Genomic DNA, 230,686 nt, shown 5'->3' with positions numbered 1-230,686 from the left:
TGAGGACCGTCTCGTACCAGCTGGCGCCAGCCAGTGGCAGGCCTCCCAGTCCATAACGATGCGGGCCGCCCCATTCGGACGGAAGACTTGGTCCTATCCGGTCGGCGTCGAATGTCAGCGACGGCTCAAACGCCGCTGCTGAGATATTCCGCAGCAGCCCGCGGCTGCGCTAGAGATCCATCCATCCAGCTTTCGCCGGCGCGTTGCCTGGAAATCCGGAGATTGGTGACCGCGCTGGCGACGGCGCGGAACGCACAGAGACCGATGTAAATTACACCTGCCCAGAGACTTCAGGTGTTACGAACGTAACATCCACGCCGTGACGCGTTTGGTATCATACAATCGGGAAAGTAGTTCCTTGAACACTCGGTTGTCTTGCAACTTATGCCTTTCGACAACGCGACTTGTTAACTGATCGCTTCCTGCATCAAAAAGCAAAATCGCAAGGGAGGATGCCATGATGAAGCTATTGCTCGTGCTCATTGCCCTGACGTCATTCGTGCCTGCGACGGCAGCTGCACAATGCAACCCGGCGGTACAGCAGTGCCGTTAAGGCACTGCCCCAAACTGTGATTTACCACCATGCCGAACCTTGTCGCGCTGCTCTTCGGAGCGGCGATAGTCCTATTTTATTCTTACGGGCGCTTCAACCGTGTCACCTACGAGGGCGGGCGGCAGATGGAGCGGCTTGTCAACCTGTTGTCGCCCGACAAGCTTCGGGCGCGGCGCATCGTCATGCACGCCTACGCATGCTACGCGCTCATACTTCTGATCATCTACTTCTTCCTCTGCGCCTACGCGGAACTCCTCCCAATGCTCGGTGGCCCGGATCTTTCGATCGGTGCGAGCAAGCTTCCCGTTCCTTCCGTCGATGCCCCGGTAGCGATCACCACAGGCTTCACCCCGGGCAGCAACAGTGCTGCAAGCACCTGGATGCAGCCTCTGTCCACCATCGTCGTTCCGTCGGTCGTGCGGGACTTCGATATCGGCATCGACGCATCGGTCTCGCTTGCCATCGCGCTGATCATGGTCGGTCTGGCACCCAGTTTCCCGCTTCTGGGAAGCTTCGAGGATTGGATGCGAAGTGCTGCCCACCGCCTGGCGGGTATTCCCACCCGCGTCATCGGCGCCAGTGAAGATCTGCGCCGGAAGGACCTCGCGATCTCGGCCGACAGCGCGTCATCCCTCGAAAAGAACTCCCTCCTCATTCCGCGCAGCAATTGGGAGCGTATTGATCATTATCAGGCGGCCGCGAAGGATCAGTTGAGCGAACCCGAGGACTTTCGTCTCGATCTGGAACTGATCTTCTCCGTCTCTGCCTGGATCCTCGACCGCAAGCTGAAGCTCGCCAACGCCCCCGCGCGGGAGCGTTTTCAGAAACTTGAGGAAGAGCTCAGCAAGCGACGGGATCAGTTGGTCGTGGATCTGGACGAGAGGTCGGGCTACGGGTCAGGCGCGGCGAAGGAAGCGCCTGTCAGCAACGGAGCCGCCGATGCAAGCCTCGGCGAACGCAAGAGGGCGACCTGGGAGCGATTGGCGTCGGATGCCGACGACCTTGCAGACGATCTTTGCATCCTGCTCGCGCTCTATGTCGAGCACGAGATCATCGTCGTCTCGCCGGCGACGGCAGACGAGGCAGCGGCACATCAGCAAGTCGTTGCCCGGAAAAAGCTCGAGCAGTTCCTCGGCGCCCTGTTGTACCCCCATTTAAGCGCTGGCTATCGCAGATCCTACGCGACGTTGACTGCGCTCTGGGCCCTCGGCACCGTGCTCTTCGTCAGCCTCTTTTGGAGCCTGCTACCCGGTCGGTTTGAAAGCGAGCTCGTATGGGGTAGCCCCGTCAATGTCTATTCTCGCACGCTGACCTACATCTTCTACGCGTTCAACAACTACTGCATCCCGATGATTGTGACGCTCGCGCTTCGCGACGCAGGCATGCAGTCGCGTCGTTGGCAGAACATGCGCGAGGCGCATTGGACCTCGTGGTTGCCGCAAGCCGTGCTCGTCGTTTTCGTGTCCTGGGCCGTCGCCGCCGTATTCGTCATGGGGCTGCAGCTCTGGAAAACCGGCCTCGACACAGGTTGGGCCGCCGGCGATCAAGGCCTCTCGCTGTTCCTGCAGCTTTCGTTCGAATACAACGCGCCGACGGCCGTTCGCGGCGCCGTACTTGCCCTGATCGTGGCGTTCCTGCTCGATGCATGGTTGGCTCGGGCACTGTCACTCTCGCTGCAGCCGACGTATCTCTCAAGCCTGATCTGGGCGGTCGGCGCATCGGTTGTCATGGCCGTCTGCGGAGGGGCGACCCGTTACCTGACATCATGGGCAACGAAGCCCGCAACCACTCTGAGCCTCGACGCAATCGATAGAGGTCTCGTCGTCTACTCGGCGATGTTCTCGGCGTTCATCGGCTTCGTCGTCGTGTTTTGCGTCACGGCTGCTCTTCTCAACCAACGCGGCGGCGCCGAGCGCTTCCGTTCGGGAAAGACGCCCGCACGCGTGGCGCCAAGACCAACACCCGCGGAGTAGCCGATGCGCCCACTGCTCGCCAAATTCGTCGTCGCCGCACTCGTCCCAGCGCATGTCCTCTCTTACACTGCGCGTGCTGAGACGCTTGACAGCGGTGAGATTAGGATTGGGGTGCGCGAAGATGCGCGACCCTTCATCTGGCGGGACCAAGACACCAAAGGCTATCTCGGCTTCTTTTGGGATATCTGCACCGAGGCCGTCCAGCGTGCGGGATATCATTTTAGCGAAGAGGGCGTGGACGCAAAGAAACGAGCCGCGTTCCTGAAAACAGGCGACGGCGACTACGACCTACTTTGCGATCCGACGACGATCACGCTCAAGCGGATGCAGAACTTCGCCTACAACGGGCAGGCACCCTATCTTGCGTTCTCGCCCATCGTCTTCGTGGCGAACGGCTCATACGTCAAGGCGCATCTCGATCCACGTTCGTCAGAGGCAGCCGGAGACCTTCCCAAAGACGCACCGCCCAAACCGACCTGCACGGACGTGTTCAATTGGCTGAAACAGGCAAAGGGCGAAGATCTGAAGACGAGAAGATGGTCGTCGGTGCCCGCGAACCAAGCCACCCCGCCCAGTACGACCCAACCTGCAGCAACCGCCGGAAACGGCCTTCTCGGCTGGCTGGAACAGAAGTTTGATTTCACTCTCCAGCAGCCCACGAAGGAAAACACCGAGAAGAAGAGAACCTTTGAGATCTGGGGCTACGTCAAGGGATCTACGATCGGCGACACGCTGAAATCCAATGCGGCGCACCTGACGCAGGACAACTGGATGATCTGCCCGCGAGAAATCGACTCGCATTCCGAGGCGGCGGAGGAATTTTGTAACGGTCGGCTGGCCCGCTATTTCGGGGATGTCGATATCATCAAGGCCGCACTTGCCGACTATGGCGAACGTACCGGTACCCGTTGTGCTGCCGACACCACACCGACCACGGAAGGCACATACGAGCCCTACGCCCTCGTAGTCTCATCTCGCCGTTTCCCCGATTTCCCCGAGCGCATCACACTTGCGCTTTACGGCATGTTCGAGGACGGAACCGTCGAGCGACTGTTCTCAGGTCATTTTCCCGGGACGCAAAAGTCTCAACATCTCGCCACCCTGTTCCGGATCAACAGCATTCCGGCGGGAAGCGACATGACTGAGAAGCCTGGGTCTGGTGCCGGTGCGCAGCAAGATCCGGTGCATTTGCCCGAGGTTTCGCAAAGCATTTCGAAGACGGACCGCTAGCCGGCGCCGACGACGCCGCATGTGGGCCGGGATCCGTAAGCTCAAGAATACGGACGAGGCGACCGGCGTCACGGTCACTGGGACTAACCACCGATCGCCTATTCTGCCTCGGCAGCGTGACCGCAAGCCCGCAAGGGCCTAGAACGTGCCTAGCCGCTCGCTTACCGGCGGGCAGTGCACGATTGCTGGCAATGCTGGTCCGTGCGGACACGGGAAGCGGATTGGACCATGGCAGTAGGTCACGGGCACCACCTGGCGATCTCTTTTTTGCGGCGCATTCTCGGGTGGGCCATCAGGCTAGGGCCCCCTGAAAGTTGCTCGGCCCCAAACGCTGCGGCACGGACGTCCGGCTCCACAAAACCGATGACGGTGCAATGCGGTTGCGAATGTGCAGTGTCGCCTTGACCTCCGGCTCAGGTGAAATCCATTCCAGCTTTGGCTTCACGAGCGGCCAGACGAAAATGCACGGCAAGACCTCCTCGTCTTGCCGTGCATCGTCCCGTCCAGCCCCATGAACCGGGCGTGTAGGTATTTTCAAACGGTCGCGACCTGGGCAGTCTGAGCCGCGATCACATTGGGCGCCACTGGGCGCTGCCCCCGAACCGGGACATTGAAAAGCGGAGCGAGATTTCTGGGCTTGTAGACTTGCTGCGCGCGCGCCGACGGATCGTCGTCCGGAGAAAAGGAAACTGTCTGCCCATAGCGCGCGATCACGCTTTCATGAAGGGATTCGTTGATCGTGCGTTGAGCGATGCCCTGTCCATCGCGCGGCCGGTAAAGCGTTTCGTAGTAATTCACCCTGAACGGCTTCTCGCAGATTTGCCGGAATGTCGGCGTCAACCGGTCCTTAAGCGACCAGCCTGCACGCGAGTCGTGATGCGGGGCGCTGACGTCGAGTCCTTTCGGGAGCATCGTCCAGTCGATCACAAGCCCGCAGGCCTGCGCCTTTTGCGCCATCCAGACCAGCGGGATATCGGCCAGTGAACGGTCGACATACCCTCCGCCAACGTCTCCATGGCTGCCTGCGAACCAGACCTGCTCTATCTTGCAATTGGCCGGGACGTCGCCTGTCCAGAGCGTCGGCACGAACTCGTCTCGCGACTCATCGATGGCCATCGCGTGGTAGGCGTGGCGCGTTATCTTTGAGGCCGTGGTATTGTGGAATCCATATTCCCTGTAGTTGAAGCTACTGAAAATGTGGCTGGGGACGCCCAGCGCGCCGACCGTGTCCCAGACCCCGAGCATCGTGACTTCGACATCCAGGTGCGCATCCGTCGAATATCTATCAACGAAATCCTTCGGCGACCGGTCCTCGGTGGTTCTGTAATACTGCCAGGCGTTGCGCAGATCCCCGAGCCGCTGCCGTCTGAGAAGTCCGCATGAGGCGATCAGCCCCGCCAGGCTGCGCGCGGAAAAGGCGCCACGCGAGAAACCGAACAGATAGATCTCGTCGCCTGAAACATAATTCTGGGCGAGGAACATGTATCCGGAGCGGATGTTCTCATCCACGCCAGTGCCGATCGCGCCATCCAAAAGGCGTTGAATTTGCAGGCCGGACGATCCGATACCGCGCAGGTACAGGACAGATTGCGGAATGCCGCCTCTTTCGTCCTGGCAAGCACGAATGGCCCTCGCGATCCGCGCGACATTCGTTTCGGAACGGGCACTATCGGCGTCGTTCCAGGTTCCGTCGAAACAAACAACCAAGCGTTTCATCTCTTTTTTCCTTTATGGCCCTGATGTGCGTTTCCCTGTTGTCTTGGCGTGAGCAGCCGCGGTTCTCACGCGGCCGGCGCTTCAAGCCCGCCCCGAAGGGCGCGGACCCATTTTTCAACCTTGCCCATCACGCCCCAGCCGCTGATCGCGGCAAAGACAGGGAAGGCGGCCGTTACAAGCTCGCTGCCGAGCCCTCCGCCAGCATGCGTCGCCGCCGCTGTGGCGCCCGCGTTCGCCGCCCCCTCGATCAAGGGTGCAGCGATCGCCGTGACCGGCGCCAGCTGCGGAAAGAAGATTGGCAGAAGGGTCGTGGCGAGCATGCCGATGGCACCTATCGCGGTCTTGCGGCCGTCGAGCGCATTCCCGAGCGCCTTTCCGAGCGCACCGTTGACCGGCGTCAGGTCAGGGTCGCTGACCGATGCGAGCGGGTCCGGTTTCGCGCCATTCAGGACAACGCCATTGATCGTCGGTTGGGTGACAAGTGCCCGCAAGACATCGACCAGCCAGGTCATGTCGCCCTGGTTGGCGGGCTTGTGTCCGCGCGACATCGCAGCGAGCGCGAGGATCTGTTGCAGCAATTGTGCGGGGTTCGCCTCGGTCGTCGCCGGAGCCGGTGCCGGCTGCGTGATAACAGGCATGGTCGTTTCCTCCTGTGGGACATCGTCCTGATCGACGAGCAAGTAGTAAAAAGTCTCCTGTCCATGCTTCTTCAGCAGACCGTCTAAGAGGGTCTTGAATTCGTTCCACTGATGCGGTGGGACCGTCTGGCAACCGAGGCTTGAGGTGGACGTGACGCCGCCGCGGTGGAGATTGATCCAGAAGCGGCCATCCTGCGAATCCGTATCCTCACCGGTTTCATCACGAATGACCGTGCAGTCGCTGTCCTGCCGGAAGGCGGGATAGGGTCCGTTCTTGCGCCCAAAACCGTGTAGACCGGGTCTGTACCGGATCGCCTGGCGTGGCTTCAGCCGCGCGATACCGCGACCGAAACGGCTGGGATCCGTATTGGCGTTGAAGTTGTGGACACCGCTCGGCTCGACGATGAAGATCGCGTCGTCGTAGACGCCGCGATCGTTTGCGCTCTCCTTGCCCATCGAGTTGAGGTAGTAGCCGCGCACGGCGACCAACGTCACAGCGTCATCACGCCCCTCTTCCGGGATGAGGTTTCTAAACTCCTGAAGCACGGTGTTCGTGAGCGCGGCGGATTGCTTGGGCCGGTTGAGCGGGAGAAGCTGCGAGATCGGATTGGCCAGCAGTTCTTCGGTGGTCTGTTCTTCTTCCGAGTTCGGGGCACCCCCGAGGAGCGTCTCGATCTGGTCGGCGGTGAAGATTTCCTCCGGGCCGCCCCTGCTCTCCAGAACGCGGATCTTCGGGCTGCCATACTCTCCCTTTGCGAACATGGCTGCTTCGCGCTCGCGACGGGCGACCAAGCCGTCGAGCACCTTGCCGTTGCTCTTGTTCCAGCGCGCAAATTCGGCGGCCGCGCCAACAGCGTCTCCGGCATTGAGCTTCTGCGTCAAGCCTGCCTTCGATATCGCGCCCGTATTGAAGTGCCACGACACAAGGGCATCGAACTGATGCTGCGCCACCGGGGTCCTGACGGCTGCCTGAACCTGTGCCTCGAACTTGGCAAGATCGGTGCGGAAGATGTTGATCGCCTCCGTCAGGGTGATCGTCAGGCCGGAGCGGGGAACAGGTGGACCGGCCGCCGCCGTATGTCCGGCGCCGACCGTCATGGTTCCTGTGCCATCGTTGTAGGCTGATAGGACGATTGCCTCTTCGGCGAGCATGGCGCATATGCCGCGTACACTTGTCTTCACGGAAGCCTCCCATCGTTTTTGTAGCGCGCTGTTGCCCGCTAGTTCTGCCGCGGCTGATGGTCGGTTTGCTGTGCGTTCAAGTTGGCACGGTCACGCCACGCGGGACCTGCCAATCGCCCAGACCAACGCCAGGGCATGTCCAACCGCCGTCGGGCTCTCCTTCACATTGGGACAGAGCCGTCAGATGGTCGTCGGGTTTCGTATGCAACACTATGGAAAAGATCCAACCCGTTGAAAATTCAACGAGAAATGTTTACTTTGGCGACAAAACAAGGATATCCGTCGGATTTTCGGACGAAAATCCCTGACATTTAGTATCGGACATAGCCTTTGACTGAATTTATTCAGCCAGCCTTTCGATACTTTACATGACGAGTGCCGACGAACCTGTTCCAAATGTAACAGTTAATTCCAACAGAGCTCGTTACAATTGTGAATGATATACGCGACAGCTCGATTATAGAGCGGGGGCAGCCATGAGCGCCATGCCGCAAGCATCCCACTGGCTGTGCTGCTTACCCGGATGGCATAGGTTCAAAAACAATTGCACGACGTTGGTGATTTGCGCTGTTTGTCGCGAGACTAGGTCGCGACCGTCGGGAGAGGCACTACATGCGTTACCGCTTCGCATTTCCCCAATGATTTGATCGTTTCAGTGTACATATTGCGAGCGCCGATGCCTCACAGCCACATCGCAATCACTACGTGGCGGAGCCGCCCCCGACGAAACGTTACGCGATTTTTCTAGCGCTCGCGTCGCGTCATTGGCTAAGCCCAATGTATTACGCAAAGTGTCCATTTGGGCGGGTTGCTATGCGGTTTCCCGATCGGCAAACTGCACCTGCATTTGCACACACCGCCATCCTATTTCGACGCAGCCGCCGTTGCGTTTACGGTTCATGTTTCCGTGCAACTGCTTGATATTTATAAAACTTGTTACCGACAATATTTGAGCGCGCGAGCCTCCGCCCCCCTGCGGAGGCTCATTTTCGTTGTGCGCACGGCGTACGCTAAACCGGTTCTCTGTATATTGTTCTTGGGTCAAGCAAGCGCGCCAGCACCTCGTTCGCGCCGTCGTTGACTGGATTTTCCGGTGCATTGCCCGGGAACCCATGTCGCACCGCCAGGCGCGCCTGCGCGCCTGGTGGACCGATAAGCGTTCCCGCCATACCTACCGTTCGATCATGCGGTTCCAGCGCTTGTTCCATTCCTGCCGGTTCTGGTTGATCGCATCCCAATCGAGGACCTTGGCGGTCTCCATGTTGGCCTTAAACGTCGAGAGCTTCGCGTTTGCCGCATCTGTGCCGGCCTTGGCGTTGATGTTTGACGGGATGATGTTGCCGTGGTCGAGCGCCAGGCTCTGTGCCTCGGCGGAAAGCAGGTAGTGGGCGAGCTTCTGACTGAGTTCCGGTTCGCTGTTGTTGGCGATCACGCATTCGGTGACGGCGAGCACCACGGAGCCTTCCTTCGGCTGGGCGTATTCCACTGGAATGCCCTTGTCCTTGAGGTTGTTGACGGCCGTTGGGGTCAGCGGGAAGATCGCTGCCTCTCCGGTCTGCACCATTTCGGAGATCTTCGCCGAACTCGGGATGAACTCGATGACGTTCTTGCCGATCGTATCGGAGAACTTGTCGAAACCCGGTTCAACGTTGGTCTCGTCGCCGCCCTGGATGCGGTTGAACATCAGGAAGGCGTGCAGGCCGAAGCTCGATGCGGAAGCCGACTGGAACACGACGGCGTTTTCGAATTTGGGATCGGCCATGTCCATCCACGAGGTCGGCGCCGGCCAGCCCTTCTCGTCGAAGAGCTTCTTGTTATAGGCAAGGCCAGTCATGCCCATGTCGACGCCGATCGCCATGTCGTCTTTCAGGCGGGCAGCCATTTGGATCTGGTCAAGCACCGGATCAGCAGCAATCTTCTGGCAGAGACCGCCGCCGATGGCGCGCACCATTACGCCATCGTCAAGCAGCATGACATGCATCTGCGGATTGTCCTTGGCGGCGGTTGCCTTGGCGAGGATGTCAGCGGATGTGCCGGGTACGACGACGACCTTGACGTCGTTCGCCTTTTCGAAAGGCGGCAGCACGTGCTCCGTATAGGCGCGTTCGAAGTTTCCGCCGTTCATGCCGATGTAGAGCGTCTTGGTTTCCGCCGAGGCACAATTCTGCTGCACAACGAACGCCAGCAGTGCGAGGGCCGTGGTTTTGGTAAGCCGTTGGTCGATCATGGTATTCCCCTTTCTGTTTACAACGAGGCTGCAGTTTCGGCCGCCACCTTGCGGAAGCGGCCAATGGAAAAGGCGTCTATCGGCGTAGTGCTGCGGCCCGCGGTGACGAGTTCTGCGAGCACTTCGCCGACGGCGGGCGCGGTCTGAAAACCTGCGCCGCAGAAGCCAAAAGCGTGGAAGAGGCCTGATGTCGTCTCGCTCGGGCCGATCACCGGGTTGCCGTCGGGCATTTCCGCCTCGGTTCCAGACCAGAAGCGGATGACCTGGGCTTCAGCCAGATGCGGAAAGAGCGTGATTGCACGCTGCATGACGGAGGATGCAGCCGTCACCGACGGACGCGAATAGTCGGGATCGCCAAGCGGCAGGCCGCGACCGCCCCCCATGACATAGTTGCCGCGCGCCACCTGCCGGCCATAGAAGCTGCCGCCCTGTTCACCCATGCTGACGGGCAAACGCAATGGCAGAGGTTCGGTGACCACCATCGAGGGATAGATACGTGTCAGCGGTACAGGCTCGTTGAAATTCGCGGCAAAGCGGTCGGACCAGGCACCGGCGCTGTTGACCAGTTGTTGGCAGCGGATCTCGATGCCGTCGCCGGCGAGGATCTCGAAACCGTTTCCGGTCGCAGCGACCTCGCGCACCGGCGTCTGCTCCAGTACCATCGCGCCGGCGCGCTCGGCGGCTCTTGCGAAGGCGGGCGCAACGAGACGCGGATTGGCGTGGCCGTCATCGGGGCAGAGCGACGCGCCGACCGCCTGGGCGGAAAGCCAGGGGAACCGGTGCGCCAACGCCGAACCGGCAACGAGCTCAAGCCCCAACCCATAGTCCCGAACCGTCTGGGCATAGGCTTCGAGCTTGGCGAAATCCTTTTCCGTGCGGGCGAGCTTCAGATGGCCGGAGCGCATGTACTCGGCATCGATGCCGACCATTGCCTTGAGTTGCGGCCAGATACCGTGTGCGCGCTGCGACAAAGGCAATTGTTCGGGGGCGCGGCCCTGCCGGCGCACGCCGCCATAGTTCACCCCGCTCGCCTGCGCGCCACAATAGCCCTTATCGATGAGGGCGACTGAAAGCCCCGCTTTACGCATGGCAAGTGCTGCGGAGCTGCCCACCAGCCCGCCGCCGATGATCGCGACGTCGACGGAGATGCGCCAGCTCATGACCGAGCCTCCGCTTTTACGGCAGCACCGAAACCAAGCGGGATCGGCTTGACCGGCGCCTGAGCGCGAAGGCGACCAACCTCACCGGGCGAAACGCCACAAAGCCCGCTCAACAACTCGGTGGCAGCGGCGGAACACATGCGCCCCTGGCAACGTCCCATCCCGACCCGGCTCAGCGCCTTCAGGCGGTTGATCTCGCTGATGGAGCCGCTCGCAATGGCGCGGCGTCCTTCTGCAATGGTAATCTCCTCGCAACGACACAGCGTCGTCTCGTCCGGGACCCTCTCGAACCAATCAACCGGGAAGGGAAAGGCACGTTCGAGGATATCACGCTGCCGCAGGATCGCTTCGCGAGCCGCCAGCAGGCGCGCTCCATCCGCTGATGCTTTCCCCGCATCCTCGAGCAGAGCGGCCGCGGCGAGCTCGCCCGAGACTTCCGCCGCATCGGCGCCGGCAATTCCGCTGCCGTCACCGGCAACGTATACGTTGGCCCGGCTAGTGCGCCCCATGGCGTCTCGCTCAGGCAGCCACACGCGATCGCGCTCGTCAAAACAGAAACGGCAGCCGGCAAGATCGGCAAGCTGGGTTTCTGGCCGAAGGGCAAAACCGTAGGCGAGCGCGTCGCAGGATACCGTCTCGACGACCTCACCTTTGCTTGCCCGCCGACGGAAGCGAAGACCTTCGACCTGGCCCGTCCCGAGGACCGCCTCCGGCCGCACGCCGTTGCGGATCTTCACGCCGGCCAGCTGGAGCTGGAGCCCGTAGAAAACACCAAGCCCGACGATGCGCGGCGCATGGATGGCAAGCGACAGCAAGTGTCGCTTCGACGTGATGGGTGCTGTGTCGAGCACCGCCTCCACGCACGCGCCGGCCTTCATATATTGCCAGGCAACGAGGTAGAGCAGCGGACCGGAGCCCATGAAGACGATGCGGTCGCCAATTGTGCAGCCCTGGGCTTTCAGCGCCACTTGGGAGGCGCCGAGCGTGTAAACTCCAGGCGTCGTCCATCCCGGAAATGGCAGCACGCGATCGGTCGCGCCGGTGCACAGGATCAGTTGCGAAAAGCCGATCTGCCAATGCACGCCGGCCAAAAGGACATCGAGCTGATTGCCGTGCTCAGCCGCCGAAACATTCCAGACCAGCGTTTCGGGGCGATAGTCGATCGCAGGCAAGAGTGCCTCGAAAGCCTCGTGTAACCTTCTTGCCTTGCCGGCTTCCGAACCATAGCGGCTGCGATAGGATCGACCGTCGTCGATCAGCGGGCGTCGATAGATCTGCCCGCCAGCGCGCTGACCTTCGTCAAGCACGATCGGCCTGAGACCTGCGCGCACGAGGCGCTCGGCGGCGCGTATGCCTGCCGGTCCGGCGCCAACGATGACGGGCTGCAACGGCTCAGTCATGGGCCGTCTCCGACACCGCGCCGAGATCGGTGATGAAAGCCATGCCCGCGAGCAAGGCGGTGCTGCAGGCGCGGACGCGGCTGCCTTGCGCCGTCATCACATAACAATCCTGACAGGCGCCGATCAGGCAGAAGCCGGCCCGCTTCTCCCCGGTGAATTCGCTCTGTCTCAGGTGACCGCTCACCGAGAGTATTGCCGTCAGCACCGTGTCGCCACGGCGCCCGGTTTGGGCCGTTCCGTTCAATGTGAAGGGCACGGGTGTCTCGTCCAGGCGGTAGCGCCGCCGAAGCAACGGGTTCATCGACATCGGATATCAGCCCTTGCCCACAAGCAGCCGGTCGAGACCGAACAGGCGATCCAGGATGATCATCGTGATGGTGGCGAGCGCGATCATGAGCGTCGAAACGGCCGCCATCATCGGATCGATGGATTCGCTTGCGTACATGTACATGCGGACCGGCAGCGTTACCGTCGACGGCGACGTCACGAAGATCGACATGGTCAGCTCGTCAAAACTGTTGATGAAGGCGAGCAACCAGCCGCCGCTGACACCTGGCAGCATGAGCGGCATGGTGATCCGGCGAAACACCGTCCACTCCGCAGCCCCCAGCGTGCGCGCCGCATTTTCGGCGTTGCGGTCCATGCTGGTGAGTGACGCCAGGATCAGCCGCAGCGTATAGGGGGTGACGACGATCGCATGGGTGGCGACAAGCCAACCGAAGGACCCGCCCATGCCCATCAGCGAGAAGAGACGCAGGAAAGCGACGCCGAGGACCAGGTGCGGAATGATCAGTGGCGACAGGAAGAGCGCGTTCAGCGCCTCACGGCCGCGGAAATCGTAGCGGGTGATCGCCAGCGCCGCCGGAACCGCAAAAACGGTGGAGATGGTGGCTGACAGCAGGGCGAGCCTTACGCTGTTGCCGAAGGACGACATAAAGTCGGCATGATGGAAAACCGCCTTGAACCACCGTAGCGACAGCCCATTCCAGGGCATCGCCAGGGTGTTTTCCGGCGTGAAGGCCACGAGGCAGACGACCACCATCGGCGCCAGCATGAAGACGACGACAAGGCTATGGAATGCGAGAGCGATGGGTCCGTTTCTCTGCATGGCTTCAACCCAGCTTGCGCTTCGCCTGCCGCTCGATGAGGCGGTTATAGGCGAGCATGATGACGAGATTGGCGACAAGCACGATGATCGCGATGGTCGCACCGAGCGGCCAGTTCAGCTCGATCAGGAACTCGTCGTAGACAAGTGTTGCCGCCATTTTCAGCCGCCGGCCGCCAAGCAGGCCGGGGATGGCAAACGAGCTTGCCGAGAGTGCAAAGACGATGAGGCTGCCCGAGAGGATGCCGAGAGCCGCCTGCGGAAAGACGACGCGACGAAGGGCGGTGAAGCGCGAGGCGCCGAGGGTGAGCGCTGCCGCCTCGACCGTCGGGTCGAGTTTCTGCAGAACGGTCCAGACGGGGATAACCATGAACGGCAGCATGATATGGACGAGACCGATGACGATCGCCGTCTCGGTGTAGAGAAGCTGCACCGGGTCAAGGCCGACAATGGCAAGCGCGCTGTTTACAAAGCCGTTCTTGCCGAGCAGCATGCTCCAGCCGAAGGTGCGCACCACCACAGAAACAAGCAGCGGGCCGATGATCACGAGCAAGAAGATCGACCGCCAGGGCTTGCGCATGTTCGAGAGCACGTAGGCCTCCGGCACACCGATCGCCACCGTGATGACCGTCGTCAGAAGCGCAAGCCGCAATGTCCGCCAGAAGGTCGAGAGATAATATTCGTCCTGCAACACCGTGAGGTAGTTGGCGAAGGTGAAGTCGCTCTGGATCCCGGCGGTATAGTCATAGCTGTTGAAGGAGAGGATCACCGTCAACAGAAGCGGCAAGAGCACGAGGCCGATGAAGAACAGGGTGGTCGGCCCGGAAAGAGCCAAGGGCGCGAGCTGGCGCGGCTTGATGGCGGAGGTAGCGGCGCTCATCACTTGGCCGCTCCCGCCAGCACACGACAATCGGCACTCTGCCAGGCAAGCCCAACGGTTTCGCCTTCCATCGGCGGCGGCGCACCGAGATTGGGAACAGCAACGGCAAGAACGCCCGCCGATGTCTCGGCGCTGACCAGCCATTGGCTCCCCATGAAATAGCGTGTCGTCACTTTCCCCTGGATCTGACCCTCGCCGGGCTCGGTCAGCCGGAGCTTTTCCGGGCGGATGAAGATCGAGACTTTGCCATCCGGCTCGCGGCGGTCGGTGTTGAAGCGGATCGGCGTGTTGTCGATGCTGATCGACGCGCCCTTGCCGTTGAAGGACGAGGTCGCACACATGAAGTTGGACTTGCCGACGAAGGACGAGATGAAGTCGTTGCGGGGATGCTCATAGAGTTCGTAAGGCGTATCGACCTGGGTGATGCGCCCCTTCTCCATGACGACGACGCGATCGCTGATCGACAGCGCTTCAGCCTGATCATGGGTCACCATGATCGTCGTGATGCCGACGGTCTGCTGGATGCGGCGCAATTCGAACTGCATCTCCTCGCGAAGCTGCGCATCGAGGTTCGATAGCGGCTCGTCAAGCAAAAGCACCGGCGGATTGATGACAAGCGCCCGGGCAATCGCCACGCGCTGGCGCTGCCCGCCCGACATCTCGCGCGGGTAGCGATCGGCAAGCGCCGAGAGATGGACCAGCGACAGGATCTCCTTGATCCGTTTGTCGCGCTCCGGTTTTGCGACCTTGCGCATTTCGAGGCCGAAGGAAACATTCTGCGCCACGGTCATATGGGGGAAGAGCGCATAGCTCTGGAAGACTACGCCCAGTTCGCGTTGCGGCGGCGGCAAATGAGTGATGTCGCGCCCGCCCATGGTGATCGTGCCCGAGGAGGGACGCACGAGCCCAGTGATCATCTGCAGGGTCGTCGTCTTGCCGCAGCCCGAGGGCCCGAGCAGCGAGATAAACTCGCCCTTTTCGACCGCCAGATCGAAATCATGAACGGCTGCGACTGATCCATAAAACTTGGAGACCTTCTCAAGGTTCAGGAAACTCATGCTCATTCTCCCCTGGGTCGCTACCCCTGAGATCGCCTGCCCCATTTTTCTTGTCGGCGATCCCGGCGGCTGCGACACGTCGTCAACCATCGAACCTTCCTTCAGGCGTTGAGATCTCCGGCGTACGCGAGTGCACCGATAAAGGCACGGTTTCGCGCTCGGAATAGCCTCTCGGCTATTCACGTCTGGCACATCCACCCCTTGAAGAAGGCTTGTGTGAATTAACTCCAGGAAATTGACGAAAAACACAAATGCAATTTTCTATTTCGGAATTTTTTGTTAGAAAAATCCGATATACGGAATTATGCCACGCAGATTTTGAAAGATTTTCGCAAATGTCGGAACCAGAGAACGCCGGAAGCTCCAGCCTCACCAAGGCGATCCACATCCTGAAAGACCTCGCAGATAACGCGAGCGAGGGTGTGCGGGTCATCGATCTCGCGCGGAGGCTGAATCTCAGCCAGCCATCGGCGCATCGGCTACTGAAGACCCTGATTGCTGAAGGCCTCGTGGAGCAAATGCCAGAGGGGAAATCCTACCGCCTGTCGCTGGAGTTCTTCTCGATCGCCTCGCAGGCGCGCAGGCGAGAAGGCATCCTCGACATCGCCCGGCCGTCACTCTTGAGGCTGTCCGCCACCTTCAACGACACGGTCTTTCTGCTGGTGCGCAGCAATTTTGACGCAATCTGCCTCGACCGCGTCGAGGGTCCCTTCCCGATCCGCTCCTTTACCGGCGACATCGGCGGCAAGGTGCCGCTCGGCATCGGCCAGGGCAGCATCGCCATCCTCGCCCACCTGCCAGAGGAAGAACGCGAGGCGATCATCAAGTTTAATATGCCTCGCATCATGGACCGGGCGGCGATCGACGAGGTGGACCTGCGCATCAAGATCGAGGAGGTCAGGCGGATCGGCGCAGCCCAGATGAACTTCGAGATGATCGAGGGCATGGCCGGGCTCGGCGTGCCGGTTCTTGACCGCAACGGCATCGCCGTCGCCTCCTTGAGCATCGGCACGCTGGCATCGCGCCTGACGGAAACGCGAAGCGGCACGATCACCGATCTCTTGAAGGCAGAGGCGCAAGCGATCAGCAGTAAGCTCAATCCTTTCGACCCGACCCTACGTTATCCGGCCTCCGCCTTGCGGGCCGCGCAGAAGGGCTGAACCTTTTTGCGACTGAACTACGGGCGGTACCTGCTTTCCGGCGGCTCGCTGACTGTGATGGAAATTGCAAATATCACAGGCTTCGCGGACACAGCGCATTTCTCGCGTGAGTTTCGCAAAGCGTTCGGAGACACGCCGAGCGCGTTCCGCGCATCAGAACGCACCAACGAGCATCAACTGGTAGCTGAAACTGTTGGGCGCCGAGCTAATGCTTCAGGATCTGACCGAGAAACAGCTTGGTCCGCTCGTGTTTTGGATTGTCGAAGAAATCATCGGGCCTAGCCTCCTCGAGAATCTGTCCCGAGTTCATGAAGATCACGCGATCTGCGACGGCCCTGGCGAACCCCATCTCGTGGGTGACGCAGACCATCGTCATGCCGTCCTTTGCCAGGCTCGTCATGGTATCAAGGACTTCGGACACCATCTCGGGGTCGAGCGCGGATGTCGGTTCGTCAAACAGCATCACGGCCGGCTGCATGCAGAGCGAGCGCGCGATCGCGACGCGCTGCTGTTGGCCGCCGGAAAGCTGGATTGGAAACTTGTGGGCCTGTTCCGGGATGCGTACCCGATCGAGGAATGTGAGCGCCCTTGCCCGCGCCTCCGCTTCCGGCACGCCGTTGATCCACATCGGTCCGACCATGCAGTTCATCAGCACGGTCATGTGCGGGAAAAGGTTGAAGTGCTGGAACACCATGCCGACGTTGCGGCGCACATCCGAGACATTGCGCATCTTCGGATGCAGGTTGATGCCGTTGACGACGATCTCACCTTCCTGGTGCGCTTCCAAGCGGTTGAAGCACCGGATCAAGGTAGATTTGCCGGATCCGGACGGACCGCAAATCACGATGCGTTCGCCCTTGCGGACCGTCAGGTTGATGTCGGTCAGCACCTGGAAGGCGCCGTACCACTTGGAAACATTTTTGACGTCGATGATGGTCTCGGCGCTCATCTGACCTTGCTCCTGGCATAGTGACGTTCGATGCGGGACTGGATCAGCTCGAGAACGATAGACATCGTCCAGTAGAGCATGGCGGCTGATATGAGCATTTCCATATGCTGGAAGGTCTTCTGGCCGAGCGTCCGTGCGAGAAACATGAGCTCCCAGACACCGATGACGGAGACCAGCGAGCTGTCCTTCAGCATGGAAATGAACTGGTTACCGGTCGGCGGGATGATGACCGGCAACGCCTGAGGCAGGATGACCTTGCGCATCGTCAGCCCGAAGCCGAAGCCGATAGAGCGCGACGCCTCCCACTGGCCGCGGTCGATGCTCTGGATGCCGGAGCGGAAGATTTCCGTCATGTATGCGCCGTAGCAGAGCGAAAGTGCCAGAATACCGGCCGGCACCGCGTCGATGATGAAGCCGAGCTGCGGCAGGCCGAGATAGATCAGATAAACCTGCATCAACAGCGGCAGACCGCGAAAGAAGGACGTGTAGAAGCTCGCAATCGCATAGGCGAAGCCGTTGGTCGAGAGCTTGGCCACGGCGCCAAGGATGGCGATCGCCGAGGCAATCACAATCGAGATCGCCGAAACATAGACCGTCGTCACCAGCCCTTGCGTGATGAGGAACGGCAACTTTTCCTCTATGAAGGGCAGGCTGAGATCGAAGGTCTGGAAGAAGGCGAGGAACAGCGCCAGCAACTCGAGCCAGACGACCACGATCTGGACCCTGAGGCTCGCAAAGCCGATCAGGACGATGTTGAGGCAGAAGAGCACCGCCACGACGAAGGCGGTCGCAAAGCGGCCGTAGAATCCGCTTTCGAGCGGCTCGCCGATCACTGGCCGCATCAATTCGCCCATCGTTGTGCCGGTCAGGCCGAAGGCCGTGAAGGCAATGAGGACGGCAGCGAACATGCTGGCCACGAACCATGGTTTGTGGACGAGTATTTCGGACTCGACAGTATCGGGATAAAGCATCTTTGGTCCCTTTGGACAACGTGCGGTCCGGCTGCCCGGACCGCCAGACATGGCTGCCTTACTTCACGACGGTGTAGTCGACGCCGTACCATTCCTCCGACAGCTTGCTCAGCGTGCCATCGTCCTGCATCGCCTTGATCGCTTCGGCGATCTTGTCGCTCAGCTCCTTGTCGCCGTGTTCGACGGCGACTGCGAGCGGTTCGTAAAAGACCGGGTCGCCAACCTGCTTGATCGGATAGCCGGCCTTGATTGCGTCGCGAATGCTGGGCAGCGACGATACGACTGCGTCGAGCCGCACGCCGTCACCGAGGCGCAAATCATCGAATGCGGTCGTCGAGTTGGCGTAGGACTTCACCTCTTTCGGCTTGAAGGTGTATTCGAAGGCAGGTGCGCCAGCAGCGTCGAGGGTCAGATCCTGTTTGGCATAGGCTTCGAAGGTGGACGTCGCCGTCGCGCCGACGATCTTGTCGTCCAGATCGATCAGGCCGACCACAGGGCTGTCCTTGTGCACGGCCACGGCGGCCGGGGTGTAGTAGTAGACGGCCGGGAAATCGAAGACCTTGGCACGCTCCTTTGTCGGCGTCATCGAGCCGACATGCATGTCCCAGCGCCCCTGCCAATTGCCGGCCGTGATGATGTCCCAGCCGGGGGTAACAAACTCGACACCGACACCCAACCGCTTGGCGAGTTCCTTGGCGACATCGACATCGAAGCCGTCCATCTCGTTCTTTTCGTTCATGAAGGACTGCGGCGCCCAGTTGGCGTCGGTCGCTACCTTCAGTGTCTTTGCATCGAGCACGTGGTCGAGTACGGCACCGGCGTGGGCCGGAACGATCGCGAGCGACAAGGCAAACGATGCCGCCGCGGTGAGTTTTGCGAATGTGTTCATGTTGTCGTTCCCTTTTTCGTTCTGGTTTTTGACAGGGTCCTCTTCCTGCCATCGGGTTGATCTTGAGTTCTGAGCCCGCCATCCGTCTTCCGGCGATACGAGGTAGCGCGGCGCTGCCCCTTCCTAAAAAACGTGGAAGTCAGCGCTCTCCTTTTTCAGCCATCTCGTCGCGGACGCGCCGGGCCACACGGAACGCTTCGACGCCTGCGGGAATGCCGCAATAGATCGCGATCTGGACGAGTGCTGCGCGAAGCTCTTCGTCGGTCAAACCGTTGCGGATCGCCCCGCGAAAGTGGACGCCGAATTCGTGCATGCGGTTGAGCGCTGCAAGCATTCCGAGGTTCAGTAGGCTGCGGCTCCTCAGATCGAGGCTTTCGTCCGTCCAGACGGTGCCCCAGCAATGTTCGTTCAACAGATCCTGAAAGGGCCGCGAGAAGGCATCGCTGCTGCCGATTGCCCCATCGACATAGTCATCGCCAAGCACCTGGCGTCGGATGGCCTCTCCCCTTGCTCGCAGTGCTTCATCCATCGACCGTCTCCCCCTGGCTCATGAACTCGCCCATCAGCGTTGCCACGACGTCGGGCGCCTCGATCAAGATGGAATGGCGAAGGCCCGGCAGGATACGAAGCTCGGACCCGGGAATGCGCTCGTGCATGTAGCGCGCCATGCGCGGGTTGGAGCCGGCATCGTCTTCGCCGGTAGCAATCAGCGTTGGGCATCGGATCTGGTCGAGAAAGCCGCCGAAATCCGTTTCCGCCAACACACGATAGGCTGCCGCGTAGCAGTCGGGGTCGTTTTCGGCGTCCCGCGCCCTTAGCCGTTGGATCACCTGCGGGTTGTTCTCCTGGAACTCTTCCGTCAGCCAGCGCGACAGCGAGGCATTGTGATGGTCGGCAGGCGTTCCGTCTCTGAGGGCGGCGAGGCGGTCGAGAACCCGCTCACGCTCGGCCGGCGTGCGGCCGGCCACGGTCGACAAGAGCGCCAGCCTGCGCAGACGTCCAAGGTGGGTCAGAGCGAGACGCTGGGCGATCAGGCCGCCCAGCGAAAAGCCTGCAAGATTGAAGGTCGGGAAGCCCGCTGCGTCGGCAAGCCCCAGCGTCTCGTTGACGAAGTCGTCGATCTCGTAGCGGCCCTTGACCCGGCTGGAGCGGCCATGACCACGAAGGTCGAATGTCAGGATCGTGAACCGGTCCTTCAAACGTTCGACCACGCCCGACCACGCTTCGAGATAGGAGCCGACGCCGTGGATGCAGACGAGCGGTTCGCCTTCTCCCTCGATGCGGTAGTTGAGCGTCACCTCTCCGACGGTATGGCGCTGAGCTCCTGCCATGTTCAGGCACCCACCGCGATACGCTTCTGTTCCTTCTCACGGGCCGCGAAGAAGGGCATGATTTCGCTGACAAATAGCTCCAGCGTCCGCTTCTGCAGCTCGAACGGCAGATTGAAGGTCAGGCCCAAGCAATACTGGTCCACACCGGCGGCCTCATAGACCAACAGCTTCTCGATCGCTTCGTCCGGCGTGCCGAACATCAGGTTCTTGCGGATGTTGTCCGGATTGTAGTTGTCCTTGCCCTTGACCGCTTCGTAGGGCACTGCCTCGGGGAAGCCGTTGTGCACCGTGCCGATGTTCTGCATGAGGTTTTCGAAAGCGCGGCCGTAGTCCATGCTGTGCTTGACGGCATGTTCCCACCCATCCGGCCGGTCATAGACGCAGGTGCGGCGCTGCATCATAAAGCGCGGGCGCGGCACCTCCGGATGATCGGCGACCGCCTTGCGAAATTTCTCGGAGAGCACGTGGATTTCGGCTTCCGGCGCGGAGAGCGGCGTCGATAGGATACTGGCGCCGTTTGCGATCGCCCAGTCGAAGGTTCCGGGATCGCGCGCCGCCACCCAGATGGGCGGGTGGGGTTGCTGCAGCGGCTTCGGCACTGCCGCCGTGACCGGAAACTTCCAGTATTGTCCCTCATGGGCATAGTCGCCGGACCAGAGCTTCTTCACGGCCGGCACGATCTCCTTCATGTAGGCCACCCCCTCCTGCTGCGGAATACCACCCGCCATACGGTCGAACTCGTACTGGTAGGAACCGCGCGCGATCCCGAACTCCAGGCGGCCATTGGTCAGGTGATCGCAGAGCGCCGACTCGCCGGCGAGCCGGATGGGATTCCAATAGGGCGCGACCAGAGTGGAGGTGCCGAGCCGGATGCGATCCGTGTGCTGCGCGAGCCAGACCAACGTCTGGAACGGATTGGGGGAGATCGTGCATTCCAGCGTATGGTGTTCTGCAGTCCACAGCGTTTCGAAGCCGCCTTCGTCGGCAAGCCGTGCGAGTTGCAGCAAGTTGCTCTTGACCTGCTCCATCGGAATATCGGGGGAGAAGCGTTCCATCGTAAGGGAGACTGCGAACTTCATGTTTTCTGCCTTTCCTGTGCCCGTGCTTTTGCTGTCACTTCAGACGGATGACGAAGGGGTCCTGCATCGCGCCGGAGTAGTCGACGATGACGTTCTTCAACCGCGAGAACTCGTGCATGACCTCGAACCCGCCGCGCCGGCCGTAGCCGCTTTCCTTGAAGCCGCCGTTGGCAGACATGAAAGACGCGGAGCGGTAGGTGTTAATCCAGACGGTCCCGGCATCGATCCGGTTGGCGAACCGCAGCGCCCGGTCGATGTCCTTTGTCCAGATGCCGGAAGCCAAGCCGTATCGCGTATCGTTGGCGAGCCGGATCATCTCTTCCTCGTCGCGGAACGGCATGACGCCGACCACCGGACCGAAGAGTTCGTCGCGCATGAAGGTCATGTCGTTTTGCGCATCGACCATCACTGTCGGCTCGAAATACCAGCCCCCTGACGAAAGCCCTTGCCGCTGCGGACGCCGCCCGCCGGCGGCAACGCGCGCCCCTTCCTTGACGCCGGAGGCCACGTAGGATTCAACCTTGGAGAGCTGATCGGCGAGCGCGAGCGGACCGATGTCGGTGTCCTCGACCGCCGGGAGACCGACCCGTATGCGTTGCGTTCGGGCGACGAGCGCCTCAACGAAGCGATCGTAGATGCGCTCCTCGACGAAGCAGCGGGAGCCGGCAACGCAAGTCTGGCCAGCGGCTGCGAAGACCCCGGAGACGACGCCGTTGACCGCATGTTCGATATCGACATCACCAAAGACGACGTGAGGCGACTTGCCGCCAAGCTCCATCGAGCACGGAACAAGGTTCTGCGCGGCGTTGCCGGCGATGCGCCGGCCGGTGGCCGTGCTGCCTGTGAAGACGTATTTCGCAACGCCAGGATGACGCGTCAGCGCCTCACCGGCGCTCTGGCCCGTACCCGTCACGACATTGACGACGCCGGCGGGAAAGCCCGCCTCGTGGATCAGTTCCGCAAGCGCCAAGGTCGAGGCGGTCGCGTGTTCCGAGGGCTTGATGACGACCGTATTGCCGATTGCAAGGCACGGCGCCAGCGTGCCGGTCAGAAGCATCAACGGCGAATTCCACGGCGTGATCATGCCGACGACGCCCAAGGGTTCGCGCAGGTTGAAGTTCAGCGTATCGAGACGATTGATTGGAATGGTCTCGCCCTGCAGCTTGTCGGCCATGCCCGCGAAATAGTGGTAGCTGTCTGGCATCGAGCGCATCTGCGCCCGGGTTTCCTTGAGAAGCTTGCCGTTGTCGCGCGTCTCGATTTCCGCCAGCCTATCGGCATTGGCGCGAACAAGTTCGGCGAGACGGCGCATCAGCGCGCCGCGATCGGTCCGCGTCATCCGGCGCCAGGCCGGGTCGCGGAAGGCGGCGGCGGCAGCAACGACGGCTGCCCCGACATCGTCCGCACCTGCTTCAGCAAAATGATACCAGGGCTCGCCCGTCGTCGGGTCAAAACTGGCGATGTAGTTGCCGTTCTTCGGTGCCACGAACTGCCCGCCGATGAACAGCAACTGGCGCGAACCCTCGATGGAACTGACCGTCGTCTTCATTTCAATGTCCTTGGTCTTGGGAGGTCTGAAGCCAGGTGCGAGCTTCGCCGTCGATCATCGCCACACGGCCGCCGTCGTCGGAATCCATGTAGATGCCGAAGCGGCCGGCTTGCCGCTCGCGCACGTAGCGGCGCAACATGGATCGCAGTTCGTGCGTCGCGATCGCATCATCAGGAAGATCGTGGAGCGGGAAGAAGCGCAGATCGGATGGCAGGCTCGTGCCGGCGCCGCCCTCACCCGCCAGCCGGGCGCGATAGACCAGGTAGCCCGGGTCGCTGTCGGCGACATCGAAGACGGAGTAAAGGAAGGTCTCGTCCGGGACGAGGCTGAGCGCGTCGCCACCGTCGATGACGAGCTGGCTGTCGGCTTTGCGGCGCCGTGCTGACGGCAGAACCCAGCCGCCCTTGCCATCCGAACGCAGCAGCAAGCCTTCACCGGCCTCGATCAGATAGCCGATGATCATCCCATGCGACGCAAGCCAGCCGTTTGGCAGCGGGTCCTTCACACTGGCATAGCGGCCGCGGCAAAAGCCGAGCGGTGCGGTGGGACTGGTGCCGAATGCGCGAACCTGGCCGATCAGGATTGCATGGTCGCCGGCGTCCACGGTGTTGTAAGTCGTGCAATCGAACCAGGTCAGACTGTCAGTCAGGACCGGCGCGCCCGTATGGATATGATCGTGGGTCACCGACTGGAATTTGTCGGGGGATTTCGAGGCAAAGTTTCCCGAGACGTCGACCTGTCCTTCATGGAGGATATTGACCGCAAAACATCCCGCATTCGTGAAGGCAGGATAGCTCGACGCGGATTTCGCGACGCAGACCAATAGCAGCGGCGGATCGAGCGAAACCGACGTGAAGGAATTCGCCGTCATTCCACGCGGCGTGCCGTCTTCGTCGCGGGTGGTGATGACGGTGACACCGGTTACAAACGTGCCGAAGGCGCGACGAAGCGCAATCGGATCAATCGGCACGTCCGTCGATGCTGCTGTCTCAACCATGCGCTTCTCGCCTCCTCACCATCAAGTTGGTTGGAGGCTAACGCCGTGATGGCGACCATGCTTCCATGGCTTCAAAGGAGGAGCGAAGGAACTTCTCCATCGATCCCGAGGAGACGATCAAAGGCGCAGAAGATCGGTGGCGACGAGCTCACAAGGCGATACTTGGCCGATGAAGATAAGCTAACTGCTGGCGGTAGAGCGGTTGTCGATGACGCCGTGCAGGCGGATCGCGAGCTCGACGGCAAAGCGCTTTTCCGGCGTCTCGACATCGACGCCGAACAGTTCCTGGATGCGCGCCAGCCGATAGCGCAGCGTCGTCACATGCAGGCCCATAGCATCGGCACAGGCCTGATTTCGGCAACCTTCCTGCAGATACACCGACAGGGTTTCGAGGTAAGGAGTACCGTTGTCACGGTCGTGATCGGCAATGGCGCCCACGCTCTCCTGCACGAAGCCGCGCACGTCGCCCGCCTCGCAGGCGGCGACCAGCATCGGCAGCGGGCCGAAATCCTGGGCGGAGACCGCCCCGGTCAGGCCGAATGAACGCCCGATGCGGATCATCCGGGCGCAGCGCTCCCAGGCTGGCGGATAGTCCGAAAGGGCCGCACACCGATTGCTGGCGACGACGATAGGTGCCTCGTCGAAATAGCGGCCGAGTTCCTCGGCGATACGCCGCGCGAGCTTTGTCGTGCGCTCTTGCCGCTTACCCGTATCATGAGGGACGAGGCAGACGACGCCGCCCTCGACCGCGATCAGGTTTGCCTGAACGGATGCCTGCTGCATGACACGCGAGAGCGTGTGCTCCACATCGACAGAAGCGCCGCCAAATGCCTTCGTCTTGTTCGGAAAATCGACGACGATCATCTGCTGAAGCGTTGAGAAGCTGAGCCCGAGCCGTTGAGCCCGCTGGGCGACATCACCGGCATTACGCCACCGCGCCTCCACGATCTCGAAAAAGAGTTCGGTCTGCGTCCGCGTCTCGAAGCGAAACCGGATGAAGCTTCGCATCATCTGCACGCTCAATGCAAACTTGGCGCTGTCGAGCATCAGGAGATCGAGATCGCTGAATTCGCGGGTCGTCGGGAAAATGATGAGCGCCCCAACCAGTTGATTGTCGACCATCAGCGCTTCGATGCGGGCCGTTATTTTGAACCGTTGCGTGCCGTCGTCGAGGTAGAGGCTCACGGCGTCGGCCGTCCCGCGCTCGACGGCATCACGGGCTGCCTTCATCAGCGGCCGGCTAAGAACGGTAGCGGCCGCCTGCTGCCAACCGGCTTCGTCGTAAAGCGCGTTCGGCGACCGGCCAGCAACGACCTGATTGGCCGTGAAATCAACGACGACGGCCGGGTTCGGCAACATCTTCCCAACCATGCTGGAAAGCGATGCGACCGACCCGTCGCTCAACACATGTTCGAGCAGCGACGTATGCGCCTCCAGCGCGCGTTCCAGCCGCTGGGCGGATCGCTTCTCAGCTTCGAGACGGTGTTCCCGTTGGACGGCGATGGCGCCGAGGTGGATGATCGTGCCGAGAAAAGCAAGGTCGTCCTCCGACACTTCAGTCACCTCGCGGGCGATGACGCTGAGCACCATCGGGCGGCCCTCAGCATCCCTGCAGTTCATCGGCATGACGAGCACCGTTCGATAGTCGCGCTCGAAGGCCTCTTTTCTGTAGCCCGGAAACTCGCCCGACGCACGCGCGTCCCTGATATAGACGGGCTCATTGCGCTGCAAGGCGATCAGGGAGGGGCTGGTCGCCAGCTCCCACTTGTCGGGCAGCTGCCGCTCGATCAGCGTTGGATCATGGCGCACGATGACATAGGCGTACCCATGCGCAGCGTCGATCCCCATGATTGAGCCTAGGGCCCAGTTCGCATGGCGGCATGCAGCGGCGATGAGCTGCTGCAATGCCGTCTGAAGATCGCTACCGCTGTTAATCTGGCTCGCGATGTCGCGGAGCGACAATATCCGGGACTTCTGATCCAACTGCCTCGCCTCTTGATTTCTATCAATCAACATGCGCGCCGGTAGTGGACAAGTCTACTTCGTTTCGATGGATATCTTCGGCCAAACTTTCTATGAAAGGTAGTATCTTCAACGCCGAGTTCGAGGTCATCGAACTGGCGATGACCTCGAAGCCGCTATCCCATTCAGGCTTCAGTCAACGCCGGCTTTTTCGAGCACTGAGATCGCCAGAACCTTCGCCCCCGTCTTGATGGAAGTCTCCGGGGCCGGAGCGAAAAATGGCGAATGATTGGAGGGAACGGGCCTGTTCTCTTGGCTGGCTTTTTCAACCTGTTCGGGTGAGGTCCCGCCAACCCAATAGAAAATGGAAGGCACGCCTGCTTCTATGAACTCGGGATAGGTCTCGACGCCCAACGTCGGCTGGACCGCGGTCGGGACGTAGACGACGCCGTCAAAGGACGCATCCAATGCCGGCCTGACGTCGCCGATCAGCTCTGACGAGTTCGTGCCGGCCACAGCGCCGCCGCCGATGCGCAGCAGTTCCGGTTCCGGCGCCATGGCCGATTGCGCCGTCGTCTTGGCGACGCGCTGCATCGCCTCCAGCAGCAGCTTGCGCGTCTCCGGGGTGGTCGAACGCATGGTCAACTTCAGCTTGGCCTGATCGGGGATGATGTTGCCCGCAGTCCCCGCCTGAAAACTTCCGACCGTAATCACGCCCGGTTCGCGCGGATCCTTCTCACGGCTCACAACAGCCTGGATATCGGTGACGAAACGGGCCCCCTGGACGATCGGATCGATCGAGAGATGCGGAGCGCTGCCATGCGCCCCGCGACCCTTGAAGGTCAAGTCGAACGTATCGGAGTTTCCGCTGAAGGCACCGTCCTTCGCGGTTATTTTGCCGGCGGGATCACCGTTCACGTGCATGGCGAAGCCGAAATCTGGCTTCGGAAACTTCTCGAACAGGCCGGCCTTGAGCATGGCCGTTGCGCCGCCGCCGATTTCTTCGGCCGGCTCACCGACGAGGAGCAGCGTTCCATGCCAATCATCCTTCATCTCGACCAGCAATTGGGCCGCCCCAAGCCATGACGCCATATGGATATCATGGCCGCAGCTATGGGCGACAAAGACCTTTGCCGTCTCATCTGTGTTTCCAGGCCATTGGGTTGCCGGCACCTGTACGCGGCTGGCGTAATCGAGCCCGGTCTTTTCCTCCATCGGCAGCGCATCGAGTTCGGTTCGCAGCATGATCGTCGGGCCGTCGCCATTCCTAAAGACACCGACGAGAGCGGTACCCGCACCGAAGCCGACGGTCACCTCGAAGCCAAGCTTCTCCAATTCTGCCGCCAGACGCTTTGCCGTCCGTGTCTCATGAAAGCCGAGTTCAGGATTGGCATGGACTTCCTTGTAGACCTTCTCGAGTTCCGGATACTTCTGGTCGATGAGCCTATCGAGCCGTGCGCTCGCAGCGTAAGCTGTGCCCGCGGAAAGCTGCAGGACAAGCATCAAGGCGGTCGTGTTCGCCAGTAACGTCTTCATTTGGTTCCCTTCCATCTGGTGGTCGCCTGTTGGCGGAGCCATGGGCGGGCGCAGAGACGGGCGCATTCTCACGGACGGAGGAAGACCGATGCCATTTTTTCTCCACTCGGAACAAAGGCCCGAAATTTCCTCCATAAAGAAGACGGTCTAGATTTCGCTCATTGAGCGGAGTCGTTCAACGCAGGGATATCCTTGTTTTTGCAGGAACGACCGGTGCCCACTTCCTCGAAACAGAGGAAGAAATGCCCAAGCGAGCCGGTAAGTTGTCGCAAGTTTCCACTATCAGCGGCGTCCCAATGACCCTCGGCATCCGAAAAATTTGCACCTTCCTGGAAGAAACCCTTATCGAAGGCGGCAAGATAGCGCCGCGCCCGGTCAACGTCGTCTTGGTGGCTGCAGTGATCCAAAACCCCTGGGCAGGGCGAGGCTTTGTCGAAGATCTGCGGCCGGAAATCACTCGCATCGCCGGTGAACTTAGCCAGGAGATGACGGGCCGGCTGCTCCGCCAGATGCCTGCGGATAAGGTCGAGGCTTGCGGCAAGGCCGCGGCCGTCGGCATCGCCGGTGAGATCGAACATGCCTCGGCGATGATCCACACGCTGCGCTTCGGCAACCCCTTCCGCGAAGCGATCGGCGGCACGAACTACCTCGAATTTGCCAACACTCGTAATGCGCCGGGCGCTCTGTTGTCGCTGCCGATGATGCACAAGAGTGAGAACGGCAAACGATCGCATTTCCTTACCGCCAACTTCCAGATCGCCGACGCCCCCGGCCCCGACGAGATCATCGTTGCCATCGGCGCTGCCGATAGCGGTCGCGCGCACGCGCGCATCGCCGACCGTTTTCAAGACATCGCGGAAATGGAAGCAGAACAGGCGGCATTGCTCGGAAGCGCTTGACGCAGACCAGAGCGCGATACCGCCTCAGGAGTTTGCCATGAGACTTGACGCGATCGATCTACGCATCCTCGACGCCATCCAACGGGATGGCCGCATCACCAAGCTTGCACTCGCAGAAAAGGCGGGCCTTTCTGCCACGCCCTGCTGGATGCGGCTACGCAAATTGGAAAAGGCCGGCATCATCAGCGGATATCATGCGCGCCTATCTCTTCGACGGGTAGCCCCCGTCGCAAGCGCCATGGTCGAATTGACACTTGCCAGCCACCGCCAAGTCGACTTCGACAGATTCGAGCGGGTTGTTCGCGACATTCCCGAAATCGTCTGCTGCTGGTCAGTCGGCGGTGGAGTTGACTATGTCCTGAAGATCGTCGCTGCCGACATCGACGCCTACCAGCGCCTGATCGACACGCTTCTCGACTGCGAACTCGGAATCGCCCGCTACTTCACCTACGTCGTCACGAGGACCGTCAAGGAAGACCCAGTTGTGCCAGTGTCGCTTCTCGTGGCGACTTGACCCCTTTTTCGATTTGACTTCGCCTTTGCGCCGGCGCGTTCACCTTTTCGGAACAAGACGTTTCCTGCACCTCGCTCGAGGCCATCTTTTCTTGCTGAGATCCCGGAACGATTTCGCGATGCGGGCGTTTCCACGTTGTCTTGATTCTGTTTCCCCAATCAGGGTCAGGCACAAGGCTTCACCAATGTCCCCCAGTGAAGTCTCTTCGACAAGAGCCTCTGGCCTCGTCGTGCCCCCGACGGGGCCATACTTTTTAAGACAGCTCTTTATCGGAAAGCGCTTTGATGGGGGCGAGTGCGGCTTCCAGGCTTTGCCACGAAAATTGCAGAAAACGCGCATAGAAACGTAGGGTGCGGGAAAATGTTCCGCCATGGGACTTCAGTCTGATAATCCCTCCGCAATGGTCCTAATACCGTAGCTGCCAACGCCAGCCGCCCTAGATTTTCTTTTAGCCCATGGCCAGCTCCCCTGCGCGCTGCGGGCGAACAACGACACCAGGGCGGCCTATCGTCCCTTCGGTTCGCCCTGGTGTCGCTGATGATCGAAGGAACTCAGGATGTACGAGCAATACCGCTATAACCAACCAGAGCGAAAATTCTCGACAGGGCTTCCGATCGGAGTGATGCTCCTGGCGATGGTCGTCATCGGCGGCTACCTGTTCGTGGGCAGCGCGCTCTCGAACACCCCTCGCCAGCAAGTCGCCACTGTCCTTCCAACGTCGGTCGCACCCTCGAATTAGGCTCTGGCGGAAACGGGGGACCAGCCATGAGACTCATGCACCTGGGACGAGCCCGCCTGGAGATGGCTTTACCCCGCCATCGCCCCCAGCTGCGCCTTGCGAAAGACCCTGATCTGCTCGATCTCTTTGAGGCTTACGCGCTGGCCGCCTCGGCTCTCGACGATCTTTTGCAGGAGTACCCGGCTCGCATCCAGCTAATCACCGAATATCAACAGATCTGCGCCGACTTGCAGACAGAGGTCGTCGTCCTGCTCACTCTCACGGATGAGCGACTGTTTCCATGATCGACCGCGGCCCAAGCCCATGCCTTTACGAAGGGACAGGGTTCTCCCTGTCGCACAAAGGGATCGAACCCTGACAAACGAGTACAGCGGAGGGTCGAGCCATGACCGAACGACGCCAGATGGACGCCAGCGAAATACCGGCATTCGTGTTCGACGTCCTCGAAGTAGGCTGCGACATTTGCGCTGTCGGCCACGACAGCTACGTAATTGGCGAAATCGACGAGCAGACCCAAGCGAGCAGAACCCTTGATCGGATACTAGAGAAATACGGAAACCGCGACCCTCTGAGATGGCAGATCGTTGCCTATCTCTGGTCAATCGGCCGCTTCGTGGAGCTTACGTCGGAGCCCACACGGCATTGATTGCACGTAGAGCCAACCACGCTGCCGGCATGTCCCAATGAAAACATGTATCGCCGCGGTCGGCTGGTCCGAGCACAGCGCGAGGATAGCCTAGAGGGCGGCGTCCAAGCCGTATCCGTCAGGCAATCTCTTAGAACCACGTGCCGACAGCCGGTTCTTGCGCGAGAAGCTTCTCTTCGAATGGTTACCGCCGACGGATGCCGTCAATTGCTTCGCACCGACAAGAGTTCCGCTGTCGGGTAAATGAGCCGTTGGAGCAATTGTTCAACTCGCTGGGAACAGGCGCCATGAAAGCTCGTTATATCGGTGAGATACAGAGGAGTCTTTCATGTCCGGTTTCGCAGACCTGCCTCCCCTTGCTGATGACATCGAAGCCGGGCTCGCGGCCTACATGACCGACCCGGAGCTTTCACCGTCCCCTGCCGGTCGAGCCGCCGCAATTGAGACTATTTTGCGCGACTGGCTTGTCGCACATAGTTACATGGGCGCCCCCCCAGATCCCGCCCCCATTCGGTTAGATTCCGAAGGTGTGAATCGAGAAGAAGTCCAGTATCCAGGTTTTATCAAATAGCACCCTGACGCAGGTTCGCCTCCCGCCGGCCAAAGTCAAGCAATCGAGCCTAGTCCCGAGCAGGTCCAACTCGCTGGATGCATGCTCCTTACCAGGCGCTATCGAGGCGTTTGCGCACGCGCCAGCGATCGGGCAATGTCGACGATGTCTTTTCCACCACGCGAGGCGTCACATCCGGATCGCCCTTCTCGATAAGCGCGCCGATCTCATCAAGCACTGCAGAGCCCTAACCAGCGGATAGGCCCCCCACTCATGATTGACGGGCAGACTTGACTTCCTTCCGACAACGTCGCCACATCTTCGTCGCTGGCAAACTTGCCTCGGTCGGCCTCGCGCAATGTAGCAGTGATATCGTTGATGTCTCGACCGCGGGTGGTGTGGCTGTCATATTTCGCGCGTCGGACAAATGCTTTCGATCCGCAGAGAGGAAATAGACTTATGGCAGATGAGGTCAAATTGGACGACAACCAGGTTACTGCGACCGCTCCGGCGGAAGTGGCAGCGCCTAAGAAGCGCGGACCACGAGCAAAAAAAGTGGACGCTGCCACGGCAGAGTCAAGCCCCGCACCGAGCGCCGGGAAAGGCCGGAAGCGCAAGGAAACTTCGGCCGAGGCGAAAACTGCAAGTCAACCGAAGCGCGCCGCAAGGAAGAACGCCGCAAGGAAGAACGACGACAAGAGGACGGCCGCGCAATCGCAAGTACATGACGAGATCGCGGATCTTCTTCAGCTGGAGAAAGAGAATTCGCGGCTTCGCCGGGAGCTCGGCGACAAGTTGCGGGCCGAGAATGCTGAGTTGCGCAAGCGGCTCGGGCTCAGCTGAGTGTTAATGAAAGACCGATCGTCTACGCGATCGGTCTTCGTCAAAGCATCCTTCGGAGATGGCATGGCGCAATCCTGGATGACGAGATATCATGAAATCACCATGGAAGTTCTTACTTGATCTGACCTCAAGAGGCAGAGCTGTCGAGCCCCGGGAATCTATATCGGAGCCCGTGAGCGAAAGCTCGGATGCGCCCTTGGCAGGAATGGATCCTCCTGCAAGTACTCAAACGACGGATGCGGTCACAAACGCTGCCGACCCGGAGCCGAGCGAAGTCAAAAACAATGTCCGGACCGGCGGAGCAAATGCGGTTGATTTCGAGACCGCCAGCCACAGCACAAACCTTTTGGGCGGTCAGGCGCCCGAGCAGGCGGATCGACCCGCACGCAAACCACACCAACGGCAAACAAGAGACAAGAGATCAAGCGCCTCCGTTGCGGTGGATCCTCGGGTCGAGTATGGCTCACCGAGCCTCCGTGCTCCCAAGCAGCCGATCTCTTTAGCCGATGACGTGGCCGCCCTGGATGAGGAAATAAGAATGCTAAGGCGTCAGCTTTCGGAGAAGCTGGTGCTACAGAACGCCCAACTCAAGAAGATGCTAGAGCGATTTTGACGCTTTACGCGCTGAACCAGCTTTGGTCCCTGGATATCGATGAAGCCACAACAGCGAAAGTTCATTGTCGAAGTGAAATCGGCGCGCCGACGTTCGACAGGTCGACCAGCCCCTATTTGGGGCGACACCGATCTGAAGGCATTTGTGCGTGAGGCGGAGGCCGAAGTCCCACATCTGTTTCTGGCTGAAGCTCGAATTGGTGACCAGCCACCGGAGGTTACGGAACCGCTCAATTCGGTGGCTGCGGCGGTCGATGATGCCCCAACAACCGCTAGTCAACCAGAAGTGCCAGAAGAGAGTGTCGTCCCCAAGACAAGCTCGGCAGATGCGTCAGCCAACGCCACCTTCCCGGTAAAGCCGCCCGAGCGTTCGAAGCGTCCTCGTTCGACGGGTTTGGCGCGGCGCGTGCCAACAAAGTCAGTGCACATTGCAATTGCAGTCACTGTTGACGAGCTGGCGTCACTCCAGGATGCAAACCTCCGGCTGAAAAAGCGTCTGGTTCGGAAGCTTCGACAGGAAAATGCGGTACTTCAGAGTATGCTGGATCGGTTTGAGGCGCATTAAATGCGAGCTGGATCGCCCCCATCTAGGTCCCGCTTTAAGCAGCGTCGCGATCGACATCTTGCGTCGGTTTAACGGCTTCCTATCTCTATGGCGTCTTCGACACGGAGCCCCGAGATGAATCGACAGACAACCCGTGCCAGTTCTGAAAGAGAGATCGAAATTCTTCCGCCTGAACGCGAGCCACGAAACACGTCCGATACCGTAGTGTGCCTCTGTTGCCAACAGAAGCACCTCGCCTCACTGATGGATGTCGACGGTTGCGGCATTTGTGAGGACTGCCTCGCACCTCGTTAATCCTGAACCCCACTCGGCGACCTTCTGTGCAAGTGGCTGGGAGGCAGGAAGTACTTCGCATCGCTATTGGACGCGGCCCGTCAGAGGGCGACGTCCGCGGGCAGACTGCTCCAACTTCGATGTTGCAGCAATCCGGTGGAACGATGACGGCTTGCGAAGGGTCCAAAAGCTGATGGCGCCGATGCACCCTCAGCAACTGTTCCCGCGAAATGGCCGATGGGAAGCCATCGGCTCCTACTGCTGCTTGGCGAGCGCGTCGATCAACCCGATCTGAGAACGAACGCCTCTTCGATACTCGTTGATGAGGATTTTCGCTTCCGCTGTGGCGTCTTTTCGGCTGATCTTTTGATGACGGCACCATGCGTCAAGCACGCTCTGGAGCAGCGCAACGTCGTTCGGTGCGATGCTCGAATTCTCCAGGTTCATTTGTTGCTCTCCCAAGACGACAAATTGCCCCGAATGACGCCGCCCCCGGCATCAAGGCGATGATACTCATGGAGCAGCCGTTAGGAAGTAAACGATTGGTGAGGAGCAAACTAAATTCAGTGGCATCGGATCGCGGGTTTCCCGCAAGTCGATTTCCTGTGACTGAGCAGTGCTGCAGGTGCCCGCATGCGTTGTGTTCCGCCATACCGAGACCTAGCTGCGATCCAAATTGAACGACGTTGACCATGGCTCCTGAAATGGTCAACGTCGCACCTTGGAACCACAGAAGGGCGCCAGCTAAAAGCAGCCAGCAAACCTGGCAAACTTGCCAGGCCCGTATTTCTACCTGCTTTGACGGCCGGGCGGCTCAGAACTCCTGCCAGTCGCTGCTGACATCGAGTGCTGCATTGCCGTGGTAGGCTGCCGTCCTACGCGTCGACCGATGCGGCTGAGAGCTGTCGTTTCTTGTGGTCGTTCGCGCGTTCGCCAAGGGACTCTGAGTTGCGCCTTGGAGTTTGAATTGGCTGACAAGTCCTCTGAGGCGCACCGCCTCATTCGCAAGTGTGTTGGAAGCCGCATTGGACTGCTCCACCATTGCCGCATTCTGCTGCGTCGTCTGATCCATCGCGTTAACTGCGGTGTTGACTTCGGCAAGCCCGGCGGACTGCTCTTTCGCAGATGTGGCGATCGATTCCATGTGGGTGTTGATTTCAACAATGAAGCCACTGATCGTTTTCAACGCAGAGCCTGCGTCACGGACGAGTTTCACACCGTTGTCCACCTCTGCGGAAGAGTTGTGGATCAGGCCTTTGATTTCCTTGGCAGCCTGTGCAGAACGCTGGGCGAGTTCTCGAACTTCCTGGGCAACGACCGCAAAGCCCTTGCCGGCTTCTCCCGCCCGGGCCGCCTCAACGCCGGCGTTGAGAGCGAGGAGGTTCGTCTGAAAAGCGATCTCGTCGATAACGCCGATGATGTTGGAAATCTGCTGTGAGCTTTCCTCGATCTTTCGCATGGCCTCTTCGGCGTGGGATACGACCTGGGCGGATTCGGCTGCCGAACGGTTGGCGCGGCTTGCAACCCCCTTTGCCTCCTCAGTTCGCTTGGAGGAATTGGCGACGTTGACTGTAATCTGGTCAAGCGCCGCCGCGGTCTCTTCGAGCGACGCAGCCTGTTGCTCGGTCCGTTTCGAAAGGTCGTCGGTTCCGACCGCGATCTCGCGCGTGCCGGTATCGAGGGTCGAAATTGACCCGGAAATCTGCACAAGGGTCGTGCCGAGTTGAGCAACGGACTGATTGAAATCGTGGCGAAGTGTCTCAAAATCCTGCGCGAAGGCATCGTTAATCTGGAAGGCCAGATCGCCTGATGCCAGTCTCTTGAGGCCGGCTGCAAGGCCCGACGTTGCGACGCGCAAGCGTTCAGCGGCATCATTTTCGGCCTTTTCCTGCATCGCAATGCGCTCGACTTCGGCGCGTTTGCGGCTTTCCTGAGCTTCCTGCTCAAGCCGCCGGTTGGTGATCGCGCCCTGGCGGAAGACTTCGAGGGCCTTGCCCATGTCGCCGATTTCGTCGGCATTGCGAGCAAGTTCGATCTGCGCGTCCAGTTGACCCTCAGCAACGAGGCCCATGGAAGTCCCAAGCTTGTACATGCCCCCGATAATTCGTTTGAAGGTGACGAATCCGACGATGAAAAGCATGAGCGCCAAAGCGGACATGGCGATGGTGATGAGCATCCAATAGAACGATGCCTTGACACTGGCCTCGTCGACGGCCGCTTGCGTGCGATGCTCCAGTTTCACATAGAAAGCATCCACCGGCTTCATGATCTCGGCCTTGAATCGGTGATAGTCCGGCGAGTTCAGCATTTTCGTCGCCTTGCTCTTGGCTTCGGGGCCAAGTTTGGCGGCGTTGTCAACGAGCGCCATCGCCTCGGTTTCAAGCTTGATCAGCGCATCAGAGCGCTTTCCCGCCTCGCCGAGGAGGGCGAATTCCTCTTTGGTGAAACCAGCCTGCTGCATCAGATCTTGCATAGAAACGGCCGTTGCGTCAGGACGCGGCTTTGCGTCCCCGCCTGCGACGAAATCCCAATAGATGCGGTGATAGTCTTCGGGCCGCGGTCGCGTTCCATTGCGGATTTCAACGACCGCATTGTATTGGTCCTTGAAGGAAGGGTCCCCCGTCTCGGCGTAGGTACGCACGAGGCGAGTCAAATCGTCCGACGATTGCCGGAAGTTGTCAGCCAGCATGTACGAGTGATATTTCTGGTCGTAAGCCCGCGTAACATCAGCTGCTGCACCCGCGTAGCCCCAAAGACTGGTGATGAGGCCAGCCATGGTCATACCGGTGACCGATGCCAGAACGATAAATTGGCTCTTAATTCTCATGAAGACGATTCCTGATGTGGATATCGCTGCTGGCGTGCCGAACTCATTTCTATCGCCAGTGGCCATACCTCACATGAAAGCAGGTGGACCGGGCTGCATTGCCCGAAGCAAGTATCCTATAGAATAAATTGGTTATTGAACGGATAATGGGGTCACTGATACGAGACGGCATCAGCATAGTCTGCAATCTCACCTTTGAGTTGCAATAATTATCAAGTGAATTTGTAGTTTATTCGATTGTGTAACCGGGGCAATTTCCACCCACAAACGGCGAGGAATGCAGATTTTGGTTTCACCGCTGGAAAATACAATTTCCGGGTGAGACCTGAGACCTTGTTCTTATGCCCCCCGCAAATATAAACTTGCGCAGCACCGCTCCCCTGGGGCGCCCGCAGGTCGTGGCGCCCATCTTTAAATCGCTCAATTCGAGCGCAAGCGAAGCCGAACGCTTACGCAACCGGCGGCACGCTCATTGCGAGGATAGGAACTGGCGGCGGTTCCAACTGTTTAGTGGAGCGAGCGAGAAACGTTCGCCTTTCGAAGACTGCGTCGTTCTCCCCCTCCCTAGATTTGATACCGACCCTGCCGCCTTCATGAAGGTAGTAAGGCTCACCGCTCACGCTGATAATTCGGAGAGGAAATCCCGAACTTCCGCCTTGCTGCTCGGCTGCGGAGAGGATGAAACCACGCGGCAAGTCCCGGTGAGGCGAAGTCCAAGGTCCCACGGGTTTCGGGTGCCGCTCATATAGAGATGAAGTAGGCGTCGCGCCAAACACTCGCCTACCTCGCTATGAGGATCGATGGTCGATGTTGCGCCCTTTGAAGAAAGGAGGTTCCATAACAACCGTAAAAGGTGGCAGGCACAAAGCGCGCTCGCGGATGAGGCACCGCTGGGAGAGCAAGCGCATCATTGAGGAGGTTGGCTGTACATGAAGGCTGCAACGCGAGATCTGAAGGTGTTGGCGGTGTGCATTGGCAAACCCGAAGAAAGACCCGGCAAGAAGATGAAAACCGGGATCAACAAGCACCCAACAGGCGAAACGGTCTTCGTTGGATTCGAGGGTCTTGCAGACGACGCCGTTTGTAATGGAAAATACCACGGCGGTCCCGAGCAGGCGGTTTACGTTGAAGGAAACCTAACCCGCCTTTGGTGGCAAAGGGCGCTCAACAAGCCTATCAATCACGGGCTATTTGGCGAAAATCTGTGTATTGCAGGTTTGGACAACCAGATCGTGTCGGTCGGCGACCATCTCCTAATAGGCGATCTCGTGATGGAAGTAACAGCGCCCCGGATGCCGTGCCGAGTACTTGGGGATAGAATGGGAGATCATGGCTTTCCCAAACTATACAAAAAGGTCGCTCGCCCCGGCTTTTACTGCCGTGTTATTCACCCCGGCTACGTCACCGCAGGAGCGCTCGTGCGGTACGTGCCTTACGCCGGAGAGCGCATCTCGATGACAGAGATGGCAAGACACCATGGCAAGAGGGGGTCGCCAGAACTAATTGCCCTCTATCAGTCCGTGCCGGTGCACGCCAAGCTGCGGGCCTTTCTTTCGAACGGCCTGATCAAGTTTTAGGATGGTACGCAGTGTGGCCTGGTATCCGCCTCTTGGTCGCCCATAGTGCCGCCGGAGGCTCATCCATCACTTGCCTCCGACCCCATCCCCCTCCGCTTAACGAGCGCCGGCGCGGTTGAGTCGTTCAGACGGAGCACTTGCTGATCGCGGTCGTCACCCCGAACGATCGAGGACGTGGGCGACTTTTGACTACTTCTGGGCCTGAACGCGAAGCTCATTCATGTATGCGTCGAGCTTCGTCCGTGAGGGGCCTATGCGTTCCAGGATCTCGCGGGCTTCCAAAGGTTGTAACTTGTAGATGGCAATAAATTCCGTGAGATCGTAGTGGCCGTTGTAGACTGTCTCGAAAGGTTCGACTGAGCGCGCGCGAGTGGGTTTTGCAGTGACGCATGTTTTCCCAGCGATTGCCTCTTGATTGCCGTGTGTCATCGTTAACTACCGTCCTGCATGTGCTGGTCGCCTCACGCGTCCTATAAGGCCGTGGAAGCCGACGAATGTCGCTCAACGTCGAACAGGCAGCACTTGTTCCGAGAAAATGGCAACGTTGATCCGACAGATTTTTGAACACACCTGCCGCAGTCACGGCGTCTATCGATCCCGTGTTTATTTGGTCGTGTTTCCACGGGTGGGGCGATGCGTGAGATGGACACGGCCGCCATCCGATCGCCTGACGAAAGGGGTGATCTGGTGCGGGCTCGCCGACGCAGAAAGAGTGGCCGCCCTTGTCCATCTGGCACTGTACAAGGGTCGTCGACCCTCATAATGCCGACGCGGGCGTTTTTTTTACAGCGGCTGAACGTGCTGAAGATTGTGCCCGAGTCCGGACGAGTACAGGAAAAAGAGTGGGGTACGCTGAGCCGCTGGAAGGGCCCAAGCAAATCCAGCTGTCGTACTACCTTTTGGACGGCTTCAGACATGGTTTGCCCGTGCGGGTGGGACAGACCAAAAGGAACTCGGCCGACCCATCCGTCCGCAACGCCGGCATTTCAGGGCCGAATGAACTCATGCGTATCTGGGGGCTCAAGCGGGCGGCCAACTGACAGTGATGTCTCCGTGGAGGCCCCAGACGCCATAACTCTTTGTCCATCGATTTGAGACGACGAAGGTGGCGCTTTGAAGGGCCCTTGGCCGGTAGCTGATACCTCCAGAACGGAGTTCTCGCCACCCCGTACGGCGAACGTACTAGGTTGCCGCCCGAGATGACTAGTGCATGGACGTTGAAGAACGAAGCCCCTACCTGTATAGTGTCATCTATAGTTTATTTCTATTTTATCAAACTGTTAGGATACGGAAGGGGGACATCATGCGCCTTCCTGAGGTACTTTGGGCGGTTCCATTATCTGTTCGCTTACAGTCAGGAACGAACCGCCTATTCGCATCAGTTTACGACGCGCTGGATTTTCTAGAGCATGAATGGCCGATACGGCACGGACAGGGCTATGAACGAGCCGTGACGACATGCCGGGGCGCGCTGAACCGTTCGGTTCCCTCTGCAGTCGCGCGCGAGGCCTTCATTGGTGCGTGCATGGAGGCTAATATGCAAACGTCAGGCGTCGCTGCCCACTATCATGCGCGTTCGGGACCTCACGGCAAGCCACTGGCCTGACCAGGAGTACCGCTTCGGAACTAGTTCCGCGAATCTCCGTAGGCGAGGTCCCGGACGATATCCCAGGTGAAAATCCCGGAGTCCACGGCATCCGTACCGGCGAGATCGACCACGAACGTGCGCTCTCCGCTTGCTTTATTGTGGGTCTTCGCCTCTACCCCTTGCAATCGCCCTCCCGAACTTGTCGCTCGTTTTTCTTCTCCGCGCAACTGTCGCTGAACGGGCCGACGCGGCCATTTGTTCGCCGGCTTGTCGCAAGAACACGCGATCAGTAGGTGCAGCACATCCCTCCTCTGCGTCTTTGTCACGTGTTGCGGCTTGAAGAAGCCGGGCACGTCAGCATGCGCCTGTCGTGCCGATTGCAACAGGCGTATGCTTCCAAACGGGGCCATCGTGGCCGAAAATCTCAGGCCGCAAAGATAACCGCGTTGCACTTTGCAACTAGTGAGGAACCTTCTGCTCAATGGCCGAAAAACACATTCATCGCCGCCTCGCCGCTATCGTCGTCGCGGACGTTGTTGGCTACTCCCGATTGATGGAGGAGGATGAAATCGCCACGCTCGCAGCGCTGAAGGAGCGTCGGACGACAATCCTCCAGCCTATCGTAGGTGCGCATGGCGGCCGCATCGTCAAATTGATGGGTGACGGTGTTCTCATTGAGTTTCCAAGCGCGGTCAATGCCTTGGCCGGAGCGATTGAGTTGCAGCGGAAGATGCAGGCCGCCAATGCTGCCTTGCCCGAGACGCGCCATGTCGTCTTGCGCATCGGAATCAATCTCGGCGATGTCCTGATAGATGGCAGCGACCTTTATGGCGATGGCGTCAACATCGCCGCCCGGCTACAAAGCCTTGCCGACCCAGGCGCCATCTACCTGTCCGCGGCGATCCACGACCAAGTCAAGCGGAAGCTCGCGCTCAGCTTCGATGATCTCGGCCCGAAATCCCTGAAAAATATCGCCGAGGAAGTTCATGTATATCGTGTGCTCTACGACCCCGCAGCCTTGAAGGTCTACGGACAAGATACAGAGTTGTCTCTGCCTGCGCGGCCGTCCCTCGCCGTGCTACCGTTCACCAACTTCAGCGGTCAGCCCGAACAGGACGTGTTCACGGATGGTTTGACAGAAGACCTGATCACCGACCTTTCCAGAAATCCCGGCTTGTTCGTCATTGCCCGGCATTCGACGTTTGCTTACAACGGAAAATCACCTGACGTTCGAGCAGTCGCACGCGAACTGGGTGTTCGCTACATCTTGGAAGGCAGCGCTCGTCGCGCCGGCGGTCGCGTGCGCATCAACGTCCAACTCATCGATGCCGCTTGCGGCGATCACATCTGGGCCGAACGTTTCGACCGAAATCTCGAAGACATTTTCGGTCTCCAGGACGAAGTCACAGACAAGATTGTCGAGGCCCTCGTTGGACGCTTGGCGCGACCACCGTCACGCAAACGTCCGAAGAGCTTGGAAGCATATGATCTTTGTGTCAGGGGGCGAATTCTGATCTCAGCGTTCAACAGTTCCCCAGAAGCGCTGCGCGAGGCCAAGATACTCTTGAACCACGCAGTCTCCATCGATGCCGAGTATGGAGAGGCATTTCGTTGTCTGGCTTTTGTTTATTGGCAATTATGGGCGCAAGGCATCGAACCCACCCAAGAGAACCGCTCAAGGGCCTTTGAGCTAGCTCACAAAGCAGTTGCGTTGGACGAAGGCGATGCTGCCAGTCACTGGTTCGTCGGATATCTATGGGCTTACGAAAAACGCTGGTCCGAATCTGATCAAGCCTTCGCAATCACCTTTACGCTGGAACCAAACAATGCAGATGCCCTAGCCACGTTCAGAACTTGTGGCCTTCGCTGGGCGCGGATCGGAAGCGGTCGAACTGGCCCAAAGGGCGCTTCGGCTCAACCCGCACCCGCCAGGCTGGTACTATTGGCAACTTGGATTCGCCCATTACGCTGCTTGCCAATATGAAGAAGCCGTCAAGATCTTGCGCATGGAGGCGATTTACCGCAGCCCCTCACGCCGCATACTGGCGGCCAGCCTTGCCCAACTCGGTCGCACAGACGAGGCAATGCGGGAAGCAGCACTTTTCATGGCAATGGCTCCGAAATTCACCATCTCCCACTGGGCCGCGGCCCAACCTGCTCGCGATCCACAAACAGTCCAGCGCTTTATCGAAGGCTATCGCATGGCCGGATTGCCAGAGTGAAGAAAGCCGAGGTTTCGCGGCGGATCGAGCGGCAAACACCGAACGTCGAGCATTACCAGGAGGAAGACCGGTGCGCGCGAGATTTGCGGTCGCCTGATCGAACGTGCGCCGCTAGGCACAACGCTCTCGAGCCATGAGAGCGCGTCCGCAGCAGGTAACGTTAGTCAGACTATCTTGGCCGGTGCCAATAGCTTGGCTTGCTCCGGCTGCGCTGAGGTGGTCCAGCATTGCTTGCACGAGAGGTTGGGACGCGGGACGGTTGGATCGACCGTCCTAAACGCTTGCTCGTAGCCGAAGGAAATTCAGCCTCGCGCCGGTGGTAAGCTGGGAATCCGGACATGCGATGATTAGGGCTGGATCTCCCGTGCCATATGACAATCGCGCTAACTCAATCCTTTTCCCGCGGTGCCAGGGCTTCGTTTCTCGGTGACTTGAAATTTGTCATAACTTTCAACGTTGCGAACGTGACGATCGATAGAACGATGGCGGTATCGTAGGATCCGAGCCCCACGGCGACGCCGATTGCGCCAGTCGCCCAGATGCTCGCCGCCGTGGCGGTCCCGCGAGTGCCGAGCTTGCCGACAAGGATTGCGCCGCCACCGATGAAACCGACACCGTTGATCAGACCTTCAACCACGCGCGCGGTGGCCTCGGCGTTGCCAAGTGTGACCGTCTCTGCAGCCTGTATAAACCCACATGCGGCGATGGCGACCAACGGAAATGTGCGAAGACCAGCGCTTCGTTCGTTTTGTTCGCGATCCCAGCCGATCGGCAGAGCAAGGATGTAGGCCACCATCAAAGCTGCCAGATGCGGAAAAATGTCGAGTTTCACACCAACAGATAAAAGCCAATCCGTCACACGTACTTCCCTTTAAATGTCGCAGCCGATCAATTGGAGCGCCGACGAGAATGGCCTGCGCAACGGCTGTTTTCGCCAGGTCTCGACCTGAGGTTCAATTGCCGTGGCGGCGGATAACGCCAGCAGCGCGTCTGGAATTATGAGGCGATCAGCGGAAAGACGTTTTCCTGCCCCGTTGAAAAGATGAGCGATCGCGCCAAGCCGCCGCGTCACCGATTTCATGAGGTAATGTCAGGCGACAAAGATGACAGGCCACGTCGGCCCGCCAATACCTACATCCGCACTTTGGCGTTTTCGCCCATGTCCGGTTTGGCGCTGGTGACGGCTGCCGCTACCATCTTGATGTAGCTGATCACAGTGCCGGGACTGTCCCAGTATTCTGCCGAGCTTGGCGTAACTTTGAGAATGCGAATGGAGGGATCGTCGGGGCTGTCCCACCATGCCTTGGCAGGAGTCGACCAGAGATCCCGAATCTTCTCGCGGTCATTCTGTACCTCGGCTACGCCCGAAATCGACACATACTTTTGCTTCTTCGTGTCGGCGAAAGCCAGGCAGACATTTGGATGGCGCGCGACCTCGTCATCTTTGTGGCTCTTGACGTCGGTCAAGAAATACAGGGCGTTCTCAACCCGCTCGATGTAGGCCGACATTGGCCTGGCCTTAAGGTCCGCGCCGGATTGAGTGGTGAGCATGCAGAACCCGATCTTTTGGGCAAGGTCCCAGACCTCGCCGTTGTCGTCCTCGATGTAAGTCATACGCTTTTCTCCTTTGAGCCAAAGAAAACGACGGCTCTGGAATGACAATCCACGAAACCGGCTCACCTTGCCGGAGCGACAACTGCAGAGGTTGCGCCGCGGCCAGCCGCGCCATTTTACAGGGCGCGGCCGCCCCTTGGCGATTAGGCCGCCTTGGATCGCTTCGATGTTTTGTTGATCGACGTCACGGCGAGGTTGGTGAGCTTGTTGTTCGTAGCCTTCTCCTGGTCGAGAATCTCGCTCAGAAGTTTGTGCGCCTCATCATGACCAAGATCCTTGGCCCACTCACGAAGAGAGCCATAGCGCGCGATCTCGTAGTGCTCGACAGCTTGGCAAGCGGCCAGCAGTCCGGCATCGAGAGCTGTTCCTTCGGCCTCTTTCATCAAACCGTCGGCCTCCTTGATCAGCCCTTCGATGGCATCGCATTTTTCACCAGACGCCGTCTTGCCGATCGACTTGAAAACCTGCTCCAATTTCTTGATTTGGTCTTTGGTTTCCGAGAGGTGTTCTTCGGCCGCTTTTTTCAGTTCAGCGCTGTTGGCTGCCTTAGCAACCTTTGGAAGTGCCTTGGTGATGGCGTTCTCAGCGAAATAGATATCCTGCAGTGTATGCTCGAAAATTTCAGCCAGCGATTTCAATGGTTCTCTCCTTGGCAGGTGAATGCAGGAGAGAAAGCATTTTACGGAGGAATCGTTCCACTTCTCGTCGCCAAACCATACCATCCGTACGATCGGCACATTTAATCGCGGCGGGCGATCAGACGCCTCGACACCTACAAACTTGAAAAGAAGCACTGGATGATGAGGGCTCACGCACGACCCTTTCAGAGCGCAAACCGCCGGGATCGTTCATGAGACGATGGGTAGCGCAATTCGCTCAACTGGTTGGCGGGGTGAATTCATGCCTTCGGGCATCTGTACGAAGTCGGCGTGAAGAGTTTAGTTGTTCGCACCCGCAAAGACCAGAACACTGGAAGCCACCGCAATCGCACACGCAACAGGCAGCCCGCTTGCCTTCATCGTCTGTGTGATCACGGTTCTTGCTTGGGCACTGTCGGGCCCCTTCTTTGGCTTCTCCGAGACGTGGCAACTAGTGATAAACACGGGAACAACGATCGTCACGTTCCTCATGGTGTTTCTCATTCAAAATACCCAAAATCGAGATGGGGCGGCGCTGCAGGCCAAACTCGACGAAATCATATTGTTTACGGATGCCGAAAACGAATTCGTCGGTATCGAGCATCTGACGGACAAGGAGCTACAGGAGCTGCATGCTCGATGCGAGAAGGCTGCCCAGCGCTCGCATGCAATGCTTCAGAGCGCCCATGCCGAACGAAACGCAAGAGAAAATCGGTCGAAGCCGGCCTTCAATCGAGAGGATATCGAGAATCCGTCTCAAGCAAGCACCTCGGGTCGTTGATAAATGTGGCCCAGTGTCGGACGCCGACAGGCGCGAGTTGTTCTCCATGATCCATGGCGGTCGCAGATGTTCATCCAAGCGACCATTGCGAACGCGATAGCTATCGTGCGGAGGGCGGTAAATTCGGCTTGTTGATCATTATCCCGAAGCCGCCATCATCGTCGCATGGTGAGCACGCTGCGCCGCGCTGGCCTCCCCGGTCCCGATCAGTTTGCGGGCGACGTCACGAAAGCCCTAGCCGACGCCGGATTGTTTCGGTTGCGGGCCGTGCTTATCGGGTCAGTCGCATTCAGCACCTATGCGGGGATGCTAGGCGTCCGCCTTCCCTCGGCGGTTATGCAGACAGGCGACGCGGACTTCGCGCAGGACTTCGCAATCTCGGCCGGGGTTCCAAGACAGCCTGCCGCCTATCCTCGAAATCCTCAAGTCGGTCGATCCCGACTTCCGAGCGGTTCCGCACCAGGCTGACAAAGCCAAGGTGGTGGCCTTCCAGAACGCCAAGGGTTATCGGGTGGAGTTCCCGACTGGAAACCGAGGATCGGACGAATATACTGGCAAGCCGTCGCCCATGCCCGCCCTCGGCGGCGCGTCGGCGGAAAACCTCCGGTTCTTGGACTATCTCATCTACGAGCCCGTCCGGACGGTGCTTCTCTTCCGCGAGGGCGTGAACGTCCTTGTCCCCGCTCCCGAGAGGTATGCCGTCCACAAGCTGATCGTGTCTTCGCGTAGGCTGACGGACACGCTAGGACGCGTGAAGGCGGACAAAGACCTGTCGCAGGGCGCCTTGCTCTTCGAAGCGCTTGTGGAGACGCGCCACGGGGACGAACTGGCCGATGCGTGGGAGGAAGCATGGGAACGTGGAGATGCGTGGAAAGAGGGCATTGTCAGCGGCCTATCGAGACTGCCCAAGAACGGAGTGAAAGCCCTCGAAAAGGTTCTCGGTCCCGAGGTGGTGGAAAGCCTGCTGAAAAGGTGATCGACAGATGAACGCGAACCTTAGCCCTTACGACCCCGGCCCTCGCCAGCGTTACGGCAAGCCGTCGGAAGTCGTCCTGAAGGTCAGCCAGCAAGTCGTGAACGGCGAGGACAAGCATCTGCCGGATCGCCGGCTGTGCCTCGGTCTGCTGCGAGATCGAGAGGAAAGAGCTTTGGGAAGCGGGAGTAGGGCCTCGAGAACCTCTCAAGGCCGCCGACGCATGCGGGCGCGGTTTCGTACGACAGACAAAAGCACGGTCGATTGCCGGCGATGGTTCAGACCGCCTCATCATCCCTTGCCGTCAGAGTTTATCCCTTTTCAAGCAAGCGAGCTGTGCGGTTATGAGCAAAGACATTAGCGATCGGATGTGAGTTATCGGGATGGGCGAGAGTTGCTTGAGTTGCGAGATTACGTCGGGAAGACGAACAGTCCCTGGGGGCGCGGTCCAAGAAACACGCTTTTTCCACGCTCACCAGGACGTCGCCTATCCAATCCCCGGGCAAATCATCGTCACCGCAAAGAGGCATTTTTGCTTTTTGACGGAAATGAGCCAAGCCGAAACATCGGAATTTCTGCCACTGGTCCAACGCATTAGACGTGAGCAGGAGCGCCAACTGGGTATCGAGCACGTGTATTACTTCTACAATGAAGACACGACACACCACTTCCATCTTTGGATGGTGCCGCGCTACCCATGGATGGCACGTTTTGGAAAATCGATCGAGGCGGTGCGATCCGCCTTGCTCCACGCGCGTGAGCAAATGAGTTCTGAACACCACTTGGCCGCAGTAGCCGAAGCGGCCGCAAAGCTGAGGGAAAGCTTGGCCCGAGAGGTGGAAGGTGACTGACAAAGCGAACGACGCGCAGTTAGCCCCAACCGACGTGCGCCGTCCTTGGGCGGTCGTCAAGTTAGTCCCTTGGGATCAGAAACAGACGCCGACCTCACTCAACCAATCCCGATGGACACTGTGACCGGTATTTAAGGCCTGAAACGACCGCTTCGGTCGCACGCGAAGCCCTTCCGCCACGTCATCGCTCCCAACCAAAATCCCGCACGTTCCCTAGATCGTCCGCAATCCAAGGGTGTTTATAATTCAGATATAGACAACCCTAGGTGCAGATGATTATATCTTTGAAGGTTGTATTCTTAGTTTTCTCTACTAGTGGGAGCATTCTTTGGAAGATGCAAGTTTAATCATCAAGATCATATTGGGGTTCAGCGTGATAATAGCGGCGGTTCTGGTTCTCTTGATGCTAGCCCCTGCTTAAGCCCCTTCCCCAACGAATAGCGGCGTCGAAACCAAAATCCGACAACTTAAAAGCCGAGTTTCAGGTCAGGGTCCGCCGTTCCGCGGATTTTGCGAAAGGCAGATCCGAAATCGTCGTCGAGTGCGGAGACCTCGCATCGCGCTGCAGACAACGCGAACAACCGATTGACGCCTAGGTGAAGATATCGATAAAACGCCCCATCGAATTTGCTCGCTAGCTTTGGTTATAGCGCAATTGGCTTCGCGCTCTGAACGAACCTTCCTTTCAAAATCGCTATCAGGCCTCAAGTTTCGCGCAGAGGCTCTCAGTATCCTACGGAAGGGCTCGTCATGATTGCCGGCACAGTCAAATGCTCCAGATAAGGCCCCGGCGTCATCCAACATGCAACGGCAGCGTCGGCCGGTCTGCTCCTATTCCGCCGCCGAACGCGCTATGAGCGATCACGTCGAAGGCCGAAACATGATTTCGAAGGCGAGCGAGATCTCGGTCCAAAACCCCAGTTTGCCTGTTGCGTCCATAGCAATGTCTCAAGGCGACTATGTCACACAATCAACTAGGAAGACGCCTTGAAGAATACCAAAGTCAGCCCACTTTCCGGCCACGGCGCGGCAGCAACCGTCGACCGTGAAAAAGCCTGGCTAAAGATCCTGTCCACCTATCGACAGCCGCATATCGGCCGCAGCACCTTCGAGCTGACGGCGAGCCTTGTGCCATTTGTTCTGCTGTGGGCAGGAGCTTGGGCCTGTTTGCACTTCGGGTACTGGCTCGGCGTGGTCCTTATCGTCCCTGTTGCGGCGGGATTTCTCCTGCGCTTGTTCATGCTGCAACATGACTGCGGACATGGTTCGTTTTTCGGGCGGCGCAGCCTGGATGACTGGACGGGCCGAATGATCAGCGTTTTGACACTAACGCCTTATGACTACTGGCGCCGCGCCCATGCCGTACACCATGCTTCGGCAGGCAACCTCGACGAGCGAGGTGTCGGTGACATCACCACGCTTACCGTTGCCGAATACGACGCCCTCACGCCAGGAGGACGGGTTCGTTACCGCCTCTACCGGCATCCGCTCGTGATGTTCGGCATCGGTCCCGCCTGGCTCTTCCTGTTCAAGCAAAGATTGCCGTTCGGAATGATGCGCTCTGGCGCTCTTCCGTGGGTTTCCACCATGGCAACGAATGTGGCGATTGCCGCACTCTCGGGCATTCTTATCTGGGCAGTGGGTGTCGCACCGTTCCTCCTGATCCATCTGCCGATCGTCCTTCTTGCTGGGGCTGCAGGTGTCTGGTTGTTTTATGTCCAGCACCAGTTCGAAGACACGCACTGGTCAAGGCCACCCGAGTGGACGTTCCAATACGCGGCCATGCATGGCGCCTCGCACTACGATCTGCCGCAGCCCTTGCGCTGGATCACCGGCAATATCGGCATGCACCATCTCCATCACCTGTCGAGCCGCGTTCCCTTCTACAGGCTTCCTGAGGTCATACGTGATCATCCTGAACTGGGAGATATGGGCCGCATCACCATCAGGCAAAGCCTGGGCTTGGTGAAGCTCGTCCTTTGGGACGAGGCCTCCCACCGACTGATATCATTTCGAGAAGCAGACGCGCGCGAAACTGTGGCACGATCGGCTTTGCCGACACCTGCTTGAGCGCACCAAGCGCCGGCCGCGGCACGCGGCCAGCCCCCGTTCTCCCCCGGCTTGACCCGTCAAAAGAGCCGCTCGCAAAGAGGTTCAGCGTAGCGCCCGCCAGCGTCCAGGAACGTTATCCAACTAGCCGCTCCGGTCGCTTTCATCGCACCATCGTCGCGCCCAGGCTCCATCGCCTGCTTGCAACGGGTCGACCTCACGTTTTTTTTGCTGATCGACAAAGCAAGACCGCTCGAAATGTTAATTTGGACAGCTCCGTCTAGCTGCACAGCGTGTTGCGGCAGCACGCCTGCAGTTTAGAGAGGCGTTTCACCGAGCGCGGATCACTGTAACAATCGCACAATGCTCCTCGGCGCCGTGCAGCGGAGGCGCTTGCTTCCGAAACGCAAACCGGCTCGATATCTGAGCGGGTCGCCACGTCCGTTTTGGCGGCGCTCATCATCAAAGGGGTCACAAGGGAGCCGAGCAAGGTTCGGTGAATTTTGCCCATGAGGCTTGAAGCCTCAATATCCTAAACCGGCTGGCCGACGCAGGATGCATCGTCAGGCGTCAGCAGTCTTTCGCAGCCGCTACGGTCATACGGCCGATTGATGCACGACGGCTCGTATCATCCACCGAACCACCCGCGATTGCCCTCTACAGAAACGCTGCTTCGTCTATCAGCGAGCGGGTGCTGCGGCACAACAATCGACGCGGAAAGGCCAGCGTCAATAACGACTAAGCGAAGCCCCGCGCGACAGGTCGGCTGTGCACTTTTACGATGGAGCGCATGGCCCGTTGTGCATTTCCAAGGAAACCGCCCTCGCGACAGTACCCACCTTGTCCCTTGGTGTTTCCTTGGCCGTTGGTCCGAGGAGCATATTTCAGGTTTCACGCCAAGCACCCGGGAGTATGCTGACAACAGACAATTCGTACTTGCCAATCAGCAAGCAACCTATCGGCGTTTTCGAAGGGCTGCCTCCAAGGAGGTGCACAATGAGAGCCGCGCCATCATCCATTTATCTGATTATTCTTGCGACAATCTGGAGTGCCCCCCATTTCGCCGGACAAGTCAGCTATTGAGACAATGCTTTGATGAATTCCCTTGGGGATGCCATTTTCAGCGCTGAATGCGGATGGATTTCGTTGTAATCCTCGATCCATCCATCGATGTTCCGGAGCGCTGTGTCGGCGTCGGGAATGGGTGAGATGCGTATGTAGTCGCGTTTCAGGGTTTTGACGAAAGCCTCCGACATACCGTTTGATTGAGGGCTGGCGACCGGCGTGAAGCAAGGGACCAGATTGAGGGCCTGAGCAAACAGCCTGGTTTCCTTTGCTGTGTAGGCGCTGCCGTTATCGGACAGATGTTCGATGGCATGTGGGGCACGCGTGCCACCGAAGCGTTTCTCGACTGCTTCCAACATCATATCGCGGACGTCAGAACCGGAGATCCCGGCATTGGCGACGGCCGCCCACGAGATGATCTCTCGATCAAACGCGTCGATGATGAAAGCAAGGCGGACCACCTCGCCATTCCAGCAGGTGAACTCCAGGCCATCGGAGCACCAACGAAGGTTCGACCGCATCACCATGACCTTGCCGTCGTGGACGCGGCCCTTGCGCACGGCGGTGTGCTTCTCAAGGATCATGGCGTGGTTGGCCATGATGCGGTGGACCCGCTTGCGGTTGACGACCGGCTGATCGGCGGCCCGCCGCTGCCTGTTGAGAAGGGCAGCGATCCGCCGATAGCCATAAGTTGGCCTGGCATCCACCAGCTTGCGAATGGCAGGCAGCAGCTCGGCATCGTCCGCTTTGAGGTAGGGTCCGCGAGGCTTGGACTTGCCCTTCAGACGTTCGGAGAGATTAGAACGCGACACGTGTAAGGCCTCCGCCACCGCCTTCATCGGGAACCGCCCTTCGGCAACAATATCGGCCGCGATATCGGTTTTTTTGACTGGGCTTTGGAAAGGGCTTCGCGAAGAATCTCGTTCTCCAGCGTCTTGCGTCCGAGAATGCGCTCAAGCTCGCGCACTCGATCATCCAGCTTCCTCACCTCAGAATTGCCGATTACCGGCTCGTCGGAGTCCACTGCCACCGCACCTCCCTCGCTCAAGAGCCGACGCCAGCGATAGAGAAGGTTTGGCGCAACTCCATGCCGCCGAGCCGCAGAGGAAACCGTCTCCCCTGGGGCATAGCTCTCCTCGATGATCTGCAGTTTGCGTTCCGTTGTCCAGCGCCGCCGCCGGACGTCACCGATCATCAGGTCAACCTGTCGAAACTCGTTAGACATAAGCCTATCCTCAAGCCTGTGCTTGAGCCTTCCTGCTTATGCTGAGTGTCCGGTCGAAAGTGGGGGCAGTTCACAATCTCAGTCGGAGTCGTCCGAACGGACGCTCACCAGGCAAAGACCGGCTGGACCTATCCTCTGGCGTGCTGCAAGGCCCATGAGGCAGGTGGCGATTGTGCTGCCATCCCCGCGCCCGACATTTTGCGAGGGGCTCGTGGTTTTTCCGTTTTCTTGCATGCTGGCGACCACCACATGGCAAGACGACCGCACGTGTTCTTTATCCCCTATGGCGATGAGATCCCCTCGGGCGATGGGCAGTATCATATTTGCCTTCATCCGACGGAAGACGACGTGAACTGTTTCTTTGCCCCACCTGACAGCAGCTAACGCGAATACGCCACCCCGGAGTTCAACCGCTCGAGGTCGCCCGCGTCCGTCATTCGCGGGCGCGATATCGAGGCGGTCCTCGCTGCCGTGACCGTAACCGAAACATCGATCCGAGGTTTCGGCAAATAAAGCGCGAGTCTCGCAACCTCATAGCTCGTGCGACGATCAAGGTAGCTGCTGAAGTTGACTTCGTACCAGCAAGACCCAGGCTCATCACACGACGCGAGCAATTCCACCCGAAGTCACGCAACGCGATCTTTGATTGCGCTCCTTGCTAGTGATTCTTGATTAATTGCACCCCATCGCAGAACGCAATATTTTATTGCGTCGATGAGACGGGACGTCCACGGCCAGCGCTGCCGAACAGTTTCGGGTTCCGCACCAATCCCAGATGCCGTTCGACGACACGATCCACGAGGAGACGAGCGATGGGCACAACGACACCGAACAACATCATGCAGGTCGGCATGGGGTTCTGGGCGTCCAAGGCCCTGCTCAGTGCGGTTGAACTCGGCGTCTTCACCGAGCTTGCGACTGGCCCGGCCGAACTGCCGGATCTGCAGGCCAGGCTGAAACTGCATCCCCGCTCGGCCCGCGACTTTCTCGACACCCTGGTCGCGCTGAAGCTGCTCGAACGCGAGGACGGCCGCTATCGTAATGCCCCTGACACGGACCTCTTCCTCGATAAGGCGAAGCCATCCTACATCGGCGGCATCCTCGAAATGGCCAACGCCCGGCTCTACGGTTTCTGGGGTTCGCTGACCGAAGCCCTGCACACCGGAGAACCACAGAACGAAGCCAAGCACAGCGAAGATTTCTTCGCCGCGATCTATGCTGAACCGGCACGGCTGCGCGGGTTCCTCGAGGCGATGAGCGGGATCAGCGCCGGCGCGGCGCAGGCGATCGCCGCCAGGTTCGACTGGTCGAAATACACGACCTTCGCCGATGTGGGCGCGGCGCAGGGGATGGTGCCGGTGGTGATCGCGCGAGCGCATCCGCATCTCAAGGCCATCGGCTTCGATCTGCCCGCCGTGCAGCCGATATTCGACGACTTCGTCGCCCGGCAGGGCCTTACCGACCGCATCACCTTCCAAAGCGGCAACTTCTTCGACGGCCCAATGCCCAATGCGGACGTGATCGTGATGGGGCACATCCTGCACGACTGGGATCTTGCCGAAAAAAGGAAGCTCTTGGAAAAAGCGTTCGCTGCGCTGCCGAAAGGCGGAGCCGTGATCGTCTACGACGCCGTCATTGACGACGAGCGCCGCTTGAACGCCTTCGGCCTGTTGATGAGCCTGAACATGCTGATCGAGACCCGCGGCGGTTTCGATTATACCGGCGCCGACTGCCAAGCCTGGATGCGCGACGCCGGTTTTGTGTCCACGCGCGTCGAGCCGTTGCTGGGGCCGGACTCGATGGTGATCGGCTTCAAGCCCGGTTGATCGGAAACCAAACCCCGACCGTGGTTCCGCAAGACCGACCACTGGAGCAATGTCGATTGCCGGCAGCTGACAACGCCGTTGCTCAATCCGACTTTTGAACAGTCGCCGCAAAAGAGCCGCTACCAGCAGCCTACGTTTCTTGAAGTGCCGTCGGGAAAACCGAACCGCCTGCGCAATTCCGCAAGCAGCTAAACATGCAAACCCTCAAATATACCCGAGGGTGCCGCTTGACTCCCTCAGGCTGCGCCAGTATCAAGTTGTAGGCCTAACCCTACAATTGGATGCCATGCACCAGTCTCAGTCAAAACCAAGTCCCGCACTGTCGTTGTCGGATCTTCCCGCTCCCGATGTCGTCATCCGCCGGCTGAAACACCCCGGACGCTGGATCAGCGGCGGTCTCGTCATCCTGCTTCTGGCGGTGATCGGACGCGCTTTCGCAGTCGGCCAGATCCAGTGGACGGTGGTCGGCGAGTTTCTGACGGCCGGTGTCATCATCACCGGTTTCGGCTGGACGCTGCTCATTTCGGCCTGCGCGCTGGTGCTCGGCGTGCTGCTCGGCTTTGCCTTCGGCATCATGCGGCTCTCGGAAAACCCGATCCTGCGTTTTGCCGCCTGGCTCTATGTCTGGATCTTCCGCGGTACACCGGTGCTGCTACAGCTTCTCATCTGGTTCAACATCGCGCTGATCTTTCCGAAGCTCTACATCCCCGGTCTTATTGACGCCCGCATGGTCGATGTGGTGACACCCTTCGTCGCCGCGGTTCTCGGTCTCGGCGTCAACGAAGGGTCGTACCTCACGGAAGTCGTGCGCGGCGGTATCGGTTCGGTCGACAAGGGTCAGAAGGAGGCGGCCCACACTCTCGGCATGACGCCCGGGCAGACGATGCGGCGCATCATCCTGCCGCAGACCCTTCGGCTGATCCTGCCCGTGCTCGGCAACAGCGCGATCGGCATGCTGAAGTTCTCCTCGCTCGCCGCCACCATCGCCATGGGCGAGATGCTGAACGCGGCCCAGCGCATCTACTTCATCAACGGCGCCGTCATCGAACTGCTGTTTGTCTGCGCCGTCTGGTATCTGGCCGGAACCACGGTTCTGTCCATCGGCCAGTATTATCTCGAACGCCACTTCGGCCGCGATGCCGCAACGACAACCACCGAACGCCGCTGGTTCAAAGCCTGGGCGCGTCGTCCGGCCGTCACGGGTGAAGCATGACACTTGCAGTTAAAGCGGTCGGTATCCGCAAGAGTTTTGGCAATCACGAGGTGCTGAAGGGTCTCGACCTGGACGTCGCCTATGGCGAGGTTCTCTGCATCCTCGGACCCTCGGGCAGCGGCAAGAGCACGTTCCTGCGCTGCATCAACCACCTGGAAATACCGAATGGCGGCTACGTGTGGGTGGACGGCGCGATCATGGGCTACGAGCTCAACCGCGGCGCGCTGCAGGAATTGCCGGTCAAGCGACTGCGCGCCCAGCAGAGCCAGCTCGGCATGGTGTTCCAGCACTTCAATCTGTTTGCGCACCGCACCGTGCTCGGCAACGTCACCGAGGGACCGATGGTGGTGCGCGGTCTCAGCCGCGCCGAGGCCGAAGCCCGCGCCATGGCCCTGCTCGAGCAGGTCGGCATGGCGGCCAAGGCATCGAGCTACCCGTCGCAGCTTTCCGGTGGCCAGAAACAGCGCGTGGCAATCGCGCGGGCGCTCGCCATGGAACCGCGCGTCATGCTCTTCGACGAGCCGACCAGCGCTCTCGATCCGGAGCTCGTCGGTGAGGTGCTGGAGGTGATGCGCAATCTGGCGCGCGGCGGCACGACGATGATCGTCGTCACCCACGAAATCGGCTTCGCAAGAGAAGTCGCCGACCGCGTCGTGGTGATGATCGACGGCGAAATCCGCGAGAACGGCGCACCTCAACAGGTCCTTAGCAACCCCGGTGATGCGCGTGTGCGCAGTTTTCTGAGCCGCGTGCTTGCCTGACGACAAGAGTTCAAAAAAGGGAGAACAGGAAATGAAACGATTGCTGCCGATGGCTCTGGCGCTTGCCTCCGCCACCTTCATCAGCCTTGCCGCAGGGGCTACTGCCCATGCCGCCGACGAGAAGCTGGCCGCCGCCCTGCCGGATGCCGTGCGCGACACCGGCAAGCTGAACGTCACGATCAGCCTTGCCTATCCGCCGATGGAATACAGCGACGCCGGCTCGACCGAACTGAAAGGCTTCGACATCGATCTTGCCAAGGCGATCGCCGAGCGCCTCGGCCTGACGGCGGAATTCCAGAACGTCGAGTTCCCGCAATTGATCCCGCAGGTGGTCACCGGCCGCTCCGACCTGATTATGACCGCCTTCTCCGACAAGGTGGAACGCCAGACGCAACTGGACTTCATCGACTACTTCAAGACCGGCAATGTCTTCTATTCGACCGCCGACCACCTGGGTGAGATCAAGGTCGAGGCCGACCTCTGCGGCAAGACGGTTGCGGTCGCGACTGGAACCAGCTGGGTCACCTGGGCGGAAAACCTTGGAAAATCCATCTGCCCGGCCGACAAGCTGATCACCGTCATTCAGATCCCGACCCAGGCCGAGCACATCATGCAGATCCGCCAGGGGCGTGCCCAGGCTTCCGTCATCGGCCTTGAAGGACTGCTCGACTTGATGAAGCAGGAGCCGGACAAATTCTACCAGATCGGTGAGGTTGGCGAGATCAACCACTACGGCATTGCCCTTGCAAAGGCCAACACGCAACTGCGCGATGCAATCAAGGGCGCGCTCGACGCCATGAAAGCCGACGGCACTTATGCACAGATCCTCGACCGCTACGGCTTGAAACAGGCGGGTGTCGAGGAGTTCAAGATAAACGGAGCCACGAAGTAACAGAACCGCGCCGGAGCCTGCCTTGACCCATCCCCCCATGCCAGACGTCTCAACCGCAACGGGCGAACGCCCTGACGATCGACTGTCGCGGCTGCGCCTCGATCTCTATTCGAGCGAGCAGCTTTACCGGCAGCTCTATCGGGCGCTGCGCGCCGCGATCCTGAGCGGCGACTTTTCCGAAGGTGAAGCCATTCCCTCGGAGAACCAGTTGCGCGACCAGTTCGGCATTGCCCGCACGACCGTGCGCAATGCGATGGCGCTTCTGGTTTCGGAGGGCCTCGTCCAGCAGGTTCGCGGCCGCGGCACAATCGTCTCGCACCGGCCGATCAGCCACAACATCTGGAACTTCGGCAGCTTCACGGAGCTTGCCCGAAAACAGGGCCAGCGCCCGGTGACGCAGGTGCTGGAGCACCGGGCAGACAACGGCCAGCTCGTGCTGGTGCGCGCCCGCGGGCTTGCCAACGGCGACAGCGTGACATGGCTGAACGTCGACACGTCCGAGCTCGATCTCGCCCTTTATCCCGGGCTTGATCGATACGACTTCGCGTCGCAATCCCTCTACGAGGTGTTGCGCCGCGACTATGACCGTCACCCCCTGCGTTCGGAACTGCTGTTGACCGTCGTGCCGGCTTCCGATCGCCTGCGGGAGGTCTTTGCCCCGGCGCAGGACGTGCCGGGCTACCTTTGCGCCAGCGGGGATGTGCTCGACGCGGACGACCGGTTGGTCGAGCGCACGTCGATCGTCTACTCGCCGGCAGTCCAGATGAAATTTGCAACGCGCTGGGGCCGCGAGACCGCGCCGCACGGCGTGCAGGAGACATGACATGAGCCGCTTCGGCGACACCTTTACCATCCAAAAACCGATCCTCGGCATGCTGCACCTTGCCGGTGACGGCGCTCAGGCCAAGCTTGCCCAGGCCGAAGAGGAAGCCCGCATCATGGCCGGCGAAGGCGTCGATGGGCTGGTGGTCGAGAACTATTTCGGCGATGCCGAGGATGTCGAACGGGTGCTAGAGCGGATCTTCCACCTCGACCTCGGAACGCGCATCGGTGTCAACGTCTTACGCGACGACTCCCGCGCCTTCGCGCTCGCGCGGACCTATCCGGTCTCGTTCATCCAGGTGGATTCCGTTGCTGGCCACCTGCCGCCCGAAGCAGACGTCCCCTTTGCGACCGAACTTCAGACCCGCCGCGACGGTGTGACGGCCCTGCTCCTCGGTGGTGTCCGGTTCAAGTACCAGCCGGTCCTATCAGGCCGGCTGGAGGAGGAAGACGTGCGCATCGGTGCGTCGCGCTGCGACGGGCTGGTCGTCACCTCGGACGCGACCGGCCAGCCGACCGACTTGGAGAAGGTGGCGCGATTCCGCGCGGCGACCGGTGGCGAGACGCCGCTCCTGATCGGCGCCGGCCTCACCGAAGCCAACGCCACCGAGCAATTGGCTCAGGCCGACGGCGCCGTCGTCGGCAGCTGGTTCAAGCACGATCACAAGGACACCGGCCGGGTCGAAGCCGCCCATGTCGCAGGCTTGATGCGTGTCGTGCGCGCGATCAGGAGTGCGGCATGAACGTCGTCCACGCCCGGCCGGTGACCCCGGACAATTTTTCCCGCTACGGCCGGGTGTACGACCTGACCGGTGACACGGACGGCAAGGTCGTCTGGACTGTCGGCGACGGCTGGAACGACGGCTTTACGAAAACGCCGTTGATCGACGGCCGCGGTCATCTCGGCATCACCCGTGGCGGACAAGCGCCCTGGGACTGCCGCGCGATGGAGCGGCACCCGCTGACCGAAGAGGCGATCTTCTGTCTCGCTGAACCGGTTGTCCTTGCGGTTGCGCCGGCGTCGGATGGCGAAGCACCTGATCGCGACGAGATCGAAGCCTTCGTCATCGCGCCCGGGCAGGCTGTCGTCATGGATCGCAATGTCTGGCACGATGCCTGCCGCGGCGTTTCCGGCCCCGCACCCTATTACTGGATGGCCGTCTGCGGCCTCGGCGAAAGCCCATGGGTAGCAGTTTCGGGCGGTCCGATAAAGGTGTCGGCGGCAGCGGGCACGGGACTAACCTTATGACCGCATTCTTCATTGGCGATGTCGCCCTCGACGAATACTACACCGCCGACCGCTGGCCCGGCCGCGCCGACAAGGGCATGATCAAGGAGCTTCCGGCCGAAGCCGGCGGCTCCATCGCCAACGCCGCCGTCGTGCACGCCGGTCTTGGCGGCGATACGCAGTTCATATCGCTGCTCAACGACAGCCCATTGTCCGAGCGCCTGATCGCCGATCTCAGGCAAAATGGCGTCGGCGTCGATCACATGCTGATCGATCCGGCCATTCCGGAATCGCGCAACTTCATCTTCCTCGTCGAGGGCGAGCACATCGTGCTCACCGTCGAGATGGGCGAGCAGCCGATGTGGCTTTCAGGCGCCAGTCTGAGAGCGTTGCGCCAGCCGGGTTACCTCTACACCACGCTCTATCGCGTCCGCCGTCTGCACGCCAAGACGCAAAACGGCGTTCTGAAGCAAGCCGATCTCCTCAGGGACCTGCATTCCAACGGGCGCCGGGCGATCTTCGATCTCGACGTCGGCGGGTGCACGCCCGAGGACATGCCCTATCTGACTGGCGCGGCTGTCGTCATCTTCAACCAGATCGGTTTCCACACCGCTTTCGGCCACGACGACATCAACCTCATCGGCGACTGGATGCGAGAGCACCAAATCGACCGAGTGGTGCGGACGCTGGCCGCCGACGGCGCGGAGGCTCGCAACCATGAAACGGTCTTGCACGTGCCCGGCTTTACCTTGAATGTCGTCGACGTGACTGGTGCCGGCGACACCTTTGGTGGAACGCTTACCTGGTGCCTGTCGCAGGACCAGAGCTTCGAGGAGGCGCTCGACTTCGCAGTCGCGGCCGCTTCGCGCGCCGTCACCATCCATGGCCCGCGCGCAGGCAAGGCGACACCCGAAGATGTCCTTGCCTGGCGACGGCGGCACCGCCACCAGGATCGCTGAACTGGCCTCATGGGACGCACCCGAACCGCAGGCCCTGCGGTTCTCCCGAACCATGACAAACACAAGCGTTTGGCCGATCACGGGGCGCACCTACCCGGATTTACCGTCGCCGTTTGCATCGATCACGACGCGCACCGGCCCACCGTCTGGTCGTGCGGCATCGGCGGGAGGCCGGGCGCAGAAGGCCATCGAAGGTAGCGTGGGGCGATCGAGCCGCAGGACACTCCTCGAGCCCGTTGGTGTGTCAGCTTTGCGATATCAGTTTGCTCGAAGGGCTGCGGCGATGGTCGCATATATCGTTTCGACCTCGTCCTTGCCGATCGTCAGAGGCGGCGACAAGACGATCGTGTTTGCGACCGGACGAATGAGCACGCCGCGTTCGAAGCAGAATTCATAGACCTTCTTGGCGAGTGTCTTGCCGACGGCGGCGTTTTCGCCAAGCTCTATGCCCGCGAGCAGACCGAGGTTGCGGATGTCGGCGACACCGGGCAGTCCCTTCAGGCTGTGCGCACATTGCTCCCAGTGCGGCTCGAGCCCCGCTGCCCGATCGAAAATCCCCTCGGAAACATAAACGTCCAACGCCGCCAATCCGGCGGCGGCCGCCAGCGGATGGCCGGAATAGGTATAACCGTGGGAGAGTTCGACCGTACCTGGTGCCGCCTTTGAGGTAATCGCATCGTAGATGCGATCGCTGGCAATGACGCCGCCCATCGGAACCGCGCCGTTGGTCATGCCCTTTGCCACCATCAGTAGATCGGGCTTTACCGAAAAGCGGTCGGCCGCGAAAGCATGGCCGAGCCGACCGAAACCGGTGACGACCTCGTCGAAGATCAACAGGATGCCGTGGCGCGTGCAGAGTTCGCGCAGCCGCTCGAGATAGCCGACCGGCGGAACGAGAATACCGGTCGATCCCGCGACCGGCTCAACGATGACGGCGGCAATCGTCGATGCATCGTAGGTCGCGATCATCTGCTCAAGCGCATCGGCCAGCCCTGCCCCGTGCGGCGGCTGACCGCGGCTGAAGGCGTTCTTCGCCGGATCATGCGTGTGCGGCAAATGCACCGTGCCGGGCAAGAGCATGCCGAACTGCTTCTTGTGCGGGCCCATGCCCGCAGCCGACAGGCCGCCGAAACCGACGCCGTGATAACCGCGCTGACGCCCGACGATGCGCTGGCGCTGCCCTTCACCCCTCGCATGATGGTAGGCAAGCGCGATCTTGAGCGCGGTATCAGCCGCTTCCGAGCCGGAATTGGTGAAGAACACGCGGTTCATGCCTTCTGGCGCAATCGACGTTAGCCGGTTGGCATATTCGAAGACCAGCGGATGCCCGAGGCCGAACGAGGATGCGAAGTCCAGCCGCGCCGCCTGTTTCTGGATCGCCTCCACGATGCGCGGATGGCCATGGCCAACGTTGACGCACCAAAGCCCGGCGATAGCGTCCAGCAGGCGGTGGCCGCCGCTGGTGAAGTAGTAGAGCCCTTCGGCACGGGAGATGAATTCAGCATTCGCCTTGAAGTCCCGGTTGGCCGTAAATGGCATCCAGTAGGCATCAAGGTTGTTCGGGCCGGGCGTGGTGAGCGTATCCATGGCATGTGGACCTTCTGTGAAATGGGCAGGGCGCGCGCGAGGCGACGGCGACCAAGGTTCAAGCGGCAATTTCGTCGCGATAGGTCGGGTAGCTCTTGAAGCTCGGATTGTCGGCCGGCAGCACCGCGAGTTCCATTTCACCTGCCGCCGGCCGCATCACGATGGTCGCGACTGTCGCCGAGACATGGCCGCGGGACGAACGATGCGGCGGACGGCAGACGGCGTAGGGATAACCAAACTTGTCAGAAAGCGCGGCTTTGACCTCGGCGACGCCGATCTTGTCGGACTTTTCGAGAATGCGGCGAACGCGCCAGTCGCGGTAAAAACTGTCCGACCAGCTTGAATGAGCCTGCTCACGCAATTTCAGAAGCGCCGTTTGGCTCTGCCAATGGTTGGCGTGCACGATGAGATCGTTTTCCGGATAGATGTTGAACGCTTCGTCCGGTGCGCATTCGAAGCTGACGGCAAAGCCATCCTTGTGGCTCACGATGATGTTGTTCGACGCCGACTTCCTCGTTCCGGCAACGGCACGCATGGCCATCGCCAGATGTTCCTGTTGCAGGACCATGCGCCGGATGAGTGCTAGCGGCACGCCGTCGCCGGCAAAGTCGCGGTCGCTCTCGAGATAATTTGCCGTGACGGCGATGCCCTTGTCGTTCATGCCGCTGCGTGCAAGGCCACCGGCCTCCGTGAACGTCTGATAGGACGGACCTTCATCCGGCTTGACGCGCAAGACGATCGCCGTCTCCGCGCATTCTGCCATCCAGTCCCAGTTCTGCGCGTGCACGAGCTCTCCCGTGGCGCTGCGCTCAGGCAGGACAACGACACCGGTGCAGCCGTCGCCGGAATGCTCAGCCCTCGCAGCCTGGGTCCTTCGTGCCCTCGCAAGGATCTCAGTACGGGCATTGATGAGGACGACGTGCTCGAACGGCAAGTCCGCACCTTCGGAGATACCCTTCATCTCCACCACGAAGTTTGGGTCGAATGCCTCGATGAGCGGTACATAGCCGGCAACGATCGACTTCAGGTCGTCGGCCAAGACCCCGAGCGTCGCAAGCCGACCAGCATACAGTTCGACGCTGCGACGCACACGGTCCTTCGCCTGCTGCCCATACTGACGCCCGCGCTCGAGCGGAGTTCCTGAGATCGAAACGAACGGAAACGGTGCGGCGGTCATCTGTCTTCTCTTTCACTCTATGTTGCGTTTTGTGTGTTTAAAATGCACTATCACAAGGAATTGTCCAGAGGAAATCGAACAGCTATGTCAGAAGCGCACCCCAAAGACCGATCAGACCCTGGAGCCAGTTGATGAGCACGGTAAGCAGCCCGAGCGCGTTGCAGATCGACATTGCCCGGCAGATCCTGCTTCAGGCACAAAAAGAAGGCTGGCGGGCAGGTCATCCGATTGTCGAGAAGACCCTGGCAACAATGTTTGGCGTATCGCGCACACCGATGCGGGCCGCTCTCGAAATCCTTGCGACCAAGGATCTCGTGCGCCTCATCCCCAACAAAGGCTTTGTCGCCGCCACCGATCTCGGCAACGGCACCTACATCGAGACATTCAGTGAGAGCGAAACGGAGCGCCTCAAGCAGCAGATCCTGCGCGACCGCTCTGTCGGCACCATTCCGCAGGAAGTGTCGGAAAATGAGCTGACGGAACGCTACGGCATTGCGCGCGGGACGATCCGCAAGGCGTTGACGCAATTATCCTCCCAGGGCCTCATTCATCGCCAGCGCGGCCACGGATGGGCGTTTGTCGATTCGCTCGACAGCGCAGAAAGCCTGGCCGAAAGCTATCGTTTTCGCATCGCGATCGAGCTTGCAGGCCTTGCCGAGCCGAACTACCGCGCCGATCCGGATGCGCTCAAGGCCCTCATTGCCGAACATGAAAGCATGTTCGACCAGATCAATGCCGCCGGCAGCATCAGCCGCGACAGCTGGTTAAAACTGAACGCCTCCTTCCACGAGACACTCGCCACCTGGTCCGGCAACCGCTTCATCCTGCAATCCGTGCGCATGCAGAACGACCTCAGACTGCTGCGCGAGTCCTCGGTATTCGATCGGCTCCGGCCCGAGCGCATGGAGAGGTCGCTGAAGGAGCACATCCAGATCCTCCGGTATATTGGCTCCGGCGAGATCGAATTCGCCCAGCTTGCGCTGCGGCGCCACCTTGAATCGACGCTGCAGAAAGTCGAGGACCGGATCCGCAGCGAAAGATAACGCCTGCCGAGAGCGCATTTACCCCCCCCTTTTGGGGAGGCCAACAAGGTTTGCGATTTTTCATATTGCATTATGATCAAACAAAAGGCACAGTTCGCTCAACCGGAAAACCGGGCAGACCACAAAGAGGAGAACTGAGGTGAACCGTAGACAGAGACTGGCCGCGTCGGCCGCAGCACTAGCGCTGACCTTGACCTGCGGCCCGGCCGCAGCAGAAACGCTGAACATCGCACTCAATGCCGACATCCGCAGCCTTGATCCGGGCGTCAACCGAGACGCCAACAGCGACGCCGTCGTGTTGCACATGGTCGAGGGTCTCGTTGCATATAGCGAGGACGCCTCGGTAAAGCCGCTGCTTGCCAAGGAGGTCGCTGTCTCGGACGACGACCTGACCTACACGTTTAAGCTCAGGGATGGCGTCAAGTTCCATAATGGCAACGTGCTGACTTCGGCCGACGTCGTCTGGAACTGGAACCGCTACATGGACGAAGCCACAAAATGGCGATGCCGCAACGACTTTGCCGCGGGCGGCGCCGCCCATGTCGTATCGGTCACGGCACCCGACGACAAAACCGTCGTCTTCAAGCTCGAAAAGCCGAACGCCCTCTTTCAGGCAACGCTTGCCAGAACCGACTGCGGCATGACCGGCATACTCGACAAATCATCGTTTAACGCCGACGGCTCGTTCAACGTGCCTGTCGGCACCGGTCCCTTCCGGTACAAAGAATGGCGTAAGGGCGAATTCATCGACCTCGAAGCCTTTGCCGACTACGCGGTACGCAGCGAAGAAAAGCGGGACGGCTACACCGGCGCCAAGCGTCCGCTTGTCGAGGCCGTCCGCTTCGCCGTCATTCCCGACCGCTCCTCCGCCAAGGCTGCGTTGCTCAATGGCGACATCGATATCGTACCGGACGTTCCCTATGCCGATGTCGAGGAGTTCAAGCAGAACGCCGATACCGCCGTTTCGCTGGCGACGAATCCCGGCATCGTCGCGCTCCTGTTGCAGACGCGCGATCCGCTGCTCAAGGACATGCGCATCCGCAAGGCCATCGCCATGGCTCTTGACACCAAGACCATGGTCGAGGGAATTACGCTCGGTCTCGGCAAGGCCAACAACTCGCTGATACCGCCGACCTCAAAATACCACTCCCCAGCCCAGACCCAGGGCTACAGCTACGATCCCGAGGCGGCAAAGGCGCTGCTGCAGGAAGCCGGTTACAACGGCCAGCCGATCAAACTCATCGCCAATACGCGCTACTCCAACACCTACGACGCGGCAATCGTGGCACAGGCAATGCTGCAGCAGGTCGGAATAGCCGCGGAACTCGAAGTGCTCGAGTGGGCGGCACAACTCGACCGATATCAGAGCGGCAACTATACGGCGATGGTGTTTCCCTATTCGGGACGCTACGACCCCGCACTGACCATGGACTCCGTCATGGGCAACAAGGACAAGGAGCCGCGCAAGGTCTGGGACGATCCGGACGCGCAGGCCATGCTCGCCGACGCCGTGCGTTATTCCGACCCGGCCAAGCGCCAGGAGCTTTTCGACAAGCTACATACGCGCTTCCTGGAAACCGTGCCCTTCATCATGCTCTATAACGGGCTCGAGGCTTCGGCCTACCAGAAACACGTCCAGAACTACGCGGCCTCGATCTTCTCCATGCCAAGGGCGTGGGAAGTCACGATCGCCGAGTAAGAGAGTTCGCTCGAGATGCTGCGCTTCATCCTTTCGCGGATAGGAATGGCCGTTCCGACGGTTTTCCTCGTCGCCGTCGTCGTCTTCTTCCTGATACGCCTTGTTCCGGGCGACCCGGCAGCATTGCTGCTCGGCGACATGGCGTCGCCGGAAAGTGTCGCTGCCTTGCGCTCGGACCTTGGACTCGACAAGAACATCCTGACGCAGTTTGCGATCTGGCTGACCAGCGTCCTGCAGGGCGATTTCGGGACGTCGATCACCACGAAGGAGCCGGTGACCCATCTCATCATCGAGCGTTTCAAGGTCAGCGCCGGCATCGTCCTCGTTGCCGTCGCCCTTGCCTCGCTGGTCGCCGTTCCGGCCGGCTTCATCGCCGCCCTCCGCCAGAACTCCAGACTTGATTTCACCCTTGTGTCGATCGCCGCGTTGCTTCTGTCGATCCCGACCTTCTGGCTCGGTCTCGTCATTCTGCTCATCTTCGGCCTCAAGCTCGGATGGTTGCCGGTGGTCGGCTACGTCTCCGTCGCCGAAGACCCGAGCCGCGGGCTGCTCTATGTGCTGATGCCGATCCTCACGCTCTTCCTGCACGAGATCGGCGTGCTTCTGCGCATGGCCCGCGCCTCGGCGCTCGAAGTTCTCAGGCTCGACTACATCACTCATGCGCGCGCCAAGGGCCTGCCCGAGCGAACGGTGCTGTGGCGCCATGTGTTCCCCAACGCCTTTGCGCCGACGCTGACGCTGATCGGCCTGGTGCTTGGCAACATGCTCGGCGGTATCGCCGTCGTCGAAACCGTGTTCACGATCCCGGGTCTCGGGCGGCTCCTCGTCGATGCGATCTTCGGCCGCGACTATCCGGTCATTCAGGGATGCCTGCTCTTCATCGCGGTCATCTACGTGCTGGTCAACCTGATCGTCGACCTGTGCTACCCGCTCTTTGATCCGCGAGTGAAAATCACATGAAGACCCTTTCTGCCAATGCGCTGGTTGGCGGCCTGTTCGTCGGCGCCTTCGTGATCGTCGCCTGCTTGGGCTCCGTCTGGACGCCCTATGATCCGATGGCGCTCGACATGAAGGCACGCCTCGCCGGCCCCTCGGCCCGGCATCTGCTCGGCGCCGACGAATTCGGACGCGACGTGCTTTCCCGCTTGATGCTCGGCGCGTCGGCGAGCGGCATCGTCAGCCTTGCCACGGTCGCGATCGCAACTGTGCTCGGCACCGCGCTTGGCGCCATCTCAGGCTATGTCGGCGGTTGGACCGATCGGGTGCTCGTCGCCGTCACCAATGCCCTGCTCGCCTTTCCCGGCATCCTGCTTGCGCTTGGGCTGCTTGCGATCTTCGGCGCCAACAAATCCGGCATCCTGCTGGCGCTTGGCATTGCCTACACGCCGTCCGTAGCAAGGATCGTTCGGGGCACAGTGCTTTCGTTGCGGGAGAAGGAATTCATTGACGCCTCCCGGATTGCAGGCGATTCCGAAATCTACACGCTGCTGCGCCATATCCTGCCGAATTGCATCGCGCCGCTGACGGTCCTGACAACGTCGATGTTCGGGTGGACACTTTTATCTGAAAGCGCGCTTTCCTTCCTCGGCCTCGGCGTGCCGCCACCGGCCCCGACCTGGGGCAACATGCTGGCCGCTGCCCGCCCCTACCTCGCCCAGGCGACCTGGCTTGCAATCTTTCCGGGCCTTTGCATCTCCGTTGCGTTGCTCGGGATCAATCTGCTTGGCGATGCGCTGCGGGATAGGCTCGACCCGAAAATGAGAGGCACGCAATGACCCAGCTAGCACTCCTGACCGTCGAGCAACTCGTGCTCGGCACCTCGGCTGCGATGGCACCACCCGTCGTCGATTGCGTCAGCCTCACTCTTCGCGCTGGCGAACGCATTGGCATCGTCGGCGAATCCGGTTCGGGCAAGTCGATGTTGATGCGCGCTGTCATCGGCCTTCTGCCGCCCGGGATCGTCAGGCGCGGGGGCTGCGTCCGGTTTGCCGGCCGCGATATGAGCGGGCTTGCGCCGGACGACCTGCGTAAGCTGCGCGGCAAGAGCATCGGGCTCATCTTCCAGGAGCCGATGACCTCGCTCAATCCGGCGCTCACCATCGGCCGCCAGATGGAGGAAGGTCTGGCGCTGCACACGACAATGGACGCGTCAGCGCGTCAAAGCGCAATCCTGGCGATGCTGAAACGTGTCGGCATTGCCGATCCGGACGCGGCCGTCCGTGCCTTCCCGCATGAGTTTTCCGGTGGCATGCGGCAGCGCATCATGATTGCCTCCGTCATGCTGCTCGAACCGGCGCTCTTGATCGCGGACGAGCCGACGACCGCACTCGACGCCGTCGTGCAACGTGACGTGCTGGAACTGCTGCATGCGCTGGTCGAAGAGAAAGGCACCGCGATGGTGCTGATCAGCCACGACATGGCGATGGTGGCGCAATATACCGATCGCGTGCTGGTCATGCAGAAGGGTGTCTGCGTCGAGGAAGGGACAACGGCCGAACTCCTCCGCATGCCGCGGCACGACTACACCCGGAAACTTCTTTCGGCCCTGCCGCGCCGCGCGCCGGCGCGTGCAGTCGCACCGAATGCTCCGCTCGCCAGCGTCAGAAATATGAAGCTTGCCTACGGCAGCGGCACGGGCGCAAAGCCTGTCTTGCATGGCATCGATCTCGATATCCATCCTGGAGAGATCGTCGCGCTGGTCGGGGGGTCCGGCTCCGGGAAGACGACGCTTGGCCGCATCATCGCCGGGCTGCTGCAACCGGATGAGGGCACGCTTACCTTCCGCGGACAGGTGGTCAATCGCAAAAGCAGCGGCTTCGCCGACTACCGCGCCAATTGCCAGATGGTGTTTCAGGATCCCTACTCTTCGCTCGATCCGCGCATGCGGATCCGCGACATCGTGGCAGCGCCGCTCCGGCACGAAAAATCGATGCGCGCCGCAGACCGCCGTGCGCGGGTCGATGAGGTGCTCGCCGAAGTGGGTCTCGCTCCGCAATTCGCCGAGCGGTTTCCGCATCAACTCTCCGGTGGGCAAAGGCAACGTGCCGCCATCGCCCGCGCGCTTGCTCGCCGGCCCGACCTTGTCATCGCCGACGAGGCGGTCTCAGCGCTCGACCTGACCGTAAAGGCACAGATCTTCACCCTTTTGAGCAAACTGCAGCGAGAACAAGGTTTTGCATGCCTCTTCATCTCCCATGACCTGGGCGTCGTAGAGCAGATCGCCGATAGAGTTGTGGTCATGCACAAGGGCGTTATCGAAGAACAGGGCAGCCGCGACGAGATCTTCGACCGCCCATCCTCGGCCTATACGCGCAAGCTCCTGTCTGCCGTACCGATGCTGACGCCGGCGGCCGGCGGAGGCATCGATCTCGTCTGGCGCGCCGCTTGACGGGAGCTGCTCGCGCCACAAAAACTTAAGTCGTCGCGCCTGGCGCCTTCGGCTTGGGACCCGGTGGCCGCATCGCTTTCCAGTCAAGGCCGCCTGGCCAGGCGGCCTGTTCCCCATCGACCTGATCCTACGGCATCGCGCTCAAAGCGGCGAACTTCATTCAGTAAAGGGTTTCCCATGGCTCACTACCCAGACATCCTGCTTCATATCGACGGCGCCTGGCGGCCGGCGCGTTCCGGCAAGACCATTCCCGTCATCGACCCGGCCAACGAGGAAACGATCGGCCAGGTGGCCTGGGCCGAAGTGGAAGACCTCAATGAGGCGCTTGCGGCCGCCGAGAAGGGCTTCAAGACCTGGCGGGCAACCTCCGCCTTCGACCGCGCCCAGGTGATGCGGTCGGCAGCCGCCCTGCTGCGCGAACGGGCCGGCGACATCGCCTTTCTGATGACGCGCGAGCAAGGCAAGCCGCTTGCCCAGTCGAAGGGCGAGATCCTTGGCGCCGCCGACATCATCGAGTGGTTCGCCGAGGAGGGAAAGCGGGCCTACGGCCAGATCATTCCGCCGCGCGCACCCGATGTCACCCAGATGACCGTCAAGCTGCCGGTCGGTCCGGTTGCCGCCTTCACGCCCTGGAACTTTCCGATCAACCAGGTGGTGCGTAAGCTGTCGGCGGCGCTGACCACCGGATGCTCGATCATCGTCAAGGCGCCCGAGGAAACACCGGCGTCGCCGGCCGAACTCATCCGCTGCTTCGTCGATGCCGGGCTTCCGGCCGGCGTCGTCAACCTTGTCTACGGTGTGCCCTCGGTCATCTCGGAATACCTGATCGCCCATCCGGTGATCCGCAAGATGTCGTTTACCGGCTCGACCCCGGTCGGCAAGATGCTGGCGGCCCTTGCCGGCCAGCACATGAAGCGCGCGACGATGGAACTGGGCGGGCATGCGCCTGTCATCGTCACCGATGATGCCGATGTCGAACGCGCCGTCGCCATCATGTCCGCCAGCAAGTACCGCAATGCCGGCCAGGTCTGCGTGTCACCGACCCGCTTCCTCGTGCAGGAGCGCGTCGCCGATCAGTTCCTCGACGGCTTCGTCGCCGCCTCGAAGACGATCAAGGTCGGCAACGGTCTCGAAGCCGGCGTCGACATGGGGCCGCTTGCCAATGAGCGGCGCATCCCGGCGATCGAAAGCCTGGTTGCCGACGCGCTCGAGCATGGTGCCCGATTGGCGACCGGCGGCCATCGCATCGGCAACCGCGGCTACTTCTTCGAGCCGACGGTTCTGGCGGACGTGCCGCTTTCCGCCCGGATCATGAACGACGAGCCGTTCGGCCCGGTCTCGATCATCAATCGCTTCCATGATCTCGACGAGGCGATCAACGAGGCCAATCGCCTGCCCTTCGGTCTTGCGGCCTATGCCTTCACCGGATCGGAGCGCAGCGCCCACCGCCTGGCAAGCGAGGTCGAAAGCGGAATGATTTCGATCAACCATCTGGGCCTGGCGCTCCCCGAAGTCCCCTTCGGCGGCATCAAGGATTCCGGCTACGGCACCGAGGGCGGATCCGAAGCGATCGAGGCCTATCTGGAAACACGCTTCGTCACGCGAAAGAGCGTCTGACGCCGCAGCAGGTGAAACGTGGTCTGAGGAGCGACGTCCTCTTGCGGAATTCCGTGGATACAGTGGCGAATTTTCCACAACCCTGACGGTTTCAGTCCTTGGACAACGAGGTATGGCTCGTGAGGGATAGAAGTTCGACTTTGCACAACGTCATTCGAAGTGGCAGGCATGAGCTTGCGGCACTAGATAATTGAGCACCGCTGCCTTGATGGTGGAGGAGAGAAAGCCGTAGTGGCCGGCTCGCATCGAAAGCATGGTGGCCGCAGTAGGACGAAGGACAGCAGGCATTGTCGACATCCCGCGTTCGCGTCATCGATCTGGAAACGGCCGGCAACGGACCGAACGACGTCTGCGAAATCGGGTGGCAGGACGTGGTCCTTGAAGACAATGGACGGTGGGTCGTCAACGACGAACGCGGCGCATTGATGGTCAATCCGGGTCGGCCGATTTCGCCCGACACGATGGCCATCCATCATATTCTCGACGAGCAAGTCGCCGGCGCGCCCTACTGGAAAAATGTGGCGCCAGAAGTGTTGCATCCGCACGGCGGGATCGACGCGTTGGCCGCACATCGTGCAGCCTTCGAACAACGGTATTGCACGCCTCGTCTCACCGGCGGCTTGCCCTGGATCTGTACCTGGAAGTGCGCCCTACGGATTTGGCCCGATCTGCCACGATTTTCCAACCAGATGCTCCGCTACCAGCGTATGCCGGAAGGGCTCGTTCACGAGATAGGTCTTCCGGCCCATCGAGGCATGCCGGATGCCTACGTGACGGCCCATCATCTGCGCGATCTGTTGAACGCTGCATCGCTCGGTCAGTTGCTGGCGTGGAGTGCCGAGCCGGGCTTGTTGCCGCGCGTGCCCTCCGGGCCTGATCGTGGGAAGGGCTGGGATCGCCTTAGTACGGAGACGCTTACCGAATTTCTTCGCGATAGAGATAGCGACATCCGCTTCAGCGCCCAGACCGAGTTGCAAAGGCGCGGTGAATTCGAACCAACCGCTGCCGACGAGCCAGTGCAGCAAACCTTGCTATGACTGGAACTGTGCGCGCGCATGCGCCGAATGAAGGGCGGCACCAGGGTGGCGCTCGGCGAACGCGGTGATCTGCCTTGGTGAAGTACTCTACTCAGCATCGACAGGAATTGCCTTGAAGACACGCAAACCGCTTATCCTCACAGCCCGGATCGCGGAGATCGATCTTGAAATCTTCGATCGCCTTCGAAACGCGCATTTCCCGTCGGAGCGAAACTTCCTCCGCGCTCACCTCACGATGTTTAATCGTTTACCGGGCGAACACCTCGAGCGGATCGTTGGAGAATTGCAGGCCGCGGCCACCAAGCGTGACCAGATCCGCGCGCAGGCAGCCAGTGTTCGCCATCTCGGCGCGGGTGTGGCGTTCACGATCAGAAGTCTTGAGCTTGAAGACCTTTATGCAGAACTAAAGCGCGCTTTCATGCCATGGCTGGGCGGTCAGGACATGCAGAGGTGGCAGCCGCATATCACCGTCCAGAACAGGGTTTCGCGGTCAGCCGCAGACACCTTGCACCGGCAACTGACGCACGATTTCAAACCACGATCGTTAACGCTGGAGGGCCTGGATCTCTGGAGATATCTAGGCGGACCTTGGCAGCTCGAACGAGCGGTCTGTTTCGAGATCTCCGCTCTCCGTACAGCGCCATTGGCCGGCTCAGCGGCGATCGTTGACGATCATCGCTGAGCCACATGGGCGGACAGATGCTTTATCCGCGCGCTTATGACCAACAGGGTCGGGGCACAGAGACCTCGAAAGAAGACTGTGGGCCGCACCAGGAAGAGACCGCCTACCCGTCACATCGCGCGGAGGCGTACATCGATGACGGATGCGATGCCGAACTCGCTCAACTCTCCGAGCATCGTTCTGACCGGGTCTCGGTCAGGAAGATGGCGAACGCTGTGGCGGGCAGTGCGAGGCCGATCATGGAGGCGAGCCACCATCCACCAGAGGCAAATGCCCAGGCACCCAGGGCAGAGCCAATGGCGCCGCCGGTGAAGAAGATTGCCATGAACAAGCCGTTGAGCCGGCTGCGCAAGTCCGCGCCGAGTTCGTAAATCGAGCGCTGCCCCGTCACCAACGTCATGGTGACGCCGAAGTCGAGCAGGATTGCAGCAAGCGTTAAAAATGTGAGCGCAAAGGTCGAACCTTCAGAGATTTGCGTCATCAGAAAAGCGGCCGCGACACTGACAAGGCCGAATGCCGTTGCCGGCCGCACCAATCCCTTGTCAGAAAGGCGCCCAGCGATGGGCGAAGCAATTGCGCCCGCAACACCGGCCAGGGCGAAAAGCGCAATGCCATTATGACCCAACCCAAAGCTGGGCCCGGCAAGATAAAGCGGCGTCACGGTCCAGAAGAGGCTAAATGCGGCGAACTGACAGGCCTGATAGGCGGCGCGCCGCTGCAGGACCGGCTGCGTCGCGAGAAGCTGGGCCATCGACTTGAGCAGCTGGCCGTAGCTCAATCGACCCGCCGCAGGCATGCGGGTCGGCAATTGCGTCCATAGAAGGGCTCCAAGCCCGACCATGACGATCGCGGAAACATAAAACACGGTATGCCAGGAGCTGACGCCGGCAATTAATCCGGCAATCGGCCGCGCCATCATGATCCCAACCATCAAACCGCTCATGATATTGCCAACGACGCGACCCCGAACGGCATCCGGTGCAAGGTTGGCCGCGAACGGCACGATCATCTGGACAGCAACCGAGCCAAGCCCGATGGCGAGCGAAGCGGTGAGAAAGGGTCCAGGTGTGGTGGAGAGCCCGGCCGCGATCAGGGCAAGAGTAACCAGGCTGATCATGGTCACAATCAACCGACGATTTTCCAGGAGATCACCCAGTGGCACGAGGAGCAGCAACCCAAGGCCGTAGCCGATCTGGGTCACGGTCACGATCAAGCCTGTTGCCTCAGCCGGTAGGCCGATGTCGAGTGCGATCGGCCCGGCGAGTGGCTGCGTATAATAGAGGTTGGCGGCAATCAGGCCGCAGGCGGCGGCCATCAGAAAAGTCATGCCGGCGGAGAGACCGGCCGGGCGCTGCGACTGGGCGAGGGAAGCTGGAGTTGTCATGGAATGTGCCTTGGGAGAAAGGAGACGGGCGGGTTGATCAGTCGAGAATGCGCAAGATTGCTTCACCGGAAGGGAGCAGCTGGTTCTCCAGCTCTCCGGTCTTGCCGGCGATACGCACGCCCTGCAGATAGGAAAATAGCGCAAGCGCGGTACTCGCGGGATCGGCGTCATGGCGAATTGAACCATCTAACTGGCCATCGCGAATGAAACCTTCGAGCCGCGTGACGAGCTTGCGATTGTGTCCTGCGACCTTGGCGGCGATCTCGGCATCGGACAGAACCAGTTCCACGGCGGCACCGATGGCCAGGCATCCACGCCTGCCGGTCTCACCACAGGCGGACATGGCATAGAAACTGACGACGCGGGCAACCTTTTCGCGACCGGTGGAGGCTGAAGACAATGCCTGTTCCAGAAGGTCAGCTCGGACCTGTTTATAGCGGTCGTAGGCAGCGACGAAGATGTCACGCTTGTCCTGAAACGCCTTGTACAGGCTGCCGGCAGTCAGTCCCATTTCGGCTTTCAGTTCTGCGATGGAGGTTCCGTGATAGCCCCTCTCCGAAAATATGCGGATCGCCGCATCCAGAGCTTGGGTCATGTCGAACTCGCGGGGGCGCCCGACGGAGCGATGGGAGTTTCTTTCGGAATTCATTTGACAGCCTATTAGGAAACGATCGTTCCCTAATAGGCTGTCAAAGAGATTTGGTCAAGCCGCTTATCGATCGGCATCTATTGGAAAGACGAGTGGCGCGAGCTTAGATCGAACCCGTTGCAGTTGACGATGTCCCACATTACGCTTGGTATCGAGCACATTGGCTGACAGGAGCTGCAGCGTTGGCTCAGAGCGCAGACAAGTTGTCCGTGGGCGTTCCACCGTGAATGCCGTCGATCTCCAGGCATTCATGTCCACGGCGTCGACGGAAGCACCTGAGGGCGATCGATTCGCAAGAGCCCATGCCGGAGTTTCAGACTACATCCTGCTCATCGAGACAGTTACTGAGCAACCGCTGCCCGCCCCGGTCCCCTTGAACCTGCCTTTCCCTTTGTCGTCCTTTATCATGCCGGTGAGGATGTTGCCGCCCTTGCGGCCTTTATGGACGAATGTGAGGGTCATACTAATAGTCCCGTTCCTCGCGACTTTCCCCGAAAGCCCCGAGTTGGAGGATACAACACCGTCATTTACGAGGACGGACGTTGAAAGCTCACGCCAATCACCGCAGTCCGTCGTCGCATGCCTCGTTAGCTTCCACACGCCATTGAACACGCTCAAACCAGCCGCCACGCAACGATTTCGGCGGACTTCCATTCCGTTGCCACAGACGAGCAGGCAGACACGGCCACCCGCCGCCTTCAGACTATTCACGAGCTCCTCGGTGGGCGTGAGCGAGGCAAGCTTGATCCCCTTGCGTTCGGCATAGGCTTGCAGCGCCTTCTGACTGCCGCTACCCCATTTGCCGTCCACCTGCTCAAGGCATCCGACACGCACCAGTTCCCTTTGGGCGATCAGTGTGAGCTCGCCGGCACTCATTTGGCCGGTCGGAGCGCTTGATCCCTTTAAGCCTGATGTGGTTTGCTCAAGTTTAGCAATTTCGGGTGGCACGCCGGTGACCTGCGGCAGGGCGGCACGCTTGAGGTCGCCCTGCCCCAGTTCAGCCGTCTCCCGTTCCTTATCCCGCGCTTCAATCGCTGCGATTTTCAGTTTCGCAAGCGTGACGAAGGCGCCGCTTGGGTATTGCTGAAGGTAGGCCTCAAAAAAGTTCCTCTCGGTCGCGTCCTTGATGGAATTCCAAAAGGACAGCTCCACACTTCTGTCGGTGTCCGATATGACCACCGCCGAGTTCGTTGGCGTCTCGGAGATTTTCGCCGGGTTCAGCACAACCGGGCCCGTCAGTGAGGAACTATCCCAGGGAATCTGCTTACCGCCGGTGACCTGCAAAACGGCGCGACGCACAGCAATCAGGTCATCCGTTATGCTCTGCCCGGGTGTGCCGAGGTGTTGAAGCAAGGCCGACGTAAAAGGGGAGTTTCGACCGGCGCCGTCAAGGGCGACGTTTCCCGGCTGCGTGGCGAACGCAATCAGCGACCCCACACCAGTATCGAGCTTGGCCAGGCCTCGACCGACGACCCGTGTTCCGAGCGACCGGGCCAAAGTCGTAGCGAGCGGATTGTCACGGCAAGCGTCGAGGAAAACCAGATTGACCTTGGCGTTGCGCTCCATGGCAGCAAGCACGAGTTCGATCGGCAGCGCCTCGAAGTCTAGATCATTGTTCGATTTAAGCTGCGCGTCGATCGGGATGATATAATTGCCACCGTTCACCTGCAGCCCGTGACCGGCATAGAAAAAAAGCGCCACGTCTGCGCCTTCGACCTTGCCGACGAACTCTCGGATCACTCCCCGCATTCCTGTCAGATCGAGGTCCCGACCCGTTACCACCACGAAGCCCAGTGCTGTCAATTTCGACGCCATGTCGTCCGCATCATTTTGCGGGTTCGCGAGCTGAGGTGCGTGTCTATAGGCGGAGTTCCCAATGACCAGCGCGACGCGCTTTTCGGCCCAGACGGGGGAGCCCACAAAAAAGAGCAAGAGCAAGACAGCGGCACGAAGGGAATTCATGAAGCAGCTCCACCACTCCGATCCCGAGCCGAGCGTTTGACAGCCACAGCGCGCAACCGTTGCCGTCACTTCATCGGAGCGGCCCCAAAAGGCCGCCACGGGAACATCAAGAATTATCCTGCCGGAGGATGTAGTCAATCGACGTCCGAAAGCAGATGAGATCAACAATCGACGGCTGCTGGTCTAAAAAAGAGCCTCCTGATCGTATGATTACTCCAAACTGCCCGCATGGAAAAATGGATAATCCTGAATGCTCGTAAATATCCGTCCGTACTAGTTCAGAATGACTAAAGACCGAGTGGCTCCCACTACTGTAGATTTATAATCTACTTAATGGGAGCGAACATGGTGAGGATCTTTCTCCTGCTTACAGCGCTGGCCGTCCCGTTGGTCGCAATCGCTGATGATGAAACTGACCGTGCACAGGCCGGTGGACTAGAATTCCGCGCGCTGAAGAAGTGCGTACGAAAGGCGCCCGTGGGCGAGTTCGATAGAAAATGCGACATTCCAGCAGTCGGGTGGCCAGGGGCTGAAGGACTTTGGCTGCCTAGTGTCTCTCAAGGTGCCGGCTGAACAATCTGTTTAGCACGTCCACGTGCTTCGTCGCCTTTCGGGGGAAGCATTTCCAGACAAATAGCACTCGACTTGGATCCGTCCGACGAATTGGCTCACCAGGGCTGCCCTATCCGCCATGGGCCGACCCTCGCACCGCCGCACGACCGGCGCTCCCCGGATGTGCCGACTTGAAGGGTTGCGGTGGTTCCGTCGACAGCGCCTCCCGGATGGCGTCCGTGATCGCAGAAACGACAAAGTCCGCCTGCGTTTCCTCAACGAGGAACTTCCCGGCTTCGTGTTCGTCCACGTCCTGCCATAGGACGATGCCGACCCGCGCTCCAGGAGCCAGTCGCTTCAGGCGACGGACAAGGAATTTGGCGTGGCGCATGGATTCTCGATCGAGAACAGTGAGAACGATGGCATGCCGACCTTCTGTCGGCAGCTCCTTGATTTTTTGCGGCCTGAGAGCTTCATGGCTGAAGTAATTGACGTCCGCCCCTTGTACCCGCAGAACCTGCAGGAGCATCATCGCCGTGACATCATCGAGCGCACTTCGCCCTCCTAGGCAAAGCACGGATCGCCCTTCACCAGGAGGGAGTTCATAATCGTTCTCTTTTTCATCGGTGTCGCGGTCGGGATCTTCGCTTTTGTCTTTGTCTTTGTCTTCCTCTTCAACCGCGATCTCCTCGAGGTTGGCAACCAGTGTACCTGCACTTTCGGCAACCCGTGCTCCTTGCTCTTCCGTCAAGGCACCACGCATACGGTCAGTTTCGGCCAGAAGCAGCGCGGGAATGGCAACCGTGTCGTAAAATTCGACGAGGTACATTTCCTCAAGCATCTCCTCTGCATTATCCGTTGCTTCGTCCGGGTCTCCCGCCAGCAACCGTTGGTAAAGGCGCTCTTTCGGATTGAGGACGGGCTCATTGCCCAACAGAATTTCGAGGAATTCGAACTGCCGGACGTGACGGCCAAGCACAACCAGGCAGACGGTGAGCGGGGTCGACAGTACCAGTCCAACCGGGCCCCAGAGCCAGGCCCAGAAGATGGCAGCAACAATGATCGCAAGGGGAGACAGTCCTGTGCGAGACCCATATAGCAAGGGCTCGACAACGTTGTTGCTTAAAAGTTCAAGAGCAATGAAGAGCCCAAGCGTCAGAACCACCAAGCTCCAGCCCGGAGCTGCTGCGAACGCGAGAAACAGGGGCAACGCAGCAGCAATCACCGGGCCGATATAGGGCACGAAGCGCAGCATGATCGCCAGCATCCCCCACAAAAGTGCGTTTGGAATCCCTAAAAACCAAAGGCCAATCGCGAGCGGCACCCCATAGGTGATGTTGACGACAAGTTGCATGAGCAAATACTGGCCCACACGAGCGCCCGCATCTTGGAGTGCCTCGGTCGTTCGATGAAGATCGCCATACCCGACAAGCCGAATGAATCGGTCGCGCAGATCCTCTCGCTCGAACAGCATGAAGATGACGACAACGATGACGAGGCCAGCGGTTGCCAAGGGACCTAGGAGCGGATTGATGACGCTCATCAGGATTTCGATCGGGCGCTGCGGCGAAAATATCTCTACCAGAAGCGGCTTCGGTTCAGGAGCGGTCGCGGGCGACACAGCCACATCTTTTTCAGGTCGGCTGAGCTCGACGCTGATCCGCTCCATCACCCGACTCAGTCGATCGAGTATCTGGCTGTCCGATCCAGCCTCTTTTAGAGAGCGGACCTTCTCGACAATATTTGACTGGTATCTCGGCACATCCCGCGCGACCTCGCTGATTTGCAGCGCCACCATGACGCCAAATGCGCTGAGGAACAGGAAAGCCATCGTCACGGTTCCGATAACCGCGACCGAGCGAGGGCAGCCGGCGCGGCGCAGCCTTGAGACAACGGGTGCAAGAGCAAAAGTCAAAAGGATGGCAATCGCCAAAGGAAGGAAGACATCCCTGGCAATGTAGAGCACCGCCACCGTTGCAGCAATTGCTGCAAGCGTTGGCAGTTTCGAAGTCTCAGCAGCGGCCCGCGACAAGGTCAGCGGATGCAATTCGACGGCCATATTGACCGGTTCTTTCCCACTCTTGCGCGAAAATCTCAGCATCGAACCTCCCGGGACCTTCCAGGCGTACCCCTTCTGGTCTCCAATTGCGAACCCTCCGGCCCGGTGGTTCTCAAGCTACGGGCAGGCGTCATCCATCCATAGGCACTGCCGATCAGCACCAACCAAACTGATAATATTAGAACGGACGCACAAATAAGCCAGACGGCGAGGTCCCGATGCCAAAGGCCAACCTGGCCTGGAACGTTGCAGGACTTGTCGAAACCGGCTCACCCGAGTGGCAATGGTCGGGGTGATGATGCGCGGGTCACGGCGGAATTGTAGCCCCATTTGAGTAAGCGCCTAAGCATTGATCACCAATTTCAGACGTGTTGGTATCCGCTTTCAATCGAGGGAGCGTTATGTTTGACGATGAGATCGAAATCGAGTGCCCCGAGTGCGGCCACGAAAACGGGACACCGGTCGACCGAGTGAGGGACGACGAGCACGTCCCCTGTGAAAGGTGCGGAAGCGCCATCGCGCTGGGCCGACGGAAGCATTTGCTCATCATCGAGCACGTCACTAAGAACATCGCGAAACTCAGGCGCTCGCTCACCAAGTTCAGGCAAAGCTCTCCCGCTGCCCGCCGGAGGCCCCGAGGAAAGTCGTAGATGGGACTGCGTCCCTTCGCGCTTTGAAGGCTCCCGTGATTTCAAACGCGTCGGATGGCCCAGCCGTCTCGCGCGCACTCTTCAACGATGATGGCGCGGAGCCGGGAAGGAAAGTCGCACGCGTTTTAGCGAAAGCTTGAGGATAGCTTGATGCGCTCTACTGCGGATCCAAGGAGGTCCGTTATGGCAAAGCATCCAAGATACGTATCGCCGAAACAGACGGGCTTGTACCCGGATCGAGATCTGGACTGTCAGATGGCAATGGAAGATGTTTTCCAATCGGTCGCCGAATATGGCGAGGCGGCCGGCTGGAGCGAGCGCGAGGTCGCCGACGCGTTGATTGAACTGGCGCACAACCGGTGGTTCATGCTGGATGCCAAGGAGAAGATGTTCGAGGAGGGGGCCGGCGTCATTATTCGCAAGGATAGGACCTCCCCACTCCACTGAGCTACTCGGCCTCCATCTTGGCGACGAGGAGAAAATTAAGCGGGAACGGGGCCGATTTCATCGCGGGCGGTTTCTAGGGCGGGGCCGCTGTATTCCATCCTGCCGGCCCACGCAGACAACGCACTCTCATCGCCCTCAGGCGCCTTTCGGGGCGATTTCTTTTGGCATCAATAAATTAGCAACACGACAAGGAACAAGGTCTGCATCGGTGAGTTGAGACTCCGAGAAGGAGTTTGCTTATGATTTTTATACGACCTGAATTCGATTGCCGGGGCGGCGGAGGGGCTGACGTCTCAGGGCTGATCGCCTCGATCAAATACGCTCTGGCTTCCGAAGCACCCTTCGATACGCAAAATCTCTGCTTCAGAGTGCTCGGAACATCCGTCGTCATCGAGGGTCAGGTCAGCCATAGCAGTGGTGACGATTTTGTCCGCCGTATCGCCGAGGATATTGCCGGGGCTGACCGGGTCCTCGTGCGCGTCGGTTGTCCTCGAAGCAACGGACTTTCGACGATCGGCGAAAGCATACGCAAGGAGAACGGTGATGCCTAACACAGGCGGTAATAACGAGAGCCTCGCGAATAGGCTGACAGCACACGGACGCGAACCGACCGATTTCCCCGACGATAGCCCGCTCGGCAAGGGCGATTTGCGCGAACCGCGCGAGCCAGTGCCGGAATTTGACGAACCCGACGACCAAGACGATCTCGACGAGACCGAGGAAATAGAGCTCGAAAGCATCTTTGATCCGGACAGATACGACCCCGACGACGACTTTCCTCCTCCGGGATAGCAATGGTCTGGTCCAACTTTTCGGAAGAGACGATGGAACCTGTTTCAGGCATCTGCGTTTTCGTTTTGTGGAACCCTGAGCCCCCGATCAGGGTGACGCCTTCACCATCCCTCCGGAAGTGAAGCCCCGATAAGCCAATGGCCTCGTCGCCGCCCGACGGGGCCATTCCTTTTCATGGCCCTTAATTCGGGGGTGCATTTTCGCTCCTGGGGACCACAATGGGGCTCGTCGGAGGCGCACACACTTCCTGAGGTTGCCCAACTTTGCACCATCAAGGGCAAAACGGGAGATTGGTTAGCCTGCCTGTCTCGCGCCTGCGTTACGAAACTTTCATTTTATCATCATGCAGATTGTCACGGACTGTCACACGCAACTGTTAGCAAGCGCCCCGGCTTCATCGTGCCACCGATCCTGGTGTCCGCCATCCTGCAAGGAGCGTTTTGCAAATGAGAGTCTCCGTCACTACCTCCGTATTCCTCGGCCTGATGGCTAGCGTCGCGTTTGGCGCACCAGCCGCAGCCGCCGAAAAGACGAAATTCGAGTTCTGGTACGGCCTTTCGGGCGATCTTGGCGAACGCGTCCAGGATGCCTGCAAGAAGTTCAACGAGAGCCAGTCAGACTTCGAGATCGTCTGCACCTCGCAAAACGGTTACGACACCACCCTGCAAAACACGATTGCCGCCTACCGCGCCAAGAAGCAGCCGGCGATCACCCAGATCTATGATGCCGGCACGCTCGACATGATGCTGTCCGGCGCCTTCGTGCCTGCAAAGAAGCTGATGGCCGACAATGGCTACACCATCGACTGGAACAACTATTTCGGCGGCATCGCCAACTACTACGCAACGGCGAAGGGCGAGCTGAACTCCTTCCCGTTCAACTCCTCGACCGCGATGTTCTACTACAACGTCGACGCCTTCCAGAAGGCCGGCATCGACTTCAAGCCGGACACCTGGGAGCAGGTCGAGGAAGCAGCCCGCAAGCTGAAGACGGCCGGCTTCGAATGCCCGCTCGCGTTCAACTTCGACACTTGGCCGCTGATGGAGCAGTTCTCGGCGATCCACAACCAGCCGATCGCAACCAAGGCGAACGGCTATAACGGACTGGACGCCGAGCTTGTCGTCAACAAGACCAAGTTCGTCGACCACGTGAAGTTCTTCAAGAAGATGGCTGACGAGAAGCTCTTCGTGGTCAAAACCAAGCAGCTAGGCATGGACATCGTCCCAGCCTTCACGTCCCAGACCTGCCAGATGATCCAGACCTCGGTCGCCGACCACGGCACGATCGGCAAGACCCTTCCTGAGAATGTGAAATGGGAAGTCGCCATGTTGCCGGTCTGGAAGGGCACCGAGCGTCAGAACTCGCTGGTCGGCGGCGCATCGCTCTGGGTGCTCGCCGGTCGTCCGGAAGCCGAATACAAGGGTGCAGCCGCCTTCCTCAACTATCTTGCAACTCCGGAAATGGCCGAGTGGTGGTCGACGGTGACGGGCTACATCCCGGTGACCAAGACCGGCTTCGGCGCCATGAAGGCCAATGGCTTCTACGACAAGGCTCCCTATAAGGGCCGCGAACTCGCCATCCAGAGCCTGTCCTTCACCCCGACCTCGGAAAACACCCGCGGTATTCGGCTAGGCGGCTTCACGCAGATCCGCAAGGAGTTCGCAACCGCCCTTGAAGCAATCTTCATGCAGAACGCAGACGTACAGGGCGAACTCGACAAGACGGTGGAACGCGGCAACGCAGTTCTGCGCCGCTTCGAAAAGACCTACGCCGGACAGACGCTGAACTAAAATCTGATCCGCCCGGAGCCTGCCACAATATCGGTGGGCTCCGATCGCTCTTCTTGCGCATTGGAATTTCGACATATGGACAAGCGCGCGGCCTTTCGCAGCTGGTGGCTGCCCAGCCTATTCGCCCTGCCGCAGATCATTTTGATCCTGCTCTTTTTTTATTGGCCCGCTGTCGCCGTTTTGCGATGGGCCTTCACGTTGGAGCCCCCATTCGGCGGTGCTGCCGAGTTCGTCGGCCTTGCCAACTTCCAGGAAGTCTTTGCCGATCCGCTCTATTGGAACTCCGTTGGCGTCAGCCTGGCATTTGCGCTTTGTGGAACGCTTGCCACCATTTTCATCGGTCTTGTTCTTGCCCTTGCTGTCGACCGGCAATTGCCGGGCTCCGCGCCGTTCCGGTTCCTCTACATTCTGCCCTATGCGATTGCGGGACCGGCGGCCGGTATGGCCTTCCGTTTCATCCTGTCGCCCGAGCGCGGACTGATGGCCTCGGTCAACGCGGCCTTTCCGGACTTCTGGAACCCGGCCAAATACGGCAGCCACGCGCTCATCCTCGTCATCGTCGTCTTTGCCTGGAAGTGGGCGGGCTACACCTTCATCTTCCTGCTCGCCGGCCTGCAGTCGGTCCCGCGCTCCCTGATCGAGGCAGCCGCGATGGACGGCTGCGGCCCGATCCGCCGCGCGGTCGATCTCCAGATCCCGTTGCTGGCGCCAACGCTCTTCTTCCTGCTGGTGATCATGATGACCGAGGGTTTCGTCGGCGCCGATACCTATGGCATCGTCGCACGCACGACCGATGGGGGCCCGAACCACGGCACCGACGTGATGGTCTACCGCATCGTCGAGGAGGCGTTCCGAGGCCTGAACTACTCGGGTGCCTCGGCCCAGAGCCTCGTGCTCATCGGCCTCATCATGATTTTCACCTTCATCCAGTTTCGCTTCATCGAGCGCCAGGTCCATTACAAGTGAGGCTTCCATGATCCAGCGGACACCCTTTGCCAACGCGCTGACCTATGGTGTGATGATCTTCGGCTTCCTGCTTTTGATCGGCCCCTTCATCGTCATTTTGTCGGGCGCCAGCCAGACCTTCCAGCAGGTCAACGCCATACCCTTCAGTTTCGTGCCGCAGGATCGCCTCTTCGAGAATATGGGTGCTGCCTGGTCGCGCGCCAGCCTCGGCACGGCGATGCTGAACAGCTTCGTCATGGCGAGCCTGGTCACGGTCGGCAAGGTAGCGCTGTCGGCGCTGACGGCCTTTGCCATCGTGTTCTTCCGAACACCTCTGAAAGGCTTTTTCTTCTGGATGGTGTTCATCACCCTGATGCTGCCGCTCGAAGTGCGCGTGGTGCCCACCTATGCCGTCGCCGCCGACCTGTTCCAGCCGATCCGCTTGCTGATTTCCGCCGTCACCGGCTTCGAGGTCTCCGTCGACTGGAACCTTCTCAATTCCTATGCCGGCCTCACATTGCCGCTGATCGCCACGGCGACTGGGACCTTTCTCTACCGCCAGTTCTATCTGACCCTGCCGGACGAACTGGCGGAGGCTGCGCGCATGGACGGGTCAGGCGCAATCCGCTTCTTCATCGATATGCTGCTGCCGCTGTCGCGCACCAACATGCTCGCGCTGACCACGATCATGTTCGTCTACGGTTGGAACCAGTATCTCTGGCCCCTCCTGATGGTGACGGACCCGCAATACAAGACCACGATGATGTCGCTGGTTGCACTCCTGCCAGCTGACAACGGCACGCCGGACTGGAACGTGACGCTTGCCGGATCGCTGATCATCATGCTGCCACCGCTCATCGTCGTCGCCGTGCTGCAGCGGTGGTTCGTGCGCGGCCTCGTGGCCACGGAAAAATGACCCCGCTTTCCCCAAACAGAAGAAACAGAGAGGTCCGCGCTCATGGCTGACATCGCAATCCGCGCCGTGCGTAAATCCTACGGCAAGAACCCCACCCTGCATGGCATCGACCTCGCCTTTGCGTCGGGAGAATTCGTCGTGATCCTCGGCCCGTCCGGCTGCGGGAAATCGACGCTTCTGCGGATGATCGCCGGGCTGGAGGAGATCACCTCAGGCGAGATCGCGATCAACGGGAAAGTCGTGAACCGGCTCGAACCGCGCGAACGCGGCTGCGCCATGGTCTTCCAGAACTACGCTCTCTATCCGCACATGACCGTTGCGGGAAACATTGGCTACGCCTTGAAGGTGGCGGGCGTCGCAAAGGCGGAGCGCCTGCGCCGGGTTGAGGAGACCGCAAAGATCGTGGGGCTTTCCGATTATCTCGATCGCAAACCGGCGGCGCTTTCCGGCGGTCAGCGGCAGCGCGTCGCAATGGCACGCGCGATCATTCGCGAGCCGAACGTGTTCCTGTTCGACGAACCGCTTTCGAACCTGGACGCCAAGCTCCGCGTCACCATGCGGGCCGAGATCCGCAAACTGCATCAGCGCCTCCAGGCAACGTCCATCTTCGTCACGCATGACCAGGTCGAAGCAATGACGCTGGCCGACAAGCTGGTCGTGATGAACAGGGGTGTGGTCGAACAGGTGGGCCAGCCGCTCGACATCTATCACCGTCCCGCAAGCATCTTCGTCGCATCCTTCATCGGCTCTCCGGCAATGAACCTTTTCGATGCCGTGGTCGACGTCGACAACGCCTGCCTCACATTCGGCGGTACGAAGATGCCGATCGAAAGAGGTCTGGCCACCCGACTGGGCGCAAGGCAGATCACGGTCGGCATCCGCCCCGAACAATGTGTCGTTGCGCCTGAAGGCGTCTCGATCAAGGTGGATTTCATCGAGGAGCTCGGCTCCGGCCGCATCATCCACTCGGAACTGAACGGCTATCCCTTCGCGGCCACAGTTGACGAGCACACGCGCGTGCGGCCGGGCGAGAGGATCACCCTGGAACTGCCGCTCGCGCACCTGCATCTCTTCGACAAGGAGACCGGCCGAAGGATCGAGGTCGATCTGGAGCCGCGTGCCATCCGCAATTCCGCGAGCCAACCGACACTCCAAGCAGTCTGATCACTTTCATAAATCAGGAGAACCGTGATGAACGATATCATTTCCGCCGTAGGATTCTGCAACCGGACGGGCAAGGGTGACCTTTCGACCCTTGATGCTTCCCTGCGTGAGATTGCAGAGACGGGCGCTGACGCCTGCGAGATCGGGATCTATGGCGAAGAGATCGTCAGCGGCGGCCGCATCATCGAAGACCGCGTCCAGCGCGTCGCCAAGATCACGAAGAGGTACACTTTCAACAAGCTATCGCTGCACGGCCAGATCGTCTCCAACTTCATGGATCGCCAGCATCATCATCTGCAGAAGAAGGTCGTAAGAGCGATGCTCGAGTTGTGCGACCGGCTTGGCGCGGGGATCCTCGTCCACCACTCCGGTGCAGCACAGCTTGCCGCCGGCGAGAACGCCGCTGACCTCGACAAGATGGAACGTGACGCGCTCGCAGAAATGGCCGAGATTGCCAAAGGCTACGGCGTTCGCATCGCACTTGAGAACATCTTCACGACGGAAAGCGGCCAGTACCGCCAATCCCCGAGCCAGGTTGCCGAAACGGTGCGGGCGATCGGTTCCGACAACGTGGTTGCACTCATCGACTTCTCGCATGCCTATATCGAGGCCACGCATCGCGGGCTCGATTTCCGTAATGAACTCAGGGCCATGGCCCCGGTGACCGGTCACCTTCATGTTCACGACAGTTTCGGCCTGCCCTATACCATGAACCGCTTCTATCATCCGGCGGAAGCAACCGCGCTCGGCATCGGGGACCTGCATCTGCCGATCGGCTGGGGCGACATTGCTTGGGATGACATCTTCTCAGAGCTGACCTTCCTTCCCGATACGACGCTGATCATGGAAATCAGCGCCGAGCGCTTTGCCGATCAGCAGCTGGCGTGCCTGGAGCAAGCCAGGCGACTGGCGGCGGGCGTGGGGCTTCGGCGCGCTGCTTAACGTGCCACCGACGGCCCTGGCGAACAGCTGAATGGTGCTTCCGGCTTGTCGCAAGAAAGGACACCGGCAGGATCAAGTGTTACCGAGGCGCGCCAATCGACGAGAAGTGCGCCTCAACGTGGCAAACCTGCGCGCAAGCGCATCTGGTCTGCGCCTCTCAGCTGCCGGGCGTCGCCAGAGACCGGCCATATCGATGACGTCGTCTCCTGGCGATGACGTGAGCGGGGACCGAAGCTTTTTCCTTCGGCTTTGTTTGCACAGCCTTTCGCGGTCGACCACCGCTACCACTTTCATACAACGAACAGAACCGGCGATCAGTGTCCCAATCGCCGGTTCGACCGTCTCACCGGTCGCGCGGTGGACAACAGGGGATACTAGCGGGTCTTCCTGTCATCGAGATTCACGCCTTCAAGCCTCGCCATCAGTGTAGCGCGATCCTCGACTGACTTGAGGCGGACGGTCAAGGCGGTACTCTTGACCGGGACCTGCGGAGGCAGGGACAAGGCGATACCTGGGATGTTCTCGGCGGCCCACTGTTTGAATCGGGGCAGCTTGTTTGCGCCGCTGATCGGCAAAGTATGACAGTATCTGAAGCTCATTGCTTATTCTCTCTGTATGCGAATTTGGCCGGACAGGTCGGCATTTGAGGGATCAACCCCGGGAGGCTCCTGGCGCCGCTCTTGCCGTCGCAGGTAGTGGCGCCAGGCATTCATCGTGCGCGACTGACCCTATGGCTGCAGACGGACTTTAACTGGCCGCCGATACTTTTCGCGGTGCGGGAACGTCGACACTTGTCTAGCGCCTCAACATGAGGATCTCGTCGAGCGCCGATTTTTTCCCGGTGGCGCCGGTCGGTGGCTCCAAACATTCAGACGCGGCATCCAGGGTGCGCACGAACTCCGAAAGTTCGCGGTCATCAAGCTTGTCCGCCGCCGCGGCGAGCGAAAACCAACGCCGCTGCCTTTGTGCTTTTTCCCGCCAATCAACCAGTGTCCCGCGCACGTTCAGCCCAAACACAGCCACGCGGCAGCCAACGTTTGCACCGTTATCCAGGCGTTTCATGTAGCGATAGGTCGTCACCGGCGCCTTAGAGAGGACGCCAATGACACCGCCCTCCTCCAATGCTTCCCGCGACGCGGTCTGGCGGGGCGAAAAACCCTTCATTGGCCATCCCTTGGGCACGATCCACCGCCCGCTGCTCCGCGACGTAACGAGCAAAATCCTTGCCTCGCCATTCTTGGCGATGCGCCAGGGAAGAGCTCCGACCTGCTGCATCTCCTCCGGGGCAGCCTCCTCAGCGGCGCAACAGTTCTTATTGGTGTCCTTCATTTTCCGCTCCCCCTGCCAAACGCGCAGAGAACTGGCGGATGCGCGCTCCGTTCGCGCACGGCGCACGAGTTGCGGCGGGCGGCAGCGCAGTGCGTCTTGCACCACGGGCAACGGCGAGCAGAAAGGGGAAGATGCCGGTTGCAAGCGATGCAAACGGGGCGGGCTGGAGACGCGGGCATGGATACACTCCGTCAATAATGAACCGCACTGTTGGTCAGTGGATTCCCGGAGCGGCGGGGGCTATGGCGGCGTTACAGGATCAGGGTAGCCGGCTCCGGGTAAGGGAGCGTGCTTGCTCGATGAGCCGCGATATCCTGATGAAAGTTTCCGTATGCATACCCCTCACATCGCCCTTTCGTGCGAGCACATCAATGGGCAATTTTGTCGCGCCATGCCCAACGCAAGAGCGCCATAGAAATCGCGCGTTCAGGTAAGCGGCGCTAAAGGCTCAGTTTCGCACAACTGGTTTTCAGAACACGGCTCAATCTTTTGACGAAGACGGACATGAGCCCCTTGCCCCAAGATCGCTCGGGCGCCGCTCACCCGGCCCAACTCCCGCACCACAGGCTAATCTTCGGCGACCGCTGAATGAATGGATCAGCGGTAGCACAAGCCAGTGCCTTCGGGGTTGGCAAAGGAGCGGTGCAACGCTGCTTGACGGAAACCGACCTGCTAAAGTCCTAATTATGGCGTCGCCTGTGAGGCATCCGACGTTCGCCAGAAGGGGCGCTTGATTTCGACCAGCTGGCGTCGTGGATCGCCGGCTTTGGCTCTGTCGCGAATGAGCGCAATCAAGTCTGTCTTGATGGTGGCGTCGGACAAGAAGTAGCTGTGCCCGATGAAGCCGCCGCCGCCCGAAAACTCGACGAAATCGACCAGCCCGCCCATATGCGACCCTTCCCATTTCGACGCCGCCTTATTCCTGCCCCTGGGAAGATTGCCGACGGCAAGCTGTCCAAGCCGCAAGACGCTGCCAGAGATTATCGTTGACGCTTTCAACGCCTCGTCCCTGGGAGACGAATAGACCGTAAGGTGCAGGGAGCCTTGAGAGGGCAAGGTGCTTGGTGTCGATTTGCTCCCGAAGGCAAGATCCGGGTCCGAGACCCAGGCGAACAATTTGGACGACGCTACATCGAGATCGATATCGGGAGCGAAAAACACAGCGTTCGCGATCTTGTAACGCTGCCAAAGCGAGGATCGACTGACATAGGCTTCGATGGCAAGCTGCTGCATGACGCTTGCGAGCACATCGGTTCCACGGCTATGCGCCAGCAGGTGCAGCCTCTCTACACCCTTCGTTTCGGCAATGGCGCGAACGGCCTTCTTGAAGTCCGCAACCGCAAACTCGCTCGACTCGCGGTCAATGTTGTAGCCAAAGAACGAGCCGCCAGTGCCTCCGGCGGGCCAAGTCAGGATAATGCAGACAAACTGGTTTTGCAGCGATCGGCAAATCTCGTCCGTGGCGAGTGCGGCATCGTCGAAGCTGTTGTTGTACCCGTGAACGAAGACGACGACTTCCTTGCGTCCGGCTGTCGCGAGACGCCGGGCAATTTCAGCCTGCAGCGATGCGACAGCCTGTTCATGTGCCGCAACGGCCTCAGGCGTGCGGCGTAGCCCGCTCGCCGTCGTTACGACGCCGTAAGGCGTTGCCGGAAACCGGCCAGTCTCGGAAACGGCGTCGACACGAAATTCGCTCTTGCCGGCGGAAGAGTTGCCTTTTGGGAGGATCGATACCGAACCGAAGCTCAAGAATATGGCACGCTTGGCACCGTACGACAGCCTGTTGCCGGACGCGACTGTCGGCTCCCGGTTCGTGATGTAGAGGAGATCGGGAGCCCCTAAAGCTTGTGGCGTTCGAGCAGCCTGCGAGCTTTGTGGCGCCGGTGACGTGGTGATGGGCTGCGGTGAGAGCTCGGCACGCTGCGTGGCACAGCCGACAAGGCAGACAAGCATGAGGAGCCCTGCCATTGCCCGACAAAAACCCATCTAGAGACCGGCCTTGTCCAACCCGTAGACCTTGTCGGCGGAACCAGGAACGGTGCGGGCAGCGACACTGATGCGGTTCCAGGCATTGATCGCCATGATCCGGAACGTGAGATCGGAAATCTCCTGCTCGGATAGTTCACCCCGCACGCTGTCGTAGATTGCATCGGGAACACCGCCGTCTGCGAGCTTCGTCAACGCTTCCGTCCAGGCAAGTGCGGCCCGCTCACGTGGCGAGAACAAGGTGGACTCACGCCAGGCTGAGATATGGAAGAGGCGCAACGGCCGCTCGCCGTGGATAATCGCTTCCTTGACGTGCATATCGATGCAGAACGCGCACCCGTTCATCTGGGACGCCCGCATGTCGACGAGGATCAGTATGCTCTCCTCAATCGCGCCATTCTTGATCTCGTTGCCGAGCACCATCATGGCTTTGACCATGCCGGGGGAAAGCTTGGAGTAGTTGAACCGCTGGGTCATCGATGTTCCATCCTCCGCCTGGCACTCTTGACCGACATGGTCGCCTGTTATCGTGCCGGAAACGCATCGAGTGCGGCAGCTATACATCCGTTTATGCGCCGCTCGACCACGGGCCGCCGGCCAACGGTGGGTCAGATTGAAAACGAAGGCCTTCGGGATATAATGCGGCCATTCTTTCACCAAGGCTGCCGGTCCACCGCCGAGCTTCGGCGTCAGTCATTTTGTTGACCGTCGTCTTCTGCGGAGCGACAGATGTCGAACGACGATGGACTGAGGAAAGATGCCCACTTTCGCGAGCATACTCGCGATATCGCCGAGCTCGCGCTTGATCTTCTCGACAACACACCCGGCCACATGTGGTCGATGGATACTACCGGCCGGTTCATCTATCGCAACCGGAGCATGGACGCCTACTTCGGCAGCAGCCTGAAAGACCACAGCGCATGGCTTGAACGCATTCACAAAGACGATCAACGTTTTGTGGCGACGACCTGGCGGCGGAGCGTGGAAACGGGCGAGCCGCTTGACAGCGCTCACCGTCTGCGTGGCGCGGACGGTGAGTTTCGCTGGTTTCGCGCATCGGGGAGACCTTCAAGGGACGCACAGGGCCGCGTCGCCGTCTGGCATGGGCAAACCATCGACATCGAACACCAGAAGAAGGCTGAGGAGAGCCTGCGGGCCCGTTCCGTCGAACTATCCCTGCTGGTCGATATGGTTCCAAGCAATCTATGGCGCCTGACACCCGACGGCACAACGACGCTCGTTAACAGGCGCATGGCCGACTATCTGGGTCTTGACCTGTCAAACGTCAGTGACATTGCATCCGTCATGGACACGATATTCCATCCGGACGACGCCGACGCCGTTTATGCCGAGCTAACCCGCTGCCTTGCGACCGGGGAGCGATTTTCGATGCGATATCGATTGCTTCGAGCGGACGGCGCCTATCGCTGGATGTCTGGCCGCGCGGAGCCCCTGCGCGACCAGGACGGCAACATCGTCCAGTGGTTCGGCCTTTGCCACGACATAGAGGATCAAGTGCAAACAACGGCTGCCTTGCGCCGTTCGGCTGAAAAGCTTGCGCGCGCGACCCAGGCGGCCAATCTTTCGCAGCTTTCCGCCTCGATTGCGCACGAAGTCAACCAGCCGCTGGCGGCGATCGCCGCGGACGCTGACGCGTGCCTGCGCTGGCTTTCGGCCGATCCTCCGAACGTTAATCGAGGCAAGCGTGCGGCAGAGCGAATTACCCTGGACGTCGCGGCGACCGTCGAGGTCATCAGCCGCATGCGCGCCCTTTTCAAACATCAGCCGCAGGAACGGGCGATCGAGGATGTAAACCGGCTTGTCCATGAGGTTCTTGATCTGATGTCAGATGAAATCGCGGCAACAACGACGCGCATCGACCTGGCCCTGGACCTGCATCTTCCCAGAGTTTCGCTCGATAGGGTCCAGGTCCAGCAGGTCCTGGTAAACTTGATCCGCAACGGCATGCAGGCCATGGACACGACGAACCCACTGCGTTCGCTGAAGATCATGTCCAGCCACGATCACCCCGACACCGTCAGGATCTCGGTTGAGGACACCGGAAGCGGTTTCAAGGATCCAGAGCGCGTGTTCGAACCGCTTTTTTTACGACGAAAAGCAACGGCATGGGAATGGGTTTGCCGATCTGCCGATCGATCGTTGAAGCCCACGGCGGCCGCCTGTGGGTCGCCAACAACGAGGCGTTAGGCGCAACGGTGGCATTCACTTTGCCTGTCGCCTCGACCGACTAGGGGTGTCCGCCTAAGTCGCCGAATTTCGGAGCCGGTCGGCCAAGCGGTCTCCGTAAAAAGCGCGTGCGACGATGGAAACGGCAAGGGCCCAGGCGACGATGGTCATGGTGACGCATACGGTTGCAAGGCTTGCGTATCCCGAAGCTGCTATCACTGCGCCGGTAAAGACTGGCCCGGCAGCAAATCCGAGCAGGTAAGCCGACCCCGCTGCTGCCGCCCAGCGCCCGCTCTGGTCCAGTGCTGCGGCCAGGCCAAACAGATACGGAAGTGAAAAGTAGTAAAGGACCGCAGACAGGATGACGGCGACACTGTAGGCCACCGGGTTCGTCCAGAGGCAAAGGACGAGTGCCACCACGACGTAGCCAAGGCAGAATGCGGAGATCGGGACCGCCCTGCCCCAGCGAACATTCAGTGCCGTGGCCGCGCCGGCGCCGGCAAGCCCGACGACCGTCGACAAGGTGAGAATGTACCCTACCGCGGCCGTGTCCAGACCGATGCGCTCGCCCATCGGTCCGCTGAAGGCAAATAGACCGGCGGAGACCGCGACGTAAAGAACAATGGCAGCAAACAGTAGGCTTCCAAGCAGAGGCACAGAAGGTGGCGTCCGGGTGGCGGTCTGCTTCAGAGCTCGAAGATCCGGTATGAGAAGAAGAAACGGAGATAGGGCCAGCGTCAAACCCGCCAACAGCGCAAAAATCCCTCTGTGGCCATAGGCTGCGGTCACCTCGCCGCCTATGCCGAACAGCACCACGCTGCCGATTGCCCAGACGAGCTGGAACAAACCAAAAGTTTTTACCGGATTGCAGCAATGAGACGCGACAAGGCTGAGCGACATGGCATAGAGCGCTCCCTCGCCGATGCCTGCAACGCCGCGCAACAAGACCAGCGACGTCCAACCATCTGATACGATAGAGGCGGCTTGAGCCGCCACGGTCAATACCAGCGCAGACATCCCGGCACGTCGGTAGGATAGCCGCGGTAGCACTGGCGCAATGAGGATCGCCGATACGGCCAAGGCAAGCAATTCGACCGAGGCTACGATACCGGCGTCACGTTCCGACAGTGCAAGTCCATCAATCAACCCCGCGACCACGAAGGGCGACATCTGCGGAACGAGGCCACCAATCACCTGACAGGCCGTTGCGCCGATCACAAGTGAAAGCGGATCGCCAGACGCGACAGAGGCTGCTGAAGGATTGGCCATGGCCCGGTTTCCCGACCGATTCCTGTTCGTTGAAAATCACCTTTGCATTTCACAACATGGGCGCCGGCGATTTGGCGACGCCGGTCCCGTATGTCGCACATCAAGTTTGCACGAGCCGTCATTTGCGAGCTTCGGAACGGTCGCCGGCTGCCATTTCTATCATGATCGATGAAGGTGTGGACCGTAAACTTGGCTTATCTCTTCCCTTCAAGCACAAATCCTCGACAGGACGTCAGCCCTGCGATGGGCGGAACATCCGATCGTGCGTGGTCGCACTAGAGACAAGCGCGTCGGGGACGGTGGGCGTTTTGTCGCCGCATCGCCCCCTCCGCAAAGACCTCAAGCGGCGGCCTGAGGATGTTTGGCATTCCAAGTCCTGAAGTCGAGCTTACCCAGCTTGGCGGATCCAAGAGGAACCAGTGCCTGATCATCAACGCGCGTGCCGAAGTACTTGGCGTCCGGGTCGGCAACAACCTTGCGGCTATCGCCGACGGCTGCCAGATACTCGGAAATGAAATCGCTCATGGGCTTCTTTTCAGGGCCAGCGATTTCGATCGTCTGGTTCTCGGGTTTGCCGATCGTCGCTTCTGCAACGAAAGCTGCGACGTCGTCTGCAGCGATTGGCTGGAACGCGCCGGATGACACACGGACAGTCCTGTCGACCGTTGCCTCGTCGGCTATGCCGCCGAGGAACTCCAGGAACTGCGTCGACCTTACAATGGTGTATGGGACGCCGCCCTTTTTGATCAGGCTCTCCTGCGCGACCTTTGCGCGGAAATAGCCGTTATCGGGCGACCGTTCGATGCCGACGATGGAGAGGGCGACGTGGTGGCTGACACCGGCTGCACGCTCCGCCGCGAGCAGGTTCGAGGTCGATCGTTCGAAGAACGAAAGTACGGCACTCGGTTCGAAGGATGGCGAGTTGCTGACGTCGAGCACCACCTCGGCACCGACCAGCACATCGGCCAACCCTTCGCCCGTCAGCGTATCAACGCCGGTGGACGGCGCCGATTGCACAACGTCATGGCCCTTACTTCTGAGGCGCTCTGCGACCTTAGAGCCGATGCGGCCCGTGCCGCCGATAATAACGATTTTCATGGTTCTGCTCCTTGCAGGCTCGTCGATGGATCACCGCATCCCATTATGAAGAAGGGCTTCACTTTGCGGGCAACACCATCTCAGTTTCGGTGGTATCGAGTACGAAAACGGCCAAGATCTTTGCCGGCTCCCTGTCGCTTGCGTTCGCGCTCACGCGGTGGTGATCACCCGGGACTTCGATCCAGTTCTCGCCGGTCTTGTAGACTTTCACTGCACCGTCGTTGATCTGGCTCTTGATGCTGCCTTCGATCACCGTCGCATAGATAAAAGCGCTCTTGGGGTGGGTGTGGGACGGGTTGTGCCCGCCGGGGCCGTATTCGACCAGAACGCCGCGCATGCTCTTGCCCGGCACATTCGGAAGCGCGTGGTCGAACACCACTGTGACCTTGGCATTGTAGGGCTCGTCGGAGGCCGCTACCGGTCCGGTGATCAGCGTCGCAAACAGCAAGCCAATCGCTAATCTTCGCATGGATTTCTCCTCCATTCACGTTGTTGGCAACGGGTGGGATCCTATGGCCGGCCTCCGGGGAGAAACAGATATACGTAGGTTTGCCGCAGCGGCGATCTTGTCCCGGCAGATGTCGTGGCCGCGTCCGAACCACCGCGCAACCGCTTCAGCTCTTCGCGCTTTCACGCTGGCTTCGAAAAATGGATCGGATGGCATGAAGCAGGTCCAGCTTGCGTCGCTCGCGCTGGTTTGCAGGCAATTCCGAACTTGCTCCGATCGCCTCGCGTTGCGCCAGGTGAATTGCCAGATCCTCCGCAATTTCCGGACGCTTCGACAAAAGCGGCGCGAACGCTGCCTGATCGACTTCATAGACGGTAAGGCGGGTGACGGCATGGAGGTCGTGCTTCTCCTTCATTCCGGCCAGCAGGCCGTCTTCGCCGAAAAAATCGCCGGGGGCCAGGCGCGCGATTTCCACCCCGCCGCTCTTCATCGCCACTACGCCGTTTTTGATCATCATCAGGCTTTCGAGCGACCTCCCTTCTCTGACAATCTCCGCGCCGGCGGCAAAGCTGCGCGGCGTCGCCGCGGCCGCAAGCGTATCGCGTTCTTCCTGGCTGAGATTGGAGAAAATCGGGATCGCGTCGATCAGGTCCTGCGCCGGTGCGACGGCGTGCTGCGGGTCGGACCTGCCAGGGTTCTTTATGAGCAGGCTCCCGGCAGGCAAAGCAAGTTGCACGCCGTTCGCCCTGCAATGCCGATAGACGAGGTCGATGACTTCGTTGCGCGCCGGGCCGCGCTGCGCCGGACTGGTGACCCTAAACTGGAGTTCGACGGTGATCGCGCTGGCATCAATCCCCACCAGTCCGACAATGGGAGCGGGCTGCTTCACGATCGCATTGCAACTTTCGAGAACAGCTTGCATGACGTCGACGATCATGTGCGGCATGCGCGTCGGAGCCACGCGAACCGAGACAATGATCTGATGGTTCTCGTCCGGCTGGCTGATGTTGGTCAGCCCCACCTTTGCCAGAACACTGTTCGGCAGGACCACGAGATTGTGCGCTGCGGTCAGTAGATGCGTCGAACGCCAGTTGCTTGAGACCACCCGCCCTTCCGTTCCGTCACTGAGGCAGATCCAGTCACCAAGGACATAAGGTCGCCCGAGGGTCAGGGCTATGCCCGAGAACACATCACCCAACGTGCTCTGCAATGCGAGACCGAGAATGATCGCAATGACGCCCGAAGTCGCCAGCAAGCCCCCGATCGGCACGCCGAAGACGAATGCCAGGATCGACAGCAGCACGCCGAGGTAGACGACGGCAACGACCAGATCCTGGATCAATCGTGCTTCTCGCGGTCGGCCATCGAGGACAAGATAAAGCCGGACGAACCCGATCACCGCCCAGGACAGATGAACCCACCAGAGGGTCTTTGCCGCCACGAGCAGTGTCTGCGCACCGTCGAGATCGGTCCGGTCGTAGCGAAACGGATTGAGGTCGCTGTGGGCGAGCGCCGCCGTCATCGACGCGAAGAAGGCGATCTGCACGATCAGCCGCGCCGTGGGGCGCGCCCTGCCCTGCAGATGCCAGACGACAATTCCGGCAATGCCCAGAACACAAACGAGGGCGCGGAAAAATTGCATTTTCTGGTCCATTTCCACTCCCCTGGTGAGCCCTACGCGCCCTTCAACCGAGTAGCGAAGAGGCGTATGGAGGAAAGCGCCGCCGTTCTACGGACAAAGACAGGATTGCTGCTGACGATGCCGGCTGGACGACAGCTCTCCCTCCGCTACAGCCGGCGGGCGGCAACTTCGTCTGACAAGGACAAGCGCGAGCCTGACGCCCTTGTTGCCATGCAACGCAAAACCATCGGCCATTCTCTGCTCTGGGCCGGAGAGCAAGACGGACCGATGGTTCCTGCGAGGCTGGCGCTTAGTTGGAAACGTCAGTAGTCCCAGAACACCGGAACCCACCGGAAGCGATCGCCATCGATCGCCACATGCCCAACGGACGGGAAAGGCAGGTGCGTGGCCACCAGCGACGATCCTGTCTCGGCCAGTTCCTTCATGAGACGCACCCGAACGCGAGCCGCCTCCTCGGGGTCGTGTTCAAAGCCGTTGTACCAGTCGGGGTGGTCGAAGGCGACCGCGAACAGGGCGTCGCCGGCAAACATCAGCCTGTCGCCTCCCGAGGCCACGCGGACCACGCAGTGCCCGGGCGTATGGCCGCCGGTGCGCTCAGCAACCACGCCCGGCGCGACCTCGCACTCGTCCTTAAACGGTCGAAGATGATTGCGGTACTCGTTCGCAAAGCGCTTGGCAGTTGCCCTCAACGCATCCGGGAAGCCCTGCGGCATGACCGCATGGGAGAAATCAGGCGCCTCCCAGAATTTGATCTCGGCGGCGGCGACATGGATCCGCAAGTCCGGACGCAATTGCTCCTTCACGCCATCAACGAGCAATCCGCCGATATGGTCCATGTGCATGTGCGTGAGAACCACATCGGTCACGGACCCAAGATCGATGCCTGCAGCCGTCAGCCGCCTGATCAATTGGCCTGCTCGCGGCAGGTTCAGGTCCGGATCCAGGCCAAGCCCGGCGTCGATGAGAATGGTCTGTGCGCCGCTTCGCACCACGACCACGTTCAGCGACCAGTCGAAGGCATCGGTTGGCAGGAACATGCCGTCGAGCCAGGCTGCCCGATCGGCGGCGTCTGCATTATGTCCCAACATCGTGGTTGGCAATGGCAGCACGCCATCACTGACCACCAGCACCTCAATGTCACCGACCCGCACGGCATAGCGCGATGGGACCAGCTCTTCCGGAGCCGATCTGCCGGGCGGGGCAGGCTCCAAGGTCGTGTTCGTAAGAGATCTTGCTTCTAGCGGCGACATGACGCCCTCCTGTTTGCCTGATCGAAGAATGCTTTTTCACAGTTCACGGCCTGGACTCTAGGTTCGAGCGATATCGAGGGTCGAGCTATACCTCGGTTTAGGTCGGCCCGTTCGGTCAACGGTCGGCGAATGTCTGGCGTGCTTTGGCGCGCCGGGCCAATCCGACCTTGATGGCCACGAGCATGGGCGCAGCGATGACGAAGAGCAGCGCCACGGCATTAAAAGCCGTGTCGAAGGCGATCACGATGGACTGCCCGGCAACGGTCCGGCCGAGAAGCGCCATCGCGGCCCGGCTGGCGGGAACGGCTTCCATGCCTCGCGCCGCCAGCATGGCGGTCGTTGCGGCCAGTCGTTCGATGACGGCCTGACCTCCCGCATTGACGCTCGCGCCCAGGACCGCGACATTTGCAGCGACGTTGTGGTCGATAAGCGTCTGAAGCCCGGCAACGCCAACAAGGCCGCCGAGCTGGCGACCGGTGTTGAACAGCCCGATCCCGGAGGCGAGGTTTCGTTTGTCGAGATTGGTAAAGGCAATCAGCGTGATCGACAGGAACAGGAAACCGAGGCCAAGGCCGCGAAAGAGGATCGCGGCCATCATGTCGGCGGCACCGCTTTCACTCGTCGAACCGGACAGCATCCACATGGCCAGCATGATCAGCAGGATACCGAAGGGAACGGTTGCGAATGGAGGAAGCCGACGGACCTGCATGAGGAAGGCAGCCAGGATGAGGGCCCCGACGAAGAGAGCGCCGCTTGGCAGGAGCAGCAGGCCGGCATCGGTCGGCGTGAAGGCCAGAACGGATACGGCGAAGGACGGGATCAGCAACGCGCTGCCAAAAAGTGCCGCGCCGGCGACGAAACTGACGATGAAGGCGAAGGCGAAGTCGTCGGATCTGAACAGGGTAAAGTCGAGGAGACCGGTGCCCTTGCGCAGCACCTGCTGCCCGAGAAACAGGAACAGCGAAGCCATCCCTGCAACCGAGAGCCAAAGGATGCGCGGCTCTTCGAACCAGTCCCAGCGGCTTCCCTGGCTGAAGACATAGCTGAAGCAGAAAAGCGCGACCGAAACCAGTGACAGCCCAACCCAGTCAAGGGGACGGTGCCTCGTCGTGGCGGGCGCCGGATCATCGACCATCAAGAGAAGTCCGGCGGCGCCGAGAGACAGAACAACATTGCAGTAGAAGATCCAGGTCCAGGACTGGCTGTCGAGCAGCCACCCCTGAAACGCGGGGGCGAGCGTAGCGGGTGCGACCACCGCGCCCATGGCAAAAAGCGCCTGAAGGATTGGCTGAAGGGCGCTCCGAAAGGCAAAGAAGATGGTGGTCTGCCCCGCAACGAGAAGGACGCCGCCGGCAAGCCCCTGAATGACCCGCAGCGCAATCAGGAGATTGAGCGACGTCGTCGCGCACGCCATTCCGGATGCGATCCCCATGATGAGCGTCGATCCGATGATGAGACTGAGCGGCCGGATGCGGTTCAGCATCGAAGCGGCGACCATGAAGCCGATGAGCTTGAAGGCGGTGTAGCCGACGTCGAGCCAGGCGAATTCGTCGGGCGTGGCATAGATGTCGCCGATGATGTCGCCGCGGCCGAGCGAAAGAACGGTGCTGGCAATCGCCTCTGTCAACGCCGCGAGCACGATGCCGGCGACAAGCAACATGCCTGATGCAGACGCCTCGCGATTTACCGTGGCGGGCAGGTGCGTGGTCATGACCCTCTCCCGAGATCCACGTCGACCCTTGCGGACAGTCCGGGCACGAGACGTCCAGTCAAGGGGCTGCGGGCAAATCGGATCTTGACCGGCACCCGCTGGACGACGCGAACGAAGTTGCCGGTTGCATTGTCCGACGGCAGCAGGCTGAAGGCTGAACCGCTCCCGGGCGCAAAGCTGTTAACCGTGCCTTCAAGGACTTGCCCCGGATACCCGTCGATCCTGATCCGCACGCGCTGACCCGGCTGGATGTGCTCGAGTTGCGTTTCCTTGAAATTGGCGACAACCCACACGTCGTCGACCGGAACGATGTCGAGCAGGGAAGTGCCGGGGACGACGAAACGGCCGACACGAACCTGACGGTTGCCGATGACCCCACCAACCGGGGCACGCACGACCGTGCTTTCAAGGTCGATCTGGGAAAGGTCGCGCGCAGCTTCGGCCTGGGCCACGGCTGCGACGGCGGCCTCACGCTGTGCCGCAAGGACGGCAATGCGTTGCTTCTGCGCTTCGATCGTTGCTGAGGCCGCAGATACGCCTGCCTGCGTTTTCGACCGCGCCGCATCACTTTCGTCGACATGCGCCTGACTGATGGTATTGCTGCGGATCAGTTCGCGCCGGCGTTCATATGCCTTGGCGGCGAGATTCATCTCTGCGACGGCCGACAGCTTCTGGGCTTCGGCCTGGCGAATAAGGGCGTGCTGAAGCTCTGTCTCGGCATCGACATTGACGAGCCGGGCCTTGGCAGCTTCGACATTGGCTGCAGCCTGCGCGAAACGAGCCCGATAGTCCCTGTCATCGATCCGGAAAAGCACATCGCCCGCCCGAACACTCTGATTGTCCTGAACCTCGACGGCTACGACATAGCCGGCGATCTTCGGCGCCAATGACGTCACGTCCCCACGAACATAAGCGTTGTCCGTCGACACTTGGTCGCCTGGACGGGCCCACGCCCAGCCGCCGGCGATGGCCACCGCAGCGCTAAGGCATAGGAGCATGCCAATCTTCTTTCGTTTGCTGGATCGCTTTTCGGCGGCGCCGCTCGAGGCGCTTCCCGTGGCGGTGGCAATCCTGTCCTCGATCGTGTCCATTGTCTTGGTTCCCGTTGATTTTCGTCGGCTGCGGCGCCACGGCAGGGAGAATGTCAGAGCCTCCGCCACCTTGCGGATATTGATGCTTGCGACTTCAGACCCCGGCCTGTGTGCCGACCCAATCCTCGAAGCGGATTGCGCCGAGCCGCGGGTTATTGCCGGGGGTCAGCGATCGGTCATCGAGCAACGCGCCGAAATAGCGGGCGTGAACGTCGGGAACGACCTTTCGCCCATCCTTTGTCGCCCGCAGAAATTGCCTGACGACCTCATCGAGCGGCATGGCTTCCGGTCCGGCGACTTCGATCGTGCCGTTGACCGGCGCTGCGAGCGCGATATCGGCAAGCGCCGCGGCAACGTCGTCGGAAGCGATGGGCTGGAACAATGCAGGGGAAAGCCGAACCTCGCCGTCGACGGTCGCCGACTGCGCAATACCGCCGACGAATTCGAAAAACTGTGTGGCCCGCAGGATGGTGTAAGGAATACCGGATGCCTTGATGAGGTCTTCCTGCGCGACCTTCGCCCGAAAATAGCCGTTGTCAGGCAACCGTTCGCTGCCGACGATCGACAGCGCGACGTGGTGACGAACGCCGGCCGCGGCCTCTGCGGCCAAAAGGTTGCGCCCCGACGTCTCGAAGAATTCGAGAACAACCTTGTCGTCCCAAGCCGGAGCGTTGGCGACATCGACGACGACATCCGCCCGATCCATCGCCGCAGCCAGACCTTCACGCGTGATCGTGTTGACGCCAGTATTTGGTGCGGCCGCGAGCACGTCGTGTCCGCGCTCGCGCAGGCTCTTTACAAGTTTCGATCCGATAAGGCCGGTGCCTCCGATGACGACGATCTTCATGGGTTCACTCTGCTTTTCTCGACCGCACCATTGCTGTCGATCTGGGCTGAGAGTGCCCCTATGCTCAAGGGAAGTCCTTGGGCCTGTCTTGAATTACCCTTGTGGATAGCTTGATTGTCCGTCCAAGCGATTGTGTGATCGTGGCGGGATGTTCTAACGACGCAATGACGTGTTGGTTATACGCGGATGGCAATCGCCAGCCGGGGAAGTCGTCCAGGAGACCTCAAGGTGCAATTCAAGTTCGCAGATTATCTGCTCGATCCGGAACGCCGGGAATTGACGCTCAGCGGGCAGGTTGTCGCCGTCGGTCCGCAGGTCTTCGACCTGTTGGTGCATCTCATCGAAAATCGAGAAAGAGTCGTCGGCAAGGATGATCTGCTGCTCGCCGTCTGGGGCGGTCGGATCGTGTCGGAATCGACGATCACCAGCCACATAAACGCAGTTCGCAAGGCGATCGGCGACAACGGCGAAGACCAGCATCTGGTGCGCACCATCCCCCGCAAAGGCTTCCGCTTCGTCGGCGATGTCAACCTTGTCGACGTTGGAAACGAGGCCCCTGCGCGAGGTTTGAGCGTCGCCGATCACAATAATGGAGAGGCACGCGTGCCGGCGCCGGCGCTCCCCTTGCCCGAAAAACCCTCGATAACCGTCTTGCCTTTTCAGAACCTCAGCGGCGATCCGGAGCAGGAGTATTTTACGGACGGGGTGGTGGAGGACATCATCACCGCACTCTCGCGCATTCGGTGGCTGTTCGTCATCGCACGCAATTCGAGCTTCACCTACAAGGACCGGACCGTGGAGGCGGCCGAGGTCGGTCGCGAACTTGGCGTGCGTTACGTACTGGAAGGGAGCGTGCGCAAATCGGGAAACAAGGTCCGCATCACCGGCCAGCTCGTCGACGCGACGACCGGAGCGCATCTCTGGGCCGAGCGCTTCGAAGGCACGTTCGACGACATCTTCGAGCTGCAGGATGGGATAGCCGAAAGCGTCGTCGGCGCGATCGCGCCGCAACTCGAACGGATCGAGATCGAACGCGCCAAGCGCAAGCCGACCGAAAGCCTCGACGCCTACGACTACTATCTTCGCGGCATGGCAAAACTGCACAGCGGCACCCGAGAGGCGCTCGAGGCGGCACTACCTCTCTTTTACAAGTCGATTGCGCTCGACGATGAATTCGCCGCAGCCTATGGCGGCGCCGCCTGGTGCTTCTTCTGGCGCAAGCTCAACGGCTGGATGGTCGACCGCACGGCAGAGATCGCGGAAGGCACACGACTGGCGCGGCTCGCGGTCGAGCTTGGCCGGGACGACGCCGTGGCGCTCACGAGAGGCGGGCATGCGCTCGGCCATCTCGCCGACGATCTCGACGCCGGCATCGCTTTGATCGACAGGGCCCGGCTGCTCAATCCGAATTTCGCACTCGCGTGGTTTTTGGGCGGTGTGCTGCGCGTCTTTCGGGGAGAGACGGAGAGCGCGATCAAGGATCTGACCCATGCCGTTCGCCTGAGCCCACTCGATCCGGAGATGTTCCGAATGCAGACGGGAACGGCGATCGCCCATTTCTTTTCCGGAAATTACGACGATGCGGTGGTCTGGGCCGAGAAGGCACTTGCGAACCTGCCGAGCCTGCTGGCCGCGGTCGCACTTGCCGCAGCCAGCCATGCGCTTGCCGGTCGTCCCGACGAGGCAAGGCGGTACATGGAGCGCCTGCGGCAGCTTGATCCGGCCTTGTGCATATCCAATCTCCGCGATTGGCTGCCGATCCATCGACCAGACGATTTCAAGCGGTTTGCCGAGGGATTGCGGCTTGCAGGCTTGCCGGAGTGACCATGGCCGCTCGCGGCGCGCAATGGACGAGCGCGCGCCGTGCAATTGTCCAGCGCCTGGACCACCACAGGCTCTGGGGCGTGGGTTCGGCACGGCAACTGTGACGGGTCGCTAGCGTGCACGCATTCGCCGCTCTACGATATTCATCTGGAGTTCGTGGCAGGACGCCTGTCGCCCAAGGAGCAAAAGCAGTCTCCGCTCTTCGGCTTCGCAGATGCCCGCGCGCCGGCAGTATTCCGATACGTCCAGCAGTGGCTGCGCACCGGACAGGGCGATCAATTTAACCTCTTTGGCTGTCATGGAGTGCAATCCGCCTGCGGGTGCGCCAATCATCGCGTTCGCGATGTCTCGGGCCGAGCAACGGCCGCCTGCGCATACCGGACCTAGCCTAGGCAATTGACTGGACCGCTGAAACTATACGCAGGTTTGGGGAGACCCACTCCACCCACCGCTGACCGGGGCAAAGCGCGCGCGTGGCGCGCTGATTGAGGCGCATGGACTCGCTTCACGGGCCCGGGTGCGGGCAGCGGCCCATACTCAGGTGTAGCTCGACCGCCCAGAAACTCGAACCTAGACTTCGCGACGTAACCTTGACCCACATATTTCAACCACGACGACAGGAGCACATCATGTCGAATGCTCAAACGAGTTCCCGAAAGATTATCCTGCAGGAAAGACCCGCACCGGATGAGCTGGTTCCTTCACGCTATGCGGTACGGGTTGGGGACATCGACGTCTTGATCATTAGCGATGGCATCTTGACCCCGCCGGCCGAGTCGATGGCCACCAATGCCGACCCCGAGGTGCGAGGCGCCTGGCTGGACGAGAGGTTTCTTTCAAAGGTTGCCTTCGATTGGGCGCTGAACGCCGTTGTCGTACGCAGCGGCGACCAGACGATCCTCATCGACAGCGGTCTGGGCGAGGAGTATCCCGATTTCCCGCGGGCCGGACAGTTTGTCCATCGATTGGAGGCCGCCGGCGTTGATCTCGCGGCCGTGACCGACGTGGTGCTGACGCACATGCACTTTGATCATGTCGGCGGGCTCCTCGTCGAAGGCGTCAAGGAACGGATGCGCCCGGATCTTCGCGTCCATGTGTGCGCCGCCGAGACCAAGTTCTGGCAGGCGCCCGACTTCTCGCTTACCGCCATGCCACCGGCGCTCGCGGATCTCGCGCGCAAAGCGTCCCTTGAGTTTCTGAATGCGTATCGCAGCCATCTGCGGACTTTTGACCAGCAGGCGCAAGTGGCGCCGGGAGTGGTGGTCACCCGTACCGGTGGTCACACCCCCGGGCACAGCGTGGTGCGCATTTCGTCCGGCGACGAGCGGCTGATGTTCGGCGGCGACGCCCTGTTCCCCGTCTCCTTCGACCACCCCGAGTGGCACAACGGCTTCGAACACGATCCCGACGAAGCGACCCGCGTTCGACTGCGGCTCATGAAAGAACTTGCAGAGACCGGTTCCTGGCTGGTTTCCACACACATGCCGTTCCCATCGGTCGGCCGTGTAGCGACCGCCGGCGACCTTTACCGCTGGGTTCCGGCCTGGTGGGACTACTGACGGAAGGCTTCCGTTGGGAACGAACCGGACGACTGCTCTAATTCGAACAACCGGTCGATTGCTGCTCACGGCGCGCCGTGAGGCATCAATCGGCCGTTGGTTGGATTGCAAGGTCGGCACAAGACCACGGTCCCCCCTGAACGGGCCTTCGCGTCGATGGCTGCAATAGCAGCAAGGAGATCAAACTTGCCGCATAGCGTACTCGATAATCCCGAAAATTGCCGCTTCGAACTCTCCATCGACGCGGATGCGATTGCAGCCGCCTACTATCGCATGGAGGCAGACGTGCTGGTGCTGATCCACACGGAGGTGCCGTTCGAATTCTCCAGAGCAGGATTTGCCACGAAGCGGGCGAACGGCGTCTTTGCCATCTTGCGCGAGCGGCAACAGAAGGTCGCGCCCCGATGCGTGTTCATGGCCAACTATGCCGTTCATCATCCGGAATACAGTGACCTGATCTGCTGATCGCCAAGCAGATCAGGCCGGACCGCAAACACCGGCGTATTGGGCAAAACATCTCGGGGTTCGCACTCTCACCGAGCCTGCCCCTCCTGGAACGCTCGTATGCCTCTCTCGCGGTCACATCAGAGCGTATGTTGAAGGCCATGGGACTAGAGCTGAAAACTGAAGCGCGCGATCAGATTTTGCACTGGCTCGCGACCGGGATCCGCGACGAGCCCTTGGCAGAGAAGGTTTTTGTCGAGCTCTGCGGTCGGCTCGTGCGCTGCGGCGTCGCGCTGAGCAGAGCAACGCTTCATCTGCGCGTGCACCATCCGCAATGGCTGGGTACGCGCATGACCTGGGTGCGCGGACAATCGACCGCCAACATCCAGACCATCGCTTATGACGTCGAGGCAACCGTCGCCTTCCTTCGCAGCCCCTTTCAACTGGCGATCGTCAGCGGGCTGCGGGTTCGGCAGAATTTGCAGATCGTCGGTCCACATCATTTTGCGGTCTACGAAGAACTGAAGCACGCCGGCCACACGGACTACGCCGCGTGGCCTCTCGATCATACGCAGGGCCGCCGCCACCTCCTCACCTTTGCGACGGACCGGCATGGTGGCTTTTGCGCAGAGGAACTGGAACTGTTCGACGCGCTTTTGCCCTGGCTGTCCCTCGTCACCGAAATCCGCGTCAAGAGCCAGCTGGCTCGCACGTTACTGGACACCTATGTCGGTTCACATGCCTCTGCAGAAGTGTTGCGTGGCGCAACCAGACGAGGGACGGGCGCCACGATCAATGCAGCAATTCTCGTCTGTGATCTGAGGGACTTCACCCATCTCTCCGACCGATTGCCGCGTGACGAGCTGATCGAAATCTTGAACGGCTTCTTCGACGCTGTCGGAGAGCCGATCGAACAGCATGGCGGAGAAATCCTGAAGTTCATCGGAGACGGTCTGCTTGCCGTTTTTCCCATGGACCGGCCGCAGGCCTGCATGCACCTCATCGCGGCGGTCCAGGAGGGGTATCAGGCGGCATCCCGGCTTTGGCCGCAGGACGACCGAATACGCTTCGGCATGGGCGTCCACCTCGGCAAGGTCAATTATGGCAACATCGGTTCAAGACACCGTCTCGACTTCACCGTGATCGGGTCAGCCGTCAACAGGGCCTTCAAGCTCGAGGCGCTGACCAAACGCCTGCGCCGTCCCGTCCTTCTTTCGGGAGAATTCGTGGACGCGGCAGCCTGCCACGAGCAGACCGAACACCTCGGGCGACACGTGCTCGAGGGCATAGCAACTGCCGTTGAGGTCCATGCCCTGCGACTTTAAAGTCCCGAGACATCGCGTTGACGTTCAGGCCCTTGAACGGCCGCGAATGGTCGCCGAAACCAAGGTATACCTTTCCCGCCATGCGCCAGCTGCTAGCGTCTTCACGTCGCATGCCGGCCGTTACTCCCGGAGAAACAGGGTCCCGCAGGGCGTCGAAACGGTCCTCCGTTAACGACGGCGCCCACCGCAGGACCGCGCTTCGAGAGCTGAGGATCGCGGCCCGAAACCACCATTTGATGCGGCACGACCAGCACAGAAAGGAATGGCCATGACAGCCGAACAACCCGGTCACGGATACGTAACGACAGAAGACTCGACCAGGATTTTTTACAAGGATTGGGGTCCGCGCGACGCGCAGCCGATCGTGTTTCATCACGGCTGGCCATTGAGCGGAGATGACTGGGATAACCAGATGCTCTTCTTCCTCGCAAAAGGCTATCGCGTCATTGCCCATGACCGTCGTGGCCACGGGCGATCGGAGCAGGTGAGCGGTGGCCATGACATGGATCACTACGCCTCCGACGTGGCCTCTCTCGTGCGGCAATTGGATCTGCGCAACGCGATCCATATCGGGCATTCGACGGGCGGAGGCGAAGCGACCCGGTACGTCGCCCGTCACGGCAAGGGGCGTGTGGCCAAGCTCGTCCTGATCGGCGCCGTGCCACCGCTTATGCTGAAGACGCCGAACAATCCCGAGGGGCTTCCGATCGAGGCGCTCGACGGCTATCGCGAGGCCCTTGCGGCCAACAGGGCGCAGCTCTATCACGACATCGCAAACGGCCCTTTTTACGGCTTCAACCGGCCAGGCGCCACGCCGTCCGCAGCGGTCAGCCACAATTGGTGGCGACAGGGGATGATGGGAGCCGCCAACGCCCATTACCTTGGCGTCAAGGCCTTCTCGGAGACCGACTTTACCGAAGACCTGAAGATGATCGATGTGCCGGCGCTGGTGCTGCATGGCGATGACGACCAGGTTGTTCCGCTCGCGATTTCCGCCCCCCGTTCAGCTCAGCTCCTGAAGAACTCCACCCTCAAGATTTACAAGGGCTTCCCTCACGGCATGGCGACCACACACGCGGACGTCATCAACCAGGACATCCTCAGCTTCATCACCAAGTAGCGTGTCAAAGGGCGCCTCAGGCGCCCTTTTTCCACTAGACGGTGGGGGTTCGTCACACTCAGAAGTGCCCGCAAATCCGCCGCCGGCCGCCGGGAGCATTTTTTCCGGCGAACTGCTCCTCGATGCCAAGTGCATTTGGATAGCCAAACTTCAGTTACTTTCGGCAAGGCCGGCCCGGCCGTATGGGTAGAGCGACGTCATGAGAGGTCTAACCGACCGGACTTTGAAACGGAAATGAGCTTCGAGCGGTTGAGGCCACCGCCCGCCCGGAAGGAATGGAGGATTTCATGTGTTCCCCGATCAAACGGACCGCAAACTTCGGTGTGCCATGGGAAAAAGCCTACGGCTATTCCCAGGCCGTGCAGGTTAAAGGCATCATCTATGTCTCCGGACAGCTAAGCCACGACAGGGCCGGCAACCTCGTGGCCCCGGCAAGGCTGGACCCAGCCGGAAGACCAGTCGATTTTTCGAGCATGGAAGAGCAGATGCGGCAGACCTACGCCAATGCCGTCACTGTCCTTGCCGAATTCGGCGCTTCACTCGACGACGTGGTCGAAGAGACACTCTACGTACTCGATGTGGACGCCGCGTTTGCGGCCGCTGGCAGGGTCCGCAAGGAAATGTATGGAGCGGAGATTCCGGAGTGTGCGAGCAACCTGATTGGTGTTTCCCGCCTGGCATTTCCCGAACAGCTGATCGAGGTCACCTTTCGGGCGATCGCACCGTGTGTTTCGCTTTGTAGCGTCTGACTGCAAACCATCGAGTGCTGACGGAACATACGGAACGGTCTTCGAACCCGCGGGAGGGCAAACCTTCGTTTTATAGCCAGCAAAACCACGTCGGATAAAATGGGCGGATGTTGGTTCTTGACGATCAAGGGAGCTAAGCGATGCCCGAACGTTCAAACCCCATCGAAACCGCCACCGACGTCAACGTGGTCCACATCATCGACGACGATGAGAGAATTCGCTCGGCGCTGCTTGAACTCTTTGGTTCTTCCGGAATACCGGCCGAAGCGTTCGTCGACACTGCGGATTTCGACGAAAGGGGCGATCCAGAGGCCGTAGGGTGCCTGTTGCTCGATGTGAAACTGCCAGGCATGAGCGGTATCGAGTATCAAAGGAAACTGTCGGATGCAGGCTTCGAACTTCCAATCGTTTTCATGACCGGCGATGGAGACGTCCCGACGAGCGTCACCGCCATGAAGGCGGGAGCCGTCGATTTCCTGTTGAAACCCTTCGAGGTGGACGACCTACTTTGTGCGGTCGCCGCAGCCATGGAGGAAGGAAAAAAGCAGCGGGATATGGCTCTAAGGAGAAAGCATGCCCGCCAGTGCGCGGCCAGTCTCACCCCACGTGAGAGGCAGGTCATGAAGCTCGTCACCGAAGGTCTCATGAACAAACAGGCGGCATACGAACTGGGAATCAGCGAAATCATGGTCAAGCTTCATCGCGCAAGCGCTATGAAGAAGATGCAGGCCCGGACCTTCAGCGACCTCGTAAGGAAGTCGGAACTGCTGCAGTGAGGTCTTGGCGGGAGCTAAAAGACGGAAATGATCGACCACGCCTCTTTTCCGGCCGCCCTGGTTAGGATGGATGCATCGCCTGTCCTGAACGACAACCGGCTTCGCGCCGCGAACGGCCCGCTAAACGAATGTATAGTGATGCGGATGCGTGAAAGACCGTAAGCTTTCATCATCATCCTTCGCCGGCACCTTCTTTAGGAGGTGATGATCTAAGTGTCGCAGCCCCCTCCCCGCGGCACGACTGCCAAAGGCCGGCACACCTAGGGGCCGTTTGCCCATGGGCAGGCGGCCTCCCTTTCCCTGGCAAGGGTCGTCACCTGCGGAATTATGTAGCAAATACCACCAACCGAAAACGATGAGGCGTTGTCAGCTTTGCGCCAGGAGCGGTCATCCGGCTTTTAGACAAGGTTATTGACAGATCAGTCAATAACAGCTACTACCCTTTCCCATGGCAAGACCAAGAGAGTTTGACCGCGACACGGCTTTAGACAAGGCCTTACGGCTGTTCTGGGCGAAGGGATTTGCAGCGACGTCAACCGACGATTTGCGCGAGGCGATGGGCATCGGCAGGCAAAGTCTATACGGCGCATTCGGCGACAAGCATACCCTATATATCGAGGCGCTCGACACATATCAGCGGCGAACCAACTCGGGCCACCTCAAGAGGCTCGGCGAGCCGACCTCGCCACTGAAAGGCATCGAGGACCTGCTCACTGGCCTGGTGTCTGATGACGATTGCGAGCGCGCCCTTGGTTGTATGGGCGTCGGTTCCGTTGGCGAGTTCGGCATTACGGATGAAGAACTGAATTTGCGCCGAGAGAAGGCGAGCGCCCTGCTTGGTCGACGTATCGTCGAACGGATCGAGGAAGGCCAACGGTTGGGAGAGGTCGATCCCGGGCTTGACCCGGTAGAGGCGTCGGCATTCGTTCAGATGGTGATGGCGGGACTTCAAGTGGCAGCACGCAGCGGTGCTGCGGCTTCAGACCTCAGGTCGATGGGGCGCTTCGCGATCCACAGACTGAAACCGTAAGTTTGCCTCTTCAAACGAAGAGGCTTTCTTTTGCCCAATAATGGACTAATCAGTCAATAAAGGAGAATGGCATGACGATCAATCAGCGTAAAACCGCACTCGTCTTCGGTGGTTCACGTGGTATCGGCGGGGCAGCCGTCGAACAACTGGTGAAGGACGGCTTCGACACGGCCTTCACCTACGTGTCGCGTCCGGACAGTGCCAATGCACTGGTCGCGAACATTGGGTCCATCGGCGGTCGAGCTATCGCCATCCAAGCCGACAGCGGTGACCCCGAGGCTATTCGCGCGGCCGTGGCAAAGACTGTGGACCTCCTTGGACCAATTGATGCTGTGGTGGTCAATGCAGGCATATTGCGTATCAACACCGTTGAATCTGTAAGCCTGGAAGAACTGGACATGATGCTCAACATCAACGTTCGGGGTGTCTATCTGTCGATACAGGCCGCCGTGCCATATCTTAAGGATGGCGGCCGCGTCATCACGATCGGCTCCAATGTGGCCATCAGCACTGGCTCGCCTGGAGCGAGTGTCTACCAGCTCACCAAGGCCGCCGTCGCGGCCATGGTCAAAGGCCTTGCGCTCGATCTTGCGCCTCGGCGAATCACGGTTAACAACATCCAGCCAGGCCCAACAGAAACCGACATGAATGCCGGCGCTATCGAAATGCTGTCGGCCCGGAGCCCGTTAAAGCGCGTCGCCGCTCCAGAAGAGATAGCAGGCGTGGTGTCATATCTCGCCAGCCAAGCTTCATCCTACATGACCGGATCAAGCCTGACGATCGACGGTGGACTGACGCTCTAGGTCGGCGCGACGCATCCCTGTGCGGGACCCCGACACTGTTGGCCGCGGTTCCGCACGCTGAACTCCTGTGTTCGTGGAAAGCAAGCTCCAGTCTCAAGCGATTATCGCCGGATGTCCGCTTCGGGCCTAAAAGCGGCCATTGGTGGCAGTTGCTCCATAACTCCGGATTCCTGCAGGCCTGTGAGTTGCTCAATTCCGTCGTAGCTGTTCTGTCTTTCGCACGAGATCTGCCAGCGAACGGCTCTGCATCTTGCGCATGACGCTCATCCGATGGAGCTTCACGGTCATTTCGCTGATGCCGAACTGGTAGGCGACCTGCTTGTTCATCAGGCCACTCACGACTGCAAACATCACTTCCTGCTCGCGAGGAGAAAGAGTATCTGCCAGCGCCCGGATCCGGTCGCGTTCCGCCTCGACCTTGCGGCGCTCGGCGTCGAGCTTAATGGCACGCTCCACCGCCTCAAGCAGATCGTGATCGGCGAACGGCTTGGTGATGAAGTCCATGGCGCCAGCCTTCATCGCCTTTACGCTGGTCGGGACATCTGCATGCCCCGTCAGAAAGATCACCGGCAGGCGACTACCAGCAAGAGAAAGATGCTCCTGGAGGTCCAGACCCGTGCCCCCTGGCATGTTGAAATCAAGAACAAGGCAACCGGGCGCCCGGATGTCTGCCGTCTCCAAAAACTCAGGCCCGTTCGAGAACGCAGTCACTCGTTTTTGGGTCACCATGAACAAATCGAGCAGCGCCTCCCTCATGGCCTCGTCGTCGTCGACGACGTAGACGATCGGTTCCGCAGGCTCTTCCGTCTTGGTTTGAGCGTGTTGCATCAGATTGGCCTCTGTTTCGTCCCGCATGCATCATTGACGATCACGACGAGCGGGCGTTCGCTTTGACGGTGCGCGTGCGAAACGACCGTCGGCTCGAGCGGCATCTCAAGTTTCATCGTTTCCCTCTACGTCCCGGTCACCCAATGCGGCGGCCAGCGTGGCCAGCAGAACCTGCGCGTCGAAGGGTTTTCTGAAGCAGCTCGTCCGGTCGCGCACACTCAACTGATCGGCGATCTCGTGCCGGCCGGTCATCAGGAAAACAGGAAGGTCCGGCTCTTTCGTCTTGACCAGGTCCCTCAGTTCGAACCCGTCCATTCCCGGCATCCCTATGTCCGTAATGAGCGCATCCAGACCCGGGAGCCCAGCGGAAAGCAGCGATCGGCCAGACGAGAAGCTGCGAGCCGAGTAACCGGCCGACTCCAACAGATCCTCCAGGGACTCCAGCAATCTCGGATCGTCGTCAACGATCGCGACGACCTGCCGATGCGGCAAAGCCATCGATTTCACGCCTGTCTTGCGGGCATGGGTAACAGGTATCTTCAAACGTTCGGCGATGCGCACGAGGTCGGCAAACGAGCCTGCCTTCATCTTCTGCATCACATTTCGCCGGTGGATCTGCAGGGTCACCTCGCTGATGCCGAGTTCCGCAGCCGCCTGCTTGTTGAGCAGGCCGCTTATGACCAGCGGCAGCACCTCCCGTTCGCGCGGTGTCAGGTCAAGATAGCGTCGCTTCAGCTTTCCGAACTCGGCCCGCTCGGCCCGTCTTTTCTCGTCCTCGGCAATGGCCGCATGAATGGCGGCCATCAAATCCGCGTCGGTAAACGGTTTGGTCAGGAAATCGACCGCACCATCCTTTATGGCCCGCACCGACGAACGAATGTCTCCGTGACCGGTTATGAACACGATCGGCGGATGCTCCCCTTTGGCTATTTCGCTTTGAAGATCCAGCCCGTTGATGTCCGGCAACTCGATATCCAGAAGCAGGCAGGCGGGCCCATCCGGCTTTTGCGAATTGACATAGTCTCCGGCCGAACCGAAGGCGATCGCCTGGATGCCGTGTGAGGCCAAGAGCTCGCACAGTGCCTCGCGGATCCGATTGTCGTCATCGACGACGAAGACTGTGTATTCCTCGTTCGTCATGCCGCTGCTTCCACTTCGATCGGCAAGGTAAACGTGAAGGTTGCGCCATTGGTTTCATTGTTTTGCACCCACAACCGCCCCCCGTGCGACTCGATGATCGAACGACAAATTGCCAGGCCCATCCCCATTCCGTTCACTTTCGTCGTAAAGAAGGATTCGAATATTCGTTCCGGAAACTCGACCCCCGTGCCAATGTCGCTGACCTCCGTCGCGACGAAATCCCCCACGCGACGGACCTGGACCCGAACGACGCGGTCGCGGACCACAGCCTCCATCGCATCCATGCCGTTGCGAATGAGGTTCACCAGAACCTGTTGAATATGCACCTGGTCCACCGCAACATAGGGAAGGGTTTTCTCGATATCGACGTCGACCCGAACGCGACGGCGAATAGCCTCCTCCGCGATGAGATGAACAGCTTCGGCGATTGCGCTCACGAGATCGCTATCGCTCTGCGGCTCGACACGCTGCTTGAACAGGGCGCGGATGCGGCTTACGACTTCCGCGGCGGCGTTGGCGTCACGGATAATGCGTTCGGCAGTTATCTTTGCCCGCTCGAGATTGGGTGGGTCGGCCAGCAACCAACGGTGACAGGCATTGGAATTGGCCACGATCGCTGCCAATGGTTGGTTCACCTCGTGGGCGATTGACGCCGAAAGCTCGGCCAGGCTCGCCGACTGACTGGCTCTGGAAAGTCTCTCTTGCGCAAGGCGCAATTCGTTCTCAGCCTGAACCTCGCCATCGATATCAAGGCAAATCACGTTCCATTGGACGATCGCACCCTCCAGATTGCGCATGGCGGCCGCTCTGGTCTCGACCCACCGATAAGCGCCGTCAAACCTGCGTAGGCGATGCTTGCGCGCGTAGGGTTCGCCGGTGGCCAGGGAATGGGCATACCTCTCCTTCACGCCTGCGACATCGTCGGGATGTACCCCGGCATCAAGCGTTGCGTCCAGCCGGGACTTCCCCGTTCCGTCCAGGTCTTCAAGACTATACCCGAGAAACTCCCGCAACTGTTGGCTGCGATAGACGGGCTCGCCGTTTGGTGCTGAGCAGTCGATCATCGCCGGCAACGTCTCAACCAGTTGCCACAATGACCGCTCCCGTTCACGCAGCGCATCTTCCACGCGCAATTGGTCGTCGATATCATGTGACAGCCCGTACCATTGCACGATTTGCCCGCTATCGTCGCGTAAGGGTTCTGCATTGCTTTCAACCCACCGATAGACGCCATCCGACCGGCGCAGGCGAAACCGCTTTGAGAAGTTCTCACCGGTGGCGACAGACCGGCTCAATGCCTCCTCGAGGCCTGAAGCATCGTCCGGGTGCACGGAGGCTCTGAAGGCGGACGCCAGGCGGCCCGGGTCTCGTTGTTCGGAATTGGCAGCGTCGAGACCTAGAAAGCACATCAGCCGCTTGTTGAAAAACGTTGGCTCACCCTGACGGTTCAGGCGCCAAAGCAGACTGGGAACGATGTCGACAAGCTGCAGAAGTTCCCTTTCGCGGTCGCGCAACGCGTTCTGCGCACGCATCTCGTCATCGATGTCGATCGAGATCGCATACCAGTTTACGATCGCCCCTTCCCCGTCGATCAGCGGCACCGCGCGTCCGTCAACCCAACGATAGACGCCGTCCGAGCGGCGCAAACGGTACTTCATTCCGTAGGATTCGCCGGTCGCAACAGAATGGCGGACCGCTTCCAGGAGGCGCGCGGAATCGTCCGGATGCACGAGCATTTCCATCGCCGTCGCCAGCCGGCTGCCAGCCGGTGTTTCCAACTGCGCAAGATCTTTCCACCCATAAAAATCAAGCAGGCGCTTGTTGAAAAAGGTCGGTTCGCCGTTGGGGCCTAGTCGGCGAATGTGAACCGGGACCATGTCAACAAGCTGCGAGAGTTCCAGCTCTCGGCCACGCAACGCCTCGACGGTCTTCTTGTAAACATCGATGTCGAGCGCGATGCCGAACCAACCCAGGATACGGCCTCGAGCGTCGCGGGCGGCCCGGGCGGCAGTTCTGGCCCAGACATAACTTCCCGATACGCGGCGGAAGCGAAACTCGACGTTGAAGTCATCCCCCGTTTCCAGGCAACGATTCCATACCGCTGCGGTCCGCTCGTAATCGTCCGGATGCAGCAATTGCTTCCAGGCCGTGTGACCTTGGTCAACGGAAATGTTCAGTTGCTCCGGCGTGACGCCGAGCGAGTTCTGCGCGAATGGATGCAGGTAAATCCAGCGTCCGCGCGCATCGAACGCCCAGCCATTGCCAAATATGCTCTCGACAGCTCTCGCAGACCGTAGTGGTTCTGGTTCGCCAGCGCTATCGGATGCCGCAACCATGCGAGGCTCGCGATCCGTCACCAACTCATCGATATCGACGCTGACGCTGTATCCGGGCTCGGCGCGGGTTTCCGTCCACCGATACTTGCCGTCGGGCTGGCGCCGTCTGTGCCTCGTGACTTGCGGAACGCCCGTCCAGAATGCACGCGCAGCTGCATGCGCCGCTGCAGTTCGGTCGTCGGGGTGAATTCCGCTCAATGAGCTTGGCAATTCCTGTACGGCCGCCTCCGTCGTATCGACAAAGCGAGCCGCGGCGGCGGACGTTTCGATGTCGATGATCGCACCGTACCAGCCAACGATATCATCCTCACCCTCACGCAAGGGCTGAGCAGATGATCGGCTCCAACCGTAAGCGCCGCTTGCGCGCAGAGTTCGGTGTTCGATGTTGAAGTGCTGTCCGGTTTCAAGGCACCAGCGCCAGAGCGCCATTGACCGCTCGTAATCATCCGGATGGATCATTCGTCGCCATCCCAGCGGACCACCGTCCGACTGGGAGCTGAACTCCTCGAGCGTCAAGGCCAACCGCGACAGCACCGCAGGGCTGACGCAAACGATCTGGCCGGCCGAATTCGCCGCCCAGGCGTTTCCGACCACGCTTTCGATGATCCGCACCGCCTGCATTGTCTCCAGCCCGATTTCGTCAGGTGAATCGAACGCCTTCGTCATTGCCTTCTCCTGCAGGACGAGGAAAGCCACTATCAGCGCTCTGCATAGCAGTTGTTCTCGAGATTCGGACTGCGCAAACTGTCCGCCCATCCTATTCTCGCCGCGTCCCGCCCGCATCCTATGGAAATCTATGACAACTGTGCGGTCTATTCTAAGCTGTACTTGAGCATAGGCGAAGAGGAGCATCCGGCCTCGCCTGGCAGCACGTCTTCTCATAGACTTCCATAGGCTGTGGCATGGCCGTGATTGCGATAGGGTTAGAGGAATGGCTGGTTCGCCCCGCCAGACTTCGATTACAGTGCCTTGGTGGGCCCCACGGTGCCCAGGCTTTCTCTGTCCGATCGGAGCAGCCGATGGAATCAGCTTCTAGAGCAATTGGCGACAGCCATCCAGAGACGGTCGATCATCCGGTGCAAGGGCTCGATCGAACGTCGCTGGGGCCTGCGGGAAGCGCGTTGCGGCGCGCGCCCACCGAACGACCGTCCCTCGAGCGAGCTTCCCACTGGCGGCGGTTCCGATCAAGCCGACCGCAGCTTTTGCATCTCGTCGCGTTCTTCGCCGCTTACGTTCTGGGCTGCGGATTTGCGAATGTCCTCGCCATCGTCCCGGGCATCACCGTCTCGATCTGGCCTCCCGGCGGCGTGTTCATGGCGACACTCATCCTCACGTCTCCCCACAGCTGGCCATGGTGGATAATCAGCGGCTGCCTTGCCGAGATGTTTGCCCAGCTCGTGTGGTTTCACAGCCCGCTTCCTGCAGGTTTCTTGATCTTCGCCGGCAATGCACTCTGCGCTTCCGCCGGAGCGATGCTGCTCAGCAGCGCCACTGGCCGTCCCATCCGGCTGGAAACCCTTCAACAAGTCCTCGCTTTCGTTGTTTTGGGTGCGGGAGTAGCGCCCCTCGCAAGCGCGACCGTCGGGAGTGCAACCCTTGCCTGGTTCGGCGTGAAGTCCCAGACATTCGCATCAGTGTGGCCACTATTCTGGATCGGAGATGCAACGGGCATCCTGCTGGTGGCGCCCCTGGTACTGGTCCTCGTGCGCTCCTGGCGCGGAGAAACCGGCCTGTCCGTGGCACACTGGACGGAGGCTGCCGTTCTCTGTTTCATCTTCCTCGGCGTTGCTGCGCTTTCCTTAAGCGCTCGCTTCTTTCCCTCGCCCTACATCATTTTGCCGTTTCTGCTTTGGGCGGCCGCACGTTTCGAATTTCGAGGCGCTGCCGTCGCCTTGACGCTCCTGACACTGATTACGATGGCGCTCACGATATCCGGAGACAGCCAGTTTATCGGTGACGCCGGATCGCAAAGGCAACAGCAGGTCATGCTGCAGCTCTTCCTCGTGATTTCCGCATTCTCGGCGCTTGTCGTCGCAGCCATTTCCAGGCAGCACCAACTGGCGTTGCTCACCGCCCGTCAAAGTGAACTGCGGCTGCAACGCTTGACCGACGCCGTTCCGGCTCTCATCTGGAGCGCCACGCCTGACGGAACGCCGAGCTACCTCAACAAGTGGGCCACCGACACGACCGGGTTGGCGTTGACGGATCTGATTGCAGCCAATGGCAAGCGGTCCTTGACGGACATTCACCCGGATGACCGTATTGCCACCGACGAAGCGCTGAAACGCGCGTTCGAAGCGGGCACGACCTTTGAAGGAAGGTACCGTCAGCGGCGGGCAATCGGTCCCCATCGATGGGTCGAGAGCCGGGCGGCGCCCTTGCGTGACGAAGCCGGAACGATTCTGCAGTGGTACGGCGTTTCCGTCGACATCGAAGACGCAGTGAGCGCTCAGGCTGCACTGCGCGAACGGGAGCAGGAGCTGCTGCAGCTTGTCAACATGGTTCCAAGCCACGTCTGGCGCTTGACGCCGGATGGCGAGCCCACCTTCTTCAACAAGCGCATGGTCGACTTTCTCGGCCTGGACATTTGTGACACGGACAAGCCGGGAAAAACCCGGCTTGCAGCCATGGTCGAAGCCTCCGTACATCCCGCCGAGGCAGGCGCGTTCGTCGATCTGCTTCGCCATTGCCTCGAAACCGGCGAAGCCTTTGCCATGCGATATCGCCTGCGCCGGGCCGACGGCGTCTTTCGCTGGATGTCGAGCCGAGCAGAGCCAATGCGGGATCACTCCGGGAATATCGTCCAATGGTACGGCATGTGCCATGACATCGATGATCTGACGCACGCCGAGGACGCATTGCGCCGCAGTCAGAGTCAGCTTCAACGGATGATCGACGCAGTGCCGGTCCGCATTTGGAGCGCGACGCCATCGACCGGCTCGGTCTACTTCAACAAACAGTTCAGGGACCGCTTCCGCTCGGTTGTCGCAAGCTTCGAGGCGCACGGAGAGCAGAGTATCGAAAGTCTGCTTCAGAAGCTGATCCATCCCGACGACGCCGCAGCGGTCGGAGACATGCTGCAAAGATGTTTCAAGACCGGTAGCGGCGCAACGTTGCGATTTCGTTGGCTTGAAATTGAAAGCGGATATCGCTGGGTGGAATGCCGGGTCGAACCTCGCCGCAATCAGGAAGGAGAGATCGAGGAATGGTATGGCGTTTCGCTCGATATCGACGATCAGATGCGTGCTCAAAACGCATTGTACGATCGCGAGCGCGAGTTGTCCCTGCTCGTCGATATGGTACCGGCCTTCATAGCCCGGCAGACCGCCGGCGGTGAACTCAGCTTTCTGAACAAGCGGTTGGTAGACTTCCTCGGATTCGATGCCATCGACGTGGACAAGCCGGGAACGACCCGCGCGGGCGCGATGATGCGTTCTGTCGTCCATCCGGACGATATCGCATCCGTACGGGAGAACGCCACGCACGGCTTCTCCACCGGTGAACCCTTCTCAAACAGATATCGCATGCTGCGCGCCGACGGGGCGTACCGATGGGTCGACGGACGCTGCGAGCCACTGCGCGATCAAAACGGGACGATCGTGCAGTGGTATGCCGTTGCCATTGATGTCGACGATGAAGTGCGTGTCCAACAACAGCTCTTCGATCGGGAGCGCGAACTCTCGCAACTGGTCGACATGGTGCCGAGCCCACTCTGGCGGTTAAACTCGGATGGGGACCCGGTCTTCTTCAGCAAGAGCCTGATCGAGTTCCTCGGACATGACGTGAAGGACTATCGGGGATCGGGCAGCGTTCTCCCCGCTGCGATTACAGCCGCGCTTCACCCGGACGACGCAGCGAAGATGGATGCCACGCTGAGAGAGGCCTTTGCCACCGGCGAAAACTTCTCCTTGACCTACCGGCTGCGCCGTTGCGACGGCGTCTATCGCTGGATGTCGGGCCGCGGCGCTCCCTTGCGGGACGCCAACGGCCAGATCCTGCAATGGTTCGGCATTTGTCACGACATCGACGATCAGCTCCGCGTCGAACAGGTCTTGCGTGAACGCGAGCGCTCGCTTCGTCAACTCATTGAAACCTTGCCTGCGATGGTCGAATGCACCGACCCGAACGGTGATCCTGTCTACCGCAGCGAACAGCTTCGCGAGTATCTGGGATACAAGTTGGAAGCGCCCGATGGATCGGGAGAAGCACGACCGTCAGGCCCGCTTGGTGCTGCCGTCCATCCCGACGATATGCCTCAGGTCCATGAGAACTGCGGCCATGCCTTGTCCACCGGTACGCCGTATGCGCAGAAGCATCGACTTCGCCGGTCGGACGGAGAGTATCGCTGGGTGGAGACCCGGGCAGCGCCCATGAGGGACGCCGATGGACTGATCGCACAATGGAACGTCATTTGCATCGACATCGACAGCGAAGTTCGGGCCCAGGAGGATCTGCGGGCTGCGCGCGATGGTCTTGCGCGTGCGTCTCAGGCCGCCAGCCTCGCCGAGCTTTCCGCCTCGATCGCCCATGAGGTGAACCAGCCGTTGGCAGCGATCGTGACAAATTCCCATGCATGCCAACGCTGGCTTTCTGCTGAGCCGCCAAACCTTGCGCGAGCGCAAAGGACGGTAGAACGCATCACGCGCGACGCAAATGCTGCCGCAGACGTCGTGAGCCGCATCCGCGCGTTGTTCACGAGATCCGTGGAGCCCGGGATGAGCACAACGGTGGACAGCGTCATTGCCGAAGTGCGCAACCTTTTGGTCGAAGAAGCCATGCGGCGGCGCGTTCGCATCCAGCTTGACGTCGAAAGCGACCTTCCTCCGGTCGCTATCGATCGCGTGCAACTTCAGCAGATACTGGTCAACCTGATCCGAAACGGCATAGAAGCGATGACATCCACGGCGGATCGGCGCATCGTCAGCCTGCATGCGACGCGTATCGAAGACGCAATCCGCATCGCCGTGAGCGATTGCGGCACGGGGGTCCAAAACCTCGACAGAATATTCGAACCTTTCTTCACCACGAAAAACGACGGCATGGGCATGGGATTGGCGATCTGCCGGTCGATCGTCGAGTCCCACAGCGGACGCCTGTGGGCACAAAAGAACGAGCCCCAAGGATCGACGTTTGTTTTCACACTGCCGATTGAATCCAACCTAACGGCATGATGATTGCCGTATAGGACTACCTCCAAACGATCTCAGTCGCGTATGGTGCACGCTATGGTCTTCACCGCCGCCAGCCGATAGCGTTCGCATGCAATTCCAGTAGCGGTAAGGCGTCCGCTGTCCGCACAAGGCCAGTAACTGCCAAAGCGACCGTCTGTCCTGGTCGACACGCCGCCGTGCGCGATGGGCGCATTGATAATGTCGCTAGTCAAAAGGATGAGGTTGCCCGCAGGCTGATTGCCCATCCTCCCCGCTGTCACATCTCCGGTAGACCAGCCTTTCGGAAGCCGTCTGCAAAGTGGTCCCGGACAGATGCATCGCGCAGCGGCTGGGAGCCGAGCCAATGGCCGATCGTGAAATGAGGGTGGGCGATCAGGAACAATTCTGCTTCTCGCCGCGCCTCCTCAAGGTGGCCCAATTGCGCAAGCGTCGCAGCCAGGAATTTGCGTGAGTTGGTACGATACGTGTCTTTCCTGCGCAGTGTAGCCGTTGCCGCCTCATAGTCACGCGCGGCGTATTGCGCCTGCCCAAGATGACAAAGATACCAGCAGGCTGGATAGGGATTGAGCCGCAGAGCTTTTTCGATCTGTGCCAGTCCGTCGGTAACCCTGCCGTCCAGCACGGACATGTCCGACATGGCGGCCCAGGTGTCGGCGTGGTTGGGGTCTAGCTCCAGGGCCTTGGCGAAGGCGGCTTCTGATTCCTCCCATCGCCGCTCATAAGCTAAAATAGTCCCCAGAACGTAACGGCAGCCGGCATCGTTGGGATCCAGGTCGACGGCCTTCTGCGCGAACGTCACCGCCATCTGACGGTTAGGATCTTCGGGCTCGCCGAAGTGAGTCCAGGCCAGCCAACGATTATAGGCGAGCAGACCGAGCGCCTCGGCATATGATGGCTCCAGCTCAACCGCGCGCTGGAGCAACACATAAGCCTCACGCGCAGTTTGCGGCGACTCTTCCGTCAGCAGGCGGGCGCGCACACACAGATCGTACGCCTCAAAATTCTTCGGCCGATTGCGCTGCGTCGGGATGGTCAGTCGGCCGATGAGGGCTTCAACAATCTTGGCGTTAACTTCATCCTGTAGTTCGAAAACATCTTCCACCGTCCTGTCAAACCGGTCGGCCCACAAGTGCTGGCCGCCGATCGCGTCGATCAATTGTGCATTGATGCGGACACGGCCCATGGCGCGTCTGGCGCTCCCCTCGAGGACGTAGCGGACGCCGAGATCCTGAGCGACGAGCCGTACGTCGACTGGCTTGCCCTTGTAGCCGTAGACGGAATTGCGCGCGATGACGAACAGGCCGGCTGTACGGGAAAGGTCGGTGATCAGGTCTTCGGTCAAGCCGTCGACGAAAGGCGCGTCCGCTTCATCCCCACTCGTATTCGTGAACGGCAATACAGCGATCGAGGGACATTCGGGCAGCGGCAATATCCTCTGCAGCGCATCCGGCCAATGCCACACGTGGACCGGGCGAGCCAGATTCTTTAGGTAGCGTTCGCCTGCATCAAAGAAGCGGTCGCCGATCTTGCCGACGATCTCGCCGTGAACTTTGGCTGAAATGCAGATACCTCCCGGTGCGGCCAGCGTCTCTAGGCGCGCCGCGACATTGACACCGTCGCCCAAGACGTCTGAACCGTCGTCGATGACATCTCCCAGGTTGACCCCTACACGCAAAAGCAGGCGCCGGTCTGCGGAAGCTTCAACAAGAGTGGTGGCCCGTTGCATTTCCAAAGCTGCTGCGACCGCGTCCACTGCGCTACCGAATTCGATTAAGAATCCGTCGCCCATGACCTTGAAGATGCGACCCTTGTAACGCACCGCAGCCGGCTCGATAACGCCAGAACGGAGTTTCCTAAGGTCCGCCAGCGTTGCGACTTCATCAGCCTCCATCAGGCGTGAATATCCCACCACATCGGCAACCACGATGGCGGCAAGGCGACGCTGAAGAGATTGATCCGTCATGTTGAGGACAAGCCTAACGACCGAGCTCGTAAGGTATTGTTCAACCGCGAGTGAGTCAACAAGTCGCAAGAGGTAATGCCAGGCGACCTCCGCCTCCATCGAGGATTGAGCGACTTTATCGGCGCCCTTTGTCTTCGGCTGGGAGACCTACATCCAGTCGAGCCGCAGGCGCGCGTGTGCGATATCGGCCACGACCGAGACCGCGAGTGAACGTGCATCCCTCGCCTTGTCGAAAAGGCCGATCGGCGCCTTGATGCGAGAAAGCAGACGCTCATCTCCCCTGTAATCACGCAGGAGCTGGCAGCGTTTCGCATGGGTCCGGCGGCTGCCAAGGGCGCCGATGTAAAATGCATTCGACGTCAGCGCTGCATCAAGCAGCGGCAACTCGCGATCAACATCGTGGAAGAGGAGCGCGACGGCGGTGTCGCCGTCTAGTTCGTCAGGCAAAGGCACTTGCCCGCGCTCGAGCACGACTGTCTCGTAGCCGGCCGCAACAGCAACGCGGGCAACCGCATCGATCTCGAGCGGAGTGCCGGCGAGGATGACCCGCGGCCTCGGCCGGTAGGCGCGCACAAAACTCTCGCCGTACCAGCCGCTTGCCTCGCTGCCGTGCTGCAGCGAAAGGGCGCGCTTGCCAGGATGATAGCGTAGACCCACCGGCGAGCGACGTTGGAGGGTGGAAAGCGCCTGGCGCAAGATGGCCGCGTCCGCCAATACATGGATCGCAAGGGTAATGCCGCCGCCACAGGGCAGGACAATATCAAAAAACGGGGACCCTTCGCCAAGTCGAAGCGTGCGATCAAGGCCTTTTCCAAGAGCGGTGATGGTTTCGGCGGCCACGGCCGCTTCGGTGCAACCACCGGAGACGAAACCGCAATAGAGACCGTCACTGCGCACGACCATTTGCGCGCCGAGGGCGCGCGCAGCGCCGCCACGAATTTCGACGAGCGTGATGAGGGCCGTTGACTGCCCCTCTTCGAGCGATCGAGCGGCGAAAGACAGTACTTCGATTGCATCGTCCGACAGGAAGGCAGCGCGCGGTTCTGGCGAAAGCGTTTCCGGATCGGCGGCGATGCGGATCGTCATCTCACTCCACTCCCTGCGTTCCCCGCCAGCGGCGCACGATACCCGGATCGAGATCAAAGAGATCGAGCACGCGGCCGACGGTGTGGTCGACCATGTCTTCGATGCTCTGAGGTTTCGCGTAAAAGGCTGGGACAGGCGGATAGATGATGCCGCCCATCTCGGTCACATGCGCCATGTTACGGATATGGCCGAGATGAAGCGGCGTTTCTCTGAGCATCAGGACGAGGCGACGACGTTCTTTCAGCACCACGTCGGCCGCACGGGAAATGAGGTTGTCCGTCGTGCCCGTGGCGATCTCGGCCAGCGTCTTGACCGAACAGGGGGCGACGATCATGCCGAGCGTCTTGTAGGAGCCAGAGGAACAGACGGCGCCGATATCCTTGTTGGAATGGGTGGTCGTCGCCAACGCTTCGAGGTCCTGTCTGGAAAACGTCGCCTCGGCCGCAAGCGTGATGCAGGCCGCGCGCGACATGATCAGATGTGTCTCGATCTCGAGGTCACGCAGCAGTTCGAGGATGCGCTTGCCGTAGACCACGCCCGACGCGCCCGAAATGCCAACGATCATGCGTCTTGGATGCGTCATCGCCCTATCCCGCGCTTTTCAGGAGTGCTGCGGCGCGCGCGCAGGCCTCGTCGCTGATGCGGGCGCGCACGCCATGGAAATTCGGGCCGCGCGTCGCATCGAGCCCCATCCGCGAGGTCGTGCCGATGCCGCTGGCGGAGGGGTCGAGCGCATTGCCTGGCAGGCCTTCGATGATGACGACGTCCTTGTGCGGCTGGAAATGAGTGGCAAGCGCCCAGAGCACCTCACTGTCGCGGGTAATATCGACATCCGCGTCCACCACGACCACGGTCTTCAGGTACTGGTCCCAGCCAAGAAGGCCGAGCATGACCTGCCGCGCCTCCCCCTCACGCGTCTGGTTCATGGCGATGTAGGCGTGAAAATGCGTGCCCGACGAGGGGTAGTGTACCGCGGTGATCGAAGGAAATCGCGCCTTCAGCTTCTCCACCACCTCGGCCTCGCGCGGCACGCGGCCGAGATTGAGGTGTTCGGCCGAATTGCCGCCGGCCACGCTGACAAGGATGGCATTGCGCCGGCGCATGACGGTTTCGACGGTGAAAAGGTTGTTGGTCGAGCGGTCGGAGGAATAGCCTGTGAACTCGCCGAACGGCCCCTCCTCCACATGCGCCTCGGGATCCAGCACACCTTCGAGCACGATCTCGGCATGGGCGGGAACACGAATGCCGTGCTTTGGCGTCCGCACCACCTGAAGCGGCTCGCCCATCAGGCCGCCGGCAACATCGCGTTCGTCTTCACCGAAGGCAAGTCGGGCAGAGGCGGCGATCATGAAGAGCGGATGGCCGCCGATGACCATCGCGACCGGCATCGGCCTGCCCTTCTCCTTGGCCATGTTCATCAGCCGCCAGAGATGGCCACGCGAATGCAGCGAGGTGGCGAGCGAATTCTTCGAATGGATCATCGCGCGGTGGTAGCTGAGATTGCCGGCGCCGGTTTCGGGATGTTCGCCGATGATGATGCCGCTGGTGATGTATTTCGCCCGGTCCGTGTCGAAGTGCTTGAGCATCGGCAACGCGTTGAGATCGACGGCATCACCCGAGACGATCTCCTCCGTGATCGGACCTTCCTTCAGGACTTCCGGCGTGAACGGCCGGTTGGCGCGCGCCTGGTAGGCCTCGTGCAACCTGTCGGCGGTCGAACCGAGCAGACGGGCGATACGATCGCGTGAGGCAAAGATGTTGCAGAGGACCTCGCTGCCGGCGCCGCTGACATCCTTCAGGTGCAGCATGGGATGTCGCCCCCGCTCAGCCAGGTTCCAGATCAGCGCTGTCGCATCCTGATCGTCTAAGACCGGCTGGTCGATGGTGATGATATCTTCGGGGTGCTCCGCCCTGTAGTCGGCGAGGAAGCTGCGGACATCTTGCTTGTGGTACTGGGTCATATCTTTGCCTCGACGCGACCGGGGGGTGACGGCGCCCGGAATGGGCGCCGTCGTCTTTACTCAGGCAAATTCCTTGTGCTTGCCCGTGGCCCGGTCGACACCGGCATAGCTATCCTTCAGACGCGCCTGAGCGTCCCTCAGGTCGCGCGGCGGCGGCGACGGATCGATGCCGACGAGCTTGGCGATGTTGTTGCCGAGATAGCCTTCGAGATCGTCCTCGGAGAGGTTGATGCCGTGCGGCGGATCCTTGCAGAGCACTTCCAGTTCGCGCAGCCACATGCCCGGATCGTTCGGCGGGCTGTCCGTGCCGAAGACGATCTTGTTCTTCGGCAACTGCTGGGCGAACTCTACGATGCGCGACTGGAAGCACCAGCCGGACTCGCAATAGACGTTCGGGGTATCCATCGCCATCCAGAAAGATTCGAACGAATAGTTGCCGCCGGTCTGGATGCCGAAGTGACCGATGATGAAGTTCACCATCGGGAACTCGCGAATGATCGGATAAAACATCGTCGGGATGGTGTACGGGCCGTCGCCCGTGTGGATGAGCACGACGACGCCGAGTTCGGCACACTTCTTCATCGCCGGACGCAGCCAATCAAGCGCGCGGTCGGGACGATAACCGTGCATGTTGGCGTGCAGTTTCAACATCTTGAAACCGTATTCCTTGACGTGGAATTCCAGCTCCGCAGCGCCGTTTTCAGGTCCCCAGCGCGGGTTGTAGTTGAAGTTGCCGATGAAGCGGTCCGGGTACTTCTGGCAAAGCTCGGCGCAATAGGCCATGTAGTCGCGAATGCCGTCGCGACCCTTGCGGTTGCCGTCGCGGTAGCCGGTGTTGCCCGGCGGCGGCTGGATGAAGCCCATGTCGATCCGGCGCGGCTTGCCGTTGATCATGTAGGGGCCGTCCATCAGCTTCAGCATGCGCTCGCCGGTGAAGGGCTCGCCCGTGTGACGCCACGCCTCGTCGACGAGGTTGGTCGGGTGAAGATGGGTATCAATGATCATTGTTCACTCCGTTCAAATTTACGCGGCAAGGGCGACGCCGTGCTGGCGCAGATACGCCTCGGCTTCCTCGACGGTGGCCGGTGGCTTCGTCGCTTCCAGCCCGATCATCCGGGCGACGTTGTTGCCAAGGTAATCTTCGAGCGTATCCTCATCGAGGTTCAGGCCCTGCGGCGGCTCGTGGCAGAGAACCTCCAGGAGGTTGATCCACATGCCCGGTTCGTTCGGCGGCGTATCCGAGCCGAAGAGGATCTTGTGCTTGGGCAGAACCTTGGCGAATTCAACGATGCGCGACTGCAGGCACCAGCCGGATTCCACGTAGACACTCGGTGTGTCGAGTGCCATCTGCATCGGCTCAAACACGTAGACGCCGCCGGTCTGAACGCCGAAATGCGCCAGGATGAAGTTGACCTCCGGAAACTCGCGGATGATCGGATAGAACTCCGTCGGGATCGAGTACGGTCCGTCACCGGTATGCACCTTCACCATCAGGCCGAGATCCGCGCACTTCTTCAGTGCCGGTCGCAGCCAGTCGAGCGCACGGTCCGGGCGGTAGGCGTGCATGTTCGCCTGCAGCTGCACCATCTTGAAATCGAACTCCTTGGCGTAGCGTTCGATCTCTTCGGCGCCGTTCTGCGTGCCGTAGCGCGGGTTGTAGACGAAGCAGCCGAGGAAGCGGTCGGGGTGCTCGGTCACCATCTTTTCCGTGTAGGCCATGTACTGGCGGATGGCGGCCTTGCCCTCGAGATCCATCACCTCGTGGGTGTAGATGGTGTTGCCTTGCGGCGGCTGAATGAAGGCCTTGTCGATCCGGCGCGGCTTGCCGTTCACATAGTAGGGGCCATCCATCATCTTCAGCAGCTTGTCGCCGGTGAACGGCGGTCCGTCGTGTCGCCAAGCCAGGTCCACCAGATCGGTGGGATAGCAGCTCAGGTCAATAATCATAGGTTTCTCCTGTCGTAGAGGGTCCGGTCGATGCGGGGCCGCGCGATGAACGCCATGCCGGCCAAAGCCAGGCCTGGATCCGCGATCTCAGGAAATGCCGAAGACGGAGGGAACAGGCCGGCGCATAAGCTCCCAGGGCGGGGCAACCGGGTGTTCCTTTGGTGATCAGCATCGACATCGCAGCCTCATCTTCCAACAGACGGTGAGCAATTGTCGGTGCTTCTACTCGCCTTCAAAGGAACCACTTCGCGCGATTCTTGTCAACTCAAAAAATGAGCTAAACAATTGTTTTTAAAACGATTTTTGTCATTGAAAGCAGCAGCAACCGCCCGCGCTGGAGGGGCGCGGGCGGCTCAGACAGAAAGGCTTACGCAAGCGCCGTCCGGCGTGGAGATTCGCTGCTAAGGCACCAGGCATGCACGCAAGTTTCTGTCGATACTTTCGCGGTCGAGATTGCGGCCGATGAACACGAACTTCGACTTCCGTTTGTCTTCGCCCCAGGCGTGGTCCGGGCGGAAATCGACGAGCTTGTGCACGGCCTGAAGCACGAAGAAGCGGTCGTCTCCGGCAACGGAAACGATGCCCTTTGTGCGGAAAATGTCGTCGCCGTGCTCGCCGAGGTAGCCCTTGAGGAAACCTGCAAGCTTCTCGCCGTCGAAGGCTTCGGGATAGACGAAGGAGTGGGATTTCACAGTCGCGTCATGCTGGTGCGGCCGAAGGGGGGTCGCGTGCGCGCGTCCATGGTCATGATGATGGTGGTGCCCATGGTCGCAACACGGCTCCTTGCAATCATGGTGATGATGGTGCTCGGCATCGCGATCGTCATCCATGTCGATGTCGAGAATTTCCGCCCGCTCTCGCACATAGGACGGCCGGAAGCCCTTGACACCGAGAATGTTGGAGAGATCCACCTTGCCGTAGCTGGACCTCAGGATGGGTGCTGTCTGGTTCAGCCTGCGCAGAGATGTTTCCAGCGAACCGAGGGCATCCTCCCCGGCAAGGTCTATCTTGTTGACGAGGATGCGGTCGGCCGCGACGATCTGGTTGACCGCCTGGTTGTCGCTGCCGTCGAGCACCGGATCGTAGAGATGCTGGTCGATGTGCATTGCGTCCACCAGCGTGACGACGGCGTCGAGCTCCACCTCGTCGGCCACGCTACGGTCGACGAAGAAGGCGGTGGCGACCGGCGTCGGGTCGGCAAGACCCGAGGTCTCGACGATGATGTGATCGAACTTGTCCTTGTGGCTCAGGAGCTTCTTCATCACGTCGATCAGGTCGTTGCGCACGTCGACGAAGCAGCAGATGCAGCCGTTCTGCATCTGGAAGATTTCCTCGTCCGAGGCGAGCACGAGGTCGCTGTCGACGTCCACTTCGCCGTATTCGTTCTCGATCACCGCGATACGGTGACCGTGACGCTCGGTGAGAATGTAGTTGAGCAGTGTCGTCTTTCCTGATCCGAGGAAACCGGTGAGGATCGTGATCGGGAGTTTCTGCTGGCTCGCAGGTTCGATATGCATGTTCATGCGCCCTTCTCCCTCAAGGCTTTCAGGATGTCTTCCGGTGTGATCGGATAGTGGTGGAAGCGAACGCCGATGGCGTCGTGGATGGCATTGGCGATGGAAGGGCCGATGGCGATGATCGGATCTTCGCCCACACCCTTGGCGCCCCAGGGACCACCCGGGTCGGGCGCTGCCTCGAGGATGATCGTCTCGATGTCGGGCATGTCCATCGACAGCGGCATCTTGTAGTCGACCAGGCCCGCATTGAGTGAGCGCCCGGTCTTCTTGTCGATGACGTAGTCCTCGGTCAGCGTGTGGCCGATGCCCTGCTGGATGCCGCCCTCGATCTGGCCTTGCGCGGCGATCGGGTGGATGACGCGTCCAACGTCGTGCACAGGCACGACGCGCTTGACCTCGACGATGCCCGTTTCCGTGTCGACGTCCACCTCGGTGAAATGTGCGGCGAAGGAGTAGGATTTCGTCGGCTCGTAAGTGCCGTTGGCAACGATATTGGCGGCAGGAATGCCACGTGAAGGCCCCATGGCCTCCGACACCGTCATAGAGCGATCTGGCTCGGCGATGAGGAAGACCTTGCCTTCGGAAAGGTCGATCTCGTCGGGCGAGACCTGAAGTTTCATCGCTGCCCTGGCGAGCACGGCAGCGCGGACCTTGCCGGCCGCCATCTTGGCGGCCGTGCCGACCAGGTAGGTCGTGTGGCTGGCAAAGGCCCCGATGTCCCATGGAACCACGTCCGTGTCGCCATGGATGACGCCGACGTCCTCGAAGCGGACCCCGAGCTCTTCGGCAACGATCTGCGCCAGCGCCGTATGGGCTCCGGTGCCAAGTCCGGCAGCGCCAGTTAGCAGCGTCACCGTTCCGTCCTCGTTGACCTTCACCGTGGCATTGCCCTGTTCCTTGATGCCGGGATAGGCAGACGAGCCGTGCATCTCGCAGCCGATGCCCCACCCTTTGCGGATGTGCGGGCGCTTCGGATCTGGAGCCCGGTCGCGGTTCCAAAGCGCCTTCCAGTCGAGCACGTCGATGCCGTGCTTGAGGCAGATTTCAAGCCCGTGACCGAGGATCGGATGGCCGGATGGCGCGATGTCGCCGGCGCCCACCACGTTCTTCAGCTTCAGTTCGGCCGGATCCATGCCGAGCCGTTCGGCCGCTTCATCCATCTGGATGTCGAGCGCATAGTAGCTCTGCACCACGCCGTAGCCGCGGAAGGCGCCGTTGATCGGGGTGTTGGTGTAGACGCACCGCCCCTCCAGCCGCACGTTCTCGCAGCGATAGAGCGAGGTAGCGGCGGTGGTTCCAACGATGGTCACGCCCGGGCCATGGGACCCGTAGGCGCCGGAATCGTAGACCAGCTTCATGTCGCGGGCGACGAGCGTGCCGTCGTTCTTGAAGCCCTGCTTCAGCCAGATCCGGCAAGGGTGACGGGAACGACCGGCCACGAATGTCTCGTGGCGGGTGAACTCCATTTTCACCGGCCGGCGGGTTTCCTTCGCCAAAAGCGCACAGAGAAACTCGTGCTGGAACAGGTCCTGCTTGGCCCCAAAGCCGCCACCCATATGGTCGACGAGCACGCGCACCTTGGTGAGCGGCAGGCCGAGCACTTCTGCAAGGATGCCACGCACCATGAAAGAGGTCTGGGTCGAGGTCCAGAAGGTCAGCTTGTTGGAACCGTCCCAGTCGGCGATGCAGACGTTCGGCTCCATATAGGCCGGGTGCGGCCGCCCGCCGGCAAACGTGCCCTCGAGAACGAAGTCCGCCTCGGCAAAACCCTTATCGATGTCGCCGCGGTTGACGCGCACCGGGTCGAGCACAAGATTGCCGCCCGGCCCAACGTCGTGGATCAGTGGTGCGCCTGGCTGCGCGGCGTCCTCCGGCTCGAAGACGGCCGGCAAAGGTTCGTATTCCACCTCGATCAGGTCGAGCGCCTCGTCGGCGATCTCTTCGCTGATGGCAGCGACGGCGGCGACGCCCTCGCCCCAGAACCGCACCTTGTCGTCGAGAATGTACTGGTCCTTGGTGCAGGAGGCCGAGCGTGGATGCGGCGACCCATAGTGCAGCACGCGTGGCACGGTCTCGTGGGTCAGCACAGCCTTGACGCCCGGATAGGCGAGCGCCTTGCTGACGTCGATCGACTTGATGCGCGCATGGGCGATCGCCGCGCGCTTGATCTTGCCGTGCAGCATTCCGGGCAGCTTGATATCGCCGGTATACTGCGCCTCGCCCGTGACCTTTTCGAGCACGTCGTCGCGCTTGACGCTCTTGCCGACGATCTTGAACTCGCGCTGTTCAATGGGGGTGGTCATGTTCATGGTCTTGCAGCCTCCATCTCGCGCGCGGCCGATTTGATCGCGTCGAATATCTTGGTGTATCCCGTGCAACGGCAGATGTTGCCGGAGAGCCCGAAGCGGATGTCCTCGTCAGTCGGGTGCGGATTGTCGTCGATGAGCTTCTTCGCCATCATCAGGATGCCGGGCGTGCAGAAGCCGCATTGCGAGGCGCCGTGCCGCATGAAGGCATCCTGCAGCGGATGCAGTCGATCGACACCCGGCTGGAGCCCTTCGACCGTCTCGACCGCACGGCCTTCGGCTTCCACGGCAAGCATCAGGCAGGCGTTGACCGGCTCGCCATCGACGAGCACGGTGCAGGCGCCGCAGTCGCCGACATCGCAGCCCTTCTTGGTGCCGGTGAGGCCGACCTCGTCGCGCAGCGCATCGAGCAGGGAGCAGCAGCCATCGACGGCCATCTCGCGCGCCTCGCCATTCACGGTGAATTCGACCATCCGTTTCATGCGAAAGTCTCCAATGCCTGTTTGATGGCGCGACCGGTCAGGACGCCGACCATGTCGCGGCGGTAGTCTGCGCTGGCGCGCACGTTGCTGATCGGCGTGCATTCCTCCATCGCCCTGTCGGCAGCACTCCTGACCGTCTCAGCATCGAGCCTCGTGCCACGCAGCATGGCTTCGGCTTGCGGCGCGCGCAGCACAGTGGCGCCGACCGCACCGAGCGCGATGCGGATGTCGCTGCAGACGCCATCGTCCATCGCCAGGCTGACGGCGACGCCGACGGTGGACAGCTCCATCGCCTTTCGACGGCCGTGCTTGAGATAGGCCTTGCCGGTATTGTCACCCGCCGGCGGCACGGTGATGCCGGTAACGATTTCGCCCTTGGCGAGAACGGTCCTGCCGGGACCGGTGAAGAACTCGCAGATCGGCACCACACGCATGTTGGTGCGGCTGTAGATGTGCACGAAGGCGCCGTCCGCCACCAAGGGCGGAATGGTATCGGCCGACGGTGAGGCGCGACAGATATTGCCAACGACGGTCGCGCGGTTGCGCACCTGGATGGAGCCGAGCGAGGCGAGTGCTGAACGCAGGTTCGGATATCGCTGGCGCACCAGCGACAGGTTCTCCAGCCGTCCGACGGTCACCAGCGCACCGAAGGTCAGTCCGCGCGTCTCGTCATAGGTGATGTCGGACAAACCAGGGATCTGCTTGATGTCGACGACGTTGCGCACGCGGCGCAGCCGTTCGCGGATCTCGACCAAAAGGTCCGTGCCTCCGTTGAACAGGAATGTGTCGTCGCCGAGCTCGGTGAGAAGACGGGAGGCATGCTCCAGCGTTTCCGCCCGATGATAGTCGAAGCGTCTCATGGAATCCTCTTGGGGTTGGGGCTCCGGCGGCGCGCGGCCGCCGGACTAATGGTGTTGTTCTCTAGGCAGGGTCGGCAGCCGGCGCTCCGTCCACGAGTTCGGCCTCCTCCGGCTCTTTCGCCGGAACGCCGTTGAAGAGAATGTTGAGCAGTGCCGCCGCAAAGGTGCCGACGAGCACGCCGCTGTGCAGGAACTTCTCGATCGCCGCCGGCAGCTGATCGAAGATGTTTTCGGCAACGACCGGCACCATGGCGAGGCCGACGCTGACGGCGACGATGTAGAGATTGCGGCGATTGGCCACGAAATCCACCTTCGACAGGATCTTCACCCCCGTCGCCGACACCATGCCAAACATCACGATTGCCGCACCGCCGACGACATAGCTCGGGATCGATGCGCTGACGAAGGCAACCTTCGGCAGCGAGCCGAGCAGGATCAGGATGGCGCCGCCCGCTGCCACCACGAAGCGGCTGAGCACGCCGGTGATCTGCAGCAGTCCGACGTTCTGCGCATAGGTCGTATAGGTGAAGGTGTTGAGCAGGCCGCCGATAATGTTACCGACACCGTCGGTTCTCAAACCCCGGGTCAGTTCTGCCTCGGTGATCTTGCGTCCGGCCATGTCGCCGACAGCCAGGAACTGGCCGGTCGATTCGATCATCATGACGGTCATGACCGCACAGAGCGACAGGATCGACCAGAACTCGAAGATCGGCCATCCGAAGGCGAGCGGGTGAATGATGCGCACCCAGTCGGCCTCGGCAACGCCGTGGAAATCCACCTTGCCGGCAGCGATCGCGACCACGAAGCCGATCCCGATCCCGATCAGGACCGCAAGATTGGCCATGAAGCCCTTGAGAACGCGGGTGAGAAGCAGGATCGACATGAGCACGATGGCAGCCACGGCGAGCGCGAACGGCGCGCCGTAGGCCGGGTTCGGGATCATGCCGTCCGGACCCTTGATCATCGGCTGGCCGCCTGCCGCCCAGTTTACCCCGACGCGCATCAGCGAAAGGCCGATCACCAGCATCACCGTGCCGGTGACAACAGGCGGGAAGAACCGTACCCAGCGGCCGAAGAACGGCGCGACCAGGATCGTGAACACCCCGGAGCCGATGACCGCGCCGATGACGCCCGGCATGCCGAGATCGGGATTGGTGCCCGTCGCGATAATCGAGGGTACGGCGGTGAACGAAATCCCCATCATGATCGGCAGGCGAATGCCGATGTTCCAGATGCCGAGCGCCTGGATGAGGGTGACGATGCCACAACAGAAGAGATCCGCGCTGACGAGCATCGCAATCTGTTCCTTGGGCAATTGAAGTGCGCTGCCGACAATGAGCGGCACGGCGACCGCTCCGGCATACATGACGAGAACATGCTGTAGGCCAAGGGCCATCAAACTTGGGATCGGGTAGGTTTTTTCGACAGGATCAGTCGTATCGGATTTATGCATTCGCTTTCCTCCCAGCGAACAGCTTCCGGCGCGGTGGGAGGGCAACTTCGGCCTCATGATGTGGTCACCGCACGCCGTACAAAGCGGATCATGCGGCTGGCCAAATCAGCAAACAATCGGCACAATCATATTTATTCATATAGTAATTGAATGAATGGACCGGCATGGACATCACGCTGAAACAGCTTCGAGCCTTCGTCACCGTAGCCAATCTGGGGCAGTTCACCCTCGCCGCCGACAGGCTCGGCTCCTCGCAGTCGGCGGTGAGCACGCTGGTTCGGCAGCTGGAGCAGAATTTGAAGCTGCGTCTCTTCGACAGGCATACGCGTCTTCTACGGCTTACGCAGGCCGGCATGGACATCTTGCCGGTTGCCGCACGTGCCGTCGCCGACATCGATGGCATGGTGGAGAGCTCGCGCGAGTTGAATGCGCTGAGACGTGGCAAGGTCTCGATTGCAGCGGGCACCGTGCAGGCGGCTTTGATGCTGCCGCAGCTCGTCAACGCCTTCACCCGGCTCTACCCCGATATTACCGTCGCTCTCCATGACGTGGCGGAGATCGCCGTCCTGGAACAGGTGACCAACAGCTCGGTCGACCTCGGGATCGGAACCGTGCCGGAGGACGATACCGAATTGATGGGTACCCGGCTGACGACCGACGAATTCCTCATCGTCCTTCACCCGGACGACCCGCTGGTCAGGCTGCGTGAAATTCGTTGGACCGACCTGGTTGACCGCAAGCTGATCGGTCCGCACCGCGGCAATCCGATCAGGGACCGCCTCGAAAACGAGCTGGCACGCAACGGTATCGTGCTGCCCTTCGACAAGGCGATGCAGGAGGTGGCCTTGCCGCTGACGATTATCGGCATGGTCGAAGGCGGGCTCGGCGTCGCGATCATGACATCGGCGGTCACACGGCTTGCGACCTCCATGGGCCTCGTCGTGCGCACGCCGACCGAGCCGCACATCAAGCGCGAAGTCAGCCTGATCCAGAAACGCACGCGCTCCCTCTCTCCGGCCGCCCGGCGGTTTCGCGACTTCCTGCTGAAATCCGTGCACTGACGTTTCCATGGAAAGACGTCTTGTATTCAGACGCGACCTTGCGTTTGACCACGCGCATTTTCCGGCGTTATCTGGGCGCGCTGCTGGACCGCGGAACGGCGGGCAGGCAGGGCGCAGCCTTCGCTGCGCGCGGCGGGCTTTCGGCCGGCCGCCGCTCCCAGCTCAAGCCAAACCAGGAGCAACTCATGGCGCATTCCCTGAAAAGCAGCACCGAAGCGGCACGGTCGAACCGGCCCAACCTTTCCACAGATGCCATCCGCAGCACCAAGGAAGATCTGGCGGCCTGCTTCCGCATGGCGGCGCGCAACGGCTTCGAAGAGGGCATCTGCAACCATTTTTCGGCTGTCGTACCCGGCCATGACGATCTCTTCATCGTCAATCCCTACGGCTATGCCTTTCGCGAGCTGACGGCATCAAAGCTGCTGGTGTGCGATTTCAAGGGCACCGTCATCGACGGTGACGGTGAGCCGGAGGCAACCGCTTTTTACATCCATGCCGAAATCCACCGCCGGCTGCCGCGCGCAAAAGTCGCCTTCCACACGCACATGCCCTATGCGACCGCCTTATCCATGACCGAGGGCGCCCCCTTGATTTGGGCCGGCCAGACTGCGCTGAAATTCTACGGACGCACCGCTGTCGACGAAAACTACAACGGCCTTGCCCTCGACCATCGGGAAGGCGCTCGCATTGCTGCTGCAGCGGGCGACGCCGATATCGTCTTCCTGAAACACCACGGCGTGCTGGTCCTGGCGCCGACAATCGCCGATGCCTGGGACGATCTCTACTATCTGGAACGGGCGGCCGAAGTGCAGGTGCTTGCGATGTCCACCGGACGGGAAGTCCTGCCCGTCGCCCCACAGATCGCTGAGGCCGCTTACCGGCAGATGCGCGAGGGTGACCCGGAGTCGGCACGGGCCCATCTTGCCGCCATCCGCCGGCAACTCGACGCCGAGGAACCGCAATACAGGCACTGAATGCGAACCAGGGCCGATGCCAAAAGCGATCGCATCGGCCCGTTCCAGATTGCCGGTCAACCAGTTGATCAGGCGTCTCTTTCCATGACGTTGGCCATGCTCGAACGGTGCCTGGCGATCGGCAATTAATACGATCCATTTATCAAATAATTGAAATAATGAATTTGTTTGAATTAAAAGCGCGTGCTTAGTTTCCCGCCATAACAACAAGGTGGGGACGACATGGTACGTGAAAATCCAGCTGCGTTGCTCGCAAGACTGATCCCCGGTCAGTCCTTTGCCCTCACGGGCGGTACCGTCATAAACGATGACGGCTCGCAGTCGGCAAGTGACATTATCGTCGGCGCCGACGGGCGCATCACGGTCGTCGAGCCCTTTCTCGACACCGGTTCGTGCGGCGCCTGCATAGACATTTCCGGCATGCTCGTTTCGCCGGGCTTCGTCGACGCGCACCAGCATCTCGACAAGACGGGGGTGCTGCGGTTTACGCCAAATCCCTCCGGCACGCTCCAGGGCGCCCGCGAAGCCTTTGCGAAATACGCCCGCACCGCCGGCCCCGACGACATTCACAAGCGCGCGACGCGCACAATCGGGCGATGTCTTTCGCGCGGCACGACCGCGATCCGCAGCCACATCAACGTCGACAAGGATGCCGGTTTCCATGGCATCGAGACGCTGGCCGCCATTCGCGATGCCGAAAAGCACCGCATCACGCTTCAGCTCGTCGCCTTCATGACGCCGCATCCAGGCCAAGACTTCGAGTGGCTCGGCAACAACATCGACGGCGCCGTTGCGCTCGCCGATGCCGTCGGCGGAACGCCCGCCGTTTCCGAGGACCCGCCGCGCTACCTCGACATCCTGTTTTCGGCCGCTGTGAAATCCGGCAAGCCTATCGACCTGCACCTCGACGAACACCTCAATGCCGGCGTGCATCTCATCGACGCCGCACTCGAACGCGTCGAGCGCTTCGGCATGCAGGGGCGCACCGTCTTCAGCCACGTCTCGGTGTTGAGCGCCTTGCCGCGCCGGGAGTTCCAGCGGATAGCAGAGCGCCTGGACAAACTGAATGTCGGCGTGGTGACACTGCCGGCCGCAAATCTCTATCTACAGGGCCGCGATTACGAGATGCTGCCGCCGCGCGGGTTGACGCGTGTCGCCGAACTCCATCGCGCCGGCATCACCATCGCCACCGCCTCGGACAATATCCAGGATCCGTTCGTTCCGACCGGCTCGGGCGACATGCTGGAAATCGCCCGCTGGACACTGCTTGCAGGCCATCTGCGCGGGGACGAGCTCTCAGCCGCGCACAGCATGATCACGACGGCCCCTGCCCGACTGATGGGGCTTGGCAAGGACTACGGTTTCAGACCCGGCGCGCGCGCCGACTTCGTCATTACCGACTGCATCGATACCGACACGCTGATTGCCGGCGGGCCGGATCGGGCTTTCGTCTTTTCGAACGGGCGCCTGGTCTCGCAGAGCACTACTGAAAACATCCGCCTGAAGGAGAACGCATAAAAGGGAACGGCTGCTCCGGGGGGATTGGGACTGCAATCTAATGGGAGGAATGAAATGATAACTGAAATTTCACGTCGTTTGCTGCTTGCGTCCACTCTCGGAATGGCCCTGACCGGAATACTCTGGCAGGACCTCGCGCACGCCGAAGACTTCAAGATGGGCCTTCTCGTGCCCGGCAGTGTTTCCGAAGAAGGATGGAACCGGATCGGCTACAACGCGCTCAAGGGCGTTGAGCAACAGCTTGGCGCCAAGATCAGCTATGTCGAGCTGCAGCAGAACCCGGCCTCCTTCGAAAAGGCGTTTCGAGATTATGCGAGCCAGGGCTACAAGGTCATCCTTGGCCACGGTTTTGAGTTCCAGGACGCCGCGCGCGATGTCGCGCTCGATTATCCGGACACCTATTTCCTGATCTCGTCGAGCGCGATCCACGAAGGCAACGTTATCGGGCTCAATACCGATACCAGCCAGCCCTTTTACCTGATGGGTGTGATCGCTGCGAAAATGGGCGGTAAGGCCGGCCTTGTCGGCGGCATGGAAATCCCGCCGATCCAGCAGGCATTCGCCGGCTTCAAGAACGGCGCAAAAAGCATCAATCCGGACTTCCCGATCAGCGAAGCCTATATCGGCAACTTCACCGATACGACCGCCGCCAAGGAAGCGGCGCTCAGCATGATCTCGCAAGGCGCTGACTTCGTCGTACCGAACGCTTCCGGCGCCACCGTCGGCGGCTACCAGGCGATTGCCGAATCCGGCCCGGACGTGCGCTCCTTCTCGATCTTCAGCGACTTTACCGAGGTTGCGCCTAACAACATTCTCGGGCTCTACGTCGCCGACTATGCTCAAGGCGTGGTCGAAGTGGTTCGCGCGATCAAGGAAGGCCACCCGCCCACGGAGAACGTGGTTTTCGGCCTGAAGGACCCGAAGGTCATCTCGTTTACCTTCCGCGACGACGGCCCGGTCTCCGTGCCGGAGGATATCCGCGCCGAGGTCAAGGCAATCAGCGCCAAGATCGCCGCCGGCGAGATCAAGACCGGCGCAGAATAGCTGCCTCCATGCTGCGGCGGGATATCCAGCCGCAGCCACTTCCCGCATCACACCAATGGACACACCCATGGCTGAGATAAACCAGGGAGTGCGTGAGACCGTGAATTCTCAAGCAGCCCAAGCTTTCTACAGGACACTCTCGCAGGCTGCGATCAGCGCCCTGACACCCATCGCGGCAGTTCTCGTCGCACTCGCCTTCGGCGCCCTGCTGCTCTGGCTCAACGGCTTCAACGGCAGCGACGTCGTCACCGTCATGGTCTTCGGCTCGTTCCAGGACATACGCTCGGTCGGAGAAATTCTCCTGAAGGCGACGCCGCTGATCCTGATCGGTGCAGGGCTGTGCGTCGCGTTTCGCTGCTCGATCTGGAACATCGGCGCCGAAGGCCAGCTCTATGTCGGAGCGATCGCCGCAACCCTTGTCGGCACCAGCATCGACGGCCTATCCGTCTGGGTGCATGCGCCGCTTGTGATGTTGGCGGGGGCGCTTGCGGGCGCCGCCTGGGCTGGCATAGCCGGCTATCTGAAGGTGCGCTTTCAGGCAAGCGAGATCGTCACCACCATCATGCTCAACTACATCGCCCTCATCCTCACGAGCTATCTCGTCACCGGTCCGATGCGCGATGCGAGTGCCGCCTATCCGCAATCGGCAAGGCTGGTGCGCGAAGCCTGGACGCCACGCCTGGTAACCGACCTTAGGCTTCACATCGGCATCCTCGTTGCGGTGGTTCTGGCGGTTGCGCTGTACATCTTCCTGCGAAGAAGCAGCCGCGGCTTTGCGCTGCGCGTCGTCGGTCTCAACCCGCATGCCGCCCGCTATGCCGGCATGAACGTCGCCAGGAACGTCATGATCGCGATGTGCATCAGCGGCGCGATGGCAGGCCTTGCCGGCGCCTTCGAGGTGGCGGGCGTCACACGTCGGCTCTACCAGAACATTTCGCCGGGTTATGGTTTCGAGGGCATCGCGGTGGCGCTCTTGGCCGGCAACAATCCGTTGGCGGCAATCCTGTCGGGCGGGCTTTTTGCGACGCTTCGCTCCGGCTCGGAAGTCCTCCAGATCACCTCACAGGTCCCGCAGGTCCTGGTGTTGGTCATTCAGGGCATCGTCATCCTCTCGGTCGTCGCCTTCGCAAAGCTGCGCGACATCCTCAGGACTGTGGCTTGAAAGCATGGAAACTCCCGCGTCGCCGTAGACCGCCCGCGGGAAAACAAAACTTTGGCGATATTCCTGGAGGGTCGAACCCATGGACGACATGATTTCTCTCACCTTTCTCGCAGCGCTCGTCGGCGCCGCCTGGAGGCTTGCCACCCCCCTGATCTTCGCCTCGATCGGCGAGGTCTTTTCCGAGCGCGCAGGCGTGCTCAACATCGGGCTCGAAGGCACGATGCTCGTCGGCGCCTTCTGCGGCTTCGCTGCGGCCGCAGCCACCGGCAACATTCCGCTCGGGCTATTGGCCGGCGTTGCCGGCGGCATGCTGTTCGGGCTCGTCTTCGCCGTCTTCACGATCACCATCAAGGCGGACCAGATCGTGGTGGGGGCGGCCCTCAACCTGCTCGGCATGGGCCTGACGGCCTTCCTCTTTCGCACCTATTACGTTTCGACCGGCAAGGGCATCGAGATCGCCCAGCCGGTCCACATACCCTGGCTGAGCGATCTGCCCTTTCTCGGGGAGGCGTTCTTCCGTCAGAACCTGATCGTCTATTCGACCGTGCTGGTCGCCATACTCGCCACCCTGATGCTTTACCGCACCTCCTTCGGCCTGACGCTTCGCGCCGTCGGCGAGCACCCGAAGGCCGTCGACGTCGCCGGTCGCAGTGTCGTCGGCTACCGCTATGCCGCCGTTCTCGTCGGTACAGGGCTTGCAGGGCTCGGTGGCGCGTTCCTCACGCTTGGCCATTCCAACCAGTTCGTCGAAGGCATCACCTCCGGCCGCGGCTTCATCGCCCTTGCCGTCGTGGTCTTTGCCCGCTGGTCGCCGATCGGCGCCTTCTTCGTCTCGCTGCTCTTCGGCCTCTTTTACGCCCTGCAGCTCATGCTCCAGGCGCAGGCATCGATCGTCGTGCCCTACCAAGTGCTGCAGGCGCTTCCCTACATCATGACGATCGTCACGCTCGTCGCCTTCCGCGGCAAGGGTGCCGCACCCAGCAAGCTTGGCCAGCCCTACGAGATGAGGTGATCGACATGTCGGCAAAACCGTTCCTGCGCATCGACAATATCCGCAAACGTTTCGGCCCTATCATCGCCAGCGACGGCGTTTCGCTCGAAATCGAGGAAGGCGAGATCCATTCGCTGCTCGGCGAAAACGGCGCCGGCAAGAGCGTGCTGATGAGCATGATCTGTGGCATGGTACGGCCGGATGAAGGCGAGATCGTCTACAAGGGACAATCGGTGCGCTTTGCAAGCCCACGCGACGCGATCCGCCAGCGGATCGGCATGGTGCACCAGCACTTCATGCTGGTACCGAACCTGACCGTGGCAGAAAACTACATCCTCGGCCAGGGTTCGGCGCTCAGCGTCATATCCGATATCGACAAGGTCCACCGAAAGATCCGCGCGCTTTCCGAGCGCTACGCCCTCGACGTGCGTCCCGACGCAATCGTCGAAGACCTCTCGGTCGGCGAGCAGCAGCGGGTGGAAATCCTGAAGGTGCTATTCCACGGTATCGACCTGCTCATCCTTGACGAACCGACCGCCGTTCTCACCCCGCAAGAGACCGACCGCCTCCTTTCGCTGATGGGTGATCTGGTGAAGGATGGGAAGACCGTCGTCTTCATTTCGCACAAGCTGGACGAGGTGATGCGGGTCAGCAATCGCATCAGCGTCATGCGTGACGGCCGCGTCGTCAATACGGTCAGGGTCGGGGAGACAAATGCGCGTGAGCTCGCGCGCATGATGGTCGGTCGGGAGGTGCGCATGGAGCTCCCGCGTAGCCCCAAACCGCCAGGTCGTATCGTGCTTTCGGTGGAAAACCTCACCTGCCGCGCCGAGACCGGCCTTCCGGCCGTGCGCGGCGTGAGCCTCGATGTACGCGCCGGCGAAATCGTCGGCATAGCAGGCGTTTCCGGCAACGGCCAGACGGAACTATCGCTCGCGCTCTCCGGCCTGCTGCCGGTCGATTCCGGGCGCGTCGTTCTCAACGGAAACGATATAACCGGGCTCGACCCGGCAGAAATCAATGCCAGGCGTTTTTCCCACATTCCGGAAGACCGCCACAAGCACGGCATCGTCTTGCCGCTGTCGCTCAGCGAAAACACCATTCTGCAGCGTTACGACCAAAAACCGTTCGCGACGGGGGGCATGCTCAACCGCAAGGTCATCGGCGAGCACACCCGCGACCTGATCAAGCGGTTTCGCGTGAAGAGCCGGGACGAGAACCAGCCGATCGCAGCACTTTCAGGCGGCAACCAGCAAAAGCTCGTCGTCGCGCGGGAGCTGGCGCGCGATCCCGATTTCATCCTCGTCAATCAGCTCGCGCGCGGCATCGATATCGGCGCGATGGAGTTCGTGATGGAGGAGATGCTGCGCCAGCGCGACAGCGGCCGCGCCATTCTGCTGATCTCCACGGAACTCGAGGAGCTGTTTGCAATCTGCGACCGCATCGTCGTCATGTTCCACGGCGAAATCCTTGGCGAACTGCCGCCCGACCGCGCCCGTCTCGACGAACTCGGCCTGCTCATGGCCGGCAACAAAGAGCAAGCCGCACTTGCGGGGTAGACAAGCCGAGGTCTGGCAGGCTTTGATGGGAGCGATGTAACGGGAGGCCGCGCGTATATGAACATAACCCTGCGGCAACTCAGGGCCTTCATTGCTGTGGCCGAGCTCGGCCAGTTCAACATCGCCGCACGCAACCTCCATCTCACCCAGTCCGCGGTCAGCATCCTCATCCGGGATCTGGAACGGGAGATCGGCGTGCGCCTGTTCGACCGGCACACGCGCATGGTCTCCCTCACCCTGGTCGGCCAGGAATTCCTGCCCCAGGCGCGCAAGATCATGAAGGACCTCGAGCTTGCCGTTGGCGACGTGCGCGACAACGCTTCGCTGAAGCGTGGGCAAGTGACGATCGCCGCGGCGATCGTGCTTGCCGCAACGGTCGTACCGCCGATCATCGCCAGATTCCTGAACAAGTATCCGGAGATCTCCGTCAACATTCGCGACATGCCGGAAGAGCAGATAACCCCGGCGCTCAAGCGCCACGAGGTCGATATCGCCGTCGGGACCCTTTCGGAGGAAGACCCCGAAATCGCCGCCACCCCGCTGCTGCGCGACAAACTGATGCTCGTCTGCCGCGAGGATCACCGGTTTGCCAAGCGCAAATCCGTGCGCTGGGCCGAGCTCAAGGACGAAACGCTAATCACGCTTGCCGCCTCCAACCCTTTGCGCAACATCGTCGAGCACAACCTCATTCGCGTCGTGCCGAACTACCGGCCAAAGTACGAGGTACGCTTTTCGACAACGGCGATCAGCATGATTGCCGCCGGAATGGGCGTTTCGGTGCTACCGGAAAACTCCGGACAGCTCGCCTCGGCCGTCGGTGTAACGACAGTCGATCTCATTGACCCCATCGTCATGCGTGACGTCTCTTTGCTTCAACGGCGCCACCACAGCCTCTCGCCCGCCGCCGAGCATCTGAAAGCGGCCTTCATCGCCAGCGTTGCGAAACAGGTCTGAGGCCTGGGAAACGGCCGGTCGTCTCGCTGCCCAGCGCCGTCCGGGCACTTTTCTCCTACGCGCAAAGGCTTGAACTCACACCAATTGCTGTGCGGGAAACCCCTAGGCAGCGCTCCGTTTCAGACATGCACGTTTGTTCGCTGAACGACGCAATGACGAAAACTGCGCGGGAATTCTGTGGTTCCCGTTCGGGCGCGCGTTTTCCTCAGCGTTATATTTCTTGAAACATAACGCTAATTGGGTTTACCTGTGATGAAAGGCCCGTTCGCGGATGTGCAATGCGGACGGCCGCGTCGCGAAGTGCCAGCAACTGCCCTAGCTCCGGAACGCCCATGCCCACGTTGCCCCGTCTCAAATCCCACGGTGTCCCCCTGCCTGCCGCAGCCTTGTCCTTCGCTGCATCCCCGGATGGCCACACACCCAAGATCAGTGCCCATCGCTTGCGGACCTGGGACATTGCCTCGACATTTCATTGCTCGATCATCGGCACCTGCCTGACGGCGGGAGAATTGCGCCAGGTCCTGATCAGGACCGGACAAGACGATGTGCGCACTGCGACGGACCATACCCTGCACGGTCGAGGCGTGTGGCTTGCTGGTCAACGGGATCAGGCGGCAAAGTTGCTCAACAAGGCGCTCGACAAGCGCCACGAGAGCAACATCAAGCGCATTCCCCGGCAGGCCGATCAAGACGAACTCCGAAACATCTGGCGCAATTCCTTCGAGCGCGGCGACATCGCCGGTCCGTATTGGGCACTGATGAGCCATCCGGGAACATCGCCAGCACTAATGCGCGAGATCTTCGGAGAAGTGCATATGCTGTCGCACCTTGTCGGCAGCGCAAGTCGGCTCGACATCGCACGACTGACAGAGCTGGAAAGGGAACTCGAACAGGAACGCGAACGAACCGCCCGGCAGGAGACGCGTCTGAAGGCGGCCGCCGATGAGCGGATCGCCCTGCAACAGCGCCTCCGGCGATTGGAGGAGCGAGCGATCCACGCCGAAGCAATCGCCGCGTCGGTCGCACCCTTGGCGCGCATTGCAAAAAGCACGAGGGGTCTATCCGCAAGCAACGAAGCGGACGTGACGCGCAACGAGGCCTTCGCCCAGCGCCTTGCCGCGTCTGAGGAGAAATCCGATGCTCTTCAGCGGGAACTGGAGCAGATGCAGGATCTGCGTTATGCGGTCCTACGCGAAAACGAAGCCCTCGAGACGGCAATCACAGCTCAGCTCAGAGACGACGGCAGCGCGCCGCCCGCACAGCTCAGCGGCCCCGTGCTCTATGTCGGCGGCCGACGCAATCTGTTTGATCATCTTCGAGCCTACGCAAGAGTGCGCAACATCGACCTCCTCCTCCACGACGGAGGCATGGAAGACAGCACGACGCTCTTGCCCGCCCTCGTCGGGCAGGCAGCGACGATCCTCTTTCCGGTCGATCACATCAGTCACTCGGCGGTGGGCCTGGTCAAACGCCTTTGCCGCGAGCAGCAAAAACAATACCTGCCGCTTCGCTCTGCCGGACTTGCCAGTTTCCTCACGGCCATCAGCGGCGCCGGCGGCGCCTATGGACGTTTCTAGCTCCGGTGGTCTGCCGACGGCCGGTTAACGAGAGAGCCTCGTTTACCGGACGATAAGGAACAATCCGCTGACGATGGCAAAGCCCAGAACGGCGATCCGAAGACCGCGGCCGCCGATGCGGCCATGCACGTGCTTTGAGACCGCGCTTCCGAGCAGAACCGCCGGCGTCAGGTAGAGGGCGACGAGCAGTTGCTCTGACCCAACGCGCCCGGATATGGCCAGCACGACGAGGGACATGACCTCGCCGACGAAGAAGCAAAGGGCCACCGTTGCCCTTAGCACCGGCGCCTTGGCATGCTGGTAGAGCAGCGCAAGCGGCGGGCCGCCGATACCCGTGGCAGTTTCGGTGACGCCCGTAAACAATCCGACCCCGAGCGCACTCGGCCTGTTCGGCGTGAACGGCGGGGCTATGAGCGCGGTGACGGCTGCGACCACCGTGAACACACCGACGGCAAGATCCAGTTGTTCGATGGAAAGCGCTGCCAGCAGCCAAAGGCCAGCAAACGTTCCCGCGAAGCGTCCGATCGTGATCCAGGTCGCGCCTGACCAGTCGACATGGGCACGCTCTCGCGCCGCCACATGCAGATTGAGCGGCAGCATCAGCAAAAGCAGGGTCACCGGCAGAAGATCGGGCTTCAGCATACCGACGATCGGCGCGACGATCAGGGCGAAGCCAATGCCGAGCGCCCCTTGAATGAAGGCCGAAACTAATGTCACGGCAGCCAGAACGGCAAGAAGACCAAGACTCATCGGTATTGTCCAAGGCGGCGATGTGCTTCGGAGAGCGGATGAATGCGCTGGATCGGCGCTTCGGCAATGGCGGTCGCCGTTTCGCCTCTCACCTCTTCGAGCAGTGCCCGGGCGTCCCAATCAATCGGCCAGCCTTGCCAAAGCCGAAGCTGGCCGCTGGTAAAGACCGCGTCGATCTGATCGCGATTGCCGTAGCGGACAAGCTCCCACGTCAGATCGTGCGAGGGCGTGAACTCGGGTCGATCGAGGTCGACGAGCAGGAAATCGGCGGCAAGACCTTCGGTGATCGAGCCGGTCACATGAGACAGGCCTGCAGCGTCTGCGGCGCCGGATGTTGCCCGGTCGAGCCACAGCCAGCCGCCGCCGCAGGAAGAATCCCCCGTTGCAAGACCAAACCCCGCGCGCTGGAGGCCCTCGGCTGCGTCCATCAGACGGAACGCGTCGGCGCGGGTTCCGTCCGTTCCGAGCCCGAACCGCATGCCGAGCGCTGCCATTTGCAGGGCTGGTGCGACGGCATTCCCCTTCCACAGGGTGGCGACGGGATTGTAAGCGACAGCCGTGCCTGTCTCGCGCAAAAGATTGAGTTCATGCGGCGTGACGAGCGTCGAGTGCGCGAGGAGGACCTGAGGCCCAAGAACGCCCAGATGCGCCAGGTGCTCGATCGGTCGCAATCCTTTCGCTGCCAACGAGCGTTCGACGGCAACAAGGTGTTCGTTGACATGGGTCTGGAACACCACCCCGGACGCGGCTGCCAATTCGGAAACCGCTTTGAGCATTCCGTCAGTTGCGGCCTCCGGGATCGAAATCGCCAGCGAGGGATGGATCAGCGGGTCCTGCCTGTAGGTGGAGACGTGCTCTTCCGCCTGGCGCAGGATGACGCCGGGTTCGGCGATCTGCGCACTTCCCGAAAGATCGTTGCAGATAAAGCCGACGACGCTGCGAAGCCCCACCTCCCCTGCAGCCCGCACCAGAGCGCCGACATGACCCTTTGAGCGGGTGCCGGCATCGACGGCGGTCGTGAACCCCCCACGCAGCGCTTCCAATGCGGCAAGCTTTGCCGAGAGATAGACCATGCGCTCGTTGAGACTGCCTTCCAGCGGCACCCAGATCCGCCGGAAGATTTCCGACGGTTCTCCAAAGACGAGGGCCTTGCCAAGCGACTGGGTCAGGTGCGTATGGGTATCGACGAAACCGGGCATCAGGAGATGGTTGGGCAGGTCGATCGGAACAATCTCGGGGAAGTCCCGGGCGATCGCTTCCACGGTATCGATCCGCTGAAAGACGCCATCGCGCACGACGATGGCTTTTCCGGTGCGCGGGCCATCCGGCAGAAGAACTTGTCCTGGGCGCAGCATGAGGTCGCCGGCGGTCGATAGTTGTTGGCGGATTGCGCTCACTCGCTTGCTCCTTGAGTGGTGGATTGCAGGGGCGCCGCCGCAATTTCGGATCGTCCGGCTTGGCCCCAATGTGAAAAGATGGCGTTGACGACGACGGCGGTGATCGTGCCTGCGGCAAGTCCGTTGCCGAGGATCATCTGCGTCCATTGCGGAAACTGGCTGTAGACACCGGGCACCAGGATCGGCAGCAGACCCATCGAGAGGGCGGCCGCGAGGGTGAACATGGGGCCATGTTCGCGCAGATCGACGCGACGCAGGAGGTCGATCCCGATGACGCCAATAATCGAAAAGACGATGACTGCCGTGCCGCCGACGACGGCCTCAGGCAAAGCCGTGGCCATCCGGCCAATCGGGGCGAAGAGCGCGATGAGAACGAGGATGGCGCCCGCCATCGCGGTCACATAGCGAGACTTGACGCCGGTCGCGCGCACGATACCGACGTTCTCGCCGCTGGTGATGATCAGCGATGTGCCGAACAGGCCACCGACGAGCGACATCAGTGCATCGCCGCGGATGGTCGAAGGCACGATCGCATGGGCATCTCCCCGGCGGCCGACGATTTCAGCCGTCGCGATCGTCTGACCGGTCGCCTCCGCCATGGAAATGATCGAGAACACGATCAGCGGGATGGCTGCGACGAGGTCGAACTTCGGCATGCCGAAGGGAAATAATTGCGGAACGGCGATGACCGGCCCGGTGAACACACCCGACAGATCCATGTGGCCGATGGCGAGCGCGACGAGCGCACCACCGACCAGTCCGAGCATGACGGCGAGCCGCTGGAGCGTTCCAGAAAAGACCCGCGCGGCAGCGACTGTAAGGATCATGGTGATCAGTGCCAGTCCGACCTCGACGGGCGCTGCGAAGCCCTCGCTGCCAGGCTTTCCGGTGATGGTCACGCCATAGATGCGCACAAGATTGACGGAGACCAGCAACAGCATCGTTCCAACGACGATCGGCGGAAAGTAACGCAGCAGCCTGCGGAAGACCGGCAGCGCCAGAAAGTAAAAGAGAGCCGTTACGATGACGGCACCGACGGCTGTCTGGATGTCCGTCTGCTGGGCGATCGCCAGAAAGATGGCAATTGGCGCGCCTCCCGGCACCATCACGAAGGGCAGGCGTGCACCAAACCCCTTTGGCCCGAAACTCTGGAGCATCGAGCCAAGGCCACAGACGAAAAAGGTTGCGCTGATGAGCGAGACTGTCACCGCGTCCGAAAACCCAAGGGCCTTGCTGACAAGAAAGACGGCGGTGATGGGAGACGCGGCCATCACCAGCACGTGTTGAAGGCCAAACAGGAACAGGCTGCGAAGCGGCTGCCCCTCATCGACCGGCTCGACCACTCCATTCAATTCACTCTGCATGTTTTCCTCCTCCCGGCCTCCTCAAGCCGTTATGCAAATCGTTTTGCATGCGCATCCACTAACACACAATCGCGCCTTTGCAAATCGTTTTGCTTCGGTGCGATCGGCGTGATAGAAGACGTTCATCGGAGGGCTGATGGGAAAACCTACTATCGCCGACCTTGCCAAGGCGGCTGGAGTCTCGGTCACAACTGTTTCGCACGCGTTCAGCGGCCGACGTTACGTCGAGCCGGAAACGCGCAAGCGCATCGAAACGCTGGCGCAGGAAATGGGCTATCGTCCCAATCACCGTGCGCAGCGTTTGCGCACCGGCAGAGCCGGATCTATCGCACTGGTTTCATCGATGCCCTTTGCGGTGGCCGCCGGACCGTCGAGGCTGGGCTTCCTCATGGAAATTGCTGCTGCCGCCGCCGTGACGGCTTTTGCCAGGGGTATTTCCCTTTGCCTCGTTCCTCCACTCGGGCCCCGCGACCGCCTCGACGCGCTTGAGGTGGACGGCGCCATCGTCGTGGAGCCGGAACGAGACGACCCGGTGCTGGATTTCTTTTCGTCCCGCGGGACCGAGGTCGTGTGCATCGGGCGTGCGCCCGGCCGAGACGATCTTCCGTTCGTGGATTTGCAGAGCGCCGCAACGGCGCATCTGCTGCTCGATCACCTGCTTGCGGGCGACGGTCAGGTCGGCTTGATAACGGGTGAACAAAGGCGCAATTCCTATATCGAGATGGAGGCTGTGTATGCGCAGCGCATGGCCGGAAGCGGCTTTACGCCACGCGCCATCCGCATCGACGAACAGGGGGGCGAAGAAGCGGCAGCAATCGCTGCTGAAAGCTTGCTGCGCGCCAATCCCTCGATCTCGGCCCTTTGCGTGCCGGTCGACGCCTTTGCGACAGGCGTTCTCAACGCGGCCCGCGCCACCGGTCGCCAGATCCCCCACGACCTTCGGATCGCGACCCGCTATGACGGCATGCGCGCCAAACTCGCCACCCCTCCGCTGACCGCAGTTGATCTGCACCTTGGTGAGGTGGCAGGAGCCGCAGTCAACCTGCTCTTGGCGCGATTGGAGCAGGTGAACGTCGAACCAAGTGATCTCTCGCCACCAGGTCTGATCCTGCGACCCTCTTCGATGATTTCGTGTGATACCATCTGAGGAACGCTCAAGCCGAGAGCGCGATGGCCGGACAGCCGCGCGGCCGCGTTTAACGTCGTGACTGTCGCGCCGTCGCCATTGCCGCCTTTATCCAGGGTCTAAACGGCCCCTGGTATGAAGGAAGAAGGTCCGGCTCAGCAAATTAAGTTTTGCCAACATGCGCGATTGCCGCTAAGGCAGGCGCTGGATATGGTGCTCCGGCAAAACGCAGAGCACTCAGCTGACGAGGATGACTATGGCAACCGGTACCGTAAAGTTTTTCAACCAGGACAAGGGTTTTGGCTTCATCACGCCTGACAATGGCGGACCGGACGTTTTTGTCCATGTGTCGGCGCTTGAGGGCGCAACGTCACTGCGCGACGGTCAAAAGGTCAGCTATGAACTTGGCCAGGACCGCAAGACCGGAAAATCGAAGGCCGAAAACGTCAGGTCAGCCTGAACTTCGGATACCAAGCTTCGGGAATTCGCTTGATTCCGGCCGCGCCAGCGGCCGGGAAATATTATGATGTCGTCTCGCGAGGCCGTCGGGTCCTCCTTTTTTGCAGGCGATCCCAACGCACAAAACGGAAACTGAGCGCATAATTCTGGTCCGGCTAACTTCTCTGAAGCTTCCGGCTCACCCTCGACACGCACGCCACGCGCTCTGGCAACGTTCACACCACCGGATATGGCCGGTTTCCGGGTCTCCCCGTCGTCGCCTTGCTGGCGATCGTCGGCCAGTCATTCCGGTCCGGTGGCTTTTGCGATCGAAAGCTGCCGGGAGAAACGCCTGCAACACAGATTTCTCGCCCACCCGCTCATTGTTCAAACAGCATTCGGCAAAAATCGCGGTTTCCCTTGCAATACTTGCCTTGCCGAGGGGTGCCAAGTGGTGTGCCTGGGAAGCCCAGAGCGCATACGCAGCCTCCCGTCCCCCCAAACGAGAGGCAGCCAGAAAGTTACCGGCAGATTTCGAGCCGACGAACAGGGTGCTGCGCTCACCGTAGCTGGTAAGCGGTTTGCCGGCGACCTGCGCGCCGATTGGCCGATTGACGCCAAGGGGACCCTGGCGCTTCCTTTGTGACGCCATGAGAAACGCCATGTCATCTCCGTTTAGAGCGGCGCGCCCCACATATTGTACCCGGACGTACGCTGTCCCGCGGCGCGTCATATCCAGCATCTCTGCTGCCTTGCTGGAAATATCGATCAAACGTCCTTTGTGGAAAGGGCCACGATCATTGACGCGCACAACGACCGACGAGCCGTTTGTGAGATTTGTCACCCGCACGTAGCTGGGCAAGGGAAGTGTCGGATGCGCGGCGGAGAGGCGGCCCGGATCGTAAGTCTCGCCATTTGCGGTCCGCCGCCCTTGAAACCCCCGAGCGTACCAGGAGGCAATGCCGCTTCGATCGTAGCCCGGTTCCTCCTTCGGATAGTAACGCTTGCCTTTGACCACGTAAGGCTTGCCGACAGTATAATGGCCGGCACGCTGCGAGGTTCTTTTGCCGGAAGCATCTGGCATTTTGACATAGACACGGTGCAGCGTGGCGGGAGAATGCGCCTTCAGGCTGGTCATGTCGGGCGTAAATGTCGTGGTGCAGGCTCCACCGAACGCACAGAACATCGTAATTGCCAACCAGCGCATGACTTTAACGGTCGCTGCTATTCCATCTCCCATCCCGTTCACCATCGACTGCAACTCGACACACGCGATCGCAATGCGCAGTGGAGACGCGAGACAGGCGACGCAGCAGTGAGGGGCTGGTCGACACCAGGCGCAATCTGGGGCGTGCCGTTGGTCCGCTCCATCTATGATACCTCGGTAAAATGAGGCTACGAGCGAATGGTTCCGCCCTCCCGACCCAGGGCATATCTGCCCGACCGTTACGATCAGAGGCGGAAATAAAAAGTCGAGTTCGTCGACTGTGTCGCACCGATGAAAGAGCACCGTCTATTTGGGTGTCAGCCGGCGGAAGCGAAACGATGGCTGAAACGCATCGAAGGCGAACTTACCCTCGCAGACGAACAAAGCCGGCGCTTCGCCCCGGCCGCCGATTTGTGCCGTACCCTGCTTACGAACCGCAGACCGGGAGGTCAGGCGAAACTTCTAGCCTTGAAAATGGGAAGGAAGTTTTCGCCCGGCGCCTCCGCCGGTCTTTCCCCGGCTCTTTGGCGATCTCCGCTCAAAAGTCGCCAGTGGCTCTTCTTCTCTGTCTTCGAAGCCCAAGGTCGTTACCGCCGGCAGGTCGCACCGAAACCTGTCTGCTCTCTTGAGGAATACGCCATATGTCTGATCGCTGGCCGTTTCCAAAGGCTGCGCGAACCGCGGTTTCTGTTACGCCGCCTTATCCGACGACAGGGCGACCACGGTGGCCGGAAACCTCAGCACCCGCGTCGGACGACAGTGCGAGAAAGCGAAGCGCCGACACGAAGCCTATGGCGGCGATAAAGAGGAAGGCGGCGCGAATATCCGGAAGCATATTATAATCGCCTCCTCCCCCGCCCAGATAGGATGCGAAGCGAATGACGGCTGCGGCAACGGCGATGCCAAGCAGTTGGGAGAGTTGCTGCAGCATCGCCGAAATCGTCGTCGCCGCGCTTCGCTGAGCAGGCGGTACATCCGCGAAGGCGATCGTCGTCAGCGCCGTAAACTGCATCGAGCGGGAAAGGCCGCAGGCAATCAGCAGCACCCACATGACAATGCGCGGCGTTTCTCCGTCGACGAATGCGAAGGCACCGATCGTCGTGGCGGCGATCATGCCATTTACGACAAGAAGGCTGCGGAAGCCGAAAAGACGCAGAGCCGGTGTGGTGACGCTCTTCATCAAAAGGTTGCCGAGAAAGTAGACGAAGACCAGCGAGCCCGTCTCCACCGCATTGAAACCCAAACCAACCTGGAAGAGCAGCGGCAGCAGAAATGGCGTCGCATTGACGGCAAGCCGCCCGGCGGTGCCCGCCGAAAGCGTTGCGAAGGCGAAAGTCGGGATCTTCAGCACTGTCATGTCGAGCAGGGGATGCGCAGCGCGCCGCAGATGGCGGACTGCAAAAAAGCCGGCGAAAAGACCGGCCACCAGAAGGCCAAGTGAAGCGGTCCCACCCGAGGATGAACTGGAAAGCTCCAGACCGCCAAGGGTGAGTGCGAGCGCGCCTCCAGTCAGCAAGACGCCGGTCACATCAAAGGGCCGCGCTCCCTCCGCAGGCACGCGCGGCACGAAAAAGGCAACGAGCACGACACCGAATATGCCGAGAGGCAGATTGATGAAGAAGTTCCACTCCCAGCCGGCGTGGGTTGTAATCCAGGCACCGATCAGAGGCCCGATGACGGGGGCAATCAGAGCCGGCCAGGTGATGGTGGCGATTGCCCGCACCAATTCCGCCTTCGGTGCATCGCGCAGTACGAGCTGACGCCCAACCGGCGTCATCAGCGCTGCGGACGCACCTTGGAAGAGCCGAGCCACGGTGAATTGACCAAGCGACGCCGAGAAGCCGCAAGCAACGGAGGCGAGCGTGAACAGCGCGATAGCGGCAAGAAAGACCTCTCGCGCGCCAAAACGCTCGGCGAGCCATCCGGCCGGCGGAATAAACACGGCCATCGCAAGAAGATAGGAGGTGAAGCCAATGTTGAGCGCCACCACATCCGTCGCGAAGGCCTTGGACATGGCCGGCAGCGAGGTTGCGATGATCGTGCTGTCGAGCATCTGCATGAAAAAGGCCACGGCCACGACGGCCGGGACGATGCGGGTGCGGTGAAACGGAAGTGGAGAAGAGGAAATGGAGGACATCATTCAAGAAGAAGAGAGGGCGGAGACGCAGGTGCGCCGCCGCCCGAACCTACAGGATCAATTGCTGGCAGCAACTCTTTTTAGAGCTGCGTCGTAGAAGGAGCGGTCAATCCAGCTCTCATAATTGACTTTGCCCTTCAGCAGCCCGGCCTCGGCCATGAAGGCCTCCTCCCCCTGAAGCGCTTTCACTGCCGCATCCGTGATTTCCGGGTCCTGGAAGAACTTTCCATCCGGGTAGGTGGCGCGGACTGCCTTGTCACTGCTGCCTGTCTCCTTGACAAAGATCGTAGTCGTCTCTTCCGGGTTGGCGTCGGCCCAGCGGGCAGTCGCAATATCGACAGCCAGCAGACGTGTCACGATTTCAGGATACTTGCGGGCGAATTCACCGTTGACGCTGAGAAGATGTGGAACCGCCCAATCGGGGCTGCCCGACACGCCGGCGTCGAAGATCACCCGCGCTCCGCCCTTTTCAACAAGCGTCTGCACCGGGCCGGTGCTTTCCACGATGGCATCGACGTCACCACGGGCCAGCGCCGGGCCGGAACTGTCGATACCGAGGTTCAGGCTTTCCACGTCCGCGAGGGAAAGACCTGCGGCCTGCAGGGCCTTGGCGAAGGTCGAATGACGCACCGTGCCTGAGAGATAGGCGACCTTCTTGCCCTTCAGGTCCTCAATCTTCTGGATCGCAGACTCCGGCTTGACGACGATCTGCGTCTCGTTCGAACGGTTCCAGCTCGAAAGGCCGATGAGCTTCACGTCGGCCCCGGTCGCCGCCAGACGAAGCGACGGGTTGTTGCCGATATAGGTGAAGTCGATCGCTCCCGAACCGAGCGCAACCGTTGCAGCGGAACCGCCATCGAATGTCGTCAGCTCGATCTTGATGCCGTCCTTGGCGAACTCGTCTTCCAGCAGTTTCTTGTTGCGATAAAGGATGAATTTCAGGTGGCCCGGCGCGGTCGAGCCGATGCGGATGACCTCGGGCTTCGCGTCGTCGGCAAAGGCCGGCGCGCCACCCGCCGCCGGCAGGAACGATAGCGCCAAGGCGAGCTTCAACAATGTGCGGCGGAGTGAATTCGATGTCATGGATGGATCCTTTCGAAATCGCGTGTTCGTTGGAAGAGAGGCTGGGGCTCAGTTCGGGCCGCTTTCGCCGTCGCCGCGCCAGCGGGTGGCGCGTCGTTCCCCAGCGACGAGCAAGTAGTTCAGCAGGAGGCCGATGATCGTCAGCGTCAGGATGCCGGCATACATCCGGTCTGTTTCCAGCATCAGCGACGAATTCTGGATGAGGTAGCCGATGCCGGATTGGGCCGCGAGCATCTCCGCGGCGATGACCGAAAAGAGCGAGGTCTTCACACCAAGCCGAGCGCCCGCGACAATCGAGGGAACGGCCGAGGGCAGAATGACCTTCTTGAAGAGATCCCAGTCAGACGTTCCCATGGAACGCGCTGCCTTCACCAGCAGTGGATCGACCGACTTCACACCGACGATGGTGTTGATCAGCAGGAAGAAGACGGCCGCGTAGAATGTGATGGCGATCTTTGACGCCTCGCCGATGCCGAGCAAAAGGATGAAGACCGGCAGCAGCGCGAACTGCGAGGTATTGCGCAGGGTCTGGACGAGAAAGTCCGAGGCCTTTTCGAAGAGCGGATAGCGCCCCATCAAAAGACCAAGCGGTACGGCGACAACAACGGCAAGCGAAAAGCCGATCGCGGCGCGCTGCAGGCTGATGCCGATGTGGTCGGCAAGCTGACCCGAGGCGATCATCTCCCACAGGACCGAGAGCACCTGGCTGAGTGGCGGGAAGAACAGCGCGTTGATCCAGCCGGCGCGTGGCGCGATCTCCCAGAGAAGCGCGAAGGCGACGAGCGCCGGCAGGCCCAGCGTAATGGTTGAGAAGGCTTCACCGAGAACCGTCGGCGGGTTCTCCGCGGCGCGCTTTCGGCGCGATGAAAATGTCCGGCGGAGCGGCAGGTTACGGTCGGCGATCAGACTCATCGGATCCTCCCTTAGTTGGTATAGTTGGATGCGAGCGCCCAATCGCGCTGGGCCTTGACGACCTCGTCACGCAAGCTTTCCCAGACGCGGCCCCGATAGGCATTGAAGGCCGCGCTGTTGCGGATATCGAGGTCGCGCGGGCGCGGCAGGTCAATCTCGACGATTTCCTTGACGCTCGCCGGGCGCGCTGTCATCACGACCACGCGGTCGGCGAGGTAGATCGCCTCGTCGATCGAATGGGTGACAAATACGACGGTCGTCTTGATCTGTTCCCAAATGCGCAACAGTTCGCTTTGCAGGATGTCGCGCGTCTGGGCGTCAAGAGCCGCGAAGGGCTCGTCCATCAGCAGCACCTGCGGATCGGTGGAGAGCGCCCGGGCGATTGCCACGCGCTGCTGCATGCCGCCGGAAAGCTGCGAGGGGAAGCGGTCTTCGAAGCCCTTGAGGCCGAAGAGATGCAGGAAATGACGTGCCTTCTCGCGACGCGCCGCCGCCGGCACACCACGCACCTCCAGGGCATATTCGATGTTCTGCAGCGCTGTTCGCCAGGGAAAAAGCGCATATTGCTGGAAGACATAGGCGGTGCGGGCATGCGGTTTGGAGACCTCGATGCCGTCGATGCGAGCGACGCCCGAGGTCGCTTCGGTCAATCCGGCAATGACATCGAGCAGCACCGACTTGCCGCTGCCGGACGGCCCGACCAGCGTGATGAATTCGCCGCGTTTGATGGTCAGGTCGACGCCATCCAGCACCGCAATGCGGCTCGAGGCGACACCGTCCACCGTTACGGTCTGGCCCTGTTTGAGCGTAAAGATCTTGCGCAGCGCGCTGACAGCTATGCGTTCCATGGTCGAACTCCCTTCAAACCTGCGCCACGCGGATGTGACGGGTCGGATCATCTTGCGCGCCGCCGGCGCGGCCGCGGTTCCACCCGAGCGAGCGGGCGTAGGCGCCAAAAAGGTCGCGTTCCAGCACCTCGGCCTCCGCGATGCCTGTTGGTCCGTGCGCCGCCTCGGCGACATAGAGCGCATCCGTCGGACAATAGATTTCGCAGAGAAAACAGGTTTGGCAGTCGTCTTGCCGGGCAATGATCGGCAGACCCGTTTCGTCGCGATCGAAGACGAAGGCGGGACAGATCCGTTCGCAGATATCGCAGCGGATGCAGCGGTCGACGGAGATAACCTCGATCATCGCTCAGCCCTCCCGAACCGTCTCGAAAGCGAGGTCTTCACGCACGGCGCTCACCTGATCGAGCCCGGAGACGACGGTGCGGCTCGCCTGCCCGTCGTCCTCGGTCGGAAAGTCACTCCGGCGGTGCACGCCCCGGCTTTCCGTGCGCAAGAGCGCAGCCGCGACCGTCCAGCGGGCGCTCGCCGTAACCGACGCCACCTCTCGTGCGCGAAGTCGGTCGATGCCGACCGCTGGCTTTGCCTGGTTGAGGCCGGCCCACACGCCTTCCAGAATGCGGTGACTTGTCTCCAGGGCGCTGGCCTTGCGCCAGTAACTCCTGTCGAGCGGCACGATCTCCTCGTGCACCGCGCGGGCGGCGGCCGCGAGATTGACGTCTTCACGTTCGCCGGCGCCGCGCAAACCCGTCGACCCGAGCGGCCGCAAGCGCGCGGCATCACGGGACTTTCTGCTGCTCGCATGCCGGGCGGCGCCGTGACCGGCCCACCAGCCGCTGGCAATCGCCCAGGAGGCATTGATGGCGCCGCCACCGGAAACCCCACCCGTCACGTTTTCGCGGCTCGCCGCGTCGCCGGCGGCGTAAAGCCCGGTAATGTCGGTGCCACAGTCGGACGAGACGATGCGGATACCGCCGGTGCCGCGCACGGTGCCCTCGTATTTGAGGTCGACCCGGAACAGGTGCTCGAAGGGATTGATCCCCATCCGGTCGTAAGGCTGAAAACAGTTCGGCTGGCCACGACGCAGCCAGTCCTGCATCGCGGGTTCGGCAAGATCGAGCCGGGCATAGACCGGGCCGGACAGCAGGGCCTCGGCCACTTGCCGCTCGCCGCCGCCGATACCGTTCGTCACCGGCTCACCGCGGGCGTCGCGCAGCACCTCGCCGTTCTCTCGGTAGAAGGTCGCCCAGCGAAAAGGCAAACCCTTGTTCAGCGAGGAACCGTGCGGGGCGAGCGTGTATTTGCCGGTGAATTCCATGCCGGAAAGGGACGCGCCGGCCTCTGCGGCGAAGAGATAGCCATCACCGGTGAGCCCCGTGCCACCGAGGATGCGTTCGAAGAAGGCGCAGCCGCCGGTGGCAAGCACGACGGCACCGGCCGATACGGAGAAGCTTGCGCCATTGCGGCGAGAAAGCCCCGCAGCCCCCCCGACATGATGATCGTCGCCAAGCAGTTCCAGGATAGGATGGTGGTCAAGGATCGTGACACCGGCCTTGTGCACACGCTGGCGCATGAAGCGCATGTAGTCAGGACCGCGCAGGTTGGCGATATAGAGGTTGCCATCCTCTTCGCTCGGAAAGGGATAGCCCCATTCGACGAGCTTCAGGAGGTTTTCGTAGGCGCGGTCAGCCGCGCGCAACATCCAGCGACGATCGGCAAGGCCGGCAGTGCGCTTGAAACGTTGCTCGACCGAGGCTGCGCGCCCTTCTCCCGGCGGCACACACCACGTTCCCGTGTTGGACGGAGCCGTGGCACCGCTCGTGCCGTGATAACCCTTGTCAGCCAAGACGACGCGCGCGCCGGTCTCGGCAGCGGAAAGCGCCGCCCAGGCGGCGGCGGGGCCCCCACCGACAACCAGCACGTCCGTTTCGATGTGGCGCCCGTCTTCGGTGGGCTGTTCCTTGCGACGCGATGCCATGATGTCCCGGTGTAGAAAAGGAAGCGTTGGCCGGCTGTACGGCCGGCCGTTTCACGATTGCGGATCAGGCTGCGGTGGAGAACCAGGACGGTTCGTTGCCAGCCGACCACTTGATGTTGCAGCCGATCGAGGGCACCTGGCCGGCGCCGACAGCTTCGCCCTTCAGGACCGCGTCGACCGCAGCGCGCAGATCCGCGCCCGTCACATCCTTGCCGTTGCCGGGCCGGGCTTCGTCGAACTGGCCGTGATAGGCAAGCTTGCGATCTCGGTCATAGAGAAAGAAGTCCGGAGTGCAGGCCGCACCAAAGGCCTTGGCGACACTTTGCGACGCGTCCTTCAGATAGGGGAAGCCATAGCCGTGAGTCTTTGCCTCTACACCAATCCGCTCCAGCGTTTCTTCCGGATGCGTCTTGGCGTCGTTGCTGTTGATCGCGACGACGGCAAGCCCCTGCGTGGCATAGTCGCGCGCAAATTTCGCCAGTTCCTCGCGGATCAACACCACGAAGGGGCAGCGGTTGGAGATGAAGGCGACGAGCAGCGCCGGGCTGTCCTTGAACTCGGCCAACGTGAACAGGTTGCCATCGGCATCGGGCAACGTGAAGTCCGCCGCGCGGGTTCCAAGTGTAATGGGATTGGATTCGGTTTTGGGCACGGTATCCTCCTGGCAAGCCAATAGAAATATTACCTCATAAAACACATAGATTTTATAGATATAAATTTTCTCCGGATTGCAGGCCGCGGAGATAATCTTGCTGCGCAAGGACACAAGGCTCGGATTCTCGTTTCGGAGCGGCGGTCTTTTGGCAGCGCGCGCGTCGGTCGATCTCGCGAAGTTCTACGGCGCATGAGCGGACAACAATCGCTCCAGGCGCGAACCACGCCCCCGGCCAGGCTCATCTCGCAAAACGAGCAGACGCGTGGCGACTTTCACAGGGGGGAGCGTGCGGCGCCCCAGGAAGGCCTCCTGACTCTGGCGCTTCAAACATCGATTCGACGAAAATCTTCCAAGTCCAGTTCCGAAACCGCGATTATTTTTCTTCTTAATTGGTAGATTTTCTATAATTTAAAGGCGATCTACGCTGTGGAAGGAGAGCGATGTGAGCCTCGACGTCCGCGTGACCGCCAATCAGGACGCACGCCCCAAACACACCCCCTCGGTTGATCTGCCGGCCCCGGCCATTCTTCCCGGTGATCAGGCCCTTTTCTTGAGTGAAACGATCGGCGGGCTCGACGAAGGAGCGCATTTTCTCGATGCCCTTGCCCCCGACGAATGGACGAGGCTGAGAGCGCAGGGCCGCCAGCTTGCGTTTCGAACGGGTGAAGCAATCTTCAACCAGGGCGACGGGCACGGCGGTATTTTCATCATCGAAGCCGGCGACGTCAGGGTCTTTTACACCGCACCGTCGGGGCGCGAGATCACATTGGCCTACTGGACGAAGGGCCATTTTATCGGCGGCCCGGAAATGACGGGCGGCGGGGTGCACATCTGGTCGGGAGAAGCTCTTAGCGACTGTCGTATCCTCTTCCTTCCCGCGCCAGCGCTGAAGAAGCTGGTCGTCGAGATGCCAAATTTCGCGCTCTGTCTGCTGCAGGGGCTGGCCGCCAAGGGACGGTGCTATTCGGCTATGGCGCAGATGCTGGGCACCCGCTCCGTCATCGAACGCCTTGCCCAGTTCCTGATCAATCTCGGCGATCTGCACGGGGTGCGGGACGGGCGAGCCATCATCATCAACGCGAAGGTCACCCATGACCAGATCGCCGCCATGGTCGGTTCGACCCGCCAATGGGTGACGATGATGATGAAGCGGTTCCAGAAGGACGGACTTGTATCCGTGTCGCCGCGCCACATTCGCATCGAGCGCCCGCATGCCTTGATGGAGATGGTGTCGAAGCGCGGCGCGTGAGATTGCGCTTCGATCGCAATCAACCAATCCGGGTCAGCGCCCAGCGCACCGTTTTTCGCACATCGGGATCCGTGTCGGAGGCATGGGCCATCAGCGGCTCGCGCGCCGATGGATCGGCAATCTCGCCGAGCGCTGCCGCGGCCTCCTTGCGGAGCGACGGCAGGTCGCTCGCAAGCTGCGCCGCTATATCGGCCACGGCCGATTGCGCCTTCAGGCTCCCGAGCGCGCCAAGACACTTCTGGCGGACCTGCCAGTAGTCGTCCGCTAATCCCGCAACGAGACCGCCGACGGCAAATGCCTGGCCGATCCTCCCGAGCGATTGCGCCGCGGCCGCCCTCACCTGCCAGACATCGTCCCGTAGCGCCGCAGCAACTGCGGTGGCCGCTGCGACCTGTTTTGTGAACGACAAGGCGTTGACCGCCTCCGCACGGACAGAAGCGTCGGCGTCGCGCGTGGCCGCGATCAATGATGGCAGCGTTTCTTCGAGTTTGAGATAGGCGATCACTCCCAGCGCCTCGGCCCGCACCTGAGCGCTTTCGTCCGACATCGCTTTAAGTGCGGGACCAAGCGCTGCGCGTGAGCGCAGTCCCTTCATTCCGCGAAAACCGGATGCGCGCACAAAAGGGTCCGGATGTGTAGGCAACGAAAGGAGCGCGGGAACCGCAGACGGATCCTTCAACTCGGCAAGGCTGTCCGCCGCAGCAGAAGCCACCGATCTATCCAGATCAATCAGGAGTTTCGCCAGCCCGCTGGCGGCATCGATCGTGTCGAAATCGCCGAGTGCCATCGCCACCTGAAGGCGCACGGTCGCATCGTTGTCTCCAACCATCGCCAGCAGATGCAGGAGACTGTCCGGCATCGCCGTCTCGGCAAGATCGATGACGGCGAGGCGGCGAACGGCGGGATCCGCATCAGCGAGACGGCCGACAATTTCATCGGCATTGCCGAAATCCTCGAATGGATCGAACGTCGCCATGTCAGCGCAACAGGTAGGGGATGTTGACGGTAACGGCGCCCGTCGGACAATCCGTTTCACACGGCATGCAATACCAGCATTCGTCGAACTTCATGTAGGCCTTGCCGGTGAGGTCGCTGATACGCAAGACATCGAGCGGGCAAACCTCGACGCAGACGGTGCAGCCCTTGTCGGCGATGCATTTCGCTTCGTCGACGACGACGGGAACTGTGGTGGGGGAAAGTGCAAGCGGCATGGCTCTCCTCGATCAGGCTTGGTTGGAAACGCGCAGACGCTCGTAGGCCGTTCGCTCTTCGGTCTCGATAGGAACGATGTAGGGCTCAATGGCGCGCTTCTCGGAGCTCATGCGGCCATTCATCTTGCGAAGCAGCGTGTGGCAGAACCAGTTCTCGTCGTCCTTTTCGGGATAATCGATCCGGTTGTGATAAAGGCCCCAGCGGCTTTCGGTCCGATAGAGCGATGCATGGGCGGCCATGTCCGCGCAATCGAGGATGGACGACACCTCCAATGACCGCATCAGCTCATGCGCGTTGCGCGCGACGAGGGTTGTCTCAAGGTCGTCCCTGGCCTCGGCCAATCGTTGCTGGCCGATCTGCATCCGAGCCGTCACCTTGGGCGGCTGCAGGTAGTCGTTGACGAGGCGCCGCACCTTGTATTCGAGCTGGTTGGGGGGAATTCCGTCGTCACGACGCGTCGGCGCCAGAACGCGCTCGCGCTCGAGCCGCACGAAGTCGGGATCGTAGTCCGGAAGGTCGGTTTCCAATGCCACCTCTGCCGCATGCTCTCCAGCCACCGCCCCGTTTGTGAAGGCTCCGAGCATGTAGTTGTGCGGCACGCTTGCCATGTCACCGGCAGCATAAAGGCCAGGCACGGTCGTGCGCGCATATTCGTCGACGAAGACGCCTGATGCGCTGTGGCCGGAGCAGAAACCGATCTCGGAAATGTGCATCTCGATCATCTTGTCGCGATAGTCGGTGCCCCGCGCCGCATGAAACCGCCCACGGGAGGGGCGCTCGACCCGATGCAGGATGTCTTCGATCTCACCGACCGTGTCGGGATGGAGATGGTTGAGCTTCAGGAAGACAGGGCCTTTTCCCGATTGCAGCTCATTGTAAAACTCCTGCATCATCTGTCCGGACCAGTAATCGCTTTCGATGAACCGCTTGCCCTCGCTGTTGGCGGTGTAGGCGCCGAACGGACCGGCGACGTAAGCGCAGGCGGGACCGTTATAGTCCTTGATCAGCGGATTGATCTGGTAGCATTCGAGGTTCGCGAGCGCCGCCCCGGCATGATAGGCCATGGCATAGCCATCCCCGGAGTTCGTGGGATTCTCGTAGGTGCCGAACAGATAGCCCGAATGCGGCAGGCCGAGCCTACCGGCCGCTCCCATGCACAGGATCACCGCCTTGGCCCGAAGCACGAGAAATTCCGCCGTGCGGGTGTTGACGGCGACGGCACCGGCGATGCGACCATCCTTCGCCGTCAGCAACCGGGTGGCCATGAAGCGGTTGGAAATCAGGATGCGCTCGCGTTTCAGCTGGCGATAGAGCGCCTTCTTGACCGTTTCGCCATTCGGCATCGGCAACACATAAGTGCCGAGGTGATGGACCTTCTTCAGGTCGTAGTCGCCGTTGGCATTCCTCTGGAAGCGGATGCCGAAGCGATCCAGTTCCTGGATGATGTCGTAGCAGCGTGATGCGTAGTTGAAGACCGGCGCCTGATCGACGATGCCATCGTTGGCGATCGTGATTTCCTTCGTGTACTGCTCCGGTGTCGCATAGCCCGGCACGACGGCGTTGTTCAGCCCGTCCATGCCCATCGAGATTGCGCCGGATCGTTTCACGTTGGCTTTTTCCAGCAACACGACGTTCAGCGCAGGGTTCTTCTGCTTCGCCTTCAAGGCCGCCATCGGACCGGCGGTTCCGCCGCCGATCACCAGGACATCGCAGGCAACTTCCGACAGGCCATCAATAAAATCGTCCATGCTTCTTCCTCAAAACGTAGAGTCGGCGATCGCGCGCAGGTAGGGCCAGGGGTAGATGCCGCGATCATGGCCATCGGAAAAAACCAGCCGGATCGCGTAGGTGCCGATTGGCTCTGCACCGCTGAGGGTGACGGCATCATAGGAACCAGCGCGCCCTTCGATATCCGCGCGCACCTGGCTGGCAGCGCGGCTGCGCGCCCGCAGCACGGTCGCCGGGATATGAGAAACCGCCCCATCGTCCCACGTGACAGCGAGACTGCTGCGTGCAGCATTGACCTTGAGACTGATAGCGATCATGGGCGCTCCTTGATGGTTCGACCATTTTAGGAAGGTGGGGGCCCCGCACACGCAATAAATTGCCTTGGCATTTCGATAGGGACCCTGTCGCAGCCGAACGAGGTCCCCACGAACGCGCGCCAACGCCCGTAAGGCCGGGCGACGAAGCGCACGTCCGCACCCGGCGCCCACGATCGTGGCCGCAAACCCCAACGCTCTCGCCGGCAGTCAAATCGAACGCTACACGGCCTCAAGTATCTGACGCTGCAAATCGACCGCACGGGGGTCAGCCAGCTCCCGCCGCGGACGCTCGAGATCGATGTCGATATCGAGCGCGATTGCCCCTTCCCGCAGCACCACCACACGGTCGGCAAGCGCCACCGCCTCCGCGACGTCGTGGGTGATCAGCACGGTGGTAAAACCTCGACCCGTCCAGATCCCCTCGAGCAGGCGATGCATTTCAATGCGCGTCAGCGCATCGAGCGCGCCGAAAGGTTCGTCGAGCAACAGGATCTGCGGCGCACTGACGAGGGCGCGGGCGAGAGCCACGCGCTGACGCTGGCCGCCGGAAAGTACACTCGGCCAATCGTTTTCACGTCCCCCCAACCCCACGTCCGCGAGCGCTCGACGGGCAGTTTCTTGCCAGTTCTGGCCGCGGGCGATGCCGACGTTCTCGATGACCCGCTGCCAGGGAACAAGGCGCGCCTCCTGGAAAAGCAGGCGCACGGACGCAAGGGTGCGGTCAACCTTTTGTCCGGCGATACTGACGCGGCCCGCTGTTGCCGCATCAAGACCGGCGATCAGCCGCAACAAGGTTGATTTGCCGCCACCCGACCTTCCGACGACGGCAAGAAACTGGCCCGCGGGAACTTCCAGGTTGAAACTGTCGAGGACGTTGAGCTGGCCGAAAGACTTTTCGACCCGCGACAGCGAAATCGGGAGACCGCCGTCGCTTTCCCTCACATGGGCCTGCAGGGCACTCATTGTCGGCCCCCCTGCTTCAACTGATAGGCCGGATGCCATACGAGAACGCGCTTCTCAATCGAACGGGTCACAACATCAGCGAATTTTCCGAGAAGCGCATAGACGATAATGCCGAGCAGGACGACGTCCGTCTGCAGGAACTCCCGCGCGTTCATCGTCATGTATCCAATGCCGTTCGTCGATGAAATCGTTTCAGCGACGATCAGCGTCAGCCACATGAAACCGAGAGCATAGCGCAGGCCGACCAGGATGGAGGGCAGCGCGCCGGGAAGAATGATGCGGCGGATCAGCGCCCTGCGGTCGAGCCCGTAGACGGACGCCATTTCAACGATCTGAGGGTCGATGGTTCGCACGCCATAGAAGGTGTTGATGTAGATCGGGAAAAAGACGCCGATCGAAACCAGAAAGATCTTGGCGGTTTCATCGATACCGAACCAGAGGATCACGAGCGGGATCAAGGCAAGATGCGGGATGTTGCGCACCATCTGGACGGTGCTGTCGAGGAGGGTTTCGGCCGGTTTCCACAGACCGGTAACGACGCCGGCGACGAAGCCGAGCCCACCGCCGATCGCAAGGCCTATGAAGGCCCGACGGGTGGAGGCGAGCGTATGGAAAAGAAGCGAGCCATCAAGCAACGACCGCCAGAAGGCCGCAGCAATCGTCGTCGGCGCCGGCATGAGGCGGGCGGTGACGAGACCCGTGCGCGCCGCAATTTCCCAAACGACGAGAAGCGCAAGCGGAAGAGCCCATGGAGCGAGCCCGCTCCACAGGTTCTTCAGATTGGGCCTGCGGGCTTCGCCGGTAGCAATACCGGCTACCGACACGTCCACCATCAGGCACCGCCTTTGCGCACGACGTCCGCGATCGAGATCTTGTTCGGGATCAGGCCGAGTTCGAAGAAGGTATCGGCGATCGTCTGTTGCTGTTTGACGATGCCCTCATCGAGAGCCTTCACGCCGTACGATTGTCGCTGCAGCGCGACGGCCAGCACGTCCGCGGGAATGCCAACGGAAGGCGAAAGTTCGGCGGCCGCGGCGGCCGGATTGGCCTTCGCCCATTCGTCGATCTCTGCAACGGCCTCGATCACCGTATCGACGGCCTCGGGATGGCCGTCCACGAATGGCTTTGCGCCCAGGTAGAACTGGTGGTTGGGTACGATCCCTTCGCCGTTTCGAAGTTCGCGTGCCTCGATCGCGAGCTCGGCTGCAGCCTGGAACGGGTCCCAGATCACCCAGGCATCGACGGCGCCCTGTTCAAAGGCAGCGCGGGCGTCGGCGGGCGGAAGGAAGGAGGTCTTGATGTCGCTATAGTTGAGACCAGCCTCCTCCAGCGCCTTCACCAGGAGGAAGTGCACGTTCGAACCCTTGTTAAGGGCGACGGTCTTACCCTTGAGATCCGAAACCTTCTGGATGGGGCTACCCTTCGGCACGAGGATCGCCTCGCCGCGCGGCGCCGGCGGTTCATGGGCGATATAGACCAGCGGCGCGCCGGCCGCCTGCGCGAAGATCGGCGGCGTTTCTCCCGTCGTACCGAAATCGACTGCGCCGACATTCAAGGCTTCGAGAAGTTGCGGGCCCGCCGGGAATTCTGCCCATGTGACCGTGTAGCCGATCTTCTCCAGCTTCTTCTCCAGAAGACCCTTTCCCTTGAGCAGCACAAGCGTGCCGTATTTCTGGTAGCCAATGCGGATCACTTTGTCGGAGGCTGCTGCGGGAGCGAGCTCAAGAAGCGGCACCGTAAACAGGGCCGCAAGCGCTATCGAGAAAAGGCGTCTGGAAATCATAATGACGTTCTCCTGTGCGAAAGGTGTATATTAGCACATATAATCGATAGATTTCACCTTCATTCTAGAGCGCCCTTTCCAAGCTTACCGCCGCGCGTAGTTTTTTCTCCTCACGCCTGGGAGTTTGCGACGATAGAGCTTCCAACCATCGGCTCAGTTGAGCGCCGAAGCGACCGTCAGCAAGCCGACCAGACCGCAGGCGCTGCCAGACAGGTGTGTGCAGTCAAAACACCCTTCCTTCCCTCAGATGCGTGGTCGTGCCGTTCAGCAGGTAGTCGCCCAGCACACGCGACTTATGCAGGAGCGGGTTGTGGTTGAGAACGGTGCGGATGTTGCGCCAGTGCCGATCGAAGTTGTTGCCGCGCGAAGTCGCCGAGCCACCGCCGAGCTCGAACATGCGCTCAGCGCTTCGCAATCCGAGCTGGCCAAGAACAAGCTGCGCTCGCGCTGTCGTCAGCGCGCTCTCGATCAAGGCGTCCTCGATCTCGGCATCGTTGCTACTGCCCAAGGCGGCAACCGTCCGGTCGAGCGCAACCGCGGCGGCGGCAACCGCCGTGTCGATCGCGAAGGAATTGGCGGCGATTTCGCCGATCACCTGCTGCACGAACGGATCCTGATTGGCCGTTTCGGCGCTGCTGTGGGCGGCAGATCGCGCTTGGCTGCGAACATAGGCAAGGCCGTCCGAAAGGACGTTGCGCACCGCGCCGGCAGCACTTGCCGCCAGATGCAACTGGCGCAGCGTCGAGCAGTGGCGACCGACGAGATTGTCGAGGGCGCGCCGGGCCAATTCGTGCGGAAACACCTCGACATTGTCGAGGATGACGCCGCCGCTGGCGGTCAGGCGCTGCCCCATGCCATCCCAATCGTCAAGAATGGTAATGCCCTGCCGGTCGACCGGCAGGAGAACACCAACGGCCTGCCCCTCCTCGTCCAGCGCGCTGAACGAAGCGAAGTCGGCAAAGGCTGTTCCCGTGGCATACCATTTGCGGCCGTTGAGCCTGTAGGTGTCGCCCTTTCTGGCGATCGTCGTCGTCACCTGGCCGGGGCGAGCCGTGCCTTGCTCTGTATGGGCGCCGCCAAAAAGCTTGCCGCTCAGAATAAGCTCGACCGCACCGGCATCCCGCTCACGAGGCTCGCTGAGGATAACGTTTTCGACATAGTTGAAATGGGACCGGAGCGCGTGGGCGACGTTGGAATCGGCAGCACCGATCGCCGCGATCATCTCGATGTAATCTGCAACAGAACCGCCCGGCCCGCCGAGCGCCGCCGGGATGCGCAGGGTTCCAAGTTCCAGCTCGCGGAAAAGCTTGAAGGCTTCGAAGGGAAGTTGACGCTGCAGGTCTCGTTCGGACGCGCCCTTGGCGACTTCGGCCACGAAGCCGGGAATGCGCGCGAGAAGCTGCGCGCGTGTTGGGCGGGAAACAGTCAGCACCTTGGTTATCGTCACACGTCAACTCCGACACTGAAGAAAAAGAGAGTGCAGCCAGGGTCCGCTCCGGCTACACTCGCGCCTTCGACGACTACGTCGTCGAGATCATTTACGATTGCCCGTCGAGATAGATGCCTGCCCCATTGCTCCAGAGATGCTCGACGCCGAGCTTCAGGTTCTTTACCCGCTTGTCGTAGACGGTGATGACAGCCGGGGTGACGATGTCGAGCGTCGGCAGATCCTGAACCACCAGTTTCTGGAACTCGTTGAAGAGCTGCAGGCGCTTCTTCGGATCGATCTCGACGGCGGCCGTTTCGAGCAGTCGATCGACGTCCGGGTTCGAATACTTGGACCCGTTGGTGAAGGGCACGCCCGGCTTGAAGTTCTTCGACCAGTAGAGCCGCTGAACACCGACGGTCGGGTCGTAGAGGTTACTCATGCCTTCAATGGCGATATCGAAGTCGCGATCGGTGAAGACGCGCTTGACGAAAGTCGCAAAGTCCTGGGTTCGCAGCTCTACCTTGATGCCCACTTTGGCAAGGGCCTGGGCGATGTATTCCGCGGTCTGCTTGGGAGGACCGGAAGGCTGGGTCGGATCGATGAACAGCTTGAAGCGGAAACCGTCGGCGCCCCGCGCATAACCTGCCTCGTCGAGGAGCTTTTCGGCCTTGGCCGGGTCGAACTCGTATTTGGGAAGGTCCGGAGTGTAGAACTTCGCGAGATCCGGGCTGACAGGCCCGTCGAGCCGCGTTGCATAGCCGAGGTAGACGGTATTGACGATAAAGTCCTTGTCGACCGCGTGCGCGATCGCATGGCGCACCTTGATGTCGGCAAGATACTTGTTTTCGAGATTGAACTCGGCGCGGGCGATGCTCGGCGAATAGGGCGCCGGATCGGTATCGACGACGAGGTTCGGGTTGGCCTTCAGCCGGTCGATGTCGGTGAGCGGCAGGTTGGCGGTCGAGACCTGCACCTCGCCGGTCTCGATCGCAGCGACGGCTGCCGCCGGATCGATGATGAAGCGGAAGATGATCTGATCAAGGTAGGGCTTGGGCGAACCCCAATAGTCCTCGTTGCGCACGAAAAGCGCATGGCTTCCGCGCACCCATTCGACGAACTTGTAGGGGCCGGTGCCGACAGGCGCGACGTTGTGCGGGTTTTCCGCAATCTTTGTGCCTTCATAGAGGTGCTTCGGGACGATTGGCGCCTCGAAGCTTGCAAAGGCGGTCAAAAGGTAAGGAGCCGGCTTGGCAAGGATCAATTCGACCTCATGCGAATTGAGAATATTGGCCTCCTTCACATGGGCAAAGGTCGCCCGACCACGTGGGTGGTTTTCCTTAAGCGCCAGGATCGAAAAGGCGACGTCTTCGGCCGTGAAATCCTTGCCGTCGTGCCAACGGACACCCTGGCGCAGCTTGAACCAGTAGCGCAGGCCATCTTCGCTGACCGTCCACTCGGTGGCGAGCAGCGGCTGAGGATTGAAGTCCTTGTCATAGGTGAGCAGGCTCTCGGTCGCCTTGCCGCTGATGTAGTAGGCAGCGCCGGCGCTATGGGCGATAAGGACAAGAACTGGCGGTTCGGTGCCGATGTTGATCGATACGCTGCCGCCGCGCGGCGGCTCGTCTGCCGCGAGCGAGGGCACCGGCAGCATTGGAACGGCAATCGCGCTCGCCAGCGCAACGGAGGAAAGGAGGAACGCGCGCCGCGTCGGCTTGAAAGTCCCGTTGTGTCTTGCTGTCATCTGAGTATCCCCTAGCAGGCGAAGCACAGGCAACGCCGATTTCTCCAGCACCCCTGTCAGGGTGTTAGCCAGACTTTATAAAATCTACTATATTTATCGAGATAGTGTAATTCTAAAGTCCAGGGCTTTTCTGAAAAAAGCTACTCACGCCGAAGCCTTTGCCGGACCGGCGATGTGCACGCAGACAGGATGAGTGTCTGTAAAAGCCGCCTTGGTGGAGGAAAAGTTCCCGAAGGGCCCATCGCACGACAATCCATCCCAAGATCGGCGGGCAAAAAGCAATCGACAAAATACATATGATAAATAGATTATTGCGATCTGCGCGCCCAGCATTCTGAAGGAGTTCTCCATGCGTCCCGAATTCATCGGCCATACGTCCAACAGGGAAGGGTCCGACATCGTGCCGGCCTCCGGTCCGGTCATCGACAAGACCTATATTCGCAATCACGTGCAGGCCGCGGAGGCCGCCGGCATCGATCGTCTGCTGATCGGCCAGTTCGCGCAATGGCCCGACAACAACCAGATCGCCGCCTATGTCTTCAGCCAGACCGACCGGATCGGGGCGCTGCTTGCCCACCGGCCCGGCCTGATGGCCCCGACACTCGGCGCGCGCCAGCTTGCCACCCTCGATCAGTTCTCCGAAGGCCGCTTGTGGGTGCATATCATCACCGGCGGATCCGACACGGACCAGGCTCGCGACGGCGACTTCGAGGATCACGACACCCGCTATGCCCGCACCGACGAGTATCTGCAGGTGCTGAGGAAAGTCTGGGAGAGCGATCAGCCCTTCGATCACGAGGGGCGCTTCTACAGGTTCAAGGGCGCCTATAGCCAGGTAAAGCCGTTCCAGAAGCCCCGTATCCCGATTTCCTTCGGCGGTTCGTCCGATGCGGCGATCGCCGTTGCCGGTAAGCACGCCGATATTTATGCGCTCTGGGGCGAACCGCTCGACGGCGCACGGGAAACCATAGGCAAGGTACGCACAGCGGCGATTGCCAATGGTCGCGCGGCAGACGATATCCGCTTCACCCTCGCCTTTCGCACCGTCGTGGCTGAGACCGAAGACGCCGCCTGGGCAAAGGCGGCCGATATCCTCGAGAAGGTCAAGTCACAGGTCGCGCGCTCGGCCGGCGGCAACGGCGAGAAGCTGCCATCTAACGTCGGTTCTGTTCGCCTGCGGCAGGCCGCCAGCCGCGGCAAGGTGCTGGACAAGCGGCTCTGGACCGAAGTCGCAGAAGCGAGTGGCGCCGGCGGAAATTCGACAGCTCTTGTCGGGACACCCGAACAGGTCGCCGACGCCATCCTCGACTATTACGACGCGGGCGTTTCCAACTTCCTCGTTCGTGGCTTCTACCCGACAGAAGATACCGTCACCTATGGGCGTGATGTCGTGCCGCTGGTCAAAGCTGGCATTGCTGAACGCCAAGCGAGAAAGGTTGCCGCCGAATGACCGCTCCGCTCGATATCGTCGACATCCATGCCCATCTCTGGCCGCCAGCCTGGCGTCCCGGAGGCAAATACGAAAAGCCCGCTGGCGCATTTTCGCCGGAGATACATCGAAAGATCACGACGCCTCAGGCGCTGGTCGACGAACTTGAACAAGGCGGCGTGTCGCTCGCTGTGGTCACGGCGACGATCGAAAGCCTCTTCGGATTGGAGGCAAGCATACCGCTTGAAGCCGTCCGGGAGGCCAACGACTGGCTGGCGACGCTTTCGCGCGAGCATTCTACCCTCACCGGATTTGCCGTCGTCGATGCCTTTGCCGGCGACGAAGCGGCCCGCGAAGCCGAGCGGGCAATCGTCGAGCTCGGTCTTTCAGGACTGGTGATTGACAGTTCACGCGCCAGCAAGTTCATCGCCGATCCCGCCGTCCGCCCCACGCTCGAAGTTGCGGCGCGCCACAGGGTTCCGGTTTTCGTGCATCCCGTCGCCCACCCGGACGCCGGCGTTCTGATCGACGGCGCCGGCAATCTCGGCAACTCGCTCGGGCGTGGATTGATGAACGGCGTCGCCTTCCTGTCGGTCAGCCAGTCTCCGCTTCTTGACGAACTGCCAGACCTGCATCTGGTCTTTGCAACGCTCGGTCTGGGCGCGATTGTCCAGGCGGCACGCGGCGGCATCTATGCTCGCTCTGCCAGGGAAGCGGGGCGACGGCCCAATATCTACTTCGACACGATGGGGCATGATCCGGACATCGTACGCACGCTGACAGGCTTTTTCGGCGCAGACCGCGTGCTTGCCGGCACGGACTGGCCAATTCTTCCTGCGCTCGATGCGGACGCGTTGCGGCAGAGCTTGGAGCAAGCGGGACTAAGCGATCAGGAGGCACGTCTCGTTGCTGGCGGCAACGCCCGGCGCCTTCTCGGCCTCAGGCACCAGCAGGCCGTAGCTGCGGAATAGTCACGCGCAAAACGAAGCCCCGGATCGATGATCCGGGGCTCTTTGCAACAGGATGGTACTGGTCGGGAGGTACCCAGCCAGGACCCTCTCAAGCGACGCGCTGCGAGCGGGCGAGCGGGATGATCTCGGCTTCGCCCGCGCCGGACCGCGGCTCACGGCCTTCGAGCGGGTGGCCCGGATCCGTGAAGCCCGGTGTCGACGGATGACCGGGCGCGACCAGGCGATCAACCAGCGCCTCGTCTTCCGCATCGAGCTTGACGTCCAGCGCGCGGATATAGCCATCCCAATGCTCTTCCGTGCGGGGCCCTGCGATGGTCGAGGTGATCAGCCGGTTGTTCAGCACCCAGGCGAGCGCGAAATCGGCGGCAGCAATTCCCTTGGCCTTCGCGTGTGCGGCAATCTCCTTGGCGATCGCCACCGATTCTTCGCGAAACTCCACGTCATGCATGCGCTTGTCGCCGCGTCCGGCGCGGGTATCGGCAGCTGGCGCTTCGCCGGGATTGTACTTGCCCGTCAGAACGCCGCGGGCGAGCGGGCTGTAGGACACAGCACCCAGTCCATAGGCTGCAGCCGCCGGCAGCTGCTCGGCCTCGGCGGTGCGGTTGACGATGTTATAGAGTGGCTGGCTTGCGATCGGCCGATCGATGCCGAGCTGGTCGGCGAGATGGGCGACTTCCGCAATGCGCCATCCCCGGAAGTTTGAGACCCCGAAATAGCGCAGCTTGCCGGCCTTGATCAGGTCGGCGATCGCCCGCACCGGCTCTTCGAGCGGCGCATCGAAGACGGCGCGATGAAAGTAGAGGATGTCGATGTAGTCCGTGCCGAGATTGCGCAGCGAGTTTTCGACAGTCTGATAGACCCATTTGCGCGAATAGCCCCCGAGGTTCGGCCCCTTCGCACGCGAATTGACGAACTTCGTTGCCACCACCCAATGGTCGCGGTTGGCCTTGATGCCGCGCCCGACCACCTCTTCCGACTTCCCGTCGTGGTAGACGTCGGCCGTGTCGATGAAGTTGATGCCCTGCTCGCGCGCCTTGTCGATGATGCGGAAGGCAACGTCGTCAGGCGTCTGGTTGCCGAACATCATGGATCCGAGCGTCAGCGGCGACACTTTGAGGGCGCTGCGCCCAAGATAGCGATACTCAACCATTCAAGTTCTCCATTTCAGTTGATCTGGTCCGCGACATGACAGGCCACCTGATGGCCCGGTTTGATGGCGCGGAATTCGGGTTCGGTGACGCGGCAGAGGTCCGTCGCCAGCGGGCAGCGGGTGTGGAACCGACAGCCCGACGGAATGTCGCTCGGGCTCGGCAGATCGCCGCCAAGGGGAGCCGCCTGCCGCGGCCGCGAGGGATCGGGAACCGCAGCCATCAAAGCGCGCGTGTAGGGATGGCGCGGGTCCGACCAGAGCGTCTCATTGTCGGCGCTTTCCACGATCCGGCCGAGATACATGACCAAAACCCGGTCGCAGAAATAACGCACCACAGACAGGTCATGGCTGATGAAAAGATAGGAAAGACCGAACTCCTTCTTCATCTCCACCAAAAGGTTCAGGATCTGCGCCTGGATCGACAGGTCGAGCGCCGATACGGGCTCGTCGCAAACGATCAGGTCCGGGTTGAGCAGCAGCGCGCGGGCAATGCCGATCCTTTGCCGCTGGCCGCCCGAGAATTCGTGCGGATAGCGATTGATGGCATCGGCGGGCAGCCCGACCTTGGAGATGATGCCGGCAACGGTGTCACGCCGCTGCGCTCGGCTGCCGGCCCTGTGCACGATCAGAGGCGCCTCCAGGATTTCACCGATCGTGTGGCGCGGATTGAGCGACGCGAAGGGATCCTGAAAGATCATCTGGATCGACTTGCGCACGTTCCTGAGCCGACCCTGGTCAAGTCTCGTGATGTCTTCGCCCTTGAATTCGATCCGCCCCTCGGTCGGATCGACCAGGCGCAAAAGCGTCTTGCCAAGCGTCGACTTGCCACAGCCGCTTTCGCCGACAAGCCCGACGGTTTCACCGCGCTCGACCACGAGATCGACGCCATCGACGGAGCGCAAGAGGCCGTCGCGCGTCTTGTAGTGTGTCTTCAGATCAGAGGCTGAGATGAGCGGCATCGGGCACGGCCTTGAGGGACGAAGTGAACGGGCAGGCAACGAGCCTCTCCGGCGTCTGAGCAATCAGCGGCGGCACCTGATGGCCGCAGCTCGCACGCGCCTGGCGACAGCGCGGCCTGAAGGGACAGCCGGCCTCGCCGGCCGCCGAGACGATCGACCCGGGGATCTCCGTCAAGCGGCCGCTCAGATAGTGAAGGTCGTTCTTTAGCCGTGGCGAGGCCGAAAGCAGCCCGCGCGTATAGGGATGCAGCGGATCGTTGAAGAGATCTCCGGGCAAGGCCTGCTCGACCTTGCGGCCGGCATACATGACGACGACCTTGTCGGCCCATTGCGCGACGACGCCGAGGTCGTGGGTGATCAACACCACAGCCATCTGAAGCTCGCGCCTGAGCGTGTCGAGCAGGTCGAGCACCTGCGCCTGGATCGTCACGTCGAGCGCCGTCGTCGGTTCGTCGGCGATCAGCAACTTTGGCCGGCACGCAACCGCCATGGCAATCATCACCCGCTGGCGCATGCCGCCCGACAGCTGATGCGGATAATCGTCGACCCGCTTTTCGGCGGCAGGAATACGCACGAGCTTCAAAAGTTCGATCGCGCGTTCCCGCGCCGCTCGACCTGAAAGCTTCTCGTGCACCTTCAGCACTTCGCCGATCTGCCGGCCGATCGACATGACCGGATTGAGGCTCGTCATCGGCTCCTGAAAGATCATGGCGATGTCGCGCCCACGCAGCTGCCGCATCTCGCGCGCATCGAGCCCCAGAAGATCGCGGTCGTCAAAGACGATGCGGCCGCTGGTCACCCGTGCTGCGCGCGGCAGCAACTGCATCAGCGCGAGCGCGGTCAACGATTTGCCCGAACCGGACTCGCCGACGATCGCCAGCGTCTCCCCCGCCCCCACCTCGAACGAGAGATTTCTGACTGGCTCGGCACGCGGAAAGCCGATGGTGAGGTCTCCGACCTGGAGCAGCGGCGCCATCGTCAACGATCCTGCGTGAAGCGGGGGTTAAGGGCATCGTTCAGCCCGTCGCCGATGAGATTGAGCGCAAGCACCGTAAAGACGATGGCGAGGCCCGGAAGGGCCGTCAGGTACCAGGCGGTCCGGACCAGTTCGCGACCGGTACCGATCATCGAGCCCCAGCTCACGACATTGGGGTCGCCGAGACCCATGAAGGAAAGTGCGGATTCCATCAGGATTGCGGTGGCGACCATGACCGATGACGTCACGATGATCGGTGGCAGCGCGTTGGGCAGGATCTCGCGGAAGATGATCCGTCCATGGCCAAAGCCGAGACTGCGGGCGGCCATGACGAAATCCTTCTCTCGGATCGCACGAAACTCGGCCCTGGTCAGCCTTGCCACCGTCGGCCAGGAAATGACGGCGATCGCAAGCGTCACCGTTGATGCCGAGGGTTGGACGATCGCGACCAGAACGACGAGCAGCACGAAGCTCGGCAAGGTCTGGAAGATCTCGATCAGCCGCACCAGGAGATCGTCGATCCAGCCGCCGAAGTAACCGGCGATCGCGCCGACGATCACGCCGAAGGTGAGACCGAGCGCTGTTGCCATCAGCCCCACGAACAGGGAAATGCGCGAGCCATGCAGGATGCCAGCGAGCACGTCGCGGCCGAGCGCGTCCGTGCCGAGCGGGAAAGCCGGATCCTGGCCCGGCCACAGGAACGGTTTTCCGACCATCGACAGCGGGTCGTCGGGATAAAGCACTGGAGCCAGCAGCGCGACGGCGATCACAAGCGCAAGGAAGGCCGTTCCGAACAGGGCATTGGGGTTGGCCAGAAAGACCTTGAGGGCCCTTCGCCCATTGGTAATGGCGACCGCAGTGCTCTGCTGGGAGCGCGCATCGGGCGCCTTTACGTTGGACCAGGACGGGCGCTCCGGCGCGGTAGCCTGCTCGCTCGTGGCAGGAGCGGCATAGGCGCCGCCCGTAACCGCTGGGAAAGCTCCGAAGTCGGTGGCGGACATCAGCGCGCTCCAATTCGAGGGTCGAGCCAGGCGTGGACAAGGTCCACCGTGGCATTGGCAATGATGACGAGAAGTGAGGACAGAAGCAGGATGCCGAGGAGCACGGTGAAATCCCGGCCCATGACCGCCTCGAAGGCGAGCCTGCCAAGGCCCGGCCAGCTGTAGACGGTTTCCACCACCACGGCGCCGCCGAGCATGCCGCCGATGTGCATGCCGGCCATGGTCGTGATCGGGATCAACGCGTTTCGCAAGATATGCCTCGCGGTGACGCCATAAGGCGTCAGCCCCTTGGCATAGGCAGTGCGGACAAAGTCCTGGTTTTTGACTTCGAGCATGGCGGCGCGCGTCAGCCGCGCATAGATCGCGACGTAGAAAAGCGCGAGCGACGTTGCCGGGAGCACCATGTAGCGGGCCTTGTCGAAGAGCGCCGGGAACCCTTTCAGCTGGGATCCGATCGTGCCTGCACCCCCGGTCGGCAACCAGCCGAGCTTGACCGAGAAGAGCACGATCAGCATCAGGCCGATCCAGAAACTCGGGATCGAATAGAAGAGCAGCGAGAAGATCGACAAAAGCCGATCGGGGATCCGCCCCGCAAACGTCGCCATCAGCGATCCGAGGATGACACCGAGGACGATCGCGATGACGAGTGCCACCGCCATCAGCGTCAATGTTCCGGGCAGGCGCTGCGCAATCAGGTCGGCGACCGGCATGCCGTAGCGCGGGGAAAATCCAAGGCTGAATTGCGCGAGGTTGCCGAGATAGGTGGCCAATTGCTCGAGCACCGGACTATCCAGGCCGAAGCGGGCTCTCAGTGCCGCAACGCTTTCTTCGGTCGCCGAACCCGCCTCGCCGGCAAGCACATCGGCCGCGTCGCCGGGAGCCAGCTGCAAAAGGAAAAAGTTCAGGATCACAATTCCAAGGATCGTTGGAACTGCCTGCAGAAGCGTTCGTCGAAGCGTTCGCGCAATTCTGATCAGCACCGGCATCGATGTCGCCTCTCCGTTTGGCTGTCCGCCAACAGCGAACCTTCACCTCGGCCTGACCTTGTCGCCGCGGATGATTTTTATAGTTGACTAATTACATAGGCTTTGTCAAATCTGTTTTAGTAATTTCACCCTGAGAGTGACCATTAGCAGGAACGTCATTCCTACAATATGTCGTGAACGGCGCCAGTCTGGGAAATCTAATCCGAAATCAGTACAGCTAATAGCAATGACCGACTAGGAAGAGCCACTCCAACGAAAAACGCTTCCCGGCACACCCCATCGAAGACAGCGGAGAACCTCGTGACAAAAAATGCCATCTCGCAAATCTGGTACACGCGCTGCCCTGTCCCGACACCCGTGGGGCTCGCCACCCAGCTCGGCCTGCTCGACAAGGCGTTTGCCACGGAGGGCATTACGCTCAACTCGATCATCGACAGCAAGGACCGCTCCGTCCGATCCAGCCACTTCGATCACCATCTCGATTATTCGTTTCGCCATGGCGGCAACGTCCCGCCGATCCGCGCCCGCTCGGAAGGCAACCCGACGCGGCTCGTCGGCATCACCTGGACCGACGAATTCCAGGCCATCATCACGTTGCCCGAGACCGGGATCAAAACGACGCGCGATCTTGTCGGCCGGCGCTTCGGCATTGCGCGCCGACCACCCGGTATCGTCGACTTCATGGCAGCTACGGCGCTGAAGGGCCTGGTTTCCGCTCTGTCTCTCGAAGGGCTCACGCCCTCCGATGTCGAGATCGTCGATATCCCGCTTTCCGAAAGCGTTCTTGATGGCAGGGAGGGCCCGCAGCTCTACGGCCTCAGAAACCGGCAGGCCTACGGGCCGGAAGCGGCCGCACTGCTGCGCGGTGAGGTGGACGCGATTTATGTCAAAGGCACGCCCGGTATTGCCGTCGCCAATCTCTTTGCGGCTCACACGGTCGCGGAATTCGGTTTCCACCCGGACCCGAAGATCCGCATCAATTCCGGCTCCCCTCGGGTGCTGACCGTCGACGAAAGGCTCGCTGAAGATCGGCCCGATCTCGTCGCCAAGCTGATCTCGACCTTGAAACAGGCCGGCTCATGGGCCGAAGAGCACCCCGACGAGGTGCGTCGCTTTGTTGCCCGCGAAGTCGGCGCCTCAGAAGAGGTCGTGGCTGCGGCTAACGGTCCGGATCTCCACAAACATCTCGGCATCGGCCTCGAACCGGAACTCGTCGCGGCGATCGGACACTACAAGGACTTCCTGCATGAATGGGGGTTCCTCGCGAGCAACTTCGACATCGACCAATGGGTCGACCAGCGCCCCTGGGCGGAACTCGACGCCCGCGCTGTCGCCTGAACGAGTAAAGCCGATGACCGACCCCACACGTTTCGAACCGGTGATTGCCACGGCCGAAGAACTCGGAAAACGCTTCGCCCTGACAGCACGCCACTATGATGAAACTGGCGAATTCCCCTTCGCCAATTTCGACGCGCTGCACGAGGCGGGGCTGCTTGGCCTGGTCACAGCGCTCGAACACGGGGGCCTCGGCGGTGGACTGACGGAAGCGCTGGCGGTCGTCTCGGCAATCGCGCGTGGAGAGCCATCGACTGCTCTCGTTCTTTCGATGCACTACAATCAGCACTTTTCGGTGCGAACCTCAGGCAAGTGGCCGCCCCACCTTGTCGAGCGTGTCACCCGGGCCAATCGCGAGGGTGTCGCGCTCATCAATGCGGCACAGGTGGAGCCGCGCGTCGGTTCGCCATCGCATGGTTCCTTGCCCGAAACGATTGCCCGCCGCGTTGGCGATCAGTGGCGCATTACGGGCCACAAGACCTACGCCACCGGCATCCCGCTCTTGCGCTGGGTGGCTGTGCTTGCGGTTACTGACGAGCCTGAGCCGAGGCTGGGCTCATTCCTCGTTCCGACATCGGCCGATGGCATCCGCGTCGAAAAAACCTGGAACGCAACGGGCATGCGAGCAACCAACAGCGACGACCTGATCCTCGACGACGTCGCGATCCCGCTCGCCGATGTTCTCGACATCGCGCCGGCGAGCGAAGGCCTGAAACGTGACGAGCGCATGGGCGCCTGGTATTTCTCACTGGTCCCCGCGATCTACGACGGTGCTGCCCGCGGGGCACGCGACTGGCTGATCGAATTTACGACCTCGCGCGCACCGGCAAGCCTCGGCGCACCGCTCTCCACCGTTCCCCGCATCCAGGATGGCCTTGGCGAAATCGAGGTCTTGCTGACGGTCAACCGCCGGCTCCTGCGCTCGATCGCCGAGGATTTCGATGCGGGGCGCCCCTTCGGCGCCGATGCCGCCGCGGTCAAACACACGGTCATCGCCAACGCGATCACCGTGACGACCCTTGCGCTCGAACTGGGCGGTAACCCCGGCATCAGTCGCGACAATCCGTTGGAACGCCATCATCGCGATGCGCTTTCCGGCAAGGCGCACGCGCCGCAAAACAACCTGATCCGGACGATGCTTGCCAAGGCTGCGTTCAGCCGGCATGCCGCAACACCTGCGGTTGCGCTCGAGCCGGTCCCCGTTCGACCTCCCCAGCAACCTCGTCTTGCCGTCGTCGGCGGCCGCTAGGAGTTCCCTGATGTCTTCCCTCTCTTCCGTCTGGTACACGCGCTGCCCCGCCCCGACACCATTGTCGATCGCCCATCAGCTCGGCTGGATCGACAGACAGTTTGAGAACGCCGGCGTTGCCGTCCGCTCGATCCGCGACAGCAAGGATCCGTCGGTCCGCCAGAGCCATTTTACCCATGCGCTCGATTACTCGTTCCGACAGGGCGGCAACATTCCGCCGATCTGGGCGCGGTCCGGCGGCCGCGCCACACGCGTTGTCGGCATCACCACGACAGACGAGTTCCAGGCGATTATCGCGCTTCCAGGTTCCGGGATCGCTGTCGCGAAGGACTTGAAAGGCCGCCGCATCGGTGTACCACGCAAGCCCAGTTCCGACGTCGTCGACTTCCAGCGGGCCACCGCCTTGAAAGGCATCGTCTCGGCGCTTTCGCTCGACGGCCTTGATCACGGTGATGTCGAACTCGTCTATCTCGACACCAACGAGGGCAACCTCATCGAACGGGGCAACGCCGCCTTCCTGGGCCTGAAGCGCCGATATCCCTATGGCGAGGAACTCTTGGCCCTGGCCTCGGGCAAGATCGACGCTTTCTTCGTCAAAGGTGCAGAAGGCATCGTGCTCGCCAATCAGATTGGTGCAGTTGTGGTGGCGGAATTCGGTTTCCATCCGGATCCAAAGATCCGCATCAACAATGGCACGCCAAGGCCGCTGACAGTCGACGCCCGCTTTCTTGACCAGCATTTCGACCTCGTCGTCGATCTTGTGTCGACCGTCGCCAGTGTTGGTGATTGGGCGGCCTCGAACCCGGACACAGCAGTTCGGTTCATCGCCAACGAGATCGGCGTCGGGGAGGACGCCGTCTGGGCGGCGAACGGCGCGGACGTCCACCGTCATCTCGGTCTGGCGTTGGACGAAAACCAGATCGCCGCGTTCGACCACTTCAAGCGCTTCCTTCTCGATTGGCAGTTCATTCCGGCCGATTTCGACGTCTTCAGTTGGATTGATCGCCGACCGCTAGAGGCCGCCTTGCAGCGGGCCGCCGCATGAGTGAGAGGCCGATCCTCGTTACTGGCGCCACCGGCAAGCTTGGGCGCCTCGTTGTCGAACGACTTCTCGCACGCGGACAACCGGTTCGCGTCTTTACCCGACGCCCGGAGACGGCACGTGCCCTGTTCGGTGAAACTCTGCAGATTGCCGCAGGTGATTTTGGCGACCGCGCCGCGCTCGACACGGCCGTTCGAGGCGTCGGACGCCTTCTTCTGTTATCCCCCATCAGCACGAGGCTCGTCACGGACCAGGTCGCCGTCGCCGATGCTGCCGTCGCCGCAAATGTTGCCCGCATCGTCAAGATCTCGGGCTCCGACTGGACGATCGAGCCGCCAGGGAATTCTATCTCCGGTGAAGCGCACGCTGCCGTGGAACGGCACTTGAATGGCCTTCCGACCGAGGCTGTTTCGCTTCGTCCCAATGCCTGGATGCAGGTCTCGCTCGCCAACACCATCCGGAACGCGATCACGAACAGTCAGGTCGTCGCAGCCAACCTCGACGCCGGCATCGGCTACATCGACGCGCGCGACATCGCCGATGTCGCCGTGCACCAACTTCTGGCCGATCGCATTCGGGGGCGCACGCTCAACCTCACCGGCCCGGACGTGGTGTCGTTCCGGCAGGTCGCCGCTCTGCTGACGGCTGCATTGAAACGGCCGGTTGCTGCCCTCGAGAAGCCGCCCCGGACGGTTCCAAAAGAGGGTGACTTCGAACACCGCGCCGTTGCGCAATTCGTAAGATTGATCGCTGCCGGTCGCGCCGCGACGACGACCGACGTCGTTCCAACGCTGCTTGGCCGTTCGCCCCGTACCGTCGCCGACTTCATCCTCGAACAAGTGACCGCCGAAACCGCGGTCCCCGAGTACCAGCCATGACCATACCCTTCATCGACGTCGCCATCATCGGTGGGGGACCGGGTGGGCTCGCCCTGGCGCAAGGCCTCAAGAAGAATGGCATCGACACCGCCGTCTTCGAGCGCGACGAGGTCCGGTCGGACTATGTGCAGGGTTTCCGCATGCGGATCCGGCAACGGGGCATCGACGCGCTTCAGGCGAACCTTCCGGCGCACCTCTTTCAAGCCTTCCTTGATACGCTCGGGCTTGCGCCGACGGAAAACCTTGTTCTCGATGAGACATTCCAAAGGCTCGAGAACACGAGCCAGGGATCAGGCGAACCCGAAGATACGCATATCGAGAAATCGGTCAGCCGCATCACGCTACGCCAGATCCTCCTGTCCGGGCTCGACGGCCTTTTTCACACAGGCAAACGGTTCGAGCGCTATGAGCAGCTTGCCGACGGAACCGTGCTTGCGCATTTTTCCGACGGCTCGGCCGTACACGCCAATCTTCTGGTCGGGGCCGACGGGGCGGGATCGGCGGTGCGTCGCCAACTCCTGCCTGACCTCAAGAGCATCGACACTGGGGTACGCCGGTTGGCCGGCAAGATCACGATCGATGAAGCGGAACGACAGGGCATTTCACCGCTGCTGACCGAGTTCAATACCAACATCCGCCCGCGCGACGGTCGTGGTCTGATGATCACCAGCCATCGGGTGGATCCGTCTGCCTATGCGCGTCACGATTTCATAGGCAGGGAAGATCCCGGCCATGCCGATATCCCTGGCTTCCACTTCAACAACTCCACCAGCTACACCTGGTGGAACACGGCCTATGATACGGATGAACTCGGGCCGGACGAACTGCTCGAACGGCTCAACGGCGCGGCCCTCATCGAAACGCTGCTTCACCGTATCCGTCACTGGGATGAGCGCATCCTGGACCTCATTCGCCACAGCGACACGTCGACGGTCGCCTTCCTCAAGGTCAAGAGCTCCACACCCGGCGCGGTATGGCAAAGCGGTCCGGTGACGCTACTCGGCGACGCGATCCACGCGATGACCTATTTCCGCGCGCTTGGCGGCAACACCGCCCTCTACGATTCCGGATTGCTCGTACGCGAACTCGTCGCCGCAAGGCGCCAAGGCAAGCCACTGCTTGCGGCCTTAAACGACTACGAAAACGCCATGCGCGAACACGGCTACGAGGCCGTACGGTCGTCGCTTTCCGCCATGCAGCGCAATGTCGGCGCCAATCAACCGCTCAAGGCGATACCTGCCCTTTAGCCCTTAAGGAAAATCGATCATGTCCATTGTCGTCTTCGGCGCCTCAGGAAACATCGGCAGCAACATCCGCAAGGAAGCTCTTTCGCGAAATCACCGCGTGACAGCCGTGACGCGCTCTTCAAACCTGGAACCTGCCGAGCGTCTCACGGCACTGAAGGCGGACATTGCCGATCCGGAGGAAGTGGCAAAGATCTCCGCCGGCCACGATGCGGTCATCAGTGCCTATAGTCCCGGTCTGCGCCGCCATTCGGCGGAAGATGCCGCGGTTCTCATCGAGAATGCACATGCTTCCCTGTTTGAAGGCGTCAAGCGCGCCGGCGTCCGCCGCATCATCATCGTCGGCGGCGTCGGAAGCCTCCAGGCAAGCCCCGGCGTCGACGTGGTCGACAGTGATTTCTACCCGGCGGACCACAAGGCTCACACGCTGCGAAACCGAGAGATCCTGCGCAGTCTGAAACGCGGCGAGCACGATCTCGACTGGACCTATGTATCCCCGCCTCTTTCGATCAAGGCCGGCGAAAGAACCGGCCGTTTCAGGCTCGGCGAGGATGCGCTTCTGCGAGACGATACGGGCGAAAGCCGGATTTCCGAAGCCGATTTCGCCGTCGCCATTCTCGATGAACTCGACAAGGGACAGTTCATCCGCCGCCGCTTCACCGCGGCCTATTGAAGGACCTCAATTCGCATGCCCCGCACGCTCAATCTCAATGTCGGCATCAACACGACAGGCTATCTGCCGGCCGCCTGGAAATATCGCAGCGGGAGCCGCCACGACATCTATGACCCTCAATACTACAGACGCCTGACGGAACTCGCCCACAAAGGTCTGTTCGACGCCGTGTTCTTGTCCGATCATCCAGCCTTGATGACCGACCCGAACAGCCGACCATTCCATACCATCGACCCGCTCATCCTCTGTACGGCGCTTGCGGCACAGGTGCCCGACATCGGCTTCGTCGCAACCATGTCGTCCACATACAATTCGCCCTATAATCTCGCCCGCCGCACCCAGTCGACGGATATCGTGGCCGGTGGCCGGCTGATCATCAACATCGTCTCGTCCTTCAATCCGAATGTGGCTGCCAACTTCGGCTCGGCGCCGCTGCCCCCACGAGCCGAGCGCTACGCTAAAGCTTCCGAATTTCTCGATGTTGCCAAGAAACTCTGGGCAAGCTGGGATCCCGCCCGCGACGGCCATGTGCCCGACGAACGGTTCTGGGATGCGGCGAGTGCGCATGCGATCGACCACGAAGGCGATCATTTCGCAGTGAAGGGACCGCTGAACGTGCCGCGTGGCCCTCAAGGCCATCCGGTGATCGCGCAGGCAGGCGCATCCGAAGGCGGTATCGAGCTCGCCGCCCGCCATGGCGAGATCATTTATTGCAACATCCTCTCCCGCCCTGCTGGCCAGGCCTTCGGCAAGAAGGTCAGGGATCGCGCTGCAGCCATCGGTCGCGACCCGAAGGGCATTAAGATCGTGCCCGGGGTGGTGGTGATCCTTGGCGAGACGAAAGAGGAGGCGTTGCGAAAACACGAACTCTTCAGCGGCGCGGGCTCGGAGGACGGCCTGATCGCACGCTTCGTCAGGGAGAACGGTATTGATCCCAACGGTTTCGATCCGGATGCCATTCTGGATGCCGAGCGTTTCGTTCCGGATCCCAACCGTCTTCAGGCGGTCGGAATGGGCCTTGGTCTCTCCGATCTGCTGACACATGAGAAGTTGACGGCCAGGCAGGCTGTGCGCCGCTCGGAAGGGCACCACCGCCTGCTGCTCGGGACGCCGGAACAGGTCGCCGATGCGCTTATCGACCTTTGGGCGGACGGCACCGTCGACGGCTACACGCTTCAGCCGCCCCGGGCACCTGATGACATCGAAGAATTCGTGAAGAAGGTCGTCCCGATCCTCCAGGACCGCGGTGTTTATCGTAACCGTTACGAGGAACAAACCATTCGCGAGCGCTATGCATTGCCATTCCCGTACTAGTACAGACAGGCCCTGGCGCGCCTCAGGCTCAATTCATCGGTCCGCCCCCAGCAACCGATCAACATTCCGGCGCAAAGTCGATGCCAAGGCCGGCGGAGATCGAACCAGCGAAATATGGTTTGTGTTTGCCATCACAGCTAGTGTCAATCGTTAACGTGCGGGCCCGACGTCAGCCTCAGCCACTCTGCACAGCCGTAAAGCGCCGTCCCGTCATTGGAAAGGTTTCCATGAAGTCGGCCATGCGGCCTTTAGTGGCAGGACCTTGCGCGCCGTGTTGAGGGAGCTGCTGTTCCCAGCGCTACGGCCAATACGCGCCGATGCCGACGGCTTTCCGCCCGCCAAAGTAACCCGGACCGCGGGCCCTGACTCGTTCCAGAATAACCCGCCCGGCACCCGGAAATTGACATCCCGCTGGTGAAGTCGTCGAGGCAATCGGTGTCGAGGGATGAAGAAGCCGGCAGCTAGAACAGACTTTGGGTGGGTTGCCGAACGGCGGCTTTCCGACGAATTTGCCCTGTAGCAGGCTTCCCCTACCGGCCCCGAACCCGTCGTTGGACAATTCGATTTTAGTAAAAGCCGCTCCTGGCGCACACTTGCCGTGCCTTGGATCGCTCATTGTGCTTTTCTTCTCCTATCCCTCACTTTTGAGCGGAAACGGACTGGCGGCCCGCCACTCCGCTCGAGATATCAGCGACGATGCCAATTAAGTGTGATGTCTCCCGCATCCGACATGATACCTTATACTCGAACGTCAGCACGAAGTCCCGTGTCGCGGCGTTCCTGCCGAGTGATGGCTCGTGCCCCGCGAGTTTTCGGCCCCTGAGGGCCATTTCATGTCGAACGAACCGATAGTCCATTTCGAAGCGGCGAGTACCCTTGCCGTGGTGGTTTCATCGAACGAGCCGCTGCTTTTCCTGTCTAGAGACCAGAAGGTTATTGCAGCGAGCACATCGTTCTGCCGCACTTTCGAAATCGATCCGGCGACCGTTCCCGGCCGACCGCTCGGTTCGCTTGGAAATGGCGAATGGGCAATGCCCAAGCTCGCCTCGCTCCTAAACGCTACCGCTTCCGGAAGCGCCCGGATCGAGGCCTACGAAATCGACTTCCAGCGCCCCAACCGGAGCACACGACAGTTGATCGTCAATGCGCAGATCCTCGACGATGGCGACAAGGCGCATATCCGGCTGCTGCTGGCCATCACTGATGTGACGGATGCGCGCGCTGAAGCGAAACTGAAAGATGACCTTATCCGCGAGAAGGCCATCCTGGTGCAGGAGGTCCAGCACCGGGTCGCAAATAGCCTTCAGATCATTGCCAGCGTTCTCATGCAGAGCGCACGCCGGGTTCAGTCGGACGAAGCGCGCGGCCACCTTCACAACGCCCATCACCGGGTCATGTCGATTGCGGCCGTGCAACGGCAGCTTTGTACGTCCGGCGCCGGCAGCGTCGAACTGCGCACCTACTTCACCCAGCTTTGCGAAAGCCTTGGCGCGTCGATGCTCGCCGACGACCGGGTTTCGATATCGGTGACAGTTGATGAGAGCGCTGTTGAAGCCGATGTTTCTGTCAGGCTCGGGCTTATTGTGACCGAATTGGTGATCAACGCGCTCAAGCACGCCTTCCCGGGGCAGGAATGCGGCACAATTGCCATCGACTATAGTTCGACCGGCAACGAGTGGACGCTTCGTGTCACCGACGACGGCATCGGCATGCCGAGCGGCAAACTTGTCCCCGGGCTGGGTACCGGCATCGTCGACGCGCTTGCCAGGACCCTGGAGAGCGAAATCCAGTTGAGCGTTGCAAATCCCGGCACTGCCGTGACCATCAGGCATCGGGGAGACGTCGCTCGCGAAAAGAACCCCCCAGCGGCCGCGTAGGCACAGATCTCCCGTTGGAACGCTGTGTCGGGGGCGCAGGTTCCGCTTCAAAAGGGTCAGATGTTCAACGCCAAGAGCGGAACATATCTGCTTTGCTTTGTTGCTATCACACCAGGGGCATGTGCCTTAAGCGGGCGATCGGAAGCCCGCCCGTTCATTTCGCTATCTGGCCAGGTGCCAAACACCTCCAACGCCATCGCCGTTAGTGTCACCGGCCTTTTTGTCCTCGGCATATGTGTACAGCGGCTTGTCTTCATACGCCCACATTTCCCCGCCGTCTGCCGCCTTGACCAGAGACCACTTTCCTTCCGCCTTAGCGTTCGCGGCGGCGTGGAATGCCGGCCATTTCTTTAGACAATCCTTGTCGCAGTTGGATTTTTCTTTGGCATCCTTGTCGAAAGTGTAGAGGGTCATCCCCGTCATCAGCCAACGCCTTGCCCATCTTGGTGTCGACGATCTTGGCCGGTTCGGCTGCGAACCCAGTCCCACCCATAACAGACACCAGCCCGATCGCGATTAACAACGTTCTCATGACAGTCTCCCGTTTCGGGAATGCCGGCGGAATGTCGGTAACGCCCGATCCAATGGAAAAACACGCGGACGTAGAGGAGGTACGAGTTTTTTAGCGGACCCGGACGCATCTGAGCGGGAAATGCGTATGGTTGCTGTCGAGCAATGCTTCGTTGAAGCGTCGATCGAGCCACGCGCGCCATTTGCCGTGAAGCGTAGTCGAGAAGAAGTGGCGGACAGCTGTGAAAAACACGTCCCTCATGATCGCGAATGCGGCAAGCGTTGCCGCTGTAGTCAACAATGCCATGGGCGTGGTGGGTGTGGCTGGATGGTGGAAGTAGGCGATCCGATTTATCAACTCGCCCGAGGTGACCGCAAACCAGACGCTGGCCCGCGCGGTCAATGGCGTCAGCACAAGAATGGCAAATGTTAGTCCCCAAGCCTCGCGCCAGCGTTCGCCTGCCTCGCGGCCGAGCAACCGTTTGACAAACTGCCAAGCGTGACTTCGCATGGCGGCTACAAGTCTCCATAACCCATGAAAGCAGAGTTTGGAGCACGTGTCGGCGCTGTCAACTCAACTCAGCTCAGGCGAAAGCTGGGCCAGCAGTCGCTGACTGATAGCCTGCGTCAACCTAAACTAGAGTCGCTTCACGGCCCGTCACACTGTCCATACTGATTGCGAAAAAAACAGGAAGGTACCCCGGTGGCTTGGCATCCGAGCCCAAGTTGAGGGCACCTGGATCCCACCAATCATTGTAAACCTTCAGTATGTTCCAAGCGTGTTTCTTGTCCGTCTCTTTGTGGAATTCGTGGTACCTGCCCTCAATGATGACGCACTTCCAGCAGTGCTGATCAGTGCAATGCTCAATCTCAACGCAAACGAGCGGATTGCTGCGCATGAATTCAATCTTCCGTCCCGGCATCGAAAACCCGAAAACTTGGCCCTCTGCGCGGACATAATAAATTGGCACAACATAAGGCTGATTGTCGCGACAACACCCAAGCCGGGCGACGCGCTGCTCGGCGATGAGCATGCTGCATTCGCTGGGTAGCATCTCGCGCAATCTCACTGGCGTTGCTCCCTGTAATTCTCAGTGTCGCTAGACGAACTCGACGCTTGTGTGGATGCTTGCAATCTGGTTTTCATGATAACATGAAAGCGGACGATAAGCGCGGGTACCACGTCGCATTGGCGCATGCCGCCATGCATATGGTAGCAACGGAATTACATCCAATCAGATCGCCGCAGATATTGGATCTACAGGGATCCCTGGACATAAAGATCCCGACAGCGGCCTGTTCGCGTTTCGTCCCTCGCGTTGACTTGCCGCAACAACTAGCAAGTTTCCACAGGCGATATCTGACTCTGACATACAGTCGAAAAAGCCGCTCCTTGAAGTTGTTCATCGCAATCAGCATCCTAGTCACGGGCCTTGTCATTACCCTGATGCTGTGGTTCGTTCAAAAACTTCCAATCGACGCGGCAATGAAGCAGATGGCACACATCGTTGTTGTCGTCGTCGGCGTTATCGCGTTGCTCCACTATCTGGATTTAATCTGAAGCAAGTGCCACTACTCGGCGCAGCCGAGGCCGCCATCCACGTGAAGCGGACCCTATCGGATCGCGCTTTTGCGTGGGCCCCACTGGGCCGGTCCCCAGGACCGTCCTAGAGCAACTCATTACCTTCCTTGGTTGCTCTTGCCTGCCACCTTCTATCATCCCTGTCATTACCGCCCATGCCTTGATTTTCGGCATTAGGTAGCAAAAACCACGGTCTTTGCTACCTAATGCCGTTGATTTTCGGTCCGCGGTGCGCCGCCTTCACTATCCCATTCCCCGGAAGCAGTATTCGGAGTATCCACGTCAAAACCAGCCACGAATGCTTCGCTGGTGATTGCATCCATGAGATCCGTGTCGGAAATATCCAGATCAGGGAATATACGCCGGACTGCCCCTAGGGCCTCAGACGTGGCAAAGGGCCGGGCTTCTTTCTGGCACGCGCTCAGAAACGCGGCAATTGCCGCGCGCACCTCAGGCGACATGGGAAGGGAGCGCTTCGTCATCATTACCTCCCAGTGGATGAATCTAAACGCTTGCTGGGTCTCTATGTTCCGGATTCCCGGCGAAAGGCCACCTCCGACGGGTAAGCAGCAAACGCCCCGGCGTAACGAGGTGAATTGTATGACGTTGATACCTCTCCTTAGAGGAGCCGAATTGCTAGGAGCCGATGTAGGCAATGGAATTGGGCGGGTCATGCGATCACAGCGAGTGGCCCAACCTTTTGTTCGCTATGCCCCCGGAATATCGCAGGTGGGGAACACATTCGAGCCGCCGTGGAAAGCGAAAACTTCGATCCGCCTACCTACGGCTTTCGCAAGCTCAGCGATCTTGTGCAGGACAAACGCCTTCGATATCCAGCATATCGAAGGCAAACCTCTACGGAGCCGTGTCAAACAACAGGCATCCAAAAAGAGGGCCTGATGCGACACACGATTATGAGGTTAACCTGAAGGCGGAAATTGAGATCATGGCGCTGCATGGACAAGCTGGATCAAATGCGCGACGTCGAGCTGAAATCGCTGATTGACAAGCAACAACAACATATCGAGTTGCTGGCGGGGCTTCTCAGCAATCGCGACAAATAGTACTTTGCTCCCCGTTGACTTGTCGATTGTCATTGCCGAACTCTACCGGCGCAAGCCCCAGGCCGAGCTCAATGCCGAACTCCGGGCCGGCGCCCGATGATTGACTAAAAGGGTGTGCGACAGGCAAGCACATTGCCGTTAAACATGACCGCGCGCTGTCGGATTTCACGTTTATGTATTCGGGGCCGACTGCCCGTCAAAATGCAAGTCGAAGCTGATGTCGTCGAAGTCCGCTACAAGCTCCCCAGCTGCAACACATCGCAATTTCAGCCCGATGGGAGGCCTAAAGAAACTTCCGCTGTACAAATATCAATTGTATGCTAAGCCTCTGAAATAGGGCCTAATCTGACCAGGTTCGAGGAAAACGCAGTTGGCAGAATTAGTGCATTCGACTGCGATCCATCATCTGCCCGCATTCATCACGGCGCCAGGACAGACCGACGTCCTGTTCAACGTCGTCGTCGCTTTCATGATCCTGGCGATCTTCGCGATCGGCACTTTCTATCTCCGGCTGCACTCACTGCCAGAGACGCTCGCCCACAAGACCCACAAGGTCCAGTACGAGCTAGTGGCCGTGCTGGGGCTGATCTCGCTGCTCACCCACAACAACATCTTCTGGATCGCCGCCCTCATCCTGGCGCTGATCGACCTGCCTGACTTCTCCTCGCCGCTTGGTTCGATCGCCCGCTCGCTGGAGAGGATTGCCGGCAAGGCGGAGAAGCCATCGGCACCTGAGCCCGAAGCCTTAGCGAGTGGTTCTGCCGCCGCATCCAGTCAGCCGAGGGCGGAAGTGAGGATCTGAGCCATGTTCGAGTTTCTTCTCTGTTCGCTTTTGACGATCTTTCCCGATTACCTCTTCCGCCGCTATGTCCAGGGCAAAAGGTTCGGGCGGGAGATTACGCTCTATTCGGTCTGGTTCGAACTGCGCTGGGGGATCACCGCCTGCATCGTCTTGACGATTTCGCTGATCACACTGATCTTCTACTTCCATCCGTCGACGTCCCATGTGAACGCGGCGTTCCGCACTGTCGCGGTGCTGCCCGAGACTAGCGGACGGGTCTCCGAGATCTATGTTACCGCCTTTCAAAAGGTGGAGGCCGGCCAGCCGCTTTTCAAGCTTGACAGTTCGGAAGAGGAAGCCGCCGCCGAGGTAGCGCGCCGCCAGATCGCCGAAGTCGATGCCGAGATGACCGTCTCGCGCACCGAGCTGGTCGCTGCCGATGGCGCGATTGTGCAGGCACAGGCGGCGGTGCAGCAGGCCCAAGACGAGTACGACACCCAGGTCGAACTGAACAAGCTGAACCCAAATGTCGTCGCACGGCGCGAGATCGAGCGTCGACAAGTCGCACTGGAAGGTAGCAAGGGTGCGCTTACCGCCGCCCAATCCAACAGGCAGACGCTGGAGACCAAGCTCCAGTCGCTACTGCCCTCGCAGAAGGCCAGCGCCGAAGCGGCCTTGAAGCAGGCGGAAGTCGACATCGCCAAGACCACCGTGCGCGCCGGCGTGTCTGGCACGCTGCAGCAGTTCACCCTCCGGGTGGGCGAAGTGGTCAATCCAATGTTGCGGCCGGCGGGCGTTCTGGTGCCTGAAGGTAACGGTGGCAAGCCGTGGCTGGTTGCCGGCTTCGGCCAGATCGAGACGCAAGTGATCAAGGTCGGCATGATCGGCGAGGCGACCTGCGTCGGCAAGCCTTTCACCATCATCCCGCTCGTCGTCACCGAGGTGCAGGAGGTGATTGCCTCTGGCCAGGTTCGCGCCAGCGATCAGCTGATCGATGTTGCGAATATTTCGCAGCCTGGCACGCTCACTGTTTTCATGGAGCCACTCTATCCCGGCGGGCTCGATGACGTGCCTCCGGGCAGCACCTGCATCGCCAATGCCTATACCAACAGCCATGAGGAACTGGAGTCATCCGACATCAGCACTGGCCGCTGGATCTACCTGCACGTGGTCGATACCCTCGGCCTCGTGCACGCGATGATCCTGCGCTTGCAGGCACTGGTGCTGCCGGTGCAGACGCTGGTGCTTGGGGGGCATTGAGGCATAGTGAAACGTGGTCCGTGAAAGGGTGCAGACATGAGACAAAGGCTGCTTAACAGGGGGCTCCTTGCTGTTCTGGCAGCGTAAGTAAGCTGCTAACGAACTAACGGATTGGCAGGAGCGGGCGCTTGAGCCAGTCGAATAACGCAAAGCGGTCAAGGTCGCACGTTGGCAACCGCCGAAGAGGGTACAGATGAACCCCGCTTCCTATCGTCGAAGTCGTTCAATGTGTGACCCTCCAGGCGGCTTCAAACATCCCCAGACTGGCCGCGCGGTGCCAAGTCGTCGTTTCCCATCCACACCGTGCTATAATCCGGGAAATTCCTGCCCTCCGAGGATTTGTTTGAGGTTGTGGCCACTAGCCCGTCGGCAGGCTTGGAATCGCGTCAAGCTCGGTCTGGGGCCCGCAATGCGCATCAACGGCAGCTCGATTCTCCTGCCACGGAACGTCACCACCATTGCCATGAGAGGATCGGACATGGGTGAAGGAACCTTGGCCCACAGCTCGTCTAAATCCGGCTCGCGGTTCTTGGTGCGACACTTGTTGTTCATTGGAATGTGATTGTCTCAATCACGGCAGTTCGCCCCATCGCCTGATATCGTCCGGCTGATGGCGGCGCGCATCTCCGACGGGCATACACTAACGGATAGCCGCGTCGGTCTTGGAGATAAGATCCTCGCAGCCACACGGTCGCAGCCGCAGGAAACGCCGCCGGATGGGGACCGTCCAAGATGGCTGGAAGATCACAGACTAAGCCAGCGTGTCAGCCTTCTGCCACAGACTGCAGAAATTAACCGGAACACCCGGGAAGCGAGAACCCAAGATGCAAACGTTGTCTATGAATCGAATGTGTACATTCATCCGCTTGGCGCTTGCCGGGCTCGCGTTTGTGGCCGCACTGGCCGTCTTATCTTCGCCGGGCTCCGCACAGGAAAAGGCTCCAGATCCGGTCCAGGCAGAGAAAGTTCAGCGTTTCCTCGAACTTGTGGATGACCCACACGTGCGATCTTGGCTACTGAGCGCGAAACCCGCCACTGGTGCAGCGGCGCCGGCCGCCGTTGCAACTGTTTCTTATGCCGGCTTTGCTTCGATCTTTCGTGCGCGAGCAGCCCAGCTTCTCGGAGGCTTGCGCGCGTTCCCGGCCGAAACCGCCCGCGCGGCGTCCGTCCTGCAGAGCGAGCTCGATACCAGCCGCAGTGCACGCCCCATCGTCTTTGTGCTCGCTTTCATCGCAGCAGGGTTGGCCGCACAATGGTGCTTCTGGTGGCTCAGCCGAGGCTGGCGTGCTTGGATCGCTTCGCTGCGATTTCTGACCGTACGCGACAAGCTGGTGGCGATTTCGGCGAGACTGCTATGGGGCACGAGTTACGTGCTCGCATTTGCGCTGGGGAGCCTTGGTTTCTTCCTTGCCTTCGACTGGTCGCCGCTCGTCCGCGAAATCGTTGTCGGTTACCTGTTCGCGGTGGTGATCTTCCGGCTCGCACTCGTCGCTTTCGATTTCCTCCTTGCACCGTCTGGATCCGATGGCTTCGCAAATGCCGAACGGTTTCGGGTCATACCGGTCTCCGATCAGGCGGCTGCGCATTGGACGAAGCGGCTGGGCTACTTGGTGGGTTGGTATGCTTTCGGCTCCGTCACCGTTCATCTTCTCACCACGCTTGGCTTTGCCGACCCGTCGCGACAGGTGGTGGCCTATACGCTGGGGATCGTCCTTCTCCTTCTTGGCATCGAAGCCGTGTGGAACCGTCCAATGGTCCATCGCCCGACTGAGCACGCAAGCCGCTTCAGCAGGATAGGTGTCCGCGCCCGAAACTGGGTCTGGACTGGCTATTTTGTTGCGCTTTGGCTTCTCTGGGTGGCAGGTGCCATGAAGCCATTCTGGATCGCAGTCGTTGCCGCCGCACTTCCCGGCGCGATCGCCCTCACGCGCGCTTCCGTCGACAATCTTCTGACGAGCAGTCTGGCCGATGCCGAAAGTCCAACCAGACCGGGGGTAATCTCGGTGATGGTCGAGCGTGGGATTCGCGCAGCGCTTCTCGTCGGTGCAATTGTCGTTTTGGCGGAGGTGCTTGATATCGAGTTGACAGGGATTGCCGCTCAGGATTCGGCTGCATTGAGGCTGATGCGCGGAGCGTTGAGTGCCGGGATCATCCTGCTTGCAATCGACCTTGTCTGGAACATCGTTAAGGTGCTGATCGATCGGAAGCTTGGCGAGACGGAAACGGCCCACGAAACCGGGAGTGAACGCGAACGCAAGCGTGCCCGGATCAGGACGCTTCTACCAATCCTCAAGAACGTCCTAATGATCCTGTTCGTGGCGGTCGCCATTATGATGGCCCTGTCGTCGCTCGGCGTTGAGATTGCTCCATTGATCGCAGGCGCCGGTGTCGTCGGTGTAGCGATCGGCTTCGGTGCACAGACGGTGGTCAAGGACGTAATCAGCGGCATGTTCTATCTGCTCGACGACGCGTTCCGGGTCGGGGAGTACATCCAAAGCGGCAGCTACAAGGGCACCGTCGAGTCGTTCAGCCTCAGATCGGTGAAGCTGCGTCACCACCGGGGCGCGATCTATATCGTTCCCTTCAGCGAGCTTGGCGCGGTCCAGAATATGAGCCGGGACTGGGTCGTCGAGAAGCTCACGGTTACCGTCGGCTACGACACCGACGTGGACAAAGCACGCAAGATCATCAAAAAGATTGGGCAGGAATTGCTGGTCGATCCTGAGTTTGCGGCGATTACCATTCAACCCCTGAAGATGCAGGGTATTGATAGCCTCGGGGATTCAGGATTGATCCTGCGAATGAAGTTCACCACCGTGCCCGGAGAACAGTTCATGCTCAAGCGCCGCGCGCTGATGATGATCAACAAGGCGTTTCACGACAACGACATCAAACCGGCGTTCCCGACAGTTCAAGTCGCGGGAGATAGGAGTTCGGACGTCGCTGCGGCAGCCCAGCAAGCTCTGGCGAAACACAATGAGGCGGTTGTTGCTGCGGCCGCATCCGAGTGAAGAGCGGACCTCGTTCCGGCGCGCTCATCGAGTGTGCCGGAAGCGACCTCTCGCGGGGAAGAAGGATCACGGCTAGCGGCAGCGCAACTATGACCTGAGCGGCGCGCGATACCTGAACACCAGGGAATCGACAGTGCAAAAGTGGGAAACCGGCGCGAAGGGGCCGAGCGGCCCCGCATTGAAGCTGCTTTAGATCGTCCGGAAACACGGTCTCGAGATGCTGTCCTAGGACAACAATGCCGTCGAAGGATCCACGCGCGCAGTTCACCGCAGGGAGAACGTGATGGGCTATGACTGGAATGGCGCTCGCAGGCGCCGCTGGAGTGACCACCGCCACATATTCTGATCGGAGCCGAAGCGGTGGGCGAAGATCATTGCGCGGTCGACCTGCACGCTGTTTCGACCGACGACGGACATAGGAACGTCGGGTGCCCTGTCTGGCACATCCTCTAAGGCCCCTGGCATCGTGAACTTAATCCCAACCGGGTTTTGTCAATCATTTAACAGCGCTGCGACCGGACCGCTGAGAAATCCCGGTCTGCCTGCTGTCCCTGATGAACGTTTCTCGGGTGTCGATGTGTAGCTTGGTAAAGAGTTCACCCGGCCAGTGTCGTCTGTCCCGGCGGTCCGCCGGAACATGGGCATCTCCTCAGTTCTAAACGGGGTTTTGCGGTCCCATGACCGGAAACCAACTCGGCATCGACACAGATATGAGGAGGGAACGTGGCAAATCATCCCAAGCTCCGTTGACGCGCGGCCCCTTCAACACCATCTCCTGCGGAATGCCCAAGACGAAGACAAAGAGCAAGGAAAGTGACGATCCCGAACTGATCAGGGAGTGGCCGCTTCCCGTGGTGGCGACCCTCGGATCTGGTGTCAGGCTTAAGGGTATTCTGCAGGAAATCCGGTCCCGGCTACCATCCACGATCCGGAAGTCGCTGGATATGCAGCCAGGCGGGCTGATCCTCGTCATGCCAGAGACTTCGAAGACAGCCTTCAGAGCTACGGCATCGGCCGTCTCCAGCGCGTTGGACGGCATCGCAAACCTTCCGATCATTCCTCGAGAGATCGAGGATATTCTGACGATCACGGCATCAGAGCGGAAGCGCTGGCTCGCAGACGGTCGTCTGCCCAGCGCCGGGACGCGAACGGTGAGGCTACAAGGACGCGCAAGGAAGATCACCTTTCACATATTCGATCCTCGTGTCGTCGAAGATCTACTCGACCGTGGCGCCGTGGATGAGTGGCGAGAAGAAGATATAGCGGCGAAAGCGGAAAATCGCAGGCGGGCCGCGTATCAGGCGAAGTTGACGCGGTCGCTGAAGAAAAAGGAAAAAGTCAAACCAAGCGAACGAGCCGACGAAGCCGCGACCGGCTTGAGCGGATGGGACGAATTCGGGAGCGACGGTCTCCTTCGATAGGCGTGCCGTCCGTGGAACTTTCGTGCCTTCACTTTCACCGTATCGATGTGCACGTTCCTTCAAGGAAGGAATTCTCGGGCAAAATCTCGGTTGATCCAGCGAATCCGGACTTCCCGGAGAGCCATACGTGCCAGAAAGAAGTCTAGCGTCCGGCCGTGTCATCAAACTAGCATTTGAACAGTGGCATGCTTCTGCCGGCCGCACGTTCGGTAAGCAGTGCACCAGAAAGCGTCATTATCTATGAACGCGCTGCAGTTGAAGTAGACCTACAAGCATTCTCGACCCGCCCGCGGTCCAATCCTATCGGGCCGGTTCGCGCGTGAGGGGTTACGCATGCGTCACCACCGCTCCGACCGTTGCTCGAGCGGATGTCGCTTGGCGGTTCGTGGGTGCTTCAACTTCACTTGGCCTTATCGGTACCTGTTGGTACAACCGTTTGCTGATTGCTGCCGAGGTCACTGCCTGGTTCCAAGGAGCGCGATATTGTGAACGCAATCACTGCAAGTGTTAAACCGATAATAACTGCAAGTAAGAAAGCGCGCCTGAGAAATCCCAATCCTGTTGGCAGTGGGTTCCTACCATTCGATGTCCCGACTCTGTCGCCTCCCTTATCCAGATGGGTTGGCATGGCAAAACGTCCTTTTTTACAACGATCCTATTAAACCCCCTCCGCAAGGCGATGTTCCAGAGCAAGACCGTTGTCTAAATGCGAGATTTGCAAGCGCCTTTTGTGTGCGGGAGGGTGTTTGCCGGGAGCATGGTCGTCTACGCGGTCGACATGGATCGTGAGGGACGGTCCTCCCTATCTCGCACGCTCCGCGCAAACTCGTGGTGCACCGGTCTTATCGGAATGGACCAGCCAAGCAGCCGGATCGATGTCCGTCGAATTCAACCTTGAACGCCGTCGCTTGTTCAGCCTGGCTGCATTTACCGCCGCAGCCGTCAAACTTGGCTTTGCCGACGCAGCCGATGCGGGGTCAGACACCTCCGCGACGACGTCGCGGACCGCCATTGTGGCCGCCCGACCACGTCCATTGAATCCATGAAAAGCATTAAGGTCGTCGACCTCGAAATCGATTACGCCGAGGCTCGTGCCAGCAACGAGCGCGTGGTCCTGCTGCGGCACGGCTGGCCCTACGACATTCATAGCTATGTCGACGTCGCGCCGCTGTTTGTATCGGCCGGTTATCGGATGATCGTGCCCTATCTCAGGAGGTATGGCACGGCCCGGTCCCTATCGAAGGGCACACCACGCAACGGCCAGCAATCCGCCTTGGCCGCCGCGCTCGGCGTCGAAAAAGCCATCATCGGAGGCTATGGTTGCGGTGCCCGTACGTCGAAAATCATGGCCGTCCTGTGGCCGGATCGCTGTAAGGCGATGGTGTCGGTGAGCGGATCGGCAGCCAAGAGAATGAACAAGAAGCCTATACCGCTCAAAGCCGAGCTCGCCTGGTGGTATCAATTCTATTTCGCCACTGAGCGTGGCCGGCTGGGCTACCAGGCCAATACGCACGGCTTTGTTCATCTAATCTGGGAGACCGCCTCGCCGAACGGGCAATTCGACGACGCGATCTTCACACGTTCGGCCCCTGCTTTCGACAACCCCGACCATGTCGCTATCATCGTCCATAACTATCGCTGGCGGCTGGACCTGATCGAAGGGGAATCCCGCTTCGACGCATTCGAGGAAAAGCTTGCCAATAGCCCGGTGATCACGACCCCGACAATTACACTCAAAGGCGACCAGAACGCCGCCCCGCATCGGGGGCTCGAAGTTTAAGCCGGCATGTTTTCCGGCAACTACCAGCATCGCAACATCGCCGGCGGCGTCGGCCACAACCTGCCGCAGGATGCGCCGGAGGACTTCGCTCAGGCGATCATCGACGTGGACCGGCTGTGACCAAGCGAGTCTGGCCCGTCAATGCGCTCGACTGCCCGACCGCCTTCGCTCCGACGCAATGCCACCTGCCGCTGACGCTCCCGACAGTATTGACTAGCGCGTTCACCGTCACACCGCCTAGCCTTAGAATGCACCGAGCTTCAGACGCAGCTCTCTTCCCGCATTGGCGAATATCGCTTTCGCCGCCGGTGTGATGCCGAGCATATGGATGCAGGCATGGACCATTCCCTCGAGAACGATGAGCGTGGTTGGGACGCCGCATGCGTCAAGTTTGCGCGCGTAGGATTCGCCTTCGTTGCGCAAGGGATCATACTCGCTCACCATGATCGTCGCCGGTGGCAAACTGGAGAGATCGCCCCGAAGCGGGCCGGCATAGACTGGGGGCGTCGTCACTCGGTCACCGAGATAGGCGCCCCAACAGAACTTCATTGCATCGCGCGTCAGATAGTAACCGTCGGCAAACTCCTGATAGGAAGCGGTTTCCAAGTCGGTATCGACTGGCGGATACATGAGCAGTTGTTGCGCGATAGGCGGTCCACTGCGGTCGCGTGCGAGCATCGCGGTCGCGGCAGCCAGGTTGCCGCCGGCGCTGTCACCAGCGATGACAATCCTATTTCTGTCCACTCCCAGTCGTTCCGAATGGTCGGCGACAAAGCATAGGGCGCGATAGACATCGTCCAGAGCTGCCGGATAGGGATGTTCCGGAGCAAGGCGATATCCGACAGAAAACACAACGCAGCCGGTCGCATTGGCGAGCGCACGACACGGATTGTCATACGCGTCGAGCGATACCAGGCACCATCCCCCGGCATGGGCAAAAACCATAGCCGGAGGCTTGCCGCCCCATTTCGCTCCAGCGGGCCAGTAGGCCCGAACAGGAATTGAAACGTCCGGATCGTCGCCGGCCACAACGAGATCTTCGATCTGACTGACAGGCTCCGAGGGGCCTTGCATGGCGATCAGGGCTCGATCGGTCTCTGCGCGCATTTCATCAAGGGTGCAGGGTTGCGTGGCCGGTAGCCCCGCCAGAAACGTGGCGATGTTCGCATCGACAGGCATCAGGCTGCCCCCTCCAGAAAGAAGGGAACAACCTGTGCGATGAAATCGTCCGGGCATTCTTCCATTATGAAATGGCCACAATCGCGGACAATCTCGCCGCGCAGGTTGCTCGCATGTCGGCGCATCGTTTGCATAGGCGCGTCCACCGTCGCGTGCTCCGCACCTATAGCCAAGACCGGCATCGCCAACGGCCGGCTCGCCCGTACCTGGTTCTGACGGATGGTTTCGGGGATCGCCCGGTAATAGGAGAAGCCGGCCCGGATACCCCCTGGTGTCCCGTAGGCAGCTGCATAGACATCCGCTGCGACCCGGTCCCTGCGGTGAGACCACTTGTCGAACATGAAGCCGAGATATTCTTTCTCCCGTCCCGATGTGAGGAATTCCGGCAGATCCAGGACCTGATTGAACATGAAATGCCAGAGGAAGATGTTGTCCGAAGGGGGTACGAAGATTTGCGGCGCAGGCGCGAGACCGGGAATGACAGCTTCTGTCAGCGCGATGCGTTCCACGGCGTCCGGGTAGTCGCTCGCCAGCGCGTATCCGACCCACATGCCGACGTCATGTCCGGCGACACCGTAGCGGGTGTGACCAAGCGCAGTCATAAGCTGGTGCAGGAGACGCGCGACTGAGCCCGTGTCGTAGCCGTTTTCCGGTCTCGTGGAAAACCCGGTGCCGATGGGGTCGACGGCAATGGCTTGGAAGCCATTTTGCGCCAAGGCGACCATTACGTAGCGCCAGGCGTACCAGGTCTGTGGCCAGCCGGGGATCAGCAACACCGGCTTGCCCTCGCCCATCGTGGCGCAGTGGATTTTCTGCCCGTCGACGCGCACGTAGCGATGCGCGAAACCTTCGGACGCGTGGTCCGACACCAATAGATTAGCCATAGTGTTTTCCTGCGAAAGAGTTGGAGATGCCGAGGATCTTGTTCATTTGGCCGACGCTCAGCGGCGTTCCGGCGAAATCGTCGAAAATCTTATCCGTGACGCGGATCACGTGATCACGAATGAAGGCAGCGCCCTCGCGCGCTCCGTCTTCCTGGTTCTTCAGGCAGCATTCCCACTCCAACGTCGCCCAGCCCGAAAAATCATACTGGGCAAATTTCGAGAAGATCGAGCGGAAGTCGACCTGGCCATCGCCCAGCGAACGGAATCGGGCCGCACGGTTTACCCAGGACTGGTAGCCGCCATAGATGCCCTGGCGTCCGGTCGGGTTGAATTCAGCGTCCTTGACATGGAACATGCCGATGCGCTCGTGATAAATGTCGATGAAGTCGAGATACTTGAGCTGCTGCAAGACGAAGTGGCTGGGATCAAAGAGGATTTGGGCCCGCTGATGGCCACCGATGCGATCAAGAAACATCTCGAAACTGGCGCCGTCATGAAGGTCTTCGCTCGGGTGAAGTTCATAACATAGGTTGATCCCCTCTTCTTCGCAGTTGTCGAGAATGGGCTTCCAGCGGCTGGTCAGTTCGTCGAAGGCGGCATCGACCAAGCCTTCGGGACGCTGTGGAAACGGAAAGAAGTAGGGCCAGAGGAATGAGCCCGAAAACGTTCCCATCTCGGTCAGTCCAAGCCGCCGCGAGGCTTTCGCGGCCAACTTGATTTGCTGCAGAGCCCATTCGCTCCTGGCAGCGGCGTTTCCACGAAGCTCCTCAGGAGCGAACGCATCGCACATCGCATCGTACGCCGGGTGGACAGCGACAAGCTGTCCAAGGATATGCGTGGTCAGTTCGCTGACCTGCAAGCCGTGCTCGGCAAGCGTGCCTTTGATCTCGTCGCAGTAAGCTTGGCTCTCTGCCGCCTTGGCGATGTCGATCAGGCGTTGGTCCCAGGCAGGTATCTGAAGGGCGGCAAAGCCCATTCCGCTCGCCCATTCCGCAATTGATTTTAGCGTGTTGAAGGGCGGATTGGCATCGCTGAATTGAGCGAGATGGAGGCTTGGGCCTTTTATGGTTTTCACTGGATGGCCTTTCTTTGTTGATCGACAAAGAATTGGCAGCCTTGCATCTCCGCGTCAAGCGAATTATTTGTCGATCGACAAACATAGGAGCGCGACGTGGCAGGTAGACCCAGAGAGTTTGACAGGGACGTGGCGCTGAAGAGAGCCCGGGATCTGTTTTGGGCGCGCGGGTTCGAAGGTGTTTCCATGACCGATCTGGTGGATGGCCTTGGCATCGCCTCCGCGCGGATTTATGCCGCTTTCGGCTCCAAGGAGGCCTTGTTTCGGGAAGCTATCGAACACTACGAGACGAATGAGGGCGGCTTTGCCGAGCGAGCCATGCTCGAGAACAGCGACGTCCGCTCAGTTCTGGAAGTCATGTTCCGGGCGGCAGTGGCGCTCTATACCGACGGACTGAAGGGATGCATGGTCGTATCGGCGGCGACGAATTGCACGCAGCAGAACGAGGCGATCAGAGACTGGCTGGCCGAGCATCGGAAGGCGCGAACGCAATCGATCATTGACCGCCTGATCGCGGGGAAACGATCGGGGGAGATCCCGGCACATGTCGATGAAATTGCCATAGGCGATTGCTGCGCAACCTTGCTGCACGGGCTTTCGGTTCAAGCACGCGATGGAGTTGAACCGCGTCGTCTTCATGCCATGGTCGACGCTTTTCTCATCGGTTTCGATTCAATGGTCAGCGCGCGTTGAATGCACCGTGGTCGCGGCCCCGCAGGTTGAGTTCAGACAAGTCCGCACCGACGGCAGACGCAGCGACAGTTGCAAGAACGAAGAGAAGCGATCGGTAAGACGGTTTGGACAACGCATCCTTGCAGGTTGGGCCGCCCGTTCAGCGATCGGCCTTTCGCGGCCTAACCTGATGGTGCTTGTGCGGCTGCGATTTTTCCAAGCATTTCTTGGCACGTACCAATGCCAGCGGCATTTCCGTTTCTTGGAAAACCTCGCGCGCCTCTTGCAAAAGCTGAATGGCAGATCCGTAAGATCTGACGTTGGCATGGATCGTTGGGACGTCTTGTAGCGTGGCCGCATAGTCATTCGGCACGCGCCGCATCACGTCGATAACCTCTTCAAAGAGATGGATTGCATTGCTCGCCACCTCTCGCACGCGCTCTGTAATTTCGCCACCATCCTCCACGAGCAGGTAGTGAAACAAATCGGAGACTGCGCGGGCGACGTTTGCACTCGCTCGCGCCCACAATAACTCATTGTCCTCTCTTTTGCGCACCTGAAGCACATCACCCCAAGCCGTTGCTGCCGCACGCAAGAGTCTGTTCCTGTCGATTGTCGGTGATGCATATGCCAGTCAGCCAAGCGCAGACGCGAGATTGTTGTTGCAGGCGGCCCAGAGATCGGGATCGCCTGACTGCCTGATCCCGGCAAGAGCCTCCCGAACTGATGGCTGCAAGATCGGTTCACCTAGCTTCGAACGGCTCTTCCCGCAGTGTCGAAGATGTGGATATCCCGGCGGCGCGCGGTGAAATTAACGCTCTGCGTGCGTGAAAATGCACTCTCCCCATCGACCTTGACCAAAAACTTTTCACGGGCGCCGTTCAGGTCCAGATAGAGTATTTGCACCTCGCCGAGATGCTCCACGAGATCGACGGTTCCGGCAAATGTCGGATCCGTCCCATGACTGTCGCCTATCCGTATGTTTTCCGGGCGAATGCCGACGCTGATCGCCTCGCCCCTTGAAAGGCTGCCACGTTCTGCCTCAATATCAAGGACCACACCGCAGTCAAGCTGGCAGCGTGCCGATGTCGCGGAACGGCCCACGACCTTACCTTTAAGGATGTTCATTGCCGGTGAGCCGATGAATTGCGCGACGAAGAGGTTCGCCGGCTTGCGGTAGAGATCGGTCGGCGTGCCGACCTGCTCGATGTTGCCGTCCTTGAAGACGACGATACGGTCCGCCAGCGTCAGCGCCTCGACCTGGTCGTGGGTGACGTAGATCATCGTTACTTCCGGCATGCTCTGCTTCAACTTGGCGATCTCAATGCGGGTGGCGACGCGCAGCGCGGCATCCAGATTGGACAGGGGCTCATCAAATAGAAAGACCCGCGGATTTCGCACAATGGCACGCCCGATCGCCACGCGCTGCCGTTGCCCGCCGGAAAGCGCCTTCGGGTGGCGTTGTAGGTACTCGTCGAGCTGGAGTATTTCGCCCGCCTTTCGCACCCGCATATCGATCTCCGCCTTCGGCGTTCCGGTGATACGCAGTCCGAAGGCCATGTTCTCGTAGACGGTCATATGCGGGTAAAGCGCATAGGACTGGAACACCATGGAGATGCCGCGCTTGGAGGGCGCGACGGCATTCATTCGCTCGCCATTGATGACGAGGTCGCCTGACGTGATTGTCTCAAGGCCGGCAATCGAGCGCAGCAGAGTGGATTTCCCGCACCCAGACGGGCCGACGAAGACGATGAACTCGCCCGACCTCATCTCAAGGTCTATGCCGTGCAGGACTTCGAGATCACCATAAGCCTTGCGAATGTTTCTCAGCGATAAATCGGCCATCGTTCCCGTTCCGTTATTTGCAATTGCAAGACAGCGCGCCGTCAGGGCGCGAGCCCGGCCAGGAACCGCGTGACCGGACCCGGCTTTCTGTTGATGATCTCGAGATCGTTCTTGCGCCGGATGGCATGCCGCACGACGCGCGCGCCGAGATAGCGCAGCGGCTCGGGCGGAAGCCGCGTGCGCTTTTCAATGCCAACCAACCCACACCGGCTCCAGGCGTCGTCACGCCCGAGCACAAGGCTTGCCATGATGCGGCCGGCGACGGGCGTTTGCGCGATGCCCGTACCGTTAAAGCCCATCGCGTAAAAGATGTTCGCGTGGTCCTTCAGATGGCCGAAGACCGGCAGGTGCTGCGCCGTGCAATCGATCGGGCCGCTCCAGTCGTAAAGGACAGGCACATGCTTCAACTCAGGATACACCCGGTGCATCTCGCGGATATTGTCGGCGCCGCCGTCGCCGCTCCGATTGAAGCGGGCGTCAATGCGGTCGGCATAGGCGATGCCCCCCGTGCCCCGGCCGAAGACGACGGTGCCCTCGGGCGTGCGCTGGTAGTAGAGCACATGCTGCTGCGCATCGCAGATCGAGGCGCCGTCCGTCCAGCCGATCTGCTCCAGGACATCGCGCGCCGGCGCCGTCGCGATGACCTGGCTGCTAACCACGTAGAGATAGGCATGCAATTCCGCGATGGCCGAAAGCCAGGCATTTGCGGCGAGCACCACCTTGCCGGCGGAAAGCACGCCGCATGCTGTGCGCAGTTGCGGCGTGGAACCGGGCACGATTTCGAGAACCGGGCTCTGCTCATGGATGATGATCCCCCTTTCGAGGGCGAGCCGTCGCAGGCCGAGGGCGAGCTTTGCGGGCTGCACGGTTCCCGCCCTCTCCTCGATGATGCCCACATAGGAGACGTCCGAGCCGGTGCGGCGCAGGATATCGGCGCGCTGGAGCGGATGCAGGCGGTCCTCGGCGAGCGTCCGGCTGAGGTCGCGGGCCGCAGCCCAGGCCCCCTCCTGCGCGGTCGAACTTGCCGTCCACAGCCAGCCGTCGAGTCTCAGATCCATGTCGATGGCACCGGAGGCCTGCAGGCCATTAAGCTCCTCGATGGCGTCGGCGGTCGCCCGGCACAGCATGAGCGCGTCATCCTCGCCGACAAGCGCGCGCAGCATGTCGATTTCGGCAAACCAGCTATGGACCTGGCCGCCGTTGCGACCGGAAGCTCCGGAACCGCAGAAATCCGCTTCGAGCACGGAGACACGCGTTTCGGGCGCTTGTTCCTTGATCCTCAGCGCAGTCCACAGGCCGGCATAGCCACCGCCGACGATCGCGACGTCGCAATCCGCGCTGCCCTTGAGGGGCGGCGTGACGGCATCCGCCGCAATGCTCTGCAGCCAGAAGGAACGATCGCCCTTCGGTGCCGCGACGGGCGGCCTCATCGTGATGGTGTTCATGTTCCCGCCCTCTCGGTGCTGCCGATGACATCGTCATATTTCTTAAGCAGCCATTCCGGGATTGGCCGGATGGGCTGCGGGAAGCCGCCGAGATGGGTGCAGGTCTCGGATGCTCTTTCGGCGGCGCTGTCGAGCGCGGCCTGTCCGGACAGGTCTGCGAAGAACCGCGACATGATGAAGGTCGCGATGAAGCTGTCCCCTGCACCGCAGGTATCGACGACCGTGACCGGCACAGAACCCGCCGCGAACACCGTCGAACCATCATGATAGAAGGATCCCCGCCTGCCGCAGGTGACGACGACCTCTCGTGCGCCCGCGGCCCTGAACCGCGCGATCAGCGGCTCGACCGGCTTGGTCGGATCGTCCGGACCGGAGGCGAAGACAAGCGGCACGCCATCGAGCGAAAGGTCGAAATGCCGTGTGGAAATGTCGATGCTGAAGGGAATGCCATCGGCGACGAGCCGGCGGATGAGCCTTTCGCTGGAATTTGTGCCGAGATGCAACCAGTCGGCTTGCCGCAACGCCTCGTAGCGATCAGCATTTGGAACATAATCCTCGCCCACTCCGAGCGACTCGAGAAGGAAACGTCGCTCGCCGGCATCGTCCGTCAGCAGCGTCACAGCAGACGCGCCGGGACGGATTTCGACATCGTTGCGATCAAGCCCCGCCTCCGCGATGGCGGCAAGCATGATATCGCCTTCCGCATCCGGGCCCAGCGCACCGAAATAGCGGGCATTCAACCCCTGTTGCCGCCATTGGACGGCGACATTGAGGGCATTGCCGCCCACGGTGACGAACCCTTTGCTCAGATAGGCATCGAGGCAATTGTCGCCGACGGCGATCAGGTTGGGATTGGCCTTCGTCATTCTGTGTCCGTTTCATCGAGATGGGGTGCAATGGCTTCGAGGCATCGCCGCCAGGCGGAAACGGGGTCGAGCGCATAGGAGCCGTTGCCGAAAGGTTCGAAAGTCAGCGTGCCGGCGAAACCGTGCCTGCCAAGCTGCCCGATATAGTCGTCGAGCGGCAGGTTGCCGTCGCCCCAGGCAAGATGCCCCGCTGGCGTTCCATCCACGACATGCACATGCGCGATGCGCTTGCCGAAGCGCGCGAAATAGTCGCCGACGCTGTCTTCTGCCGTCGCCATGGCGACGAGGTCGAGAACGATATCGATATCGTCACCGTCGAGCGCGCGCCAGAAGCTCTCAAGCGCATCGGCATTGGTGACGATGTTGCTTTCGAGGCGCTGCAGCGGCTCCAGCAGGCAGGAGACGCCAAGCGCGCACGCATGGGCGGCGATCCGGTTGATCGACTGGATCGAATTGGCCCAGGCGGTTTGTCGGCTTTCGCACTCGAAGCCGCGGCCCGGCGTCAGGAAGAGATATTGCGCTCCCAGCTCCGCGCAGACATCGGCGGCCTGCATGAAACGCTCGACGCTGGCCTCGCGGTAGGCGCTGTCGCCGGAGGCGATGTTGATCGGATAAAGAACCTGCTCTGGCGTGAAGCAACGTACGGCCAATCCGTTGTCGCCGAGGATCGCCTTCACCTCCGCAAGCCGTGCGCGGTTGTCGTGGAAGAGATCGAGATGCGGGGCGATGCCCCAGAGCTCCATCTGCTGAAGGCCCATGGCGCTGAGCTTTTCGGCTGTCCAGCGGAAGGAATGGTGCTGAAAGGAGAAGTTCGCACCGATGAGCTGGTTTCGTTTCAACATGTGCCCGCCCTATTTTCCGATGCCTTCGGCCAGCCCGCGGATGAAGAAGCGCTGGGCGGCGAAGAAGGTGATGACGATGGGAAGTGCGGAGAGCGTCATGGCGGCGAAGACGACGGCATAGTTGGTTCCGTGCTTTGCCATGATGGAGGTGAGGCCGACGGGCAGCGTCTGCAAATCCGCGCCGCTGGTGAAGATCATCGCGAAGAGATACTCGTTCCAGGCGAAGAGCACATGCAGGATGACGCAGGACACCAGGATCGGCTTGCACAGCGGCAGCGTCACCTTCCGGAAAATCTGCCCTTCGCTGGCACCGTCCATGGTGGCGGCCTCGTCGAGATCCCGCGGCAGCCCGAGCATGTAGGCGCGGATCAGGAAGGTCGTGAAGGGAATGCGGAAGGCGGTATAGAGGATGATCAGCGCCCAATAGGTGTTATAGAGGCCAAGGCCCTGCATCATGCGCACGAGTGGGATGACCGCGACCGTCGGGCTTAGCATGAGGCCACCGAGCACGATGCCGACGAAAAACGGCTTTCCGGGCAATTTCGAACGCGTGAGGCCATAGGCTGTCCAGGCGCTGACCAGCACCGTGCAGACGGCCGATCCGAGCGTGACGATGACGCTTGTCGCGATGTAATTCCGGATGCCCTGGTTCCAGGCCGAGATATAGTTTGCGATGCTGAAGCCGCTCGGCAGCGCGAAGGGGTTGCCGAAGATTTCGGCATTGGTCTTGAAGCCGTTCATCGCCATCCAGAACAGCGGATAGAGCACGACGAAGCCGAGACTGATCAGGAAGGTAACGAGGCAGGTCTTCGCCAGCACGGCGGCGAAGTCGGTGCGCTCGGTTTCCCGCGGTTGATAGGTGACGCTCACAGATCGACCCTCCGTCTCTTGGTGTACCAGAGCTGCGCGAAGCCGGTGATCAGCGTGATGACGAAGATAACCGTTGCGATGGCCGCGCCATAACCGAAGTCGTTTTCGATGAAACCCTGCTGGTAAAGCCATGTGCCGAGCACCTGGCTGCTGTTGTTCGGCCCACCGCCGGTCATCACCATGACCTCGTTGAAGACCTGGAACGCACCGGTGATCGTGACGATTACCATCAGGCCGGTCATTTCGCGGGTGAGCGGAAAGGTGATGTTCCATAGGCGCCGCCAAGTCCCTGCCCCGTCCATGATCGCCGCGTCGTAGAGTTCGCGCGGGATCTTCTGGATCGCGATAGCGAACAGCAGAGTCGAATAACCGAAACCCTGCCACTGGCTCATGGCGATGATAGCGTAGATCGCGGTGCCCTCCTCGCCGAGCCAGGCGCGCGACCACTCCGCAAGCCCGAGCTGCGTCAGCGCCGAATCCATTAGGCCGATATCGGGCTGGTAGATGAAATAGAATAGAAGGCCGGTGACGGTGATCGAGATGGCCGAGGGTATGAAATAGACGGCGCGCCAGAACCGGCGCCATCTCTCATCAGCAAGCCCCTCGATGAGGGCCGCCAGCACGAACGCGCCGAAAACCTGGAAAATGACGGAGATGACGGCATAGAGCGTGTTGTTGACGATCGCCGTCCAGACGACCGGGTCGCCCTGCAGGCGGCGGTAATTGTCCAGTCCTATAAAAGCGGTCTCGCCTGTGAAGATGTCCTGGTTCTTCGTGCTCACGACGAAATTGTCGATGATGGGATAATAGACAAACCACAGGATCAGGACGAACGCGACCAGCACCCAGCGAAACGACAGGATCCCGGCCAGCGGGCCGAACCGATGGCTTTGCGCCCGGTCCGGCCCGGCGAAGCCGATTTTGACGGCTTCACCATTCTGCTCGTGCTTCATGACAGTCATCCTGGGCCGATCCTTACTTGGACGAAGTCGCTGCTTCCTTGACCCGTTCCATGACCTCTTCGGGTGTCATGGAGCCGCCGATCAGCGCCTGGAGACCGGAGAACCAGGCGGCCGCAACGCGCGGCGGATTGGCGGTATCGAGCCAGGGCATCAGATAGGAGGCGTCGGCGATCACCTTGAGGCCGTCGACCACGGCCGGGTTCATGGCGTCTACCGAATATCCGCCGACCGTCGCGCTCGGCTGGCCATAAGGCGGCGCGGAGAGAACCTTGCCGTTTTCGGCCGAGGTGACGAACCTCATGAAATCGATCGCAAGCGGAATGTTCTTGGAAGCCGCATTGATCATGTAGCCTTCCGGCGCGCCTTCGACCGCCTTGGGGTCTCCCTTGGCATCCTTCGGCACCGGCAGCTTGAAGAAGCCGAAATCTTCCCGTTTCAGCGCACCGTCCGCGGTCGACTGGTCGAACTCGATGATTTCCTGATAGTACATGGCGGACTTGCCGTTGCTGAACTGCTGCAAGGCCGAGGCGTAGGATGAGCCGTTCGTGCCTGAACCATTAGAGCATTCGTCGATGAGCTGCTTGAACTGTGTGAGGCTGGCGACATAACCGGGATCGGCAAATTCGGCCGTAGCAGGGATGAAATCCTTTTCGAGCGTGGCCTGCGGCACGTTGTAGGCTAGCAGCTGCCCGGCATAGTGCACGCCCGGCCAGCCTTCCTTGTTGCCGAAGGAGATCGGCGTGACGCCGGATTTCTTCAGGGCGGCGCAGGCGCCGAGCAGCTCCTCGAAGGACTTGGGCTCAGCGACACCCGCCTTTTCGAACAGGCTCTCGTTGTAGCCCATGAACTTGGCGTCGAGATAAAGCGGAATGCCGTAAAGCTTGCCATTGTACTGGAAGGCGGAGACGGCAGCGGTCGCGAGCGACTTGCCCCATTCGGTATCCGGACCGATGACCGGGGTCAGATCGACGGCGCGGTTGCCGCGCACGAAATTCTCACCCCAGCTGCCCGTCCAGGTGAAATAGACGTCGGGCAGCGAATTGGAGGCCACGAGCGCCTTCGTCTTGCCCTTCACGCTGTCGTCGCTCTCCTGGATGAGGTCGACCTTCACGCCGGGGTGGAGCTTTTCATAGTCCCGGGCGGCATCGACGAAGAAGGGAGAAAGCTGCTGCAGACCGAATTTCGTCAGCACGCTGACCGTGCCGGAATAGTCGACCGTCGCATTGGGATCGGCGACGACCGGCTCCGCGCCAGATGCAGCAGCGACGCTGCCGATGACGAAGGCGGCAGCAGCGATCGACCCGAGGCTCGTCGTGCTCAAGAACGGATTGGCTTTCATTTCGCAGTTCCTCTCTGTTGTTGTTTCTTTGGGACATGCAAGGTCGGGGAACGGTCCGGCGTCGCCGCCGGACCGGAAAACCTCAATATTCGACGCGCTTGTAGTAGCGGCGCGTGGTCAGCGGATGGTCGCGCAGCACCTCCAGATGCGCGCTCAAGCGCTCCAGCATGGTCGCCAGGACAATCGGCGAGATGAGACTGCGCGTCCTGGCCGAGACGCCCGGAAGGTCGGCGGCAGCCGCATCGAGAACGCGCACCTTGTCGGTGTAGCGCTTGGCGAAGTTCTCCACGCGGTCCGTCAATGGGCGGAAGGCATCCTCGCCCTTGAAGATGAAGAGGCTGACACCCGGTTCCACCAGTTCCAGCGTGCCGTGGAAGAAGTCGGATGCCTGCACGGGGCGCGTGCGGATCCACTGCATTTCCTCCAGAATGCACATGCCGTAGTAGTGCGCTTCCGGCCAGACGGAACCGGCGCCGGTGAAGATGTGGTAGGTTTCGTCCTTGATTTCCCGGGCGAGCGCGGCGGCCTCGGCCTCGTAGCCCTCCTTCACCGAAACCAATAGCTCCGGCAACAGCGCCAGTTCGCCGACCGTCGCGTCGAAATCGGCGTATTCGCCGCGCTCGGCCAGCAGCGCGAGCACGATGAGCAGGGTCTGGAGGTAGAAGGATTCCGAGGACGTATCGTCTTCGGCGAAATTGGTGAAGTTGTAGTCGGCGTCGCGGCCGAGCGGCGTGTCCTTGTGCCCGGTGAGCGACAGCGTCTTCACCCCGCGCTCCTTAAGGAAGGCGAGAAGCTGCACGCTTTCCTTGGTCGTGCCCGACAGCGAGGGCAGCACGACCAGCGCCTTCTCGTTGAGGCCCGCCGGGGGCTCCAGCACGACCTGCGCCGAATAGGCGGCCGAAACCGGGAATACCGTCAAAGCGCGCGCAAGCTCGATGGCCGGCTGGGTTAGGAACTGCACGCCGCCGGTCCCCATGAAGAAAATGCGTTCCAGACCGTCGTCGAGCAGACCGCGCATCAGGGCGCGCATGTCGTCGGCGATTGCGACTGCACCGCTTTGTATCGTCACAAAGCGATCTCTATCGAAGTTGAGCATTTGTACCTTCCCGTTTTGCGCTGCGCGAAATCGCCTTTGAAGCGAGGTGGCGTCCCAACGCGAATAAACTTTGAGACGATGTGAGATCGATCTCACATATATTTAGCGCACAAGACTTTCGCGCTGGCAAGTGGGCGTCTCGAATTTTTTGAGGCGGGGTTTGCGGCGCTCAGACGCCGCCGCGGCGGCTCACCGAGCCGCGAACTATCAGCTTGGTTTCAAAGCGAATTTTGCGCGGCGGCTCGTCTTTGCCAGTGAGCCTTTCGAACAGCACCCGAGCAGCCGTGCGGCCAATCTCGGAGACGGGCTGCGAAACGACGGTAATCTGCGGATCGGTGAAAGTCGCCAGATTGAAGTCGTCGAAACCGATGAGCGAGACGTCGTGCGGGATGGAAACCCCCATTGATCGAAAGGCCAGGAGCGCGCCCTGCGTCATCAGGCTGTCGACGGTGAAAAGCGACGTCGGCGGTGTCTTCTGGCTGAAGAGCCGTATGGTCGCATCGACCGCGTGCTCCACGGTGGATTGCGACACGGCGACCATACGGTCGTCGGCCGCGATCCCGGCCGCGGCGAGCGCCGACCTATAGCCGCTCCTGCGCTCGCGTGAGGTAAAGATACGCATGTCGTCCTGCAACAGGCCGATGCGGGTATGGCCCATGCCGATCAGGTATTCGACGGCCTTGCGGGCGCCGCCCTCGTTGTCGACGACGACGCTGTCGCAATCGACGCCCTCTGCGACACGGTCGATCAGCACCAGCGGCACGTTCTCGTCGACCAGACCCTGGAGGTGGGCGTTGTTGCCCTCCGAGGTCGGCGCGACGATGAAGCCGCGGATGCTTAGTGACCGGAGGCTCGCCAGAAGGGAAATTTCCTGCGCCAACTCCTCCTCGCTGCTGCCGATGATGAGATTGTGCCCGAACTCGCGGGCGAGGACCTCGATATCGTGCGCGATGCGGGCGAAGAACGGGTTCTGGATATCGCCGAGGATGCAACCGACGATCGGCAATTGCCCGCTACGCAGCGCCTGCGCGAGGCGGTTGCCGCGATAGCCCAGCTTTTCCGCGGCCGCCTGGATCTTTTGGGCGGTTTCGTCGCCGACATATCCGTAACTGTTGAGAGCCCGGGCGGCCGTCGCGCGCGACACATTGGCCAGCGCCGCCACATCCTTCAAAGTCGCCGGTTTCTGAACCATGTCACCTCCAATCGTACGAGCAGGACGCTTCGCGATCCCTTGTAGCTTCGGATAGCACGCTCGCCTAGTCATGCGCGTGACGCACGGTTCCTGCCCCTACAGCGACATCATTTACGAACGAGGCTGAAGGAGAAATGGCTGCCGCGATGGTAGTCGATGGCGTAGTTCACCGGCGCGCCGGCGGCGTTGAAACAAGTTTCGGTGATGAGAAGCGCTGGGCCGAAGTCCTTCAGACCATGACGCTCGACAATGTCGTCCGGCAGCATGACAGCGGAAACGCTGGCCGCCGACATGCGCGGGCGGTTGCCGTATTCCTCCATGAGCTGCATCAGCGAGCCGCTCCAGTCGATGTCGTAGAGGCGCCCTTCAATGAGGCTGCGCGGCATGTAGTCGATGCAGTAGAGGATCGGCTCGTCCTCGTGCAGGCGGATGCGCTCGATACGGATCACACGGTCCGCCGGGCCAAGCCTTAGGCTCTCGGCGACGCACGCGTCCGGCGCCTCCTCGGAGATCGAAAGTACCTTGTTGACCGTCCGGTAGCCGTAGTGCCGCGCCATGTCCGTAACGCTCTCGAAGACGGTGATCGGTCGATCGACCTGCACGGCTGAGAGCGCCGAGACGAACCGGCCACGGCCATGCTCGACATTGATCACATCGTCCTGTTCGAGCAGTTTCAGCGCCTCGCGCAGCGCCGGCCGAGAAATCTTAAACCGCTGCGTCAGCTGTGCTTCGGTCGGCAACCTGTCGCCCGGCCTCAGCCCTTTATCTTTGATAAGATCGGCGATCCGGTCCCGGAGCTGGACAGCGAGGGTGCGTGAATCGCGAAGGGGCTCCTCCACCGGCGTGCCTCGTCATTGATTGTCGTTGCAACTTCCTTGTCTGACAAATCCGGGATGGTCAAGTGTAGGGCGTATGCAGAAACCGTGCGAGAGGTTGCACTTCCAGCCGCTCCAAGGATCGCCTTGACTGGCAACATCCACAATGTCCGTTGTCTTACAACTTTTTAATCCATGGCAATGAAGACATGTCCCTGCTGAACTTCGACGAACAGTAATCCCTGCGCATCCAGTCGGGCGTCTCGCCCTGCAGAAGCGGATCGACACGGTGATCGCCTCCTGCCTTTCGGCGGGCGCAAAAAGCATCTTCTTGCCCTGCACAGCCGCAGGAAACTCGCTGCCCTCAAGCTTATTTCAGGACAAGCCATCCGGACAGGATGATGATCGCCGCGCCCAGCAGCGTGTACAGCTCTAACGGCGTTGCGAAGAGGAAGATGCCGTAGAAGCAGCCCCAGATGATTTGACTGTACTGGAACGGCGCAACGACCGAAGCCTCGCCAACACGGAAAGCGCGCACCAGCAACGCATGTCCGCCCAGCATCAAGGCACCGCCCGCGACTGATAAGCCAAGATCGGTAAGGCGGAGCGGTTCTGGCTCGCCCGAAACAGCCGCAACCGCGAAGGCGACAGGCGTCATAACGACGAGCAGGCTGGCAACCAGCGCTTCATCCGTTTCCGTCACCTTCGCCCGGCGCAGCAGGATTAACGAGAGCGCAAAAAGCACGGCAGATCCAAAGGCGGCGAGATGGCCGAGATTGAGCGGCGCGACGCCCGGTTTCAGCGCCACGACGACGCCGGCAAAGCCGATCAGTACACCGGCCCAGCCGATGCGCGACAGCCGCTCCTTGAGGAAGACGAAGCTCAGCATCGCCACCAGGATCGGCGTGAGGAAGGCGATAAGATAGGCTTCCGCAAGCGGCAACTTGGCGAAGGCATAGTGGATCAGCAGCGTATCGAACGCCAGCAGCAGCGCTCGCCAGAAGGCGAGCGACGGTTGGCGTGGGATGAGGCGGCGAAGACGGCCGGTTGCGAGTGCATGGACCAAGAGCAGAAGGAGAGCTGCAATGGTGACGAAAAAGGTCACCTGCGGCGCAGGCATCGTTCCCGCCATGATCTTGACGATCGCATCGGTTGCGGAGAACATAAAGAAGGCGGCGAGCACGAGCAGCGCGCCCCGACGGTTCGACGACGGCACGACCGGAGTGCCGTCGCTGTCTGCCACGGATGCCTCAGCGGACATTGAAGCGGCCAAACCGTTCCTCGATGCGGGACTGGGCATATTCCAGGCAAATCGAAAGGGTCCAGTAGATCATGGAGGCGGTGATCAGCATCTCGATATGTCGGAATTCCGTCTGGCCTTGGGTGCGGGCGAGATACATGATTTCCCAAACGCCTACGACAGATACCAGCGAGGAATCCTTCAGCATTGCGATAAATTGGTTGCCAGTCGGCGGGATGATGACCCGCATGGCCTGGGGCAAGATGACCAGCATCATCGTCTGCGCCGGAGTGAGACCGAGCGCGGTCGCGCCCTCCGTCTGACCGCGATTGATGCTCTGGATGCCGGCGCGAAAAATTTCCGTCATGTAGGCGCCGTAACACAGCGAGAGCGCGAGAATGCCAGCCGGTACGGCGCCGATCACGTAACCCACCTGCGGTAGGCCGAGATAGATGATGTAAATTTGCATGAGCAGCGGCAGTCCGCGGAAAAGCGACGTATAGAACGTTGCAAGCCCGTAGATCACGCCATTGTTGGAGAGTTTCGCGATGGCGCCGGCCAGCGCGATGATGGTGGCGATGACGATCGAAATCGCCGAAATGAAGAGCGTCGTCGTCACGCCCTGCGTGATGAGGAAGCCGATCTTCTTGGCGATGAAGGCGAAGGAAAGATCGAAGGAGTAGAAGAACAGCATCAGGAGCGCGAACAGCTCGAGCCAGACGGCGACGATCTGCTGGCGGCGTGACAGCTGGCGCAGCGCCTGCCAGTTGGCGGCGACGATGAGCGCGATCAGCACCGACGAGACGACGCGGCTGATCGCTGGGTTCTCCTTCAGCCAGTCTGTCAAGGACGGCAGAACATGGCCGATCCAGGCGGAACTGACCCCGAGGGAGTAAAGGATCGCCACGACGATCGCAAGGATTAGCAGGCCGCCTGCCCTGCGCGACGCTTCGGGATAGGTGAGTATCAGTCGACCAATCATATTCCGCCCCATTTTATTGTAGAAGCTGTTTAAGCCGCACGCTCGCGCCACCAGTCCTGCGCCTGAAGTTTCCAGTAGGTGAGCTGTGCCACCGCAAGCCCCGCCAGGCCGCCGGCCCAGACGAGACCGAAAGGTTGGTAAAGCTTGTAACGTTCGCTTGTCCCCAAAATGCCCTCGGCAATGACCTTGCCGCCGATCGCCGTGGTATTGAGGCCGTGACCGCCAAAGGCCGTGCAGTACCAGATGCCTGGGCTCATACGTCCGATCTGAGGCATCAGGTGCCGGGCATAGGACATGAGGCCTGACCAGGCGAGCTCCGTCTTGAGTCCGGCAAGTTGCGGATAGGTATCGACCATTTCGGCCCGCAGTTCCTTGACGAGGCCTGCGGTCGAGGCAGCACGCGTGGTGATACGCCCGCCCCAGAGGATCCGGCGGCCTCCGTCGACGAGGCGGTAGTAGTCACCGGCCCGGCGGTTGTCGCCGATGGCGTGCTTCGTGGCGATCGCCGTGGCGATCAGCTCCGGCGCCTCCTCGCTGACCATCACATAGGTGGCAATCGGCAGATAGGAACGCTTTAACTTGCCATTCAGCGAACCGGTATAACCACCCGTCGTGAAGACGACGTCAGGGGCCTTCACCTCGCCCCGTGCAGTTTTCACACGTTTTTCGGAACCGGAAGAAACCACCGAAGTCGCCGGCGACTGCTCGCAGATGCGCCCCCCAAGCCGCTCGATCTCCGCCGCGATGCCACGTAGATAGTTAAGCGGGTGCATATGGAAGGCAGTCGGATTGCGCAATGCCTGGAAGTAACGGTCGGATTTGAGCACAGCACGCACGGCGTCTCGGTCCATGTATTCGAGCTCGTAGCCGTATTCGCGACTTATCTCGTCGGCATAGGCCTTGAGGCTCGCGCCATCGTCGTAACGCAGAACGCTCATGATGCCCGGTTCTGGCTTCGCATTATCGATGCCGAGCGTCTTGATGTTCTCGCGGATGAATTCCATGCCTTCGACGGAGAGGAGGTGCAGCTTGCGGGCCGCATCCTTGCCCGTGACCCGGGCAATGTCGTCGCCGCCGGTCGCATAACCGGGGCTGACGAACCCACCATTGCGGCCGGACGCTCCGAAGCCGACGCTCTCAGCCTCCAGCACCGTGACGCGCTTGCCGGCGCGAGCAAGCTGCAGCGCCGTCGAAAGGCCGGCAAGACCGCCGCCGACGATGACCGCGTCACATTCGACCGTACCCGAAAGGACTGGTCGCGCCGTCCGGTCCGCCATCGTTCGTTTATAGTAGGTGTCTGGATAAGTCATCGGCATGCGCCCCCCTTCGAATGGAAGGGTGCGGGCGAAAAGGCCCGCACCGGTGTTTATCAGTCGGCGCTGTAGTCCTTGCCATACCACTTGGTGGTGAGCTGGCCGAGCGTGCCGTCCTTCTTCATCTCTTCGACGATACCACCGACCTTGGCCGTCCAGTCCGGGTCGACCTTCTCGCCGATAACGACCAGCGGCTCACGGAAGGCATATTCGCCTTCGAGAACCTTGACCGGATAGCCATTCTTGATGGCATTCATCGCGGTCTGCTCGGGTGCGATTACCGCATCGAGGCGAACGCCAGCCCCGAGGCGAAGGTCGTCGAAGGGCAGCATGGAATCGGCGAATGTACGGACCTCACCCGGCTCCAGTTTGTATTCGATCGGCGGCAGGCCCGGAGCGTCGATTTCCAGCTTCCGGTTGATGAAGTCTTCCGAGGTCGTCGCCGTTTCGACGCCGATCACCTTGCCGTTGAGGTCGGTGACGGACTTGGCGTCGCTGTCCTTGTGCACGACGTACACATAAGGGCTGTAGTAATAGATGCCGACGAAATCGATCACTTGGGCGCGTGCCTTGGTGGGCGTCACGGAACCGACACCGAGGTCGTAACGGCCCTGCCAGCGACCGCCCGTGAGCGTCGCCCAGTCCGGCGTCTCGAAGCTCACCTCGACGCCCAGACGCTTGGCGATCTCGCGCGACACGTCGATGTCGAAGCCGACCATCTCGTTGCTGTCATCGAGATAGCTCTGGGGCGGCCAGCCGCTGTTGGTGGCGACGACCATCGCCTTCTTTTCCATGACGCGATCCAACGTCTCGCCAGCATGGGCCAATACGGCGGCAGCGACAAAGGCAACACCTACAGTCAGTCGCATGAAGAGCTTTTTCATGTGGTCCTCCTTGTGATCCGTCAGTTTGGATCCCCGTTTATGTAAGATGTCTGACAACGAAAGAGTCTCAACAGCTGCTGCCGCGAGTCAAGTGTCCACTGTTACCGATTCATGAAAGAACGAGATCAATACATGTCTCGTAGATATGAACTGGCCGATCGAGCGATCGGCCAGTTCATATCTAACCGTTTACTACCTCCCCACGATCTTTAAGATGCGCGAAGCAAAACCGCTCCCGAAACGCGATCGAGATCGAAGAGCTTTGCTTCCATAAAGGGGAGCGTTGATTATCATGCCATCTTAGGCTCGGGAGCCCTCAGGCGATCAGCGGTAGACTGAGCATGCTGGCAACGGCAACGATCAGCGCAGAATGGGTGCCCGATAAAAGTCGAAATCGCCCGCCAGCAGCAGGTCCACCAAGCCTGTCAGAACCAGCACCAATCCTGCAACGATTGCCGCGTTGCGGGTCCTATCTGCGTCAGCAAGGCGCGCCGCGCCGCGCCGCGCCGAAACCGTCTGCCCCGCTGATCCCAAGACGCAACAACGCAAATCCATATGCGAGAAAAATAATAGCAAGCACGAGGTCGATCGGCGGGTGCCAAACTTGTCCCGGTGGCCGAGGTTTGAACCCGAGACCGGCCCCATGGCGGGTCTATAGGTGGTTCCAAGGATTGACGACGGGGACTCCTGCCGCCTCAAAGGGACTTGTATCGCGGGTCGCGATTGTAAATCCCTTGGAGGCTGCAATAGCCGCAATGTATCCATCAGGCGTCTGGAATCCCTTCCCCACTGCTCGCGGGGTTGCCGTAAGGTCCGCATAGTGCCGAGCCGCCGCAGTGTCGAATGACAACACGCGATCGTCGAACAGTTCGAGCAGGCCATCAAGCGTGTCGGCCAACGCCTTTTTGCGCCGGCCCTCCGGTAGCGCGGCGATGCCAAACAGCAGTTCCGCCAGCGTTACACTGGACAAAAACAAGGTTTCGGCTACCTGGTCATTCAACCAATTGCGCACGGCCAAATCCGGGGCCGGCTTCATCGCCTCCGAGACGACATTCGTGTCCAGGACGATCATTCAAACCTCATCGGCTCCGCCGGCGCTTTGTCTTGCATCTGGTCGAACACTTCAAAATCATCATTGGTCAAGCCAAGCCGCCCGCTCAACTCAGCCAAGGCATCGCCGATGCGAATACGCTGTTCGGGCTTTACCGCACGTTCCAGAATCTCGCGGACTTCCGCCTCTGTGCTGCGGCCGTGATTTGCCGCCCGGACGCGCAAAGCCCGGTGCACTTCATCAGGTACATTTCGTACTGTCAGGATAGCCATAGTCAGACCCTCGCAGGCGCCTTCATTGACTGCAATATAGTTCCGATGCAGTCAATCTGCAAGTTTAACGGGGTCGACTGTCAACGTGTAGACAGCGATGTAGGGTGTGCGCGGAATTACCAACTCCCGAGTTCCCTGACGGCACGCTGCAGCAGCCCGAAATCCGATCGGCCTTAATCATCGAGAACGACAGCCTCGCCATCAAGGATTATGGAAGCGTGCCCGAGTTCGCGCGCCTCGGCGACGATCAAGTCGAACTTCTTGGTCCAGTCGTAGCCGCCGCGGGTAATCGCCCTCACCCCGCCCGGCTCGACATGGACGGCAAGCCGGTACCCGTCCCACTTCACCTCAATAGTCCCCGGAATGGAGCCTATTGGCACTACGCCGACCTCAGGGCGCGCTCTGCCCGGACGCGGCCGTTTTTTCTTTAGCGATTCTTGCCTAGGGCGGCTGGAGAGTTTCGGCCATGGCGCTGAACGAGCCGGCTAATCTGTTGAAGTACAAGCAGCATAATTCAGTGAACGTGTCGCTCCAACGCTTTGAGCAGATCGCGCTCATCCGCCGGCTTCCCGACGTTCGGCGCCCCCGCCAGCACCTCACCCGCGACATCCTCCGGCTTGTCATAGGCGCTTGCAACGATGAACGGTATATTGCGTGCCCGAAGGGCCTCCGCAACCAGAGTCACTAATCCATCTTTTAGTGTCACATCGAGAAGTGCGACGGAGGGAAGGCTATCATCCAGGAGGCTTAGGGCTTCGCGCACTGTGGCTGCAGGCCCGATCACAGTCCAGCCGCGCCGTTCAAGCAGCATTTGCAGGTCGATGGCGATGAGGAACTCGTCCTCGACGAGGAGTATAGTTTTGGTCATGGCCAGTCTCGGTCAGAGACCGGTTACAAGGGTGCAGCGATCTCGACCACCAAACCCGTTGGCGCGTAGTTCAGTTCCACCCGCCCCCCCAGTTCTTTCTCGACGGTGAATTCTATCAGTGCCAAACCCCGTCCTGGCTGGTGGCTTGAACCGGGGGCCATCACTTTCTCGCCAAATCAATCGGAGATGCGCTGGGCTTCTTGCCTCAGTGTTCCATTGTATCTCGATTTTTCCCGTTGCCGTGGACAATGCGCCATACTTGACAGCATTGGTCGCGAGTTCGTGAAGGATCAGGCTCAGCGACACGACCTGGTTGGGTTTCAGCAGCACCCTCTCACCCGTTCTAATCGTGATCGCCGAGGCGCCCTCCGAATAGGGATCGAGCGTTCGCTTGAGGACTTCACTCAGGTCGGCTTGGCCTACTTGCATGTAAGCGGCATCGTGGGCTCTCACGAGCGTGCTGAACCGACCGAGGAAGGCGTCTCTGTATTCCTCACCCGACCGCCCGTCCGTCGTCGTCTGCCGAGCGAGCGCCTGAACCAGGGCGAGCAAGTTTTTCATCCGATGTCGGAGCTCTCCCAGCAGCACATCTTTTTCGGCCTCGCGCTGGCGTCGCTCAGTGGCGTCGACGATCGAAAGTACCACAAATCGGCTGTTGTCATCGGGATGAACGAGACGGTGCGCGCTGACCAACATGTTCTTATGCCCGATGCCAGGAAAATCGTGCTCAACCTCATAGTCCACGACCGCCGAGCTCTTCGGGATTACTTCCTCAAGTAGCCGACGCAGTTCGGGAATGTCCCACTGCCCGTCGCCCAAATCGTAGACGTATTTGTCGATCGTTTCGTCCCGGTCGACTTTGAAGGTCGAATAGAACGATCGGTTCGCGGTACTCACGCGGAGGTTTTGATCAAGCAAGAGCAGCGGATCGGTAACAGTGTCGACCATGCCCAGCGCTTTAAGATGGCCGTTTCGCAACGAACGATAGAGATCTTCGAGATTCGTAACCATTCCGATACGCCCCAGTGTGTCCACCCGAAATCTACACCCAACAACGAGTTGGCGCTTTCCTTGATCCAAACCTGTCCGCGCGGGCTATCCCTTGCCAACGAACCGACCCTGCGACTGGCGGTGCGCTGGGGCCATTCCTTTTCCAGGGAGAGGCTATGACGAGACCCGAGAGGGCTACGTCTGGTGATATAGACGAGGAGGATGCAGCGCTCGATGAACTTGAACGGATTGTAGAGGTACGGCGACCGTGATGAAGCTGCAGACTATCAGATATCTGTGGTCAATCGGCAGATACCGGAAGAGCGCCTCCGAGGTGTCTTGTGGGGAGGCTACGGAACCGTTTCCAAAGGCTGCAGTTTGTAGTCTGCTCCCAGGTATTCCTTGCCATGCGGAGCGAGAGGAGTTGGCCCCCCGATGCTCCAGGGGGCCAATTCTTTCTATGCGGTGCTGTCCCCACTTGCATATGGGCACTATGAGGTGTGTCCGGACTTTGTTCTGATAACTCCCAGCGTCAACCTATCGGGGGCCGTAGGGCTCGGCCATGGGGTACGGCGCGACGTCTACGAGGAGAAAATCAAGCTGGGAAGGAACCAAATTCAACCTCGGAGATTGTATAGGTGGGCTGGCGTGTTCCATCCTGCCGGCCCGGCAGAAGCACGACACTCATGGCCCCTTAGTCGCCTTTCGGGGCCATTTTTTCTGAATGCGGGAACCATTCCCATCTGTCGGCGTTTTCCCTTCGTCCTGACCCGTTTCCCCAATCGAGCAGGCACAGAGCTTCACAATGTCCCCAGTGAAGTCTCTTCGATAAGCGCCTCGGGCCTCGCCGTCTCCGTACGACGAGGCCTTCAATTTTTTCGCCTCCACGATTCCTTTCGGCCACGGCGGGTCACGTCATAGCCTCCCTCAGATCCCACCGACGACCTTACATGACTGAGAATGACCGCCGCCAGATGAAAGCCACTGAAGTCCCGGCATTCGTCGACGATGTGATCGAGGCCGGGTGCAACATCTGCGCCGTAGGACAAGAGAGCTACGTCATCGGGGATATTGACGAGCAGGAGGCCGGCGACCGAGATTTAATCAGGTTGGAGATTGTAGATTACCTCTGGTCGATCGGCCGATACATGAGGCTACCTCCGAGGTTACGCGGCACTAGTGGCCAACGAAGACCGGCGTAGCATTGGAATGCCACCGTTCCGGTCAGCACGCCACGCAATCGGAATAGGCCCCCGTTCGCCAACGCTCAACGACGTCGCCTGACATCTTGTCGGGCGCGATCATCCCTCCTTCACGCGTGAGGGTGCTAACGATGCGGCGCCGAGCGCGGAGATCATCCCTCTGAGCTTGAAAGTCTGCGACGCGTTGTGAAATCTCGGGGTCCTCTGCGGGGCCAACATATCGCCGTGCCCTTCCGCCACGCCCATCAGGGATGTCGAAATACCAGTATCGGCGCGCCTTTCCGTCACGGGCGTGAAGTGGCCCTCAGGTGGAAAGTCGGCTGTCCATGCGGCGTCGAGCGATCTCTGACCGAGCTCGGCAAGCATCGTCTGGTACATCAGGTCATTGGTTTTCATGGTTATACCCTTTCAGTGAAAAGGTATAACGCCGGGGCGATCGCGCTGATCGCAGGTGTTGTGGCTCGATCGAAGAGCCCTCGCGGAGTGGTTCATCGGCATTCTCCACCCAAAGCGGGGCCTTCCCGCCGATCAAATCGCCGCCCGCGGCCAATTGCTTGACCGGATAGCCGCGTTGGCTCAGGGGTGAGGCACACGATCTAGGCCTGCGATGCCATCGATGTAATCGCCGATACCTCTATCGGTTGCGAAACAGACGTCGGATGCGCCAGGCCGAGCCGGACGCGAATAACCGAAAAAGATCCGGATTGTGGGGTTCCAAAGCCATCAGGGTTTCGCTCAGCGCCGGGGCTCCATGTCGAGGATGGCCACTGAGATAGGAAGCCTCCAGGCGCGTACAAGGTCCTCTCGAGCAAGGTTGCCTTGATCTCGGAGGTGAGAACCGAGGAAGCCTCAACCGTCTGGTAGGTCAGATCCTTTTGGCTTGGAAAATCGCACGCCGACGCCGCCACCATTTTCCGGGATGAACTCTAACCCAGCGGCTTCGAACGCGATGCGGATCGCCTCCAATGTCGCGGCATACCCCGGGCGGCCAGCCTCAATCCGCGTGACGGTCGCCGCCGTAATGCTGGCGCGATTTGCTAAATCACGAACACCCCATTTCAATGCAGCTCGCGCCATGCGGATTTGATCGGGGGTCAACATTATAACCTTGACATAATCTTTGTATGATTCAAACTCTCTGCGACGGTATAAAACGGCCACGCACGGTGCTTGCGACACCCTGCGTGGCCTGACCGCAATTCAAGCTATAGGGAGCTCGGATCATGGCTGATTCTGAGATTAGCAGAACTTTGCCTGCAATCACGCGTGGAAAAGATAATCCCCCAAATGGCACTGCCGAACGCCTACCACGTCTCATCGACCGCCGAAACCTTCTCCCAGTCGCCGCACGTTGGCTGAGCGCACGCATCGATGAAGCGCGCGTCCTGCCGAGAGAGAGTGGCCCAACACCTGTCAGAGAGATGTGGCCGCGATGGTACGCGTATCATCAGCAGCGCCTCCGGGCGACGCACCTCAGACAAAAGCTTGAAACCGAACTACTGAAAGCGACCGGGGGCATTCCGACGGTCGAGCTATCGATACCTGGGACCGATCAGCTCACCTCGGTTCGCTCTTTTGCCGACATCAATCGACTGACCCCCGAGCTGGATACCGAGCAACTGTCTGAGGCACGGGTTGAGCTTCGCCGGCGTCGCAAGCAATGGAGAGAAACGGATCAGCGTCTCGGATACAGTGATGCCGTCACCCGCGAACAGGAGCTCGCACATAAAGCGGGCATAGCCGGGCGCGTAATGCGGATCACAGCGCCATCTTCGCTGATCGAAGTCACCGCCAAGCTCCATTGCCTGATTGTCATGCACGATCCGGGACGGAAGCTCGAACTTACACCCTGGCCAGAGCTACGCAGACTGTTGAAAGATCTCATGCGCATCGGTGAACGAGGCTGAGAGCGCTGGCCTCTCGGTCGGTTCCACCGGCAAGTTTCCAACAAAAGTCATCAAGAATTTCGACCAGCCTTGGAGGACGATCTCGATGGACCCTGCGTATCCGGGCCAGGAGCCAAGCGTTTGCGACACATTGGCACTGGCAGCGCAGTATAGAGACGCGGCCGTGAAGCTTGGTGCCATCTCGCCAAAACTCGCGCATCTTCCGGTTCACCTTCTGGCTCTGCATTCGGTTGAACTCTACCTGGATGCGCTCCTGCTTGCCAAAGGCCTCGACCACAAGACGATCCGCGGCTTTCAACACGATCTTGGCGAGCAGTCCAGGGTAGCCATTGATGCTGGGCTCGTGCTGCGCAAACGCACGGCGGCCCACTTGGCAACGCTCTCCTCCACCAGAGAGTACGACGCCGTCAGGTATGGCCCAAGGCAGGCTTTCAAGCTCTCCCAGGTGAACCGGGTGATGGCGACACTCGACGAAGTCTCGCAGAAGGTGCGAAGGGTGTTGCGGCCCGTCCCGTAATCAAGGGCTGGGTGCGGTTGGCTCGCCGCGCGTCTACCGGGTCATGAAGGTGCATAACCTGCTATTGGTGCGCCACACCGGAGCGGCCGAGGATCGTCTCCACGACGGTCAGGTCGCTGTCTCACGCTCGAACATCAGATCGTGCTCCGACGGCTTCGAGATCGGCTGCGACAACAAATCGGCTGCGACAACAAAGAGAAGGTCCGGGTCACCTTCGCCCTCCGGCGCCACAAGATTGCCTTACAAGGAGGTTCTCTCCGTTTTTGAAGAAGCTGCTGCTGCTTTGAGCAGCATGCCCGCCATCCATTGTGTACGCCATGTCTCATGCACGATCCGCGCCGATCATTTCTGACCGGAGGCAGTCGAGAGAAGTGCTGAAGCCTGCACTCTCGGAGTTGGTCGAATCGCGGCGAGCCCGAGCGCAGCGAGAAAGACCAGGGCGACGGCGTCATTTCCGACAGGTTGCCGGTGGTGATCTTGCCGTCGTTGGGCCGCTCGAACTGGTACTCGGCGCCGAGCTCGGTGAAGACGAGGAATGGATGTCCGTTGGGCAGTCGGAAGTAGCGGCTGACCTCGGTCGAAAGATCGAGGACGCGATAGTTGAAGCTGTCGCCGGGAAGGGAGACGGTGACGGGTATGTTAAGGATGCTGCCCGAGAGGTCGTATGAGTCGCTTTCGATATGGGACCAGCTCACGGATGCCTTGGGGCGGATGAAATAGGCATCAACCTTGTACTGGCCGTGCAGCGAGATTTCGCCGGCAAGACGCTGCGAATCCTGCTGGCCGTTGAGCAGGTCGAGTTCGATATCGTTGTCGTAGCGCCCGTAGGTCAGCGATCCGTCGATTGCCCAGTGCTTCGACAGGCGATAGGCCGCATAGGGGCCGAAGCTGAAGCCATCGGTATCGATGCCAAGTGTCCCGTCGAACGCATCGGCCGAGCTGTCCTCCAAGGAAACGGTCATGCCGACGACGAGCTCGTCGGGTGAAAACGCTCGTCGGAAATGTCGTCGATGGATATCCGACCAGAAGTTCCACAGTGAGGGCGCGGGCAGATCACGGCCCGGCGTCAGCGGCACTTGGGATGATCGATCGGCACTTCGGGCGGCAGCTTCTTCGGCAGCGAGATCCCTACAGATCGGGAGGTCGCGGCGTTGTTTGGAATCTTTTGATCGGGGGTCGATACAGGTATCCGGGGTCCTGGCTGCGATCACGCGGCCGCCTTTGGCCGCTGTCGGCTTGCGTGGGTTGAACCCCGGGAAAACGGGCTGTGGGCCGACATCTGGTCTACCATCGGGCCAGTCGAAATCCGGAGGGAGAGGCTGCGGTCCAACATCCGGACGGCCGTCTGGCCAGTCGAAGTCCGGAAAGACCGGCTGCGGGCCGACGTCCGGTCGACCGTCCGGCCAGTCGAAATTTGGAAACACCGGCTGTGGCCCGAGTCACCTCATCACTATCGATAGGTATCAGATATCGATAGTGACGTGGTCTACAGGTTGACCAACTCCCGAACGCCCTCTATCGTTAGGTGAAGCATAAATTCAAGATCGTCCGCAATCTGCGCGACGAGACGTTATTTCAATCGGAGTTTGCTATGAGCGTCACCGTCAAGGTCGCCGAAGCCAAAGCCCATCTCTCTGAGCTTCTGGCGCGTGTCGAAGCCGGCGAAGAGGTCATCATATCCCGCGGCAACGATCCGGTCGCCCGCCTTTCGCGGGTCCAAAAGGACAACGAGCTCACGGCACTGATCGCCGAGGTACGCGCAGCCAGGATGCGAGCAAAATCGGTTACGAACGACGAAATCCTCGACTGGAAACGGGAGGGTCAGCGGTTTTGACCACCTTTGTCCTCGACGCGTCGACCGCTGCAGCATGGCTTTTGCCGGAAGAATACAGCGAGGCGGCCGAGCTGCTCATCGCACGTATATCTAGCCCTTGCCCCGTGCCCGATCTGTTCTGGCACGAGACGCGCAGCATTTTGATCAGTGCCGAGCGACGACAGCGTATTGCCGCCGGCCAGGCCCTGAACGCGATGGCCCGGCTGCGCCGACTGCCGCTTGAAGATATGGGCGCTGGACAAGACGGTTCAGTGCTCGAGCTCGCAAGCGTGCACGGCCTGAGTGCCTATGATGCCGCCTATCTCGACCTGGCCGTTCGCCAATCCCTACCGCTTGCCACGCTCGATCGTAAGCTTGCGAGCGCCGCGCGCACTGAGCGGATCCAGGTTCTCGGGCCGTTCGAGAATGAACACTAACCGTCTTAGCCCGGAAATAGAAAGGCGCTCCGAAGAACTCAACGCGCTCGAGGCCATCCTGCCCTTCGATCGGCGCGATCAGCTGGCCGCCCTTTTGACCGACGACGACGTTGCGACGCTCAAGCATCTCGCCAACGAAGGCGTGGGCGACAATACGCTCAGGGCCATCGCCTCCGATCTAGGCTATCTCGAGGCCTGGTGCCAGTTCGCGACGGGAACTCCCCTCCCCTGGCCGGCGCCGGAGAGCCTGCTCTTGAAATTCGTTGCCCATCATCTCTGGGATCCGACAAGGCGCGCCGAGGACGAAAACCACGGCATGCCTGTCGCGGTGGAAAGTAGCCTGCGATCTCAGCGCCTGTTGCGCGCCGACGGGCCACACGCTCCCGAGACCGTTCGCCGCCGACTGACAAGCTGGTCGATTCTCACCCGTTGGCGCGGTTTGACGGGCGCCTTTGATGGCCCCTCACTCAAGTCGGCGCTGCGTCTAGCCGTTCACGCCAGCGCGCGGCCACGACAGCGCAAAAGCAAAAAAGCCGTGACTGTCGATATCCTGGCAATGCTTCTTGAGGTCTGCACCGGTGAACGGTCCGTCGATCTGCGTGATCGAGCACTGCTATTAACCGCCTTCGGCTCCGGCGGCCGCCGGCGTTCGGAAGTCGCAGCCCTGCGCGTCGAGGATCTGACGGATGAAGAACCTGTTCAAACGAATCCATCTGATGCCAGCTCCCCTCCCCTCCCCTGCCTCTCGATCCGCCTTGGCCGCACCAAGAGGACAAAGAGCGACGACGACGAGCATGTGCTGCTGATCGGCCGGCCCGTTACCGCACTGAAGGAGTGGCTTGATCAAGCCGGCATAAACGAAGGCCCGGTGTTCCGTCGCATCGACCAGTGGGGAAATATAGACCGCCGAGCGCTGACGCCCCAAGCGGTCAATCTGATCCTGAAGGACCGGTGCAAGCAGGCTGGCCTCGATCCGGCTCAGTTTTCGGCGCATGGGCTGCGATCGGGGTATCTGACTGAGGCGGCCAATCGAGGTATACCCTTGCCGGAAGCCATGCAGCAGTCGTTGCACAAATCCGTGACACAGGCGGCTCGCTATTTCAACAACGCGCAACGAAAGAATGGGCGCGCGGCGCGGTTGGTGACCTAGTGCGTCACTGGGTCTTGAGGCTTCAGCGAGGGGAGCCACTCGCAATGCAAGCTCGAACCTCTAGAGCAGCCTCGTCCAAGGGGACCTAGCATTATACGGACTGAGTTCGGAGGTAGTATGGCGGCTGATACGATCGTCAGCCTTGCCATGGATCGACAACCACAACACCGGTGCCTTCGAAATCCCTGACATTGCGAGTCACGACTGCCATGTCGTGAACCAAAGCAGTCGCGGCAATCAAGGCGTCTGCTTCGTTGCGCCTGTCGGGAACATGCAAGTGCGCGCAACGAGTCGCAACCGCATCATCGACCGTCAGAATGCGACCTGCGAACTCGGGTCGAACCTGGCCGTCGAGCCAAGAGCGCAGCCGCGCGCCTTGTGCGGCATCCCGGCGCTGCACGCTAAGCACTCCTCGCTCCAATTCAAGGACTGTGATGGCCGAGATGAAGAAGCGAGCCGCATCTTCTGCCCCAATCCACTCTACGACATTGGCATCAGCTTTGCCGTCGCCGACCTTGCGTAGTTCCGAGATAACGTTGGTATCCAGCAAGTACTTCAAGAAAAATCCACTTCGCGAGGTCCGATTTCAACACGGCGCAGCTCGAAATCGATTGCCGAGAGACCCGGCATAGCGAGAGCCTCGATAAGGCTACGGTGCTTGCCGCTCAAGCGCTCGAATTCATCATAGGTCATGAGGACATGCGAAGGCTTGCCGCGGTCTGTGATGATAACAGGGCCGCTTTTTGCCGCCTTCTTGGCGCTGCTGACGTCATGATTCAGTTCTCGGCTGGAAAGGGTCGTGATGCTCATGGGGCACACCTCCATGTAGGTAATTACCTACATATAACATTGAAGGACGGAATTGCAAGTCGAGTAGACGCCTGAGCGCTAACTGAAACGGAAGCGTACGTCCCAGTCGGTACATTATGCGATCTTAAACGCACAAATCGGAAACAACCACAGCACAAGATCGTCGCAGCTTGCCATCGACAGCGCTGAAGCGACGGGATGAGCAGCGTTCAAATCCCGTCACTTCCCGTCCTTCGGGAAGTGCGCTGCTCGGTAAGCGTTGTTCCCCTGACACGTGGCTCAGATTAATTTAGATCAAACGCTACTGGCGCGTAGCTCTCCGGCAAGGGACTGCCGCGCAATCGATTTATTAGACAGTACGAATTTGTTCGGCTAACTCGAATCGAAATAGGGTTGGGCTTACGCATCCACGCGCTCTCGGTGTAATAGCGAATGGGACTTTTTCTCATCTTAATCATCGGCCTGCTTGCCGGGATCATAAGTGGCATTATCGGTACTGGCTCCTCAATCATGCTCGTCCCAGTGTTGGCCTATTTCTATGGGCCAAGAGAAGCTGTGCCTATAATGGCGGTAGCTGCCGTCATAGCGAACATTTCCCGGATTCTTGCATGGTGGCGGGAAGTTGATTGGCGAGCTGTGGCAGCCTATGCGGTTACTGGCCTTCCTGCCGCGGTTCTTGGCGCGCGAACGATGCTTGTCCTGCCGCCAGCGGCAGTAGATGCGGCGATTGGATCATTCTTGCTCTTGATGATTCCTGGACGTCGCTGGTTGGCCGCAAACCTTATCCACTTGCGATTACCTCATCTGGCCGCAGCCGGAACGTGCATCGGCTTTTTGACTGGGATCGTGGCCTCGTCTGGACCTGCTTCCGTACCGGTGTTCATCGGTTATAGTTTGACCAAGGGAGCCTTTATCGGCACCGAAGCTGCAGCTTCGCTCGCGATCTACACTACCAAAGCACTCACCTTTCAAGGATCGGGAGCACTTCCTTTTATTCTTGTACTGAAGGGTCTCACGGTGGGGGCATCTCTGATGGTCGGTTCCTTCATAGCGAAACCTTTTCTTCTCCGCCTCACGCCAGAGGCTTTTCGCCATATCATGGATGCGCTGCTGGTAACTTCAGGACTCAGGCCGCGTCGGCTGGCGCGACGGTGCTATAGGTAGAATATAGAAAATTTAGGAGCCTTGATCGACAAGAATGGCGCTGAGCATCAAAGACCACGACACTGAACAGCTGGCCCGCACCCTTGCCGAACGGACCGGTGAAAGCATCACACTGGCAACCAAGCGTGCGCTCGAAGAGCGCCTGCGACGGCTTGGCTCTGACTTGCGCAAAGCCGCTCTGCTCGAGGACCTCGAAGCGATTCAGCGACGCTGGAACGCTCGGCCCGTTCTCGACAGCCGCACAGCCGACGAAATTCTTGGCTACGACGAGAACGGACTGCCATCCTGATGGTCATCGATACCTCCGTCCTTGCCGCCATCGCCTTCAATGCGTCGGAAGCGGCGGCTTTGCGAGAGCGCATTGCAGAACGACCCCGTCAGGCTCATCTCCGGCGCGACCGTCCTAGAGGCTGCCATGGTGATCGAAACTCGACTTGGGGAGGCCGCAGGCGCCGATCTCGACCTCTGGCTCTACAAGGCAGAAGTCGAAATCGTCCCAGTTACAGCCGAACATGCCGATCGTGCGCGGCGCGCCTGGCGGCGCTATGGCAAGGGACGTCATCCGGCCAGCCTCAACTACGGCGACTGCTTTTCCTATGCTCTTGCGGCGCTTTCGGGAGAACCGCTCCTCTACAAGGGCAACGATTTTTCGCAAACCGACATCGCGGGCGGCGTGAGGACGAATTCATGGTGGCTCGAAGCGGCCCACCAAAAGCGCCCGCGGACGTGTCGGCGACCACACAAAGCGGCAAGCGGAGCCAGAGCGGAAAACCGTGCTTGATCGACGATGTATGGCTGTGCGCCGTAGAAGGCATTCCGGGTTCGGAGCGCCGCGTGATGTCGGCACACGGCGATCTCTATATCAACGGCCTGCCGAAATGAGCGAAGCCTCCTCAGAATCCGTCCTCAAACGCGCTGAAGAACTCGACGCGCTCGACGCCATCCTGCCCTTCGATGGCCGCGGCCAGCTTGCGGCCCTCCTAACCAACGACGATGTCGCCACGCTCAAGCATCTGGCCAGCGAGGGCGAAGTCATTTCGTCTCGAGCCCTGCTACTTGGACTTTTGGAGAGCGGGGACCGCTCGGCCTCCCACCGAGCGCCGGAGATTTGCGACGCTTCGTCGCCCCTCAAGTTTGATTAATGCGTTCGCCGCCCTTGGAAGTAATCTGGCGGGACCTGTAGCTCGATGGTTAGAGCCCGCTCAATGGGTCGCAGGTTAGAGTCTTGCCGGGCTCACCATGCCCTTAGGATGATTGATCTCTCTTGGACGTCAATCCGAAGTGCTGCAGAGTAGCCGCTTGGGGCAAAAGAAGCCATCGCCGCGCTATTGGCCGCTGATTTCAACCAGTCTCGGGTGCTGATAAATAGTAGGACGGCCAGCGTGATCTCGCGGCAGCAACGTGACGTCAATCGGTCGCCCGACCCCGTTCTAAAAATAACGGCGATCGCGTCCTCGAGGACTTTTGACAGGCCGGGGACATTTAGTCCACCCAGACTCTGCCCGACTAGCACGACTCTTTTGTTCGCCGGGTTTTGAGCTCGGGACCTTGTCGCCAAACTACTTATTCAGGATGGCGTGCACTGCGACTGACGCGCTGAGGCGCCAGTCGTAGAGGAATTGCAGGACCGAGCTTAAATATGGGATGGCCTACCAACGGTCGGAGCCCCACCGCGATGAATGATCAAGTCCGGCGGCCTGGTTGCACTGACACCGCCTGATCCGTTGCCGCTGCTCATCAGGTCGAGCGGCCGTCGAAATCAGAAGCCGGTGCGGCAATGTCCGGGTGCAGACAAGTTGGCGACATTTGAACGTCCGCTATTCGCGGAGTATCCGAGCGACGCTGCGAACGGACGCGTGGCAGGGGTTCACTTCCAACGCTTATGCGACGCTCAGGCAAAGTACTTGATATTGACGTAGTCATCAGTTCCATATTTGGAGCCTTCGCGTCCCATACCCGATTGCTTGATGCCGTCGGACGGAGCCATTTCGGTCGAGATGAGTCCGGTGTTCCCGCCCACCAGGCCGGTCTCCAAGGCCTCCGCAACACCGATTCGAGAGACGTCGCGGGAAAAGAAACATCCGGCAAGACCAAACTCGGTATCATTCGCCATCTCGATGACCTCTTCCTCCGTGTCGAAGGATAAAGAGCTGTGCGATAGGACCAAAGGTCTCTTCGCGAGCAACCTTCATCTCGGAGGTGCCCCCCAAGAACAGTCGGCGAGACGAACTGCTCACCCGGTTCGCCGGATTTGCCGCCAACCGTCACGCGAGCGCCAAGCGAGAGGACATCTTTTCTAGATGCTCCTTGACCTTCGTCAGCGCGTTTCCATCGATTTTGGATCCTTTGGCAAAGCCGTTCCCCACCTTCAGGCCGCTCACCCGCCGGGAAAGTTTTTCAGAGAACTCCTTGTAGACACCGGACTGGACGTAGATGAGGTTGGCGCACACGGATGTCTGCCCGGCATTGCGAAATTTTGCGACAACCACACCTTCGACGGCGGCGTCGATATTTGGCATTGTCCAGCACGATGAACGGCGCATCGCCACCAAGTTCAAGGCTGAGCTTCTTGATCTGATCGCACCCTGACGCGTCAGGATCCTGCCCACATTCGTCGAGCCAGTGAATGAAATCTTCCTGACCAACTCGCTTGCGCAGAACATCGATCCGACCATGGCGGCATCTGTTGACGTGATTACGTTACCCCGACGGTATGCCAGCACGCTCGACAAGAACACCGAGCGCAAGGGCCGACAGTGGGGTCCGTGCGGCAGGCTTGGCGACAAGCGAGCAGCCAACGGCCAGAGCTGGCGCTAGTTTGCTCTCGAGCACCGCGCTTAGGAAACTCCAAGGCGTGATGGCACCGACGACCCCGACCGGCCTTTTCGGGACAAGGATGCGTTTGTAGGAAGCCAAGCGCATAATCCCGGGACAGGACATGTCGGGTTTCGAGGCAGAGCTTCGGTTATCCCTATGGCAGCTTGACTAGCACCTCGGTGCCCAAGCCGGAAGCCCCTCTCGGCCACCTATGCGAGCACTG

The 230,686-nt window shown here is 60.6% G+C and carries 203 protein-coding genes and 15 pseudogenes; 98 read left to right on the top strand and 120 right to left on the bottom strand.

From position 1 onward, the window contains the following. The first annotated feature begins 582 nt into the window (after positions 1 to 582). Both FA04_RS30270 and FA04_RS30265 read left to right on the top strand, forming a co-directional pair. On the top strand, positions 583 to 2,526 hold the full coding sequence (locus FA04_RS30270) for a hypothetical protein (RefSeq protein ID WP_034799971.1): 1,944 nt from the start codon (positions 583 to 585) through the stop codon (positions 2,524 to 2,526). 3 nt (positions 2,527 to 2,529) lie between these two features. Next, positions 2,530 to 3,756, top strand: a complete 1,227-nt coding sequence (locus tag FA04_RS30265; protein WP_034799970.1) for a transporter substrate-binding domain-containing protein — start codon at positions 2,530 to 2,532, stop codon at positions 3,754 to 3,756. Positions 3,757 to 4,290: 534 nt separating this feature from the next. On the opposite strand, the gene FA04_RS30260 is transcribed toward FA04_RS30265, so the two are convergent. From FA04_RS30260 to FA04_RS30220, 9 genes are all read right to left on the bottom strand, one after another. Continuing rightward, on the bottom strand, positions 4,291 to 5,472 hold the full coding sequence (locus FA04_RS30260) for a DUF2235 domain-containing protein (protein ID WP_051659520.1): 1,182 nt from the start codon (positions 5,470 to 5,472) through the stop codon (positions 4,291 to 4,293). A gap of 65 nt (positions 5,473 to 5,537) precedes the next feature. After that, entirely contained in the window at positions 5,538 to 7,292 is a 1,755-nt protein-coding gene (locus FA04_RS30255; RefSeq protein ID WP_034799969.1) for a lysozyme, read from the bottom strand. 1,171 nt (positions 7,293 to 8,463) lie between these two features. Next, positions 8,464 to 9,519 (bottom strand): ABC transporter substrate-binding protein, encoded by a 1,056-nt coding sequence (locus FA04_RS30250; RefSeq protein ID WP_034799967.1) that lies wholly within the window; start codon positions 9,517 to 9,519, stop codon positions 8,464 to 8,466. Positions 9,520 to 9,536: 17 nt separating this feature from the next. After that, on the bottom strand, positions 9,537 to 10,679 hold the full coding sequence (locus tag FA04_RS30245; protein ID WP_034799965.1) for an NAD(P)/FAD-dependent oxidoreductase: 1,143 nt from the start codon (positions 10,677 to 10,679) through the stop codon (positions 9,537 to 9,539). Further along, entirely contained in the window at positions 10,676 to 12,079 is a 1,404-nt protein-coding gene (locus tag FA04_RS30240) for an FAD/NAD(P)-dependent oxidoreductase (protein WP_034799963.1), read from the bottom strand. The genes FA04_RS30245 and FA04_RS30240 overlap by 4 nt, the downstream gene beginning before the upstream one ends. Then, positions 12,072 to 12,380, bottom strand: a complete 309-nt coding sequence (locus FA04_RS30235) for a (2Fe-2S)-binding protein (RefSeq protein ID WP_244497253.1) — start codon at positions 12,378 to 12,380, stop codon at positions 12,072 to 12,074. Before FA04_RS30235 ends, FA04_RS30240 begins: the two co-directional genes overlap by 8 nt. Before the next feature lie 12 nt (positions 12,381 to 12,392). Next, complete coding sequence (locus tag FA04_RS30230) at positions 12,393 to 13,187, bottom strand: ABC transporter permease (RefSeq protein WP_034799959.1); 795 nt, start codon at positions 13,185 to 13,187, stop codon at positions 12,393 to 12,395. Between the two features lie 4 nt (positions 13,188 to 13,191). Beyond that, positions 13,192 to 14,064, bottom strand: coding sequence for an ABC transporter permease (locus FA04_RS30225; RefSeq protein WP_034799957.1), 873 nt, complete (start codon positions 14,062 to 14,064; stop codon positions 13,192 to 13,194). Continuing rightward, the gene (locus FA04_RS30220) at positions 14,064 to 15,122 is read right to left on the bottom strand and encodes an ABC transporter ATP-binding protein (RefSeq protein WP_034799951.1); all 1,059 of its coding nucleotides are present in this window, start codon (positions 15,120 to 15,122) and stop codon (positions 14,064 to 14,066) included. Before FA04_RS30220 ends, FA04_RS30225 begins: the two co-directional genes overlap by 1 nt. A gap of 335 nt (positions 15,123 to 15,457) precedes the next feature. On the opposite strand from FA04_RS30220, the gene FA04_RS30215 reads away from it, so the two are divergent. Together FA04_RS30215 and FA04_RS34705 are read left to right on the top strand one after the other, a co-directional pair. Continuing rightward, positions 15,458 to 16,282: an IclR family transcriptional regulator gene (locus FA04_RS30215; protein ID WP_034799949.1), complete on the top strand. Its 825-nt coding sequence runs from the start codon at positions 15,458 to 15,460 to the stop codon at positions 16,280 to 16,282. 6 nt (positions 16,283 to 16,288) lie between these two features. Beyond that, the gene (locus FA04_RS34705; RefSeq protein ID WP_082566333.1) at positions 16,289 to 16,564 is read left to right on the top strand and encodes a helix-turn-helix domain-containing protein; all 276 of its coding nucleotides are present in this window, start codon (positions 16,289 to 16,291) and stop codon (positions 16,562 to 16,564) included. On the opposite strand, the gene FA04_RS30210 is transcribed toward FA04_RS34705, so the two are convergent. From FA04_RS30210 to FA04_RS30165, 10 genes are all read right to left on the bottom strand, one after another. Beyond that, a complete protein-coding gene (locus tag FA04_RS30210) occupies positions 16,488 to 17,231 on the bottom strand; it encodes an amino acid ABC transporter ATP-binding protein (protein ID WP_034799947.1) in 744 nt (247 codons plus the stop codon). The two genes, FA04_RS34705 and FA04_RS30210, sit on opposite strands and share 77 nt — an antisense overlap. Next, positions 17,228 to 18,202, bottom strand: coding sequence for an amino acid ABC transporter permease (locus FA04_RS30205; protein WP_034799945.1), 975 nt, complete (start codon positions 18,200 to 18,202; stop codon positions 17,228 to 17,230). The genes FA04_RS30210 and FA04_RS30205 overlap by 4 nt, the downstream gene beginning before the upstream one ends. Before the next feature lie 58 nt (positions 18,203 to 18,260). Beyond that, entirely contained in the window at positions 18,261 to 19,091 is an 831-nt protein-coding gene (locus FA04_RS30200; RefSeq protein ID WP_034799943.1) for a transporter substrate-binding domain-containing protein, read from the bottom strand. Between the two features lie 139 nt (positions 19,092 to 19,230). Continuing rightward, the gene (locus FA04_RS30195; protein WP_034799942.1) at positions 19,231 to 19,620 is read right to left on the bottom strand and encodes a carboxymuconolactone decarboxylase family protein; all 390 of its coding nucleotides are present in this window, start codon (positions 19,618 to 19,620) and stop codon (positions 19,231 to 19,233) included. Then, positions 19,613 to 20,422 (bottom strand): alpha/beta fold hydrolase, encoded by an 810-nt coding sequence (locus tag FA04_RS30190; RefSeq protein WP_034799940.1) that lies wholly within the window; start codon positions 20,420 to 20,422, stop codon positions 19,613 to 19,615. The genes FA04_RS30195 and FA04_RS30190 overlap by 8 nt, the downstream gene beginning before the upstream one ends. Positions 20,423 to 20,424: 2 nt before the next feature. After that, positions 20,425 to 21,501 (bottom strand): LLM class flavin-dependent oxidoreductase, encoded by a 1,077-nt coding sequence (locus FA04_RS30185; protein ID WP_034799938.1) that lies wholly within the window; start codon positions 21,499 to 21,501, stop codon positions 20,425 to 20,427. Between the two features lie 34 nt (positions 21,502 to 21,535). Beyond that, positions 21,536 to 23,050 carry an aldehyde dehydrogenase gene (locus FA04_RS30180; RefSeq protein WP_034799937.1) on the bottom strand — a complete coding sequence of 505 codons (1,515 nt, stop codon included), beginning with the start codon at positions 23,048 to 23,050 and terminating at the stop codon, positions 21,536 to 21,538. A 1-nt stretch (position 23,051) separates the two neighbouring features. Next, entirely contained in the window at positions 23,052 to 24,047 is a 996-nt protein-coding gene (locus FA04_RS30175; RefSeq protein ID WP_034799936.1) for a flavin reductase, read from the bottom strand. 180 nt (positions 24,048 to 24,227) lie between these two features. Beyond that, positions 24,228 to 26,030 (bottom strand): helix-turn-helix domain-containing protein, encoded by a 1,803-nt coding sequence (locus FA04_RS30170; protein WP_034799934.1) that lies wholly within the window; start codon positions 26,028 to 26,030, stop codon positions 24,228 to 24,230. 171 nt (positions 26,031 to 26,201) lie between these two features. After that, complete coding sequence (locus FA04_RS30165) at positions 26,202 to 27,545, bottom strand: amidohydrolase (protein ID WP_034799932.1); 1,344 nt, start codon at positions 27,543 to 27,545, stop codon at positions 26,202 to 26,204. A 296-nt stretch (positions 27,546 to 27,841) separates the two neighbouring features. On the opposite strand from FA04_RS30165, the gene FA04_RS30160 reads away from it, so the two are divergent. From FA04_RS30160 to FA04_RS30135, 6 genes are all read left to right on the top strand, one after another. Continuing rightward, positions 27,842 to 28,444, top strand: a complete 603-nt coding sequence (locus FA04_RS30160) for an amino acid synthesis family protein (RefSeq protein ID WP_034799931.1) — start codon at positions 27,842 to 27,844, stop codon at positions 28,442 to 28,444. 37 nt (positions 28,445 to 28,481) lie between these two features. Beyond that, a complete protein-coding gene (locus tag FA04_RS30155) occupies positions 28,482 to 28,958 on the top strand; it encodes an Lrp/AsnC family transcriptional regulator (protein ID WP_034799930.1) in 477 nt (158 codons plus the stop codon). Between the two features lie 556 nt (positions 28,959 to 29,514). Continuing rightward, complete coding sequence (locus FA04_RS30150) at positions 29,515 to 29,697, top strand: hypothetical protein (protein WP_034799928.1); 183 nt, start codon at positions 29,515 to 29,517, stop codon at positions 29,695 to 29,697. Positions 29,698 to 29,723: 26 nt separating this feature from the next. After that, the gene (locus FA04_RS30145) at positions 29,724 to 29,981 is read left to right on the top strand and encodes a hypothetical protein (RefSeq protein WP_034799927.1); all 258 of its coding nucleotides are present in this window, start codon (positions 29,724 to 29,726) and stop codon (positions 29,979 to 29,981) included. 101 nt (positions 29,982 to 30,082) lie between these two features. Then, the gene (locus FA04_RS30140; protein ID WP_234798879.1) at positions 30,083 to 30,343 is read left to right on the top strand and encodes a hypothetical protein; all 261 of its coding nucleotides are present in this window, start codon (positions 30,083 to 30,085) and stop codon (positions 30,341 to 30,343) included. 328 nt (positions 30,344 to 30,671) lie between these two features. Further along, positions 30,672 to 30,914 carry a hypothetical protein gene (locus tag FA04_RS30135; protein WP_034799922.1) on the top strand — a complete coding sequence of 81 codons (243 nt, stop codon included), beginning with the start codon at positions 30,672 to 30,674 and terminating at the stop codon, positions 30,912 to 30,914. Between the two features lie 88 nt (positions 30,915 to 31,002). On the opposite strand, the gene FA04_RS36455 is transcribed toward FA04_RS30135, so the two are convergent. After that, entirely contained in the window at positions 31,003 to 31,131 is a 129-nt protein-coding gene (locus tag FA04_RS36455; protein ID WP_255382115.1) for a hypothetical protein, read from the bottom strand. Between the two features lie 221 nt (positions 31,132 to 31,352). Here FA04_RS36455 and FA04_RS30130 point away from each other — a divergent pair, with 221 nt between their 5' ends. The 3 genes from FA04_RS30130 (at position 31,353) to FA04_RS35465 (ending at position 32,913) form a co-directional block, all read left to right on the top strand. Next, complete coding sequence (locus tag FA04_RS30130) at positions 31,353 to 31,736, top strand: hypothetical protein (protein WP_034799921.1); 384 nt, start codon at positions 31,353 to 31,355, stop codon at positions 31,734 to 31,736. A 91-nt stretch (positions 31,737 to 31,827) separates the two neighbouring features. After that, a complete protein-coding gene (locus FA04_RS30125; RefSeq protein ID WP_156553121.1) occupies positions 31,828 to 32,349 on the top strand; it encodes a hypothetical protein in 522 nt (173 codons plus the stop codon). A 39-nt stretch (positions 32,350 to 32,388) separates the two neighbouring features. Next, the gene (locus FA04_RS35465; protein WP_134886620.1) at positions 32,389 to 32,913 is read left to right on the top strand and encodes a hypothetical protein; all 525 of its coding nucleotides are present in this window, start codon (positions 32,389 to 32,391) and stop codon (positions 32,911 to 32,913) included. Positions 32,914 to 33,441: 528 nt separating this feature from the next. On the opposite strand, the gene FA04_RS30120 is transcribed toward FA04_RS35465, so the two are convergent. Further along, complete coding sequence (locus FA04_RS30120; RefSeq protein ID WP_034799920.1) at positions 33,442 to 33,633, bottom strand: hypothetical protein; 192 nt, start codon at positions 33,631 to 33,633, stop codon at positions 33,442 to 33,444. A gap of 367 nt (positions 33,634 to 34,000) precedes the next feature. Beyond that, positions 34,001 to 36,013, bottom strand: coding sequence for a methyl-accepting chemotaxis protein (locus FA04_RS34695; RefSeq protein ID WP_234798878.1), 2,013 nt, complete (start codon positions 36,011 to 36,013; stop codon positions 34,001 to 34,003). A gap of 929 nt (positions 36,014 to 36,942) precedes the next feature. On the opposite strand from FA04_RS34695, the gene FA04_RS30110 reads away from it, so the two are divergent. The 3 genes and pseudogenes from FA04_RS30110 to FA04_RS30090 all read left to right on the top strand — a co-directional run bounded on the left by FA04_RS30110 (position 36,943) and on the right by FA04_RS30090 (position 41,400). Further along, a complete protein-coding gene (locus FA04_RS30110) occupies positions 36,943 to 37,590 on the top strand; it encodes an MOSC domain-containing protein (RefSeq protein ID WP_034799919.1) in 648 nt (215 codons plus the stop codon). A gap of 1,303 nt (positions 37,591 to 38,893) precedes the next feature. Beyond that, positions 38,894 to 39,196, top strand: coding sequence for a DUF982 domain-containing protein (locus tag FA04_RS34690; protein WP_082566340.1), 303 nt, complete (start codon positions 38,894 to 38,896; stop codon positions 39,194 to 39,196). 463 nt (positions 39,197 to 39,659) lie between these two features. Continuing rightward, positions 39,660 to 41,400, top strand: a pseudogene (locus tag FA04_RS30090) (adenylate/guanylate cyclase domain-containing protein). 388 nt (positions 41,401 to 41,788) lie between these two features. On the opposite strand, the gene FA04_RS30085 reads toward FA04_RS30090, so the two are convergent. The 4 genes from FA04_RS30085 to FA04_RS30075 form a co-directional block, all read right to left on the bottom strand. Continuing rightward, positions 41,789 to 42,196, bottom strand: coding sequence for an MgtC/SapB family protein (locus FA04_RS30085; protein WP_210336703.1), 408 nt, complete (start codon positions 42,194 to 42,196; stop codon positions 41,789 to 41,791). Positions 42,197 to 42,271: 75 nt separating this feature from the next. Then, on the bottom strand, positions 42,272 to 42,481 hold the full coding sequence (locus tag FA04_RS35460) for a hypothetical protein (protein WP_134886622.1): 210 nt from the start codon (positions 42,479 to 42,481) through the stop codon (positions 42,272 to 42,274). A 50-nt stretch (positions 42,482 to 42,531) separates the two neighbouring features. After that, positions 42,532 to 43,014: a pyridoxamine 5'-phosphate oxidase family protein gene (locus FA04_RS30080; RefSeq protein WP_034799917.1), complete on the bottom strand. Its 483-nt coding sequence runs from the start codon at positions 43,012 to 43,014 to the stop codon at positions 42,532 to 42,534. 143 nt (positions 43,015 to 43,157) lie between these two features. Then, positions 43,158 to 43,652, bottom strand: coding sequence for a YciE/YciF ferroxidase family protein (locus tag FA04_RS30075; RefSeq protein ID WP_034799916.1), 495 nt, complete (start codon positions 43,650 to 43,652; stop codon positions 43,158 to 43,160). Between the two features lie 304 nt (positions 43,653 to 43,956). On the opposite strand from FA04_RS30075, the gene FA04_RS30070 reads away from it, so the two are divergent. The 4 genes and pseudogenes from FA04_RS30070 (at position 43,957) to FA04_RS30055 (ending at position 48,327) form a co-directional block, all read left to right on the top strand. Next, on the top strand, positions 43,957 to 44,433 hold the full coding sequence (locus FA04_RS30070) for a low affinity iron permease family protein (RefSeq protein WP_234798877.1): 477 nt from the start codon (positions 43,957 to 43,959) through the stop codon (positions 44,431 to 44,433). 150 nt (positions 44,434 to 44,583) lie between these two features. Next, positions 44,584 to 45,409, top strand: a pseudogene (locus FA04_RS30065) (nucleotidyltransferase family protein); the annotation flags it as partial. A 545-nt stretch (positions 45,410 to 45,954) separates the two neighbouring features. Next, complete coding sequence (locus tag FA04_RS36620) at positions 45,955 to 46,257, top strand: hypothetical protein (RefSeq protein WP_335669434.1); 303 nt, start codon at positions 45,955 to 45,957, stop codon at positions 46,255 to 46,257. A 987-nt stretch (positions 46,258 to 47,244) separates the two neighbouring features. After that, complete coding sequence (locus FA04_RS30055; protein ID WP_034799914.1) at positions 47,245 to 48,327, top strand: fatty acid desaturase; 1,083 nt, start codon at positions 47,245 to 47,247, stop codon at positions 48,325 to 48,327. A gap of 1,055 nt (positions 48,328 to 49,382) precedes the next feature. Here the strand turns inward: FA04_RS30055 and FA04_RS30050 are convergent. Further along, positions 49,383 to 50,596, bottom strand: a protein-coding gene (locus FA04_RS30050; protein WP_156553014.1) for an IS3 family transposase whose coding sequence is annotated in 2 segments (ribosomal slippage) — positions 49,383 to 50,260 and positions 50,260 to 50,596 — 1,215 coding nt in all. Because the reading frame shifts where the segments join, the coding sequence is not laid out codon by codon here. Between the two features lie 812 nt (positions 50,597 to 51,408). Between FA04_RS30050 and FA04_RS30035 the strand changes: the two genes are divergently transcribed. The 8 genes from FA04_RS30035 to FA04_RS30000 all read left to right on the top strand — a co-directional run bounded on the left by FA04_RS30035 (position 51,409) and on the right by FA04_RS30000 (position 58,297). Next, the gene (locus tag FA04_RS30035) at positions 51,409 to 52,422 is read left to right on the top strand and encodes a methyltransferase (protein ID WP_034803348.1); all 1,014 of its coding nucleotides are present in this window, start codon (positions 51,409 to 51,411) and stop codon (positions 52,420 to 52,422) included. A 286-nt stretch (positions 52,423 to 52,708) separates the two neighbouring features. Continuing rightward, positions 52,709 to 53,635, top strand: coding sequence for an amino acid ABC transporter permease (locus tag FA04_RS30030; RefSeq protein WP_034803346.1), 927 nt, complete (start codon positions 52,709 to 52,711; stop codon positions 53,633 to 53,635). Continuing rightward, a complete protein-coding gene (locus tag FA04_RS30025) occupies positions 53,632 to 54,396 on the top strand; it encodes an amino acid ABC transporter ATP-binding protein (RefSeq protein ID WP_034803344.1) in 765 nt (254 codons plus the stop codon). The genes FA04_RS30030 and FA04_RS30025 overlap by 4 nt, the downstream gene beginning before the upstream one ends. A 31-nt stretch (positions 54,397 to 54,427) precedes the next feature. Next, entirely contained in the window at positions 54,428 to 55,288 is an 861-nt protein-coding gene (locus FA04_RS30020) for an ABC transporter substrate-binding protein (RefSeq protein ID WP_051659648.1), read from the top strand. A 22-nt stretch (positions 55,289 to 55,310) separates the two neighbouring features. Next, entirely contained in the window at positions 55,311 to 56,111 is an 801-nt protein-coding gene (locus FA04_RS30015; RefSeq protein ID WP_143106259.1) for a GntR family transcriptional regulator, read from the top strand. Between the two features lies 1 nt (position 56,112). Beyond that, positions 56,113 to 56,853 (top strand): BtpA/SgcQ family protein, encoded by a 741-nt coding sequence (locus FA04_RS30010; RefSeq protein ID WP_034803342.1) that lies wholly within the window; start codon positions 56,113 to 56,115, stop codon positions 56,851 to 56,853. Then, positions 56,850 to 57,359: an ureidoglycolate lyase gene (locus tag FA04_RS30005; protein ID WP_051659646.1), complete on the top strand. Its 510-nt coding sequence runs from the start codon at positions 56,850 to 56,852 to the stop codon at positions 57,357 to 57,359. The genes FA04_RS30010 and FA04_RS30005 overlap by 4 nt, the downstream gene beginning before the upstream one ends. Then, positions 57,356 to 58,297: a carbohydrate kinase family protein gene (locus FA04_RS30000; protein ID WP_034803339.1), complete on the top strand. Its 942-nt coding sequence runs from the start codon at positions 57,356 to 57,358 to the stop codon at positions 58,295 to 58,297. Before FA04_RS30005 ends, FA04_RS30000 begins: the two co-directional genes overlap by 4 nt. Positions 58,298 to 58,555: 258 nt before the next feature. Here FA04_RS30000 and aptA read toward each other — a convergent pair whose 3' ends face one another. Continuing rightward, positions 58,556 to 59,884 carry an omega-aminotransferase AptA gene (gene aptA, locus FA04_RS29995; RefSeq protein WP_034803337.1) on the bottom strand — a complete coding sequence of 443 codons (1,329 nt, stop codon included), beginning with the start codon at positions 59,882 to 59,884 and terminating at the stop codon, positions 58,556 to 58,558. Positions 59,885 to 59,942: 58 nt separating this feature from the next. Then, positions 59,943 to 61,061 carry a C45 family autoproteolytic acyltransferase/hydolase gene (locus FA04_RS29990; RefSeq protein ID WP_034803335.1) on the bottom strand — a complete coding sequence of 373 codons (1,119 nt, stop codon included), beginning with the start codon at positions 61,059 to 61,061 and terminating at the stop codon, positions 59,943 to 59,945. A gap of 131 nt (positions 61,062 to 61,192) precedes the next feature. Between FA04_RS29990 and FA04_RS29985 the strand changes: the two genes are divergently transcribed. The 6 genes from FA04_RS29985 to FA04_RS29960 all read left to right on the top strand — a co-directional run bounded on the left by FA04_RS29985 (position 61,193) and on the right by FA04_RS29960 (position 68,808). Beyond that, entirely contained in the window at positions 61,193 to 62,104 is a 912-nt protein-coding gene (locus FA04_RS29985; RefSeq protein ID WP_034803333.1) for a GntR family transcriptional regulator, read from the top strand. Positions 62,105 to 62,243: 139 nt separating this feature from the next. Continuing rightward, entirely contained in the window at positions 62,244 to 63,803 is a 1,560-nt protein-coding gene (locus FA04_RS29980; protein ID WP_034803331.1) for an ABC transporter substrate-binding protein, read from the top strand. 15 nt (positions 63,804 to 63,818) lie between these two features. Continuing rightward, positions 63,819 to 64,763, top strand: a complete 945-nt coding sequence (locus tag FA04_RS29975) for an ABC transporter permease (protein ID WP_034803329.1) — start codon at positions 63,819 to 63,821, stop codon at positions 64,761 to 64,763. Continuing rightward, positions 64,760 to 65,578, top strand: coding sequence for an ABC transporter permease (locus FA04_RS29970; RefSeq protein ID WP_034803327.1), 819 nt, complete (start codon positions 64,760 to 64,762; stop codon positions 65,576 to 65,578). Before FA04_RS29975 ends, FA04_RS29970 begins: the two co-directional genes overlap by 4 nt. After that, complete coding sequence (locus FA04_RS29965; RefSeq protein ID WP_034803318.1) at positions 65,575 to 67,191, top strand: dipeptide ABC transporter ATP-binding protein; 1,617 nt, start codon at positions 65,575 to 65,577, stop codon at positions 67,189 to 67,191. Before FA04_RS29970 ends, FA04_RS29965 begins: the two co-directional genes overlap by 4 nt. A gap of 177 nt (positions 67,192 to 67,368) precedes the next feature. Continuing rightward, entirely contained in the window at positions 67,369 to 68,808 is a 1,440-nt protein-coding gene (locus FA04_RS29960) for an NAD-dependent succinate-semialdehyde dehydrogenase (protein WP_034805416.1), read from the top strand. A gap of 150 nt (positions 68,809 to 68,958) precedes the next feature. Here FA04_RS29960 and FA04_RS35455 read toward each other — a convergent pair whose 3' ends face one another. Next, a complete protein-coding gene (locus FA04_RS35455) occupies positions 68,959 to 69,096 on the bottom strand; it encodes a hypothetical protein (RefSeq protein WP_156553119.1) in 138 nt (45 codons plus the stop codon). Between FA04_RS35455 and FA04_RS29955 the strand changes: the two genes are divergently transcribed. Then, complete coding sequence (locus FA04_RS29955) at positions 69,096 to 69,845, top strand: exonuclease domain-containing protein (protein WP_034791863.1); 750 nt, start codon at positions 69,096 to 69,098, stop codon at positions 69,843 to 69,845. The genes FA04_RS35455 and FA04_RS29955 overlap by 1 nt on opposite strands. Positions 69,846 to 69,957: 112 nt before the next feature. After that, the gene (locus FA04_RS29950) at positions 69,958 to 70,527 is read left to right on the top strand and encodes a 2'-5' RNA ligase family protein (protein WP_064817064.1); all 570 of its coding nucleotides are present in this window, start codon (positions 69,958 to 69,960) and stop codon (positions 70,525 to 70,527) included. Between the two features lie 160 nt (positions 70,528 to 70,687). On the opposite strand, the gene FA04_RS29945 is transcribed toward FA04_RS29950, so the two are convergent. The 4 genes from FA04_RS29945 to FA04_RS29930 all read right to left on the bottom strand — a co-directional run bounded on the left by FA04_RS29945 (position 70,688) and on the right by FA04_RS29930 (position 77,175). After that, positions 70,688 to 71,911 carry an MFS transporter gene (locus FA04_RS29945; protein ID WP_034791853.1) on the bottom strand — a complete coding sequence of 408 codons (1,224 nt, stop codon included), beginning with the start codon at positions 71,909 to 71,911 and terminating at the stop codon, positions 70,688 to 70,690. Positions 71,912 to 71,948: 37 nt separating this feature from the next. After that, the gene (locus FA04_RS29940; protein WP_034791852.1) at positions 71,949 to 72,560 is read right to left on the bottom strand and encodes a TetR/AcrR family transcriptional regulator; all 612 of its coding nucleotides are present in this window, start codon (positions 72,558 to 72,560) and stop codon (positions 71,949 to 71,951) included. 318 nt (positions 72,561 to 72,878) lie between these two features. Next, complete coding sequence (locus FA04_RS29935; RefSeq protein ID WP_051659235.1) at positions 72,879 to 74,522, bottom strand: caspase family protein; 1,644 nt, start codon at positions 74,520 to 74,522, stop codon at positions 72,879 to 72,881. Between the two features lie 682 nt (positions 74,523 to 75,204). Next, positions 75,205 to 77,175, bottom strand: coding sequence for an AI-2E family transporter (locus tag FA04_RS29930; protein ID WP_034791850.1), 1,971 nt, complete (start codon positions 77,173 to 77,175; stop codon positions 75,205 to 75,207). Positions 77,176 to 78,038: 863 nt separating this feature from the next. Here FA04_RS29930 and FA04_RS29920 point away from each other — a divergent pair. The 8 genes from FA04_RS29920 (at position 78,039) to FA04_RS29885 (ending at position 84,779) form a co-directional block, all read left to right on the top strand. After that, positions 78,039 to 78,230, top strand: coding sequence for a hypothetical protein (locus FA04_RS29920; RefSeq protein ID WP_143106271.1), 192 nt, complete (start codon positions 78,039 to 78,041; stop codon positions 78,228 to 78,230). A 239-nt stretch (positions 78,231 to 78,469) separates the two neighbouring features. Further along, positions 78,470 to 78,781 (top strand): hypothetical protein, encoded by a 312-nt coding sequence (locus FA04_RS29915; protein WP_051659234.1) that lies wholly within the window; start codon positions 78,470 to 78,472, stop codon positions 78,779 to 78,781. Continuing rightward, complete coding sequence (locus tag FA04_RS29910) at positions 78,774 to 79,022, top strand: hypothetical protein (protein WP_034791832.1); 249 nt, start codon at positions 78,774 to 78,776, stop codon at positions 79,020 to 79,022. Before FA04_RS29915 ends, FA04_RS29910 begins: the two co-directional genes overlap by 8 nt. Before the next feature lie 446 nt (positions 79,023 to 79,468). Then, a complete protein-coding gene (locus FA04_RS29905) occupies positions 79,469 to 80,812 on the top strand; it encodes an extracellular solute-binding protein (protein WP_034791830.1) in 1,344 nt (447 codons plus the stop codon). A gap of 75 nt (positions 80,813 to 80,887) precedes the next feature. Next, the gene (locus FA04_RS29900; protein WP_034791828.1) at positions 80,888 to 81,778 is read left to right on the top strand and encodes a carbohydrate ABC transporter permease; all 891 of its coding nucleotides are present in this window, start codon (positions 80,888 to 80,890) and stop codon (positions 81,776 to 81,778) included. Between the two features lie 7 nt (positions 81,779 to 81,785). After that, entirely contained in the window at positions 81,786 to 82,673 is an 888-nt protein-coding gene (locus FA04_RS29895) for an ABC transporter permease subunit (RefSeq protein ID WP_034791826.1), read from the top strand. Between the two features lie 42 nt (positions 82,674 to 82,715). Continuing rightward, the gene (locus FA04_RS29890) at positions 82,716 to 83,837 is read left to right on the top strand and encodes a sn-glycerol-3-phosphate import ATP-binding protein UgpC (RefSeq protein ID WP_051659233.1); all 1,122 of its coding nucleotides are present in this window, start codon (positions 82,716 to 82,718) and stop codon (positions 83,835 to 83,837) included. 27 nt (positions 83,838 to 83,864) lie between these two features. After that, entirely contained in the window at positions 83,865 to 84,779 is a 915-nt protein-coding gene (locus tag FA04_RS29885) for a sugar phosphate isomerase/epimerase family protein (RefSeq protein WP_034791824.1), read from the top strand. 795 nt (positions 84,780 to 85,574) lie between these two features. Here the strand turns inward: FA04_RS29885 and FA04_RS29875 are convergent. From FA04_RS29875 to FA04_RS29865, 3 genes are all read right to left on the bottom strand, one after another. Next, the gene (locus FA04_RS29875) at positions 85,575 to 86,108 is read right to left on the bottom strand and encodes an NUDIX hydrolase (protein ID WP_051659232.1); all 534 of its coding nucleotides are present in this window, start codon (positions 86,106 to 86,108) and stop codon (positions 85,575 to 85,577) included. A gap of 684 nt (positions 86,109 to 86,792) precedes the next feature. Next, entirely contained in the window at positions 86,793 to 88,094 is a 1,302-nt protein-coding gene (locus FA04_RS29870; protein ID WP_034791820.1) for an alpha/beta hydrolase, read from the bottom strand. Beyond that, the gene (locus FA04_RS29865) at positions 88,095 to 88,571 is read right to left on the bottom strand and encodes a carboxymuconolactone decarboxylase family protein (protein WP_034791818.1); all 477 of its coding nucleotides are present in this window, start codon (positions 88,569 to 88,571) and stop codon (positions 88,095 to 88,097) included. It abuts the gene before it with no gap. 252 nt (positions 88,572 to 88,823) lie between these two features. On the opposite strand from FA04_RS29865, the pseudogene FA04_RS36140 reads away from it, so the two are divergent. Next, a pseudogene (locus FA04_RS36140) lies at positions 88,824 to 89,570 on the top strand (PAS domain-containing protein); the annotation flags it as partial. A gap of 650 nt (positions 89,571 to 90,220) precedes the next feature. Beyond that, complete coding sequence (locus tag FA04_RS36135) at positions 90,221 to 90,346, top strand: ATP-binding protein (protein WP_335669433.1); 126 nt, start codon at positions 90,221 to 90,223, stop codon at positions 90,344 to 90,346. Positions 90,347 to 90,356: 10 nt separating this feature from the next. Here FA04_RS36135 and FA04_RS29855 read toward each other — a convergent pair whose 3' ends face one another. The 8 genes from FA04_RS29855 to FA04_RS29815 all read right to left on the bottom strand — a co-directional run bounded on the left by FA04_RS29855 (position 90,357) and on the right by FA04_RS29815 (position 99,637). Beyond that, on the bottom strand, positions 90,357 to 91,550 hold the full coding sequence (locus FA04_RS29855) for an MFS transporter (protein ID WP_051659231.1): 1,194 nt from the start codon (positions 91,548 to 91,550) through the stop codon (positions 90,357 to 90,359). 339 nt (positions 91,551 to 91,889) lie between these two features. After that, positions 91,890 to 92,648, bottom strand: a complete 759-nt coding sequence (locus FA04_RS29850; protein ID WP_034791816.1) for an SDR family oxidoreductase — start codon at positions 92,646 to 92,648, stop codon at positions 91,890 to 91,892. Positions 92,649 to 92,706: 58 nt separating this feature from the next. Continuing rightward, complete coding sequence (locus tag FA04_RS29845) at positions 92,707 to 93,117, bottom strand: cupin domain-containing protein (RefSeq protein WP_034791814.1); 411 nt, start codon at positions 93,115 to 93,117, stop codon at positions 92,707 to 92,709. A 145-nt stretch (positions 93,118 to 93,262) separates the two neighbouring features. Next, positions 93,263 to 94,750 (bottom strand): mechanosensitive ion channel family protein, encoded by a 1,488-nt coding sequence (locus FA04_RS29840; protein WP_034791812.1) that lies wholly within the window; start codon positions 94,748 to 94,750, stop codon positions 93,263 to 93,265. Positions 94,751 to 95,040: 290 nt separating this feature from the next. Then, on the bottom strand, positions 95,041 to 95,988 hold the full coding sequence (locus FA04_RS29830; protein ID WP_034791808.1) for an MBL fold metallo-hydrolase: 948 nt from the start codon (positions 95,986 to 95,988) through the stop codon (positions 95,041 to 95,043). A 115-nt stretch (positions 95,989 to 96,103) separates the two neighbouring features. Further along, positions 96,104 to 97,699 carry an MFS transporter gene (locus FA04_RS29825; RefSeq protein ID WP_034791806.1) on the bottom strand — a complete coding sequence of 532 codons (1,596 nt, stop codon included), beginning with the start codon at positions 97,697 to 97,699 and terminating at the stop codon, positions 96,104 to 96,106. After that, positions 97,696 to 98,790: an HlyD family secretion protein gene (locus tag FA04_RS29820; protein ID WP_034791804.1), complete on the bottom strand. Its 1,095-nt coding sequence runs from the start codon at positions 98,788 to 98,790 to the stop codon at positions 97,696 to 97,698. The genes FA04_RS29825 and FA04_RS29820 overlap by 4 nt, the downstream gene beginning before the upstream one ends. Positions 98,791 to 98,884: 94 nt before the next feature. Further along, on the bottom strand, positions 98,885 to 99,637 hold the full coding sequence (locus tag FA04_RS29815) for an SDR family oxidoreductase (protein WP_034791802.1): 753 nt from the start codon (positions 99,635 to 99,637) through the stop codon (positions 98,885 to 98,887). Positions 99,638 to 99,865: 228 nt separating this feature from the next. On the opposite strand from FA04_RS29815, the gene FA04_RS29810 reads away from it, so the two are divergent. The 9 genes from FA04_RS29810 to FA04_RS29765 all read left to right on the top strand — a co-directional run bounded on the left by FA04_RS29810 (position 99,866) and on the right by FA04_RS29765 (position 109,267). Further along, positions 99,866 to 101,461, top strand: a complete 1,596-nt coding sequence (locus FA04_RS29810; RefSeq protein WP_034791800.1) for a winged helix-turn-helix domain-containing tetratricopeptide repeat protein — start codon at positions 99,866 to 99,868, stop codon at positions 101,459 to 101,461. Positions 101,462 to 102,090: 629 nt separating this feature from the next. Then, a complete protein-coding gene (locus tag FA04_RS29800; RefSeq protein ID WP_051659230.1) occupies positions 102,091 to 103,020 on the top strand; it encodes an MBL fold metallo-hydrolase in 930 nt (309 codons plus the stop codon). 186 nt (positions 103,021 to 103,206) lie between these two features. Then, complete coding sequence (locus tag FA04_RS29795) at positions 103,207 to 103,485, top strand: GNAT family N-acetyltransferase (RefSeq protein ID WP_034791799.1); 279 nt, start codon at positions 103,207 to 103,209, stop codon at positions 103,483 to 103,485. A 215-nt stretch (positions 103,486 to 103,700) separates the two neighbouring features. After that, positions 103,701 to 104,789, top strand: a complete 1,089-nt coding sequence (locus FA04_RS29790) for an adenylate/guanylate cyclase domain-containing protein (RefSeq protein ID WP_234798874.1) — start codon at positions 103,701 to 103,703, stop codon at positions 104,787 to 104,789. A gap of 268 nt (positions 104,790 to 105,057) precedes the next feature. Next, positions 105,058 to 105,909 (top strand): alpha/beta fold hydrolase, encoded by an 852-nt coding sequence (locus FA04_RS29785; protein ID WP_034791903.1) that lies wholly within the window; start codon positions 105,058 to 105,060, stop codon positions 105,907 to 105,909. 275 nt (positions 105,910 to 106,184) lie between these two features. Continuing rightward, positions 106,185 to 106,658: a RidA family protein gene (locus FA04_RS29780; protein ID WP_034791786.1), complete on the top strand. Its 474-nt coding sequence runs from the start codon at positions 106,185 to 106,187 to the stop codon at positions 106,656 to 106,658. Positions 106,659 to 106,798: 140 nt separating this feature from the next. After that, positions 106,799 to 107,434: a response regulator transcription factor gene (locus tag FA04_RS29775; RefSeq protein WP_034791784.1), complete on the top strand. Its 636-nt coding sequence runs from the start codon at positions 106,799 to 106,801 to the stop codon at positions 107,432 to 107,434. Between the two features lie 448 nt (positions 107,435 to 107,882). After that, positions 107,883 to 108,464, top strand: coding sequence for a TetR/AcrR family transcriptional regulator (locus FA04_RS29770; RefSeq protein ID WP_034791781.1), 582 nt, complete (start codon positions 107,883 to 107,885; stop codon positions 108,462 to 108,464). Between the two features lie 71 nt (positions 108,465 to 108,535). Then, the gene (locus FA04_RS29765; protein WP_034791779.1) at positions 108,536 to 109,267 is read left to right on the top strand and encodes an SDR family NAD(P)-dependent oxidoreductase; all 732 of its coding nucleotides are present in this window, start codon (positions 108,536 to 108,538) and stop codon (positions 109,265 to 109,267) included. A gap of 189 nt (positions 109,268 to 109,456) precedes the next feature. On the opposite strand, the gene FA04_RS29760 is transcribed toward FA04_RS29765, so the two are convergent. The 4 genes and pseudogenes from FA04_RS29760 to FA04_RS29750 all read right to left on the bottom strand — a co-directional run bounded on the left by FA04_RS29760 (position 109,457) and on the right by FA04_RS29750 (position 114,237). Further along, positions 109,457 to 110,095: a response regulator transcription factor gene (locus FA04_RS29760; protein WP_034791758.1), complete on the bottom strand. Its 639-nt coding sequence runs from the start codon at positions 110,093 to 110,095 to the stop codon at positions 109,457 to 109,459. 105 nt (positions 110,096 to 110,200) lie between these two features. Further along, a pseudogene (locus FA04_RS36125) lies at positions 110,201 to 110,557 on the bottom strand (response regulator); the annotation flags it as partial. Positions 110,558 to 110,602: 45 nt separating this feature from the next. Next, positions 110,603 to 111,235: pseudogene (locus FA04_RS36120) on the bottom strand (response regulator transcription factor); the annotation flags it as partial. Continuing rightward, positions 111,232 to 114,237, bottom strand: a complete 3,006-nt coding sequence (locus FA04_RS29750; protein ID WP_082936643.1) for a PAS domain-containing protein — start codon at positions 114,235 to 114,237, stop codon at positions 111,232 to 111,234. The gene FA04_RS29750 and the pseudogene FA04_RS36120, both read right to left, overlap by 4 nt. Before the next feature lie 353 nt (positions 114,238 to 114,590). Between FA04_RS29750 and FA04_RS29745 the strand changes: the two genes are divergently transcribed. Continuing rightward, on the top strand, positions 114,591 to 118,742 hold the full coding sequence (locus FA04_RS29745) for a PAS domain-containing protein (RefSeq protein WP_082936607.1): 4,152 nt from the start codon (positions 114,591 to 114,593) through the stop codon (positions 118,740 to 118,742). Positions 118,743 to 118,998: 256 nt separating this feature from the next. Here the strand turns inward: FA04_RS29745 and FA04_RS29740 are convergent, their stop codons facing one another. The 11 genes from FA04_RS29740 to FA04_RS29690 all read right to left on the bottom strand — a co-directional run bounded on the left by FA04_RS29740 (position 118,999) and on the right by FA04_RS29690 (position 132,317). Beyond that, a complete protein-coding gene (locus tag FA04_RS29740; RefSeq protein ID WP_034791891.1) occupies positions 118,999 to 120,705 on the bottom strand; it encodes an adenylate/guanylate cyclase domain-containing protein in 1,707 nt (568 codons plus the stop codon). A 147-nt stretch (positions 120,706 to 120,852) separates the two neighbouring features. Next, positions 120,853 to 121,791: an XdhC family protein gene (locus FA04_RS29735; protein ID WP_051659227.1), complete on the bottom strand. Its 939-nt coding sequence runs from the start codon at positions 121,789 to 121,791 to the stop codon at positions 120,853 to 120,855. Position 121,792: 1 nt separating this feature from the next. After that, positions 121,793 to 122,374 (bottom strand): UbiX family flavin prenyltransferase, encoded by a 582-nt coding sequence (locus FA04_RS29730; RefSeq protein ID WP_034791753.1) that lies wholly within the window; start codon positions 122,372 to 122,374, stop codon positions 121,793 to 121,795. Positions 122,375 to 122,378: 4 nt separating this feature from the next. Beyond that, positions 122,379 to 123,752, bottom strand: a complete 1,374-nt coding sequence (locus tag FA04_RS29725; protein ID WP_034791751.1) for a UbiD family decarboxylase — start codon at positions 123,750 to 123,752, stop codon at positions 122,379 to 122,381. Between the two features lie 60 nt (positions 123,753 to 123,812). After that, the gene (locus FA04_RS29720) at positions 123,813 to 124,757 is read right to left on the bottom strand and encodes an amidohydrolase family protein (RefSeq protein WP_034791749.1); all 945 of its coding nucleotides are present in this window, start codon (positions 124,755 to 124,757) and stop codon (positions 123,813 to 123,815) included. Positions 124,758 to 124,775: 18 nt separating this feature from the next. Continuing rightward, on the bottom strand, positions 124,776 to 125,699 hold the full coding sequence (locus tag FA04_RS29715; protein WP_034791747.1) for an amidohydrolase family protein: 924 nt from the start codon (positions 125,697 to 125,699) through the stop codon (positions 124,776 to 124,778). 401 nt (positions 125,700 to 126,100) lie between these two features. Beyond that, entirely contained in the window at positions 126,101 to 127,216 is a 1,116-nt protein-coding gene (locus FA04_RS29710; protein WP_034791889.1) for a CobW family GTP-binding protein, read from the bottom strand. Between the two features lie 2 nt (positions 127,217 to 127,218). Next, positions 127,219 to 129,525 (bottom strand): xanthine dehydrogenase family protein molybdopterin-binding subunit, encoded by a 2,307-nt coding sequence (locus FA04_RS29705; protein ID WP_034791745.1) that lies wholly within the window; start codon positions 129,523 to 129,525, stop codon positions 127,219 to 127,221. Beyond that, complete coding sequence (locus tag FA04_RS29700; RefSeq protein ID WP_034791743.1) at positions 129,522 to 130,004, bottom strand: (2Fe-2S)-binding protein; 483 nt, start codon at positions 130,002 to 130,004, stop codon at positions 129,522 to 129,524. The genes FA04_RS29705 and FA04_RS29700 overlap by 4 nt, the downstream gene beginning before the upstream one ends. Next, complete coding sequence (locus tag FA04_RS29695) at positions 130,001 to 130,864, bottom strand: FAD binding domain-containing protein (protein ID WP_034791741.1); 864 nt, start codon at positions 130,862 to 130,864, stop codon at positions 130,001 to 130,003. The genes FA04_RS29700 and FA04_RS29695 overlap by 4 nt, the downstream gene beginning before the upstream one ends. Before the next feature lie 61 nt (positions 130,865 to 130,925). Next, positions 130,926 to 132,317, bottom strand: a complete 1,392-nt coding sequence (locus FA04_RS29690) for a nucleobase:cation symporter-2 family protein (RefSeq protein ID WP_034791739.1) — start codon at positions 132,315 to 132,317, stop codon at positions 130,926 to 130,928. A gap of 164 nt (positions 132,318 to 132,481) precedes the next feature. Here FA04_RS29690 and FA04_RS29685 point away from each other — a divergent pair, with 164 nt between their 5' ends. The 9 genes from FA04_RS29685 (at position 132,482) to FA04_RS29645 (ending at position 143,157) form a co-directional block, all read left to right on the top strand. After that, positions 132,482 to 133,378: a LysR family transcriptional regulator gene (locus tag FA04_RS29685; protein ID WP_034791737.1), complete on the top strand. Its 897-nt coding sequence runs from the start codon at positions 132,482 to 132,484 to the stop codon at positions 133,376 to 133,378. 185 nt (positions 133,379 to 133,563) lie between these two features. Beyond that, entirely contained in the window at positions 133,564 to 134,352 is a 789-nt protein-coding gene (locus FA04_RS29680; protein ID WP_034791888.1) for an aldolase, read from the top strand. A gap of 222 nt (positions 134,353 to 134,574) precedes the next feature. Continuing rightward, positions 134,575 to 135,870, top strand: coding sequence for an amidohydrolase family protein (locus FA04_RS29675; protein ID WP_034791735.1), 1,296 nt, complete (start codon positions 134,575 to 134,577; stop codon positions 135,868 to 135,870). Between the two features lie 54 nt (positions 135,871 to 135,924). After that, on the top strand, positions 135,925 to 136,914 hold the full coding sequence (locus tag FA04_RS29670; protein WP_162250988.1) for a BMP family protein: 990 nt from the start codon (positions 135,925 to 135,927) through the stop codon (positions 136,912 to 136,914). Between the two features lie 67 nt (positions 136,915 to 136,981). Next, complete coding sequence (locus tag FA04_RS29665) at positions 136,982 to 138,076, top strand: ABC transporter permease (RefSeq protein WP_051659225.1); 1,095 nt, start codon at positions 136,982 to 136,984, stop codon at positions 138,074 to 138,076. Positions 138,077 to 138,155: 79 nt separating this feature from the next. Then, the gene (locus tag FA04_RS29660) at positions 138,156 to 139,088 is read left to right on the top strand and encodes an ABC transporter permease (RefSeq protein ID WP_034791733.1); all 933 of its coding nucleotides are present in this window, start codon (positions 138,156 to 138,158) and stop codon (positions 139,086 to 139,088) included. Positions 139,089 to 139,093: 5 nt separating this feature from the next. After that, complete coding sequence (locus FA04_RS29655; protein ID WP_034791879.1) at positions 139,094 to 140,626, top strand: ABC transporter ATP-binding protein; 1,533 nt, start codon at positions 139,094 to 139,096, stop codon at positions 140,624 to 140,626. Positions 140,627 to 140,683: 57 nt separating this feature from the next. Continuing rightward, on the top strand, positions 140,684 to 141,580 hold the full coding sequence (locus FA04_RS29650; protein ID WP_034791732.1) for a LysR family transcriptional regulator: 897 nt from the start codon (positions 140,684 to 140,686) through the stop codon (positions 141,578 to 141,580). Between the two features lie 332 nt (positions 141,581 to 141,912). Continuing rightward, on the top strand, positions 141,913 to 143,157 hold the full coding sequence (locus tag FA04_RS29645; protein WP_167550729.1) for a DUF2325 domain-containing protein: 1,245 nt from the start codon (positions 141,913 to 141,915) through the stop codon (positions 143,155 to 143,157). Positions 143,158 to 143,199: 42 nt separating this feature from the next. On the opposite strand, the gene FA04_RS29640 is transcribed toward FA04_RS29645, so the two are convergent. Genes FA04_RS29640 through FA04_RS29630 form a run of 3 tightly spaced genes read right to left on the bottom strand, consistent with a single transcriptional unit; the run spans position 143,200 to position 146,668 of the window. Further along, positions 143,200 to 143,907 (bottom strand): sulfite exporter TauE/SafE family protein, encoded by a 708-nt coding sequence (locus FA04_RS29640; protein ID WP_034791730.1) that lies wholly within the window; start codon positions 143,905 to 143,907, stop codon positions 143,200 to 143,202. Further along, positions 143,904 to 145,304 carry an amidohydrolase gene (locus FA04_RS29635; protein WP_034791728.1) on the bottom strand — a complete coding sequence of 467 codons (1,401 nt, stop codon included), beginning with the start codon at positions 145,302 to 145,304 and terminating at the stop codon, positions 143,904 to 143,906. Before FA04_RS29635 ends, FA04_RS29640 begins: the two co-directional genes overlap by 4 nt. Beyond that, a complete protein-coding gene (locus FA04_RS29630) occupies positions 145,301 to 146,668 on the bottom strand; it encodes a uracil-xanthine permease family protein (protein ID WP_034791726.1) in 1,368 nt (455 codons plus the stop codon). Before FA04_RS29630 ends, FA04_RS29635 begins: the two co-directional genes overlap by 4 nt. Before the next feature lie 136 nt (positions 146,669 to 146,804). On the opposite strand from FA04_RS29630, the gene FA04_RS29625 reads away from it, so the two are divergent. Next, a complete protein-coding gene (locus FA04_RS29625; protein ID WP_034791724.1) occupies positions 146,805 to 147,815 on the top strand; it encodes a substrate-binding domain-containing protein in 1,011 nt (336 codons plus the stop codon). 235 nt (positions 147,816 to 148,050) lie between these two features. Then, entirely contained in the window at positions 148,051 to 148,254 is a 204-nt protein-coding gene (locus tag FA04_RS29620) for a cold-shock protein (protein ID WP_034791723.1), read from the top strand. Positions 148,255 to 148,431: 177 nt separating this feature from the next. On the opposite strand, the gene FA04_RS34675 is transcribed toward FA04_RS29620, so the two are convergent. From FA04_RS34675 to FA04_RS29580, 8 genes are all read right to left on the bottom strand, one after another. Continuing rightward, positions 148,432 to 149,484 carry a septal ring lytic transglycosylase RlpA family protein gene (locus FA04_RS34675; RefSeq protein ID WP_060644060.1) on the bottom strand — a complete coding sequence of 351 codons (1,053 nt, stop codon included), beginning with the start codon at positions 149,482 to 149,484 and terminating at the stop codon, positions 148,432 to 148,434. 655 nt (positions 149,485 to 150,139) lie between these two features. After that, positions 150,140 to 151,579: an MFS transporter gene (locus tag FA04_RS29610; protein ID WP_034791677.1), complete on the bottom strand. Its 1,440-nt coding sequence runs from the start codon at positions 151,577 to 151,579 to the stop codon at positions 150,140 to 150,142. A gap of 54 nt (positions 151,580 to 151,633) precedes the next feature. Beyond that, positions 151,634 to 152,659 (bottom strand): aliphatic sulfonate ABC transporter substrate-binding protein, encoded by a 1,026-nt coding sequence (locus FA04_RS29605; RefSeq protein WP_034791668.1) that lies wholly within the window; start codon positions 152,657 to 152,659, stop codon positions 151,634 to 151,636. Between the two features lie 48 nt (positions 152,660 to 152,707). Then, on the bottom strand, positions 152,708 to 153,571 hold the full coding sequence (locus FA04_RS29600; protein ID WP_034791665.1) for an ABC transporter permease: 864 nt from the start codon (positions 153,569 to 153,571) through the stop codon (positions 152,708 to 152,710). An 11-nt stretch (positions 153,572 to 153,582) separates the two neighbouring features. Beyond that, the gene (locus FA04_RS29595) at positions 153,583 to 154,419 is read right to left on the bottom strand and encodes an ABC transporter ATP-binding protein (RefSeq protein WP_034791663.1); all 837 of its coding nucleotides are present in this window, start codon (positions 154,417 to 154,419) and stop codon (positions 153,583 to 153,585) included. Between the two features lie 13 nt (positions 154,420 to 154,432). Continuing rightward, positions 154,433 to 154,762, bottom strand: coding sequence for a 4Fe-4S dicluster domain-containing protein (locus FA04_RS29590; RefSeq protein WP_034791661.1), 330 nt, complete (start codon positions 154,760 to 154,762; stop codon positions 154,433 to 154,435). A 3-nt stretch (positions 154,763 to 154,765) separates the two neighbouring features. Next, positions 154,766 to 156,394 carry an FAD-binding protein gene (locus FA04_RS29585; RefSeq protein WP_034791632.1) on the bottom strand — a complete coding sequence of 543 codons (1,629 nt, stop codon included), beginning with the start codon at positions 156,392 to 156,394 and terminating at the stop codon, positions 154,766 to 154,768. Between the two features lie 64 nt (positions 156,395 to 156,458). Then, entirely contained in the window at positions 156,459 to 157,046 is a 588-nt protein-coding gene (locus FA04_RS29580) for a thioredoxin family protein (protein WP_034791617.1), read from the bottom strand. A gap of 511 nt (positions 157,047 to 157,557) precedes the next feature. Between FA04_RS29580 and FA04_RS29575 the strand changes: the two genes are divergently transcribed. Beyond that, positions 157,558 to 158,298 (top strand): Crp/Fnr family transcriptional regulator, encoded by a 741-nt coding sequence (locus FA04_RS29575; protein WP_034791875.1) that lies wholly within the window; start codon positions 157,558 to 157,560, stop codon positions 158,296 to 158,298. 19 nt (positions 158,299 to 158,317) lie between these two features. Here the strand turns inward: FA04_RS29575 and FA04_RS29570 are convergent, their stop codons facing one another. The 9 genes from FA04_RS29570 to FA04_RS29530 form a co-directional block, all read right to left on the bottom strand. Further along, entirely contained in the window at positions 158,318 to 159,274 is a 957-nt protein-coding gene (locus tag FA04_RS29570) for a HEAT repeat domain-containing protein (protein WP_034791616.1), read from the bottom strand. Position 159,275: 1 nt separating this feature from the next. Further along, entirely contained in the window at positions 159,276 to 159,509 is a 234-nt protein-coding gene (locus tag FA04_RS29565; RefSeq protein ID WP_034791614.1) for a 4Fe-4S dicluster domain-containing protein, read from the bottom strand. A 12-nt stretch (positions 159,510 to 159,521) separates the two neighbouring features. Further along, positions 159,522 to 161,258: a fumarate reductase/succinate dehydrogenase flavoprotein subunit gene (locus FA04_RS29560; RefSeq protein ID WP_034791611.1), complete on the bottom strand. Its 1,737-nt coding sequence runs from the start codon at positions 161,256 to 161,258 to the stop codon at positions 159,522 to 159,524. A 9-nt stretch (positions 161,259 to 161,267) separates the two neighbouring features. Then, positions 161,268 to 161,555 (bottom strand): DUF971 domain-containing protein, encoded by a 288-nt coding sequence (locus tag FA04_RS29555; RefSeq protein ID WP_034791608.1) that lies wholly within the window; start codon positions 161,553 to 161,555, stop codon positions 161,268 to 161,270. Between the two features lie 219 nt (positions 161,556 to 161,774). After that, positions 161,775 to 162,557 (bottom strand): ATP-binding cassette domain-containing protein, encoded by a 783-nt coding sequence (locus FA04_RS29550; RefSeq protein ID WP_090299375.1) that lies wholly within the window; start codon positions 162,555 to 162,557, stop codon positions 161,775 to 161,777. Then, positions 162,515 to 163,351: an ABC transporter permease subunit gene (locus FA04_RS29545; RefSeq protein WP_051659223.1), complete on the bottom strand. Its 837-nt coding sequence runs from the start codon at positions 163,349 to 163,351 to the stop codon at positions 162,515 to 162,517. Before FA04_RS29545 ends, FA04_RS29550 begins: the two co-directional genes overlap by 43 nt. After that, a complete protein-coding gene (locus FA04_RS29540) occupies positions 163,351 to 164,304 on the bottom strand; it encodes a sulfonate ABC transporter substrate-binding protein (RefSeq protein WP_082936605.1) in 954 nt (317 codons plus the stop codon). The genes FA04_RS29545 and FA04_RS29540 overlap by 1 nt, the downstream gene beginning before the upstream one ends. A gap of 220 nt (positions 164,305 to 164,524) precedes the next feature. Then, complete coding sequence (locus FA04_RS29535; protein WP_051659222.1) at positions 164,525 to 165,748, bottom strand: acyl-CoA dehydrogenase family protein; 1,224 nt, start codon at positions 165,746 to 165,748, stop codon at positions 164,525 to 164,527. Between the two features lie 91 nt (positions 165,749 to 165,839). Continuing rightward, positions 165,840 to 167,471, bottom strand: a complete 1,632-nt coding sequence (locus FA04_RS29530; protein ID WP_034791602.1) for an ABC transporter substrate-binding protein — start codon at positions 167,469 to 167,471, stop codon at positions 165,840 to 165,842. A 349-nt stretch (positions 167,472 to 167,820) separates the two neighbouring features. Between FA04_RS29530 and FA04_RS29525 the strand changes: the two genes are divergently transcribed. Both FA04_RS29525 and FA04_RS29520 read left to right on the top strand, forming a co-directional pair. Continuing rightward, positions 167,821 to 168,921, top strand: coding sequence for an LLM class flavin-dependent oxidoreductase (locus FA04_RS29525; protein WP_034791588.1), 1,101 nt, complete (start codon positions 167,821 to 167,823; stop codon positions 168,919 to 168,921). Then, complete coding sequence (locus FA04_RS29520) at positions 168,918 to 169,871, top strand: amidohydrolase family protein (protein ID WP_034791587.1); 954 nt, start codon at positions 168,918 to 168,920, stop codon at positions 169,869 to 169,871. The genes FA04_RS29525 and FA04_RS29520 overlap by 4 nt, the downstream gene beginning before the upstream one ends. Positions 169,872 to 169,959: 88 nt before the next feature. Here FA04_RS29520 and FA04_RS29515 read toward each other — a convergent pair whose 3' ends face one another. Genes FA04_RS29515 through FA04_RS29495 form a run of 5 tightly spaced genes read right to left on the bottom strand, consistent with a single transcriptional unit; the run spans position 169,960 to position 174,943 of the window. Then, entirely contained in the window at positions 169,960 to 171,021 is a 1,062-nt protein-coding gene (locus FA04_RS29515; RefSeq protein ID WP_034791585.1) for an aldo/keto reductase, read from the bottom strand. Between the two features lie 14 nt (positions 171,022 to 171,035). Further along, on the bottom strand, positions 171,036 to 171,980 hold the full coding sequence (locus tag FA04_RS29510) for an ABC transporter ATP-binding protein (RefSeq protein WP_034791583.1): 945 nt from the start codon (positions 171,978 to 171,980) through the stop codon (positions 171,036 to 171,038). Further along, entirely contained in the window at positions 171,958 to 172,956 is a 999-nt protein-coding gene (locus tag FA04_RS29505) for an ABC transporter ATP-binding protein (RefSeq protein WP_034791581.1), read from the bottom strand. Before FA04_RS29505 ends, FA04_RS29510 begins: the two co-directional genes overlap by 23 nt. Positions 172,957 to 172,958: 2 nt before the next feature. Continuing rightward, positions 172,959 to 173,957, bottom strand: a complete 999-nt coding sequence (locus tag FA04_RS29500; RefSeq protein ID WP_034791579.1) for an ABC transporter permease — start codon at positions 173,955 to 173,957, stop codon at positions 172,959 to 172,961. Then, positions 173,957 to 174,943 (bottom strand): ABC transporter permease, encoded by a 987-nt coding sequence (locus FA04_RS29495; RefSeq protein WP_034791577.1) that lies wholly within the window; start codon positions 174,941 to 174,943, stop codon positions 173,957 to 173,959. The genes FA04_RS29500 and FA04_RS29495 overlap by 1 nt, the downstream gene beginning before the upstream one ends. Before the next feature lie 300 nt (positions 174,944 to 175,243). On the opposite strand from FA04_RS29495, the gene FA04_RS29490 reads away from it, so the two are divergent. The 8 genes from FA04_RS29490 (at position 175,244) to FA04_RS29455 (ending at position 184,555) form a co-directional block, all read left to right on the top strand. Next, a complete protein-coding gene (locus tag FA04_RS29490; protein WP_034791576.1) occupies positions 175,244 to 176,281 on the top strand; it encodes an ABC transporter substrate-binding protein in 1,038 nt (345 codons plus the stop codon). A 13-nt stretch (positions 176,282 to 176,294) separates the two neighbouring features. Next, positions 176,295 to 177,527: an acyl-CoA dehydrogenase family protein gene (locus FA04_RS29485; protein ID WP_034791574.1), complete on the top strand. Its 1,233-nt coding sequence runs from the start codon at positions 176,295 to 176,297 to the stop codon at positions 177,525 to 177,527. A gap of 10 nt (positions 177,528 to 177,537) precedes the next feature. Continuing rightward, complete coding sequence (locus FA04_RS29480; protein WP_034791572.1) at positions 177,538 to 178,572, top strand: ABC transporter substrate-binding protein; 1,035 nt, start codon at positions 177,538 to 177,540, stop codon at positions 178,570 to 178,572. Then, complete coding sequence (locus FA04_RS29475; RefSeq protein WP_034791569.1) at positions 178,569 to 179,447, top strand: NAD(P)H-binding protein; 879 nt, start codon at positions 178,569 to 178,571, stop codon at positions 179,445 to 179,447. The genes FA04_RS29480 and FA04_RS29475 overlap by 4 nt, the downstream gene beginning before the upstream one ends. Then, positions 179,444 to 180,694: an FAD-dependent oxidoreductase gene (locus FA04_RS29470; RefSeq protein ID WP_034791567.1), complete on the top strand. Its 1,251-nt coding sequence runs from the start codon at positions 179,444 to 179,446 to the stop codon at positions 180,692 to 180,694. Before FA04_RS29475 ends, FA04_RS29470 begins: the two co-directional genes overlap by 4 nt. Before the next feature lie 19 nt (positions 180,695 to 180,713). After that, positions 180,714 to 181,364: an NAD(P)-dependent oxidoreductase gene (locus FA04_RS29465; RefSeq protein ID WP_034791565.1), complete on the top strand. Its 651-nt coding sequence runs from the start codon at positions 180,714 to 180,716 to the stop codon at positions 181,362 to 181,364. 15 nt (positions 181,365 to 181,379) lie between these two features. Beyond that, positions 181,380 to 182,678, top strand: a complete 1,299-nt coding sequence (locus FA04_RS29460; protein WP_034791563.1) for an NtaA/DmoA family FMN-dependent monooxygenase — start codon at positions 181,380 to 181,382, stop codon at positions 182,676 to 182,678. 833 nt (positions 182,679 to 183,511) lie between these two features. After that, positions 183,512 to 184,555, top strand: coding sequence for a sensor histidine kinase (locus FA04_RS29455; protein ID WP_034791560.1), 1,044 nt, complete (start codon positions 183,512 to 183,514; stop codon positions 184,553 to 184,555). Positions 184,556 to 184,717: 162 nt separating this feature from the next. Here the strand turns inward: FA04_RS29455 and FA04_RS29450 are convergent. The 3 genes and pseudogenes from FA04_RS29450 to FA04_RS29440 form a co-directional block, all read right to left on the bottom strand. After that, positions 184,718 to 185,087 (bottom strand): annotated as a pseudogene (locus tag FA04_RS29450) (COG4315 family predicted lipoprotein). Between the two features lie 90 nt (positions 185,088 to 185,177). Beyond that, the gene (locus tag FA04_RS29445) at positions 185,178 to 185,576 is read right to left on the bottom strand and encodes a hypothetical protein (protein ID WP_034791558.1); all 399 of its coding nucleotides are present in this window, start codon (positions 185,574 to 185,576) and stop codon (positions 185,178 to 185,180) included. A gap of 121 nt (positions 185,577 to 185,697) precedes the next feature. After that, on the bottom strand, positions 185,698 to 186,099 hold the full coding sequence (locus FA04_RS29440; protein ID WP_060644053.1) for a pyridoxamine 5'-phosphate oxidase family protein: 402 nt from the start codon (positions 186,097 to 186,099) through the stop codon (positions 185,698 to 185,700). A 359-nt stretch (positions 186,100 to 186,458) separates the two neighbouring features. On the opposite strand from FA04_RS29440, the gene FA04_RS36615 reads away from it, so the two are divergent. Then, positions 186,459 to 186,626, top strand: coding sequence for a Thivi_2564 family membrane protein (locus FA04_RS36615; RefSeq protein WP_371273867.1), 168 nt, complete (start codon positions 186,459 to 186,461; stop codon positions 186,624 to 186,626). 106 nt (positions 186,627 to 186,732) lie between these two features. On the opposite strand, the pseudogene FA04_RS29430 reads toward FA04_RS36615, so the two are convergent. Further along, positions 186,733 to 187,129: pseudogene (locus FA04_RS29430) on the bottom strand (hypothetical protein). 383 nt (positions 187,130 to 187,512) lie between these two features. On the opposite strand from FA04_RS29430, the pseudogene FA04_RS36720 reads away from it, so the two are divergent. From FA04_RS36720 to FA04_RS29400, 8 genes and pseudogenes are all read left to right on the top strand, one after another. After that, a pseudogene (locus FA04_RS36720) lies at positions 187,513 to 187,711 on the top strand (DUF1003 domain-containing protein); the annotation flags it as partial. Between the two features lie 370 nt (positions 187,712 to 188,081). Next, entirely contained in the window at positions 188,082 to 188,513 is a 432-nt protein-coding gene (locus tag FA04_RS29425; RefSeq protein ID WP_034791552.1) for a hypothetical protein, read from the top strand. A gap of 3 nt (positions 188,514 to 188,516) precedes the next feature. Next, positions 188,517 to 189,752: an HlyD family secretion protein gene (locus tag FA04_RS29420; protein WP_034791526.1), complete on the top strand. Its 1,236-nt coding sequence runs from the start codon at positions 188,517 to 188,519 to the stop codon at positions 189,750 to 189,752. Positions 189,753 to 190,312: 560 nt separating this feature from the next. Beyond that, positions 190,313 to 190,446 (top strand): annotated as a pseudogene (locus FA04_RS36110) (esterase); the annotation flags it as partial. Between the two features lie 145 nt (positions 190,447 to 190,591). Next, entirely contained in the window at positions 190,592 to 192,763 is a 2,172-nt protein-coding gene (locus tag FA04_RS29410) for a mechanosensitive ion channel family protein (RefSeq protein ID WP_082936604.1), read from the top strand. Positions 192,764 to 192,866: 103 nt separating this feature from the next. Beyond that, a pseudogene (locus FA04_RS34665) lies at positions 192,867 to 192,956 on the top strand (helix-turn-helix domain-containing protein); the annotation flags it as partial. Between the two features lie 589 nt (positions 192,957 to 193,545). Continuing rightward, positions 193,546 to 194,184, top strand: coding sequence for a hypothetical protein (locus FA04_RS29405; RefSeq protein ID WP_034786759.1), 639 nt, complete (start codon positions 193,546 to 193,548; stop codon positions 194,182 to 194,184). An 875-nt stretch (positions 194,185 to 195,059) separates the two neighbouring features. Then, positions 195,060 to 196,084: pseudogene (locus FA04_RS29400) on the top strand (alpha/beta fold hydrolase). 123 nt (positions 196,085 to 196,207) lie between these two features. Here FA04_RS29400 and FA04_RS29395 read toward each other — a convergent pair. Genes FA04_RS29395 through FA04_RS29385 form a run of 3 tightly spaced genes read right to left on the bottom strand, consistent with a single transcriptional unit; the run spans position 196,208 to position 199,102 of the window. After that, positions 196,208 to 197,143: an alpha/beta hydrolase gene (locus tag FA04_RS29395; protein WP_034798619.1), complete on the bottom strand. Its 936-nt coding sequence runs from the start codon at positions 197,141 to 197,143 to the stop codon at positions 196,208 to 196,210. After that, complete coding sequence (locus FA04_RS29390) at positions 197,143 to 198,027, bottom strand: alpha/beta fold hydrolase (RefSeq protein WP_034798618.1); 885 nt, start codon at positions 198,025 to 198,027, stop codon at positions 197,143 to 197,145. Before FA04_RS29390 ends, FA04_RS29395 begins: the two co-directional genes overlap by 1 nt. Further along, on the bottom strand, positions 198,020 to 199,102 hold the full coding sequence (locus FA04_RS29385) for a sugar phosphate isomerase/epimerase family protein (RefSeq protein ID WP_034798617.1): 1,083 nt from the start codon (positions 199,100 to 199,102) through the stop codon (positions 198,020 to 198,022). The genes FA04_RS29390 and FA04_RS29385 overlap by 8 nt, the downstream gene beginning before the upstream one ends. A gap of 96 nt (positions 199,103 to 199,198) precedes the next feature. Here FA04_RS29385 and FA04_RS29380 point away from each other — a divergent pair, with 96 nt between their 5' ends. Beyond that, complete coding sequence (locus FA04_RS29380; RefSeq protein ID WP_034798615.1) at positions 199,199 to 199,795, top strand: TetR/AcrR family transcriptional regulator; 597 nt, start codon at positions 199,199 to 199,201, stop codon at positions 199,793 to 199,795. 139 nt (positions 199,796 to 199,934) lie between these two features. Here the strand turns inward: FA04_RS29380 and FA04_RS29375 are convergent, their stop codons facing one another. From FA04_RS29375 to FA04_RS34660, 22 genes and pseudogenes are all read right to left on the bottom strand, one after another. Beyond that, positions 199,935 to 200,369: a hypothetical protein gene (locus tag FA04_RS29375; protein WP_034798614.1), complete on the bottom strand. Its 435-nt coding sequence runs from the start codon at positions 200,367 to 200,369 to the stop codon at positions 199,935 to 199,937. A 152-nt stretch (positions 200,370 to 200,521) separates the two neighbouring features. After that, entirely contained in the window at positions 200,522 to 201,619 is a 1,098-nt protein-coding gene (locus FA04_RS29370; protein ID WP_034798613.1) for an ABC transporter ATP-binding protein, read from the bottom strand. 41 nt (positions 201,620 to 201,660) lie between these two features. Then, positions 201,661 to 203,064: an NAD(P)/FAD-dependent oxidoreductase gene (locus FA04_RS29365; RefSeq protein ID WP_034798611.1), complete on the bottom strand. Its 1,404-nt coding sequence runs from the start codon at positions 203,062 to 203,064 to the stop codon at positions 201,661 to 201,663. Then, entirely contained in the window at positions 203,061 to 203,930 is an 870-nt protein-coding gene (locus tag FA04_RS29360) for a PfkB family carbohydrate kinase (protein WP_034798610.1), read from the bottom strand. Before FA04_RS29360 ends, FA04_RS29365 begins: the two co-directional genes overlap by 4 nt. Beyond that, positions 203,927 to 204,772 (bottom strand): sugar phosphate isomerase/epimerase family protein, encoded by an 846-nt coding sequence (locus tag FA04_RS29355; protein ID WP_034798609.1) that lies wholly within the window; start codon positions 204,770 to 204,772, stop codon positions 203,927 to 203,929. Before FA04_RS29355 ends, FA04_RS29360 begins: the two co-directional genes overlap by 4 nt. Positions 204,773 to 204,781: 9 nt before the next feature. Then, entirely contained in the window at positions 204,782 to 205,642 is an 861-nt protein-coding gene (locus FA04_RS29350) for a carbohydrate ABC transporter permease (RefSeq protein WP_034798608.1), read from the bottom strand. Continuing rightward, on the bottom strand, positions 205,639 to 206,604 hold the full coding sequence (locus FA04_RS29345; RefSeq protein WP_034798607.1) for a carbohydrate ABC transporter permease: 966 nt from the start codon (positions 206,602 to 206,604) through the stop codon (positions 205,639 to 205,641). The genes FA04_RS29350 and FA04_RS29345 overlap by 4 nt, the downstream gene beginning before the upstream one ends. Before the next feature lie 13 nt (positions 206,605 to 206,617). Beyond that, the gene (locus FA04_RS29340; RefSeq protein ID WP_034798606.1) at positions 206,618 to 207,943 is read right to left on the bottom strand and encodes an ABC transporter substrate-binding protein; all 1,326 of its coding nucleotides are present in this window, start codon (positions 207,941 to 207,943) and stop codon (positions 206,618 to 206,620) included. 82 nt (positions 207,944 to 208,025) lie between these two features. Further along, positions 208,026 to 209,039 (bottom strand): SIS domain-containing protein, encoded by a 1,014-nt coding sequence (locus FA04_RS29335; RefSeq protein ID WP_034798605.1) that lies wholly within the window; start codon positions 209,037 to 209,039, stop codon positions 208,026 to 208,028. A gap of 169 nt (positions 209,040 to 209,208) precedes the next feature. After that, on the bottom strand, positions 209,209 to 210,231 hold the full coding sequence (locus FA04_RS29330) for a LacI family DNA-binding transcriptional regulator (RefSeq protein WP_034798603.1): 1,023 nt from the start codon (positions 210,229 to 210,231) through the stop codon (positions 209,209 to 209,211). Positions 210,232 to 210,338: 107 nt separating this feature from the next. Then, the gene (locus FA04_RS29325) at positions 210,339 to 211,070 is read right to left on the bottom strand and encodes a GntR family transcriptional regulator (RefSeq protein WP_034798602.1); all 732 of its coding nucleotides are present in this window, start codon (positions 211,068 to 211,070) and stop codon (positions 210,339 to 210,341) included. Positions 211,071 to 211,416: 346 nt separating this feature from the next. Beyond that, on the bottom strand, positions 211,417 to 212,289 hold the full coding sequence (locus tag FA04_RS29320) for a DMT family transporter (RefSeq protein WP_234798872.1): 873 nt from the start codon (positions 212,287 to 212,289) through the stop codon (positions 211,417 to 211,419). Between the two features lie 7 nt (positions 212,290 to 212,296). Continuing rightward, positions 212,297 to 213,268, bottom strand: coding sequence for an amino acid ABC transporter permease (locus FA04_RS29315; protein ID WP_051659453.1), 972 nt, complete (start codon positions 213,266 to 213,268; stop codon positions 212,297 to 212,299). 29 nt (positions 213,269 to 213,297) lie between these two features. Further along, positions 213,298 to 214,578, bottom strand: a complete 1,281-nt coding sequence (locus tag FA04_RS29310) for an NAD(P)/FAD-dependent oxidoreductase (protein WP_082936642.1) — start codon at positions 214,576 to 214,578, stop codon at positions 213,298 to 213,300. Between the two features lie 59 nt (positions 214,579 to 214,637). Continuing rightward, positions 214,638 to 215,465, bottom strand: a complete 828-nt coding sequence (locus FA04_RS29305; RefSeq protein ID WP_034798593.1) for a transporter substrate-binding domain-containing protein — start codon at positions 215,463 to 215,465, stop codon at positions 214,638 to 214,640. Positions 215,466 to 216,117: 652 nt separating this feature from the next. Continuing rightward, a complete protein-coding gene (locus tag FA04_RS29300) occupies positions 216,118 to 216,537 on the bottom strand; it encodes a type II toxin-antitoxin system VapC family toxin (protein WP_034798590.1) in 420 nt (139 codons plus the stop codon). Next, complete coding sequence (locus FA04_RS29295) at positions 216,534 to 216,788, bottom strand: FitA-like ribbon-helix-helix domain-containing protein (RefSeq protein WP_034798588.1); 255 nt, start codon at positions 216,786 to 216,788, stop codon at positions 216,534 to 216,536. Before FA04_RS29295 ends, FA04_RS29300 begins: the two co-directional genes overlap by 4 nt. 173 nt (positions 216,789 to 216,961) lie before the next feature. Next, positions 216,962 to 217,135, bottom strand: a complete 174-nt coding sequence (locus FA04_RS29290) for an ATP-dependent DNA ligase (RefSeq protein ID WP_371274027.1) — start codon at positions 217,133 to 217,135, stop codon at positions 216,962 to 216,964. A gap of 167 nt (positions 217,136 to 217,302) precedes the next feature. Beyond that, entirely contained in the window at positions 217,303 to 217,656 is a 354-nt protein-coding gene (locus FA04_RS29285) for a response regulator (RefSeq protein WP_034798587.1), read from the bottom strand. Between the two features lie 12 nt (positions 217,657 to 217,668). Then, on the bottom strand, positions 217,669 to 218,667 hold the full coding sequence (locus FA04_RS29280; RefSeq protein WP_335669431.1) for a sensor histidine kinase: 999 nt from the start codon (positions 218,665 to 218,667) through the stop codon (positions 217,669 to 217,671). 1,168 nt (positions 218,668 to 219,835) lie between these two features. Continuing rightward, a pseudogene (locus FA04_RS29270) lies at positions 219,836 to 220,244 on the bottom strand (GSU2403 family nucleotidyltransferase fold protein); the annotation flags it as partial. Between the two features lie 453 nt (positions 220,245 to 220,697). Next, entirely contained in the window at positions 220,698 to 220,925 is a 228-nt protein-coding gene (locus tag FA04_RS34660) for a helix-turn-helix domain-containing protein (protein ID WP_082936641.1), read from the bottom strand. Positions 220,926 to 221,071: 146 nt separating this feature from the next. On the opposite strand from FA04_RS34660, the gene FA04_RS29265 reads away from it, so the two are divergent. The 3 genes and pseudogenes from FA04_RS29265 to FA04_RS35440 form a co-directional block, all read left to right on the top strand. Then, the gene (locus FA04_RS29265; protein ID WP_082584643.1) at positions 221,072 to 221,755 is read left to right on the top strand and encodes a hypothetical protein; all 684 of its coding nucleotides are present in this window, start codon (positions 221,072 to 221,074) and stop codon (positions 221,753 to 221,755) included. Then, on the top strand, positions 221,742 to 222,272 hold the full coding sequence (locus tag FA04_RS29260; RefSeq protein WP_234798871.1) for a hypothetical protein: 531 nt from the start codon (positions 221,742 to 221,744) through the stop codon (positions 222,270 to 222,272). The genes FA04_RS29265 and FA04_RS29260 overlap by 14 nt, the downstream gene beginning before the upstream one ends. Positions 222,273 to 222,297: 25 nt before the next feature. Further along, positions 222,298 to 222,450: pseudogene (locus tag FA04_RS35440) on the top strand (IS3 family transposase); the annotation flags it as partial. On the opposite strand, the gene FA04_RS36715 reads toward FA04_RS35440, so the two are convergent. Continuing rightward, complete coding sequence (locus FA04_RS36715; protein WP_051659451.1) at positions 222,407 to 223,348, bottom strand: autotransporter outer membrane beta-barrel domain-containing protein; 942 nt, start codon at positions 223,346 to 223,348, stop codon at positions 222,407 to 222,409. The pseudogene FA04_RS35440 and the gene FA04_RS36715 overlap by 44 nt on opposite strands. 515 nt (positions 223,349 to 223,863) lie before the next feature. Between FA04_RS36715 and FA04_RS29250 the strand changes: the two genes are divergently transcribed. Genes FA04_RS29250 through FA04_RS29240 form a run of 3 tightly spaced genes read left to right on the top strand, consistent with a single transcriptional unit; the run spans position 223,864 to position 225,672 of the window. Beyond that, a complete protein-coding gene (locus FA04_RS29250; protein WP_034798639.1) occupies positions 223,864 to 224,106 on the top strand; it encodes a type II toxin-antitoxin system Phd/YefM family antitoxin in 243 nt (80 codons plus the stop codon). Beyond that, entirely contained in the window at positions 224,103 to 224,522 is a 420-nt protein-coding gene (locus FA04_RS29245; RefSeq protein WP_034798583.1) for a type II toxin-antitoxin system VapC family toxin, read from the top strand. Before FA04_RS29250 ends, FA04_RS29245 begins: the two co-directional genes overlap by 4 nt. Next, positions 224,512 to 225,672, top strand: a complete 1,161-nt coding sequence (locus FA04_RS29240; RefSeq protein ID WP_051659450.1) for a site-specific integrase — start codon at positions 224,512 to 224,514, stop codon at positions 225,670 to 225,672. Before FA04_RS29245 ends, FA04_RS29240 begins: the two co-directional genes overlap by 11 nt. Positions 225,673 to 225,808: 136 nt before the next feature. Here FA04_RS29240 and FA04_RS34650 read toward each other — a convergent pair whose 3' ends face one another. Both FA04_RS34650 and FA04_RS29230 read right to left on the bottom strand, forming a co-directional pair. Further along, positions 225,809 to 226,231 carry a type II toxin-antitoxin system VapC family toxin gene (locus FA04_RS34650; RefSeq protein WP_082584644.1) on the bottom strand — a complete coding sequence of 141 codons (423 nt, stop codon included), beginning with the start codon at positions 226,229 to 226,231 and terminating at the stop codon, positions 225,809 to 225,811. After that, positions 226,228 to 226,482, bottom strand: a complete 255-nt coding sequence (locus FA04_RS29230) for a type II toxin-antitoxin system Phd/YefM family antitoxin (RefSeq protein ID WP_034798579.1) — start codon at positions 226,480 to 226,482, stop codon at positions 226,228 to 226,230. Before FA04_RS29230 ends, FA04_RS34650 begins: the two co-directional genes overlap by 4 nt. Positions 226,483 to 226,914: 432 nt before the next feature. Between FA04_RS29230 and FA04_RS29225 the strand changes: the two genes are divergently transcribed. The 4 genes and pseudogenes from FA04_RS29225 to FA04_RS35435 form a co-directional block, all read left to right on the top strand. Beyond that, positions 226,915 to 227,646, top strand: coding sequence for a sulfite exporter TauE/SafE family protein (locus FA04_RS29225; protein WP_051659449.1), 732 nt, complete (start codon positions 226,915 to 226,917; stop codon positions 227,644 to 227,646). Between the two features lie 34 nt (positions 227,647 to 227,680). Continuing rightward, complete coding sequence (locus FA04_RS29220) at positions 227,681 to 227,935, top strand: type II toxin-antitoxin system VapB family antitoxin (protein WP_034798574.1); 255 nt, start codon at positions 227,681 to 227,683, stop codon at positions 227,933 to 227,935. After that, positions 227,935 to 228,310, top strand: a pseudogene (locus tag FA04_RS29215) (type II toxin-antitoxin system VapC family toxin); the annotation flags it as partial. The gene FA04_RS29220 and the pseudogene FA04_RS29215, both read left to right, overlap by 1 nt. A 214-nt stretch (positions 228,311 to 228,524) precedes the next feature. Beyond that, positions 228,525 to 228,737: pseudogene (locus tag FA04_RS35435) on the top strand (integrase); the annotation flags it as partial. 800 nt (positions 228,738 to 229,537) lie between these two features. Here FA04_RS35435 and FA04_RS36320 read toward each other — a convergent pair. From FA04_RS36320 to FA04_RS36310, 3 genes are all read right to left on the bottom strand, one after another. Beyond that, complete coding sequence (locus tag FA04_RS36320) at positions 229,538 to 229,759, bottom strand: aldehyde dehydrogenase family protein (protein ID WP_250637419.1); 222 nt, start codon at positions 229,757 to 229,759, stop codon at positions 229,538 to 229,540. A 151-nt stretch (positions 229,760 to 229,910) separates the two neighbouring features. Continuing rightward, a complete protein-coding gene (locus FA04_RS36315) occupies positions 229,911 to 230,321 on the bottom strand; it encodes an aldehyde dehydrogenase family protein (RefSeq protein WP_250637418.1) in 411 nt (136 codons plus the stop codon). A 25-nt stretch (positions 230,322 to 230,346) separates the two neighbouring features. Continuing rightward, positions 230,347 to 230,568, bottom strand: a complete 222-nt coding sequence (locus FA04_RS36310) for an aldehyde dehydrogenase family protein (RefSeq protein ID WP_250637417.1) — start codon at positions 230,566 to 230,568, stop codon at positions 230,347 to 230,349. Positions 230,569 to 230,686 lie beyond the last annotated feature (118 nt).

This window comes from Ensifer adhaerens (assembly GCF_000697965.2).
Taxonomy (GTDB): Bacteria; Pseudomonadota; Alphaproteobacteria; order Rhizobiales; family Rhizobiaceae; genus Ensifer; species Ensifer adhaerens.
Note: the sequence above shows the minus strand (reverse complement) of the source record. Positions and strands in the feature narration are given on the sequence as shown.

Coding starts and splice junctions, on each gene's coding strand:
- FA04_RS30270 (WP_034799971.1), top strand. CDS start 583: ATGCCGAACCTTGTCGCGCTGCTCTTCGGAGCGGCGATAGTCCTATTT.
- FA04_RS30265 (WP_034799970.1), top strand. CDS start 2,530: ATGCGCCCACTGCTCGCCAAATTCGTCGTCGCCGCACTCGTCCCAGCG.
- FA04_RS30260 (WP_051659520.1), bottom strand. CDS start 5,472: ATGAAACGCTTGGTTGTTTGTTTCGACGGAACCTGGAACGACGCCGAT.
- FA04_RS30250 (WP_034799967.1), bottom strand. CDS start 9,519: ATGATCGACCAACGGCTTACCAAAACCACGGCCCTCGCACTGCTGGCG.
- FA04_RS30245 (WP_034799965.1), bottom strand. CDS start 10,679: ATGAGCTGGCGCATCTCCGTCGACGTCGCGATCATCGGCGGCGGGCTG.
- FA04_RS30240 (WP_034799963.1), bottom strand. CDS start 12,079: ATGACTGAGCCGTTGCAGCCCGTCATCGTTGGCGCCGGACCGGCAGGC.
- FA04_RS30235 (WP_244497253.1), bottom strand. CDS start 12,380: ATGAACCCGTTGCTTCGGCGGCGCTACCGCCTGGACGAGACACCCGTG.
- FA04_RS30230 (WP_034799959.1), bottom strand. CDS start 13,187: ATGCAGAGAAACGGACCCATCGCTCTCGCATTCCATAGCCTTGTCGTC.
- FA04_RS30225 (WP_034799957.1), bottom strand. CDS start 14,064: ATGAGCGCCGCTACCTCCGCCATCAAGCCGCGCCAGCTCGCGCCCTTG.
- FA04_RS30220 (WP_034799951.1), bottom strand. CDS start 15,122: ATGAGTTTCCTGAACCTTGAGAAGGTCTCCAAGTTTTATGGATCAGTC.
- FA04_RS30215 (WP_034799949.1), top strand. CDS start 15,458: ATGTCGGAACCAGAGAACGCCGGAAGCTCCAGCCTCACCAAGGCGATC.
- FA04_RS30210 (WP_034799947.1), bottom strand. CDS start 17,231: ATGAGCGCCGAGACCATCATCGACGTCAAAAATGTTTCCAAGTGGTAC.
- FA04_RS30205 (WP_034799945.1), bottom strand. CDS start 18,202: ATGCTTTATCCCGATACTGTCGAGTCCGAAATACTCGTCCACAAACCA.
- FA04_RS30200 (WP_034799943.1), bottom strand. CDS start 19,091: ATGAACACATTCGCAAAACTCACCGCGGCGGCATCGTTTGCCTTGTCG.
- FA04_RS30195 (WP_034799942.1), bottom strand. CDS start 19,620: ATGGATGAAGCACTGCGAGCAAGGGGAGAGGCCATCCGACGCCAGGTG.
- FA04_RS30190 (WP_034799940.1), bottom strand. CDS start 20,422: ATGGCAGGAGCTCAGCGCCATACCGTCGGAGAGGTGACGCTCAACTAC.
- FA04_RS30185 (WP_034799938.1), bottom strand. CDS start 21,501: ATGAAGTTCGCAGTCTCCCTTACGATGGAACGCTTCTCCCCCGATATT.
- FA04_RS30180 (WP_034799937.1), bottom strand. CDS start 23,050: ATGAAGACGACGGTCAGTTCCATCGAGGGTTCGCGCCAGTTGCTGTTC.
- FA04_RS30175 (WP_034799936.1), bottom strand. CDS start 24,047: ATGGTTGAGACAGCAGCATCGACGGACGTGCCGATTGATCCGATTGCG.
- FA04_RS30165 (WP_034799932.1), bottom strand. CDS start 27,545: ATGAAGACGTTACTGGCGAACACGACCGCCTTGATGCTTGTCCTGCAG.
- FA04_RS30160 (WP_034799931.1), top strand. CDS start 27,842: ATGACCCTCGGCATCCGAAAAATTTGCACCTTCCTGGAAGAAACCCTT.
- FA04_RS30155 (WP_034799930.1), top strand. CDS start 28,482: ATGAGACTTGACGCGATCGATCTACGCATCCTCGACGCCATCCAACGG.
- FA04_RS30150 (WP_034799928.1), top strand. CDS start 29,515: ATGTACGAGCAATACCGCTATAACCAACCAGAGCGAAAATTCTCGACA.
- FA04_RS30145 (WP_034799927.1), top strand. CDS start 29,724: ATGAGACTCATGCACCTGGGACGAGCCCGCCTGGAGATGGCTTTACCC.
- FA04_RS30140 (WP_234798879.1), top strand. CDS start 30,083: ATGACCGAACGACGCCAGATGGACGCCAGCGAAATACCGGCATTCGTG.
- FA04_RS30135 (WP_034799922.1), top strand. CDS start 30,672: ATGTCCGGTTTCGCAGACCTGCCTCCCCTTGCTGATGACATCGAAGCC.
- FA04_RS30130 (WP_034799921.1), top strand. CDS start 31,353: ATGGCAGATGAGGTCAAATTGGACGACAACCAGGTTACTGCGACCGCT.
- FA04_RS30125 (WP_156553121.1), top strand. CDS start 31,828: ATGAAATCACCATGGAAGTTCTTACTTGATCTGACCTCAAGAGGCAGA.
- FA04_RS35465 (WP_134886620.1), top strand. CDS start 32,389: ATGAAGCCACAACAGCGAAAGTTCATTGTCGAAGTGAAATCGGCGCGC.
- FA04_RS30120 (WP_034799920.1), bottom strand. CDS start 33,633: ATGAACCTGGAGAATTCGAGCATCGCACCGAACGACGTTGCGCTGCTC.
- FA04_RS34695 (WP_234798878.1), bottom strand. CDS start 36,013: ATGAGAATTAAGAGCCAATTTATCGTTCTGGCATCGGTCACCGGTATG.
- FA04_RS30110 (WP_034799919.1), top strand. CDS start 36,943: ATGAAGGCTGCAACGCGAGATCTGAAGGTGTTGGCGGTGTGCATTGGC.
- FA04_RS34690 (WP_082566340.1), top strand. CDS start 38,894: ATGCGCCTTCCTGAGGTACTTTGGGCGGTTCCATTATCTGTTCGCTTA.
- FA04_RS30085 (WP_210336703.1), bottom strand. CDS start 42,196: ATGGTGGCCTACATCCTTGCTCTGCCGATCGGCTGGGATCGCGAACAA.
- FA04_RS35460 (WP_134886622.1), bottom strand. CDS start 42,481: ATGAAATCGGTGACGCGGCGGCTTGGCGCGATCGCTCATCTTTTCAAC.
- FA04_RS30080 (WP_034799917.1), bottom strand. CDS start 43,014: ATGACTTACATCGAGGACGACAACGGCGAGGTCTGGGACCTTGCCCAA.
- FA04_RS36620 (WP_335669434.1), top strand. CDS start 45,955: ATGAGCCAAGCCGAAACATCGGAATTTCTGCCACTGGTCCAACGCATT.
- FA04_RS30035 (WP_034803348.1), top strand. CDS start 51,409: ATGGGCACAACGACACCGAACAACATCATGCAGGTCGGCATGGGGTTC.
- FA04_RS30030 (WP_034803346.1), top strand. CDS start 52,709: ATGCACCAGTCTCAGTCAAAACCAAGTCCCGCACTGTCGTTGTCGGAT.
- FA04_RS30025 (WP_034803344.1), top strand. CDS start 53,632: ATGACACTTGCAGTTAAAGCGGTCGGTATCCGCAAGAGTTTTGGCAAT.
- FA04_RS30020 (WP_051659648.1), top strand. CDS start 54,428: ATGAAACGATTGCTGCCGATGGCTCTGGCGCTTGCCTCCGCCACCTTC.
- FA04_RS30010 (WP_034803342.1), top strand. CDS start 56,113: ATGAGCCGCTTCGGCGACACCTTTACCATCCAAAAACCGATCCTCGGC.
- FA04_RS30005 (WP_051659646.1), top strand. CDS start 56,850: ATGAACGTCGTCCACGCCCGGCCGGTGACCCCGGACAATTTTTCCCGC.
- FA04_RS30000 (WP_034803339.1), top strand. CDS start 57,356: ATGACCGCATTCTTCATTGGCGATGTCGCCCTCGACGAATACTACACC.
- aptA (WP_034803337.1), bottom strand. CDS start 59,884: ATGGATACGCTCACCACGCCCGGCCCGAACAACCTTGATGCCTACTGG.
- FA04_RS29990 (WP_034803335.1), bottom strand. CDS start 61,061: ATGACCGCCGCACCGTTTCCGTTCGTTTCGATCTCAGGAACTCCGCTC.
- FA04_RS29985 (WP_034803333.1), top strand. CDS start 61,193: ATGAGCACGGTAAGCAGCCCGAGCGCGTTGCAGATCGACATTGCCCGG.
- FA04_RS29975 (WP_034803329.1), top strand. CDS start 63,819: ATGCTGCGCTTCATCCTTTCGCGGATAGGAATGGCCGTTCCGACGGTT.
- FA04_RS29970 (WP_034803327.1), top strand. CDS start 64,760: ATGAAGACCCTTTCTGCCAATGCGCTGGTTGGCGGCCTGTTCGTCGGC.
- FA04_RS29965 (WP_034803318.1), top strand. CDS start 65,575: ATGACCCAGCTAGCACTCCTGACCGTCGAGCAACTCGTGCTCGGCACC.
- FA04_RS29960 (WP_034805416.1), top strand. CDS start 67,369: ATGGCTCACTACCCAGACATCCTGCTTCATATCGACGGCGCCTGGCGG.
- FA04_RS35455 (WP_156553119.1), bottom strand. CDS start 69,096: ATGCCTGCTGTCCTTCGTCCTACTGCGGCCACCATGCTTTCGATGCGA.
- FA04_RS29945 (WP_034791853.1), bottom strand. CDS start 71,911: ATGACAACTCCAGCTTCCCTCGCCCAGTCGCAGCGCCCGGCCGGTCTC.
- FA04_RS29940 (WP_034791852.1), bottom strand. CDS start 72,560: ATGAATTCCGAAAGAAACTCCCATCGCTCCGTCGGGCGCCCCCGCGAG.
- FA04_RS29935 (WP_051659235.1), bottom strand. CDS start 74,522: ATGAATTCCCTTCGTGCCGCTGTCTTGCTCTTGCTCTTTTTTGTGGGC.
- FA04_RS29930 (WP_034791850.1), bottom strand. CDS start 77,175: ATGCTGAGATTTTCGCGCAAGAGTGGGAAAGAACCGGTCAATATGGCC.
- FA04_RS29920 (WP_143106271.1), top strand. CDS start 78,039: ATGGCAATGGAAGATGTTTTCCAATCGGTCGCCGAATATGGCGAGGCG.
- FA04_RS29915 (WP_051659234.1), top strand. CDS start 78,470: ATGATTTTTATACGACCTGAATTCGATTGCCGGGGCGGCGGAGGGGCT.
- FA04_RS29910 (WP_034791832.1), top strand. CDS start 78,774: ATGCCTAACACAGGCGGTAATAACGAGAGCCTCGCGAATAGGCTGACA.
- FA04_RS29905 (WP_034791830.1), top strand. CDS start 79,469: ATGAGAGTCTCCGTCACTACCTCCGTATTCCTCGGCCTGATGGCTAGC.
- FA04_RS29900 (WP_034791828.1), top strand. CDS start 80,888: ATGGACAAGCGCGCGGCCTTTCGCAGCTGGTGGCTGCCCAGCCTATTC.
- FA04_RS29895 (WP_034791826.1), top strand. CDS start 81,786: ATGATCCAGCGGACACCCTTTGCCAACGCGCTGACCTATGGTGTGATG.
- FA04_RS29890 (WP_051659233.1), top strand. CDS start 82,716: ATGGCTGACATCGCAATCCGCGCCGTGCGTAAATCCTACGGCAAGAAC.
- FA04_RS29885 (WP_034791824.1), top strand. CDS start 83,865: ATGAACGATATCATTTCCGCCGTAGGATTCTGCAACCGGACGGGCAAG.
- FA04_RS29875 (WP_051659232.1), bottom strand. CDS start 86,108: ATGAAGGACACCAATAAGAACTGTTGCGCCGCTGAGGAGGCTGCCCCG.
- FA04_RS29870 (WP_034791820.1), bottom strand. CDS start 88,094: ATGGGTTTTTGTCGGGCAATGGCAGGGCTCCTCATGCTTGTCTGCCTT.
- FA04_RS29865 (WP_034791818.1), bottom strand. CDS start 88,571: ATGACCCAGCGGTTCAACTACTCCAAGCTTTCCCCCGGCATGGTCAAA.
- FA04_RS36135 (WP_335669433.1), top strand. CDS start 90,221: ATGGGAATGGGTTTGCCGATCTGCCGATCGATCGTTGAAGCCCACGGC.
- FA04_RS29855 (WP_051659231.1), bottom strand. CDS start 91,550: ATGGCCAATCCTTCAGCAGCCTCTGTCGCGTCTGGCGATCCGCTTTCA.
- FA04_RS29850 (WP_034791816.1), bottom strand. CDS start 92,648: ATGAAAATCGTTATTATCGGCGGCACGGGCCGCATCGGCTCTAAGGTC.
- FA04_RS29845 (WP_034791814.1), bottom strand. CDS start 93,117: ATGCGAAGATTAGCGATTGGCTTGCTGTTTGCGACGCTGATCACCGGA.
- FA04_RS29840 (WP_034791812.1), bottom strand. CDS start 94,750: ATGGACCAGAAAATGCAATTTTTCCGCGCCCTCGTTTGTGTTCTGGGC.
- FA04_RS29830 (WP_034791808.1), bottom strand. CDS start 95,988: ATGTCGCCGCTAGAAGCAAGATCTCTTACGAACACGACCTTGGAGCCT.
- FA04_RS29825 (WP_034791806.1), bottom strand. CDS start 97,699: ATGACCACGCACCTGCCCGCCACGGTAAATCGCGAGGCGTCTGCATCA.
- FA04_RS29820 (WP_034791804.1), bottom strand. CDS start 98,790: ATGGACACGATCGAGGACAGGATTGCCACCGCCACGGGAAGCGCCTCG.
- FA04_RS29815 (WP_034791802.1), bottom strand. CDS start 99,637: ATGAAGATCGTCGTCATCGGAGGCACCGGCCTTATCGGATCGAAACTT.
- FA04_RS29800 (WP_051659230.1), top strand. CDS start 102,091: ATGTCGAATGCTCAAACGAGTTCCCGAAAGATTATCCTGCAGGAAAGA.
- FA04_RS29785 (WP_034791903.1), top strand. CDS start 105,058: ATGACAGCCGAACAACCCGGTCACGGATACGTAACGACAGAAGACTCG.
- FA04_RS29780 (WP_034791786.1), top strand. CDS start 106,185: ATGGAGGATTTCATGTGTTCCCCGATCAAACGGACCGCAAACTTCGGT.
- FA04_RS29775 (WP_034791784.1), top strand. CDS start 106,799: ATGCCCGAACGTTCAAACCCCATCGAAACCGCCACCGACGTCAACGTG.
- FA04_RS29770 (WP_034791781.1), top strand. CDS start 107,883: ATGGCAAGACCAAGAGAGTTTGACCGCGACACGGCTTTAGACAAGGCC.
- FA04_RS29765 (WP_034791779.1), top strand. CDS start 108,536: ATGACGATCAATCAGCGTAAAACCGCACTCGTCTTCGGTGGTTCACGT.
- FA04_RS29760 (WP_034791758.1), bottom strand. CDS start 110,095: ATGCAACACGCTCAAACCAAGACGGAAGAGCCTGCGGAACCGATCGTC.
- FA04_RS29750 (WP_082936643.1), bottom strand. CDS start 114,237: ATGACGAAGGCGTTCGATTCACCTGACGAAATCGGGCTGGAGACAATG.
- FA04_RS29745 (WP_082936607.1), top strand. CDS start 114,591: ATGGAATCAGCTTCTAGAGCAATTGGCGACAGCCATCCAGAGACGGTC.
- FA04_RS29740 (WP_034791891.1), bottom strand. CDS start 120,705: ATGACGGATCAATCTCTTCAGCGTCGCCTTGCCGCCATCGTGGTTGCC.
- FA04_RS29735 (WP_051659227.1), bottom strand. CDS start 121,791: ATGACGATCCGCATCGCCGCCGATCCGGAAACGCTTTCGCCAGAACCG.
- FA04_RS29730 (WP_034791753.1), bottom strand. CDS start 122,374: ATGACGCATCCAAGACGCATGATCGTTGGCATTTCGGGCGCGTCGGGC.
- FA04_RS29725 (WP_034791751.1), bottom strand. CDS start 123,752: ATGACCCAGTACCACAAGCAAGATGTCCGCAGCTTCCTCGCCGACTAC.
- FA04_RS29720 (WP_034791749.1), bottom strand. CDS start 124,757: ATGATCATTGATACCCATCTTCACCCGACCAACCTCGTCGACGAGGCG.
- FA04_RS29715 (WP_034791747.1), bottom strand. CDS start 125,699: ATGATTATTGACCTGAGCTGCTATCCCACCGATCTGGTGGACCTGGCT.
- FA04_RS29710 (WP_034791889.1), bottom strand. CDS start 127,216: ATGCATATCGAACCTGCGAGCCAGCAGAAACTCCCGATCACGATCCTC.
- FA04_RS29705 (WP_034791745.1), bottom strand. CDS start 129,525: ATGAACATGACCACCCCCATTGAACAGCGCGAGTTCAAGATCGTCGGC.
- FA04_RS29700 (WP_034791743.1), bottom strand. CDS start 130,004: ATGAAACGGATGGTCGAATTCACCGTGAATGGCGAGGCGCGCGAGATG.
- FA04_RS29695 (WP_034791741.1), bottom strand. CDS start 130,864: ATGAGACGCTTCGACTATCATCGGGCGGAAACGCTGGAGCATGCCTCC.
- FA04_RS29690 (WP_034791739.1), bottom strand. CDS start 132,317: ATGCATAAATCCGATACGACTGATCCTGTCGAAAAAACCTACCCGATC.
- FA04_RS29685 (WP_034791737.1), top strand. CDS start 132,482: ATGGACATCACGCTGAAACAGCTTCGAGCCTTCGTCACCGTAGCCAAT.
- FA04_RS29680 (WP_034791888.1), top strand. CDS start 133,564: ATGGCGCATTCCCTGAAAAGCAGCACCGAAGCGGCACGGTCGAACCGG.
- FA04_RS29675 (WP_034791735.1), top strand. CDS start 134,575: ATGGTACGTGAAAATCCAGCTGCGTTGCTCGCAAGACTGATCCCCGGT.
- FA04_RS29670 (WP_162250988.1), top strand. CDS start 135,925: ATGATAACTGAAATTTCACGTCGTTTGCTGCTTGCGTCCACTCTCGGA.
- FA04_RS29665 (WP_051659225.1), top strand. CDS start 136,982: ATGGCTGAGATAAACCAGGGAGTGCGTGAGACCGTGAATTCTCAAGCA.
- FA04_RS29660 (WP_034791733.1), top strand. CDS start 138,156: ATGGACGACATGATTTCTCTCACCTTTCTCGCAGCGCTCGTCGGCGCC.
- FA04_RS29655 (WP_034791879.1), top strand. CDS start 139,094: ATGTCGGCAAAACCGTTCCTGCGCATCGACAATATCCGCAAACGTTTC.
- FA04_RS29650 (WP_034791732.1), top strand. CDS start 140,684: ATGAACATAACCCTGCGGCAACTCAGGGCCTTCATTGCTGTGGCCGAG.
- FA04_RS29645 (WP_167550729.1), top strand. CDS start 141,913: ATGCCCACGTTGCCCCGTCTCAAATCCCACGGTGTCCCCCTGCCTGCC.
- FA04_RS29640 (WP_034791730.1), bottom strand. CDS start 143,907: ATGAGTCTTGGTCTTCTTGCCGTTCTGGCTGCCGTGACATTAGTTTCG.
- FA04_RS29630 (WP_034791726.1), bottom strand. CDS start 146,668: ATGCAGAGTGAATTGAATGGAGTGGTCGAGCCGGTCGATGAGGGGCAG.
- FA04_RS29625 (WP_034791724.1), top strand. CDS start 146,805: ATGGGAAAACCTACTATCGCCGACCTTGCCAAGGCGGCTGGAGTCTCG.
- FA04_RS29620 (WP_034791723.1), top strand. CDS start 148,051: ATGGCAACCGGTACCGTAAAGTTTTTCAACCAGGACAAGGGTTTTGGC.
- FA04_RS34675 (WP_060644060.1), bottom strand. CDS start 149,484: ATGGTGAACGGGATGGGAGATGGAATAGCAGCGACCGTTAAAGTCATG.
- FA04_RS29610 (WP_034791677.1), bottom strand. CDS start 151,579: ATGATGTCCTCCATTTCCTCTTCTCCACTTCCGTTTCACCGCACCCGC.
- FA04_RS29605 (WP_034791668.1), bottom strand. CDS start 152,659: ATGACATCGAATTCACTCCGCCGCACATTGTTGAAGCTCGCCTTGGCG.
- FA04_RS29600 (WP_034791665.1), bottom strand. CDS start 153,571: ATGAGTCTGATCGCCGACCGTAACCTGCCGCTCCGCCGGACATTTTCA.
- FA04_RS29595 (WP_034791663.1), bottom strand. CDS start 154,419: ATGGAACGCATAGCTGTCAGCGCGCTGCGCAAGATCTTTACGCTCAAA.
- FA04_RS29590 (WP_034791661.1), bottom strand. CDS start 154,762: ATGATCGAGGTTATCTCCGTCGACCGCTGCATCCGCTGCGATATCTGC.
- FA04_RS29585 (WP_034791632.1), bottom strand. CDS start 156,394: ATGGCATCGCGTCGCAAGGAACAGCCCACCGAAGACGGGCGCCACATC.
- FA04_RS29570 (WP_034791616.1), bottom strand. CDS start 159,274: ATGGCGACGTTCGATCCATTCGAGGATTTCGGCAATGCCGATGAAATT.
- FA04_RS29565 (WP_034791614.1), bottom strand. CDS start 159,509: ATGCCGCTTGCACTTTCCCCCACCACAGTTCCCGTCGTCGTCGACGAA.
- FA04_RS29560 (WP_034791611.1), bottom strand. CDS start 161,258: ATGGACGATTTTATTGATGGCCTGTCGGAAGTTGCCTGCGATGTCCTG.
- FA04_RS29555 (WP_034791608.1), bottom strand. CDS start 161,555: ATGATCGCTATCAGTCTCAAGGTCAATGCTGCACGCAGCAGTCTCGCT.
- FA04_RS29550 (WP_090299375.1), bottom strand. CDS start 162,557: ATGGCATCCGGCCTATCAGTTGAAGCAGGGGGGCCGACAATGAGTGCC.
- FA04_RS29545 (WP_051659223.1), bottom strand. CDS start 163,351: ATGGTGGACGTGTCGGTAGCCGGTATTGCTACCGGCGAAGCCCGCAGG.
- FA04_RS29530 (WP_034791602.1), bottom strand. CDS start 167,471: ATGACAGCAAGACACAACGGGACTTTCAAGCCGACGCGGCGCGCGTTC.
- FA04_RS29525 (WP_034791588.1), top strand. CDS start 167,821: ATGCGTCCCGAATTCATCGGCCATACGTCCAACAGGGAAGGGTCCGAC.
- FA04_RS29520 (WP_034791587.1), top strand. CDS start 168,918: ATGACCGCTCCGCTCGATATCGTCGACATCCATGCCCATCTCTGGCCG.
- FA04_RS29515 (WP_034791585.1), bottom strand. CDS start 171,021: ATGGTTGAGTATCGCTATCTTGGGCGCAGCGCCCTCAAAGTGTCGCCG.
- FA04_RS29510 (WP_034791583.1), bottom strand. CDS start 171,980: ATGCCGCTCATCTCAGCCTCTGATCTGAAGACACACTACAAGACGCGC.
- FA04_RS29505 (WP_034791581.1), bottom strand. CDS start 172,956: ATGGCGCCGCTGCTCCAGGTCGGAGACCTCACCATCGGCTTTCCGCGT.
- FA04_RS29500 (WP_034791579.1), bottom strand. CDS start 173,957: ATGTCCGCCACCGACTTCGGAGCTTTCCCAGCGGTTACGGGCGGCGCC.
- FA04_RS29495 (WP_034791577.1), bottom strand. CDS start 174,943: ATGCCGGTGCTGATCAGAATTGCGCGAACGCTTCGACGAACGCTTCTG.
- FA04_RS29485 (WP_034791574.1), top strand. CDS start 176,295: ATGACCGACCCCACACGTTTCGAACCGGTGATTGCCACGGCCGAAGAA.
- FA04_RS29480 (WP_034791572.1), top strand. CDS start 177,538: ATGTCTTCCCTCTCTTCCGTCTGGTACACGCGCTGCCCCGCCCCGACA.
- FA04_RS29475 (WP_034791569.1), top strand. CDS start 178,569: ATGAGTGAGAGGCCGATCCTCGTTACTGGCGCCACCGGCAAGCTTGGG.
- FA04_RS29470 (WP_034791567.1), top strand. CDS start 179,444: ATGACCATACCCTTCATCGACGTCGCCATCATCGGTGGGGGACCGGGT.
- FA04_RS29465 (WP_034791565.1), top strand. CDS start 180,714: ATGTCCATTGTCGTCTTCGGCGCCTCAGGAAACATCGGCAGCAACATC.
- FA04_RS29460 (WP_034791563.1), top strand. CDS start 181,380: ATGCCCCGCACGCTCAATCTCAATGTCGGCATCAACACGACAGGCTAT.
- FA04_RS29455 (WP_034791560.1), top strand. CDS start 183,512: ATGTCGAACGAACCGATAGTCCATTTCGAAGCGGCGAGTACCCTTGCC.
- FA04_RS29445 (WP_034791558.1), bottom strand. CDS start 185,576: ATGCGAAGTCACGCTTGGCAGTTTGTCAAACGGTTGCTCGGCCGCGAG.
- FA04_RS29440 (WP_060644053.1), bottom strand. CDS start 186,099: ATGCTCATCGCCGAGCAGCGCGTCGCCCGGCTTGGGTGTTGTCGCGAC.
- FA04_RS29420 (WP_034791526.1), top strand. CDS start 188,517: ATGTTCGAGTTTCTTCTCTGTTCGCTTTTGACGATCTTTCCCGATTAC.
- FA04_RS29410 (WP_082936604.1), top strand. CDS start 190,592: ATGAATCGAATGTGTACATTCATCCGCTTGGCGCTTGCCGGGCTCGCG.
- FA04_RS29405 (WP_034786759.1), top strand. CDS start 193,546: ATGCCCAAGACGAAGACAAAGAGCAAGGAAAGTGACGATCCCGAACTG.
- FA04_RS29395 (WP_034798619.1), bottom strand. CDS start 197,143: ATGCCTGTCGATGCGAACATCGCCACGTTTCTGGCGGGGCTACCGGCC.
- FA04_RS29390 (WP_034798618.1), bottom strand. CDS start 198,027: ATGGCTAATCTATTGGTGTCGGACCACGCGTCCGAAGGTTTCGCGCAT.
- FA04_RS29370 (WP_034798613.1), bottom strand. CDS start 201,619: ATGGCCGATTTATCGCTGAGAAACATTCGCAAGGCTTATGGTGATCTC.
- FA04_RS29365 (WP_034798611.1), bottom strand. CDS start 203,064: ATGAACACCATCACGATGAGGCCGCCCGTCGCGGCACCGAAGGGCGAT.
- FA04_RS29360 (WP_034798610.1), bottom strand. CDS start 203,930: ATGACGAAGGCCAATCCCAACCTGATCGCCGTCGGCGACAATTGCCTC.
- FA04_RS29355 (WP_034798609.1), bottom strand. CDS start 204,772: ATGTTGAAACGAAACCAGCTCATCGGTGCGAACTTCTCCTTTCAGCAC.
- FA04_RS29345 (WP_034798607.1), bottom strand. CDS start 206,604: ATGACTGTCATGAAGCACGAGCAGAATGGTGAAGCCGTCAAAATCGGC.
- FA04_RS29340 (WP_034798606.1), bottom strand. CDS start 207,943: ATGAAAGCCAATCCGTTCTTGAGCACGACGAGCCTCGGGTCGATCGCT.
- FA04_RS29335 (WP_034798605.1), bottom strand. CDS start 209,039: ATGCTCAACTTCGATAGAGATCGCTTTGTGACGATACAAAGCGGTGCA.
- FA04_RS29330 (WP_034798603.1), bottom strand. CDS start 210,231: ATGGTTCAGAAACCGGCGACTTTGAAGGATGTGGCGGCGCTGGCCAAT.
- FA04_RS29315 (WP_051659453.1), bottom strand. CDS start 213,268: ATGATTGGTCGACTGATACTCACCTATCCCGAAGCGTCGCGCAGGGCA.
- FA04_RS29310 (WP_082936642.1), bottom strand. CDS start 214,578: ATGACTTATCCAGACACCTACTATAAACGAACGATGGCGGACCGGACG.
- FA04_RS29305 (WP_034798593.1), bottom strand. CDS start 215,465: ATGAAAAAGCTCTTCATGCGACTGACTGTAGGTGTTGCCTTTGTCGCT.
- FA04_RS29300 (WP_034798590.1), bottom strand. CDS start 216,537: ATGATCGTCCTGGACACGAATGTCGTCTCGGAGGCGATGAAGCCGGCC.
- FA04_RS29295 (WP_034798588.1), bottom strand. CDS start 216,788: ATGGCTATCCTGACAGTACGAAATGTACCTGATGAAGTGCACCGGGCT.
- FA04_RS29285 (WP_034798587.1), bottom strand. CDS start 217,656: ATGACCAAAACTATACTCCTCGTCGAGGACGAGTTCCTCATCGCCATC.
- FA04_RS29280 (WP_335669431.1), bottom strand. CDS start 218,667: ATGGTTACGAATCTCGAAGATCTCTATCGTTCGTTGCGAAACGGCCAT.
- FA04_RS34660 (WP_082936641.1), bottom strand. CDS start 220,925: ATGGCGCGAGCTGCATTGAAATGGGGTGTTCGTGATTTAGCAAATCGC.
- FA04_RS29265 (WP_082584643.1), top strand. CDS start 221,072: ATGGCTGATTCTGAGATTAGCAGAACTTTGCCTGCAATCACGCGTGGA.
- FA04_RS29250 (WP_034798639.1), top strand. CDS start 223,864: ATGAGCGTCACCGTCAAGGTCGCCGAAGCCAAAGCCCATCTCTCTGAG.
- FA04_RS29240 (WP_051659450.1), top strand. CDS start 224,512: ATGAACACTAACCGTCTTAGCCCGGAAATAGAAAGGCGCTCCGAAGAA.
- FA04_RS29230 (WP_034798579.1), bottom strand. CDS start 226,482: ATGAGCATCACGACCCTTTCCAGCCGAGAACTGAATCATGACGTCAGC.
- FA04_RS29225 (WP_051659449.1), top strand. CDS start 226,915: ATGGGACTTTTTCTCATCTTAATCATCGGCCTGCTTGCCGGGATCATA.
- FA04_RS29220 (WP_034798574.1), top strand. CDS start 227,681: ATGGCGCTGAGCATCAAAGACCACGACACTGAACAGCTGGCCCGCACC.
- FA04_RS36320 (WP_250637419.1), bottom strand. CDS start 229,759: ATGGCGAATGATACCGAGTTTGGTCTTGCCGGATGTTTCTTTTCCCGC.
- FA04_RS36315 (WP_250637418.1), bottom strand. CDS start 230,321: ATGGTCGGATCGATGTTCTGCGCAAGCGAGTTGGTCAGGAAGATTTCA.
- FA04_RS36310 (WP_250637417.1), bottom strand. CDS start 230,568: ATGCGCTTGGCTTCCTACAAACGCATCCTTGTCCCGAAAAGGCCGGTC.